We start from the raw sequence: 210,862 nt of genomic DNA, 5'->3' as shown, positions 1-210,862 counted from the left end.
AGGAGAAGAGGAATTGTTGAAAATAAATTGACCTATAACAGGAAACTGGGTATAGCATTAAGGAAAAAGGAATCATCAAGGTACAAATTGAGGTGGGAGATAGAAAGGACATTTTCCATTCTTAAGGAAATACTGGGAATGGAGTACATCTGGTATGTTAGGCACAGGAATTATGACATAGCCATAGGAGAAATTATAGTTGCATACAACTGTATTGTAATGGCCAATAAAATAACCGGAAATTCAGGGAGGAAAATAATGTACATAGTGAGTTGACGTATGTTTGGACACCCTATAATTTATTTTTAATTATAAAGACTTTGGTGCATAAAAATATAAAAATATGATTTTATAATAATGTTAACCATGCAGAATATTATAGTAAACGGCAATGATATAAATAATATAAACGCCATAATAAAGCAGATTAAAAATTTGCGGAGGGCAATGCCCGATGCATTTATAGAGGTTGTATTTACAAGAAATGCGGTAAAATCGCTATTAAAAGATTATCCAGAACTTAACAGGATAAAGGAACTCTTAGATATGAATATAAAAATAAATGCATGCAGAAATTCATTGAAAGAACAGAATATTGATGAGGACCTGATAGCGACAGATATTGGAATCGGCATAGTTGATGCTGGTGTCCAGGAAATTGTTGAAAAACAGCTTATGGGATATGCATATTTGCAGCTATAAGTATTTTTCAACATAATATTTAAGTGAAACCGCATTATTATGCATCTCATTTCTTGAGGAATACAAAAATGTTACAACATCATGATCCCTAATTATATCTTTTAGGGTTTCTGTTGCATTATTTTTTGAGAGCTCCTCGTAATATTTTTTATTAAATTCATCCCATTTTGAATCCTCATGGTTAAACCATTTCCTTAAATCGTTTGATGGCGCTATGTCACTTAGCCATAAATCTATGTGTGCCTCTGATTTTTTAATACCGCGCGGCCATAGACGTTCCACAAGTATTCTAAATCCATCATCCTGCGAATATGGCAAGTAAATTCTTTTTAATTTTATCATTTTATGATCTCCATTCATACTATGTAGGTTACAGTTTCTGTTAACCATGTTAACATACACCTTTGGAAGTTATCATCTCTTTGATGCTTAAACTTCCTGGATACACCCAATACCCTCTATCCCGTTGGCAAATGTTTCAGGGATCGCCTTTTTATAATATTATATGATACTTAATGAGGTTATCACATATTTTATTCTTAAATTTTGTGGGTGAGCTACCTAATGCTAGGGCGATTCTGGCATCAAAGGTTGCAGAGGCACCATTGGAATCACAGATGGGATGGGTACATGGATCAAGGCAGACAAGAACATATATACATTTATCAATGAGGGACCATGACAATGCAATATTAAAGGCCTATGGAATAAAACAAATGAGAATAAAATCATTGAGCCGATGCCAAAGAAGTGCCCAAGGTGCAATGCAGTAAATCCTGAGGATGCTAAATACTGCCATCCGAGGCACTACAAGGAATTGCAAAAAGGATAATTGAGGCTGCACCGGAATCATTTTAAATCTAAAGTAATAGAGAATGTTTTAGAGGAGATATTAAAGGATCCTGAATTGTTAAAGAAGTTCGGGGATGAGATGAAAAAAAGGTTAGTTCTTAGGATCTCCTGGTATTTTATATAATAAAAGGCCATAAGATAATTCAATGAATAACCCAAAATTATCGTTGGTATTATAAAGGTAAAAATTGAGCAATACAATTCCATAGATGATGGTATCATGGTTATTGAAAATGCAATAAATATAAAAATTAGATAATTTTTATATGCATAAAGCCTGAGATGGTATTTATTTTCATTGTTAAGAAAAATTCCGAAAACAAGAAGGTATATTGTGAATATTTCATTATTAACCGGGGTTTATATTTACACAAAATATGGTACAGAACCGAACTTTTATATTTATGCAGGTGCCGGGATTTGAACCCGGGTCGAAAGCTTGGAAGGCTTCCGTGCTACCAGGCTACACCACACCTGCGCAGTTTCATAATTACAATTAAGATTATTTATTTTTCTATTATTATCAGGTTATAAAGAATTTAAAGGTCTCACTGGTACTCTTGTATGAAGATTTTTCTGTAATATGAACATAATATGTGCTTTCAGGGCTTACAGAAGTTAAATTAAAGTATACCTCATTATGGGATTCAGTATATTTAACAGGCCTGGTTATTCCCGACGTGGTTTCATTTATATATATGGCGGTTATGGGATATTTGTAGTCTGTATGATACCTAAGGTGATCCGTTGTTTTACCATTAAATGGTATGTCATATTTTCCACTCACCTCTGTTAAATTTGTCCAGTGATTGTTATTTTCAAACTGCAAGTTTACTATTTCTGGGCCTGAAATTAGGTGCACTGGTGGATTTAATGCGATTATCCAGAATATAAACCATGTTATTATTAATTCACCGTACATATATATTTTATGTGAGGTCTGTTTTGGCAAACCTATTTTCAAAAATTTGATAATTCTGTTTAAAAAATATAAAATTGCTATTAGCAAAAGGACGCCAAGATACCAGAAACCGTATATTTCAAAAAATGCAGATAATATACCAACAACCAAACCTATTAAAAAGACAAATATAATGGCCTTTGCCCTTTCCCTTTCATATTTCAGGTAACCTTTTTTATCGAACGGTGGTTCAACGAAAATTGGTTCATCTTTCTTTGGATTTGCCATGACTTCACCAGTATTATAAATTGCCTAATGAAATTAACTTATTTATTGGTTTCGGATTTTTGATTATACCAGATGCAATTAAAACTCCATAAGCCCCAAGATTCATTGAGTTTTTTACATCCTCATATGTTTTAACACCAGCACCGACAAGGAGTTTAATATTCCTATCATTGCATATTTCGGATGCGTTTTTTATTATGCCAGGTTTGGCATTTGAAACAGAAATATCACCACCTATTAATTCCGGTGGCTCATATGCTATGTACTCGGGATCGTATTTTGAATACTCTCTAACCTCATCAAGGCTCTCCACACAAAGAACAATTTTGAAATCAAGCTTTTTTGATTTTTCTATTATTTTAATTATGTCTGATTTTGCCATTCGTCTCTCTGAATGGTTTAATAATGAGCCGTTTACGCCTATATCGATTAATGATTCCATTGAAATAGAACCTGTATAAGCGCCATAACCATTGGCATCAACTGTCTGAGAGAATATATTAAGGCTGGTAAATTCAGTCTTCAATCTTAAATCTATTGGGGACAGACAATAATAGATATTTTTATTTTTAAGTGTGTTAAAATCCTTTAATAGTTCCTCGCATGATTTACCAACAGCATTTTCGTAATGCTTAAAATTTACAAATATTTCTGGTTCCATGTATTGGTATATAATTATTGTAAATATAATAATATGCCTTATAATTATTGTTTAATAATGTACAACTTTGAAAATATTAGCATAAATTATGACAGGATTACAACCATTGAAACCCTGGGCATGGATATGTACTGGAGAAATGCTATGGTAAAAAAAATAAGGCTTCCAAAAAATTCATTCATACTCGACGCTGGGGCTGGTACGGGAAAATTAAGCAATGTTCTTACATCAAAATTTAGGGATGGCAGAATTTATTCCATTGATATAAGTCAAAAAATGCTAGACCAGATTAAAAATAAAAGGTTAATAAAATTACGGGCTGATGCTACTGAAACAGATTTTCCCGATAACTATTTTGATCTGGCCGCATCAGCATTTTTAATAAGGCCCCTTAATGATAAAATAAATAATTATTTTTATGAAACACACAGAATTTTAAAGAAACAGGGCTTTTTTATTATAATGGAAATATATGAGCCCGACAACCCATATTTCAGGTTTTTATTTGATTTTTATCTTCATAAAATACTAAGAAAGATTGGAGACGCATTAACAAAAACTGATGCATTCTCATATTTTTCAGAATCTATAAGAGAATTTTATTCACCAAATCAGGTGTCAGAATTACTCAAAAAACATGGATTTAGGATTATCAACATAAGGAGTTTTTTATCCGGGTCCATTGTAATACATACCAGCATCAAAATTTAAATATTTATACATAAATAATATTCAATAATGATTATATATTATGTATAAATATACCATTCATGATATCAGCAATTAATAGTGAGATAATACCAGAAAACTGGTACAATGTAATTCCGGACCTGCCAGAACCACTTCCGCCACCAAAGGATTCAAAGGCGGAATTTTCATCCATAAACCTGCTTAATAAAATACTGCCAAAGGAGGTTTTAAGGCAGGAATTTACATTTAAAAGATATGAAAAAATACCGGATGAGGTAATAGAACAGTACGAGCAAATAGGAAGGCCCACACCGTTAATAAGGGCAAAAAACCTGGAAAAGTATCTGGATTATGGCGGGAAGATATTTTACAAATTTGAGGGCGCCACGGCCACAGGTTCACATAAGATAAATACAGCCATTGCACAGGCATACTATGCAAAAAACGAGGGCGTTAATGGTGTAACAACAGAAACAGGTGCCGGGCAGTGGGGATCGGCAACAGCCCTGGCTGCATCATTATATAAGCTTCCAGCGCAGATATTTATGGTTAAGGTCAGCTTTATACAGAAGCCGCTTAGAAAAATAGTCATGAACCTTTATAACGGCAACGTTGTTCCAAGCCCCTCAAACCTGACCGAATACGGTAGAAAAATATTAAGTGAGAACCCTGACCATCCGGGAACCCTTGGAATAGGTATAAGTGAGGCTGTGGAATATGCCCTTGATCATGATTACAGATACATGGTCGCAAGTGTAATGAATAGTGCACTTACACACCAGAGCGTAATTGGGCTTGAAACCAAAAAACAGCTTGAACTTATTGGAGAGCATGCAGATGTTTTAATAGGATGCGTTGGTGGTGGCAGTAATTTTGGAGGTTTTACATTTCCATTTATACCCGACCATCCAGATACTGAGATAATTGCCACAACAGCAGATGAGGTCCCCAAATTTTCCAAGGGAGATTATAAATATGATCTGATGGACTCTGCCGGGGTTCTGCCTGAGGTTAGGATGTATTCACTTGGTGCAGATTTTGTTCCACCCACAATATATGCGGGTGGTTTAAGATACCATGGTGCATCACCCTCATTATCCCTTTTAATAAATAAGGGCAGAATTAAAAGTGATGAGGTAAATCAGGAAGAGGTAAAAAATGCCATAAGAACATTTGCGAATACGCAGGGAATAATAGCAGCACCGGAATCTGGTCACGCAATAGCAACAATGTTGAATTATGTAAAAGCTCATAAAAATGAGAAGAAAACAATAGTTGTGAATGTGAGCGGACACGGACTTTTGGATTTATCCATTTTCCAGTGAGGTAAAATGAAAAATCTAATACCATATTTCACACTTGGATATCCGGATAACAATACATTAAAAGATTTTTTAATGGCCATGCCAGTGAATAAAATAAACTATATTGAGTTTGGATTCCCATCAGACGACCCCAGATATGATGGGCCAACAATAAGGATAACACACAGGGTTGGAAATCAGAATTTCAATGATGGGTTTTATAAACCAATATTCCAGTATTTTAAAAGCAACGGTATTAAGATGTATTCACTATCATATTATTCTGATATAGGGCCAAAATTTGAGGATTTTATATCCTATTTAATATCAAGAGGTTTTTCCGGAATCATAATTCCAGACCTTATCATAGATTATTATTCAGAGGCCGAGGAGAAAATATCGTATTTAAATAATAAAAATTTTGAATACATACCCTTTTTTTCACCATCAACGCCCGATCATATAATTAAGAAAATAGCAGAAATGACAAGTTCATGGATTTATTATGGACTTCAGCCATCCACAGGTATAGATATACCATATGAAATAGATTATACAACAGAAAGGATAAATCAGCTTTTGCCCGGCAGAGAGATTACGTATGGCTTTGGAATAAAAACTGAGGAGGATATAAAACAGTTGATGAAAAACGGTGGATCTGGAGTTGCCATAGGAAGTTACATAGAAAAAATGCTGGAAAAGAATGATAAGAAGGGATTTTTAGATTATATAAATAAAATAAGGGGTGTACTGGATGATGAATGATGATTTTAATTTTGAAAATTATAAAAATCTAACATTTGATGAGGCAAGAGAACTGTTAATAAGGGCCCTAAACATGCCCGATGAATTCAAGGCGCAGTTTCTAACATTTATGCACAATAAGGGCGAAACTCCTGAGGAAATTTCAGGATTTGCAGATGCTCTAAGGTCTATGGCCAGAATAAATATCAAATACAGTAATTTAACAGATATAGTTGGTACAGGAGGCGATAAAAAAAATACCGTTAATGTAAGTACTGCTGCCAGTATTGTACTTGCATCGATCGGCATAAAAATAGCCAAGCATGGTAATTTTGGCGCCACAGGAAGCCACGGAAGTGCCGATCTTATGAAATATTTAGGTTATAAATTTAAAATGGATGAGAGTGAAATAATCAATAATCTTAATGCAAAAAATTATGTTTACATACTTGCACCGGAGTACAATGAGAACTTTGCAAAATTTGCCGCGGTGAGGAAAAGTCTTGGATTCAGGACTGTATTTAATATACTAGGACCCCTAACAAATCCCCTTAACCCACATAATCTGGTTTTAGGTGCATATGATGAGAAAATAGCAGATATGTATGCGAATGTAATTCTTCATGACCATAAGAAGGGGGTGGTTGTTTTTGGAATGGATGGAATGGATGAGATATCCCCATTTGATGATTCAATACTTTACATCATTGATGGGTATATAAAGTCATATAAAATAAGGCCCAGGAATTTTTTTGATATGGAAATAGCCTATGATGATATTATTTCAGTGGATCCGGAAAAAAGCTTTAGAATGGCAGTGGATGGCATGCTTGGTAAAAACAAAAAGGTGTCTGAATTTATAGCCATAAATGCTGCTCCTGCACTTATAGTAAATAATTATGCCGGTACCATGGATGAGGCATATTCAATTGTGCTTGATCATATCAGCTCTGGATCTGTAAAGAATAAAATAAAGGAGGTGTTTAATTGAAGGTAAAAATATGTGGAATTACAAATGTGCATGATGCTGAATACTCAATTAAAAAAGGGGCTGAATTTATAGGCGTCATTCTTGATTATTCTGTTAAAAGGCATGGTACAGAGGATCTAATAAAAGAGATTAAAAATATTAAGAAAACCGGCGTGGTTGGCGTTTATACATCAATGCCTGATGCAAATGAAATCAATGAGGATATTATACAGCTTCATTTTGATCACTCTCCGGGAGATGTTAAATATATAAAAAATGTTCTAAAAAAGAATGTAATTTCGGTAATAGACATTTCAAAAAATGATTATTTAGAAAGAATAGATGAATATAAAAAGGCAGGATCCGATTATATACTCTTAGAGGATAGATCAGGTATAGTAAATCGCATGGATGATCTAAGAAATATTGATCTTACAGGTATTGGACTTGCAGGGAAAATAAGCCCTGAAAATGTTTCTAATATTTTATCATTAAATCCGGAGTTTATAGATTTAAGCAGTTCGCTTGAAAGTGAAATAGGTAAAAAATCGGAAAAAAGGATAGATGAACTTTTCATAAAACTAGGTGAAAAAAATGCTCTTAAACAGTATTAAAAAATGTATTGATAAAAATTTTGCATACTTTGTTAGGTTTGATGCGGACAGAATAAATGGTACTGAATATTTATTTGTATCTAATAAGAATCCCATCATGATAAATGAAAATGCAATTGATAAGTTAAATTGCATTGATGAATATTTAAAAAATTCTTCCATGGTACCAATGTTTGTTACATATGATTTTGTTGATTCAATATATCCGGATATAGGGATTAAAAAATCATCATGGCCATCTGTGGCCATGCTTATCCCTGAAAAGGTTTATACAGGAAAAATTGTGAGAAATAACAGTACTAAAAAAATAAAAAATGAGAGCATAATGGATAATAATATGGAAAAAATTGTTTCTGAGATAATAAATAGAATAAAAAATGGTGAACTTCTGCAGATGGTAATATCAAAGAGATTTGATGTTGATGGTTTTAATGCGATCAGCCTGCTCAGGAATTTTCTGGAATATGATAAATCAATGTATGTTTATTACTACAAATTTGGTGATATGGAAATAATAGGTAGCTCACCGGAAAACCTGTTTACATTAAATGGAAATGAAATAATGATAGACCCAATTGCTGGAACAAGAAAAAGAGGTAATGACGAAATCGAGGATTTAAGACTTGAAAAAGAACTATTAAGTGATGAAAAGGAGCTTCTGGAGCACAGGATGCTTGTTGATCTGGCAAGGAATGATCTTGGAAAGATATGCATACCTGGTTCAGTAAGGGTGGTAAAATCCATGACCATAGAAAAATTTTCAACAGTACAGCACATAGTTAGCCAGGTTACCGGCAAATTAAAAACAGAAAAACTTGGTGATATACTTGGGGCAGTTTTTCCTGCAGGCACTGTAAGCGGAGCACCAAAGAAGCGTGCCATGCAGCTCATAAATTTATACGAGGAAAAGCCCAGAGGGCCTTATGCCGGTACACTTGGGATTGTCGGCAAGAATTATGCTGATATGGCACTCCTAATAAGGAGTTTATATAAAAATAAAGATGGTTCATATATACAGGCAGGTGCAGGTATTGTTAAGGATTCTATCCCAGAAAATGAAATTCATGAAATGTATTCCAAGGCATTAACTGTTATAGGTGGTTTATATGAAAAGGATATTAATAATTGATAATTACGATTCCTTTGTGTATAATATATACCAGTATGTTGCATCCATGGGGGTTGATGTAAAAATTTTGGAAAATGACATGATAAGCCCTGAAAAATCAGATTATGATGGCATAATAATATCCCCGGGCCCAGGCAATCCAAAAAATATAGAGGACCGTGGAAAACTGTACGAATTTATAGATAATAACAGGCATAAGAAATTCCTTGGAATATGCTTTGGGCATCAAACACTGGCGTATTATCTTGGTTCAGATATCAGGCTATCAAAAAGAATTATGCATGGGCAGATAGATGCCATTAAACACTCAGAAGGCATCATTTATAATGGTATACCAGAAACGTTTAATGCAATAAGGTATCATTCCCTAGTCGTTACTGAAAACAGCAACATTATAGTTGATGCGGTATCCATAACTGATGGCGAGATAATGGGTTTCCATTCACGCGATAACCACTTTTTTGGAGTCCAGTTCCATCCCGAGAGTTACTATACAAATGATGGATATAGGGTCTTAAAAAATTTTATTGATGCAGTATGATAGTGGATGATATTTACAGGGAGAATTACAGTAGAGAATTAATTATGGACAATAAACGCATTAGAAATACATTGAGCCTAAAGGATTCATTAAAAAGTTCTAAAATAAAACCAGGAATTATAGCTGAGTATAAAAGGAAATCACCATCAGGTTTCAACAATATTGTTAATAATGATATATTTAAATACTATAATAAGATTAAGGAAAGCGTTGCAGGATTCAGTATTTTAACGGAGCCCCATTATTTCAATGGGAATCAGTTAGATGCTGTATCCGTGCAATGCTATAGCAAACCAATATTAATTAAAGATTTCATATCTAGCACGGATATGATAAAATCATCCTACATGATCGGTGGAGATGTGTTCCTGCTGATAGCAGATTTCCTTGACTACAATAAAATAAGGGAATTTATAAGGTACGGGGCCTCATTAAATATGGAGGTGCTCCTTGAAATACATGATATGAAAAAAATTGGCAATATATACCCAGATGAAAATGTATTGCTTGGCTACAATAGAAGAAATCTTGAAACATTAAAAATAGAAGATGAATCAGAAAATGCATATGACTTCCTAAAAAAATTTGGTTTGCCACTGGTCCTTGAAAGCGGTATTTCCCTGGAAAATGTGGAGGCCCTGCCAATAAAGAAATATGACGGGCTTCTTATAGGAACAGCACTGCTTTCAGGTGAAGGTTTAATAAATAAAATAGCTAGTGGTAAAAATGATTGACATAAAAATAAATGACGAGTTGGAATTAACAGATGATAAATTCCTCATGATCGCCGGACCGTGTTCAGTGGAAAGTGAGGAGCAGATACTTGGCGTTGCCAGGGACCTCAAAAAAATCGGTGTGAATGTTCTCAGAGGGGGTACATTCAAGCCAAGAACGCAGCCGGAATCCTTCCAGGGACTTGGTGAGGAGGGATTGAAGCTTCTGGCAAGGGCAAGGGAGGAAACAGGCATGGCAATAATTACCGAGGTTATGGATGAGGAAAACCTGCCACTTGTTGAGGAATATGCAGATATAATACAGATAGGTTCCAGAAATTCACAGAATTTTTCTCTTCTTAAGGCAGTTAGTAAATATAATAAGCCAGTACTTCTTAAAAGAGGCTTCGGAAATACAATTGATGAGCTGATAGGGTCTTCAAAATACCTTGCACTTGGCGGTAATAAAAAAATAATGCTGGTTGAAAGAGGTATAAGGACATTCGAGACCTCCACAAGGTTTACACTTGATGTATCTGCAGTTCCGGTTCTGCATGAAAAAACAGAATACCCTGTTTTAATAGACCCAAGCCATCCGGCAGGCATAAACAGATACGTGGAACCACTGGCCATGGCGGGTACTGCGGCTGGTGCTGATGGGCTGATAATAGAGGTTCACCCAAATCCAAAGGAGGCTTTAAGTGATGCTGCACAGCAGCTAACAGTTCCAGAATTCATGGAACTTTATGATAAAATTAAAAGAATAACAGAAATTACGAGAAAAAATATAATATAAATTATCCTTTCATGACTGCAAGCGGCGTTAATTTCAGTACAGGCCTTGCGATGTTAGCCCCATTAACAACCTTTATAACCTCATCAATATCCTTATAGCTTTCTGGTGATTCCTCGGTTATAACCTTTTTTGTTGCTGCCCTTATATATATGCCCCTATCATTGAGTTCCCTTAGAACAGATTCCGGTGTGAATTTTTCATTGGATGCCTTTCTGCTTAAGACCCTTCCTGCACCATGGCATGAGCTTCCAAATGAATTTTTCATATTTTCCTGGGTACCAACAAGAACATAGGAGGCTGTGCCCATATCACCTGGAATTATAACAGGATATCCTGTACTTGAAAATTTTCCTTCTGCAACACCTGCCGGAAATGCCCTTGTGGCACCCTTCCTATGAACAAGCAGCTTCCTCTTGGTATTTTCTATAATATGATATTCCTGCTTTGCCATATTGTGTGCAAGGCTGTAGAGTATATCCATACCGAGTGATTCATAATCTCTTTTGAATGTTTCCTCAAAAACCTTTCTTATTTTATATGTAATTATCTGCCTGTTAACAAAGCTGAAATTGGCAGCTGCATTCATGGAGTTTATATAACGCTGCCCTATTTTTGATGATATGTACACTGATGTTAACTGTTTATCATTTTCATTTTTTATACCTTCCCCAGAATTCAAGATCTCAGTTATAAAATCAGTTGCCACCTGATGACCAAGTCCACGTGAACCTGTGTGTACCATAATGGTGACCTGATCGGGTTCCATGCCAAACATTTTGGATGTTTTATCATCCATAATTGAACTGACGCGCTGTATCTCAAGAAAATGATTTCCACCCCCGAGGGTACCAAGTTCATTAATACCGCGGGCCATTGCCTTTTCACTTACATAGGATGCATCACATTCAATTTTTCCGGATTCCTCAGTATTTAACATATCATTTTCTGTTGCATATCCATTTTCCAACGCCCAGTAAATGCCCTCAGAAAGTATATTGCTTAATGATTGCTGGTTCAATCTAAGGCTTGACTTATGATCTATCCCTGCAGGTATTGATTTATAAAGATTTTCAATAATATCAGCAATTTTATTTCTTACTTCCTGATATTTTAAATTTGTTTTAATTAGGGTTACCCCACAGTTTATATCATAACCGACGCCGCCGGGAGATACGATGCCGTTATCATAATCAAAGGCTGCAACCCCGCCTATCGGAAAGCCATAACCCATATGTATATCCGGCATGGCTATTGATGCCTTGACTATCCCGGGCAGCGATGCCACATTTCTAACCTGTTTTATTGGCTCATCATTTGTAAAATTTTTTAAAAGTGTATCATTTATATAAATTATACCAGGAACTTTCATACTTTGGTCCTCTGGCAGTTCGTAGGCGAATTCACTGATTTTTTTAAGATTAAACATACATGTGTATTTAATCATAAAAGATAATTCTTTAGAAAAAGTTAATAAAATAATAATGGGATACAGGTTAAATGTCAAAAACCTTTAATATAGATTCATTTAGCGATAGAAAGAAATTTGAGATAAAGCTGCAGATAGCACTGTTAAAAAACACATTAAAGATAAGAGAAAATTCAAATGACCCATCAAAATATGATGAATATATAAATGAAAGAATAGAAAAATTAAAGGAACTTCTGGGCACAACATCAAGATTTACAATAAAGGAAGACGATAAGATTCTGTATTCAATTGATAATGATAAAATTTAGATAATAATATATAAAGCCTTGTCATACATTAACCATGGAGGATTACTCTATTTTCAAGGAAATAAATGAAGACGCAGATACGCTTAACAGGCATGTTTTGATAATTAAAACATTGCTGCATGAGCAGCCTTTGGGGATAATTAAAATATCCCAGCAGACAGGCATACCAGAACATAAAATAAGATATTCATTAAGGATACTTGAACGTGATGGGATTATAGAGGCATCAAGGGAGGGGGCAATACTTACCTCAACGTTTCTCGACCGGCGTGATGAAATATTAAAATACGGCAGGGATGTTATAGATAAAATAGAATCTATATATAACGATATAAAAAATATTCTGGAGAGTAAATAATGATGTTATGGAAAAAATCCCAAAAGAATGATCTTGAGATTAGAAGGGCAACACCGGCAGATGCTCGTGGAATAATAAACTGCATGCAGAGCGTTATGGATGAAAAGGTATACCTTGTAAGCGAGTATTATCTTTTAACTGAAAGGGGGGAGCAGGAAAGGCTAAAAAATCCCGATGAGTTAACATTAATATGCCTCAATGGCTCAATGGTCATTGGTGTTTTAACATTGCAGAGGGGGCTTTATAAAAAAAACAGGCATACCGCCAATCTGGGCATAGCAATTAGATCTGGATACAGGCATATGAAGATAGGTACAAGGTTAATTCTTGAGGCACTGAAATGGGCAAAAAAGGAGGGCATAAAAAAGGTAAATCTGGAGGTATTTTCAACAAATGTAAATGCCATAAAGGCCTACAGAAAAATCGGATTTGAATACGAGGGCGTCAGAAAAAATCAGTTTATAATAGACAATAAATACGTTGATGATGTATTAATGACCTTTTTTACCGATACGCTGAATGAAAATTGATGGCATCCTGAAAAACATAAAAATTTAAATGTGGTTTTTGTATTGCGCATTTTATGTGGAAAAAAGCCTGTAAAACACTGTTAATAAAATATCTTTCAGTTTTTATAGGCGTTACTCTTGTGCTTTTTATTATTGAAAAATTAATTCCGTCTTCATATATCTATGCAGATTATAACTCATTGTCCAGCGCAAATAACATTCTTGGATTAAACAAGCCTCTTTTTATACAGTATTTCTATTTTATATATGATTTAATAACATTAAGGCTCGGAAATACATCCAATTTGATATATTCTGGGAGTACCCATACAGGTATAATGGAAATGCTGCCTGAAACACTTTTTTTAATAATTCTGGCATTTATTGTTATACTTGTAATTTCATATAAAATAGGCTTCTTCCTTGGATTCAGATCCATGAAAGATCAGAGACTTGATATAAATATTTTTCCTGTAACTGTTTTATATTTTATTTTACCAATAGTTTTTATAGGTATACTTTCTGGGGTATATAGAATATTACCATACAGATATATAATGCCTGAATACTATGCAGCAAAATATTCATGGGTTATCTATGCAAACAACGGTATAATAATAACAAGGCCAACAGATATTATACTTTTTGATGCGATTATACATGGATCATTAGGATTCCTTTACTATTATTTATTAAGGTTTGTAATGCCGTTTGTCTCAATTATTATACCGGTGGCATTGTATCTTACCATATTTATTAAGAGGCTTACAACAATTGAATACAAAAAAAAATATGTTAGGATCAGAATTTTAAAAAATGTTGATGATGATAATTTTATTTATCATATTAAGAGAAATATAAGGTATATTATGCTTCATGAGTACAAAACAATCTTCGGAATTTATTTAAGTGGAATTATAATAGTTACATACATTTTTTCATACATGAATCTTGGTGAATTTTTTATATATTCAATAATTGATTTTCCTTCGGGATTGATGGGCATGCTTGGTTCAGCTTTCATATTCTCTTCAATGGTTATTGTGTTTAATTTAATGATGGATATAATGATACTTGGGGGCACAAAAAATGCAGAGGAATATTAGAAACTGGAACCTTGAACTTATTGTATTTCTTGCAGTATTCTTACTTTATATTATTTTTTACATTCTTGATGAATTATATCCCTATTATCTTGGTGTTAAAAGTATATACAGCCTTATTGAATTTAGTTACAATAAAACTTTATTTCCAAGCCCGCCAAAATTTTCTGATGGATGGCACTATTATTTTGGTACCTCAATATTTGGAATAAATTTACTTCCGGCAATGCTGGCCACGCTAAAACTGGATTTAACTTTAACATTTTCCTCGGTTTTTCTTGCCCTTTTAATAGGATTTATAATTTCCTTCCCCGGTTATTATTTAAGAAATAGGATTTATAGTAAAATAATAGGACTCTTTAATTTATCCCTATTCAGCATGCCTTATATGGTGTTCATATTAATATTAATGTACATTATAAGGCCGTCAATTTATGGCATAATAATAGGTGCAGGAATTTCATGGTTTCCATTTTATATCAGGCGCCTGATTAATCTTAAAAGACCTGATGGAAATTTAATATATTTAATAAAATATGTCTTTAAAAAATTGATTCCATATATATTTTCAGATATTGGAACAATGTATGCAATTATTAATTTAATTTTATTTTTTGGTATTTATACAGGCAATTTTTTGCTGGTTAATCTTGGTACATTAATGTATATTAACGGCAACGGAATTACTTATTTATCCATTGGGATGTGGTGGGTTGAAATGTTTCCAGTTATTTTTCTGTCATTATTCGTTCTTTCTGCCCACGGGTTAGGCTATGGCATCAGGAGGTCCGGAATCTATGGAAAGGAATAATCCTGTTATTAAATTCAATAACTTCTCGGCTATTAATAATAAAAACCTTAGACTATACGGATTAAACCATGAAATAATGGATAATGAAAGCGTACTTCTAATCTTTAATGATGAGAGAAAGGATCTGTTTATGTCCATTTTTTATCTTAATGCCGATGAAAATATTAAAGTATCAGGAACAATGGAAATTCTCGGTGAGGATGTCTCAGGTTTAATTAATAGAATTAAACGATACAGCATGAACGATAAAAATTTAATGGCCGCAGCATACTCGCTTAAAAATGTGTTTATAATACCTGAACACGCATGCGAACTGTTTGATAAAACCTTAAAAATTAAGGATCAAATAATAGATTTTATACCATATTCTGCAAGGGTAAGGATATTAAATGCTGTTTTAAGAAGGGAAACATTTTCTAGGGAGGATATTAAACTTTTAATGGATGGTTATAAAAAGTATCCTGATACTGAAAATTATCTTAGATACTGGGCAACAGAATACGGCGTTATTAATAAATTAAATGAAATAAAGAATGTACTTGAAAGATCAGAGGAGCCAGAAAATGAACTCATGGAGATTATGCTGCTCCAGAAAAAGGGCATAGATCTTGCAAATATAGTTGAATTAAGGGATTTCTATAGATTTAAGGATGATTATGTCAATATTTATTATAAAAAAAATTCTAAATATAATTACAGCTATGCAAGGGACAAGATTAGAATAGATATGGAGAAAAAAAATTTTAGATTTTTTAATCTTTTGCTCAGGATAAACAGGCATGGAATAGAACATGATCTTAACAGTGAAATAAACGCTTACATACTCGAATATTTAAAATATATGAATATAAAATCTGATACTTCAGAACTTAATAAATACCCCCATGAGGTGGACCCAGAACTGCTTAAGCATATACTGCTTGCTATTTATGCATTCTCCGATGTAAAATTACTTATTATTGAGGAACCTGGAGATGTGGATGGAAATTTACTAAAAAATGTAAATATATTATCAAAGACATTTAAATTTGCCACCCTGGCAGTGGCATCAGGACCAAGGGCTGTGATTCAATTTCCATGGGCATTCAATGATGTCTGCGTCATATATGCAGGCATGCCTGTGGAGAAAAATTCAACAGTAAAATTTAATAATGAGCAGCTGCACCCATTTTCCATGGATATGATGTCGGGAAGAGAAATAAGCAGGGAGGAGAACAGGGTTGGATGTCCATATTTCTGGAACTGCAAATATGCAATGGATATATGCAAGGACAATAAACCGGCATTCACAGATTATTACAACGGCAGGGTGGCATGCTTCCTATACTCGAGTTTAAAAGAAACTAATATAATGTATTAAATGTTATTATGTTATAATTTTTATTTAAAGAGTACCTAAAACCATAAATACTGGATCTATGAATATGTGTTATTGTTACATTTTCATTTGTGAATATATAAAGGTAGAGCATGCTGAGATTTTCCTGGGCATCGGTTATGTTCTTACTTGAATAATTAAATGTTAGTTTATTTATTGAGGCACTTAAATTTAACATAAGTTTGGTCTGATTTTTGTGGCTTTTATTGTACAGTCCTATGCTGAAACCGTTCTGATACATGTATGTTCCATTTTCTGGATTTCCAAGATAGCTAATTTTCTCGGTTAAATTCATATTTAAGGGTAAAAGTGATAGGTAAATAGGCATTGGATTATTACCATAAAATTCGTATGATTTCATTTTATCTCCTGTAACTGGAATTATTATTACCTTTAATCCTTTTATGACACCCTGCAAATTGTTAATATATCTAACAACCTCCGGGTCATTTATTATAGAATTGACAAATAATGGTATTTTTAATGTGGCGTTATTATAGAGAAATACACCACTTGAATTTTTTATATTATATTTATCACCGGCATTTAACACAAACTGATCCCACAGATGCTTGGAAAGTGTCAGGTTATTTCCTGGATATGCATTATAAAAAGCCTCCCTGACAGTTATATTTGAGAATAAATTATATGGCATATTAAAATAACCGTAGTTTCCAAGCATTGTTAGATTTACATTTGAATTAAAACTGTATATTTCGGAATATGTTACATTGCCCGATATTGAAATATTATTTATTGCACTGAACGCATTTGAATATTCATATGGCACAGAGGCCATCTGCAGTGCATTTAATCTTAATCCCTGCAGCCTGCCTGCCAGGGAAAGGCCGTAATATATTTTTATTATATCAAAATGCGGGATTGCATTATATTTTGTTCCCATGAAAAACGGGTTTCTTATAAGCGTGACAGCGTTTTTATTTAATGATAAAATTTCATAAGGGCCATCAGAGATGATGTGGTTTACAAAGTAACTGTAGTTTCCATCTTCATAGTTTGACCTGAATTTTTCTATTCCAGCGTTTGTAATATTTAGAACAGCACCATGCTGGATCATATAAGAGGCCGATGTAATAAATGCACCAGGAGATGTGAGTATTCTGTAAACTGTTTCATTGCTCATTGGATGGGTAAAATTTATTGTAACAGTGTTTGATGTATTGCTATACGATATTGCGTTCTTTATATTATTATATGTTACATTTGTATAATAGTTCCCAGGGATTACGTACTGAGCAAGCAGCCATCCTGGTGATTGGGGTGTTACATTGTCAAGGATTATGTCAGTTACAAGTGAATAATAAACATCATAGGCATTTACAGTTTCACCATTCTGAAACTTAAATGAATTTGATATTTTAAATATAAAGGTTTTGTTATCATTTTTTATTTCTGGGTAATCTGCTATATTTGGATAATACTTGCCTGAGGTCTGATTATAATAAAATAGGAATTCCTCGGTGTTCATTAAAATCTGCATATCCCCAGACGTATATGCAGTTTCTGGATTAAGATTGTTATATGGTGATGATGAGGCAAATGCAATGTATGGCATGTTCTTATCTATATAAATATGTGGGATTTTGGATGTTATAATAACATCCAGAAAATATTTTGATGATATGATATCACTAACACTTCCCGATGATGAAACGTTTCCAGAATATGTAACAAGCTCCATTGTATAATTTCCTGGTGCAGTATGATTAAAATTAAAAATTAAATTTTTATATACATATGATTTTGAACTGTGATCAAAATATGTATTAATGTTAAAAGTTTTTATAATATTTCCATTTTTAAAAAGATAAAATGTTCCTGAAATAAGGCTGTAATTAGGATCATCAGGAGGTGTAAATGATCCCGATATATTCATATTAGTATTAGGATAAAAAATATTTGAGTCAGGATTTATGGGTGACCTTGAATAATTATACACTGACAATATGCCCTGTGCCGTATAATTTGAAAAATAGTTAGAAGATACATAAACCGGTATATAATAATCTGGAAATAAAATACCTGAGGTAAAGACTGCAAAATAATGTATATAATATATTCCTGGATTTGTATAAATATGGCTTATGGTGATGGCTGTACCGGATGTGCTTATATTTGAGTTTGTATTATCCCCCCAGAAAATTTTCACGTATTTTGGGGGCTGATTGAGTTTAATTGTAATATTATATGGTGTGCCGGTGCTTACATAGTTGCCTGCTGATGCAATGGAAGTTTCAGGTGCAATTGGATGCGGATGTAATGCCGAGAGTATTGAAAATGATGATATTAAAAGGATAATAATTACAATTATAGCATACCATTTCCTCTTGGATGATCTAACCCTCTGCGGAAAAACTTTTGGTTCCGGTATGTTATAATTCATTTTAGGCTTATTTTAATTAAAATATTTAACTTTTCTTAATAATTGGAATTGGTTGCATAATTAATTTGCCATAAATTTGATCCAAATATAAATCACATCCATTCAATCATATTTAAAATTAATTGACTTTTTTAAGATTAAAAAGATCAATTTTTATTCTAGACTTTAGAGAAAAATTACAATTTAAACCAATACCAAGATGATTAATAAAAAGGATATTAGTACTAGATAAAATTCATGAAACTGATTATTATGTTTAACTCTTGGATTTAAATTATTAATGTAGGGAAATTCGCTTTTAATTTTATCATCCTGTTTTAAAATCTCCAATGTTTGTACCTTTCCTGTTATATATGTTAATTTTGCTAATACAACACCTATAATATCATCAGGGTATATTGTTTGAGCATCAATAGACGCGTTATTATCACCCTTGGCAAAAATTTTATCCCCCATAATTTTAATTATTCTATGGGTTACAATTCCAGAATTATTCAGTGGTGAATATATGGCGGATGTTCTATATGTTATTATATCACCAATACTTAATTCTTCTATGCTGTTAACTCTCTTAATAATAAGAATATCTCCCCCCCTCTATGACAGGGGTCATACTTTTTCCCCTCGCTATTACATAAATGAGGTCACCATCTATTTTACCTATTTCATTATTAGAATTAAATATTGAAAATAGTGAATATAACATAAAATAATTGGAGAAGGTACCAAATAATATTAAATACCAAATTGATGAGTGTATTGTTTTTGCACCAACTAAACCAAATAAAAATAAAGAGATGAAAAAATAAAGGCTAAAATATTCTAGAGGGGACATGAAAGTTCCCCTGAATAACTTAAAAATAATGATGAAATCAACCACCAGAATATATAAATCAATAAAATAGAAGGCCTTAAGCCATACAAACGTGATGTTCCTAGTAATCAATAAAACTTCAATAGGCCATGCAAACAGAAAACTCATAAGGGACATAATAAGTCCAGAAATGATGTATTTTAAATATTTTTTAGGGAATATAAATTGCTTATTTTCTTTAATTGATTCCAATACAAACATGAATAAAATAAAAGAGGAGGCAGCGGCTATTATTGTTCCAGAAATTTCCAGAATAGCGTTTGGTAAAATATAATTAAAATATCCGCTTATAATAGCGCCTGCCAGTACTGGCATTGTAATTATAGCCATGAAATACGAACCGGCGAAGGTTGGAATATATAGAAATGGGCCACCCAATATTATTAATGAAAGAAATGCTAGATTATGTAAAATTATGAAAGACGAAGTATTTTTATAGACAGCTACAGGCTTCAAAAATTTATCTGCATAGGGCTTACTTCCAACCATGCTGAAAAATAAAGGTTTATATATCAATGCTAATGCAGAAATCACAATGGTAAAGGAAAAAATAAAAATAAATAATAGGAGAGAGTATATAAAATATGTACCTAACTCCTTTTGGTTTTTAGAAAAGAACTTACCCTTAAAATATAAAATTATTGGAAGGAGTGGAAATAACTCCAGTAATGCATATAAAGGCTTTAAATATCCTGTTTTATAATAATTCATTGACAAAAAGCTTAGATACAGTACCAATGCAATAAATATTTCTCTTTTAATTGTGGAAGAAAGTATGAATATAGATGTATGAAAAAAGGCCACAAAAATTATGGCAAAATATAAAACTAAAAAATAATATAAAAAATAGGAATAAATGTCATAATTTAAGCTTTTTATTTTCTTAGTCATGCTGATGCACCTGATATTGAAGCCGGTATCATCCATCCCCAAAATCCCAAAACATCGAGAACGGTATACCTGATAAAAATTATTGTTGTTCCGTCAATAAAGGCTTCATATCCTGCTGTGCCCAGCAGATATTTTATTGCAAATCCTGCAGGAAAAACCAGAGCACTGAGAGATAACTCAGCTGAAGAAAGTGATATGTGATTAGTAAAATAAAGAGCTAAAATGGCGCTATTTCCGTACAAATTTATACCACTTAATGTAATTGCCAACAAAGCAGTAAAAGATGAAAACAACACCGCAATGCCAATCCATCTATAGCTTCTATTTTTAGTCGTATAGTTATTCATAAATATTATAATAAATAATTGTATATATATCGATACTATTATTAATAAATAATTTATAAATAAATCTATTAGAAATAAATCCACGTATTTATATAAATGAATTTCTAGTAATCTTGTTCTGGTTTCTGTTAACCATGTTAACAAACACCTATAGATCTAATCTTTTTGATGCTAAAACTTTCTTCATATAAACCAATAACTATATGCTGGCAAATGCCTCAGAGACTGCTTTTTTTATAAAAATTATATGATTCATTTAAATCAACACGCATTAATATTCACTGGAATATTTAAATTTTACATTAAAATTATACATACATTAAAAAAATTAATAAGATAATATATTATTGGTATTCATGGTTTTTAAAGCAGTTGTAATGGCTGGCGGAAAGGGTACAAGGCTCAGACCAATAACATATTCCATTCCAAAACCAATAATACCTGTGGCCGGAAAGGCATGCATGTCATATCTTCTTGACTCTTTCTACAGGGCCGGAATAAATGATGTCATAGTCACAACAGGTTACAAATTTGAGGCCCTTATTAAAAGTATAATTGAAACAAAAAATTCGGATCAGAGCATATTGTTTTCCGTTGAAAAAGAGCCGGCTGGTACGGCAGGCAGCATAAAATTAATATCCAATTTCATAGATGATACCTTTGTTGTTGGCAGCGGGGATATATTATCTGATTTTGATATAAAGGATATTATCAATTTCCATAAAAAGAATAATGCCAAAATTACCATAGTTTTAACAGAGGTTTCTGACCCAAGCCAGTTTGGGATAGTGGAGCTTAAGAATAATAAAATAACTAAATTTTTGGAAAAGCCATCAGAATCGGAAACATTCTCACATATAGCCAATACAGGCATATATGTTATTGAGCCCGAAATATTATCTTACATTAAAACAGTGCCCTATGATTTCGCACGTGACCTTTTTCCAAGATTATTAAGAAAAAACATTGAAATATATGGTTATGTTGGGAAGGGCATATGGCTTGATACGGGAAGGCCCAACGACCTTATAAGGGCAAATCAGATAATGGTGAATAAATATGGAAAGGAATACAATGATGAACTTATAAAGGGAAAAAACATAATAGAAACATCATCCAAATTTGATTCATGCCAGATCTATAACAGTTATATAGGGAACTCAATAAAAATTGACAGGGATGTTAAAATAAAGAGCTCGGCCATATATGATTTTGTTAATATAGAAAAAAATGTTGAGATAGAGAATTCAATATTAATGCCCAATGTAACAGTTAGAGAGAATTCAAAAATAAAGAATTCTGTGATAATGAGGGATTGTGTTATTGGCCAGGATTCAGAAATTGTGGACAGCATAATATCACCAGAACTGGAATTAAAGGGTAAATCAAGAATATATAACGTATCACTGGCATCAAAGATTATAGAAGATGATATATAAAGAATATATAAAGAAGTATTATTATAACAACTATTATCATGGATATATAAATCATTTTTTTATCATTACCAAAAATAATTGGTATGGGCCCAACCATTATGAGGCCACCAAATGAATTTTTTTTATTCTTATCCTCATTTATTACATTTTTATCCTGATTTAAATTCTGATAGATATCATTATTATAGTAATCATCGTATTTATTTTCATATTCATTCCTTAAGACAAATATAGGGGATATAAAAAGCATTATAAAACCTATAAAAATTAATAAAAATGGTATTATTGAAACAGGATTGGTACTTATAATAAATGGAAAAAAGAGAAATAATCCAACCTTATCTATGCCCAGCACGGCGAAAATTAATGATAGTATAAATCCGGAAATTATTAATAAAAATCCTACCTTGTAGGTTTTCATAATTACAGGAAACCAGCCTTTTGCAAAATTAAAAGATCCTCTGTGGTAAGCTGCTCTCCAGCCTTAAACTTCTCATAAAGCTCTGAGGCCTTTTCCTGAAGTTCAGATTCCTTTTCCTTCTTTTTGCTAACCTTTGTTTTATTTTTTATGGCATATATGGCCTTTTCCAGATCCCTTAAATCGTTCTTTGCCTTTATAAATGCGGCATGCTCCTTTTCTGATTCCTGACTGTATTTTACAAATAGTTCATGGTTCTCATCTGCTGTATGGCGTACCTCATCAAGCTCCTGAAGCATGGTATTGATCTCATCACTTAATTTCGAGATCTTTTCTGACATTTCCTCTATCTGCTTTTTATACTGCTCTCCAAGTGCTCTTTCCTCATTAATTTTATCAGTTAGCTCCTTTATGTCCTTATTTTTTAATAGTTCCTCCTCCCTGTTTGCCTTGGCCTTCCTGATTTCATTGTTAAGTCTTCTTATTTCCACTATAATTTTATTTTCTTCCTCCTTTGTAAGCTCTGTTGTCTGCTGCCTTTTTTCAAGATACTGGAGTTCCTTTTCCTTGGCCTTAATATCCTTAATATCCAGTCCGGACGCTTCCCCGCTTTTAATTTCCCTGAGCTTCTTTTTAAGTTCTGATAGATTTTTATAATGCTCCTCCTTTTCTTCCCTTAAGGTTTTGATCTTCTCAATAAGGTCGTTTTTTTCAGCGATCTTAGCCTTGGCCTGCTCCCTCATTTCATGGGTTTTCTGATTAAGTTCGTCCCGGATCTTGGCATATTTTTGCGCCTGTGCATTAGCCTCATCTCGCTTTTTAATGTGTGATTCAACCTCTTCCCGGATTGATTCTCTCTTTGTTTCAAAATCTTCTAAAAGATCGGTCATGATAACACTTCGACAGTCTTTTTACTGCAAGATTATTTTAAACATCTTACAGTTCCAAGATTTGTATTTAAAAAGACTATATAAGTATTCCTATAATTAACTTCATTAATACACATTTAAATGCAAAATCTGTTATCACGAATATCCTTATTTATCCCAATATTTAAATTTATATTAATCTTATAATAAAAATATGAATTAATATAAAACCTCTAAATTATTAAAACTATCCCGGCAAGATACAAAATATAGATTATTATGCACGCAAAAACTAAGGATATTAAACTTGATAAATAATAAATTTTCAGTGCCCTTTTAATATCGTTGATATTGGGTTCCCTGCCAGATTCATTTATAATATACTCACCAACCTTTTCAAGCCTCACGTTTAATATTCCAGCCATTGAATTTATACTAAATCCGGCATTAACACTATCTGTTGAATTAATACCGGTTCTGAATTTTGATTTATAGCCAAGAATCATTGAGCTAATGAAAAAGATAATACACGAAAGCCTTGCAGGTATGTAGTTAATAATTGTGTCTGCTAGTGCAGTAAAATATCCAAATTTAATATTTTTTTTATCCTTATATGCCACCATTGAATCCATAGTATTTATGGCCCTGCATGCCAGTGCACCGGCCAGCCCGGTAAATGAGTAAAAAAAAATTGGGGTGAGGTAACCATCAACAAAGCCCTCGGCTATTGTTTCTATAGCGGCCGATGATATAAGACCCGGTGTCATATTCTCGGTACTGCGCCTGACAACAAGTGATGTACTTCTCCTGGCCATGTCAATATTGTTTAATTCCAGTGCATGAATAATTTTTAATATATGGTCATGCATGGATTTTACCGAAAATGTGGACTTCAAAATATAGATGGAAATTAAAAGATAAATTAAGATTGCATAGGGATTATTGAGGCGAAATATTAGAAATAGGATTGCTGAGGGAATTACATATAAAATAATGATAAATAAAAGAAATAAAAGCCCTGCAATTCTTTTCTGGCTTATTTTTCTAAAATAAATGGATGTAAAATCAATGATTTTTCCCAGAATCACAACCGGATGTATTTTTAATGGTGGTTCGCCAAGAAAAATATCATATATATAAGAAAATATCAGAATAATAATTGGAAACAATATAATTAGTGTCATAATATCAGTTCTTTAAGATATTTTTCATTTATGCCTGAAATTATGGACCTTGATATTGTATCTATGTTATTATTTAGTATGGAGTTATAATTCTGGAATTTTAATCCAAATAGATACTCCAGGAATTCAGTGTTTTCAAAGATCCCATGTATGTTTGTTCCAATTACGTTCTTATTGATTGAGCCCTCATAGCCCCCGCACAATTCATTTAAAGGGGCATCATTTTGATCATAAACTGATCCAAAATGTATTTCATATCCATTAAAAAATGATGTATTACCAAATAGTTTGGAATTTAGCCTGTATGTTACACCACGTGCAGTTTTCTTTTCATTGTAGTATGTTACAGCATCCAGTAAATTGAGACCGGTATATTCTGTTTGTTCTGATTCTATTCTATGTGGGTCCATTATTTTATTTCCAAGCATCTGGTATCCACCACATATGCCTATTATTATTGATTTTCCTGACATCTCCATTATTTTTTCATATATGCCATGATTTTTAATATATTCAAGGTCAGAGTATACAAGTTTCGATCCTGGCAGGACTATTATTTTTGCATCCAGAATATCATCAACATTATTTTTGTCAACATAATTATAACCTATACCAAATAAATATAATGGATCAAAATCGCTATAATTTTCCATGTGTGGATATTTTATTATGGCCACATTTCTGCTGTAAAGTTTTGAATTATTATAATTCATGGAATCCTCTCCTGGAAGATTTATGTTTGTATATTTAACTATGCCAATAATTTTTTTCCCGGTAAGTTCCTCTATTTTATTTATGCCTGTTTCAAGTATTGATGTATCACCCCGCATCTTATTTATTATTATATATTTTAATAGATCAGGTCTCTCCATTAATTTTACTGTACCATAAATGGAGGCAAAAACGCCACCGCGGTCTATGTCGGCAACAAGTATTGCAGGCGTGTTATAGATACCTGAAACAAAGGTATTGGCAAAATCACTGCCAAACATGTTAATCTCCGCGGGTGATCCGGCACCCTCGGCTATAATAATATCATAATGTTCAAGCAGATAGTCAAGGGATTTTTTAATAACATCCGGGGCATGCATTTTAAGATAATTAAAATATTCATTTAGTGGCATGGAACCTTTCGATTTTCCAAGTTCTATTAACTGTGATTTTCCTGAACCCTCTGGCTTAAGTATATACGGATTCATATGGACGTCTGGTTCAGTCCTTGCGGCCAGCGCCTGCAACCACTGAGCACGGGATATTTCCCCATCATTTCTTATGGATATTGAATTTAATGACATGTTTACAGCTTTAAATGGTGCGACTCTAAAGCCCAGGTCAGAGTAGTATCTGCATAGAGCCATGGCCACAGTGGTCTTACCTGAATCCGATGTTGTGCCAAGAACCTGTATTATTTTACCTATATAAATCACCCATGTATTCCTTTATCTTTGATATTAGCCTAACATTTTTATTCCTCCGTTTAACAGAAATTCTAATATAATTTGTTCCAAATTCCTTATAATCATCAAGAATCCTTATTAATATGCCGTTTGATTTTAAAAATTTATCAAGATCAAGTATATTTATATGTTCTGGGGCCTTAAATGTTATATAATTTGCAACCGGTTTTCCAACAGGAGTGAAACCAAGCCCCATCATCCTTTTAATAATATAATTTCTCTCAAGCGTAACCATCTCTGGAAGTCCTGCCAGATTATTATAATTAATTTTAGATATATATTTAAGTGATGCAGAGGACATACGCCATGGATCAAAATCATGTTCCATCATGATGATATTTTCAGGGGCTGATGCCACATAGGCGATTCTAAGACCGGGAATTGAAAAAGCCTTTGTTAATGACCTGCACACAAATAGATTGCCATATTTATTAATCAATGAAATTTCATTTAACGGCCTTTTTTCTGAAAAATATATAAATGATTCATCAAGAAAAACACGGGCGTTTTTTAACAAACTTATATTTAATATTGCATTCATAACATTGGCTTCCATTAATTCTCCGGTTGGGCTTGATGGATACACAATAAATATTGAGTTAAAATTATAATTTTTTAAAATGTATGGATTTTTTTGAATCACATATAAAGGAATCTCAACTTTTTTGGAGTTTGATCTTGCATATAAATATTCATTGAATGTGGGGGTTATAATAATTATATTGCCTGATGAAAGCAGCATAATTCTATGGATAAAATATGTCAATCCTGGGACAATTAATATATTATCTTTTTTAAATTCCCCTCCTGATATGTAATTTTTATAATATTCATAATCTGTGTCAGGATAATTTTCAATGCATTCCCTACCCATGGTAATCTCGGGTAATTTAATAAAATCATTCATGCTAGAGGAAAAATCAATGATTGATTTTATGTTAAAACCGTTTTCCCTTGCAGTTTCATGGACCCTGCCACCGTGCATCATTGTTAATATTTATTAAATTATTTAATTTTATTATAAATGAAATGCCTTATAATATTAATGTATAAAATTTAACTTTATAATAACTGCATCTAAATTTTTGGGTCCTAAAAATTCATTTTAGTTTTATTACAATTTTTTTCAGGAAAAGTTTATGGTAAGGAATGCATAAAAAATGCATGATTATTCAGGGAAACAGCATAATAAATAAAATTGATAGAAATGATGATATAATATATGTTTTGCTTGCCGGTAGCACAGAGATATCAAAAATTCCGGGAATATCTGCCGCAGGTGAAAACTCTGAGCTCACGTTTTTGACACCGGTTCTTGATTCAGAGATTATATATTCTGGAAAATGCATTTCCTATGATGTTATACCAATGACCGAAAACGGTATACCCACACCGTCAATAATAACAAGGGCGGCAAATTTGGTTTCGGGTGTTGATATTTTGATAGTTGATGCTGGATTTTATGAATCACCAAAGATTCCATATTTACATACAAAACTTGGGCCTGCAAATGACCCAAGAAAACAGGAGGCACTTACCAAATATGATGTGGCAGTTGAAACAGGCAGGTATATTGGCAGGATGCTGGATAAAAAATATAAGTATATTGTTCTTGCTGAAAGCGTTCCCGGCGGGACAACAACAGCATACATGGTTCTTAGATCGCTTGGTTATGATTATATGACCAGCAGTTCAATGAAATCCGGGCCTGATCAGTTAAAGAGGAAGGTTGCAGATGAGGCCTTTCAGCGATATAAACCTGTTAATAATGCAATGGATTCAATGATACAGTATGGTGATTACATGATGGCACTTGCCACAGGCATATCAGGGGCTGTAAGAAATTCAACAATAATGTATGCCGGAGGCACACAGATGGCGTGCGTTTATCTCCTTGATAAAATAATAAACAAATCTCATGAGAAAAGATATATATTTACAACAGGTTATATAATTAATGACCGTGGCGATTTATTAAGTGATATTGCAGGCGGTAACATAATATATGCAAAAACCAATTTTTCCGGAATACAGGGTCTTGATTATTATGAACAGGGATATGTTAAGGAAGGTACCGGTTTTGGTGCTGCCTTTGGAATTGCATATGTTATAAATAAAAATGAAAATTTAATATATGATGAGATCAAAAAGGTGTATAATTCATTTTTATGAGATCCTGTTTTTAAAAAATTCGCTAAAAAATGAATCGGTGGACATTGAGATAAATCTGGATATTATACCACCGCGTGGGGTTAAATCCTTAATGCCAATACCAGATTTGATTCTGTTTTTCATATCGTTTATACATGCCTCCGTATCACCTATCTCATCTATTAAGGATAATTCCTTTGCCCTTGATGATGAAAATACAAGACCGGTGGCAACATCATCTATATTTTTGATGTTTCTTCTTGATTTAACCTCATCCCTGAACCTTTTAAAAACGTCCTGCATTATTTCATAGTATATGTTTTGTTCCTCATCTGTCATGGGCCTGAATGGCGAGTTCATATCCTTATATTTTCCTATTTTTGTTATCCTTGGCCTAATACCGGCAGCACTTAGGAACTCGGATACATCTGCTGATATGCTTATAACACCTATGGATCCAACTATTGATGTGGGCATGGCAAAAATTTTTTCAGATGCGCACGCAAGCCAGTAGGCACCAGAGGCGCCAGTCCCAAGAATTGATGAATAAACAGGTTTTTTTTCTGCTATTTTTCTTAGCTTATTATAAATTATTTCTGTTGAATTTGCATCCCCGCCACCGGAATTAATTATGAGAATCAAACCCCTAACCTTGTTTTTATTATACACATAATCCAGTACCGGCATTATTCTGGAAACCATATTCTGATTTATTGTTCCGTTTATATTTAATGTTGCAATGTACATAATCAATTAATGAACATAACATATTAAATTTATTGTTAAAATGTTTTATATATTTTTAATTCTCATAATTTTGTGGCCTCATCATTAAATTTTTTTATGGCCCCAATGGGATCTGGAGAATCATATATTGATCTGCCTATAATAATATAATCTGCGCCCGCCATAATTGCAGATATGATATTACCCCCCTGGGCCCCAACACCAGGTGCTATGATCTTAATATCCCCAGAAATATCCCTTATTTTTTTAAGCCTGTCCGGACGGTTTGCCGGAGCCACAAGCCCAAAAACTCCAGCCTTTAATGAATCATCCACGAGCTTATCATATACATTATCTATATATGATTCCTGGGACATTGAAACAACCGAAAAAACCTTCATCTGGCCTGCAGATTTTACAACCGCCCTTAATGATTTTATGCCTGTAAATGCATGTGATATAATACCCCATGCACCATACTGTGCAACCTTTTCTGTAATCAGTTTGTCGGTGTTTTCCACATCAGCCAGCTTAAAATCACATATTATCTTTGAATATTTTGAAAGCTCAGATATTATTTTTATGCCGTTTTCAAGTATGATTGGCCAGTTAACTTTTATGGCGAAAACCTGATCTGCCAGATTTTTAGCCAGCTCTATTCCAGTATCTCGGTCATACACATCCAGTGCAAAAATAATTTTGCTGTCTTCCATTGTTGGTAAGTCCATTAAGACATATTAAGGTTAATTGTATAAAAAGATTAAATTGTATAAAAAGATTAAAAATACATACTATAATAAACCTATATGGGAATCAGGGAAACGCTTCTGGAATCTGGAGCTGTTAAGTTTGGCTATTTTGTCCTCACATCAGGTAAAAAATCTGATTATTATGTTGACATTAAGGAGGCATCAACAAGGCCAGAAATACTTAATGCCATGGCAGATGCAATATCGTTAAAAATATCTGCAAAAAAGATTGCAGGCATGGAGCTTGGTGCTGTTCCAATACTTGTGGCCACCGCACTGAAAACTAAAATAGATTATGTAATAATAAGGAAGACTGAAAGAACTCATGGCACAAATAAGAGATGGATAGGAGAAATTAACAATGGGGAAAAAATAGATGTTATAGATGATGTTGCAACAACAGGCGGTTCTATTTTAAAATCTGTGGAGATATTAAGAAGCCATGGTGCTGTGGTGGAAAATGCCATATGTGTTGTTGACCGTGAGGAGGGCGCAAAAGAATTTTTAAAAGAAAACGGTATAAATCTAATACCTGTTATAACTGTATCTCAACTAAGATAGTGTATCATCTATTCTTCCTATTTCTATTGATGTTGTTGCATTTCCAACAAGTATTCCACTGGAATTGGTTATAATGGATGCACCTATATAATAGCTTCCAAAATTGGCTGTTCCGGTGTTTACATTAACCCCAAAAAGATCTTTAAGTTTTTGTATTTCATCCTCACTGGATTCTGGGGATACAAGCATGCCCTTATCATTTAATACGGCAACAGCCCCAACAGTTTTAACCCCTGCAATTGTCGATTTTATAACCTCAACACCAAGTGTATCCTCAATCGCTTTTTCTGAGGATTCTGTAAATGATGGGTGTATTACCGCGGTTTTATCATTTGTAATTATGTTATTTCCAACGGCATTTAACCTGTCCTTTAAAAATAGTATATTTCTACCGTCAAGGTCAATACCCTGAAAATCTTCAGGCCCTGAAAGGCCTGACACAACTATGCCGTTTGAATTAAACGCAATCATTGTCCCAATAAGGCTAAAATTATTTATTATTATCCTCTTTGTTTCAACCTTAAGGGTATCCTGTATAACCTTTTCAATATCGTCATTCAGGTTTTTTGGGATAAATGCCATATCCTTAAATGATTTAACGTAAACGCCAATAAAATCACTGCCAAAAATTGATAATTTTTTAATCATAACTTTATATTTTATGGTAGGATGATTTCAGCGGTTCCATCCTCTAATTTTATTACCTTAAGGCTTATTTTTGTGGGTATGTGCTTTCTACCCCTGCTCCATAAGGCCTCATTAACCTTATTATCCACCCATATCATGCCCATATCAGATTTTGTGTATTTTGCAACCTGCTCCTTTATAATTTTAATTGCAGTGTCTGCCCTGCGGCTTCTGGATGAAAACCTTGCGGCCCTCAGGGATACATTTATTATCTGCTCATTTGTTAAATTCTGTTCCTCAACCATTATAAACACCTCAAAGCTTTAAATTGGACCTTCTCCAGTTTTTCCTTTTTGGGTTCTGTGTTACATGCCTGTCTGTTCTCAGCATGACCCAGCCAGGTACCCTTCTATTTGATTTTATTCTATTCATCAATCTTAACTTTTTACCTAGTGGCTTATTTCTGCTCATTTTCATCTCCTCTCTATTTTTGTTTCATGCTGTGTGCCGGTCAATCTTAACAGGATGTTTTTTAACTCGGCATCGCTTATTACCCTGTTGATCCTGCCCATACTGGCAAGTTGAATTAACTGATTTTCGACATTATCAACAAGCTCGGGCTTAACAAGCCTCAATGTATTGAGCCTCTCCCTTGCCTCAGAAGAGAGTATCTGCCTCAATATTTGCTGCTTCCTTGCCTCCTCTTCCTGTGCCTGCCTCCGGCTCTCGCTTTCCATTGCCCTTTCCTGGGATTCTCTTTCGAGTTCGGCCAGTTTTCTTTGCCTTATTCGCTCCAGTTCATCATCGTCAGCAGACATTTACAACACCGGAATATAATATTATTATAACCTTGATAAATTTTATCATAAATATTTTTCTAGAACCTTGTTATTCTCAACAGCCTTTTTCATGGCGTCCCTTGATGCCTTATCAAGCAGTGCCTGGCCTGCCGGTGTGAGTACCCTGCCAGCCTTATCTTTTTTTAAATAGCCCATTGTCTCAAGGGCATGAAACATGTACCTTATAATGAACCTGCTGCTCTGTACAGGATGGTATCTTTTTGTACCCCTGTCCTGCCTGCTGCCATATTCCTGGCTCATCCTTGAAATTCCTATGTTCCCTTTTATATAAATTTTTCTTAGTATTGAGGCCAGTCTGGTATAATACCAGTCTGGCTGTGTCCATGATTTTTCCTTGCCCTTTCCATCCTTTAAGAACATAGTCCATTCTGGAATTTCAACATTCCTGGATTTAAATTCATTAACTATTTCCGAAATTAATGCCTCAGCTGGAACTTCCTTTACATTAACCATTTTATCACGATGTAGGTTTATTTATAAACTATTAATAATATTTTCGTATTTTAAATGTGCTGGTATTTAAAACTAATATTAATAATATAACAATATTAACAGGTAAATCCCAGTAAACATAATAATTAAGGGCGTGGGATACAAAATATGATAAGGCCATGCTTGAAACTACAGAAATTAATGCTATAATTATTGAAATAATAAAAAGCATGGCCATTGGGTATCTTCCAAATGAGTAATAATTAATGCTGGTAACCCCCTCTGGTAATTTTTTAATTAACCTTCTGATATTTATGGATAATATAACAAAAAACATAATAATAGCATTGGACCAGTCAAATATATATTCCAATATATGCCCGGGGGAGAAAATATCCATAACAAGCATATATATGGATATTAAAACAAAAAATATAATCATGCCAAATATTGTCTTATATTCTGATATTTGCCCTCTGCCAACAGGCAGCGAGTTTAAAATTTCTATGCCCTTTCCCTCAATAACAAGAAGGAATATTGAGTAAAATGCGGAGACTATAACTGTTAGATATATGATGGAAATAAAAATGCCCAGTGATATGCCACCGGTTTCCGGTTCAATGATTGCAAAGAAGAATGGGAGCACAAAAAGTATTGGCACAAATATGTATGTTAGATTTTGAATTTTTCTAAATGTTGTTTTAATATCCTTCTTTAAAAATGCAACATATAATTTATCCTTCTTTATGCCTGTTGATATTTTCTCAGAATTTTTCTGTTCCTCTGATGACATTAGCATATAGAAAAGTCTTCTTCTAATTTTATAATAGACAAAAATAAGAACGAATAAAAATATAAAAGATAATATAATTTCAAGAAACCTGATAATAAATCCGGATGAATAATTTAAATACACTATGTATTCAATGTTTATTGGAAATAAGAAATATTTTAAAACGGTGGGCAAACTGTTAAAAATAGTTGTCATTTCTGAAAAATAATTTGGATTTTCTAAAATTACATAGAATAATCCAAGAAGCAAAAATGTAAATGTGATTCTAATGAAATTCCTTATTGATGAATGTCTTGATGTCCTGGCACCCCTGTAAATAAATATAACTGTTGATATAATAAAACCAAGTATTAGTGACATAAACGAATAAAGTACACCAAGAACAATCGTCTGAATATCCCCTGTAAGTATGTAAAAATAAATTATTGATGGAACTATAACAAACATATATGACGATGAGTTATAAACAAACCATGAAATAAATGGAACGTTTTGATTTACAGTAACAGGAAGCGATTTTAATGGGGCCATGAGGTCATAGGCATATATTGTATTTATGAAATTTACAGAATTATAAATACCAAGCAAAAAAAGATAGGAAAACAATATGATTCCAAATGAGGCTATTGAATCTGGGCTCCTTTCACCAAAATACAATGAGTTAATTAAAAGTGAGAATAAAATAAATGTAAATGCATTCATTATATATGTGGATAGAATATTTCTAAAAAAATATCCCTGCTTATTTGCAGAATTTACCGCATTCTGAAATTTTGTTGTGTCCTTAACAGCCAGGTATCGCTGCTCCACTATAAGAAGCCTGCTTAGAAATAATTCAGTGTGCTTCATTATAAATCCTTCAATGAATTTAATAATGTATCAAGATCATTATCACCTGTCAATCTTAAAAATATTTCCTCAAGGTCCGTATTGTTTGATCCGGCCTCCTCCTTCAATTTTTCAAGAGATCCTGTACCTGCTATATTTCCGTTATAAAGTATTGATATTGTATCGCATACATTTTCTGCAATCTCCATAATATGCGTTGAGAATATTACCGTTCTTCCCTTGCTCGCAAAATCTCTTAAAAGCTCCTTTATTATTCTGGAAGACCTTGGGTCTAAACCATTCATACCCTCATCCATAACAAGAAGTTGCGGATCATGGATTAATGCAGAGATAATTGCAACCTTTTGTTTTGTACCAAATGATAATGACCCAATAAATTCATTCATATACTTTTCAATTTCAAGTGCTGATGAAAACGCATTTATGCGCTCCTTAAGAGTGGCGCTGTCTATATTAAAAACTGATCCTATAAAATTAAAAAATTCTATGGGTGTTAACGATTCATATAAAGCAGGGGTTTCCGGTATATATCCAAGAAACTTTTTAATACTGTCTGCACCGGTTACAGCATTTATTCCATTGACTGTAACAGACCCTGAGGTTGGAGGCAGGATCCCAGAGATTATTTTTAATAAAGTTGTCTTTCCCGATCCATTAGGGCCCAGTATGCCATAAATCTGACCGCCATCAATATCCAGTGTAATATTATTTATGGCCGTCGTATTTCCGTATTTTTTAACCAAATCCTTAATTTCTATAAAGCTCAATATGTTAAGTAAGCAAAAATATTATATATAATTTTACTGTTAAACCCTCTGGAGGCGTGAACGTTTAATTTATGAATCACTGTGATTAAGATTCCATGTGATGTATTTAACAATTAATAATGCGGGCAATTAAATACAAACCTTCGACCATTATAAGTTGTCCAGGAAATACAGAAAATTAGGCCATGAGGAGTTATGTTAAACCACTGTGGATGAATCAGGTATGCATAATAATGGTGGTCTGGCACCTCAATGGTTGAATAATTATTTTGACTTTTATTTTTCTAAATATTATTATACAGAATTATAATGAGGCTGCAATGTTTATTAACATAGAGGGCATCGATGGGTCTGGAAAAACAACGCTTGTAAATAATCTAAAAAATACATTTCCAGATTTTTATTACACGAGAGAACCAACAGATGGCTTTGACTATGCCGGTCTTGTACCCCTGGAAAATGAATATAACTCGATACTTGATTTTTTTCTGTTTACATATGATAGAATAAGGCATCAAAAGGAAATAAAGGAAAATATAAAAAATATAGTTATATCAGATAGATACATAGCGTCATCAATAGCCTATGAGGGGCCGCTAATAGAGAGATTTTTTTCAGGCATTGATGAAACAATTCAGTATCTTATGGATGTTTCAAGGCCTGTAAAATGCATGCCAGATGTGATTATTTATTTGGATGTAAAAATAGATACAGCATTGAAAAGAATAATAAATAATAGAAAAGTTTTAAAATACAGGGATGAGAAATTATCAGTTCTTGAGAAAAAAAATGTTCTGGGCTTTGTATCCACATATTATTTATATTTCCTCAAAAATATTAAAAAATTTACTGGCACGGATATAAGGGTCGAGTATATAGATGCAAACAGGCCTGAAAATATGGTTTTAAACGACACTATTAAAATAATAGAGAAATTATTATGATTTTATAATGTTGTTACTATTATCTCATCGTTTAAGATCATGATTGTATGCTCTGACTGTGCAATCATTGCCTTATTGTGTTCCTTTAACACGGGGAATCCGGAGATGTATCTGCTTAACATCATTTTTTTGATGTATTCCTTATAATCTGTTTTAATTTTTGCCAGCCATCTCTCAGCAAATGGAACTGTATTAAAATTTTTATATATTATCTCATTTTTGTCCCTGACCTTTGTATCATCGATTATATAAATATTTCCAAGCTGACCGTTATGTATTAATCCAAGCCCGGTGCTTGCAAATGGTTCTATGGCAATAACCTTCTCTGTTTTAATTGTTTCATCATTGCCATCATTATAGTTTGGTATAAATATTTCCGAGTGCAAATCATATCTGTTTATTCCATGACCACCAAGGTTTTTTACCGGCTTAAATCCGTATGATGTTATAACATTTTCTATTTCCTCACCTATTTTATAAATATTAACCATTGGCCTTAAGATTTTAATTGCAGCATTTAAGGCCTCCCTGGTTGAATCAATTAAATCTGAATAATTGCCGGTGTTGCCAACCTCAATGCTGGCTGCATTGTCTGATATATAACCGTCAATCATGGCTCCAAGATCAACCTTTACAAGATCGCCTGTTTTAAATTTCTTTTTATCGCCCTCGAATGGTGTGTAATGTGCGGCCTCATTATTTATTGACAAATTAACAGGAAAAGATGGTTCAGCACCATTATCCCTGATAAACTGCTCGGTTTTCTCTGCAACGTCATAAAAGAGTGCACCGGGTTCTATTAAGGTCTGCGCATATTCAAGTGCTTTCCTTCCGATTTTACCAGCCAGAAGCCACTTATTTTTAATCTCTGAATCCATAGTATCCTGTTTTTTATTTCAACATATATTATTAAGTTATCCAATTGATTGCATCTGTTTGGCATTCCTATAATGGGCATCACAAGTTTTAATCTTGTTACATTAGCCAACAGTTCAAGAGTATTATTAATATGACATTTAGGATAGAATTTGGAAAAGATTAAAAACTATTTAAATATTTTAAATTAAAATGAATCAGATGTACGCAAGGCAGGAGGCTTTAAAATTCATTGGCAGCACCGGACAGGGGCAACTGCTTCAGAAGACTGTGCTTGTAATTGGTCTCGGTGGAACAGGTAGTGCAGCAGCCAATCTATTTGCCCGGCTGGGTATAAAAAAGCTTATTATCATAGACAGGGATATCATAGAGATAAGCAATATCCATAGGCAGTTGCTTTATGATTATGATGATATTGGAAAGTACAAGGCAGAAACAGCATTTAAAAAAATTAAAAAAATCAATCCGTATCTTGATATTGAGTATTATAATGAGACTTTTGATGCTTCAAAGGCATATCTGGTTGAGAAATCTGATCTTGTCTTTGATGGCACAGACAACATGACCACCAGATTTATTATAAATGATGCATGCATTAAATTTAACAAACCATGGATATTTACATCTGCAATTGAGATGTACGGGGAGATAAAGGCCATAATACCGGGAAGAACATCATGCTATGCATGCTATAATAATGATCCTGTTGAAATGCCATCATGTGCTGTTTCCGGAGTTTTAAGCCCGGTACCATCCGCAATTGCATCCATGGCCGTTACAATGGCAGTTAGGATAATGCTTGGAGGTTCTATTTCAGGGGACCTTTATTTTATTGATGCATTTAATACAGATATCACAAAAATAAATATTAAAAAAAATAAGGAGTGCAGGGCATGCAATTACAGGGATTTTAAATATCTTGGTGCATATTATTCTAACCTTGGAAAATCAATTTTATCATAATATTAATATTTTAATCAATTCACTGACAACCACTATTATAAACACCACACCAAGGAATCTGTAGATATACTTCTGGTCTATTTTATGGGCATAAATTGAAAAATAATAGCCTGAAATTAGGGCGATAACACCAATGATTATGGATGCCACATAATTTATATGCCCTATCCTGACATACCCAAGAGAACCCGACAGAGCGGATAAAAACATTGCAAGTGTGGCTGTTCCAACCATATCCTGGGCCCTCATGGAAAAAAGCAGTATTATTATAAGTATAAACATTATGCCACCGCTGGTGCCTATTACACCTGTAAGTATACCTATTGGTATGCTCAGTATAAATCCAAAAAGGAAGGAAAAGAACTTATTTAAATTCCATTTTTTTATTCCTTTTTTATTCATATTATATGATTTTCTAATGGAATAATACGCCATATATGCAGCCATGGCAGTAAATATAATTTCCAGTGGGATGACCGGCAGTATATGGGCAATATTCGATCCTATCTGCGCGCCGATTACGGCACCGATTCCCAAAATTATTCCGGCTGCCACATTAATGGTTTTCTTCTTAAAATATACATAAATAACAATCGTTGTGGTTATGACATCAACAAGAAGACTGGTGCCTATTGAGGTTTTAAAATTTATGCCCATAAATGATAGGGCCGGAACAACAACTATAACACCGCTGCTGCCGGTTATACCTGTTAGTGCCCCAACTGCAATACCAATGATGATTAAAATTATGTAAAAAATTAGATCCATTATTTGACATTAAAAAATCATTAAAAATCTATTTGATTTACTGATAGGATTAAATACCAATATATTTATACATTTTAAAAAATATGGTACTGTGGAAAATAATATTTATTATGTAATTGATACCTCAGCAATTTTATCAGGAAAGATTAACATTGCAGCCGGAAATCTCATATTTCCTGAAAGTGTGATTAATGAAATTCAGCATGGAAATATTAAATATTTGATTGATTCCATGGAAAACATAAGGGTTTATAGACCAGAAGAGGGGTATCTTAACATTGTTAAGGAGGCATCCAAAAAAACAGGGGATTATAATGTATTAAGCAGCACTGATATGGATATAATTGCACTGGCATTGCAGTTTAATGCCATAATAATCACTGATGATTATGCAATACAGAACGTTGCATCAAGGCTTAAAATAAAATATTCTGGTGCATCCATAAATGAAATAAAAAGGGAAATAAGATGGTTATACCGGTGTACCGGATGCCATAAAATTTATAATGAGGACATTAAAGAATGCCCTGTATGCGGGCATAAACTTAAAAGATTTACAAAAAAATTATAGATTTAATATTTTTTCTATCCTGTCCAGGATTTCCCTTATGTTTTCCTTATATTTTGTAAATTCTGAATAAATTATGTTTAAAAGCGGGTCCCATTCTATTAAATTTTCAGGCGGTAACAGTTTAACATTATAATTTGTTAAAAAACCCTTAACAATTTTATTTTCAGGTTCATAATTTACCTGTATGCCTGTAAATTTATCCTGCAGTATATCAAGTACCTCATAAACCACAGGCTGTATAATAAAAAGATGCTCAAAATATTTTCGTGATATCTCAACATGTGCAAATATTTTACCCTTATTTTTATGCTCAAATAACCTTAAATGAAGTTCCCATGGAAATTTTATTATCCTTGAAAGGCTGAATTTTTCACCCTTATAAAAGCTTGGAGTGGCATCAGAGAAACCGGCCTCAATTAAATGCAATGCAATATTTTTTGTCTGTTCAACAGGATACAGAATTGAAAAAATACTCTCATTGCCTATGTCATTTTTATTAACCTCATATAACTTTCCACCGGATGTTTTAACACCCCTGGGATATTTTACCTGTAATGGAGATAAATCCATTTATGTGTATAGCTTTATTATTGATTAGTTTACCGTTTTTAATAACAGGTAATTTATAATATCCTATGTCCTAATACAATATTTTCCGTTTTAATGGTTAAATATAAGATAATTAGAATATGTTTAAAATGAATAAAATTATTAAATTGTCTGACATTTATAGGCATGAATGAAAAAACTGTTTCCGAATCAGAGTCTGAGATGAGCAGGCTTGTTTTACCTGAGGATACTAATTCATTTGGAAATCTTTATGGTGGAAGGCTTGTGGAATGGATGGATAACATAGCAAGCATCACGGCATTTAAGCATGCAAGGTCAAAGGTTGTTACAGGCAGCATTGACAGCCTTTTCTTTTTATCACCTGTAAAACTTGGATATATAGTAAACATACATTCCAGAATTACCTATGTAACAAGATCCACCATGGAGGTGGAAATAACGGTGAAATCTGAGAACGTTGAAACTGCTGAGAATAAAATTACAACCAGGGCCTATTTTACCTATGTTGCCATAGATGACAGCGGGCATTCCATAGAGATTCCCGGGCTTAAAATTCAGGGTCCTGATGAGGAAAGGAGGTACCACGAGGGTGAATTAAGAAATAAGATGAGAATAGAACTATTGGAGGAGGCAAGAAAAAATTTGAACAAGTGATATCATGAATGGAAGCATATATGAAAGAGAGCTTTTAAACATACTTTCAGGAAATATTAAAACCATAGAAAAGATTGGTAAAAATCTTGATCCTGTTTCAAGGGATATTCTGTATTCATTAATATCAAAACCTTTCTATGTTTCCAGAACAGCAGGTTCATTTGGTGCAGATCTTATCTCCTTAAGGGATGATTACTCCATGGTTATTGAGGTAAAATCCTCCGAGAGGGAACAGCTTACGTTTAGTGAATCATCCGGAGTGAAACAGGAACAGGCCATAAAATTAAATAACAGGTGCATAAATTCTGGACTTTTCATTACATATGCATACAGATTAAAGGGGGTAAAGGGAGACCCATGGAGATTTTTCTCAATAGAATCCGATAAAAATTACACGGGCAGAATGCGCGGGCTGTATGAACTGCTTCCAAAGCAGGAAATAACAAAAAATGGTAATTTTATATTAAAATGGCATAAAGGTCTGCCCTTAATAAAACTTATTGATTATTTAAATTCATAAATTTTCTTTTATCGAATTATCAAGTATTTCCATGGTATCATTTATCTGTTCCTCTCTAATAATCAATGGTGGTATGAACCTTATTGCACTCTCTCCGGCACCGAGAAGTATAAGACCCTTTTTAAAAGAGGATTCTATAACATTATCTCTTAATTTTTTATTGTATTTTTTGCTTTTTGCATCCATAACAAAGTCAATGGCCTGCATTAATCCAAGGCCGCGGACATCCCCTATGCTTGGATATTTTTCCTGCAATTCCCTTAACCTCTTATTTAAATAGAAACCCATTTTATTTGAATTCTCAACCATTTTCTTTGATTTTATTTCATCTATTGTTGCTATGCTTGCAGCACAGGCCAGCATATTGCCACCAAATGTATTTGAATGCAATCCTGACTTTTCAAAATCATATTTTGATTTTACAATTGATGCCCCCATTGGTATTCCGGATGCTATGGATTTTGCAAGCGACATAATATCAGGGTCAATACCAAAATATTCAGATGCAAAGAAGTAACCTGTTCTTCCAAAGCCTGTTTGTACCTCATCCATTATATAAAGCATGCCATACTCATGTGCGAGTTCCATCATTCTTTTATGGAAATATTTTGGTGGCACTATGTAACCGCCCTCACCCTGAATTGGTTCTGCCAAAATACCCGCAACACTTTCTGCAGGTACATATCTGTCAAGAACATAATCCTTGAGGTAATCCACCACAGCACCTGTTAGATTTTCAGGGTCTTCATAACCATCTATTCCAAATGGATTTCTATATGGATCTGCAAATGGTATGTGGTGCACACCAGGCATTTCAGGATAAAAATATTCATGGTGTGTGGCCTTTGAGGCAGTAAATGCCAGGGACCCCATGGTTCTTCCATGGAAACCACCAATGAATCCTATAAATTGAGGCCGTTTGGTAAAACTTTTAGCAAATTTTATTGAGGCCTCATTGCTCTCGGTTCCAGAATTTGTAAAAAATACCTTTTTATCCCTTGAACCTGGCATAACATTTATTAGGGCCTCCGCAGCATCAACCTGAATTTTATAATAAAAATCAGTACCTGCAAAGTGCCACATTTTATGCATCTGATCCTCAACCGCGGAAATAAGGTGGCTGTTTGAGTACCCAATGTTTGATGTGCTTATTCCACTTGAAAAATCTAAAAATACGTTGCCATCAACATCCTCAATATAACAATCACTGGCCCTGCAGGCCACAACTGGTAATGATTTCGTGGATGTTGCCAGAAATTTAGAGTCCATATTTATGATCTCCCTAGCCTTTGGACCTGGCAGTTCTGTATTAATAACAATTTTTTTTAACATTTTATTCTCTTCCATGATTTATATAATTTACCTATCTTTAAAAACTTTTTTAATGGAATATTATAAATCCTCTAATTTCCTGCAATTTTTACTTGTTGAAAATTTTATTTATTTTTTATAAGGTTATCCTAATTTTGTAAAATTATATATAAAATTCCATAATATTAATCGGATGGCATCTGAGGACTGGAAATACCAAAAACGCTTTTTAAGAGATGAACTTACAGATATGGTATTCTATACATACCTTCATAATAAAATAGCAGACCCGGAAATGAAAAAAAATTTAGAGCACCTTGCTGAAACAGAAAAGGAGCATGCAAATTTCTGGGGGAATGAATTAAAAAAGAAACCAGGCATAGATATAAACAAAATAACATATAGAAAATTAAAATATTTTGGGCTTAAAATTGTAAGGTTTATAATAGGAAGGAATTTAATAATAAATCTGCTTGAGCATGGTGAATACGCCTCTGTTAGGAAATATAAGGAATATATAGATTCCTATAAGGGCAATGAGGATTACAAAAAAAAGGTAAGGGACCTAATCACACAGGAAATGGAGCATGAGGATATATTTGCCGGGAAAATATCAATTGAGGAGAAAACCATTCAAAAGAGCAGGGATTTTTTATATGGCATGAGTGATGGCCTGGTTGAGATACTTGCCACACTTGCAGGTCTTACAGCAATTATATCAAATAATATTTACATAGCATTAAGCGGTTTTGTTGTTGGAATTAGTGGAACATTCAGCATGACCTTGGGTTCTTATCTGGCACAGAAGTCTGAATCTGAATATAAAATATCCATGCTTAATAGAAAGCATATTTTTTCAAAGAGCAGGAAAATAGATGATTTAATTGAAAATTATTCCAAGGAGGCATCAAACTCTGCACTAAACACTGCAATATCATATATAGTGGGTGCGGCCATTCCAATACTCCCATTTGTTTTTCTTAGTAAATATGCTGCAATTCTTGTATCCATTATTGCGGTGGGATTAACACAGGGATTTGCAAACGCCGTTGTTGCTTTGTCTTTAAACACACCCATATTAAAAACCGCTGTCAGGGCATCATTGCTTGCACTTGGTGCGGCAGGCATAACATTTATTGCAGGAGAAATTTTTCACATAATATTTCATATTTCACTTTTATAATGAATAATTAATAAATGATACATAAATTATTTTCTGTTAACCATGTTAACACACAACTTTGGAACTTATCATCTCTTTGATGATTAACCTTCCTGTATAAACCCCAATAAATCTATTCTGACAAATGTCTCAGTGGCTGCAATTTTAATTATATTATATAATGCATTAAATCTGCATGTATAAGAATTCCCTTATATGTTCTGAATACTCCAATTTTTATTCCTTTCATAAATATTTTTCATGCTTCTCAATGCTTTCATATTGAAAAAGTTTAATATATATTTATAAATAGTGTCCAAGTAATGAAGGCACCAAGAATTGCATATTTTGTTGGTCTCTCCGCGATGTTTGCTGATATGGGGTATCAGGGGGCAATGGCCCTTCTGCCAGTATATCTAGTCTTTGTGCTGAAATTAAATTTTATATATTTCGGTATTGCTGAGGCATTAATTTTTGGATTTGGATCATTATTTTCCTATTTAGGTGGTAAATTAAGCGACAGATATGGGAGCAAGAATGTGGCAGTTGCAGGGAACAGCCTGATACCATTTTTATCATTCACAGGGTTTACATATATACCATTAATATCTGTTGGACTTTTTTCCACAGGATGGTGGATGAGAAATTTAAGGTCCCCGGCAAGGAGGGCGTTTCTGGCAGAGAATACAGAAGAAAATGAGAGGACATCATCATTTGGGATACTTCACAGCCTTGATGTTGGCGGTGGTATAATTTCAATTTTGATTCTTGTTATATTAATACTTTTAAATTTTACATACAAATATTTATTCTTATTCTCCATTTTTCCAATAATAATTTCCACATTAATACTGGCATCGATTAAATCAAATAAACACCTGCCTCTAAAAAAAAGCAATAAAAAAACAGTTCTGGAAAATAACAAATATATTTTTTATGGTATAATAATAGCCACCTCACTTTTTGGATTTGGATCCTACAGCATGGGATTTCCAATAATAACCGTTGCACAGAATGCGGATTACAGCCAGAGCCTTAAAATTATCTCCGGTATTGTATCATATGGAATATTTCTGGGTTTTTCCTCACTGACAGGATACATACTCAGCAGGGTAAATATTAAAAGTCAAATTTCCTCACTTGCCATATTTGGTTACATACTTTCAGGTGCCGGTACACTTGGAATTGTAATAACTCTAATTTATGGCCTCGGCCTGCCAGGATTTTATATTTCAATTATAATTGCATCTGTGGCGTTTGGCATAGTTGAGACATATGAACCATCAATAATATCAAAATCTGTGGATGCATCAAAGCTTGGTGCCGGCATGGGAATTCTATCCTCTTCAAGATCAGTTGGATATTTTATTGCAAATCTTATTATGGGTTTCCTGTATGAAATAAGCCCTGAATTCTCATATGCTTATGCTGGTATTGTTTCAATTGCGGCTGGTATAATCATACTTGCCTTCTTAAACATCCAAAGAAAATTAGAACCGGTGAAAATTTAAATTTGATATATACAAAGTTTAATATTTAAATACAGATATGGTTATTTATGGTGAATAAGGGTTTTAATTCAAAATGTGTGCATTCCGGTGATATGACCATAGATGGTGTGGGTAATGTTGTTACTCCAGTTTTTGAAAACTCCACATTTGAATTCAATGATAATGGTGTTTCAGGAGATTACATATATTCACGATGGGGGAATCCAACAGTTGAATCATTTGAGAGGAAATACGCGGATTTGGAAAATACTGAACACGCACTGGCATTTTCCTCTGGAATGTCTGCAATAACATCAAGTGTAATGGCCATGATAAAATCAGGTGATTCACTACTTACAATAAATGAGCTTTATGGCCAGACCTTTGAGTTCTTTTCAAATGTGTTGCCAAAATACAATATAAACGTTGATTTTACAACCGTGGAAGACCTGAATAGTGGAAATTTAAAAAATAAAAATTATAAATTACTATATATTGAATCAATAACAAATCCTCTACTTGAGGTTCCTGATCTAATAAATTTATCAAAAATATGTCATGAAATGGGAATAAGAATTGCCACGGATGCCACATTTGCCACACCTTATAATCAAAACCCGGTTTCAATGGGGGCAGATCTTGTTTTGCATAGTGGAACAAAATACATATCAGGCCATTCTGACCTTCTTATTGGCCTTGCAGGATTTAACAGATATTATGATGAATTTGCCTTCTCCAGAAAAACATTTGGTGGCACACCCGACGCATTTCAGGCCTATCTTGCTTATCGTGGGCTTAAAACGCTTGGCATAAGAATGGAAAGGCATAATAAAAATGCCATGGAGCTTGCGCAGGTTCTTAATGACTCTCAAAAAATTGAAAAGGTGTATTATCCTGGATTAAGGGATAATGAATACCATAAAATAGCCGAGAAAAATTTAAAGGGATTCGGTGGTATGATATCATTTAAGGTTAAGGGCGGAATAGAAAATTCACATAAATTAATTAAAAATTTAAAAATACCAAAATACGCGGTTAGTCTTGGTGGTGTTGAAAGCCTTATATCGATACCTGTTGAGGGCACGCATAAGGCAATGTCTCCTGAGGAAAGGGCAGCATCAGGCATAACGGATAACCTTGTAAGGCTTTCTGTTGGTATAGAGGATTCTGAGGATTTAATAGATGATTTTAAAAATGCCCTTGAAAAAATATAATTTATTTGCACAGTTTAATAAATTATTTAATCCTAATAAATTTTAAAATTAGTTGTATTTTTTTATTGCCACACCAAAAGTTGGGGTTTTTATCATTTCCTTAAAATTATTATGCTGTCTTATAAATTTTTTCCATGCATCATTCCAGTCAATATCGTCTGATGCCAGAATTCCATTAATATTCAGGTGTTCCATTGCCCACAGATATTCCCTTAACATATATTCCTCGGAGTGCATTGAATCATGAACAAAAAAATCTATTTTTAAGGATATTGCTGTAAGGGCAATATCGGAGCTTTCTATAACCTTTTGCCATCTGTTTTTCAGGTTATCAGGGACCAGCCAGCCTGCCATAAATTTTTTATTAGCCATTGTTACCTCATCCTTGATATCAATACTTATAAGTGTTCCACTGCCATTTTTTTCAAGGGCTTTGAGAATATAATATGTTGAGAAACCTGCCGATATCCCTGTTTCCACGCATATTTCTGGCCTGTACGTTCTAATCAGCATGTATAATAAAGCATCCTTTCCCTGTATACTTCTGAAATAACCGGTATTTGTTCCAAGATTTTCAACAAGTTTTTTGGATATTTCACTGCCAGTGCTGGCCAGGTCCATTATATCTTCATCTGAAAACAAATGTAATTTTCCTGCCCAGTAATAATATGTTATTAAAGACCATGCCATACCAGGTGTTGTGTTTTCTATTTTAACATTATTTTTAAAAGTTATATCCATGTAATACAAAGGGTTAGTGCGATATTTTAATAAAAATAGAAGAACGCTAAACGGCCTCTTCACACAAACCATTACATAATAGATTTTTGATAAATTTTTTAAAATCACATAATTATATAATTTATGTGAATAAAAATATTTGCTTTTTTAAAAAAATATTTTATCAAAAAAAGATGGTTAAAGCAGATGGTAGGCCCCGGTAATTTTATCCAGAATTTCATCCTCATCTGGGCCTATGCCAATACATGTCACTGTACCTGGCATTATCTGGGTATAGCCTGCGTCTGTGATAATCTGTGTTATAATCCCGGCATCCCTGCAGATTTCATTTAGTTTATATATTTCCTGCAGGCCATCCACCTTGATAACCACCTTCTTTTGCCCCTCAGAAAGCCATTCGCTAAATATTTTTTTATTTTTTTTCATGGAGATTAATGCACATGAAACCGCAGCATGGGCAACCTGTGCAGCTATTTTACCCTTGCCCATTTCAAGGTCCTTTCTAACAGCTATAACCATCTTTACCATGGTACATCCTTCATTTTAAATTTATAAGCCAGTATGTTAACTCCCCTGTGTATTGGCGGTGTAATAATTAAAAGCACTATAATTGCTATAAAATTACCATAAAATTTTAGAAAAAATGGTCTCGCAAAAATGTATATCATAAGAAATGAGACCAGCACAAATGGCCACTGATCAAGTATTGATCCCCTGGCACCACTCTTCAACCCTATCCTTCTTTTTATGAATGACCCTGTTAAATCACCAAGCAGGGAACCAAAACTCATTGGTATGAGAACCAGAACTGTGGAAACAAGATTGGCCCCATAGGTTCCGTATGGAACATGAATTAGTAATGTTATATAATATATTATAATACCAGAGACAACACCTATTAGCGACCCACCAATGAAACCAGACCATGTTTTCCCATCACCAAGTATGCGCTTCCCATGAAATGTTTTGCCCATGTCTATTTTAATATGCCCACCGGTAATTACGGCCCCGGGATTTGCAATGTATGCCGGCAGAAAAAGAATTATGGAGTATAATACAAACAGTACAATATTACCCATATGTTTCAACCGCCTTTAGTATATCGGCCTTTGTTATAATACCTTTTAGTTCGGTGCCATCCACAATAAGAACAGCATTTGAATACTTTAAAAGCGGGTAAATCATTGATATGGGACTGTCCTTATCAAGCTGTGGGAGTACTGCACCCATGACCTTTCTAACTGTAAGGTGCTTTAAAGATTCAATGGATGTTCCCTTTATTAGCATATCGTTTATATCCGACTCAGTAATTGTACCTATAATTCTTCTATCAGAGGTAACAACCGGTAGCTGAGAGAATCCTTTCTCCCTCATTTTGTTTAATGCGGTGATAATTGAATCGTTCATTTCACATGTAACAACATTTTTTGTCATGATGATTTCTGCCTTAAGGTCTATCTCCCTTGCCTTATTACCGGAGGCATTCAGATATTCAAAAATTTTTCTAACCTTGTCATATGCCGGATTTATTTCTCCCTTTTCCAGACGTGCTATGTAAGACTGGCTTACCCCGCTTATTCTTGCCAGCTCCTTCTGGCTTATGCCAAGGGATTTTCTCATTTTCCTTAATTCCTCAATACTGGGAAGCATAATTTTGCAATATAAAATTACTATTAATAATTATTGCTTAACAATATATAATACCAAAAAATAATCATAAAATGAGATCACAGGAATTTTTAAAAAAACACGGCAAGATACTTGTTCCAGTAATATCAACAGTAATATCCATATTAATTTTTGTAATGGCGCTTTACGTACCTGAGGCCATAATTCTTGTATTTGCAATACCTGTGGTAATATTCATTTTGATGCATTATTCTGGAATTTACAGATTTAAACCACGATTTTTTGGTGGATTAATAGTCCTCATAATCATGCTTCTTGTGGTTGCCGGCATATATTCAACTGATTTTTATCATTCCAGTGGTGTAACAACAACCAGTGAAAACCAGACATATATGGAAACAATAATAAGTCCATTTACACAGACATCTGGATATTATAATATCACTGTAAAAACAAATTACACTGGTAATATAAATTCTTCGTACATTAATATTGTATCGAGTAATTATAACAAAATTTATAATTATTCGTCTGGAGAACATGAAACCATTGGAAGTTACAGGTTAACATACTATCATATTAAACTGCCACCCGGACTCTACACTGTTTATTTTAATATAAGCAAGAAACTGTACATGGAAAGCATTGGCCCTGTCAATGTAAGTGCATTTACATTATATGTATATTACATTTATGCCATGGCGGATAAATACATTATTTTTCTTGGAATATTATACATAGCAGGGATAAGCATTGCATATTTCATGCAAAAGGGGAATTTAAATAATAATCAATTAAAAAAATAGAGATTTATCTTAGTGAGTTTACACGATTTATCTCACCATTTAATAAGAAAAAATTAATAAAACCTTGCGTTTATTTTAAAATATGTATGACATTACCGCAAAAAATATTTCAAAAACTTTCAAAAATTTTACAGCCCTTGACAGTATAAATTTAAATATAAACGGGGGCGAACGGGTTTCAATTCTGGGCCCTAATGGTGCCGGAAAAAGTACACTGCTTAAAATTTTAACAGGCATATTGAAACCTGACTCCGGATGCGTTAAAATAAACGGTCTGGATCCATTAACATCAGAGGCAAAAAAATACATAGGATATTTACCTGAGGATGCATACCCGTACCCAAATTTAAGCGTAATTTCAAATCTTGAATACATAGGCTCGATACGCGGTGTCGAAAATCTGGAGGAAAGAATTAATTATTTATTAGATTATCTGGAGATATATGAATACAGAAAGAAGAGGGTTTTAACATTATCCAGGGGTAACAGGCAGAAATTATCAATTGCACTGGCAGTAATACATAATCCAAAAATACTTTTGCTGGATGAACCGTTAAATTATCTTGATATACCCACACAGAGAAAGGTGGGTGATCTTTTAAATGGATTAAATGCAACAATGGTAATTTCAACGCATATCATGGAAATTGCAAGGAGGCTGTCAGGAAAGGTAATAATAATTAATAATGGAAGAATAAAATGGGAGGGGACAATGCCAGAGCTTGAGAGTATGGCAGGAGAAAATGAAAGTATAGAAACAATAGTGGAAAGGCTGATGTTAAATGTTGGGTAAGGTCATAAAATTAATACTTTCAACAAGATTTACAGTATTTTTCATGCTTTTAATTATAATTATGATATATGTTTCCATTATAAGTTCAATTACAGGCATAAATTTTTATCTCCCTGAATACAGATATGTATATATTCTAATCTCTGCAATATTTATATTATTATTTAGCAGACCCAGCAGGATACCTCTTATGAAATCTGATATAGATTTTCTTTATGTTTCACCAATAAAAAAAACAGATTTCGCTTTGGCCATCTTTATATCATATTATATTGTTTCAGGTATGATGTTGCTTATTTTTTTGCTTCCTTTTTCAGTTTATACTGTTTCAGGAATTTATGGCAAGGCTATTGCAATGACTGATACCGTGATTTTTTCTTTTTTTGCCGTGGCATCTGAATTAATTTCAATTTCAATGCAAAAATATAAAATTTTAATTGCGTCCATTATTATATTATACATTGCCTCAACTGCAATTTTTGGTTACGGCCCATTAGGATTTATTTTTGGGCATATATATTCAGGGACATTGATTATAATCGCCTCCATGATAATTGCCATGTACTTTTCCATTAAAGGCCTGGAGAACTATTCAGACCTTTCAATATCGGGTAAAAGCCTGGAATCCGATAATATCGGATTTTATTCTAAAAAAGGATGCATGTCCATATTAAAAAAATCGTATTATATGGTATACATGAGGGGAGGGATTGTAAAAAATTACAATATGTTCATATTTATTCCTCCCGGTGTAATTATTGCCATGTTAATATTCTATTTTTTCATAAAAATTCCAGATAAGGGTTTTTTATCGGAATTTATTATGATACTTTTTATTCTCTATTTAACCATATTTTCAATTTCGATGATCCAGAATACCTTTATGTATGAGAGGGGATGGCTTTCATTTAACTCGGTCGATCCTGCAGTTTATATGAGGTATTTTTTGCTTGGTAAGGTTTTAAGGTATTACACAATAATGATTCCAAGTGCAGTTATATTTTTACTGGAATATATATTTATTGGAGGTATTTATTATTATGTAACCATAATAATATTATTCAATATTCCATCAATGATAATTATTGGGGTCCTTGTCCTTATGAGAACAAACCCAAGGCAGATAAAGGACCCTGAATTTATTCAGATCAGAAATAGCATAAAAAATTCAGTTTACATGGTTTTAATAATACCATTCATTATTATCAATTTATTTATATTACTGTCATTTTACGCAGTCATAATATCATCATCAATACTTTTTGCATCTGGCATTTACATATTATTAAATAAGAATTTATGGAGATCTGCTGCATTAAAATTATTTGAAAGAGGTTTTATTTAATGCCATAGACATTAAATCATCATCATTATATGGCCTGTTTGTGCTTTTAATTTCGTTTAATATGTAATTTATATCGTCGTCACCAACATTTATGCCCATGTTTGCAAGTTTTTCCTTTATTGCGTGCTTTCCAGAATATTTATCTATTGTAAATCTGCGCGTTCTGCCAAAAATTTCAGGACTTAAAAATTCATATGTTGATGAGTTTTTTATTATTCCCTGTACATGAACGCCTGATTTATGTGTAAATGCAAAATCCCCAGTTACAGGATAATTTGGTGGCATTGATATACCTGTGTAATCCTCCACCTGCCGTGATATTTCCATGAGCATTTTTAAATTAATCACATCAATGTTCATATGATATTTTAGCATGGCGGCAATCACCTGTGTGGGAGTTATGCCAACACGCTCCCCAAGACCATTAATTGTGCTGTGTATTATTGTTGCACCGTTAAGTGCTGCAGTATAGCTGTTTGATACTGCCATGCCCATATCATTGTGTGCATGGATATCGTATTCAACATTTTTTATATCAGAAACTGATTTAAAAAGGCGTTCTGTACTTTCAGGCGTAAGTATACCAAGTGTATCGGCAAGTGATATTCTATCCGCACCTGCATCCCTGGCGGTTACAATAACGTCACGGAGAAAATTAATATCGGCCCTGCTTGCGTCCTCAGCAGTGAACCTAACCTTTATGCCATATGATGATGCATATTTGACCGCATCATAAATTATGTCCAGTGCCTCAGATCTTGTTTTATTTGTTTTGTATTTAAGGTGAATATCACTTATACCATAGAATATTGCTATTCTATCAACGTTTAATGATGCTGCTGAATCAATATCCATATGGGCCGCCCTGCTGTGTGCTATTATTTCTGATTTTATTTCACCGGTATTTTTTAAACCCATTATTTTTTTAATGCCGCTATAAATATCCTCAGATACCAGTGGGTGCCCCACCTCTATCATGGCGACACCGGCCCTGGAAAGTGATTTTGCTATTTCAACCCGCTGATTCTCCTTAAAAAGAACCCCCGGTGTCTGCTCACCCTCACGAAGTGTTGTATCAAGTATACCTATCTGTGACATATATTATCATAACATGATATCATACAACTAAATAAAATTTTCGTATTTTTATTACTAAATTCGTATTAACATATTAGTAAAAACCATTTATAATAAAATATTATCGTTTTTATGATTCTGGCGGTTGATGGTGGTGGTACAAAAACCTTTTCGGCCATAATTGATGAGAATAATTTAAGGGTCGTGGGGATAGGGGTTGCAGGTCCAAGCAATGTAAGAAGTGTGTCAAAATCCACATCAAAGGGCAATATAATTAGGTCAATAAATCGTGCAAAAAGAATGGCCAGATGCAATGATATTAAAAAATCAATATATGGTATAGCGGGTTATGGTGATTCAGCATACCATACAGATGAGGTAAATTCAATTGTTAAATCAATTAATAAAGATGCGGTTATCACAAATGATGGTGAGGCCGCCGTAAATCTTGTCACACTGGGCAGCGACGGTATAGTTGCTGCTGTTGGTACCGGTTCTGTTGGCTCATATATTAACAATGGCCGCATGCATAGAATCGGTGGCTGGAGCTACCTAACAGATGATGCTGCATCGGGTTTCTGGATAGCAAGAAGGGCCCTTGAAATGTGCGAGAAAAGCTACGATGGATTAATAGAAAAAACGGTTTTGATTAAAAAATTTGAGGATTACTTTAAAATGCCTTTAAGGGAGGTGGTTGCAAATCTTGAAAAACATTTTGATAAAAGACTTATGGCATCACTTGCAATTATTGTAGATGAATCATCGTCCCAGAATGATGAAGTTTCAATGCACATATTAAAATCTGCATTTGGAGAGATAAAATTAATGCTGGATGGAATGAGAAAAAATTTTCACAGGGATGTTACCATGGGGGTTCTGGGTGGCGTAATGCAGTCCAAATTAATTAGAACATACCTTAAAGAGGAGTTTAATGATATTAAAATTTTTTATGGATACCATGCAGCAATAGGAAATGCAATAAAATTGCTTAATATCAGGGAGGAATCCATAAGGGATGAACTTATTAGGGATGTTGATAACATGTTAGTGCATTTATCTCAGGTGGAGAAGGATTTGCTGTTCATCAAATAATATCTTTTTTCATAAAAGATATATCTAAATATTAGTTAGATATTATCTAGTAATGAAGGCACATATATCAGACCTGTTTATACTTGAACAGATATACTCAACGGAGAAAAAACCGTATGACATAATCAAGGGTATAAGGAAAAAATTTGATGCTGATTATAAACCAAGCACGGGCATGATATACCCATCATTAAAAAGGCTCATGGGCAATAATCTAATAACCAAGAATGAGGGCAGGTATAAAATTACTGAGGCCGGCATAGAATACTTCAATAAAAATAAGGAAAATTATGAGAAAATGGTTGAAAATTTTACTGAAAATAAAATATTTTTTAGGAATTTAAGAAAAAGCGTGCTAAATTTAATAGATGTAATAAAGGAATCTGATAAGGATTATATTAAAAATAATCAGGATAAAATAATAAGGGCAATAGATGAGATTTCATCCAGAATTTCAAAAATGGAGATAGAGTGATAAAGATGGATAACAGTATAGAAATAGAAAATTTAACAAAGATATATGGTGGAAATATTAAGGCGGTTGATAACGTTACCCTAAAAATAGGCAGGGGACAGGTATATGGACTTCTTGGCCAGAACGGTGCTGGAAAGACAACACTTATAAAAATGTTAACAGGCATTTTAAAACCAACTTCAGGAACTGCTAAAATAGCAGGATTTGATCTCAATAAGGATGCACTGAAAATAAGGCAGATAACAGGTGTAGTCCCACAGGACTTTACAACAGATGCAGATTTAAGTGGCTATGAAAATCTAAAGCTTGTGGCGGATCTTTATGGAGTACCAAAAAAGGAGGCGGAGGAAAGAATTGAAACACTGCTCAATATGGTTGACCTTTATGACGTTAAAAACAGGAGGGTAAGTGCCTACTCAGGTGGAATGAGAAAAAGGCTTGAACTGATTTGCGGCCTGATAAACACGCCGGAAGTCCTTTTTCTTGATGAACCAACACTGGGCCTTGATGTAACCACAAGATCAAATTTATGGAAATACATAAAATCCATTCGTGATGAGTTTAAAATTACAATAATATTAACATCACATTATCTTGATGAGGTTGACGCGCTTTCTGACAGACTTTCAATAATGGATCATGGCAAAATAATAGTTTCAGGAACATCAGATGAATTAAAGAAAAGTCTTAAGGGTGATATTATAACATTAAGGGTCAAAAATGACAGTGAGGAGAAAATAGTGGAAAATTTTAAGGATGCAATTGAGGTAAAAAAGATGGAGATGGGTGATATAAGGATGAAGGTAAACAACTCTGATGTGGTTCTGCCTGAACTGATGAAATACCTTGCAAGCAATAATATATCACCTGAATCCATTAGTATAAGGAAGCCCTCGCTTGATGAGGTGTTTATAGAATATACCGGTAAGCATATAGATTCAGAACAGAAGGATTATGCAAAAATGATGGGTTTTAAACAGAGGTGATATCATGGGTGGTTTGATTCCATTAACAATAAGGGATTTAAAAAGATGGTACAGAAATCCTGTATCTGCCATAGTGGGTGTAATCCAGCCGATATTCTGGATAGTTTTATTTGGAAGTGCCTTTGACATTGCAAAATTCGGTGTTAGGTCTGCCTTTTTCTTTGAGGGCGCACCGGATTATATAACATACCTTATGGGAGGAATATTAACGATTATTGGACTTTTCACAGGCATGTTTTCAGGTGTTAACATAATCTGGGACAGAAGGCTTGGAATTCTTCAAAGGTTTTTAATAGCCCCTATTAACAGGTCATCAATAGTTTTCTCAAGAATATTATCCTCTGTTGTGAGGATACTGGTTCAGGTTGTAATCTTATTTGTTGTCGGATTGCTAATTCCAGATGGCCTAAAGATTGCAAAGGGATTTGACATCATGGATGCTGTTATTCTTGTATCAGCAGTGCTCATGATATCATTTATATTTTCCTCACTATTCAGCATAATAGCTGTGAGAATGACAAAGATGGAATCAGTTTTTGGTATAGTTAACCTTATAAACCTGCCACTAATGTTTGCAAGCTATGCCATGTTCCCACCAGATCTGATGGCAAACTGGTTAAGCAATGTTGCCAAATATAACCCAATATCATGGTCTGCCCAGTCTGTAAGGCTTGTAATAATAAATGGTTCATTAAGTGCATCTCAGGCACATTCTGTGCTAATGTATATGACTGGGCTTCTTGTACTCAGTGTATTTATGCTTTTGCTTACATATATTTTATCAGAAAGAGAGATAAGGGAGTAAAAAATTTTTAAATTTTTATAAATACATCAGATTTAGAAATATATTATAAAAATTAAATAATTTAAAATATAATATTTATTGGCGCATTTTATTATGAGATTACAGTGCCATTACACCTTTCATAATTTAAAATATTTATATATTCATCCATATCCATACCGTTTATTACAAAAATTTTTATTCCAGCCCTTTTTGCTATTGTCAGCGATGTTATATCCATAAAAACATTTGTTCCCGCACCAATTGAATTATTTACCGAAATTTTAATGGCATCATCATATGATATTTTATCAAATTTTTTTGCGTTTTTAAACTTTCTTGGATCCTCAGAATAAACACCGTCTACAGATGTTGCGTTTATTAAAATTTTTGCGCCAATCCTTTCCGCAAATAGTGTTGATACTGTATCGGTGGTATGTCCCGGTTCAGTCCCACCCATAATTACATAACGGTAATTATGGATCATTTCGGCAGCATCGTTTATTGTTGTTGGTATTTTAGAGTTTACATCATCAAAAAATGTGGTTAGGGCAAGTGCATTGATCCTTGTTGCGTTAATCCCTATTTCATCAAGTATATTGTCATTAACATTATATGCCTTTAAATCTGAAATATAGGTCCTTGCCAGTCTGCCACCACCAACCACTATGCCATATTTATCATATGTATTTATCTTCTGGAGTGTCGAGGATACGGACTTCATTAACTCCAGATTTAATTTTTCCATTGAAATAATTGAACCGCCAAGTGAAATTACAACGCTTCTCATTTTTTCATTAAGGTTAAATATTATTATAAAATTTTCTGTTATGGAAAGCGAGGATTATAAGAGGTATGAATTTAAAAAAGCCATGGAGGAATTGTCAAGGCTTCATGGCAGGGGAACAGAATTAATTTCACTTTACATTCCACCAGATAAGCAGATATCAGACGTTGTCCAGTATTTAAGAGAGGAATACTCAACATCGGCCAATATAAAATCAAAGACTACAAGGAAGAATGTGCTTGCGGCAATAGAATCAATTATGTCCAGGTTAAAATATTATAAGCAGCCACCAGAAACAGGACTTGTATTTTTCGTCGGCCATGTTGCCACAAGGGGAGATCAAACAGAGATGTATACAAAAATCATAGAGCCACCTGAACCAATACAGACATTTTTGTACAAGTGCGACTCAAGCTTCCATCTTGAGCAGCTGACAGATCAGCTAAGGGAGAAGGAACTTTATGGGCTTCTTGTAATAGACCGAAAGGAGGCAACCATAGGCTTTTTAAAGGGAACAAAAATTGAGGTTGTTGACTATGAATATTCACTTGTGCCAAGCAAACACCGACAGGGTGGTCAGTCAAGCCGAAGGTTTGAAAGGCTTATAGAAATAGCTGCAAATGAATTTTATAAAAAAATAGGGGATATTGCCAATGCAACGTTTATGCCTGTTATTAAGGATATAATCACAATATTTGTTGGTGGACCTGGTGCAACAAAGGAATATTTTGTGGAGAAATCATACCTGAGGAATGAGATAAAGGAGAAAATAAAATATATGTTTGATATAGGTTACACGGATGAATCCGGGCTCAGGGAGCTCGTGGAAAAGGCATCGGAATCAATAAAAGATATGAGAATTACAAGAGAAAAGGATATAATAAACAGGTTCTTGAGGGAGATAAAAAAACCTGATGGCGGTCTCGGTGTTTACGGGGAAAATGCCGTTGTAAACGCATTGAAAATGAAGAACCTTGAATTATTAATAATTTCGGATTCAATAAGAAAAATAAAATATTTTTACAAATGTCCTGTTTGTGGCGCTGAAAAAACATTTACTGAGGAGCCTGAGGAGCAGCCACTGTGTGACAATGATGGGACTCCAATGAATTACGAGCGTGAGGACGATTTTATAGAGGATTTGTACAAACTTGCAGATGCTGCGGGAACCACCGTTGAATTTGTATCAGAGGATAGCGATGAGGGGAGGCTTTTAAAAACAGCATTTGGCGGGGTTGCAGGAATCTTAAGGTATGTCCCGGAAAAACAGTTGAATGTTTAAATAAATAAAAATTTATATTTATAATTTATTAATGAATGTGTATCCATTTTATTTCTTTTTTAAAAGGCTGAAAAAATACAGCAAAAACCATATTTTTAAGGCAGGGATGTTACTTGTTATCGTGATTATATACTCTGTATTCTCTGAATATTATCTGGAAAATAACATAGCCTCAAGTGGAATACATAATCTATTTACAAGTCTATGGTGGACCATGCAGACAATAACAACAGTTGGTTACGGTGATACACCAGTTTATGGGGAGTATGGCAGAATAAATGGGATGGCCATAATGTTAATTGGTATTGGCTCCCTTGGCTACTTTACAGCGGCAGTTACAACGATATTAATAGATTCTAGGCTTGCCGCAAGATTGGGTGATAAAATGGCGGTTGAAAAAAAGCATATAATTATTTGCAATTATAATGATACGGCAAAAAAGGTCCTTGATGAGATATCAGCAGCGGGTTATGATATTGTAATACTTAATCAGGATGATATACCGCAGAAAAATGATTATACGTTTATTAAGGGTAATTTTTTGAATGAGAATGACCTTATTAAGGCAGGGATTAAAAAAGCATCAATAATATTAATATTTTCAAAAAACGAGGATCGTGATTCCATGGCAATAGATGCTGAAACCATACTTTCGGCCATGATAGCCAGAAGGCTGAATAATGCATTAAGGATAATAGCTGAAATATTAAATCCATCCAGCAGAATGCATGCAGAACCTTATATTGATGACATAATCATAAAAGGCGATGTTTCCTCAATGCTTATTTATTCATCCATAAATATCCCGGGCATGCCGGAGTTATTCAATGAAATGTTAAAATCAGGCAGAATGGTGGAGGATGATATAAATGACGTCCAGAGGAACATGACATTTAAAGAATTTCTTGAGATAATGCAAAAGAATGGAAAAACTGTTATTGGTTTCAGGAAAAATGATGTGATAATGCTTGCAAATGCAAGCGATAATAAGGTTGATATGGATTCTTATATTTATATAAATAATTAAAAAAATTATTGATATAAATCTATATCATGCGTTGGCTTCTTTCTGGATGTTATATCCTTTCCCATTGAGGCGGCAAGATTATCATAGAATTTTATGACGCTTTCATCCACAGATGGCCTTATTGTACTCATTGCCTTTATGAAATCCTCCTGCGTTACCTCAGTTGCATTGGGATTGTTACGGTATGCCATCATTCCAGCCTCCCTGCAAAGGTTTTCTATATCTGAACCAACGTAACCTGCTGTTTTTTTGGCTATCTCCTTAAGATCAACATCCTTTGCAAGTGGCATCTTTTTGGTGTGTACCTGCAGTATTTTGTACCTTCCCTCCTCATCGGGCGGCGGTATGTAGATAATTTTATCAAACCTGCCGGCCCTTAGCAGTGCAGGGTCTATTATATCAGGCCTGTTTGTGGCGGCTATGACCACGACGCCGTTGAGCACCTCTATGCCATCCATCGATGTTAATAGCTGGTTCACTATTCTTTCGGTTACGCCTGAATCCATTGATGCACCCCTTCTTGGTGCTATGGAGTCTATTTCATCCATAAATATTATTGAGGGTGAAACCTGCTTGGCCTTTCTGAATATCTCCCTTACAGCCTTCTCGCTTTCACCAACCCACTTGCTCAGCACCTCTGGGCCCTTGACTGATATGAAGTTTGCGTTGCTTTCATTGGCAACTGCCTTTGCAAGTAATGTTTTTCCTGTTCCTGGCGGGCCATATAATAGGAATCCTTTGGGTGCCCTGATTCCAAGCCTTTTGAATACATCTGGATTTAACAGTGGAAGCTCAACAGCCTCCCTTAATTCAGATTTTACATTTTCCAGCCCACCAATATCGTCCCATTTAATATTTGGCACCTCAACGGTTACCTCCCTGAGACTGCTGGGTTCTATGGACTTTAATGCCTCGAGGAAATCCTCCTTCGTTACAACCATCTTTTCAAGAACCTCTGTGGGTATTGGCTTATCAAGGTCTATCTCTGGAAGATAACGCCTCAGGGCATTCATTGCCGATTCCCTTGTAAGCGCAGCCAGATCGGCCCCAACAAAACCATATGTAAGGTCTGCTATTTCCTCCATGAATTTGCTGCGTTCCTCATCAGACATTCCGAGTGGCATTCCACGTGTGTGTATTGTTAATATTTCCTCCCTTCCCTTTTTATCAGGAACACCTATTGTGATCTCACGATCAAATCTTCCCGGCCTTCTTAGTGCAGGATCAACAGCATCAATCCTGTTTGTTGCACCTATAACTATTACATGACCACGTTCCTTTAAGCCATCCATAAGTGTCAGTAACTGTGCAACAACCCTTCTTTCAACCTCACCCTGCACATCCTCCCTCTTGGGGGCTATTGAATCTATTTCATCTATGAATATTATTGATGGCTCAGATTCCTCTGCCTTCTGGAAAATCTCCCTGAGCTTCTGCTCACTCTGGCCGTAATATTTCGACATAATCTCTGGGCCGTTGATGGAGTAAAAATTTGCACCGCTTTCATTGGCAACCGCCTTTGCTATAAGCGTTTTTCCTGTTCCTGGAGGGCCGTTAAGCAGCACGCCCTTTGGTGGTGTTATTCCAAGCCTCTCAAAAAGTTCTGGATGCTTTAAGGGTAATTCTATTATCTCCCTTATCTTTCCGAGCTGTGCGGATAATCCACCAATATCCTCATAGCTTACCTTTGTTACCTCCTCGAGAACCTCGGATGCAGGTTCCTCCCTTATTTCAACCTGTGTCATGTCACCGATTTCCACCGGTATCTTGCTGGGTATTGTTTTTATGACCTTAAATAAAAGTCCGGTATGGCCTGCCAGCGTGAGTCCCGGGACGCTGATGCTATCTCCCTCTATTACAGGCCTCCTTATAAGCGCCTTTTGCACAAAGTCATCGATTCCCTCACCAAAACGTAGCCTCTGATCTTTTCTAATGATTGGTGCAAGAACCACCTTCTTTGCCTCCTCCACCTCAACCTTTTTAATTGTAACCTTATCACCTATGGATGCACCACAGTTGTTCCTCATAACACTGTCTATTCTTACTATGCCCTTATTTTCATCCTCAGGCCTGGCCCTAAAAACACGGCCCACAGTAGCCCTGACCTTTTCTATAGAAACCACATCACCGATTTCGACATTGAGGTCAAGCCGGGAAATTTCGTCAAGCCTGACCCTTGCCATGCCCGGATCAGTGGCATTAGCCTCAGCAACCCTGAGAACTATACCATTATTAGATTTCATAATCCTATATTTACTAAATAGTATTTTAAAATATTGAATAAATAAAAATTTATTTAAACGTTTGCAATTCAACTAAATAGCGCTTATTAACAAATTAAAATTTGTTGTGATTTAAATTATTTAACAGGCTGTCTATGAATTCGGTGGAATCCATAACTAAACCGTAATCTGAATGCTTAAATATTGATGCGTCCCGGTTATTATTCACAGCTATTATGGTTCCAGCATACCTTATTCCAACTATATGATTATCTGCACCGGAAATGCCAATGGCAATGTATAATGCAGGCGATATTGATACACCGGTTAACCCAATCTGGAACTGCCTGGGTATTATATGCATGTCCACCACCTTTCTGGTTCCACCTATTGCTGCATTGATTTTAGAGGCGATCTGTTTTATATCATCTATTTTATCGCGTGCCACCCCACGGCCCACACCAATAATAATTTTTTTATTAAATGCAGGAAAACCATTTTCAACAGGCTCGAAATCCAGATACTTTATATCATCAGAATGGGCAATACCTGAAATAATAACCCTGGCGTTATAATTTACATACCTTACCTTAAACATCCCGGGCCTTACTGTGGCAAAGTCTGGAATTTTTTTTGATTCAATTCTGGCTATAATACCACCACCAAATGCTGGTTTAAACTGTATCATTTTTGAATCCTCAAGTTTTATATCCACGCAATCTGCAGTTAAACCTAGTCCCAGGGATGCAGCTATAAATGATGATATATCCCTTCCATTTAGGTTTGATGGTGCCAGTATATGCCTGACATTGCTTGTTTTTATATAATTAATAACAAAATTTGCAAAATCTATGTTCAATGGTTTCCCAAGATATATATATTCATGGCAGGCAAGTCCATCTATTTTTTCTGGATCAATATTGCCGATGAAAACTATCCTGTATGATCCATTGGATAATTCAGCAATTTTTGATGCAATCTGCATTGATGTTGCCGGATCATCAACTGCCAGTCCAAGGAATATGTTATCAGATTCGTTATCATCAACGCTCTCTGTTTTTTCTGTAATCATATTTTCATTTAATTTTTGATTTAAAATGCCAGTAAATTCTTCAAATGATATAAATCTGCAGTTTCTGGAGTCATTTAGCATGGAGGTGCCTGAAACAACGGTTAATGAGTCCGAACCAGAAATACCTGTTATTTTATTAGAGTCAAAAATATCAATATGATAATTTAAATCTATATCTGGAACGGGCCTCGCACGGTTTATTTTTTCACTTACAGAAATTAAGGCTGGAAGTTTAAATTCTATAGTTCTTATGCCGTTATCCTCATCACGTTTCGCAATACAGGTATCCCCATCTATTTTAATTTCCGATACCGATGATATGAATTTATATCCGGACATGTATGCTGTTTCTGGTGGAACCTGTGATGTCTCACCATCCAGGGAATATCTCCCCATCAGTACAATATCAGGTTTTATTATATTTATAACTGCTGAGAGTATTTTGGATGTTACATATGTGTCTGATCCGCCAAATTTTCTATCGCTTATAAGTATACCACGGTCTATGCCCATTCTTATTGCTTCCTTTATTACGTCCATTGCACTTTCAGGGCCCATGGATGCAACTATTGTTTCATAGCCGTATTTCTCCTTGATTCTTACTGTTTCCTCCACCGCCTTTTTATCAAACGAATTCATCAGGAGTTTAACCCCCTGTCTTACAATCCTGCCTGTGCTGCTATCAAATTTAATTTCATTTACGTCAGGTACCTGCTTTATAAATACCAGTGCCCTCATTAAAAGTCCACCATTATAATACCATCCTCTATTTTTGTTTGGTAAAACCCAAGGTCTTTTATCTTTTCATCGCTCCCTTCGGGTCCAGCGGTTACCCTTCCAGACTTTATGTCAAATGAGGCGAAATGGTTTGGACATACTATGGAACAGTTCTCTATAAATCCCTCATCCAGTGAGGTATTTTCATGTGTGCAGTATAAATCAAGGGCATATACATGATTATCCTTCTTTATAATAAGCAGGGGCTTGCCATCGATGGTTATGCCCTTAATGGATCCATCCTTAAGATCAGTATCTTTTATGACATTATGCCACATAAATGTAAATCCATAATTTTTATTTAACATCTTTGGATTTTAAACAGGATAATATTTAATACCTTATATCTTATATTAAAAATATGTATGCAAAAAAAATTGAGGGTGCACCACATTCTTCCCTTGGTGAATCTCCCATGTTCTTTAATGATACACTGTACTGGATAGATATAAACAGCGGCACACTTCATTCAATGTATAAAAATACCTTTTCGTCTGTTAAGCTGGACGAGATAATTACCTTTATAGCCCCACATAATGATGGGATAATATACTCCACAAGAAATTCAATAAATTTTTACAACACTGAAAAAGCATATAAAAATGCGCTTTTTAAGATGGATTTTCAAAAAAATGTAAGATTTAACGATGGAAAATGTGACCATTCGGGAAGATTATTCGCAGGGACAATGGATATTAATGAGAAGAATCCTATAGGAAAACTTTACAAATTTGAAAAAGAACCAGAAAATATACTGGAAAATGTTACAATATCCAATGGAATGGCATGGAGCATGGATGGCAGCACCATGTATTATATAGATTCTCCGACCAGAAAGATAAGGGTTTTTAATTATGATAATATCAATGGAGAAATTATATCAGAGGGGCAATCCATAGATGTTAGTGCCTCACCAGGTGTTCCAGACGGCATGACAATAGACTCCGAGGATAATATATATGTTGCATTTTTCGGCGGTTCCCATGTATTAAAATTAAATAAATCCGGAAAAATTTTACTTGAAATAGAACTTGACGCGGAAAATGTTTCATGCTGCACATTTGGTGGTGATGATTTTCGAACGCTTTTTATAACTACTGCATTTAATGGCAGAAATGGCGGCGGTATATATATGTTTAATAATGATGTTCCCGGAATTAAACCGGATATATTTAAATTTTAATTTTGCTTTGTTTTTATTGATCTAACTGTTTTCATGCAAAATTTTAATATTTCACTTCTTGGTGGCTCCTCAAAATTTCCACTGCACATGGCCTCTATAACTATTATATATGTTGTAAATGTTGTTTCATAAATTCTTATTTCTGGTTCATTTAATATAAACTTAAAATTCTTAATGCCATCTTGCAGAATTGGGATAATTATGTCAGGGTCTATATCCTTTGATATTTCAAATTTCGTTCTAACAAGCCTTGAATTATTCTTCCCCTGAATAAAAACTGCCGCCTGTATCATAATGCTGTTGGGTATTTTTAATGGGACATTGTCATCTGTGAGTATGGATGTGTACATTAAAGAAATGTCTGTTATCACGCCTGTATATCCGGGTATTAAAAAATCGTTTGAATAAAACTTTGGAGGATATGCAGGTGCATCAAGACCATACTGCCATGTAGACACTGTAACACGATCACCAACCCTGAATGGATGGGATGCAACTACAGCTATGCCACCAAATATGTTTGATAATACGTCCTGTGAGGCGAGACCAAGGACAAGGCCGGCGAAACCACCTGCTGCAAGTGCAGCACCGATATCTATTTTAACAAATGTGAAGAATATTATAATTATAATCAGATACCCGACAATTTTTACTGTGAAACTTAAGGTTCCGGCTGTTGATTTTCCTATTGCCCTGGTGGCCCTGTTCATTATTAATGATGCTATGAGATTTACAATTATAATTCCACCGGCAACTATTGTTATTGCATATAAAAAAATGTCATACGACTCGAAGAAAGGGATGTGATATATTGTATCAAGTATAAATAAAACAGGGATTATTATTGCCAGTGATATGATTACAACTATTATTGATGCTATAAGGCCCCTTCTGTTCATTGTGTTTTTATTAACTGATCTTTAATAAAACTTTTTCAAATTTTAATATATAATTAATAGTAATTATATATAATATATAGATTATATGCATAAAATATATATCTTAACCAGCATTTTATATTTTGAGAAAAAATGTCTGATATATTTGAAGACTTTGATAAGAAAAAGTTTGGATGGTTTCATGTAAAATCCATTCTAACAACAGGTATTGGGGTTTTTACCGATGGATACGACCTTTCATCGGTTGGTATAGTTCTGGCCATAGTGCTTTCATCATACGGAATTACAAAAAGCACACCTGGATACGTTCTTTATACCAGCCTCATAGCCGGATCAGCGCTTATTGGAGCAGCGGTTGGTGCATTAATTTTTGGTGAGCTTGCAAGACGTGGTAGAAAAAAGTTCTATGGAGTTGATGTGCTTATACTTGGTATATTTGCATTCCTGCAGATCTTTGCCATTAATGTATATGCACTAATAATAATAAGGTTAATACTTGGCATAGGCGTTGGTGCTGATTATGTCATGTCTCCAATGATCATGGGAGAGCATGCAAATGCCAAAGATAGGGGAAAGACAATAGGATTCGGCTTTGGCATGATGTGGGGATTTGGTGCACTTCTTGCAGCCTTTGCATATATGATTTCTGGGCCAATCCTTGGGGTTTCTGATGCTATTCTCTGGAGAATTGTACTGGCACTTGGTGCGGTGCCTGCACTTGCTGTGGTATACCTTAGAAGAAAAATGCCTGAAACACCAAGATTTATAGCCAGAATAGCAGGAGACAAGAAGAGCTTTGAGGATGAGGTAAAATATGTTGCGAACAGGCAAATAAAAATAGAGGGAAACATAAAGGATGAGCATGGCTTCAGGTATTACTTCCATAAATACAGAAGGGAATATGTTGCCGCCATGCTTCTATGGTTCTTCTATGACCAGATAGCATATGCCGGAATTCTGTTCGGACCCACATTAATAGCTTCTAAGCTTGGATTATCACCAGATGCATGGACATACCTAATGGAGGTCTTTACACTGGTCGGTGGCATTGTAATGCTATCATTAATAGACAGAAAGGGCAGAAAGCTCCTTCAGATACTTGGATTTATTGGAATGGGCGCCTTCCTTCTGTTATTTGACGGCTTAAAATCAGTTGGGATAGTTGCAGCATTTCCAATAGCAGGAATGCTTGCATATGGCCTCGGCATGCATTTCTCAAATCAGGCAGGGCCCGGATCAATCACCGCCTCCGGAATGTACGGTGTTGAGCTGGCGCCCACAAAAATAAGATCACAAATACAGTCATATACAGTTGCATCCGGAAGAACAGGTGCATCTTTGGCATCATTTGTATTCCCTGCTGTATTTGCCGCATTTGGAGAATCGGTTGCATTCTATTATCTCTCAGCCCTTGCAATAATTGCTGCAGTGGTCACATTTGTATTCATACCTGAAACAAAGGGGTCCCTTGAGGAATCATCAAATGAAATAAAGGAAATGAAAAGCATAAAAATAGCAGAGGATCAGCCAGTCAGATGAAATGGGACAAAAAGGAATGGATATTAAAATCTATTCCAAATTCCAGAATATTTTTTTTAATATATTTTATTGCCTTTAATGTATTATAATTAATTATTCTGTTTTCCTGAACATTCTTAACAAATCTGTATAATATATTATAATAATAAAACTCTTTTTTTATATTCCTTTCATATTCATCTTTTAATGATTCCAGGTCATTATATTTTTTAAAAGCCTGAAATAGTATCTCTGCTGATTTCAATGAGGGTATAATCCCCTCTCCAGTTAACGGTGATACTGTTCCAATGGCCTCTCCAATGCCTATAATATTATCATTTGAAATGGCAGAAAATAATGGTTTCATCCTTATATTCCTGCCGGTAATCCTGATTCTTTTGTATTTATTAATCATGGATAAATCCTGCATGTTTTTTGACCCAACACCCACATGATATCTTCCATTTCCCAGTGGAAAGCTCCAAAAATATCCGCGGCCCTGGGGGAGAAAATAAAAATAAAAGTCCTTAAAATCTGAATTTTCTGTTAGGTATTCAATTGTATAATACTTATCATCCCCGGTTGTTTGTTTGATGTAGTACCTTGAAATACCAGTTGCGTCTATAATTATATTATCTCTATTTTCTGTTTTAATTATGGATTTTTCATAATTTATGCTTTTGATAATATCATTTTCAAATTTATTTTTATCAAAGGTTACAAGTCCTTTTGAAGCAAGATGCCTGCCAGCAAAATTATTGCCGGAAAATGTTATATCCTTTGCATAGGACATTACATATTTATCAAAATCAATATTAATATTATCAGCATATTTTTTTATAATGTTAATATTTGTGGCAAAGCCACATGGTATGTAATGGTCAGGCTTCTTTAATTCGAATGCTGAAACATCAAATCCTGAATTTTTAAGTCTTGTGTATATATAGAGACCTGAAATACCAAGTCCGGCAATTTTTATCATAGGATTTGAATAAATTATATTATAAAAACATTTGTTTTATGGCCGGCCATGGCTCTCTCCTGTTTTAATTGCAGTTGCTATTAAATGTGCCATCCTTACAGGTTCCGGTATGTTACCCATTTTAAGTGTTTTTTTAATTACCAGCACTGCGCTATCGTAATCAATTCCTGCATGGTTTATATAAAGATTTCTTCCGTTAACTGTTACCAGCACCGGTAAATTTTTATTTATTATATTAAAGCGGTAATCATGATCAATAAAATGCTTTTCCAGGGCGGATTTTATTGAATCAATGTCAGGTTTTTTTCTTATTATTGATATAACAGGTATGCCTGTATTATTATTTATTTTTTCAATATCCATTACATTAAAACCACCAAATGTAATTCCGTTTGTCATTATTATATTAATCTCCCTTAAAAATCGCCCATTAACCATTGATAAAATTTTTTCATTTACATCTGTACCGTCAACCGCAATTGTTCTTAATAAGATTCCTTCTATATAGCCATCCGGCTTTATAAGCACGCCGGTTAGTATTGTTTCCTTATCTACATTCCTTTTAAATGGGCCATCGTCTATGCCAAGGATCCTTATTCCCTTCTTCATATATTATATTTTTATTTTTCCTTGAAGCGCCCTTGCTATTGTGTCTGAAACAGTAATATTACTATATTTTGTTTCTATTGTATCTGTAACCGTAAGTTCATTTACATACTTTTCAATCTTAATATTGCTCTCCATTGCAAAAACCCCGTGTATTGCACAGGCATATATTTTCGCAGCCCTCCTATCACGCATCATCTGTGTTGCCTTTATAATGGTTCCACCTGTTGATATCATATCATCAAGAAGAAGTATATTTTTATCTGAATAATCTAAATCGGGCGGTTCCATTTTAACCGTTGTTGCATCTATTCTTTTCTTATCTATGTAATATGCCGGAACTTTCAATTTGGATGCTATAATTTTGGCACGGTCGTATCCACCATCATCAGGAGATATAACATAATCTATCTTTTTTGATTTAAAATATTCATATATTGGGTCTATTATTTTTAAATTAATGAATGGCACTGAGGCATAATTTATTGTTTGATTATCGTGCAATTCCACTGAAATTATCATGTCTGCATACTGGCTGACCGCCTGTGCAAATACCTTAGATGAAATGGGTTCACCATTATTGTACCTCATATGCTGCCTTGCATATCCAAAATAAGGTATGACTGCAGTCAGGCTCTTTGGACCTTCCTCACGTATTGCATTCAGTAACAGAAGGTATTCTATTATATCAGAATCGCTTCTTGTATTTCCGATTAAAATAACATCCTCATCCTTTAGATCTTCCTCAATTCTTAAATACATTTCATTATCCGGGAATCTTTTCCTGATAACGCCAGAAACACTGCATGATAAAATATTTGCAAGCCTTCTGGATACATTGTAGGCTGTTGAAGAGGGGACAATATACATTTTATTATCGTATCTTAATACCTAACTTTTAAAAAAGGTTTTTGTTATGGTGTGTTTCACTTTTAATTAAATCCATACAAATCCCGTAAATTATTAGATGTACATAAATAACATAATATTAAGCGTGAAAATTTCGCATCATAAAGACATTTAATATTTATTATTTTTATTTTTCAATTATGTTATTTAAAATTAGCTAAAATCAATAAGAACCCTACCAAAAATTTTTTTGTTTAACATATCCTCATATGCCTGATTTATCCCGTCAATCCGTATTTTTTTTCCTATAATTGGTTTTAGGCCCCTTGCATTTAATTCAAGTGCTGTTTTAAGGTCCTCTCTTGTTGATGATATGCTACCCTTAATACTGTTACCCTTAAGAATTATCAGTCCAAGAGGAAGGCTAACAGGATCGGGCTTAAGATTTCCTATAACAACCATGCGGCCACCTGTTTTAAGGCTTCTGAGGGTTTTATTAAACGTTGCAATCCCCACATCCTCAAGTGCTATATCAACACCATCACCTGTAATTTTCTTTATGTCCTTATTATAATCATCATCTGCATGTACAACATATTCTGCACCCAGTTTATAAAGTTCCTCATCCTTCCATTTTGAACTTGTCTCTGCTATTGGTATTCCACCAAGGGCCCTCACGATCTGTATTGCGTTTGATCCAACACCGCCACCAGCACCTGTTATTAGGACATAATTGCCCTTCTCTATTTTGCCAACCTTTTTAATTGCATGAACGATCATGCCTGTCACACATGCTGCTATTGGTATTGCCTCATCTGGAACATCTTCTTCTATTTTAACAAGAGAATTTTTATTGACATTTACATATTTTGAATACCCACCATTTAATGTCTCACCAAAACTCTTTTTATTAGGGCACAGATTTTCATTTCCGGAAAGACAGTAACTGCATTTTCCACACGGTACGTAAATAAGCGATGCAACCCTGTCACCTTTTTTGAATTCTGTAACATTTTTTCCTGTTGCAACGACAGTGCCGCCAATTTCATGGCCGGGAATTATGGGCAATGATACCCTTGGAAAAAAACCCTGCTGTGTTAAAATATCCCTGAAACAGACACCGGTGTAATGCTGCATTACCGTAACCTCATCTTCGCCAGGGTCTGGAATTTCATAATCCCTTAGAATTATATTGGAGTTGATTTTATCCAAAAATCCGGAAATAGAATCCATTTTTAAAATATAATAAAATTATATTTAAATATTGGTATGATGATAAAATTTAGTTATTTTCTGATTTCTCTGACCTGCTTTCATTTACACCTTTATTATATGATCCCGAAAGCGCCGTCATTGCATTCTCTTCCAGTGTTTTTCTTTTTGTTTCAATTGAAACAGCATAAAAGATAATGCCAGCGATTATGGACATTACTGTGTCATAAAGTAATGAATAATAAAGTCCCATTATTGCATATAATGTAAGCATCGGGAGTGCTAGGCCAAATTCAAAAAGTTTTTCCCAACCAACAGAAAGACCTCTTGAACGTGTTGTTGAAATCTCCGCGGCAGGCAGATACTGAAGTGTCCCAACAAATCCCACGTTAATAAAGAAGAATATTCCAAACATGGCAATAAGCAGCGGTATGGATAGTACATGGAATGTGTCTGCAATGAGCAGTATACCCATTGGCACTGCCCCAAGAATGAATCCGTATGTACCCATTTTTCTCCTTCCAAGCCTGTCAACGATTAATGATGTTATGGCAACTCCCACAGTACCTATTAAATCGATTATAAAGGTGCCCAAAACGGCCATGGTTGATGATGCACCAAGATTCTTTAACTCGGCTGATGAATAAACAGATGCCAGATTGACTGTTAATGCATACGCCGCACCTATCCAAAAAATGTATATTATTGCCCTTAAATTTTTTCTGTTAAAGAATTCTTTTATGTTTCCCTTAATCCCCTTTGGCCTCTTCACATTTATTTTATCAGGGTCTATCATTATGCCCTCCTTTTTTAATTTTTCTGTTATTTTTGGTATTAAATCTGTTCTTCCATTTTCCTTTGCCCACCTTAATGATGCGGGCATATCAAACCTAAGGCCAAATAATATTAACGCGGGCACTGCGGCTATTAGAAAATCATATCTCCATGCAAGCAGGGATCCAACGTCTATTGTTAATACAAGACCTATTAAAACAGTTGCAAGCGTACCAAACATAAAAAATAATTTTTCTGTTGATAAGAGTTTACCACGCCTTTTTGCAGGAGCATATTCAGATAATAAGGGAACGGCAGCAGCATAATCAACGCCGATGAATATTCCCAGACCAAGTCTTGTTATAAAAAAGAACAGGTAATCTGTTGAAACTGCACTTAATATTGCGAACAGGGCCATTCCAAGTGTGTCGTATAAGAATAATGATTTTCTGCCTATTCTATCACTAACTATTCCCTCAAGGATGGCCCCACCTGCAACGCCAACCCAGTATGCACCGGTTGCAAATGCAACAAGGTACGGAGGAAGATGAAATAATATACCAACAGCTATAAGTGCCACTGATGACCCAAACTCATTAAACGCGTCCGTAAATGGGCCAAGTGCTGCGGTAACTGCAAGTCTCCTCTGAAATTTTCCGACTCTTGCATTATCTATCACAGAGTAAACATCAGTATCATCGCCATACATACATTTTATTATTACATCATATTATTTAATAATTATCCGGTAATTATATAAATACTTAAATATCACCTAATATTTTTTATATAATATATTGACTTTATAATAGTAATTTTAATAAAAATTTTTTATTTTTATATTAATATTTGATATCACTATTAATAGATTATTACTATTATGGATATCCGGTAATTTAAATAAAAAAGTATATTATTCCATACATTATTATGAAGCATGACAAATGTAATATTAAGTACAACAATGGGTGATATAGAAATAGAACTATTTGATAATGATATGCCCATAACAGCAGGCAATTTTAAAAAACTTGTTGAGAAGGGATTTTATAACAACACCATTTTTCACAGGGTAATAGCAGATTTTATGATTCAGGGTGGCGACCCCACAGGAACTGGAATGGGTGGTCCAGGCTATACAATAAAGGATGAATTCACAAAAAATAATAGAAACGATAGGGGAACAATTGCAATGGCAAATGCGGGGCCAAACACAGGGGGAAGCCAGTTTTTTATAAACACAGTAAATAACAATTATCTGGATAAAATGCATCCAGTATTTGGAAGGGTTGTAAAGGGTATGGATGTTGTTGATAAGATAAGCAGGGTTAAAACAGACAGAAATGACAGACCACTGCAGGACGTTATCATTAAAAAGGCGTATATTAAATAACTCATTTTCTCATTTTTTAATAGTTATAAAAATATTTTTTTGCTGGATTTATATTAAAATGTATGGGTTTTTTAAGGATAATAAAAACAGATAGGAGCAGTATAAACTCACTGCTAAGCAGATATAAAATTGGAAAAATACTTATTTCCGATGGGATTATTCTTGATAAAACCGTTTTAAATTATAATGTAAAAATACAGAGAGTACTAACACCGTACCAGCTTGAGAATATACTTATAAACAGCCATGAGGGATCTTTTTTAATTGTAATATCAACCATAACCCTGGAATCATGGGATACAATGGAGCTTTCAGTGGTTTCTGATCTTATTAGAAGAATGGTTGCTTATGGTAATGACATTGTTATCAACCTTGCTGGCCCTGAAACACTAAACTGTGAGATGATCCAATAATGGGAAGGAATACAATGTCATCAAGAGAATATATAAAATACCTTGAGAATGATATATTGTTAATGTCCGGCCATATGAGGCGTGAGGATATAATAGTATTGAAGAAAATACTATCATTCGCAGAAAAGCATTCAAATGAGATAGAGAACAGAGACCAATTTTTTTTCTCCATTTTGATTGAGATTTATAAAGAGGCGGTTGAAAATGGAGATAATAGTAAACGCCACTGGTTCTGATTACATAAATCTCTGGTATCTTTCAGGAAATAAAATTACAAAAAGACAGATAAAAAATCATTCATGGATTTTTGTTTCAGGCAATTATTATGATATGTCCATGCTTGAGAGGAGCCTTGACTTTTCAAACCTTGTTTATGAGCATACAAAAATGCGGGACATATATGGATATTTAGATGGAATCAAAATATTCATGAGGCCATCACAGATTAATTATATTGCGAAAAAAATAGAGAATTCCTTTGGGTATAAAATTAAAATATACAATGCTGATATAAATCCTGTTTTAAGGTTTATGGCGTTAAACAGGCTATCGTTTTTTAAAATAAGATCCTTATACGATTATGATCCGGATATCAAAACTGCTGAAATTTATGCCTTTATCAAAAATAATGATGTATCCTATATTACAATAAATGGGAAAAAATACGAAAAAAACATATACGAGGAGTTATACAATGCCATAGATGATGGTTTAATAATAATCTATAACAACTATTATGGGGAATTCTCAATATTATTAAATAACATGTTTAAGCATGGCTACGCTATTGAATATAAGACCCACAGGGCCAGAAGTTTTGAATCGTATGGCAGGCACTCATACATGCCAAAAACAATCTCAATAAATAATAAGATATGCATAGATTCAAATTCGTTTATATTTCAGGAATCTGGGATAACAGGAATAGTAGAACTTTCCAGACTGTCCCTGCTTCCGCCTGAAACAGTATCGGTGGTAACTCCTGGAACTGTTGTTTCATCTATAGAGGAAAAGGAGGCGTTGCAAAGGAAAATCCTTATACCGTTCAGGAAGACTGATTATGAAAAACCAAAAACACCGGGTGAATTTTTTGAGGCTGATTCTGGTGGTATTGTTTTTACACCTGACCCTGGAATTTATAAAAATGTTTATGAAATTGACTTTTCCTCCATGTATCCTAGTATAATGGTAAATTATAATTTATCTCCGGAAAATCTTTCTTCAGCTGGCATGGGGCATCTGGCAATGTTTCTAAGAAGATTGCTTGAAACAAGGTTGTTTTATAAAGGCATAAGGGAAAGGTCAGATATATATATGAAAAGGGATATGGCCTTAAAATCTCTACTTTTAAATTCGTTTGGATACACTGGATATAAAAATGCAAAATTTGGAAGGATAGATGTTCATGAAAAAATAACATCAATTGGGCGCAGTATAATTATGAATTCCATTAGAATTGCTGAAAAAAATGGATTTAATTTTATACACGGTGTTGTGGATTCTATGTGGATTTATGGAGATGGGGACATACAAAAGACCATCAATGAAATCTATGAGAGGACAAGAATACCAATAGTTATAGATTCACATTATAAATGGATAGCATTTTTGCCAAAGAATAATGGCATTGGATCGGCAAACAGCTATATTGGTTATAAATATGATGGCACATTTAAGGTAAGGGGCATAGAGATGAGAAGGAAAAATATACCAGAGTTTATAAAAAAATTTCAGGAAAATGCATTAAATGAAATTAAATGCGATTTTGAACAAATAAGTTTTAGAAGGGAAAAAATCGATAAAATTAAAAGGTATTATTTAAATAAAATTAGCAGTTTTAAAGTTGATGACTTTAAAATAAAATTTACCATAAGCAGGCATATTAATGAATACAAAGTAAGAAATGGAACATATTACCTTATGAAATATCTTGATGGCCATATTAATATTTACCCGGGCATGTCGGTTGATGGAATAATTATTGATAAAAGGCACGGTATAATAAGACCGGATGCAGAAAACATTGACAGGGATTATTATAAAAGGATGCTTATAAGATCATTTAAACCGATTGATTTTATACTTTTAAATTCTGGAAAGTAGATCCTCAATTTTTTTTGAAAGCATTGATACAGGTGCATCAGTCACTGTAATATTCTTAACAACGCCTGATTTATTGCCATGGCTTACCAGCCTTGATGAAATAATATCAAGTTCTTCCAGTTTTTTAATTATACTGTAAATTATTGATTTGCCTATCTTAATATTGTATATTTCACTGTTAACCGCAGTTTCCTTTTTAATTCTTTCTATGTTTGTAAACTGCGATTTCTCAAGAAGGTTGCATATTGATAATAAAACAATTAAATCCTTTTTTCCAAGCATGGAAAGCCTGCTCTCTGTAATATATGGATTTATTATTGATACCGCAAAACGAACGTCGTCCGCACTTATTATTGTTGAGGATCTGTATTCTGCCATATATGCTGCCTTCTGAAGAAGCTCAATTGCATATCTTGCACTTCCAAATTTCGATGAAATTTCAGAGATAAAATCAAGTATTTCAATGCTGCATGACCCGGGAACTAGGGATTTAACTGATCTATCCCTTATAATGTCTAATATCTCAGGTTTTGTATATTTATTGAATGGGAGCTCAATAACCGTACCATAGCGCCTCTCAAGGTATAATACTGGGTTTTCCATGGATATAATAATTATGCTAAGATTTATATTATAAATTTCCTTTGATCTTAAAAGGTTGTATATGCCATCACGATCATTTCTAATGAGGCCGGATGCCTCGTCTATTGCGAGTATAATACCATTACTGGCATAGCTGGATGATTTCATAAGGTAAAATATATCATTATATGACATACCCTTATATGCTGTTGGCCTACCAAGCCTCAACAGAACGTGCTCAAGCAGCTGCCTGACATTCTGGTAGGATGCAGCATTTTCATAGATTAATGACGGAGTGGATTTCATTATAAATTTTATTGTTGATGTTTTTCCAGTTCCTGATGGGCCATAAATCACCATGTTTGTGGATATTTTACTTTTTGATGGCTGTATTAATGCTGATGTTATTGCTTTTATATGATCATCCCTGAAGAACATTCGGTCAGGCACATATGATAAATCAAGTGGATCAGGGTTTATAACTATCATTGGCCATAAAATCATAATGAATTAATAAATATTCTTAATTATTATAATAAAATCACAAAAGGTCTTTTATTCTAGATATAACATAGTTTCTGTCAAGATTGGCAAGAAAATAACCAAGCCTTGGACCGCGCTCGCGATCTATAAAGACACGGTAAAACAGTGAAAAGCCATCCTTGGGCGGTATTTTATTTCTTCCTATAATATCGTATATTACATTGTGTATATTTTCAGATGTCCATTCAATTCCAGAAACACTGTTTAGAAACTCAGAAAGTATTGTTTTTTCCTTTTCTGAAAGGTCAATATGTTTAGTGGATAGTGAAAATTTTATATTATCAGGTGCGTATTTATCCAGCCAGTATTTTGCTGTTTCTATTTCATCGCGCAGGGCCTGATCGATATATTCTTTATTATAACCGCTGCGCCTGAGTGCCTCAAGAAGGCTTGTATCGTCCTTATATATCTGTATTAGGTTAACTATATGCCTGAAGTTAATTTTCTCAGGTGCGTTTAAAATCTTAATTCTAGACATTTCATATATCCTTTTGTAATTCTCATTGTTTGGTTTTTCAAGACCAAAATAGGCATTCTCTATTTTTTCATAATCGTCTATGAGATTTAAGAGGCCAAGGCCGGGATCAAAATCTATGTGCCTTGAGGGGTCATTTTTGGCTATTAAAAATCTTAGTATCTCAGGAGGAGCGAATTTTACGACCTCAGAGGCTGGTATTGATATTCCGGTGGATGAGTGCATGACCCCAACGCCCTTTAATAGTATGCGTTCATACATAAGTGGTACAGGTGGATTAATATGAAATACCTGCCTGGCGATCTCCTTTCCTGTATCGTATGATCCGCCTGCTGCAGCATGATCCTTGCCAAAAGGCTCTATTGTTACACCAAGTGAGTACCATTTTGCAGGCCATTCAACGCGCCATGGCATTTTGCCATCGTCTGTCCGTATATCTGATGTGCCCTCATTTCCACAGTACTCGCATTTATAATGGACATATGGATATTCGTAGGAAATAACGTGTGATGAGTTTATTTTTCCACATTTTGAACATCTGGGCTCATATGGATACCATGATTCATCAAGGTCATAACCTGCTATTTCATGCATTATTTTTCTTATAGTTTCCCTGTTTTTTATGGCAGTATCTATGGCATCTGCAAGCTTTCCTGTCTTATAAAGGCCTGTAGTGCTTATGACCTCAACATTAACATTAATTTTCTGCAGTGTTTCAAGGAAGGGTTTAAGGAAATAATCTGAATACTTTCCATTTCCATCAGGTGATGGTATATAGCTTAATGGAACCCCAACATACTTTGCATAGGATGAATCAAGAAATGGATAAACCTTTCTCAGGGGATCAAGGTCATCGCATAAATATATAAACCTTGATTTCAGGCCCCTGTCCAGTGATGCTTTATATAAAATATCCCCGGTTATTATTTCCCTCATGTTTCCAACGTGTATTGGGCCCGAGGGGGAAATACCTGTTGATACCAGCTGATCTCCGGTTAAATTGCTAACAACTGAGTCTGCCCAGTACAATTTTATCCCACCATTGTAGTTCTTATTACTGACCTTATTCTTGTTCCTGAGATTTCATCAATATTTAGCTTTGAGACAAGAACCACGCATAAAAGCACCTGGCCACCCTGATTTTTTATATCGTTTATTGTATTTTTCATTGTTTCCCCGGTGCTTATAACATCATCTATTACAACAATTTTTTTGCCCTTAACACCGGCGAAATTGCTGCTGAATAAACCCTCCTTGCCGGATGGATGCGGCCTGTAAACCATTAATTCCTTTCCAAGAATGTCTGAAACAAATGTTGCAAATGGGATGCCATTAATTGTGATACCAAGCACTGAGTCTAAATCATCTATGTTAATCTCCTCACTTATTATATCGGCCATTATTTCGGCTATATGGCCTATTCTGCTTCCGTAAACACCTATGCTGCGCCATCCAATTTTAACATCCTGTATCTTGGTCTCTCCAATGTTTTTACTGAGCAACCATGATATTGTATTAACCGATAAATGCAATTCTGTTGAGATTTCCTTATCGGACATGCCCTTATTCTTTAATTCTATGGCCCTTTTATATAATTCCTCTAAACTTTTCATATTTTTACCTCCTTTAGGGCGGATCTTATTTTCTCTGCTATTATCTCCAGATCCGCCATGTCCACTACCTCCCTCTCCCAGTTTATACGCTTTCTGTAATACCTTGGTATTATGTGTGTATGGTAATGCATTACAACCTGATTGGCAACCCTGCCATTATTCTGACCTATGTTTATACCATCACATTTCAATGCATTTTTTATTGCTATTGCTATTTTCTTTACAGTTAATTGTATTTTTATATATATCTCTTTATCTATATCAAAAATATTCTCATAATGTTCCCTTGGAATTACCAAAACATGCCCCTCCTCAATTGGTGCATTGTCCATAAATGCAAGAACATATTCATCCTCATAAACAAAGGCAGCCTTACCGTTTCTAATGATTTCCCTGCAAAAGACACATGTTTCATCATACATTTATGGGGTATATATAGTGTAAGTAAAAATATTTTCTTTTTATTCCTAAAATGGGTTTTATTATAGTATATAATAAAGCATTTATTTATATTAATTATTTAGAAAGATGAACAGGGTATTCGTTATAGGTAGTATAAATGTTGACATTTTGATGCTGTCTGATCACCTTCCTGAGCCAGGAGAGACAATTAAGGCTGGCAGTTTTTATGTTTATCCGGGTGGGAAGGGTGCAAATCAGGCAATTTCATCTGCACGCATGGGTGCCAATACAACACTCATTGGAAAAATAGGCAATGACTATTTTGGCAGCCTTATTAAGGATTTTATAGGTAAGGAAAATCTTAATTCAATTATAATGTATGGCCAGAAAACCGGAATGGCATTTATAAATGTTGATAAAAATGGAAAAAATATGATATCTGTATTTTCCGGTGCAAACAATGATTTAAGGGAGGAAGATTTAAAGGATATTAAAATAGATAATTCAATAATAATGCTTCAGCAGGAGATACCAATGGATACAATTGAGTATGTAATTAAAACATATGGTCGTAATAATTTAATAATAACAGATCCAAGCCCTATTAATGAGATAAACGATTTTGTTCTTTCAGGGAGTGATTATATAACACCAAATGAGGTTGAGGCATCAAAGCTATCAGGTATGCATATAAATTCCAGGGAGGATGCATTTAAGGCCTCTGAAATATTATACAAGAAATATCAAACAAACATAATAATAAAGCTCGGGTCATATGGTTCATTGTTAAATAATGGAAATGAAATAAGATATTTTAAGCCGAGCACCGTTAATGCAAGGGATACAACAGGTGCTGGAGACTGCTTCAACGGTGCATTTGCTGCAATGTTAACAAAAACATCTGATGTAAATAAAAGTATTGAAATAGCAAATATGGCGGCAGCACTATCTGTGACAGAGTACGGTGCATTTCCATCATTTCCATATTTAAATGACGTTAAAACAAAATTTAATTTAAATATAAATTAAGTGTATTAATTAAAATTTTAAAAAATAAAGACCAATAATAAATGGCGGGTATACCGGATAATCAATTAGCATAGATTGTGTTTTCGACCTATTAGTGGCCGTGGACTTAATATCTCGCAAAAGCTTGATACTTATATCCCGGCTCTATCAACCTCTTCTTTTAAGAGTGGTCTCAAACAACGTCTATTTTCAGGGGCGACTTCAAGCTTAGATGCTTTCAGCTTTTATTCGCGTATGGCGTGGCTACTCGGCAACTGCCCTGTCGGACAACCGATAAACTAGAGGCCACGAACCCCCGTTCCTCTCGTACTAAAGGCTCCTTCCCTTCAGACGTTGTGCACTCCCACAGAGAAGCAACCCTACTGTCTCGCGACGTAGTGAACCCATCTCAGGATCCCTTTTAATGGGCGAACAGCCCCACCCTTGGTGTCTTATGCAGCACCAGGATAGGAACAGACGACATCGAAGTAGCAAACCCTCGGGTCGATGTGTACTCTTGCCGAGGACAACTCAGTTATCCCTGGGGTAACTTCTCTCTTATCACCTGCCCTCATAAAGAGGGGACAAGGTGGTTCGCTAAGCCCTGCTTTCGCATCTGCGTTCCCTATTGGCTGGAACACAGTCAAACTAGCTTTTGCCTTTATACTCTACGGAGGATTTCTGACCCTCCTGAGCTAATCTTTGGAGGCCTCTGTTGTCTTGTTAGAGGCGTGGCGCCCCACCCAAACTGCCTACCAATAGTTGTCCCTTTTTTAAGGTTAGTGACGCAACTTTCAAAGGGAAGTGTTTCATCGTCGTCTCCATTCCGGCCACAACCGGAACTTCTAAGACTCCTTCCTACCCTACGCATTGAGAGTCGCGTCACAGCTACAGGCTGCAGTAAAGCTCCACGGGGACTTCGCTTTCATGTGGGAGAGACTGGATTGTGCACCAGTACATTAATTTCACGGGGCTGAATGTGGGGACAGTGGGACTCTCGTTGAACCTTCATGCGAGCCGCCAATTAAGCGGCTAGGTATTACGCTACCTTGAGAGGGTCATAGTTACCCCCGCCGTTTATTGGCCCTTCTTCTCCTTGAACGGAGCTTTCAGGTACCAACACTGGGCAGGTTTCGACCACTATACACATCCTTACGAACTAGCAGTGGTCTGTGTTTTTGGTAAACAGTCGGGGTCCCCTTGCCACTGCGACCTATCCTCTTTCTGGATAGGCATCCCTTCTACCTAAGATACGGGACTATTTGGCCGAGTTCCCTCACATCCATTATTCCCAAACGCCTTAGACTTCTCATCTAGGGGCACCTGTGTCGGTTCTTGGTACGAACTCAGGCTTGACCCATATAAGTTTTTCATGGACTCCGGGACTTGCAGAAATTCCCATAAGGGAACCGACATTTTTTCACGGACTTCTCGTCATTACAACTCTCCATCCGCTTATTAATGCCAATGTGTAGACAGGCACACTTCTGCTATCCCAAAGCTAACATATATGGCAAAACACCTGAGGCACTGGAATATTAACCAGTTTCCCTTTCGATCACTTCCTGTTAGGGGTGACCTTAGGATCGGCTAACCCTCGGCTGACGAACATTGCCAAGGAACCTTTGCCCTTTCGGCGGAGTGGATTTTCACCACTCTATTCTGCTACTTTTACCAGGATCCACGATACTGTACGGTCCATACCTCCTCTCGAAGATACTTCTATCCATACAGCACGCCCCCCTACCACATCACCTTTCGGTGGTCTAATGTATCGGTAATTGACTTTAGCCTCGTCCATCTTGGAGGCATATAACCTCGGTGAGTGAGCTGTTACGCACTCTTTAAAGGATAGCTGCTTCTAAGCTAACCTCCCCACTGTCTTGGGTCATAAACCTCTTTAAATCGCACTTAGTCAATTTTAGAGACCTTAACATTAGTCTCGGTTGTTTCCGTCACGTGCATAAAGCTTATCCCTATGCACTAGCACCCAGCATCTACGATTCTTGCAAGTTCGGAGTTTGACAAGGTGGCGCAACCTTTCGGTTGCTAACCACCCAATCGGTCGCTCTACCTCACAAGATATCTCCGCTGAGGTCTACCTGCGGGTAGTATTGGGGGGAACCCGCTATTGCCACTCTAGATTAGCCTTTAACCCCTATACCCAAGTCATCCAAACGATTTGCACATCAGAACTGGTTCGGTCCTCCACCTAGCTTTCGCTAAGCTTCAACCTGCTCAGGTATAGATCGAGCGGCTTCGGGTCTGCCACAGCTGACTAAACGCATTTGTTACGCTACTCCTCCCTTACGGTGCGAGTAATCGCTTTCGCTACGGTTTCTTCTTTTAGAATTAACCTTGCCAGCCATCGCAACTCCCTGGCCCGTTCTTCAACACGGACTATAGAACACTGGTCACTCTTTCGAGATCATTCCTTTTATGCCCTATAAAGTTTTCACTGCTTGGTTTCAGGCTCTTTTCACAGCCCTTCCGGGTTGCTTTTCAGTTTTCCCTCACGGTACTTCTTTGCTATCGGACTTGAGTTATATTTAGGGTTGGATGTTTATGCCACCCGCATTCCCACGCGAATAACGACGCATGGTACTCAGGATACCTTTCCTCATAGCTTCTCTAATTACTTTCACGGGGCTATCACCCTCTATGGCAAAGCTTTCCAGCTTTTTAAAATTCTTAGAGTAGGCATTGGGAAAGGTCCATACTCCACATCTCTTTCTCTTTTCAGAGAAGATTCGGTTTGCCCTTTACCGCTTTCGATCGCCTTTACTCACGGTATCTCGATTGATTTCTTTTCCTCCCGGTACTAAGATGTTTCAATTCCCGGGGTTCCCTCTCCTTTCGGAGTGAAAATACAGGAAGTCCCATTCGGAGATCCTTGGATCTATGGCTCCATGCGCCTCCCCAAGGCTTATCGCAGCTTGGCACGTCCTTCATCGGTACTCAAACCAAACCATCCCCCAAGCAGTTTTGATACACAATCTATCTTGCTTGTATTATCCGGTATCATTGGTTATAAAATAACCTCGCCCTTCCCTATTAATATTACATTAATAGGTGCATGTTTTATTGGTATACATTGTATTACTTTCAACGATATAAATATTTTGATAAAAAAGTAGGTGAAATTTATGGGGCCTGGGCGCTGTTATTTAACCATATAAAAAACAATAGGGCTAAAAACGACTTTTTTCTGACTTTACCTTAAAAAATTGGCATAAATTAATAAATAAAATATAAATATATAATTATTTATATAATTTATTCATTATTTCATTTGGCCTTATAAAGCCATATTCATATATATATCCAGTAATTAAAGTGCCGTATGTATAATCAAAAAACCTATTGATAAACCCCTTTATTTTTGTATGATTTTTAATCCGATGAAAATCAACTTCGTTAAAATTATTGCTTATTTTTTCTGAGGTGGTTAAAGAATATACAGGTTTATTAAAATAATTCATTGTAAGTGCAAGCGGAAAGGTTCCATTTTTATGTACAAGATCCCCATTAACAGTCACAAGGTCTGAACCCAGTAATAGAATGTCTGCTGATTTGCCAATCTCGTAATATGAATAATCTGTGGTTATGATGGTTTTAATTCCATGGCTGCTTAAATTGTCATAAAGTGATAAACCCTCAAAAGCTGGACCGCTTTCCATAATATATACCTGTTTAATTTTATCCATGTTATTAATAATGGCATCTCTAACCATGGAGCTGTAGCTAATTGTTGCAACTGAAACTTTTCTGTTAAAAATTTGGGCTGAAAACCTTACAGAGGAATCTGTATCCTTTTTAATTAAATCATACAATTTACCTGCATACTCTATTTTTGAAATTTTTCCATTATAGCCTGATAAATAATTGCATGTGTACTCTATTATACCCATACCATAATAGTTTTCCCGGAATTTATTCAGATATAAATCATAATCATTGCCTTTATATTCAATAAACCATTTTATTATGTTGTCTGCGATAACTGTGGCAGATGAAATTTCATCATCAAGAATTTCTTCAGGGTTCATAAAAATAAATATTTTAAAAAAATATAAAAATTAATGCTCCCTGTATAGGATTGGCTCAAGCTCCGTAACTGCCTTTTCCTCAAGGGATTTTAAATTTTTTATCACATCTGATATCGGCTGTTCCTCGGTTACTATATACTTTACCTTTCCAAATGACATCTGATATGACCCAGGGCATAGAGAATTTTCTGTCACAATAAAGGCATCAGGATTTAATGACAGTATTCCGGCCATTGCTATTTCCCTGCCACCATGGGTTCTGCCATAACCAGGATTTTCATATTCCTCAATCTTTTTTGTTTCGTCATCTATTAAAAATATGGAACTGCCATATTCCAGTGGGCTCAACATATTATCCTCATCTACAACACACGCTACCTTCATAATAAACCATAATATATAACAAAATTTAAGCTAATTGTATTTAATAACGCTAAAAAAATTAATAATAACCGTGAAATTCAATAGAATATTTTGGTATTGATATTCCTGAACCGTTCTCAACATGACCTATTTCCTGAACTTCAACACGGTTCTTCATTATGCTCATAAAGTCGCGTTTACTTTCCTCATCTATTATTACGACATAGCCTATGCCCATATTAAATATTTCATACATTTGCCCGTAGGTAAGATTTCCAATTTCCATTAATTTTATAAAAACGTTTTGTGGTTCTATGGGGTTATCTATAACATATTTCATGTCCTTCATTCTGGTTATATTTTTTATTCCCCCACCAGTTATATTTGCCATGCCCTTTATGTTAACTATGTTCAATGCATCTAAAATTTCCCTGACGTATATCCTTGTCGGTTCAAGTAATACATCTGCCACTGTTTTATTCTCTCCTGGAAAATTTTCATCGTATTTGAGTCCAGAGCTTTTGATAATATTTCTCACAGTGGTGAACCCGTTTGAATGAAGGCCACTGCTCTTTAATCCCATTATTATATCGCCGTCTGAGATTCTTTCCCCCGTAACCATCTGACTTTTTTGAAGTATTCCTATGGATGTGCCAGAAATATCTATATGATTAATAAGATCTGGCACTATTGCTGTTTCTCCGCCAACAATGTTAATATTTGCAATCTGAGCCCCAACATTAAAACCTACACCGAGCTGTTTTGCAACCTCATTATCTATATCCTTTAAGGAGATATAATCTAGCATGGCTATTGGTTCAGCTCCGGTTGTAATTGCATCGTTAACGTTCATTGCCACACAGTCAATGCCAAGTGTATTAAACTTACCACTTTCCTCAGCTATAATAGTTTTGGTACCAACACCGTCATTATTAAATGATAGGTAAAAATTGCCGAGATCAATAATAGATGTGAAACCACCTAGAGGGTTTACGGTTTTAAAATCTTCCCTTTTAAACTTTATTTGCCTTAAAAAGTTTGTAACAAACTCGCCCTGGGCTTTTCTATCTAAAATTTTACCCTGCATGATTGGATATTACATTATTAAATAAAGATTTTTATATTTTTACTATATTTAAATTTTTAATCTGCATGTAATTGTATATTAATTTGTTAAAAGGAAAAATATTTTAAGTAATATATGTATTATCGAATTAGGTGATAATGAGTGGTTAAGTTAGAAACCCTGGATTATAAGCCAAAGCCTATAGATCAAAACTATATAAACGATGAACAGAATTACCCTGTAACAGGAGAGCACAAAGGACATAAGGTTAGGGCTGAGGGCATACAGAGGATGGATGCTGATGGAAAGCCATACCCAACAAAGTTTGGTATCCATGGCAGCATTGTGGGTGTTGATTGGGAGGCATGTATAGCAGATGGCGCTTGCATGGATGTTTGTCCTGTATCCCTGTTTGAATGGGAATTAAATCCGGGCCAGTCAGGTACAGGAAACGATAAGCCCATCTCAAAGGATGATAAGGAGTTATGGGATAAATACAGAACAGATAAATGTGACCCAGTAAGGGAAAGCGAGTGCATATTTTGCATGGCATGTGAAAGCGTTTGCCCGACACTTGCAATTAAGGTAAATCCAGAATAAATTTTTATTATTTTTATTTAATAATAAAATGAAGTATAATTTCGATATTTATGTGAGTAGAAAATTGATTTAATATTAATTATCCTTGGGGTGGCACATTTTTAACGTCAGGTCTAAAATTCTATTGCATATATTTTGTTATTTTATTGAGATATTAAAGCCTCGTAAGCCTTTATTCCGTCTGACCTTTTTACTATTACTATGGTTTCATTTGAGCATGAAATTAACTGTAATATATTGATCTCTGCTGAAAATAATTTTTCGTTTATTTTCATGACAAAACCAGGAGTTTTAATTATCTCTGGTGAGGAGAATATATGTATTGAACTTACATCTTTTTCTATTATGGCATTTTTTGGTATTTCTGATAATTTATTTTTAGTTTCATCTATTATGTAAACTATTGAATCTGTTAGATATGTTGCAGATAAATAATTTAAATTTTCAAGCTTTCTGGTTGTGGTAATTACCATAATTTTATCCTGGAGCGTTATTTTGCTTTCTGATAATAATTTATTAATATGAGAGGTAAAATCGTCGCCTGTGTTTTCCATGGACATTTTATTTAGGGCAGATCTTATTGATATTATATTATAACCATTCATTTCATTGTATATCTTTCTTGCAAGCTTGCTGACATTAACAATGCCCATTCTCATTGATATTAATATTTCAGGATTCCTTTTAAGATAATTTCTAACAGCACTCTCAACGTTCCCCCTTCTTAATCTTTTTTCAACCATAATATATAATTTAATTCAATAATATAATTTTTTACATGATTTTATATTTTATAATACCAAATATGGTTATTTGATAATTTTTTACAAAAAATATAAAATATAAAAACAATATTTTTATTCCTATGGAGAAAGTATTATTATTATATTCAGGAGGATTAGATACATCTGTCATGGCAAAATGGATACAGGAAAATTTAAAAAAGGAGGTTGTGACATTAACATTGAACATAGGAAACAGTAACCTTGATGAGATAAAGGAAAAGGCAATTTCACTTGGTGTTTCAGATGCTATAGTCGAGGATGTTAAAAATGAATTTGCTGAAAAATACATTAAAAAGGAGATATATGCAGATGGCTTTTATGGCGATTACCCGCTTTCAACTGCAATTGCAAGGCCGCTAATGGCTGAGAAGGCCGTTAAATATGCAGAGGAATATGGCTGCAGTACAATAGCACACGGGTCAACCGGTAAGGGTAATGACCAGGTAAGGTTTGAGGTGACAATTAAAGCTTTAAATAATAATATTGATGTAATTGCACCGGTTAGGGACTGGAATATGAACAGGCCCGATGAAATAGCATATGCAAAATCACATGGCATAAATATTACATACGGTGGCAAGTATTCTGTTGATGAGAATCTCTGGGGTAGGTCAATAGAGGGCTCAAACCTTGAAAAACTTACCAATCCTGTTGAGGACGATGTTTATGAGTGGGTAACACCGCCGAAAAATGCGCCAGACATTGAAACAGAGCTATCTCTTGAGTTTAAAAATGGAATTCCGAGTGCAATAAACGGTGTACATTATAGTTTAAAGGAGATTACTGAGAGGTTAAACAAAATTGCCGGTGAGAATGGAATAGGTTTTATAAATCATATAGAGAACAGGGTAACAGGAATTAAAAGCCATGAGATATATGAGTGCCCCGCTGCTGTGTTAATATTAAAAGCGCATAAAATTTTTGAATCGCTAATATTAAATAAAAACGAGGCAGACATTAAAAATTATATGGATTTTCAGTGGTCAAACAATGTTTATAACGGTCTCTGGTATGATCCGGTTATGGAGCATATTAATGCATTTGAGCAGAGCATTAACAAATACATAGAGGGAGAAATCAAGCTTGGCCTGTATAAGGGCAATATATCATTAAAAACCATCGATAGTGAATATTCTCTATACGACTATGATACAGTCAGCTATGACAACAGCATATTTAAACAGGACTCTGCTAAGGGGTTCATAGATATTTATAAAAATAATACCGTGCTTGGGTCTGCTGCAAGGAAAAAAACCCTAAAAGTGATTGAATGAAGATATGGTCAGGAAGCGCTGCATCAGAGGGTGATAACAGCGCCTATGATTTTATGGTTAAAAAGGACATAAATGTAGATGCCTATCTGGTAAGGTATGAGGCACTGCATCTATTAATGTATAATTTTTATTTATACAATCATGGAATAATAAAAAAAGAGGATGCAAAGAAAATATTCATTGCACTCATAAAGGCCTATGAGGATGGCATAAAACTAAATGAATCCCTGGAGGATGTTCATGGCAATATGGAATATTATATAATTGAAAATGCTGGAGAGGCTGGCAGGAATCTTAGAATGTTTATGTCAAGAAATGAGCAGGTGCACACAGATTTTAATTTTTTTGCAATGGAAACTTTATTATCATTCCAGAAAAGCATTCTTGAAACTGTAAAGGTAATAAATAATATAAGGCAGGATGGGGTTTTACCGGGATACACACATTTTAGGCAGGCCATGCCCATAAGGTATTCAACATATCTTAATTATATATCAGAAATATTTACATCAGCATTTTACAGGCTTAATGATGTTTTTAATGATCTTCTGGAATTACCACTGGGATATGGTTCTGGATTTGGTTCTGTATCCGGTGTTGATTTTGGTGAGGTTGCATCATACATTGGCATGAAAAAAAATATTAGGAACCCGCTGTTTGAATCAACCAGGTATATTGATACATACATAAATATAATATCTGTATTAAATCAGTTTCTTATAGACATATCAAGAATTTTTCAGGATTTGATAATATTTTCAGGTGACGAGATGGGCATAATAAGGCTTCCACCGGGATATGTCACGGGCAGCTCATTAATGCCGAATAAGGTTAATCCAGACTTTCTTGAAATTTTTCAGGGCTATGTCTCCAGATCCATTTCTCTAGCATCATTGATTTATTCTACCACCATAAATAAAACGCCAGGATATCACAGGGATTTTCAAATAATTAAGGATGAATTCATCCCGTTTTTAATAGATTTAAAAATTATTTTAAATGGCATGCCCGCACTTTTTAATGGTATTGAATTTGATTCAGAAAAAGCAATTAATATGATTAAAAATACAACATATGCAACATATAATTCAAGACTGGAGTTCAATAAAACACAAAACTGGAAGGAGGCCTATAAAGATACTGGAAATAAGATAAGAAATGGCATTCAGCTACAGGATTATATACCAGAGGCAGAAACGGATCATTTGGATACCAAAAAAATGGATGATGTATTAAGGGAAAATGAAAAATTTATTTACAGTAATATAAATGATTTTATTAAAAAAATTAAAAAAATAGTTGAAAGTTAGTTTTAATTTCCAAATACATCAATTTTTCTGGAGTTTTTTATTCTGTAAAGGTAGTCCAGAACTGATGGCCTGAAGTATGTGTCAATATATTCTAGTATTTCATTATCCGTTTCTCCAGACTGGTTAAATATTTCAGCCATTAAGTATGGCATAAATCCCTTAACATCCCCGATGGTAAATCCATGGGATTTCCATGTCATGCTTATTTCTTTGGCTATGCCCTTAAGATTCTGCATGGTATATGTTTCAACATCCTTTTCCTCTATACCATAGCCGGCGTCCTTTTTGGCAGATGCTTTCTTTTCCATAATTACATCATCAACCATAGAGAACACCTCCAAAAAGTTAATTACAAAGTTTTATTTAAATATTTCTATAAGACTTTATAGAAGTTTATATTTATATTATATTTTTGCCACCCTTCATTGGTATTCGTTAAAAAGATATTTAATTAAGATAATGATTTAGTTTATATGCTTGACATAGTATCCATGGAAAATAAATGGAGGGATTACTGGAAAAAAAATAATGTTTTTAAATTTACAAAGGGCGATAAAAATTTTTCAATAGATACACCACCACCAACGGTCTCGGGTAAAATGCACCTTGGACATGCTTATTCCTATCCACACCAGGATTTCATAGCCAGATATAAAAGAATGAAGGGTTACAATGTATTTTATCCATGGGGATTTGATGACAATGGTTTACCAACAGAAAGATACGTGGAGAAAACAAGGAATGTTACAATAGAAAATACACCATTAGGTGATTATATAGAAATATGCAAGGAGGAGAGCAAAAAGGCAGAGCTTGAACTTGCAGATGCATGGTACTCAATAGGCCTCAGTGCATCATTTAACGATTATATAGACACATCATCTGATTTTTCAATGAAAATGTCCCAGAAGTTATTTCTGGATCTTGCCAGATCTGGAAGGGCTTACAGGGCTGAGGCGCCGTATATAAGATGTCCAACATGTAAAACTGCCATTTCACAGATAGAGATGAAGGATGCAATTATAGATACGGACCTTGTTTACGTTAATTTTGATGGGATAGAAATTGCAACAACAAGGCCGGAAATGCTTGGTGCCTGTGTGGCTGTGTTTGTTAATCCCGGTGATGAAAGGTATAAGAATATAATTGGAAAAAAAATAAAGGTGCCGCTCTATGGCAATGAGGTTCCGGTAATGTCAGATGAATCAATAGACATGAATTTCGGTACTGGTGCAGAAATGCTTTGTACCTTTGGTGATCAGAATGATCTTGAACTCTGGAGGAAGTATAATCTGGATTCACGCATAATATTAAAGAACGATAAACTTAATGATTCAAGGTATTTAGATAATATTGGGATTAAAGAAGCAAGAAAGAGAATTATTGAAGAGCTGAAAAAAAATAATTATATAATAAAAATAGAAAAAATTAAACATTCAGTAAATACGCATGAAAGATGTGGAACCCCAATAGAAATAGGTATAAGCAAACAATGGTACATAAAAGACCTGGATATAAAAAAGGAGTTATTAGAATTTGGAGATAAAATAGAATGGATACCGGAATACATGAAAACCAGGTATGATAACTGGGTAAATGGACTTAGATGGGACTGGTGCATCTCAAGGCAGAGGTATTTTGGCATACCATTTCCTGTATGGTACTGCAATAAATGCGGAACAATAATTTATGCAGATGAAAAGGATCTGCCTGTGGACCCCAGGCTTGTAAATAAAAATATTAAATGCCCCGCCTGCGGTTCTGATGATGTTCAGCCTGAAAGGGATGTTATGGATACCTGGGCCACATCTTCAATAAGCCCAACGTTATATTTAACGCATATAAATTCCATGGATATGTATCCAATGGATGTCAGGTTTCAGGGGCATGACATTATTACATCATGGGCATTTACAACCATATTAAGATCCTACCTGCATTACAATAAAATACCGTGGAAAAAAATTGCAATAAGCGGCAATGTTTATGACCCTTTTGGACAGAAAATGAGTAAAAGCAAGGGAAATATAGTGGAGCCAAAGGATATAATAGAGAAATATGGTGCTGATGCGCTCAGATTCTGGGGTTCAACCACAATGCCTGGTGAAAATATAAAATTAAGGGAGCAGGATCTTGTAAGGGGCAAAAAAACTGTTATCAAGCTTTATAATTCATTAAATCTTCTAAAAATAATATCAGGTGGAAAAATACAGGGAGATATTAATATAATAAAATCTCCGGTAAATAAGTGGATAATGTCCAAATATGAAAAAACTGTCAGGGAAGTAACAGGATACATGGATGCATATGAGGTTATGAAGGCAAGAAGCGCACTCGATAAATTCTTCTGGAGCAACTACTGTGACAATTACCTTGAAATTATCAAAAATGATAATGAGGAATACAGAAATGAGAATATTGCAGTTTCTTACCTTATAATGGAAAATGTTTTAAAAATGTACTCACCAATTATGCCATTTATAACAGAGGAATTATATCACGAAATACATCCTGATTCGATAAGCATAGCCCTTGAAAAATATCCGGAATATGATGATAAATACCTATTTAATGAGGAAAATGATATAGATTACATAATTTCTGTTATAAATAGTATCAGGGCACTAAAAAGCAGCCTAAAAATATCAATGGCAGCACCGATAGATTCATTAAATATTACTGGAGATTCAGAAAAAATAGGCAGATATGGTTACATAATAAAAAATTTAATGCATATAAATAACATAAAAATAACCAGCGGTGAAAATATAAATATAAATGTAATTCAATAAAGATCTAAATATTTTTTAATTTCCCAGTCTGTAACGTGTGATCTGAAATCCTCCCATTCCTTCTCCTTTGCCTTCAGAAACTCATCATACATGAAATCCCCAAGGATCTTTTTCATAAGTGTGCTTTCCCTGAATGCATCCAGTGCCTGACCAAGAGACCCTGGCATCGACTTTATACCGTTTTTAATTCTTTCCTCACGGCTCATTTCAAAGATATTCTTTTCAACGGGTTCTGGTGGTTCTATCTTATTCTCTATTCCCTCAAGGCCCATGCCAAGGATTACTGCAAATTGCAGGTACTGATTTCCTGCAGAATCCGGGAATCTTAATTCCATTCTCTTGCCCTTGGGGCTTGCATGCGGTACCCTTATAAGTGCGCTCCTATTTTTATTTGCCCATGCAATATATACAGGCGCCTCAAATCCAGGTATTAACCTTTTATATGAGTTTACTGTTGATGCCAGTACCGGTGCTGCACCTGGTACATACTGGAGAATTCCACCAAGGTAGTGCATTGCATACTCACTGAGACCATATTTATTTCTTTCATCGTAAAACAGGTTTTCATCACCTGAAAATATGCTCTGATGTACATGCATTCCATTGCCGTTTATTCCCTTGATGGGCTTTGGCATGAAAGTGGCATGGTATCCATAGGCATTGGCTGTTTCTTTGACTATGCTTTTTATTATAATTATCCTGTCGGCCATTTCAACTGCTGTGGAATATTTAACATCAATCTCGTGCTGACCGTATGCCACCTCATGGTGTGATGCCTCTGGATAATAATTTACAGCCTCAAGTTTTTGAAGTATTTCCTGTTTTACAGTAAAGGATTTATCAAGGGGTTCGCGGTCAAAATATCCACCAAGGTCGCTTGGATATACTGTTGGATTTCCATCCTCGTCCTGTTCAAAAATAAAATATTCAAGCTCAGGACCAACATAATATGTTTTATTTTCCTTTGCCAGTCTTTCAACCTGCCTTTCAAGTATATACCTTGGGTCCCCCTCAAATCTTGTTCCATCTGGATTAAAAATCTTGCAAACAAATCTTACAGTTTTACCTGCATAATTTTCATTGCTTAAAAGTATATAAGATGAGAGTTCAGGTACTGCCTTCATATCTGAATTCTGAATTTCTTTAAATCCAAGAATTGAACTGCCATCAAACATTATGCCATTATATATTACGTCCTCAAACCTATTTTTTGGGACAGTTAGTGATTTAACATTGCCCATAAGATCAGTAAACTGCAGCTGCAAAAATTCAATACCTTCCTTTTTAAGCCTTTCTAAAACGGCCTCTTCATCCTGCATATAGCCATATACACTTATGTGATATATATTTTTATGATTATTTATTAGCATTTTGGCAAAATAAATAATGATTCCTAAAAAAATAAAATTATATATATAATTAATAAAATAAATATAACGATGCAATACAAAAACATAAAAATTAATTAAAGTAATTATTATTTAATATTTATGAACCCAAGAGAGCTTAAAAGGATGATGTCCCAAATGGGAATAAAATCCACGGAAATGAATGACGTAAAGGAGGTTGTTTTTAGAGGAACAGATAAGGATTATGTAATTGAGAATGCAAGGGTTACAATGATAGAGGCCCAGGGCCAGAGAACATTTCAGGTTCTTGGCACGATGAAGGAGGTTGAAAAAACAAAAACTGAAAGTCAGGGATTTAACGAGGATGATATAAAACTTGTTATGGAACAGGCCAAGGTTTCAAGGGAAAAGGCAATTGAGGCTTTAAAAAAGGCTGATGGAGAACCTGCACAGGCCATTATTGATCTTCAGAACTAGATATGCTGGATTTAAAAAAATTGCTTGATCAGTACAGTCCCTCAGACGAGGAAAATAAAAAACTTAAATTGGTAGCCAGTAATATAATTAAAAGTTTAAATGATGAGTGCAGTAAATTAAAAATTGATGCAGAGGCTGTGGAGGTTGGATCTGTATCCAAGGATACAAATTTAAAGTGCAGTGATATAGACATTTTCATACTTTTTAACAAGAAATATGATAAGGAATTCATGGAGAATACCGGCCTTAAACTGGGCCATAAAATTCTTCAGGATGGAATTGAAAAATATGCTGAACACCCATATGTATCAGGGCATATTGATAATATAAAGGTGGATATTGTTCCTGCATATAAGATGAACCCAGGAGAAAGAATAGAATCCACTGTTGATAGAACACCACTGCACACAAAGTTTGTAAATGAAAATTCAAATGAAAACATAAGGAATGACATAAGAAAATTAAAAATTTTTATGAAGCAGGTTAATGTATATGGTTCAGAAATTTCAAAATCGGGTTTCTCAGGATATTTATGTGAAATAATGGTTATTAATCTTGGATCGTTTATAAATGTTTTAAAAAAATTTGCAGAAAATAAGGGCAGATTTTTAATTCCTGATGATAAATCGCTTGAAAAAAAATTCCCTGAACCGGTTATAATAATAGACCCTGTTGATACAACAAGGAACGCCGCTGCAGCTGTAAGCCTGGAAAATCTGGCACGTATGGAGATTGCTTCAAAACTTTATCTTGAAACTCCAGAGAATTTACCATTAGGCAGTTTAAATAACAATAACATAAAGGATCGCGGCACATATATGAAAATTTTTACCATGGAAAGACCTGATGTTATTGATGATATAATATATCCACAGGCAGTTAGATTTAAGAATAAACTTTTTGGAATATTTGACAAATATGGATACAGGCCTGTATCATCAGAGATCCTTGTTAATAATAAAATAGAGATATTAATTGAATATGAGAGGGAAAAACCTCCTGATATGCTTATACATTCAGGTCCTCCTGCTGATTCTAATGAGGTTATAAAGTTTATTAAAATATGGATGAATAATGACCGCCTTCTAAGGGGCCCATATATTAATGGAAACAGGCTATATGTCGATATAAAAAATGAGAATACCGATTTTTCAAAAATTTTTGAAACAGAGTTGAAAAAAATTGATATAGGCCGGCATTTAAATCCATTAAAAAATAAAATACATGTAATTGACGTGGATAAAAATACACAGTATGATGTTCTTAAAAAGTTTTATAAAAAAAATATTTTCTTTGATTAACTTATCCACCAGAAAAAACCTCAAGCAAAACAACGTTATCGTCTGGCTTTATAATTTCATCGTCAGTTACCGGATCCCCATTTACAAGAACAACATACTCATCCGGATTTATTTTAAACATACTATAAAGTTCCCTTACAACGCATGGTGATGAAATACTTTCCTCAATTTTATTTCTTCCGATAACCCTTATCATAAACAGCTCCGGGCAGATTTGAACTGCCGTCATCGGATCCAAAGTCCGGTATGCTTGGCCGCTACACCACGGAGCTATAAAACATAATATTTTTAAAATATATAAGAAATTTGAATTGTAGAATAAATATATAAACAAATTTAAAAAAAATTAAAGTTATTTTTTGGCGCAGTTAAACTCGTTAGAGCAGGTTTTACCCAAACTTTTGAGAATTGAGAACACAATTCCAAGACCCTTCTGGGTATCCTCGTCCTTCATGGCATGCAGTGTTCCCATCATGCCACCAACGGGTGTTACAGTTTCATTCTTAATTGCGTTTTCTATTGCCTTTATCATATTTACATAGTGTGGTGTTACGCTGAGGTCAAGTGTTCCAAGGGAGTTTAATATTAATTTATTGTTCATTATTAAATTCATTGTGAAGTCGTTTGATATTAATCCCATAACTGCACCCATTGATTCATCGTCATTCAGTATGCCCATAATCGGGTCTAATAATCCCTTGCCCTGCATTACAGTGATGATTTCAAGCAGGTTTGAAAGTGCCTTAATGTTTTTCTGTTCTGAAATGATCTTTAACATTGCCATTATTGAATCAGATTTTGTTGTCAATGATAGAACATCATCGCTGGTTATAAGGCCAAAGATTGTTTTCATTGTATCTTCATCGCTGAGTATTCCGGATATAACATCCAGGAAACCCATGTTGTCCAGTTTTTTAACCAGCTCTATCAGCCTTGTCAGGCTGGATATATATTCTGGTTTCATCAATTTTTCCAGCTGCTCATCCTCAGTCATCATGTCTTATCACCAGCTTGCGAGATATTTATCCAATGCCATATCTCCATTTGTCCACATAAAGTATTTGGTAAATAATTCCTTCTTTATATGGTTTGTGGGTGAGGGCTGTGCTATCTTTTCATCCCCGCCATAGAATGTTGTATCATTTACTGCTATGGCAAAGCCCTCCAGCGGGTTATCTGCTATACATACCACCTCAGGTGCATATTCCTCCTGCTTTGTTGGCACACCAAGCCTGTTTGCAAGATCTTCCATTGCAATCCTGGATGTCTGCACTGCAAGGAATCCCAGCTTGGGAACTGTGACCTGGTTTGCATCACCACATGCATATACATTGGGGTATGTTACTGACCTCATGTGCTCATCGGTTGGTATGAACCCGCCGTCATCAAATAAATCAGGTGTTGAGTTTGCAACGGCGTCGTTCTTTTCATATGGTGGCAGTATTATTGCAAGATCGGCTTTTATTGTCTTTCCGCTCTCATCCACTATTTCATCCTTCTTAATTTCCTTTAACTTGAAGTTCCATACCATATCAAATCCAGCCTGGGCAAATAGGCTTTTTACGACGCTCCTTGATTCCTTTGCTATATCTGTAAGTATCTCCTCTCCCGGTGAGAATATTGTTATGTGTGTTTTGTCTAAAAGTCCCTTCTTTTTAAGGAATGCCGGAACCATTAAGGAGAGCTCAAATATTAGGCCCTCACATGCTGAGTCTGCCACTGATGCCCAGTTCTTTGGATACTTACCCCTTGGTGTTAATGTGCCCTGATAAAATACTCCGGATCCAATTGCTATGTTTCCTCCCTTCCAGTTTTCAAGCTTCTCATGTAATGCTGTTGCATACTGTGGCTCACATACGCTGTTTCCATATTCTTCCCAGCCCTTGATGTGTTCTATTCCAAGCTTTGCTCCAAAGGCAACAACAAGGTAATCATAGGATGCTTCCTTCTTTTCCTTGCTTGGAAGTTCATATTCTACCTTATTCTTTTTAGCATCAATTTTTGTAACCGTACCAAGTATGAATTTAATTCCCTTTGCCGGTAATGCTGTTGCCAGATCAACCTCAAGCTCTTCAGCTGTTGATACACCTATGGCCACATGTGGCATCCCGGGCCTGAAGGCCGCATATGGTGTGTTATTTATCAATGTAACATCTATTTTATCTCCTAAAAGCCTCTTTGCGGTATAAGCAGCTGTTAACCCTGCAAATCTTCCACCCAAAACTAGTAATTTAGTCATGTTAACTCACTTATTATAATATAATATCATAATATATTAACCTTTTTGTCACAAATATGAATTAAATAACGTAATTATGTAATAATTTTTAAACTCCTGTGAAGGATGGTGTGAATAAAAAGCAATTTTTCATATATGTGATTAAATGGGACGTTTTGTTTCATTAAATGTCGTTTTTGATACATGTTGTTTTGTATATGATAGAAATTGGGTTAAATCCTTAATATTTTTTAAACAGATATGTAAATAAAAATTTAATTATTTATTTCATATTTTTCATTTAATATATATTTTATGATGTCATGTGTTCCGGCATTTCCTCCAGATTCCACTGGAATTATTTTATTTTGAAGCATTTGGTTAATGATGTTCTTAATTCTTTGTGCATCCTTTTTATATCCAAGATAATCCAGAAGCATTGACCCTGATAATACTCCGGCAATGGGATTTGCTATTCCCTTCCCGGCAATATCAGGTGCGCTACCATGAACAGGTTCAAACATTGCATTTTTATCGCCAATATTTCCACTGGCAGCATATCCCAAACTTCCTGCAAGTGCAGATGTCATGTCTGAGAGAATGTCGCCATAAAGATTTGGTGCAATAATGTGCTTATATTTTTCAGGATGTAAGATAATATTGTACGCAAGTGAATCGGCATATTCGAATTTTATATTTTTATTAAATTTTGATGATTCATTTTTTGCAATTTCCCTCCAGAAAAGATACATTGATATTGCGTTTGCCTTATCTGTTATCACAATGTTATCATCTTCAATTAATTCATATGCCTTCCTGAAGAATCTTGTTATATTTTTTTCTGTAAGTATTCCAAGATTATAATTAAGTTTATCATTAGATGTTCCAGATATTTTAATATCATAATTATTTAGTGCATCAGAGTGCCTAAATTCCATATCATTATCAAGGGTGCCGTTTATTAATGAGTAAAAATCCTCCTTATTTTCGCGGTATATTGTTATGTTTAGATTATTATATTTAGACACATTTGGCATTGACATAACAGGCCTAATGTTCATATAAAGGTCCAGATCTTTTCTAAGTCTCAATATAACCTCCTGCTCCATTATACCAGGCTTAATTCTAAAATCGCCAATGGCCCCAAAAAGAATTGCCCTGTATGATTTTAATTCTGAGATTTCATTATCTGTTACTGTAATACCCTTATTTAAGTATCTCTCAGATGATATATCATAATATATAAAATTGATTTCATCGTTTATATTATTTATAACCCGGCAAACCTCAGGTATAATTTCCTTACCTATACCATCTCCTGGAATAACCGCAACGTCTACCATTTATATTCCCTCACATAATTTATTAACCCACCAGCATTTATTATATTTTTTAGAAAATCTGGATATTTTTTAAATGTATATTTTTTATTATTAATTAATATAACGCTATCATTGAAATCTATCGATATTTTATCACCGGAATTTGCATTGATTTTTGCCTCTATTAATGGCATTCCAAGGTTTATTGCATTTCTAAAAAATATCCTGGCAAAGCTCTCAGCTATTACACATGATATGCCAAGGCCCTTTATGGTTAAAACCGCATGTTCCCTGCTTGAACCTGACCCAAAATTTTTGCCTGCGATAATTACATCCCCTGGCTTTATTTTTCCGGCAAGTTCGGGGTCTGTGTATTCCATAAAGTGCTTGGCAAGTTCTTTCTCATCAGATGTAACCAGATACCTGGCCGGTATAATCTGATCAGTATCTATATCGTCTCCAAGAACCCATACATTTCCTGTTATCCTGTCATTCATTTAAATCTCCTCCGGCGATGCTATTCTGCCTAATATTGCCGAGGCAGCCACAACACTGGGGTTAGCTAAATAAACCTTTGAGGTTTTATCGCCCATTCTGCCTATAAAATTGCGGTTTGTGCTTGAAATGCAAACCTCCCCGGGTCCAAGAACACCCATATAACCACCAAGGCATGCACCGCATGTTGTGCCTGAAAAATAACCTCCGGCATTTACTATTATATCTATTAATCCCTCCCTTAGGGCCTGATTATAGACCTCCTGGCTTGCTGGAACCACCATTAGTCTAACCCTTTTGTTAATTTTTCTACCCTTTAAAATTTCTGCAGCCTTTCTAATATCCTCTATTCTGCCATTTGTGCACGACCCTATGTATGCCTGGTCTATTTCAACCCTAACCTCCGATAATGGTTTAACATTTGCCGGAGAGTTTGGTACTGCAACTGAGGGCTCGATATCATCTGCGTCGATATTAATTATGGATTCATAATGTGCGTCGGCGTCAGATTTAACTATTTCATAATCACCGCGAACCCGTTTATTAAGGTATTCTATTGTTTTATCATCTGTATCGAAGAATGAACATTTTGCCCCCGCCTCGGTTGTCATATTTGCTATTGTCATGCGTTCATTAACAGGTAATGAAGAAATTGCAGTACCGGAAAATTCCATGCATTTGTATGTTGCACCATCATGACCTGTAATTGATAAAACCTTTAATGCAACATCCTTACCCTCAACTCCCTTTTTTAGTTTTCCATTAATGTTTATTTTTATTGTTTCAGGAACCTTAAACCACATTTTTCCTGTGGCAAAAATTACACCTGCCTCAGTGCTGCCTATTCCAACAGATATTGAGGATAATGCACCGTATGTATTTGTATGTGAATCTGCACCGGCAATAAGCCTTCCGGGTGCTGCAAAGCCCTTTTCCATCATAACCTGATGGCATACCCCGCCATTGCCTATGTCAAAAAAATTCTCAATTCCATTATTTAGCGCAAAATCCTTTACCTTTCTGTACTGTATTGCAGATTTAATATCCTTGGGTGGTACAAAATGATCCGGGATAATCACTATTTTATCCCTGACGGGTGCATTTCCTATGGAATTAAAAGCATCCACTGCAATGGGCCCGGTAATATCATTAACCATAACATAATCAACATCTGCAACAACATAGTCCCCGGCATAAGAATCCGTGTGGGATTTTTTGCTGAAAACCTTTTCAACCGCAGTTTTACCCATAATTAATCACCCCTAATTTTTATAATATTTCTGGCAAGATTTATAACCCTGTCCTCATCAAATGCCTCCTTGCCATTGTATGATTTTATTTCTTCAAGTATGTATTTAACCTCATCCTCAGAACATTTTATTCCATTTTTGTTTAAAATCCATTCTATGGATGATCTGCCAGAATGCTTTCCAATAACTATTGTCCTCTGCCTGCCTACAAATTCTGGATTTATGGCCTCATAGGTTGCAGGAGAATTTATTATTCCATTCACGTGTATTCCTGCCTCATGCGAGAATGCATTTTCACCGACTATTGCCTTATTTTTTTGTATTTCCATGCCACTAAATCTTGATACTGCCTGGGATATATTATAAATCTTAGAAAAATCTATGTTTGTTTTTGCATTCATGAAGGCGGCTAATCCTGTTACTACTTCCTCAAGGGAGGCATTTCCTGCCCTCTCACCAATGCCATTTACTGTCACCTGCACCTGACTTGCACCACCCTCCACACCGAATATGGTGTTTGCCGTTGCAAGTCCAAAATCGTTATGGCAGTGGACGCTTACAGGTATATCTATATTTTGCTTGATCCTTGAAACAATATTTCTCATGGAAATTGGATTCATTATGCCCACAGTATCTGGTATGTTTACCTTATTGGCACCACTTACTTCTGCTGTTTTAAATGCTCTTATAAGAAAGTCCATATCAGTTCTGGTTGCATCCTCTGCAGAAAATTCAACATATAAACCGGCATCCTTTGCTATATTAATTGAATGTTCAATTTTTTTTAATGCTTCCTCCCTGGAAATCTTTAGTTTGTTTTTTAAATGAATATCTGACGTCGCTATAAATATATGTATATAATTAACACCTGAATTTATTGCAGAATATATGTCTCCATCGTTGCATCTTGCAAGGGCGCATATTTTTGCCCTGGTTGCTGTGGAGTTTACCGATTTTATTATGCTAAACTCCTCTGATGAAACAGCAGGGAATCCAGCCTCAATAATGTCAACACCCATATCTTCAAGCATGTATGCAATTTTATGTTTTTCTTCTGGAGAGAATTTAATGCCAGGGCTCTGCTCTCCATCCCTTAATGTGGTATCAAAAACGGTGATTTTCCTGCCAGTGCTGGAAAAACCTTCCCTGCTGTACATACCAATATTAAAAATCGCGTTAGAATCCATACTATCTATGTCATAGCCCATAAAAACACCACCTTAAAAATTAACTAATGTTTTAAGGTTAGTGTCCGCTCTGCAAACCCAAAAAGAACAACATGGTTGCAGCATTAGACACTTTACCAAACATTAGATGTGTATTATAATTATAATATATAAACATTTACATTGCAAAAAATATTGGCTATAAATGAAAACAAAAACCTTTTAATAAAAATAAGTCATACCTTTCTTACACTTTTAGGCCGTGATAGCTCAGTTGGGAGAGCGCCAGACTGAAGATCTGGAGGTCGCTGGTTCAATCCCGGCTCACGGCATTGTATTAACGGTTTAATGAGTTAAACAATTTTTCTTTATATACTCAAGAAATTTATATTCCATAAAGTTCCTTTTTTCATAGAATTTCTTTGCAGGCCCGTAGTTACAGTTATTCTATGGTTTATTTTTGGATTATGCATGTGTGCGAATACAACGCCTGGAAGAACATCCTCTGTAATTTTTGCCACCATGTCAATTTCACCAGTTTTTGATTTAAGCTTTACAATGTTTTCATATTCTATTCCAGGATTCTTTGCATCCACAGGGTTTATCCATAATTTTGGATTGCATTCCTGCATGCAGGATTGATATGGTGCTTTGCATAAATTATATTATTGTCATAATAATTCTTTAATGATTTTCTTAAAACAATAGGGGATGGTAATTCATTATTATTGGATTTTGCCATTGAATATGCACTTATTATAGCCCTATTTATTAAATCCCTCATATCATTTAGATATTTTAGAATGGTGTCACTTGGTTTGTATTCGAACACTATGGTTCTTTTATCACCGATAGATTTCCATAAATGAGTCATTCCTTTACAGCCTCCAATATATCCTTTATCCTTCATTTTCTGTGATCTTAATCCATATAATTTGGATGAGAATAATGTTATTATTGTTATCAAATCATTTTTTAATTCCTCATTGGCTGATAATATCTCTTCTCCATCTGTTTCTATTATTTTTGTATTATGCATCCTGCATATATTCTCTATTAAATCAAAGCCAAACCTTGCCAGTCTGTCCTTATGTGTAATATATATTGTTTATCCTATTGTCCTCTATCATATTTAATAATTCAATGAATCCCTTTCTGTTGAATTTTAATCCGGATTTAATATCACTGAATATTTGTGCATTTGGGTATAATGATTTTAATCTGTTTATTTGATTATATAAATCATTCTTATTATTGGATGATACACGTGCATATATTGCATCTATTCTATTATTTTTTATTCCCAAGTCTGTCTTCTTGTAATTATTATATATTTCAGGAACCTTTGCAGGATTAATCAGATGTATCTTATAGTTTAGTTTTAATAATTCCCTGGAAAGATACTTACCGGATGTTGATGATTCTATTACAATATCATGATCCTTATAAACTGATAAAAACTCATTAACTATCTCCATATTATTTTCCATATTTTTCTGGGAAATAATAGTACCATTATCCTCCATTACCGTAGCATATACGGAACGTTTATGTACATCCAAGCCTATAACCATTTAATCACCTCTAATGATTCTGTGAGATTCAGAATCGAAGACTCGACAAACTCCTATTCACCTTATAATTATAAGGTATGAAATCGAGTCGAAGGGCGGCTATTCTTACTAACGGCCTCAAGGGTCAAGTTGCATAACAACCGCCTCCGATTCTCACTATATTTAGATAAAAATAATTTAATACATTTTAATGAACTTTAAATAATAGGGAGTATTACTTAATAATAGGGGGTATTACTAATGCTATTTAACATAAAACCAAAAGATAATATTAAAGACCTTTTCGGTAGAGAAAAGGAAATATTATTACTAAAAAGATGTGTTACAGAACCGTTAACAGTAATATACGGAATTAGAAGAACAGGAAAAACTAGCCTGTTAAAAAGTGTATTAAATTCTCTTGAAATACCATACATAATAATAGATATAAGGGAATTATTCAACGAATCCGGAACTATCAGAGAAAATGAAATATCTTTAAAAATATTGCATGAATTAAAAAAGGATATAGGGATTTCTCAAAAACTGAGATTTTTGATTTCTGATATTTTATCCAAAATAAATGGTATTGAAATAAATCATTTAAAAATAGATATAGACGCATCCAAAAAATATCAATTAAATAATATTCTTGAGGTAATTAATGAAATCTCAGAAAAGAATAATGATGTATTCATCCTGGCTATAGATGAGGCACAGTATCTAAAATACAGTGGAAAAAGATATAACAATATACTGGCATGGGCATATGATAATTTGAAAAATATACATATAATAATAACAGGAAGTGAAATTGGAATTTTAGAGGAGTTTATTGATATAGATAATACTGAAAGTCCGCTATTTGGAAGAATGATAAATGAAATTAAAATTGGGCATTTCGATAATGAAACGTCCTACAATTTCTTAAAATCCGGCTTTGAAGAGGCTAAAATAAAGGTAAATGACAATGATATAAATTCTGCCATAGATATTCTGGACGGAATCGCGGGATGGCTGACATACTACGGATATAACCGGGCTATTCGAAAATTAAATAATTACGATTCAATAAATAATGTCATAGAATATAGCAAAAGGTTAATAGATAGCGAGATAAATAAATTAATCAATAATTCTAAGGACAGGTATATGGCTATAATGGAGTCAATAGCAGCAGGATTAAACAACTGGTCTGCAATAAAAGCATATGTTACAACAAAAACTGGTTACATATCCTCAACGATTTTAAACAATCACATAACAAAGCTTCTAAAATATGGATTTATAAAAAAATCTGAAAATAAATATTATATTGAAGACCCGTTAATTAAATTAAAATTTATTAACAAAAATAGATAAAGGAAATATTACAGAGGTTTTTAAAAAAATATTATTATAAGAGGTTGATAATAAATATATCGTGAAATGGAAAAATTTTTGTTTAAGAATCACCATCCAACATCAATTGATATACTCTTCATCTGTAAGCATTATATTATATAAGACATGATTTTACATAATTTTTATGTCATATATGACATAAAATATAAAGATTAAATAATGATAAAACCCGTGACCATAAATTGCAGTAAATAAAATTATCATAATTACATGAAATTTATATAAAAATAGGATGATCATTAACATTATATCTAAAGCATTGAGCACAGTCTCAATGGAAATAAAAAATAATATAAACACAATATGATCCGTAAAAGCACTGATAAAAATATTTCAGATAATATTGTGTATAATATTAAAAATTATAAATCAATAGATGGGTATTATATATGATAAATATAAATCAGAATTTATGTATAGGTATGCTCACATCTGGAAACTGGATGACGCTATTATTCCTCTAGTCCGGGATTTTCAGGGAAAAGCAATTTTATGGCCTTAGCTTTATGTCCGCAATCTTTATCTAATCGATAAACCATTATTTTGTTCATTCATTTTCAGGTATTTTTATACAGTCTTATATACATAGGGCCGGAGACCCCTATCTAGGGATATACATCCATAATGATTTATTGTCTGGAATGGTATTAAACCTTTAGGCTCATTTCGGCCTACGGCGCTTTATGGGCTTTATACAGGATTAATGTAATTATTAATGCTGTTAAATTTAAGAGAATTATTATAAATATAACATGATTAAGATTTAACAGCAATTTTGAGCCTATACCAAGACCAATTGCATTTGTTACTATTCCCTGTAATGACCTTATTCCTGATCCTGTTATTCTGTCATTTTTATTTAAGGAATTCATTGTATATGCGGTATTTGATGTTGTTGCAATTCCTGTGGAAGTTCCAAGAAATATTTCAGGAATTATAAAATTAAAAAATAATAATAATGAGAATAAGCTCATTGATAAAAATCCAATAGATGCTATTTTTAATCCGTATTTATCATGCAATTTTCCGGAAACAAAGGATGTAAAAGTGAAAAATATAGGATATATTAAAACAAGCAAACCTATGATTAATGGTGTGTAATTTAATGAATACAATAAAAATACAAAATATGCTGCAAGCATATTTCTTGTTATTGAATGCAAAAATCCTGAAAATGATGATAATGCAAATTTCTTATTTAATCTAATTTTAAATGAAAATATTAAACCTATCACTGCAATAATTATAAATGGAATATAATATATTGATAATATTAACCCAGAAAATAATAATGTAATATAAAATGATGATTTTCCTATTTCGGATTTTCCCCTTATTTCATCTATATTTATTATTAATATAATGGATAACAATGATAAAAATGCTGTAAATAGGAATAGATATTTATAATTTATAGATGCCATCAGGCCGCCTAATGGAAGTCCAATAACATATCCAAGACTTATTATTGTATGGTTTAATCCTATTGATTTCCCCCTGTTTACATCAGGGCTCATTAAGGATGCATATGATAATGATGTTAGTATTACCATTGACCCCCCAAGTCCCTGAAAAGCCCTTAATAATAGCATTACAATAAAATTATTTGAAAGAAAAATTAATATTGATGCCATTAGCATTATAAATGAACCTATTATCATTATTTTTTTAATTCCATATTTATCTGCTATTAATGAAAAGGGAACAACAAATAATGTTTCTATTATTACAAATATTATTATTAATAATGTTGATTCTGAATATGATACACCAAATTCTTTTGATATTTCAGGTATTGCAAGCAAAATCATTGTTGCCTCCAATGCAGCAGTGAATCCAGGTAATGATGTAAAAGCAATATTTTTATTCATTTTAATCTTAAAATGGCGTTTAAATATAAATTTTTTTTAAGAATTTATGTTTCTCTATTTTGCAATATATCGCAATATAAAATTTCACATTGATTATATAGATTCATTGATACATTTATATTTATCTTTTTATTTCAAAAACTTTTTATGCAACTTTTATATATTAAAAATGAAATGGTTAATCGTGAAAAAATTTTCAATATGACAGGTATATACATTATCGTTGGAATAATACTAATTTTAATCGGTGGAGTTTTTTATTTGTTTTGGGGAATAAGATATGATGGCTGGGGAGATGTTGGCCTAATTTCCTTTGTTTCACCTGTAATAGCATTTGGACTTTTAACAATCTGGCTTGGGGAAATAAAAGGTAAACAGACCCAGATAGTTAAAAAATAATTTTTTTAAATTATCTAAAGTTTAAATCCATCCTTAATATTACATTATTATGAGGTATTGTTTGATTAATGCATATTTTTTATACAATAGTCAGCAAAAAAGATGTTTAAGGGGGAGGGGGGTGCATTTCCGATGGAACTAAAAAAGGGTATACCCCTAAGAACAGCACTTTATAATGAACACTTAAAATTAAATGCAAGAATGACAAATTTTCATGGATGGGAAATGCCTCTTGAATATACAAAAATAGTCGAGGAGCACATGGCTGTAAGAAGAAACGTTGGGATATTTGATGTATCACATATGGGCGATGTTATTATAGAGGGAAATGATGCTAACAAATTTGTTGATTATATATTTCCAACAAAAATTTCAGATTTAAATATTGGTGAATGCACATACACCGCTTTTTTGGATACAGATGGGAAAATGATAGATGATACAATAATATATAAATTATGGGATGATAAATACTTTTTAATACCAAATGCAGCAAATATAGAGAGAATTATAAACTGGTTAAATAAAAATTCCACAGGTTATAGCATTAAAATAATCAACCATTCTGATGAAATATCACATATAGCAGTTCAGGGTCCAAAAACGCCGGAAGTTTTAGGGGAAATGAAAATAGAAATGCCAGAAAACTTTCATTTTTTATTAAATAATATACAATTTTTAAATCCGTTATTAAATGAAAATTTTATGATGGTTTCAGGTACAGGTTATACAGGAGAGAGGGGCGTTGAACTGATAATACCGAATGAAATTGCACCTTCATTATGGGAAAAGCTGCTTGATATAATAAAAAATTATGATGGCAGACCGTGTGGGCTGGGTGCAAGGGATACATTAAGGATGGAAAAGGGAATGCTTTTATCAGGCCAGGATTTTAATGAGGATAAAACTCCTTACGAGGCGTCAGTATCATTTATTGTAAATTTAAACCATGAATTTATAGGAAGGGAAAAATTAATTGAAAACAAAAATAATTTTAAAATTATATTCAGAGGATTTATACTTGAAAATAAGAATATACCAAGACCAGGATTTAAAATATATCATAATGATGATGAAATAGGTTACATTACAAGCGGGTCAGTATCACCAATACTTAACACTGGAATTGGCCTGGGCTATATTAATAAAGATTTTATGAAAAGCAATGAACCAGTTTACATAAAAATTAGGGATAAATATGTAAAAGCACAGATATCAAAACCAAAACTTTTTTAATTTTTTATTTTTTGATTTTTACGAAAGGTAATGATGTTAATATAATTATTAATAAATTTTTCGTATATTATATATAATAATATATAGTTATATATAATTTAATGACTTTATATTTATTTTTATATCTAATGGTATCATATACCTTTTTTTAGTTCCATCGGAAATGCACCCCCCTCCCCCTTCATATAACATTATAATAAATAGAGAATGCATGGAAGACGAAAGATTTAATAATTTTATTAAAATCCAGTGTATTATAATTATAACTGGGCCGATAGATCAGCGGTAGATCGCCTGCTTTGCAAGCAGGAGGGCTCGGGTTCAAATCCCGATCGGTCCATTCTTAAGTTTTTACTTAAAAATATAAAATAAATATCCGTTTAATTCAAAAACTTCTGCGCATGAAAGATTAACTATAAATGAAAAACAAAATTTAACCATATTTTTAAAAAAATCCTCATTAGATAACTTACCAACCCGATTATATAATGTAAATTAGTCAAATGAACGGTATTTATCAATGATGCTGGTCCATTATGTAGGTTCTTCCAGAAGATCTGGAAATAAATCCCAGCCAGATCATATAAACTATATAAGCTATGAGTGAAATTGCGAAACCGTAGATGAACACATCAGAACTTATGTTTTTAGAGGCCACATAATAAAGCACAATTGTTACAATAACCAACGCAACCAAACCCGCAAATGCCTCTGAGAGGAATGAGGAAAGAGGCATGTCAATAATCAGCGGCAAACCTTCCTCCTCACCCTTTTTTAAGAGAAAACTCTGTTTAGTCTTGCAATTTGGACAGATGAACACCCAATTTGATCCAACCCTTACCGCACTTACTGAACCCCATTTGGAATGCCTAAAATTGAATCTGTAATGGCAATTGGGACATTCAGTGTGTGATGTAACCCATGACTTATAATCCCTAATTTTTTTAGCCATAATCTTCTCCCAATATCAATGGTTTTATAATCTAGAGACATTAATAAATATTCTGTTTATTGATAGTTCATAAAAGGTATAATCTGGACGGTTCATGCAATTATTGTTCATTGAATTCCATGAGAAACTATGAGCCAGGGCAAGCCAATTACCTCAAAGATCAAATCTATAATAGGAATACAAAATAAATGTAATTATCCACGATGAATTACATACATCCAAAGGCTCATTTATTGATAATTAAACTATGGAAAAGCATGAAGTGTATTTAGGCAGTAGAATCAAAAGGGCAATCTTTAGATCATTAAACGGTATATTAATACATACAGAGTTACATGTATCATATAATAAAAAAGCAATACCTGAATCATTTCGCAGACTCGAGGGTACTGGCTTGTAACCAGGAAGTTTAAGCATCAAAGATATGATAACCTCTAAAGGTGTTTGTTAACATGGTTAACAAAAACCATAACCTAATTTTTCAAACATTATGAGGTGCCTATCAAGATATTAAATGAATTTAATCTTCTGGAGGTTAATTTTTTTATGCTTGAAGGCAAAATGGTTGGTGTGCAATTGTAACCCTTGCTGGTAAATCAAGATATTGAATATATAATATTTTTTTAAATTCAACAAATAACACACTAAAAAAGATCTTAAGCAATATATTAAGTATTGTATAATAAATTTAGAATAAAAATACTCATAGAAAATAGTTACAAAAAATAACAAATATCTTTAAAAAAATGTCCAAATCATTAATAGTATAACTTATAAAAATAAAAAATTTTTACAATGTTAATCATTTTTAGGCAATAAATTATAATTCTAGGCAATTAAAACTTTTATTTCTTTTTATTCCATTTAAATTATTTTTAAAGTATTTGTAATAAACATAACAAATGAATAATTTAATAGTTAAGTATTTATTTCTTTTAGATATACAATTTTATATGATGAAATATGAGGAAGAATACTGGATAGATTATATTAAAAACAATGAGTTAAATAAAAAAGAAGCCTCTGAACTTTTAAATCTTGATATATATTCCCTGATGAAAATTGGAGATTCATTGAGATCATTTGATACAGGTGATACTGTATCATATGCAGTATCGTATAATATAAACTATACAAATTATTGTACTGCATCATGCCCAATATGCGCATTTTATACACCATATAAGATTAAAAAATATGAAATTAATAAACCAAATAAAAAGGGATATGAGCTCTCTCTTGACGATATTAAAAAAGATATAGAAAAGGCAAAGGCTCTTAACGTTACAGAAATACATATAGTTGGAGGATTTAATCCAGATTTATCAATAGAATATTACGAATCGCTTTTTAAGGAGGTTAAAAAATACCTTCCTGATGTTACCCTAAAGGCATTTACCATTCCGGAAATTGATTTTATATCAAGAACCCATGGTGTATCAATTAAGGACCTTATTCAAAGGTTAAAGGAGGCTGGAATGGATGCGCATACAGGCGGTGGGGCGGAAATTTTTAACGAAAATGTCAGAAAATTAATAACCACACCTGAAAAGATATCCGGTGAGAAATGGCTGGAGGATGCAAAATTAATACACAGCCTTGGAATTTACGGAAATTCCACAATGACATACGGGCATCTTGAAAATTTTGATGATATTATAGATCATATGATAAGGTTAAGAGATAATCAGATTGACACACCCGGATTTCTATCATTTATACCATTGAAATTTAGCATTGAAAACACACCATTATACAAAATGGGGAAGGTTAGGTATCCATCTTCTGGCGATAAGGATATTAAGGTTTATGCACTTGCACGTGCAATTCTTGGCAAGTCGATACGGAATATAAGCGTTTACTGGGTGGCCCTTGGAAAGGAAATGGCACAAATTGCACTTTTGTCTGGTGGAAGTGATCTGGTGGGCACCGCATTTAGTGAAAAGGTCTTCGGTGCCACAAACAGGAAAACATCAACATCCATTGAAGAATTAAACCATCTTATTAATGAAATAGGCAGGATTCCGGCTCTTAGGGATACATTTTATAACTTAAAGGAGTACTACTGAAATGTATGGAATAATAAATTTAATTCACTCAGACCCTTTATTTTATGCACTTAATAATAAGATTGAAATTAAAAGGGATACTGCGTTTAATATTTTAGGGATGATAGAAAAAGACGAACTTGATGCCGGCATGGTATCACTGGTTCAATTTTTAAATTCTGATCTAAAATTAATCGAGACCGCAAACATACACACATTATCAAATACAATGTCAACACTTTTAATATCCAGAAATAAACACATAGAAAATAATATTGAAATAGCTGTTACATCCTTAACGGCAACAACATCGTTTTATCTAAGCCTAATTTTAAATAAAATGGGAATAAAATATGAACTTATTAAATCAAAATATACTGATGCCCAAAATCTTTTGAATAATAATGATTATGCACTGGTAATTGGTGATGACGCACTCCTTGCATATAAATCAAATTATAATATAATTTTTGATATAGGTTATGAGTTTTCAAGGCTTTTCAATTTAATGCCGGTATATGCAGTAACAGCCTCAAAAAGGGACTTTGACCATAAAATCATTGATAATGCAATTGCTGAATCAAAAAATTATGTGGAAAAATCAATAATAAAAAACCAGACAAAGGTTAAAAAAGAGATTCTAAAATTCTATTATAACACAATAAAATATGATTATAACTTTGAGGTTAATGAAACGGTAAATTTTTTAAAAAACATTATTTTAAAAAATGAATATATAAATCAATAAATTTTTACTGTTCTGTAAAGATTATCACGTTCCACTGGAACCATACCAAGCTGTTTAATTGAATTTATTATCATCTCACTTCTTAAATTTCCTACATTTTTTCCTGTAGCAGGTATCACCTTTTCATCGTATATGGTTCCTCCCCAGTCATTGGCACCAAATAATATTGCCATCTGCGCCATGTTTATCCCATTTGTTAACCAGGAACTTTGAATAACAGGCAGATAATTGTTAAATACTATCCTTGATATTGCTATATTCCTGAGAACATCAGCACCACCTGACCTGTATTTTATTTGGTTTCCAAGCTCTGTGTTTCCCGGCTCAAAATTCCATGGTGTAAATGATAAAAAGCCATGATATTTCTTTTGTAAATTAAGTATTGATAATAAATGATTTGCCTTATCCTCAGACGTTTCAATATGCCCAAACATCATGGTGGCAGAGGTTTTTATCCCCAGTTTATGCGCAACCTCCATAATTTCAAGCCATTCCTTTCCACTATTTTTGGGCCTTCCCATCCTGATCCTGACATTATCATCAAGTATTTCCGCTCCTGCCCCGGGTATTGTTTCAAGTCCACTATCTCTCAATTTTATTAACAGATCCCCCACACTTATATGGGATTTAATTGATATAAAATGAAGTTCCGCTGTTGAAAGTCCATGTATGCCGATTTCCGGGAATTCCCTTTTTATTCTTGAAAATAATGATGTATAATAATCAAGATTTAAATGCGGGTTAACACCGCCCTGAATAAGCAGCTGCCTTATTCCATATGGCCTGTATTTTCCTATTTCATTAATTACCTCATCCTCTGATAAAGTGTATTTATCATTATCCGAATCTGTTCTGTAAAATGCACAGAATTTACATCTTACATTGCATATATTTGTATAATTTAATATTAAATTTGAAACAAAAGAAACCCTGTTTCCAGAAATTTTATCGGTTATTTTCCTTGCCATTTTTCCAAGATCCCTTAGATCAGCCTCATCATACATGTATATTATATTATTAATATCAGGGTCCTCACCGTTATCAACCTTTTTTTCTATAGATTCAAGCTTATTAAATGAAAGCATGAGATTAACATTATTATTTTTTATAAATAGTTTATTGCTATTAAATATTTATTAATAAATCAATAAATAGTTTTTTTAAGAATGATACAATAACAATACATGGAAATGATAATTGCGCATACTCCAGATCCCGATGATGCTTTTATGTTTTATGCAATGTTTGAGCATAAAATAAAGACATCATTTGAATACAGGCAGGTTGTTAAGGACATAGAGACATTAAACAAGGAGGCTATTAACAATCTTTATGATGTTACAGCAATATCCGCAAATGGATATATAAGGGTATCAGATAAATATGATCTTACCGCCTCTGGTGCAAGCTTTGGAATAAACTATGGTCCAATAGTGGTTGCAAAGAAGCAAATAGATCTAAAGAATGCAGTAATAGGCCAGCCCGGAACATATACTTCTTCATTTATGCTGTACAGAATGTTCAACGATTCCAGGGAATATAAGGAAATAAGATTTGACCAGATTACCAATGAAATATTAAAAGGTACAATAGATGCAGGGATACTTATACATGATGAACAGCTTAAATTCCAGGACAAGGGTTTAATTAAAATTCTTGATCTTTATGATCAGTGGAAGGCATATGCCGGTGATCTTCCTGTGCCCCTGGGATTTAATGCTATTAGAAAATCACTATCTTTGGAGGATAAACTAAAATACAGGGAGGACTTCGAAAACTCAATAAAATATGCATTTGATCATGAGGATGATGCTGTTAAATACGCCATGAAATATTCCAGATATAATGACTTTGAGCTGGAAAGAAAATTTATTAAAATGTATGTGAACGAACTATCCATAGACTTTGGTGAGAGAGGAAAGAAGGCACTTGAAATGTACTATAAAAAGGCAGCAGAAAGAAAGCTCATAAGTCCATTCACACCTGTAATAGTTTAAAATTTTTAAAATTCAATTATAATAAACAATTTAATAATGTTTAATAAATTATTATCAATTTAGCTTGTATGATAATATTAAAGCTTGGTGGCAGTATAATTACAGACAAAAAAACATACAGAAAATTTGAGGAGGATAGGACAAGAAAAATTATTGCTGAAATATCCAAAATTAAAGATAAATTTATTATTATACATGGAGGCGGATCTTTTGGCCACATAATGGCCAAGGAATATAACATACCGGGCAGGCTTAATAAAAGGTCATTATATTACATGAGCCTTATACATTATGATATGTCAGATCTCAATATGAGGGTTTCAAAAATTCTTTCAGAGTACGGCATGGGAAATATACCGGTGCCACCATCAACATATATTTATGGCAAAAAAAAGAATTATGACATCTTTAGGTATTATGTAAAAAATAATATTATGCCTGTGAGTTATGGAGATGTTTACATAAAAAATAGAAATTACATTGGCATATATTCTGGAGATGATATAATTTATGATCTATCAAGAATATTCATGCCGGAAAAGGTTATATTTTTTAGTGATGTTGATGGTATATTTGATAAAAATCCAAAAATACATAAGGATGCAAAACTGCTAAAAACAGTGAATAAAGATTTTAATTTTGAAAATGATTCAATAGATGTTACTGGTGGAATTATTAATAAGTACAATTCAATGGTTAAAATTTCAAAACTTGGCATAAAAGTTTATTTAATAAATGGATTATATCCAGAGAGAATAAAAGATATAGGAAAAGATAATTTTTATGGAACGGTGGTATAATTGATTGAAAATAGAAAGGAGGAACACATAAACATAGCAGAAAACGAAAATGTAACTTCCGAGCATAATTACTGGGATGATATAAGAATAATACACAGGGCATTGCCGGAAATAAATTATGATGAAATAGATACCAGGGTAAGGTTTTTAAACTCGGATTTTGCATATCCATTTATAATATCTTCCATGACAGGCGGTACTGAAAAGGCAAAAAAAATAAACGGGAACCTTGCAAGGGCCGCAGAGGAATTTAATATTGGCATGGGCGTAGGTAGCATGCGGGCTGTTATAGAGAATAGAAATCTGGAGGATACATTTTCTGTAATAAATGATTATAAAATACCCGCAAAGTTTGCAAATATTGGTGCACCACAGTTAATAGACCAATCATCAAGGGCGCTTACATCAAGGGATATAGACTATATTTTTAACTTAATAAACGCAAGCTATTTGATTGTTCATTTTAATTTTCTACAGGAAATGGTTCAGCCCGAGGGAGATAGAAACGCAAGAGGCGTTATCAATAGAATTAAGGAGCTTGCAGGGTCTTATCCTGTTATTGCCAAGGAGACCGGAAATGGATTTTCCCATGAGGATGCACTGGCCCTGAAGGATGCAGGTGTTAAGGCCATTGATGTTGGAGGTCTTGGTGGGACCTCATTCGCGGCAATAGAATATTACCGCGCATTAAAAATAAAGGACGAGGAAAAAATGCACTCTGGAAAGACATTCTGGAACTGGGGCATACCATCGCCAGCATCAATTAAATACTGTAATGTGGGTTTACCAATTATCGGTAGTGGTGGCCTCAGAAACGGACAGGATATAGCAAAATCAATAATTATGGGCGCCACAATGGCTGGCATGGCCAGAAATTTCCTGAAGGACGCAGATACATCATATGATGAATTGAAAAATCATATAAATAATATAATCAGGGACATAAAAATAACAATGTTTCTTACATCATCGCCCAATATTGAATCATTAAAAAAGGCAAAGTTTATATTATTAGAACCTTTATTATCATGGTTTGAGGTGTAAATATGAATGAAACATTAACAGATAAGCAATGCCCAAACTGTAACAGTTATCTGTATTACATAGAATATGATACCGAAATTCCTTATGAGGGTAAAATTACAATAAAAACATATACATGCAAAACATGCTATTATAAAAACGTATCAATACAGAGGCATGAAAGGGAAAAACCCAAGGTCATGCTATTAAGGATAACCGGCAAGAATGATCTTAAAACAATAATATACAGGTCCCCTGATGCATATATAAAAATACCAGAAATAGATGCAGAAATATCCCCGGGAATAGCATCCAATGGTTATATTACAACAGCCGAGGGAATAATAACAAGTATTAAGGAAAAATTATCATTAATGGGCAATAATAAGGAAACTAAAGTTCTTGAGGAACGCATAAATAATATACTAAAAAGTAACAGTGAGGAAATCACAATAATTATAGACGATGACAGCGGTAAAAGCAAAATAAACAGCAGCAAGGCAAAAGTTATCGAAAAGCCTATATAAATTCGCAAAAATAAATAATTTTATATAAAGCATTTTAATATTCACTTGGATATTTATGGTTACAACTGTAGATGCTTTGTTAGCAATAGCTGCGTCAATAGCAATAGCAGGGGGTCTTATCGGTACTGGTATGGCTCAGCAGGGTATTGGTGCGGCCGGTATGGGTATAATAGCAGAAAAGCCAGAAAAGTTTGGTCAGGTTCTGTTCTTCTTTGTTATTCCGGAAACCCTCTGGATTATAGGTTTTGTGCTCGGTATAATACTGCTTCTGCATGTAATATGATGCTCTATGTCCCTTGAAAGCATATTAAATGAAATAGACAGGTCCCGGGAGGATGAAATTCAAAAAATCAATCAGTACTATGAAGAGCAAATTAAGAACGTAAGGGAAGCATGCAATAAAAAAATAAAGGAACTGCAGGAATATTATGCGCTAAAACAAAAAGATGATTCAAAATTAATCATAAAGCAGTATGAGGACCAGATTAAAATTCAGATCAAGCAGATAATAGATAATAAGAAAAAGGAAATAATTAATTCAGCACTTGATAAGGCCAAATCATATATAACCTCACTAAATAAATCCTCAAGATATCCGGAATTGCTAGAAATTATGGTTGATACATCAATTAAGAAGCTCGGTAAGGACATTATTGTTGAATGCTCAGAATCTGATATGGAAAAAATTAAGGCCATGAATAAGGTAAATCCAAAAAATGTAGAGGCAAATTCAGGAATAAAATCGGGAATCATAGCATATTCTCCAGACCGCCTAAAAATGCTGGATTTAACCTTAAATACAATATTTAAAGAAATTTCTGATGACATACTTGCTTACTTCTATGAAAATGTAAAATAGGTGTGATAAATGAACACTGCATATTCTGGAAGTTTTGGAAGGCTAAAGGTTCATTATAATGATTTCCTAGGCAATGAATTTATAAAATCACTTCTTGACCTTGAAATAAAAGATATTAAATTGCGGCTTTATGAAACATCCTATAAGGATGATATTGATAAATCATCAGTAATAAATTCATCAGAGCTTGATATTCTAATAGCTGCCATAAACAGGCATATAATAAATAATTCCAGAATTGCAATATTTGCAGTGCCTCCTGAAATTAAGAATTATATAAAAACATATATATCAAAATGGGACATTGAATCTATCAAGGCGATTTTAATATCAAAGATAATAAAGCATGAAATTAAATATAACGATAGTTTTATCATAAGTTTCAGGGATATTCCACTTGGTATTTTTGCCGGTAACTTAAGTTATGAGGATTTTAGGTCAATGCTCTCCAGGCCTGATGTGGAATCCCTTGTAAATTACCTAGTTTCATATGGGTATAATTATCTGCTGCAGTATATAGACGAGTTCAAAAAAACCGGAGATATTTATCCGCTGCTTTCCTCCCTTGATTCTCATTATTATAATGAACTGGCAGATCAGGCAAAATTTTTTAACGGTGATGAGGGAATATTAATAAATTATACAAAGGAGTATATAGATATAAAAAATATTTTAACTGTTATTAAAGGCATAGAGTTAAAGGTATCATATGACAGCATTGAAAGGTACTTAATAGACAATGGAAACTTAACAAAAAATATATTATCAGATCTTTTCAGGTCAAATAACACTGTTGATGTACTTAAAGTCTTTAAGGACTATGACCTTGAGGATGCCATAGAATATTACCAAAAATATGGAAGCCTGTCAATGTTTGAAATATCAATGAGAAAGGCACTTCTTGAAAAATATCTTCCATTAATGATGAGAACCACTGGAGCCCCATTTATACTTGGATATATACTGACAGCAGAAAGGGAGAGAGATAATTTAAGGACAATACTGATCGGGAAATCATACAACCTTGACAGGAAGCTAATAGAAAGGATGCTGATGTAAATGGATAATATCTGTGTAATTGGAGAAAGAGAGGTTGCGATGGGCTTTAAGCTCATAGGAATTAATGATACATTCATAGTTGATATTAATGAGGCAGCCCTTAAACTGAGGGAGATATTTTCGTCAGGAAAGTATAATGTTATTCTTGCCTCACAGTCAATTCAAAAGTATTTAAAGGAGGATGAATTAAATCTGTATAATACCTCAATAAATCCTCTTGTGGTATTTATCCCTGTTCCAGGCGTAACAGAAGAGGAATCGGTATATGAACTTGCCAAAAGAATACTGGGAATAGATATAGGTGATTAAATGGAGAATAAAGGTATAATTTATAGTGTTTCTGGTCCGGTTGTTGTTGCAACAGATGTTAATGGAAAGATGTTTGATGTTGTCCGGGTTGGCAACCTCGGACTTGTGGGTGAAATAATCAAAATTGTGGATAATAAATCAACAATACAGGTATATGAGGATACAAGCGGGTTAAAACCCGGTGAGCCTGTATATTCCACTGGAAAGCCCCTTTCAGTTGAGCTCGGTCCAGGGCTCCTTAAATCAATTTATGATGGTATTCAAAGGCCACTGGATGTAATTAAATCGGAAACAGGGGATTTTATTGTGAGGGGAGCCTCAGCACCACCACTTGATGAAAATAAGGAATGGGATTTCAAACCTATTTTAAAGGAGGGTGATGAGGTTAACCAGGGTTATATTATAGGAGAGGTTCAGGAAACAGAACTGATAGTTCATAAGATAATGGTGCCTGAGGGTGTTAAGGGCATAATAAAGGAAATTAAGGAGGGCAAGTTTAAGGTTTCTGATACAGTATGCATAATAGAAAATGAAAAAAACGACTATGAAATTAAGCTTAAACAGATATGGCCCGTAAGGAAGGCCAGAAGGGTATTTTTAAAATTCGCACCTGAAATACCATTAATTACAGGTCAGAGAGTAATAGATTCATTCTTTCCTGTTGCAAAGGGTGGAACCGTTGCCGTCCCGGGGCCTTTTGGGTCTGGAAAAACTGTAATTCAGCATCAGCTATCAAAATGGTCTGACGCAGATATAACTGTTTACGTTGGCTGTGGTGAGCGTGGCAATGAAATGACAGAAATTTTAACAACGTTCCCGGAACTTCAGGACCCAAAGAGTGGAAAGCCACTTATGGAAAAAACAATATTAATTGCAAATACATCAAATATGCCGGTAGCAGCAAGAGAGGCAAGCATATACACCGGTGTTACCATTGCGGAATATTACCGTGATATGGGATATGATGTCGCATTAATGGCAGATTCAACAAGCCGCTGGGCTGAGGCTTTAAGGGAAATATCTGGAAGGCTGGAGGAGATGCCTGGTGAGGAGGGCTATCCGGCATATCTTGGCAGAAGGATATCTGAATTTTATGAGAGATCTGGAAATGCCCAGATAATACCTGAAGATGACAGGGTTGGATCTGTTACATTAATAGGTGCGGTATCACCTCCAGGCGGTGATCTTTCTGATCCTGTGGTCCAGAACACATTAAGGGTAACAAGGGTATTCTGGGCACTGGATGCATCACTTGCATCAAGGAGGCACTTCCCATCAATCAACTGGCTCAACAGTTACTCATTGTATCTCGATTCATTATCAGGATGGTTTAAGAACAATGTTGATCCGAAATGGATGGAAGTTCATTCATTAATGATGAGCACACTTCAGAAGGAGGCTGAGCTTCAGGAGATAGTACAGCTTGTTGGTTATGATTCTCTTCCAGAAAAGCAGAAAAATATACTCGATATTGCCCGGGTAATAAGAGAGGATTTCCTGCAGCAGAATGCCTTTGATGACATTGATACCTACTGTTCAATTAAAAAACAGTACGAAATGTTAATGATTATTAAAACATTAAATGACTATCAGGAAAAGGCAATAGATTCAGGCAGAAAGGTATCCCAGACCTCAGCACTGCCAGTCAGGGCAAAAATATCAAGAATGAAGGAAGTAAAGGAGGAGGATTTCGAGAAATTTTATAATGATATAATTAAGGAAATAGCCGATGAATACGGCACAATCATAGAGGGTGTTCAAAATGTCTGAAATTATTTATAAATCAATTAGCCAGATTAATGGGCCGCTTCTATTTGTAAACGATGTGAAAAATGCATCATACAACGAAATAGTGGATGTTATTCTGGACAGTGGTGAGAGGGTTAAGGGCCAGGTTCTTGAAACAAGAAACGGTGTGGCTGTAGTTCAGGTTTATGGTTCCACAACAAGCATGAGCCCCCAGGGCACCGGTGTAAAATTAACTGGAAGCACATTTAAGCTTCCAGTATCAGATGATATGCTTGGCAGGATATTTAACGGCTTTGGAGAACCCATAGATAACGGGCCAAAAATATATTCCAAGGAAAAGGTGGATATAACAGGTGCTGCAATAAATCCATATTCAAGGGAGGAACCAAGTGAGTTTATACAGACCGGTATATCAACAATAGACGGCATGAACACCCTTGTCATGGGACAGAAGCTGCCAATATTTTCAGGTGCAGGGCTATCACATAACAGGCTGGCAACGCAGATAGCCAGGCAGGCAACCACACTTAACGGCAGTGAAAAATTTGGTGTGGTCTTTGGCGCAATCGGCATAACCAGTGAGGAGGCCAATTATTTCATGAGGCAGTTCCAGAATTCTGGGGCATTATCAGACTCGGTTATATTCCTGAATCTTGCCTCTGACCCATCAATGGACAGGATTATTCTGCCAAGGGTTGCATTAACAACAGCAGAATATCTTGCATATGAGAAGGATATGAACGTCCTTGTTATTTTAACAGATATGACAAATTACTGTGAGGCACTGAGGGAAATTTCATCCTCCAGGGATGAAATACCGGGAAGAAGGGGATATCCAGGGTATATGTATACAGATTTAAGCACGATATATGAAAGGGCTGGAAAAATAAAAGGCAGGAAGGGCTCAATAACACAGATACCAATATTAACAATGCCCGGGGATGATATAACAAATCCTGTTCCAGATCTCACCGGTTATATAACAGAGGGGCAGATAACACTATCAAGAGACCTTAACAGAAAAAATATTTACCCCGAGGTCGATGTGCTCTTATCACTATCAAGATTGATGAATCAGGGTATAGGTGCGGACCATACAAGGGAGGATCACCGTGGTTTGGCAGACCAGCTATATGCATCGTATGCCAAGGGTAAGGACGCCAGATCACTGAGTGAAATAGTCGGTGAGGAGGCACTGAGTGAAACCGATAAATTATACCTTAAATTTGGCGATGATTTCGAAAACAGATATGTTAATCAGGGTGATGCAAACAGGTCAATAGAGGAAACATTAAACCTGGGCTGGGACATTCTTTCAGTGCTGCCTGTTGAGGAAATGAAAAAGGTTAAATCAGCCCATATATCAAAATATGGCAAATGGGATAGTAATGGCAAATAATGTTAGATTAACAAGAATAGAATTAATGAATACCAAAAAAAGGATCAAGGTTGCATCCAGAGGACTTGATCTTTTGAAAATGAAAAGGGCAGCACTTGTCATGGAATTTATGAAGATTAACAGTGAAATAAAGGGATTAAGGGAAAATGTAAGAAATGATATTGAACTTGGGATAAATGAAATTAAAATGTCAGAGATTATAGACGGTACCCTTGAAATTGAAAGGGTATCATACATGTCATCAAATCCTGAGGTGTTAATAAATACAAAAAACATTATGGGTGTAAAAATACCAGATTTAAATGTAAATATAAGCAAAAATACACTTAGCAATGAATATCTCGTTTCATCTGTACCGGTGTCTGTTTATGATGCAATATTAACATTTAAAAAAATTTTCAGTGAATTGCTTGTAATTGCACAAAAAGAAAGTTCAATGAGAAAATTATTGTATGAAATAGATAAAACCAACAGAAGGTCAAATGCCATAGAAAATATAATGATACCCAGATTAAACTTAAATTTAAAGATAATAAAGGAACATCTGGATGAAAGGGAAAGAGATTCATTCTCAACATTAAAATTTGTTAAAAGTCACGTGGTTGAAAATGAAGAATAATTTAGAAAAATTTAGAACCATAAAAAAGACTTTATTCGTTATTAATATAATGGCAACAGTGGTATTTATAATTATAATGGCGGTGGTGTTATTTAAATGACAGAAATAGATCAGCTAAAGGTTATTAAGGATAAGGAGGAAGAAAATAAAAAAATAATTGAGAAGTTAAAATCGGAAAAGGAGGCAGAACTAAACGAGATCAAAAATACATGCAACGATAGGGCTAAGAATATGGAAAATGAAATAATCAATAATTATAATAAGGCAATGCAGGAAATAAAGGATGAAGAAAAGAAAAAACTTGCAGACGCAATGGATCGTGTTAAGGCAAAATCCGAGGTAATGAAATTAGATCTCTCAAATAAAGAAATAGAGGATTATGTATTTAAGAAACTTGTAGATTATATAAAAGAGTGAGCTTTATGCTAAGGCCAGAAAAAATGGTAAAAATCCGCGTGGTTGGTACACTAGAAAAAAAGGATGTTATTATAGATGACCTTCACGACCTTGGCGTGATGCAAATTGAAAATGTTGATCCATCAGTAATAAAAATATTTGACAGGCAGGTAAATGAGGAGGATTATAAAACAATATCAGATTATCTTGCTGAATTCAGGGGATATATATCCATACTTCCAAAAAAACCTATTAAAAATAAGGTTTATTTTAATTCATACAATGATTTAATATCAGAAATATCAAAAATAAACATTAAGGATGAATTAAATGACCTAAAATCAAAAGAGGATGCATATCTTGGAGATATAAGGGAAAATGAGAATTTTATAAGAATATTCACCATAATTAAGGATTTTAATATAGATGTATCAGCATTGAATAATTCATACGTTGAAAGCTTTTTAATAGAGGTAAATGATAAAATTGAAAAATTATCGGCAGACTACATGAATAAAATACGAACCGGTAATTATTATCTTGTTACCATAAATAGAAAATATGAGGATAAATTTTTACCATCATTATCGGGTTTATCATCTCAAATATTACACATACCCGAATTTAATGGCACACCAAGCAAGATAATTAATGATTGCAATAAAAAAATTGAGGAGGATAGGAAAAATCTTGAGATTATAAGCAACGAATTAAACAAAATTTCAGATACATATTATGAGAAAATAGTCCAGATAGAGGAACAGCTTGAGGTTGAATACAAGGAGGCAGAGATTTCAGGTCAGATAGCAGCCACAGGAAATGTATTTGCACTTGAGGGCTGGATAGCACAGAAGGATTTTGATAAAACCATGTATATAATAGAAAAAGATACAGATAATCAGGTAATTATACAGAAGATAAAAACAAAGGAGGACCCACCAACACAGCTTTCAAATCCAAAGCATTTAAAAATATTTGAGTTTTTCATCAGGTTTTATTCATTACCAAAGGAATATGAAATAGACCCAACATTGATATTTGCCATAATATTTCCAATATTCTTTGGTGTTATGGTTGGTGATGCAGGTTACGGCCTTGTTATATTATTATTCTCACTTTTTATAATTCACAGACTTAACCATCCACCGGCAGTTAGCCATATACCAAAAAAATTAACGAATTTTGTTTTTATGATAATGGGTAAAAACGCATTAATGAATCTGGCCAAGGCACTTATTCCAGGGTCCATAATTGCAATCGCTGTTGGACTTTACTTTAACGCCTTCTTTGGCTTCACAATTTACCCACCATTTCATGTGGCACAGAGGCCGATTCCGGTTATTTATATAGGAAAATTGCTTTTAATTTCAGGATATATTGGTCTTGGACTGGTTACATTTGGTTTTATACTTGGCATTATTAATAATATTTATATAAATCATAAAAAAGAATCAGTTGCAAAGTTTGGCTGGATACTTCTTGCCTGGGCTCTTGCCATACTTGGTCTTAATTTAATACACAGGATATCACTGTCGCCTACAAATTTCTCATCATTATTGGGTTACATAATGTTTGCAGTGGGCTTTGTCCTGATTATTGCCTTTGAGGGGACTCAGAGCCTCATGGAAATTCCATCCATAATAAGTCATATACTATCATATACAAGGATTGTGGGTATACTCCTGGCATCTGTTGTATTGGCCCTTGTCATAAACACTGTATTTGTGTCAACACTTTCGGGACCAATTTACTTTGTGGTTCTTGGTTTAATAATACTTATATTTGGACAGTTATTCAATTTAATCATAGCTGTTTTTGAACCAGGCATACAGGGGGCAAGGCTTTTATACGTTGAATTTTTCTCAAAGTTTTACTTCGGAAACGGAAGACAGTTCCATCCATTTAAAACAGACAGAAAATATACATTAAGAAAATTTGACAGGACAAAATAAAGAAATATTAATATTATATGAAAATATTTTAATAATATGGAAAAAATAACAAATATAGATATTCTGGAGCTGGGGTCTCCCGAAGAAAAATCATCCCCATGGAGCTCAACCATACTCATTTTAAGGCTAACATCGTCAAACGGAAATGTCGGCTATGGAGAGGCACCAACAACATTAATGACACATCCGGTGCTTGAAAGCATGAAGGAGGTTTCAAGGATTTTTCAGGATAAGGATTATTACAATATAGAGGCAAACAACAGGGAATATTACAAAAATGCTTTTTATATATCCAAATCTATAGAGGAAACAGCAGCATTAAGTGCATTTGAAATAGCCTCATGGGATCTTATTGGAAAGGATCTTGGAACACCAGTTTATAAGATGCTTGGTGGCGTTTTTAATGATAAAATTAAGGCCTATGCAAACGGATGGTATTCTGACTGTGTGGAACCAGAAGATTTTGTCTCAAAGGCCAAAAAACTGGTAAATAAAGGATATAAAGCATTTAAATTTGATCCATTTGGAAATAATTATGATAAACTATCCACAGAGGGATTAAAACATTCAGTTAGCATAGTTTCAAAGATGCGTGAGGAACTTGGTGATGATATAGATTTATTAATAGAATGCCATGGCAGGTTTTCAACAAAATACGCCATAATGGCAGGGGAGGCGCTGGATCCATACAATCCACTTTTCATTGAGGAACCGGTGCATCCGGAACTTGAATTCGGGCTTTATGATTTTAAAAAATATGTAAACACGCCGGTGGCCCTTGGTGAGAGGCTTTTAAACAAGGAGGATTTTGCCAGATTTATTTCATCTGGCATGGTGGACATCATACAGCCAGATATAACAAATTCAAAGGGAATACTTGAGGGCAAAAAAATAGCTGCTGTTGCTGATGCCTTTGGCGTTCCTGTGGCATTTCATAATGCCTTTGGACCTGTGCAGACAGCGGCCACGCTTAATGTTGATTACACAATTCCAAATTTCCTTATACAGGAAAGTTTTGAGGAATCATGGCCCGAGTGGAAAAAATCCTTATTTACGGGATACACCATAGAAAATGGTTTTTTCAGGCTATCTGGGAAACCAGGTCTTGGAATAGAGGTTAATGAAAAAATATTAAATGAGAGCAGAACCGAAGCCATGGAACCACTAAACCCTAATGAACCACCATGGGTTGTTTCAGGCACATTTAAGCAATAATTAATTATTTAAAAATTTTATAAATATTATTTATATACTGGCGTTTTTTATAAAACCTTATTACTTTTTTAGCTGTCTGCTTAAATCCACAAGATTTTGCAATAGTTCACGCATAAATTTGATTGCAGTTTCATCATTTAATTTTCCGTTTTCATCAAATTTCTGCTGTGCAAATGGTACCATAACCTCAGGTTTGTTTACCGGTATCATGTTAAGAAAAACGCAGCTCTGTCTTAGATGGTACTGTGCTCTTGCACCACCTATCATACCTATTGAGGCACTCATTATTGCCACAGGTTTTCCATCAAAAGAATTATCACCGTATGGTCTTGATGCAAGATCAATTGCATTTTTCAAAAAGCCCGGAACAGAGTAATTATATTCAGGTGTTACTATTAGAATGCCATCTGCATTTTTGATTTTATTTTTAAAATTTTTAACATTTTCAGGGTAATTATTCTCCATGTCCTGATTAAAGAATGGGAGATTTGATATATCTGCTATTTCAAGTTCAGATCCATCTGGCATTAGCTCCGTGCAAGCTTTTAACAAATATGTATTATAGGATTGCCTTCTAAGGCTACCACCAAATCCAAGTATGTGTGTATTTTCCATGCAGTTAAGATATAAGTATAAATTATAAACATTTGCTATATAGAAGTAAAGTGAATTTATATTATTCAACTTGAATCTTCTGACATGATTAATAAAATATTCTATCATATCCTGTTTGGAATAATTTTATAGTAACATAATTCTTGATGAACCTTTTGTGAGTGGTTTCAAATATCTTCTGGCTACAGTACCTGTTATGGGTTCAAAATTCATAATTAATAAATACAAATATAAAATGTGTAATCAAATGTTCATTATAAGATATTCTGAAATAGGGTTAAAGGGTGAAAAATCCAGAAGACAGATGGAAAATATATTAATACAGAATATAAAATCCGAACTGGAACGTTATAATATATTTCCAGAATTTAAAAAAAGTGACGGAAGAATATATATATTTACTGATTCTAAATTATTATACGACATACTTCCAAGAATTTTTGGAATAAAATCATTCTCACATGCCGAGGAATTTAAATTTAGAACCATTGAGGAAATTGTAAGCATTACAGTTTCAAAATTTTCTGGCATGATTTCAGGGAAAAAATTTGCAGTGTCTGCTAAAAGAAGTGGATCACACAGTTTTACATCAATGGATATAGAAAAAATTCTTGGGGATGCGCTGTATAAATACTCTGCAGGTGTCGATCTTGAACATCCAGATATAAGGATATACATAGAAATAAGGGATAATAGATTTTATTTATTTACCGAAAAGATAGAAGGTCCAGGGGGTCTTCCATTAAAATCTGAGGGTAAATTATTATCGCTTTTTTCTGGAGGTATAGATTCACCGGTGGCCACATATATGGTTATGAAACGTGGTTCTGCCACAGACTTATTATTTTGCAGCCTTGCGCATCCAGTGGATACCGTTCAGATGCTCATGGCGGCCAAAAATCTTTTGGATAAATATTCAATAGGTTATAATGCAAAAATATTCATAATTGATGGGTCAAAACTGGTTACTGCCATATCCGAGCATCCAGATCAAATGTATACAAATATAATTTTTAAAAAACTATTGTATGAATACGCTGAATATTTATGCGAGAAATACGGATATAATGGTATGGTTACTGGGGAATCAATAGGGCAGGTTTCATCTCAAACCCCACAGAATCTTATGCTTATATCCGAGGGGATAAAATATCCAGTTTACAGGCCTTTAATAGGTTTTGATAAGGAGGAAACCATTAATTATTCAAAATCAAAATCCTTATTTATGAATCAATCATCAGCAGAATTCTGTTCTCTTTTTTCAAAAAATCCGGGAATAATAGTTAACCATAAGGATTTTTACAATGAAATTAAAAAATTCAATGTCAAAGATTATATGCAGGAGCTTGTTGAAATTGATAAAAATACAATAGATGATTATATAAAATCAATAAAAAATAAAAGATTCAGGGGCGAACTTGATAATGTTGAATTCATTGATCTTAGATCAGGATCTGATTATGAAAACTGGCATGAACCCGGAGCCATAAATTTAAACCTCGGTGAGCTTAGAAATTTTATTGAACATGCAGACAGGTTTAAAAATTATGTATTTTACTGTAAGAAGGGACTGAACAGTGCATATGCTGCTTCCATTATGTCAAAACATGGTTTTAATGCATACTATGTCTCAGAAAGGGATTTGAAATCCATGCAAAAAAATTAATCAAGTTTATATTTAATATATTTCTTGTTTCCAATGGCAGTGAACATATCCATATCCCTCCCATTTTGCATTGTGAAATTATATATTTCCCTTAAAAGCCTGTTTTTTGTAACATCCTTATACTCCCTTAATTTAATGTTCTGCACCTTTATGTAATCCTGATCCCGTGGAAAGGCAATAAGCACAGTTTTGAAATCTGGATATGCAAGCTGGAAGACTCTTGCCTGCAGCCTGACATATTCAGGTAGGGGTTTTAGTGAAAAGCTTTTCATTTCATATATGGTTTTATTTTCGTAATCCACAAAATCTGGCTGTGCATATATTCCGGCCTCATCATTTATTATAATTATTCTAGTTCTATCCCTTAACAGTGAATTTTCATATATTACGCTTTTTTTAAATGCGTTTATAAATTTCCATCCCATGGCATAATAATACCTTAAATCAGAATTTTCCAGAGATATGCAGTTTTTATGCAGTTCATCCTTTAAAAGTGCAGTATAACTTCTCAGGGCCTTTATTGTTATATCCCTGTTTATTATATGCCTGTTTTTGAAATACACCATCTTTGAAACGGTATCATCAAGGCATTTGCCAATAACCATGGGTAATTTATCCCCTGTATGCTTTATAAAATTTTTAACATATTCGTGTGTTGCTATAACCCTCAATTTTTATCACTGCCTATTTAAGAATTTTACCTGTAGCCATCTTCCATAAATACAGATCAAAAATTCCCGGTTCCATTCCAAAATCATATGCAATGGAATTAAAAATTTCCTCATATTTTTTGTAATCCTTTCCTGATTTTATCTTTATATCATTGAAAAATCCGAAATTATGCAGTAATTTCATTATGTGCTTGTCAAGTATTGCAAAATCAAAAATACCAACATTTCTCAGAAAATGTGAAGCCTCCTTATATCCAACACCCTTGATATTTTCAACAAGATATTCCCGCACGTAATATCTGTCCCTGTTCCTTAATAATTTTTTTAAATCCGGTATAATGAATCTGGCGTTTACTATATACTCTGATCTTTTATTGTAAAATCTATATTTTATCTTCCTGAGTTCTGATCTTAAAGTCTCCAAATCATAGTCTATAAACCCCTCATTTATATACCTCTGTGTTCTTATGCCCATCTCGGCTGATGTATTTGCAGTCAGTATGCAGAAGCTTAATTCAATAAAAAGCGATCTGTTTCTGGATTTTCCCATATTTTTAAAATCTGCAACACGTTCCTCAATACTGTTAAAATAATTATCCCTTATTTCATTTACCTTATCGACAAATAAATTGCTATACATAAAAAAAATTAAAATTTTTATTCTTTCTTAAAAGCTTCGTAAACTCTTTTTGCCCTTTCAAGTCTTTTTTCAACAACCTTCCAGTTTACGTTCTTCATGAAGGCATCAAGATATGGGGCCCTCTTTGCGCCGTAATCCACGTAATATGCATGCTCATAAACATCCAGTGGAAGTATCATAAGTGCGTTCCATATTGCTGCAGCGCTGTGTATATCTGCACCAACAACCCTTAATTTGCCGTAGTTTAAATCAAATATTAAATGTGCCCAGCCCCTGAAAGCTGTTCCTGTGGCCTTGAAAAGTGCAACAAAGTTCTCATAGCTACCAAAATCCTTCTCTATCTGTTCTTTTACAGAAGCTGGCATCTCAACATGATCCTTTGTTAGTGATTCAAAGTAATATTCGTGTAGCATTGAACCATCATAGTTAAAGGTTTCCTCAAGCTTCATCTCCCTAAGGTCACTGTAGTTCTGGTTTGCCTTTGAAAGGTCCACAGAAGGTAATTTTGACCATATTTCATTCAACTTTGCAACATATCCTTTATAATGGGCGTCAAAATGGTAGTCTATCTGTGTGTCTGAAATGCCGTCCAATCCTCTTGGTCTTAATTTTTCCTTAACTTCCCATGTTTCTGTTGCCATAATTATCCTTTTAGTATTATTTTATCATTTAAAAATTTATTGATAAAATTACAGCTTAAAATATAATATATACAATTTTTATGTATATAAATATTTAAAATAATGAATATAGTTATATAAATCTTATAATTTTGTATAATTATTTTAAAACATATTAATATTTTTTAATTTATATAATTATGAGCATCAAAAAATTTTGTAAACTTTATTAATAAATGTATATTATACGGTCATGTTTCCAGTGATATTAATTGGCGGCATACCGGGTGTTGGAAAAACTAGCATGGCAGGTTATGTGGCCAGAGAATTTAATATAAATATTATTCTTTCTGGGGATTATTTAAGGGAATTTTTAAGGCCCTATGCTGGTGAAATACTATCAAAAAGTGTATATGAATCATGGCAGTTTTTTGGAGAGAAAACTGAGGATAATATCATTAAAGGATATTATGAACAGTCAAAAATAATGTATAGCGGTATAAATGCTGTCCTTGCCCGTGCGATTAGGAATGGTGAGCCGTTAATACTTGAGACACTTTATTATATACCAGAACTTATTGATAAAAATATAATTGATGATATAATAAAAATATATATTTATGTCTCTGATCATAATGTTCATGAGGAAATGCTGAACAGCAGGGAAAAATTTACACATATTAATTCCCCCGGATACCGCCTTGTGCAGCAGCTTCCTGTATATGAGGTTATGGAGAAATATACACTTAATTTATTAAAAAAATACGATGTTTTTACCGTTGACTCAACAAATTATCAGCTTGCAAGGAAAAAGATAATAAAATATATAGAAGATAAAATCAATCAGTAGCTGAGGCTGCATTTAATAAATCTTTGATGATAATGTCAGGGTTCTCTATTCCAACTGATAATCTCATAAATTTTTTGTTTACATTTAATATTTTTAACTCACTTTCATTGAGCGACCTGTGTGACATTGTGAATGGATTTGATATGATTGTGTTTATTCCCCCAAGGGTATTTGCGGGCACAACATTTTTTAAATTTTTAAAAAATTTTTCCACATCACCCTGTATTTCAAAATCAACTACCCCTGAGAATCCGTTCATATATTTTAATGCTATTTCATGATCCGGATGATTATCAAGACCGGGATATATAACGTTTTTAACATTGCCTGAATCCTGAAGTTCATGCGCAATTATATTCGCATTTTTATTTATCCTCTCCATGCGAAGTTCAAGTGTTTTAATTCCCTGGTTTACAAGAAATGCAGTGTTCGGATCCATTGATGTTCCAAGGGTTCTTCTCATGTTGTCTATTTTTTCTATAAGATCCTCCCTGCCCGCAGCAAAACCTGCTATTGCATCATTATGACCGGATATAAATTTTGATGCACTGTGTATAACTATATCCGCACCAAGGTCCAGCGGGTGTATGTTTACCGGTGTGGAAAATGTTGCATCAACAATAAGCAATGAACCCGTTTCCCTGCATTTTTCTGATATGGCCTTAATATCATTAACCCTTAATATAGGGTTTGAAAGGCTCTCAATAAATACCAGCTTTGTATCGTTTTTTATGGACTTAATTATATTATCTGTTCCCGGATCTGCGACATCAATTTTAACCCCCCATGATCTTAAATATTCTGTGAAAAAGTGGTAACTCCTTGCAAAGGTATCAAGGTGTATCAACGCCCTATCTCCAGGATGTATTAATGATAACACCGTGGTTGTGATAGCACCCATGCCCGATGAAAACGCGTTATATGCCTCAGCATGTTCCATTGCCTTAATTTTTAGTCCCACATTTTCAACTGTCGGATTATATTCCCTTGAATACCGGTATTTTTCACCACCCGGGACAACATAGGAACTTGTCTGGTAAATGGGAAATGTAAGGGGTTTTGCAAAAATACCATCACTAATATCGTTCATTAATATCCCTCCACAATTTCAGTTTCCACAATCTTATAATTTAAACCATATTTACCTAATATTTCATCAGTGCCACTGATAATGCCATTTTTATTTGTTCTTTCATCAGTAAAAATAAGTATTGTTGGACCCGCACCACTAATACATGCAGAAACCGCATTCTCATCTATGGCCATTGATTTTATCTCACCATAAAATGGGAATAAACCATTTCTGGATTTTTCAACTATCTCATCATTCATGCCGTCTCTTATTGCCTGCCGTTCACCATTTAAAAACCCGAGAAGCATCAATGAAAGTCTTGAGGTTTGGCGTACCATATCTTTAATATCTATATTTTTGGGCACCATTGATCTAGCCAGTTTTGTTTTTTCCTCTATTTTAATATCTGGTATAACAAGCATTAGATGCGGTTTATACTTAATATCTATTTTTCTGACCCTGACTGGTTCAGTTGATGTTATTAGCGTCATTCCACCATATATGCCAGAAGAAACATTATCCGGGTGGGCAGACCCGCAGGCCGCAATTTCACCATACATTGAATAATATACCATTTCATCATTTGTTAAATTTAAATCAAACATTTTATTAAAAGCCTTTACAGCAGCTGATGAGGAGGCACCGCTGCTGCCCAGGCCAAGTCCAACGGGAACGCCCTTATTTATTGTTATATCTATGCCTAATTTAATTTTTCTATCCTTCATAATCTGTATAAGACTAAGACCCGCCGTATTTTTCATGGGGTCTTCAGGTGTATTATCCGAAAAGATTCTTATTTTTCCGGTATTATTTTCCTCTATTTCTACCTCGTCCTTAAAGGCACGATGGCTTAGGGATAAAATATCATAACCTGGACCGAGATTGGCGGATGATGAATAACTTAACTCCTTAATCTTCATACTTTGCTATGTTTTCATTTAATAAATTTATTATTCAACTTTATATTACTATCAGTAATATCATGTGCAGAAATATTAAACAATGCATTATTTTATATCTTTTCTGGATATGTTCCAGCGTGATAATTTGGAAAGGAGGTTAATTTATTTAGATCTGGATTCAGCGATTAAAAACACGGATGTAAATATTAATAATCTAACTGGGGCAATAGAAAGGATACTTTTACAGATATTTCAGAACATACCGGATGACGAATTAATCTTTACAATACAGTATTCACAGGGCATTAATTATGTAACCGGTAAAAATCATTCATTAAATAATTATGAATATTCATCAATGCTGCAGGGCTATCTTGGGAACATTATTCAAAATACATATGAAAAAATAAAATACGAGCTTGGTCTATCAAGGGAAATGGTCTCTATAAATACCAGGATTATTTATGACAGATCCTCAATGTCAATTTTGGATATACCGGAAAGAAATGCCATAGGATCCCTTGCCTCCGATGGCTACATACCTGTTGCCATGGCTGGAACTGCAGTTTCAATGTTTCCACATTTACAGTATTTTGAATATGCAGGTATAAATCCAGATATTGATGCAGCATCATCCTTTCTCTCCACGCTTTTGGATGCAGATGAATATTTGATTTTATATGATTTTAATAATTTAATCAACAGAAATCTTGGTTCAAAAATTAATAACATAAATAATTATCTGGTTAACAGGGGGGACAAAAACACACTTAATAAACTAATATCAATTAAAGGTTTTTTAGACCGTGGCGGTAAAAAGGCAAGCATACATATGCCAGATAATTTTAATGATTGCCTACAGTTTTTTTAGGTCCCATTTAATTTTTTTATATCCTCCACAGAAGGAAAAACAAAGCAGTTTCTGCATCTGGGTTCGTAGCTCTCCATCCCACCAATTTTGATGGCCTCACCAAATACCTCCCTGCCATTCATAACCCTTTGTGTAAATGTTGCATCCTCACCGCATTTAGCACATACAGCTGTGAGGGAATAAACCTGATCGGCCCTTGCTATAATCTCCTGTGAAGTTTTAAACGGGATTCCAAGGTGGTTCTTATTTAATGCTGCTATATAAACAATTTTTTTCATGGAGGCGATGGAATCGACAACCTCTGGAAGTATGGAATCGTGATCCCAGAACTGTGCCTCATCAATGCCTATTACGTCAACACCCTCAGACAACGTTTTAATTTTTTTAACGCCATCATTATCAACGCTTACAACTATTGCAGGAAGCCTTATGCCCTTATGTGTTGTTACATATGTTGTATCATATCTCTTGTCTATTTCAGGTTTAAAAAGTAGAGTATTTCTCCCTGCAAGCATTTCACGCTCCAATAATTCTATGAGCCTCGAAGTTTTGCCAGAAAACATGGGCCCTGTGATGACAGTTAATTTTCCCATGATGATATTTTTCATATACGTGTATATTTTAATTTAATAAATTACTTATGTTTGGTTGCATAATTTTATGGATAATGCTGGAATAATTATAAGAAATTATCGCATACATATGTAAAAATAATGAATTTACATTTAAGTTTTTATTATCTCCATAATTTTTGGTTATCGATTTGATAATTATATAAATGAATATTAATTCCGTGGGAAAATAATGAGATTTAAAACTTATTAGAAAATATTATGTGTTTAAATAGCATTAAGAATTAAAATATCGGGTGAATAAATGGAGGCAGAGATAACAAATTTCAAGGAGTACTATGATAACAAAATAGTTACAGCTATGATAGGCATTGAGGCCGATATAAACATGGTTGAGGATATCGGTGAAAAAATTGCCGAAAATAAGAACGTTGAGGAGATCATGGTTGTTACAGGAGATTATGACCTGCTCATCAAGGTAAGATTCCCCGATTACCAGACCCTGGAAAAATTTATAGTTAGGGAGTTAAATAATATTCAGGGGATAAAAAAATCAAAAACAATGATGGTGTTATCCATCATTAAGGACGTGTATATGAGGTGATATAATGGATGAAAAATTGTATAACGAAATTTTGGAACTAATGGATGAACTGGCAGAGGACACTTCTATACCCAGAAATGTCAGAAAAACTTCATCTGATTCAAAGGAAAAATTACAAAATGGTAAGGAAAGCCTTGATTTAAAGTGTGCAACAATAATATCAAAACTTGATGATATCTCTAATGATCCAAATGTACCGTCTCATGGAAGGGCAGCAATATATACATTAATAAGCAAGTTAGAATCACTTTCAAAATCATAATTAATAAACCATTTAATTTTATATAAATTATGAATAGATTTTTTTGTAAATAATATAAGCGATGCAGACATTTGAAAATATTATATATTAATTTTATTTTAAATAGTTAAATATATATATTATTATAATATTAATAACCGATTATTATGGCACTTTCAGAAGAGGTTAATAAGCTAGCCAAATATCTTATGGTATCTGACATACCAAGAAGCGTCGCATACACACTGGTATATATAAAGGATAAGGGCGAGATAACATCAGTGGAAATAGAACGGGAAACCGGTTTAAGGCAGCCTGAGGTTTCCATAGCCATGCAGTGGCTCAGGAGAAAGGGCTGGATAGTAAAAAGGAATATGAAAAAGGAGGGCAAGGGAAGACCAATACATGGTTACAAACTTTCCAAGGATTTCAATGAAATACTGGAAGAGATAATCAACGACCGTGAAAAGAAAATAGAGGAAATAAACAATACAATAAACCAGTTAAAAACCTTTCAGAAATAAATAAAATTTTAAATTTAAATATTTTTATATTGAATTTGGAAAACGTTATGTGTGTATTTGCCATCTGTTTTTATGGGGAGTGTAACATCAGGAATTAAAAACGGCCTTATATCAGGTTTTATCTATTTTATTATAAGTTCAATAGTTAATTTTGCAATTATAATAGTATTTATAGATGAAATCGTGGATGCCTTTGGAATTAAACCTGCATACTATTCAATATTCCTTACTGAATTGATAGATGGTCAAATAAGATCATTATTTATTATAGGGATAGTTTTTGGTATAATTTTTTCCATACTGCTACTTAAGTATTATAAACATGTGCCCGGTAAGGATATGATTTCAAAAACAAATTTTCTGGTCTTAATTCTGTGGTTTTTTGTATTTCTGATAGTGCCTGCATATGAACTGGGAACGGGTATAATAATAGCATTATACTATTATATTGCCTATGCTGTAGCAAATTTTTTCACAGCGCTTTTATTTGGCAGGCTTCTCTTTATTTTTAATAAAAAATTTATAGCGGATAAAAGTAATCATCAATAATTTTTACCATCCTATAAGTACTGTACCATTCATGTTTAATAAATTCCTTGCCGTTAAATATACCTGCTGCCATTGGAGAATTTATGTACATTATATGGTCATCATCAATTTTATAATTAATGTTGTTTAAAATCATTCCCATGGAACCTGGCCTTATGTCAGTAAAGGGATTTAAATGCGTGGTTAGCAATAAATTACTTGAATAACCTGATATTAACCCCTTTTTAAATTCCTTTAATATTTTTTCATACAGTTTTTCATCGTAATTTGGGGAAATAAAATATCTAATATCATCTAAATAGGATGCCATGCCCATGTTATTTATGGGATCTATACCATCTAATATTAAGAAATCCACATCAATTTTTTTTAATAATTTTAAATCTCCATATAGGGAGGTGCCAGAAAATGATAATGGAATCATAATTCCATATAAAAATCCAAGCGGTGTGTTAACCGGCATTGTAGAGTAAAAATATGGCCTCCTGTCTATCTTTGGCATCCAGTAGTTGATTATTATTGTTTCAGAGGTTATGTCATTATCATCGAATGCGAATATATTCTCACCATCCGTAAAAATAACCTTTACATTAGGATTATTGGCGTATTCATTAATGGAATTATCAGAATATATAAAATCCCCAAGGCTTAGTATATTTTTAACATATTTTATTCTATTTCTTGATTTTAAAGAATTTATAAGGGATTTTCCGGTTGTTAGAAAATAACCTGCATCTGAAACTATATATGTTAAATCATCATGAATTTTTATTTTTTTTATATATTTACTGCAAATAATAACTGTTTTTATGTTCATTTTGTTAACAGTGGAGTAAAACAATTCCTCGTTGTTTAAATTATCCTCATTAAATATCATAACCGAATTACCAGCCTTCATGGCAGCAAGTACAGATATCAGGAATTCTGGTGGATTTTCTATTGCAACTGCCACTATATTTTGATATGCGCCGTGAGCTTTTAACTCATAGGCCATTGAATTTATGTATTTGCTAAATTTGAAGTATGTTATGAATTTTCCCCTAAATATCATAAAGGGCTGGCTTTTATTTACACCTGCATTTCTTTCAAAAAGCTCGCATATAGATATTTCTGGTACCTTTAAGGGCCCCTTCAGGAAATTTAACATTAAAAATATATGTATAATCCACTTTTAAATCTTATTATTTATAACATAGGGTATTTTATTAATCATGTCATCTATTGAATAATAATAGCCCAGATCATCATAGCATATTCTTGCAGCCTCCTTATTTATATAAGTGCCAATCATGCATGCCCTTATCAGATTAATATGCTTTGCAGCCATACCGGCTATTAGTCCTGCCAGCATATCGCCGGTTCCACCCATTGTCATCCTTGCATTTCCACCAGATGTATAAAATATGTTATCCCCATCTGTAATTATATCCACCTTGCCCTTTAATACAGTAATGATACCATATTTCTTTGACATTTTAACTGCATTCTCCTCTGTTGCATCAACCCCATAAAACATTTTGAATTCTCCAGCATGTGGTGTAACTGCACATTTTTTACCCTCAAGATGCCCTGGGCTTAAAAGTTTTAATGCATCTGCATCTGCTATTATTATTCCATTATATTTTTTAATAATATTTATAAGGATATCCCTGTATCCCGGGTTTAAACCAAGGCCAGGACCAATTAGTATGGCATCGTTCTGATTAATGTCATCATTATCAAGATCATTAAATGTTCTTACAATTAAACCTGCCGAATAGGAAGAAATTATATTGTAATTATTCTGTGATGTATAAACCCTGACCAGATCCACCCCGGTGTTATATGCTGCCCTGGCCGCTATAATGGCTGAACCTGAATATGTGAATCCTGATATTAATGCTACCCGGCCATTCATACCCTTATGTGAATCCTGTAATGGTTTTGGAATGTATAATAAATCACCACGGCCAGAGTACTTAATTATGTTTTCAGGAATGCCTATATCTGATACAATTATTTCTCCACACGTTTCACTGGTCATGCCATCCTTAATACCTGTAAATGTAACTGTGTAATCTGGCTTTACAGATCCGGGATATGGGAAACCTGACGGCACATCAACCGATACAATTATCTTACCACTTGAATTAATTTTGGATATTACAGAACTGTATGGCTCCCTTGGTGAGCCATTAATGCCTATACCAAAAATTGCATCTATTATTATTTCAGATTCCTGTATATTTTTATCCAGATCCTCTATGGTAAAATATTTTTGATTATTCTCATTAAATGCCCTCCTTGCCTCATATGTTTTAAGATCAAATGGTTCTTTAATAAACTGAATTTTAACGTCCATACAGTTTAAAAAACTGGATGCCATAATACCATCACCCGCATTGTTTCCTGTTCCACATACAATTAAGACCTTTGAATGCTGTTTAAATTTTGATGAAACGAATTTTGCCACCGCCCTTCCTGCATTTATCATTAAATTGTATGTATCGCCGTAGGTTTTTGAGTAATTTAAATCATCCCTTTTTGCCTCAATATAATCCATATAAAATAATTATTTTTGAGTACTTAATATTAACCGCGGATTTAAACAATATGTTTTAATAATAGATTTTGATATTATAATTATGTCAAGAATAGTACTGCATGAAAGAAACAGGCCATATGTTGTTAAGGTTGGCGACAAGGAGGTGCATATATGCGGATGCGGCTTATCAGACAACAAACCATACTGCGATGGTCACCACATGAAAACAGTGGATGAGGGACAGGGAATATTCTTATACGACAAAAACGGCAATCGTGTTGAGGTAAACTCATTTTATGATAATCCCTAAATTAATTTAATTTTTAATCATTATTTAATCAATGTTAATAGTTTTATATTTAATTATTCTTAATAAACTTAACAAGATACCTGCCATAAAAATTATTATAAAACCGCTCAGCTTGCCCGTCATTAATCATAAATCATTTAATGGTAATTTTCATCATTGCGGAAATGGGGCTGTCCGAATTTGAATCGGAGTCTCAGGCTCCCAAAGCCCGTAGGATACCAAGCTACCCCACAGCCCCTAAGAACATAATTTAAAAAAGGTATATAATAATTTATATTACTAAAAATTTAGTTTTTTGTTGTGTTTGCTGTTTTATCTCTCTGTGTCTCCCTTGGTGGTATGATTTTTGCCATTCTGTGATTTGATACATATCCGTAGTATATCATCATTAATACCAGCCATGTACCGCCCACCACGGATATAATTAAAGCAAGGTACTGCATTGCAGAGTCTGTTAATACATCAGGAATGAATGCCGGATTATTGGAGTATCCAAATACATATGGATAAACCCTGAGTTCCAGGAAGGCAACAGATATTATGCTTAAAAGAATTACAAAAGGTTTATAGGAGGCCAGATATGTTGTTGACTTAAACATATAAAGAATTGGTATTATTAATGCAAGAATTATGGGTATTATTATGAAATCTGAGTTTACCATGTAATCCTTTAGTGACAGGAAATAATAGGACGGCATAAATATTGCAAGACCAACTATGACAAGTATTAATGGTAAAACCCTTTCAAAGGGTTTGTTTATATCGGAAAGTCTGTAAAATACCCTGCTTATTCCATTGGCAAGTATTAGTCCACCGATTATAAATCCAATTACATCTGCATGTGAATATAATTTCACAAAATTGGTATAGCTGTTTGAGTAACCAATGCTTGAATATTTTCCGTATCCATAAAGGTACATTCCATATCCACTTGTGATTGCTGCAAGAATCGAAAATGCCATGAGTCCCATTATGAAGGTCGCAACGCCGTATATTATGTATAGCTTTCTCTCATCGAAGTATTTATTGCCATGCCACATGAACTCGGCATATATAATAAAAGCATTTCTCGCAACGAGGAAGAAGATAAATATTGCGAATAACGGGAATAATGAATACGCCATGGCCGGCATTAAAACAGGTATAACATTTTCCATGTCAACAAGCCAAAGCACAAAGAATGTACCAACAACCTCCCAAACCGGGACAATGTATGAAAGCACATTTAATCTTACCTTGTCATTCTTTAAACCGGTTATTACAGGAACAACAGCCATCAATTCTGTTCCAAACATTGTTACCATGGAAGCAACCGCAACAATAAGAAATAAAACATCAAAATGTATAGAAAATAAGTAATCCATTTTAATCACCTCATTCCAGCCTTGGTGCCGGTAGACCCTTTGTTCTTCCTTTCCTCTTCCTTTATTATGTCCCCCTCTCCGAGCTTTAGATCCTCCTCAACATTTGAGAGTTTCATTACCTTTGCGGCGTAGTAAAAGGTTATCGGGAATATTATTATGTAAAACGCTATTATTGCAATACCCAGAGGAAATACTATGGGTGATGTTGATGCAGCCTGTGCAATGGTCATTACACCATAATACATATGGCCGTTAACAAGTATTCCACCCGGTGTTGGTGATTTAATAATAAATGGAACCCTGCCAACCTCTGCTGTGTACCATCCATCCTCCATTGTAAACACTCCCATTACAGCAACCACAAGGCCTCCAATTAATGTGTGCTTCTGGCTTAATGGATCCTTCTTCCTGAAATACTGAACAACGACATATAACCAGAAGAAGCCCATTAATACTCCAAAGCCAACCATAAGGTCAAGTGTATCATGGACGAATGATGGTGGCCATACAGCATAATCGGTTACACCATGATAGGTTGTTAGGTTTATAAGTCCCGGAATGTATCCGTGACCAAAGGTAAATGGATAAGCAAGAAGTGACTGGGCAAGCGGGAGATTAACATAATATGCAGGATGGTGGTTTATAAGTATACCAAATATATGTTCAGGCGCTCCATACGTTGTGGGAACCAGATCCTGTTCAAGTGCTGCATATTTAATTGGCTCTATGACAAGCAGTGTTGAAAGCTCATTAGATCCGGTTATACCAAGATATATTATATCAAGTATCATAAATACTGCTGTTATATTTATTCCCCTTCTGTATATCATTTTCTCAGACGCATTTGTGGTTTTCATGTATTTATAAACAAGATATCCAAAGATCATTGCAATTCCTGCATAGTATACTGCACCTGACATGTGAAGCTCCTCTGCTGCCGTTGATACTGTTAAGAATGGCTGAAATGGGTTAACTCCAGTAATTACCTTGCCACCTGATGCAAGATACTCAGATATGTTAAACCCATTGGGTGTATTCATCCACGCATTTATTTCTGTGACCGTAAACGCTGAAAGATAGGTTCCTATTGTAACTGCCAGCGATAACCCCCAGTGTTCCCATCTGTTTTTAAAGTCCTTCCAGAAATAAACGTACATTGGCAGTGCAATTGCCTCAAGAAGGAACGAGAATACCTCGACATAAAATGGCCCCATAGAAACCTCGCCAACAAGCCTCATGAAGGTTGGCCAGAACAGGAACAGTTCCATGGCCATAACCGTACCGGACGCAGTACCTACTGCAAAGAATATCACCAGTGCCTTTGATAATTTATATGCAAGTGTATCGTAATACTTGTCCTTTTTTCTTAGCGCAAGGAATTCGGCTATGGTAACTGTTATGGCAAGGCCCATACTCAATGATACAAGCAGTATATGGGCTGAAATTGTATACGCAAACATAGCAGCATCCCAATTCGGATAAGAAATTATCATATTAATCGGTATTATATAACAAAATCATATTTAAACTTATTTTTTACCTAAATCGTCATAATATATATATAATATATCAATTTATGATTATAAATTCATAAATTAAGAAATTTATTTGTATATATTTATGTACTGATAAGGTCTAAATTTTCCAAAGCAATACTGTATTTCCGTGAATTTTGACTTGAATTCAGCGACCTCAGATTTCATTTTTTCAATATTTTTATTTTTCATGATTATATCATTGATTAGTTCAGCAAGATGTTTTACATCATCCTCCTTGAATCCTATTCTGGTTATTTCCTGGGTGCCTATTCTTATTCCGCTTGGATTCTGTGATTTTTTATTATCATCATAGGGTAATAGGTTCTTATTAAGTATTATGCCTGCCTTTTCAAGGGTTTCAGCAACATACTTTCCACCACCCTGTGCAGATACATCCACAGCGAGCGTGTGGGATTTTGTAAATCCATTTTTTTCACCAAGAACCTTAAAACCATATTTATTTAGTTCCTCTCCAAGAAGCTGGGCATTTTTAATTATCTGTTTTGCATAGTCCTCACCAAATTGTAAATGTTCCGCAAGGGTTATGCCAAGGGCAGCCATTGCATTGATGTGATGATTGCTTAATGTTCCAGGAAAGACGCCACGCTGTACCTTCTTCCATTTATCCTCACTGGTTTCACCAATAATTATGCCATGCTGCGGTCCAGGCAGTGTTTTATGCGTGCTTCCTGTTATAATCTCGGCCCCCTCCCTTAATGGATCCTGAAACTGCTTTCCTGCTATTAATCCAAGGACATGTGCACCATCATAAACCACGGTTGCGCCAATTTCATTAAAAACATCATTTAATTCCTTTAACGGGGTAGGAAAGAGGAATACAGACTGACCAAACCAGCATACCTTTGGCTTATTCTGCTTCAAAAGTTTTATTGTGCCATCCACATCTATATTCATTTCATCTATATCAAAGGGATAATTTACTGTTTTAAGTCCCCTAAAACCAACAGCACCAAATGAGGCAGAGCTTATGTGTCCCCCTCCAGAAAGTGATGGCGTGGCGATTAGATCTCCAGGTTTTGTAAATGCATATAGCACAGCCATGTTGGAATTTGTTCCAGATAATGGCCTGGGGTCAACATATTTGGATTTAAATAATTCCCTGCCGAGATCCATTACCCTATCCTCAAGCTGGTCAACATAATAATTTCCCTGATAGTACCTCTTATGTGGCAATCCCTCTGCATATCTAAAGCCGAAATCAGTTAAAAGCATCTCCATGGCCATTGGGCTCATTATATTTTCAGAAGCAATAAGAGGAATACTCTCCTCAAAAAATTTGTTATGTTTCTGGGCAAGCTGTCTAATATACAAGGCATCCTCTAAAAATTCATCCTCTCTGTTTACCATTAAAATAGACAACATTAAAAAGTATATCTAATTTTAGTTTTATATAAAAAATAAATTTATTTTATTTTTTTCTTCTCTCAATATATATCACAGAGCCGATTATTGCAATTATAACTATCACACCTATTATTATGTAGTACATTGTATAACTGGTAAATGGCACATTTGAGACCTCAATCACATGGTTTGAAAAATGTGGTACATAAAGCATAATGAACATTCCCGAACTTGTATTAACATATGAATAATAGGGCGTTGTTGTGCTTGTTTCATTTAGCAGGGTTGATACATTTACCTCCTTTGCAACGCTGCCATCAAATTTAACATAGGCATGCCCGTTGTCCTTTAACACACTGTTACTAATAAATATGGCCACAATTGTTGAATGGTTTACTGTTGAGTTAACATCAAAAACAGCGTTGCTTGTCGTATTTTTGTCAAATTTAAAGTTTATTGACGAGTTATAGTTCACTGTGTTGTTTTCCAGTGTGCCATTAACCCTTTCCAGGGCTATTTCAGACGCTATTTTACCCTTTAAAATTGCACTGGTTAATGTTGTATTTACCGGTACCTTCTGCATTCCGGGTGGAACAACAATATTAATAAAAGCCGTGCCATTTACTGGCATTATGGTTATATTCTGACCACTGATTACGAAATTTCCATTATGCACAAATATGAATGCTACTGTTCCGTTGTTATCTATTATTATCATATTTTTTCCTGCATTTATTACATGATTAAAGTTGGCCATAACATTAACAGACATTGAAGCGTTTCCAAATACCGTGCTATTGGCCTGTGCATTTAAAGAGGCATTTGCCGATGCACTAACCTGCATATTGTTTGTTGTATTGTAAATTTTGGCACTGGATGGGGCATTTATATGGAAATATGTACCATTAATCATTATATTGCTCTCTAGCGCAGGATTGTTGTGCATTACTATAAAAGTAGAATAATTGTAATAAATCATAAGACTGCCAAGAGTGTGTATGTTGTCATCTGATGTAAATAAAGGAGTATAAATATGACTTACAGAACCTGATGAATTTGCATACATGTTGCTAATTATCATGGTTCCTGTTGGATTGTATGTTATATTTGAGAAATATCCATTTTTATAATTCAATTTTAAATACTGTCCATATACTGTATTGTTGATCGTACTATAATTTAGGCTTGCACCATAATTCCCCCGGCTATGGAAATGGTTGTTAATTTCACCAGAAAATCCCATTCCCATGGAAGGATACATGCTGTTAACATTTCCCTGAACGGCAGGCAGGGCGGACATAACACCTAAAAGCATAAACGCTACAAGTATTGTGGCTATTATTATCTTAATCTTCATAAGTTTAAATAACTAAATTACTTATTAAAAGTTTATTATATGCTTATTTCACTAAATTATTAATTAAAATATATTTATAATTATACAATATTTCTCAAAACTTACAAAATAACTTATAATTTGAGGTAATTACCATTGAAATGATCTTAATAATTGCATCTGAACAGGACGGGGCAAGCACTGCCATGGCTAAAAAATTGCTTGAGATTTTTCCTTTTGAAAGAACTGGTGAATCAGAATATAAGTATGGTGATTATACATTAATGTTTATTAAAGAACTCCATATTTACTCTAATTTAACGATACATGACAATGTTAGTACTGTCATATTTCTATCTAAACATTCATCCAGCGCTGGGGTTAAATCATTAACAGTTCACCCAATTGGAAATTTTAGAGAGGCAGCGCTTGGTGGAAAAAGCAATATTATAGTAATGTCTGATCCCGAATACATGAGTGCCAGCCTGAGGTATATTAAAAATAACTATAATGATAATCATTTTGAGGTAACCTTTGAGGCAACACATCATGGGCCATATCTTGAAAAGCCATCATTCTTTATTGAAATAGGAACAACAGAATCAGAATGGTCACAGGAAAACATACAGGAAATAATGGTAAGTTCCATAATAAATCCGAAAATTAAAAAATATAAGAATTTCGTTGGTGTTGGTGGTGGTCACTACGCACCAAAGATAAGTGAATACTTTTTTAAAAATGACATAAACATAGGGCATATAATACCAAAATATGTTCATGATACTGTTAGTTTAGAAGAAATTGAAAATGCAGTGATTAAAACACCATTATGCTCTGGTTTTCTAATGGATTCACACGGTACAAAGGCAAGGGTAAAATCAATGATTGAGGATGTTGCAGACAGATATTCCCTTGAAATAATAAGGGATTAATTTTTAAAAATAATTGGTATTTGAATTATTAAAAACTATTATTTTTAACCTTATATTATAAATGCAGGGGCTGAAATTATATTTAAATGGTAAAAATTTATATATTATAAATTATTAAATTGTTTAACAAGTGAAAAAAATGGAAATAGATATGGAGGAAAAGCCTCCAGGTAGGCCATTAATAAAAGACTCTGATCTTGGTAATTTTTTAAAAAGGGAGAATATTTATTTTAAATATGAGGGTTATAATCCCACAGGTACACAGAAGGATCGTATTTCCGAAAACCATGTAAAAAATGCAATTGCACACGGATATGATACAATATCTGTTGCAACATGTGGTAATTATGGCGCATCCATAGCATATTATGCAAGAAAATACGGCCTTCACTCCGTTATAGGAATACCCTCAGATTATATTAGCGCAAGAAGGGATGAAATATCATACTATGGTGGAGAAATAATTGAAAAGCCTGTGAAATATGAGGAAATGGTGGATTATATCAGGGAGCTATCGGCCTCAAATGGATGGTATGATGCAAGCCCCGGTTCAGCCAACTCAAAGCTTGATTATTATTCATATTCCGCAATCTCTGAGGAGATATATAATGAGCTTGGAAGAATGCCGGAATACGTTTCAGTGCCTGTTGGCAATGGAACAACAATGTACGGTGTCTACCTTGGTTTTAAGAGAATATCAATGAAAACAGGAGAAAAAATTCCATCATTTATAGCCAATAGCACAATCAATGGCAACCCAATCATATATTCATTTTTAAGGGGTTATAAAAAAATAAGGGAATTAAATCCAGATAATATTCAGGAAACAAAGATAAATGAACCCCTTGTTGCCTACAGGTCATATGATGGTCAGAAGGCCCTTAATGTTTTATATGAAACACATGGCAGGGCCCTTTATTCAACAGATGAGGAGATGTTATATATATCAAAAGAGCTTGAAAGACTTGATCGTTTATCCGTGCTTCCCGCCTCATGCTCTGCCGTATCAGGGGCTCTAAGGGTTGTTAGGGACGAAACATGTGTTATACTTCTTACGGGGAGGAATTAAAAATGGAAAAGGCATCGGTATTATCGGAGGGTTATTTTGCCACCACTTACGGTAAAACAGCAAATGGTCTTGTAAGGTTTACAAAGAGGTACCAGATCACATCAGTAATAGATTCAAGGTATTACGGCATGGATGCTGGTTACGTTTTAATGGGTAAGCCAAACAACATCAAGGTAATATCATCAATTGCCGAGGCAAGAGCACTCGGGTCTGAAACATTAATAGTTGGTGTTGCAACAGATGGAGGATACCTTCCACTGGAATACAGACCATATATAAGGGAGGCAATTGAATCTGGCATGAATATTGTAAGCGGTCTGCATCAGTATATAAGTGATGACCCAGAATTCTCGGAGCTTGCACTAAAGCATGGAGTCTATATAACAGATGTAAGAAAGATATTTAACAAATATGAATACTCATTTACAGGGAAAATAGATGAGGTTAAATCAAAAAAAATAGCAGTCCTTGGCACAGATAGCGCCATTGGTAAAAGAACAACAGCAGTATATTTAAATAATGCAATGATTAAGCATGGAAAAAAATCTGAGCTTATTGGCACAGGTCAGACATCATGGATGCAGGGATTTCCCTATACTGTTGTTATGGATTCAATAATAAATGATTTTGTTGCCGGTTCACTTGAGTATATAGCATACAAGGCATGGACTGAGGAAAAACCAGAATACATGTTTCTGGAGGGTCAGGGATCTATACTTCATCCTGCATATCCCGGTGGCTTCGAAATTATAGGCGCTTTAAGGCCAGATGCAATTATACTGCAGCACGCCCCCAAAAGAAAATTTTATGACGGTTTTCCTGAATATACAATACCACCGCTGGAAAAATATATAAAGGTGCTGGAACTTGTTTCAGACAGGCGGGTTATTGCCATAGCACTGAACACCGAGGAAATGACAAAATCTGAAATAGCTGATGAAAAGCAGAGGCTTGATAGAAAATTTGGAATACCTGTTTTTGATCCATTAGAGGAGTTCGAAAGAATTGCAGACGTAATAGCTGATATGTAATGTTTATTGATAATATTATCTCTTTTAATAGCATCGAGGTTAGTGTTTTATCCATTGAAAAACGCAGAATTATTGGTGATATAAAATATGATGATAATCACTTTAAGCTAATTTTTACATTTAAGGAGGATATTACAGCTGATAAAAATATTGCCGGTCTTATAGTTACAATGCCTGTAATTAATTTTACATATTTTTCAAGGAGGCTTGTATTAAATTATCCATTGTCAAAAACAGACCTAAATTTGATTAAAAATTTTGTAGAAATAAACGCAAGGGAGGTTTTCATTAATAAAATAATTAACAGAAGATATGATTTCATTAAGGAAGAATATATACCAAAGGATAATGATATTACAGAGGAAAATGCATGCGGCATAACTGAAGTTACTGCCAGTCAAATAATAGACGATAAATCTTATGATGAGATGGACCAAAATAATGTTTTAATAATGTCCTCTGGTGGCAAGGAGAGCCTTCTTGGTTACGGTATTTTTAATGAAATAAATGCTAATGGCAAAAATTACGCATTCTTTTTTGAGGAATCAGGCGCCCACTGGTTAACAGCAAAAACAGCATTTGATTATTATGAAAAAAATTTTAAAAATGTAATAAAAACATGGTCGAACGTTGATAGATTTTACCATGAAATGTTAAGGCATATTAAAATACTAAGGCAGGATATGATCAACATAAAGGCTGATGATTATCCAATACAGGTCTTTATTTTCCCAATTTATATATTTTTGACATTACCATTGATTTTAAAATATAAAATTGGTAACATCATCATGGGTGATGAATTTGATGACCCCAGAGAAATGGGGAAATTCCATGGTATTGAATACTATTATGGCATATTCGATCAGACCTCATATTTTAATGAAATGATGTCAGAATACCTGAGAAATAAGGGAATAAATACAAGAGTTTATTCAATAGTTTACCCAATTACCGGATCTCTTGAAGAAAAAATTCTGATAGGCCGGTATCATGATTTATACTTAAATCAGAGGTCATGTCACTCATGCCATGAAAAAAATGGTTTAATATATCCATGTGGGAAATGCTCAAAATGTCTTGGCATTTTACTTTTTATCGAGGCTAATGGCGGGAATCCGAAGGAAATATTATATTCAGACGATGACATTAGATTGCTTGAGAGGAGGGTTTTAAGGGCAAAAATGAGGCTTGACCCTGATGAACTTAAATATACTGAAACAAAACTTGGTTTTATTAATGGAAATCCAAATGATTACGGCCATGTCAACGGGATTCACATACTTCCATATGAAAAAACCATGTTTTCTCTGGTTCCTGAAAACTTTAGGGATAATATAATAAATATAATTAATAAATACTCTGATGGAACATATACTCTTAAAAACGGCACATGGGTAAAAACTTAAAAAAATAATTTTTCGGCATCCCTGCATTCCTCATTATTCTTGCATTTTTTATATTCCTCCAGCGGTTCCATATTAATTATTATGAAATTCTGTGCCCATGAGTACTTTGACAGAACCTCAAATGCGGCATCAGGATATCCCATGATATAAAGAGAGGCTGCAAGAGCCTCCAGTGATGATAATTTTCCCGGCTTTCCATAATTAACTGGATTTACAGGTAAGAGAAGTGGAAGCCTTCTTGCGTTTTTTACCCTTAAATTTTTTATTGTATCTATTAAATTCCATGAACCATCTATAAGGCAAATGCCATAATTTGTGTAAATAAAAGAGTCAGAATTTAAAAGATATGTATCAGAATACGGGGTTAAAACCAGCTTTTTTCCTATCATATTAGCCCGTATTTTAATGGCAAGACCATAATGCTCCAGTTTTTTCATTGTGGATTTTTTTGGGTCATCCTGTTTTAAATATACATAATATATTCTATTCTGCAAGATCATCACTTTTAAAGCCCAAATCTTCTAAATACCATATTTTTAACAGTATCCATAATGAATAAAAATGCAAATCCCAGTATTATATCATATACTATAAAAACAGCAGGAATTGCTGTTACAAGTATACCATAGTATGATATTAATGATATGAACAGAAAATCAGCAATTGATGCTGTTAAAAGGTATTTTGATGGCATAGAATTCCAGAACCTTTTCCTCTCCCTTATGGCAAATACAGTAAACTGGCCGGAAAAAACAAGCATATCAAATATAAATGTATGCATCTCACTGTGTGTTAAATGAAAATAGGTACCTATATAAAGTGCTATAAAACCTTCAAGTATTACTGCAAATGCCAGACTAATGGAACTGTAAACAAGTGATTTTACGTTCCATTTTTCTGGGTGCATTGAGTATCTCACATTATCTGTGGCAAGTGACATTGTAACAAAATCATTGGCAAAAAGAAGGAGTATAACATCGAATGGGGTTGTTACAAAATATTTAATCACAAAAAACGATAATGTTAAAAATATTACAACCTGCATTGTTTTTATGATCTTATTAAGAGTATATGTTAGCATTCTCTGATATATTTTTCTTCCTATTTTCACTGATTTTACTATATCCTCTATCCCCTCATGCGTAAGAACTATGCTGGCTGACGCCTTCGCAACATCTGTGGCAGTGCTTACCGCAATTCCAACATCAGCCTGTTTTAATGCCGGGGCATCATTTACACCATCACCGGTCATGCCGGTTATTTCACCAGCCTTTTGTGTAAGCTTTACTATGTTATATTTATCCTCAGGAAATACCTCGGCAACAATTCCACATTTTAGTATGTCATTTTCAGATTTTATGGTGCTATTCTTGCAGAGGTCACCTTTTATTCCCACCTCCTTTGCTATTTCCACCGCAATTGGTCCATTATCACCAGTAACCATTCTTGGTGTGATGCCCATTGAATACAGTTCAGATATAAGCTGCTTTGAATCCTCTCTGGGGGCGTCATAGATGGCCAGCAATCCAGAGAGCCTGTATTTACCTGACGTGCCAGATGCAACACCGAGCATTCTAAATCCCCTTTCAGCCTCCTTATCAACTTTTTCCTCTATGGTGGAATAATCAACACCAGCAAGTTTGCATATTTCCTGTGGCGCCCCCTTTGCAACATTTATGCCATTTGTTAAATGACTAGATGTCATTTTTGTGGAAGGGTCAAAGGGTGTGAAGCCATCCCTAAGTGAAAAATCAACCTTTATGTTTTTATCATTTGCATACTTTAGCACTGCTGAATCTATTGGATCATCACTGCTTTCCTCTGATGCCATGGCAGCATAATATAATATACTATTCTCATCATCGTTTACAGGTATTACCTCTGCAACAGAAAGTATATTCTTTGTTATTGTCCCAGTTTTATCCATATATAATGTTGTCATAGATGCGGCATCCTCTATTGCATTCAACCTTGTTACAAGTGCTCCGGTCTCGGATGCCTCAAGGGCACCTATTGCCATGGCTATGGTGAATGTTGCTGGCAGTGCCACAGGCACGGAGGCTATTAGAATTACAAGTATAAATGGTAGAACATCTGAGAGGCTTATATTTATAAGTATTGAGTATGCTGCAAGAATAATAACAAGGGAAACATCAACTATTATTAGATATCTCACTATTCTCATTATTAAATTTTCCATGTGGGATGCGGCCTTGGCTGTTCTGACCAGCTGTGCAGTTTTTCCGAAAAATGTATTTTCACCTGTTGCGACAATTATCGCATCGCATTCTCCACGTCTTACTATTGAACTGGAATAGATAAGATCCGGGTTCTTTCTTTCAACTGCAAGCGATTCGCCTGTTAATGCCGACTGGTCTACCTCTATATTCCCATTTATTATTTTCGCATCGGCTGGAACAACATCACCAAGCTTTATATGAACAACATCACCAGGCACCAGGAGTGATGAGTTTATCACCTTCCATGACCTGTCCCTTAAAACCACGGCCTTAACAGAAAGCTTCTTTTTTAATAATTCCAGTGCATTATTTGCCCTGGATTCCTGCGTGTAACCAACTATTGAATTAAAAATTAATAGAAATAATATAATGTACATGTCATCATATTTCTTTAAAATAAATGTTATAACTACTGTTATTTCAAGCATCCAGGCTACCGGGTTCCAGAACTTTTTAAGAAATTTAATTATATTACTCTCCTTTTTTTCACTAACCTCGTTATAACCATATAGGGAGATCCTTTTTGTGGCCTCATTCTCAGTTATACCATCCTTTGATGAGTTTAACGAAGAATAAACGTTATCCAAAGGCATATCCTCAAATTTTGATTTCAATAAAAACAAATTATTACACACTATATAAGTTTTAATTTTTACCTGAAATTAAATAAATTATGTAGCTTTTATCATTAATAACAATAAAGTATATCTGAAAATATAATAAAACTGTATATCCTTAATATTCGCTGATAAATAAGCATACTTAAAATCTTTGAATAACATTAATTGTTTTTATAAAACATCAAATCACTAAAAAATAAAGTAGTTAATATTTAAAATATCATTATTTACAGAAATAATAACATTTTTAATATTTAACCATTTCATAAATTAACTTAATTAATAAATTATTAATGAATTAAGTGGGATAAATTTTTAAATAATAAAACATTGCATTTATTATGGAGAATAGTAATTATAATACAAAGGTTGAGAAATTTGGCAAAAATTCAGCAAAGGCCACAACATCACAGTTTTTTGGTTTTTTGCTGGATGCATTTGACCTAACAATGATTTTATCAACAGCACCCGTTCTCGCCGTTGTCCTGCTACCGCCAACCACAGCACTTCTTGGGGCATTCACAATTATACTGTCATATTCTCTCACAATTATATTTAGGCCCTTTGGATCGGCCATTTTTGGTCATTTTGGTGATAAAATAGGAAGGAAAAAGGATCTTATTATAACCATACTGGGCCTAGGATTATTCAGCACACTTACATCTGCACTGCCAACCTATGCCAGTGTGGGTATACTATCATTTGTCCTTTTTGTCATAATAAGGATCTTCGTTGGCACATTTGCAGGTGGTGAATACGCTGCCGGCCATCCATTTGTAATGGAATGGACACCTTATAAATTCAGGGGCATAATTAGCGGTCTTGTTCAGGGTGGATTTTCCTTTGGCGCCCTTCTGGCAGCAGCAATAGTGGCTATTTTCACAGGATATTTTGGTATTGCAGCCATAAAGGCATATGCATGGAGATACCTGTTCCTGACAACCTTAATTCCGGTGGTCATTGCCCTTGTTGTGAGATTAACAATGAGTGATACTCCTGCATTTAATAAGCTCAAAAAGGAAAATAAAATTAAAAAACAGCCATTTACAGATCTGTTTAGAAAGGAGCACAGAAAAGATTTCTTCCAGGTAATGATATACATGACTGGAATGTTCTTCTTTGCATATTCATTATTCGCATTTGTTCCCACAATACTTGAACATGCACCAAGTGTTTTCACATACGGGGAGGCAGATACAATATATACATATTCACTTGGCACAGCCTTTGCAGGTGCATTATTCTTTGGATATGTGTCACAGAAGATTGGAAGAAGAAAGTTAACTTTAATATGGGCAGTTCTTACATTAATTGTGACTGTGCCAATGTTTTATGGCGCATTCTATGGGGCCAAAACAGGAAATGTCCCACTTACTGTAATATCTGTACTAGTCATTGGTTTTATAACACAGGCGCCATGGGGGATAATCCCTGTATACCTATCTGAGAGATTTCAAACAAATATGAGATCATCTGGCGTAGGTTTTGGATATTCATCCGGAATTTTTATAGGTGGATGGTTCTCAATATATGTTCCATTAATGCACGATTACCTTTTTAAATCCATAGACACACCAACAAACATATGGTTTTCAACTGCCATGCTATTAATGATAGGCGCGGTTATTGTTGGCGTGGGCATGTATTTAAGTCCTGAAACACTGGGTACAGAAATTACCGATGACCATAATATAAAAAATATTGAGGAAACAAAGGAAAATAAAAGTGTATCAGAAAATTAATTTTTAATTTTTATAAAACAAGGTACATGTAACCTTCCTGTTTTCTTTTTATTATTTCCTTCAAACTTGCGGGAACATATACCACGCCATCCGCAAGTTCATCCTTTTGGATATTTCTTGCTTGCATTGAGGTTCCGCATGCAACAACCTGCACCTTTTTATTTTCAAGCATTGGTTTTATTCTGTTTTTTTCCACCACTGCAGCTATTCCACCATTGAGATAAACAACCTCAACAAGCTCTGTTTCTGGCATTTCTGAAAGATGCTCGGCTGCTGTTATGGACATTGCTATTTTATCCTCTGAATCAACAGACAGTATTATTTTCATAATCCAAAATATGATAATTCTATTTAAAATTTCTTAATATATGAATATATTTCATAAATATGCATTAATTTCATATAAACATCATAAATATGATTTATTTTTTCAATAAATAATCATTTTAAAAATGTTAGCATAAATACAAATTTTTTTGAAAAATTATTATATTAAAATAAACGATATAACTTATTTTATAATGTAATTCGTTGTAAAAGTTTAATAATGATATAATGGTACGGTATAGCAAAAAATTTATTAAACGTTTTTCACTACTAGATAATGCATTATATTGTAATTACTGGTGGTGTAATTTCTGGATTAGGAAAGGGAACAATAACTTCCAGTCTTGCATACCTATTAAAAAATAGTGGTTACAGGGTAACTAATATTAAAATAGATCCATACTTAAATTATGATGCTGGTACCATGAACCCATACCAGCATGGAGAGGTTTTTGTCCTTGATGATGGTGGCGAGGTTGATCTTGACCTCGGAAACTATGAACGGTTTTTGGACACAAATTTAACATCTGACAACAATATTACAACTGGGAAGGTGTATAAGGAGGTTATTGAAAAGGAACGCATGGGCGATTACCTTGGAAGCACTGTTCAGATCATACCCCATATAACAAACGAAATTAAAAACAAAATAAGAAAGGCGGCCAAGGGTTATGACATTGCGTTAATAGAGGTTGGTGGTACCGTCGGAGACATTGAATCCATGCCATTCCTGGAGGCCTTAAGGCAGATGAAGTCAGAAAAAAATGATGATATGATATTTGGTCACGTTACACTGATTCCCGAAACTGGAGGGGAACAGAAAACAAAGCCAACGCAGCACAGCGTTAAGGAGCTTCGTGCCATAGGAATCCAGCCAGATATTTTATTCTGCCGTTCAGAGCACCCATTAAATAGCGAGGCAAGGAAAAAAATATCATTATTCACGGACGTTAAGGAATCAGGAATTATAAGCATATACAATGTTAAAAATGTCTATTTTGTTCCGGAACTTATGGAAAAACAGCATATACTGGATCTTATAAGGGAAATTTACAATGCCGATGACCATGAATTCAATTACACGTTAATGAATTTTGTCAATAACATAAAAAATCCTAAAGATGAGGTAACAGTTGGAATAATAGGCAAGTACATAGATATGCAGGATGCATATATAAGCCATAAGGAGGCATTTTCACACGTAACAGGCAATACCGGAATTGCGGTAAATATTAAATGGATAGACTCAGATAAATTACTTAAAAACATTGATGATTTAAGGAACCTTGATGGAATACTTATACCCGGTGGATTTGGATACCGTGGTGTTGAGGGTAAAATAATAGCAGAAAGGTATGCCAGGGAAAACAGAATACCATACCTTGGCATATGCCTTGGATTTCAGGTTTCAGTAATTGAAATATCAAGGGATGTTCTCGGCCTTAAGGATGCAAACAGCACAGAATTTGATGCAGAAACTAAATACCCTGTTATTGATATACTGCCTGAGCAAAAGGGTGTTAAAAACTTAGGCGGTACAATGAGGCTTGGGGCCAAAAATGTAATTATTAAGGAAGGTACACTTGCAAGCAAAATATACGATGGCCAGAAAATAATATCAGAGCGCCACAGGCATAGATTCGAGGTTAATCCTGTTTATATTAAAGACATTGAAAACGCAGGGGTAATTTTTTCAGGGACTGATGATGAAGGAATAAGGATGGAAATTATGGAATTAAAGGATCGTGATAATTATATTGCCACACAGTACCATGCTGAATTTAAATCACGCCCATTAAATCCATCAAGAGTACATTTATATTTTATAAAAAAATCACTTGAATATAAAAAGTTAAAGGAGGATAAACTGTATGAAAGAAATATTAAATAATTTAATACAGAAATCGAATCAGAAGATAGCGAGCGATCCGGCATATTCCAAAAAGCTTCAATCTGTAAAAAAAACAATATGCATTACATTTGATAATAAGGACTCTTACACATTTAAAATCGAAAATAACCACATAAGTGAGCCTGTAGAAGAAAAATCTGATGCTGATATATATGTTGAGGTCAGCTCTGATTTATTTAAGAAGATATTATCCAAGGAAGAAAGTGCCATGGATGCTTACCTCAAGGGTCAGCTAAAAATAAAGGCATCATTAATGGATAAGCTGCTAATAAGTGATTTATTAAAATCCTGAAATGTTAGACAAAAAATTAGATGAGTATAATAATTTAATTCGGAAAAGGGTTGACGAATGTTATGCCATAGCCACAGAGGCCAAATCCCTTGGCAGGGATATATCAACTGAGGTTGAAATACCACTTGCCAATGATATGGCCGAAAGGGTGGAAGAATTAATACACATGAAGGGTATCGCCTCAGAAATCAGGGAACTTTCAAAAACCATGTCTAGGGAGGAGGTATCACTTAAGATCTCCAAAAAAGTTGCAGAAATGCTCAGGGAAAATAAGGATGAGGCCCTTGAAAAGGCTGTTAGGGTGGGGCTTGCCATATTGACCGAGGGCATACTGGTGGCACCTCTGGAGGGAATTAAAGAGGTAAAAATAGTTAAGAATGATGATGGCACTGATTACGCTGATATTGTATATTCTGGTCCAATTAGAAGCGCAGGTGGTACTGCACAGGCATTAAGTGTTCTAATTACAGATATAGTTAGAAGAGAGCTTAATGTGGGGGCATTTAAGGCAACAGATGAGGAGGTTGAGAGGTATATAGAGGAAATCCAGGCCTATAACAGAAGAAAACATTTACAGTATTTGCCCTCTGATGATGAGATAAGACTAGTTGTAAAGAATTCCCCGGTTATGATCGATGGAGAGGGCAGTGAGGAAGAGGAAATTTCCGGGCACCGTGATATGAAAAGAATTAAAACCAATAATATCCGTGGTGGTATGTGCCTTGTGCTATGTGAGGGGCTTATACAGAAATCCAAGAAGGTTTTAAAATATACAAATATAATGAACCTGAAGGAATGGGATATACTGGATAAAATTGGCAACCATAAAAAGGAGGAAAAGGGGGATAAGGGAGAAAAATACCTCAGGGATATTATAGCAGGAAGGCCGGTTTTTGGATATCCAAACAGACCTGGTGGTTTCAGGTTACGATACGGCAGATCAAGGCTCTCCGGGCTGGCCGCCGCATCCATAAATCCTATTACCATGTATATACTGGATGATTTTATTGCCATAGGATCACAGATAAAGGTTGAGCTTCCTGGAAAGGCCGCGGCGATCACACCCTGTGATACAATAGATGGCCCAACAGTGCTTTTAAAAAACGGCGATCATGTTAAAATAAAAAACATGGAGGAGGCACGCAGTTTAAGGGAAAATATAGACGTTATTACAGATCTTGGTGAGATTTTAATCGCCTATGGGGATTTCCTGGAGAACAACAGAAATTTATCAAGGTCACCGTTTACAGTTGAATGGTGGTCATATTATCTGCCGGATAAATTGAAGGGTTACGAAAAAACAGTGCCGGATCAGTTTACGGCAGTGGATCTTTCCAGAAAATATAAAATTCCGCTCCATCCAAAATATGACTATTACTGGCATGATATAACAATCGATGAACTTAAAAAATTAATAGATTCTATAAAGGTGGCTGATTTTTCAGGAGGTTTAATTTTAACCCATGATATTCGGGATATATTAATAAAGCTTGGCATAGAATTTAAAAATACAGATAATGGCCTATTTTTATCAGAATTTTATCCCCTCATAATTTCCACAGGTTTTGAACTTGTTAACGATAAAATTGTTCAGTTAAGAAATATTGATAATGAAACAAATGTAATGGATGCGGTAAATAAGCTTTCAGGTATAGAGATTAAGCCAAGGGCACCTGTGAGGGTTGGTGCAAGGCTGGGAAGGCCAGAAAAGGCAGGGGACAGAAAAATGAAGCCAAAGGTCCATGCCTTATTTCCAATTCTCAATTATGGTGATAGCAGGAGATCTATTCTGGTTGCGGCCAAAAACAGGGTAGAGTTCTCAATGGAATTAAATGCAAGGCAGTGCAGGAACTGTGGAAATGAAACACCATTAACATTATGCGAAAAATGCGGTTCTATTACATATGACGAAAATACAGAGAAAAAATTAAGTGTTAATGTCGGAACAGTTCTTGAAAAGGCTGAAAGCCATGTTGGTTTTTACGATTTAAAGGAGCTTAAGGGCGTTAAAAAATTAATGTCCAAATCAAATACGGTGGAACCTCTTGAAAAGGGTATTTTAAGGTCAAAATATGATATAAGCCTGAATAAGGATGGTACATGCAGATATGATATGTCCGATATACCCATAACACATTTCAAAAAAAGCGAGCTGAAGTTATCCTCTGAGACATTAAAAAATCTTGGATACCCGGATCAGGAAATAAACGAAATATATCCACAGGATATTATAATACCAGAGGATGCGGCAAAATACCTGCTCCATGTATCAAATTTTATTGATGATCTTCTTGTTAAATATTATAACATGCAGCCATATTACATGTGCAGTAAAATAGAGGATCTAATAGGGCATCTTGTTATTGGGCTTGCACCACATACCTCAGGTGGCATTGTTGGCAGGATTATTGGCTTCTCAAAGGTTAGCGGCTGCTATGCACATCCATTCTTCCATGCCGCGAAGAGAAGAAACTGTGATGGCGATGAGGATAGTATAATGCTTTTGCTGGACGGTCTTCTTAACTTCTCAAAAAAATTTTTGCCATCAACCACCGGTGGCCTGATGGATGCACCTCTTGTGCTAACAGTCATACTTGATCCTGAGGAGGTTGACAAGGAGGCCCTTAATGTGGATACTCTTTATAAATACCCTCTTGAATTTTATCTGGAAACAGAAAAAAATTCACCGGCATCATCTATAGAAAAGATGATGAAAACAATGAAGGTAAAAATGGCTGAGGAAAATTCATATACCGGTGCAGGTTTTTCATTTGATACATCCGATTTAAGTGATGGCACACTTACATCAGCATATAAAACAATAGGATCAATGGAGGAAAAGATAGAAAAGCAGCTTGGGCTTGCAAAAAAATTGATTTCTGTGGACGAGAATGATGTTGCTGCCAGGGTCATATCATCACACTTTCTACCTGACATGTTTGGAAATTTAAGGAGCTTTTTTACACAGGAATTCAGATGCACAAAATGCAATTCAAAATTTAGAAGAATACCATTATCAGGCAAATGCCTTAAATGTGGATCAGATAATTTGATATTAACAATACACCACGGCAGTATAGTTAAATACCTAAAAGAAACGGAAAAAATAATGTCAGAGTTTAAACTTCCTGAGTATTTACAGGCCCAGATTAGAAGGCTTATAGATTCTATAAATGATACATTTGATATACATGGGGATGAAATTGTTGATGACGCACCAACACTGGAATCATTTAAATAAATTCATAAAATAATGATGCATGATTGGATCATTATTTGTAACAGGACCTGCAGGAACAGGTAAATCAACATTTTGCGGTGCATTTAAGGAATGGCTTACCAGAAGCGATTATGACTCCATTATAGTAAACCTTGATCCGGGTGCTGAGTACCTTCCATATGAACCTGAAATAGATATAAGGGAGTTTATCTCACTGAATGATATAATGAGTGAGTACTCTCTTGGTCCCAATGGTGCCCAGGTCGTTGCATCTGATCTGCTTATAGATAATGCAGAAAAGATAAGGTCAAAACTTGATTTGTACGAGGACTATTATGTAATTTTTGACACTCCGGGCCAGATAGAGCTTTTCAGCTTCAGGCCCAGCAGTCCAATGCTTGTTGAAAGGCTTGCAGGCAAAAAAGGCATGCTGGCCTTTATTGCAGATTCTGTTGTTGCACAGACGCCTTCAGGTTTTATATCTGAAAAAATGTTATTTGGATCGGTATATTCAAGATTCTACATTCCCATGCTATTCGTGCTTAATAAAATAGATTTAATTGGCGATGAAGTTGTTGATAAAATAAAATCATGGGAGGATGACCCTGATCTCCTATACGGGGGCTTTTTGGATGAAAAGGGTGAGATGGTAAAGGACTACTTTCTTAATATTATAAATGCATTTAAGGAATCTGATATAATAACAAAAATTTCTCCGGTTTCATCAAAGGATATGTTTGGATTTGATGACATATATTCTGATATGTCCAATTATTTCCAGGGCGGTGAGGACACAGATACGGAATACAGGGATGAATAATCAAAACATTTTTTCCATGTCCCTTGTATCTATAACATTTACCATCTGGCTTATCATTTCCAGTGATTGAAAGTATAACCTTTCAGAATACGTTGATGTGGCATCAGAAATAACATACGTATTAAATTCCCTTATGTATGATTCATATGAACTTAAGAATATATCAGTTTCAGTGAAAAAACCACATAATAGAACGGTATTTCTTTTGTGCTGCCTTATTAAATCCTCAACATTGGTATTATAAAAAATATCCTCCTTTTTTACATGCACCACATTCTCTGGAATTAAGGCACGTTCAAAATCAGATAAAAATTTTTTATCCATTGGTGATTCAGGCATTTTTGAGTTCTCCTTTCTTTCATTCATTTTTTTTATAAACATGTTTATCTCTTCATTTCCTGTGATGTACTTAAATGGTCTTTCCGTGAATAAAACTGGGACATCGTATTTATTTACAAAGTTTTTTAGATAGTCTACTGCCATTATAAATTCCATCTTACTGAAAACATTCCTAAAAAAATCCCTGCTGTAATTTTCCATTATTATTATGCTATCTTCTGGAGAAATCATGTAACTTTATTTATAATTAATATTTCTTATTTTGTGAGCCATCGCATTACAGTTTAATGAGGTTTCAATATACATTCACCATTTTCATCATTTAGAATGAATTCATCATATTCATATTGCATTTTATTCAATTTATTACTGTTCATATCGGATTAAATATTAATAATATATTCAATTTTCCTTAATATTTATTCCCATTAAGTTATACATGCTCTCAGCCCAGAGACCTTATTTATAGTATATTTATCTATAAATGAAAACTATAAATAAATTTTAAGAATAAGGCAGATAAGGCGGAGATTGCCGAGATAGGAAAAGGCGATGGATTTAGGGTCCATTTCCGCAGGGATTCGGGGGTTCAAATCCCCCTCTCCGCATCCTTTTTAAAATTTTGGAAATCCCAGTGCAGCATCTATTATAATTCCAAGGGCAAGCACAACAGAGGCATAGATATTATAATGAAACGCTCTTCCATAATCCTGCTTCCTTGCAAGAATAAATGCAATAAGCATTATCAATCCGTGTAGTGCTGTACTTATGTAGGATATTAAATATAATTTATAAAATATGTCAGCACCAACGGCAAGGGAAACAGACAATACCTGATTCAATCCTGCAAATGCCAGTGATTTGCCTCCAAGCAGAACTGCAAAACTATGCAGATTATGGGTTTTATCATAGTCTATATCTGGAATATGGTTATATAAATCGAATCCAATGGCCCAGAAAATTGTCGCAAAAACAAAGAACCATGGAATTCTGTATATTATATACAACGGCCCATGTATGCCGGATGCAGCTATGGCACCGGCCATAACCGATAATCCCTGTATGGATGCTATCTGATAATTGGCCAGGGCCGTGTGCCTTTTCATGTATGGGTATGTCATAATTATAAGTGCGCCAAGTGGGGATAATGTAAATGCTATAATGTTTATAAAAAACGCAGAAACAAAATATCCTATTAAACCTATTATTATAAACAAATATGCATCCTGAACTGTAATGGCACCTGTTACAAGGGGTCTTGTCATTGTTCTGGGATTCCTGGCATCTATAAACCTGTCTGCAAGATTATCATTTGTCATTCCTGCTATCCTAATGAAAAAAAGTGCGGTGAATATTAATAGCAAAACCCTGATTGATGGAATACCGCGGACGGCCAGAAAGGCCCCAAGATATGCCATGGGGAGGCTAAAAAAAGTCTGCTCCATTCTTAAAAACCTAAGCGTAATATAAACCTTATTTTGTGTTTTATGAGCTCCTCCCGGGTCCCACATTTATAAGGTATATCTATATTCTTTATAAATTTTAATCATATTTTTTTTAATAAAAAATTTCATAATTTTATATTTAATTTTTTGTCATTTTTCATTTTATTTTATGGATATAATTTATTAAATGATTTAATATTATATTTAAAGATGGAAAAATATCTTATAACTAATAAAAAATAATTTTTTATCATGCCATAATTGATCAATAATTATCCTGCTATAATTTTAGCATGCTGGCCATAACATCTGCCCTGTTGGTTATTATACCGTTTAAACCCGCATTTTTGATTTTCACGGCATCAACATAATTATCAACCGTCCATGGAATTACAATAAATCCAAGACTTCTTAATTTAATGAGGCAGTCAATTTTATCATTTTTATATTCTGGTATATAAACAGAAATTTCAAGTTCCCTCAGATCAACACTGTTAAGTTTTCCCATATATTTTTCGGATAAATCACAGTAATCCAGACCCAGCATAATTGAATCATCAAGGGCATGCATTTCCCTGAGTGAGAATGGGTTAAATGATATGACACAAACGTGATCTTTCATTCCTGTATTTTTTATTATTTCCAAAGTTTTTGTAACAATATTGTTATAAACCATACTGCCAGAATCATCTATTGTTTTTAGTTCAATAAAAAAATATTTTTCATGATATGTTTTTAATATATAGTCAAGCCGCGGTATTTTAAAACCCTTTATATTTAACCTGTCTATTTCAGAGGAATTTAGGTTTTCTATATTAATATCATTCCCCGTTAATCTTTTTAAATTAAAGTCGTGAACTATGTAAACCCCACCATCTGCAGATAAATGAACATCAAGTTCCACAGCATCTGTATAATTAAATGCATTTTTGAATGAAATCTCTGTATTTTCTGGATATTTCTCAGGGAGGCCACGATGACCTATTATTACAAAGTTTTTTGTTAAATAATCATACATTTCCATGCAACACCATATATAAATTACTTATATAGTTATTTGAGGATAAATAAAACATCAATATTCCTAGATTAATTTTATTTCCACCATAAGGTCTAAATTTGAGGTATTTACGTTAAATTTTAACAGGTTAATTTAGATTTTAGATATCAATAAATACGAAAAAATCATAACAGCATTAAATGGAAAAAATAGGCATTATAGGTGGTGGGATCACAGGTATTTTCAGTGCCCTTAATCTATCCATGAATGGTTATAAAGTAACGGTCTTTGAAAGAAACTCACTTCTTGCCGGGACATCCGGCAGATTCCATGGTATGCTGCATAGTGGTGCCAGGTATTCTGTAAATGACCCAAACTCAGCAAGGGAATGTATGGAGGAAAATAAGTTATTAAGCAAAACTGCCAGCAGATTCATAAAGGATACCGGCGGTTATTACATATCCCTTGGAGAAGTTGAATCAAATTATGGTGACATGCTTATAAAAAGCAATGAAAAAAATGGTATAGATTCAGAGGAATTACCACCTGAGGAATTTTTAAAAATGGAGGCATATGTAAACCCAAAGATTGAAAGGGTTATAAGGGTTCCTGACAAAATTATAAGCGCTCATAATTTTTCTGCAGCTGTTGCACTGGAGGCCATAATGGCCGGTACAAAATTTAATACAGGCTGTAATGTAGTTGGCGGGTCTGTGTCGAAAAATAATGTAATTTCATTAAAATATTCATATAATGGAAATATACAAACTGAAAAATTTGATTTTATTATAAACACCTCGGGGCCATGGTCTGGTAATGTTGCCCAGAATCTGGGCATAAAGAACTTTGAAGTTATGCCAACACTTGGATACATGGCAGTCTATGACAGACCCTTTGTTGGGTCCATAATTAACAGGATGCGCCCCCCATCAGATGGTGATATTATACTCCCTTACGGTTCTGGCACGGTGGCCGGAACCCTGGCAATTATCTCTGATGATCCGGATTCCAATGATGTGGATGATGAGGACCTTGATATTATGCTGTCTGAGGTATCCAAGATGGTGCCATCACTTGAAAAAAAGCGCTATAAGAAACTTTACTATTCAATGAGGCCTCTTGTTAAGGATGATAACTCCAGGGGTACAAGAGATTTTTCAATAATTGATAATTTCGATAACATGATAAGCATAATAGGTGGGAAATTCACCACCACAAGGCTTATGGCGTCCGAATTAAGCAACAGGATATCAGAAATTTTTGGCTCACATAATTATGATACATCCAAAATAAATTTTAATGATACTTTTGAAAGATACATGGAGTCAAATATGGGTGGCCTTGATAAAGAATTTATAAATTATATAAATTCCTACAGGGATGGTATGGATTTCGAATATGCTGATTACATACTATCAGCATATCTGTTGAATGAAGGCATTAAAAGAGGAAACAAAAATGAAATTTAATGGTAGTTTTATGGTTAATAAGGGCAATGATGAGGTTTCATTGTTTTTTAAAGATTTAAAAAATGTTATACCATGTCTGCCGGGTGTGTATGATCTTGAATATGGCGATAAAATAAAATGTAAACTCAAGCTTGACATATCGGATGCAGGAATATCTGCAATGAATACAATATCCGGAAGAATGACATTTACATATAATTATTCCGGGAATAATATAAAAATTGATGGTGATGGCAGGATAGCTGGTTCAAAGATACAGTTTCGCATCAATATAGGCCTAACACCTGCGGAACAGGAAACAAAAATAGACTGGGAAAGCGATTTCAATTTTGGCATGATTGTTAAAATTATGGGTTCTGATAGATTAAATTCTGTATCATTAAGCAACATAAACAGCACAATAAAGTGTTTTAAGGATAAAATTAATGCCCTATAATTTAAATTTATATATATTTTAAAAATCCCATATTGCCGCGTCTAATTCTGTAGTAATTATATAAAAAACCCTTCATTATGGCAGGCTTCCTTAAAAATCTAAATTTTTCAATGCTGCCACCCCATGGAATGCTGCTGACAACCCTCATCCCGGGACCCTGTGGCGATCCTAAAACAGTTATATAAACAGGGTCAAAGCTATTTTTTGCACCATTTATGTAATCTCCAACAAATATGCCCATTCTCATGGCAAGCTCACCAATTTTTGGCCCAAAATTAATGGCATCCCCTATGGCAAAAACATCATCTGCAATTCGCAGTTTATTATCCGTGTTTAAAAAGTCATTAAATAGGGCCGGTTTGCATTCTGGAAGAATATAATCCGGGCTCTCCGTTATTGTTATATTATAATGATTAAGCAGGCTAATAACGCCATCACGAATTTTTTTACCAAGAAAAGAGAGGGCATTGCCTGAAAATTTAAAATTTTTATTATATTTTTTCATGGCCAGTATAAAGTTGATAACTATATATTCGTCAAATTCATTCTGGGATCCTATGGCCATGTTATTTTCCAGCTTCATTTTTTCAAGAAACGTGATCTGATTATTGCGGTCACATCCCGTGGCTATTATAATTTTATCTGCATTATATACATTTTTATCTGTTATTATCTCCCTTTTTTCTATATTAACATCTTTTACCTGCTCATTTATTATATCATCTTTTAATTTTATTCTTACAGGATTGTTAAATAGATAATAATTTAAATAATAATCTCTGGTAATTATTTTTACATTAAATTTCCTCCTAAGCCTGTAATAGGCATTCAATCCCGAGTAACCACTCCCAAGGATCATTATGTTATCCATATGTACATGCATTAATAATAACCTTAAATTTTATTCCATTTATAACTGGTATTAAAACTTAATTAATCACATTAACATTAAGGATTTATGTTCGAGGAGGAAAAAAGGGCTGCGGCAATGGAGGCAATAAAGCATGTTAAAAGTGGCATGAAGCTTGGGCTTGGCACAGGGTCAACAACAAGATATTTTCTTGATGCCCTTGGAGAACTGGTAAAAAGTGGTAAAATAACCGATATTATTGGTGTTCCAACATCTAAGAAAACAGAGGAAATTGCCAATAGTTACGGGATTAAGACAGTAAATAACATTAATAATATTGATATAGATTTTGACGGTGCAGATGAATTTGATCCTGATGGAAATCTTATAAAAGGTGGTGGAGGGGCGCTTGTAAGGGAAAAAATTGTTGCGTACAATAGTAAGAATGTATTTATAATGGTTGACAGCTCAAAATTTTCTGAAAAACTGCATAAATTTCCATTACCTGTTGAGGTTATACCATTCATGGAAGATCAAACTTTAAGCCACATAGAGGAACTTGGGGCAAAATGCACATTCAGGGATAATAAAAAATTCATCAGCGATAATGGGAACTACATAATAGACTGCAGATTTGATTATACTGATACAGGACTTGAGCAAAAAATTAAAATGATTCCCGGTGTTGTTGAGGTTGGCATATTTCATAATATAACAACAAAAATATTTAAGGGGAATGGAAATACATGTGAAATTATTGATATTAAAAAATTATAAATCCATTTCATTGGAGGATGAAAGTATCATGTCCATGGCCAGCTCTGCAATGTCTGTGGAATAAAAGCCTATTCTTGTTATTTCCTCGGATGTAAATGAAATTGTTTCAATATCAGAATCCAGTGAAATATTTAATAACTCGTTTTTATAACCATTTATTGTTTTTTTCATGCATATAATATCATTTAATCCGGCATATTTTTTTGAATAATAAAGTGATATGGCCTTTTTATAGAGTTCCAGACAGAAGTTAAGAAACTCAATTACCTTATTTATTGCGGTTTTTGATGAATTATTCTTTTTTGTCCATATATTGCATAGATTGACTGCGTGGTCTGCTATTCTTTCAAGTATTCTTGATAATAGCAGATAATATATGCTGTTACCATCCTCACAGCTTCTTGCCTTCACCTCCCGGTATATATACCACTGAAATCTATCAATCTCATCATCCCTTGATACCACACTTTTTAACAGGCCATAATCATTTGAACTTATTCCTGAAATTACATCGGATATCATTGACTCAACATTAAGAGACATCCTTTTTATTGAATTATAGATTGGATATGAATTTGAATTAAGTACGTTCTGCAATACAACCTTTTTTGAGTCCTCCTCAAATATTTCTATTCCTATTACCAGCTTGGAAAATTTTTTTATGGTATCCCTTATCTCATCAGATATATAGTTTGAACTTCTGATTGTAAGTGTGTCGAATCCAGAAATATAAATTGATATAAGGGCCCTTTGAAGGCTTTTTGTATCTATCTGCCCTATATTAAGAACCTTATCTATTTCCGTTTTAACATCGGAGCTATTATATAAAACAAGTCTGTCCTTTGATTCCTCAATTTTTACCTCGCTTCCCCTTGTTAGATGATTGTTTTTAACCCATTTAGAAGGTAATGAAACTATATATGTTGAACCTCCAGTTAGCTGGATCTTTCTTACTGAACTCATGTATATATATTTAAAAAAACTATATATATGTATGTTTTTTTCAATATATTATTTATATAAAGGTTTTTATATGGAAATAAATAGGCGAACCATTTTATTAATATTATGGATAAAAAATATAAAAACGGTATTAAAATAATAATGAGGATTATACCCGGGATTGGTATATTTCCTTATAATTTTGATTTAAATTATTCTGGAAACGATGTAAAGTGCCAGTAACGTACTGAAAAGTACTGGTACAGCCAAAATAAGGCCAGCCTTCATATAATACCTGTATGATATTTTAATTGCATTTTTTCTTTCCAGTGTGTAAAGCCATAACAGCGTGGCCAGAGAACCTATGGGGGTAAATTTGGGTCCTATGTCATTTCCTATTACGTTTGCATACATCAGGAGTCCTGGATTTTTAAGGCCGGATATGGCTATATCGCCAATCATTACCGATGGCAGGTTATTCATTATGGCAGCGTTAAATGCAAAGAAAAATCCTGATAGTATAAAATTAAAGGGTGGTAAAACATTATTTATATGCTGTAGTACGTAAACATAAATTAAATTTAAACCCTCATTGCTAACTCCAAAAACAATGATATACATGCCAAGGGAAAATAAAACAATCTGCCATGGGGCAATTTTTATGACCCTGTTGGCATCTATTCTTTTATCCAGCCGTGCCATTAAATAAAAAAAGGCTGCAAACGGCATTGATATAAATGACACCGGTATTTTTATAAATCCAGAAATAAAATACAGTGTTATTAAGATTAATATGGCAGGAAATGAAATTTTAAAAATTCTTTTATCTTTTATTAGATCCTCTGGTTTAATATCAGTATTTGCAGCATAGTTTTTTTTGAGTTCAGATCTGTAAAATATGTAAAGAACGGCAACACTGGCTATTATTGATATTAAATCAGGAATTATCATAATCTCTGTATACCTTAAAAATGTAATATTAAAATAGCCTGCAGTTACAAGATTCACAAGATTGCTTACAGTAAACGGTATGCTTGCAGTATCTGCAATAAACCCTGTTGCCATAATAAATGGTAAAATTTTGTCATTACTGAATTTGGACCTGTAAAGTATTGAATAAACTATGGGTGTTAATATCAGTGCAGTGCCATCATTGGCAAATATTGCTGATATTACAGAACCAAGAACTATAATTAATAAAAAAAGTTTTTTTATACTGTTGCCTGCAAAATTTACAATTTTATATGCTATATATTCAAAAAAACCAGCCTCATCAAGTATAAGTGATATTATTATAATCGAAATAAATGTAAACGTCGCATTCCAGACGATGTCCCATACCCTAATTATGTCTTCTATACTTGATATGCCCAAAATAAATGTAACTGCCGCACCTGCAAGGGCCGAATAACCTATGCCTATGTTTTTTGGTTTTTTAATTACAAGATAAAGTGTTACAATAAAAATTATCAGTGAGACATAGAACATTATTTTCATGCTTATTCATCGCATTCCGCACATTTACATATTCTCTCTATTTTTTTACCGGGCTCACTGCCAGCTCTCAATAAATTCCTTAAAGAATCGTCAGATATTTTATAAATTATATTTTTTCCTGATCTGTAACTTATTACAAGGCCATTTTCACGTAAATCCTTTAATTTATGTGATATAAGGGGCTGATCCATTCCCATTTTATTTATTATGCCGGAAACTGATAGGCTTTCACTGGATAAAAGTTTGAGTATTTTCAACCTTGTTTCATCGGATAGCATTTTATATATATTGGCCTCCCCAATCTTATTCAATAACATTCTCTGGGAATTATTTTTTCATATAAAATTATTTTCATATGTTAATACTTACATATTAAATAAAGTCTTTAATAAAATCAACTGCCTTTTTATATGTTTCCTTTCTGCACTCTTTTGAACTAAATGATTTTCCATCCAGAACAGAAAAAAATCTGCATCCACCAAAGCATAATGGCAGGTAACTGCAGTTTTTGCACTCATCATTCTTCCATGCAAGTGATGCATTTTTGGCAAGCAGTGCCCTATTTATTATCTCAACACTGCCATCTGATTTTAGCAAACCCTTGGCGAATTTTGTATTGCCTGTAAATGCCCAGCATGGATATATATAACCTGCCGGATCAACTATTATGTCCTCATCAACATGCGCAACACATACACCAAGCCTGAATATATCCTGTGGAACCCTGAAACCATGCAATTTTATTTTGTGCCATATCCTCTGAACTGCATCAAATTCATCCTGTCTGGATATGTTTTCATCCCAGGCCTCATTCCTAAAAAGATTTTCATGAACAAGATGGGGGTCTATTCTAATATTTTCTATCCCCATATTTTTTAATTCATATAGCAGTTCATCAAAGTCATCAATGTTTGAATAGTCTATATTTATTCTCAACACCACATTTAAAAGATCCTGCACATATAGAAGATTTTTTAAAATTATATCAAATGAACCGCGCCTGTTTACAAAATATCTTCTTGAATCATGGACCTCTCTTGGCCCGTCCAGTGTTATCTGTGCATACCTTAATCCATAGCCATAAAGATCATCTGCCATATTTTTGGTAAGCATTGAACCATTCGTAACGATGCTGAATTCATAATTTAAATTGCCCAGCATAGATGAAACCTTTTTTATTGTATTTGCCTCAAGCAATGGTTCGCCGCCAAAGAATGTAACCCTGACCTTTCTGCCATTGCTATTTTTGTTTATATAATTTACAAATCCATTTATTATGTTATCATTAACCCTGGATTTATTTCTGAAATCTTTTTGAAAACAGTAGCTGCAATCAAAGTTGCAGTTGTATGTTAAAACCATTGTCGGTTCAAGTATATTCTTTTTAAGGGTTAATTTATCAAATTCAGCATTTATATCATCTGTTATAAAACCTTCATAAAAAACTTCCTTAATATCCTCTGGGATTATTCCAGATGTAATTTTTTCCTTTTCCTCGCTGCTAACCTTTATCGCATAGCCTGTTAGTGTATTAAACAGTATAAATTCAGAACCATCCCGAATAAAAACATTATATTTTGAAAAAAATTGCTGGGGCATTTAATTTCCCCAGCTTGGTGAGTATCCGCATCTGCATGCCTTCCTCTCCACCTTTAAAACTTTTCTTTCTATTGTTTCCATTCTATCACCATATGACTAAATAAGTTATAATATATAAGAAATAATAATCAAATAAATATATTTAGAAAAAAATTAAGGAATAAATATTAAATATTGATAAATAAGATTATGAGACTTGTAGTAGGAACAAATTTTGACGATAATTTAATAGAAGGTGCATCCAAATATCCTGTAACACACATGTTTGGAAGTTTTAAAAAAACAATAACAGGCCATGGCAGGGCAGCATTTCTGCTTCCAGATATCTCGGATGAGGGATTTAAAAATCATATAGAACTCATGCATGATCATAAAATTAAATTTTTATATGTAATGAATAGTGCAACCCTAAATACCGGTGAGTATTCAGGAGAATACAATAAAAAGTTGAATATTGAAATTGACAGGCTTGTTAATATGAATGTTGATGGATTTATAGTTGCACTTCCATTTCTTATTAAAAAAATAAAAAGGGATTATCCAGATATGAATGTTTCAGTATCATCATTTGCACGTGTATCATCAATGAGGGAAATTGAAGAATACGCGGGTCTGGGTGTAAATACAATAATACTTCATGAGGATACCACACGCGATTTTAAATTTTTGGAGGCAGCACATGAATTTGCAATGAAAAATAATATAGATCTTGAACTTATTACAGATAATTCATGCCTTTTTGGCTGTCCGTACAGGAGAACCCATGATATTGTATCTTCTGAATCAACAGTTACAGGGCAGAATAGCTTCTGGTTTGAGTATCCAATTATGTTTTGTTCCACAGATGTGCTTAACGATCCAAGGAATATAATAAAGATGCGCTGGATAAGGCCTGAGGATACATACGAATATGAAAAAATAGGCATTGATAGATTTAAAATTGCCTCAAGGACAAAAAGGACAGATTGGATATTGAGATCAATAAAAGCATATTCTGAAAGAAATTATGATGGAAATCTTTTGAACCTTTTAAGTTTTCCCCAGGGAAATGCAATGCCAAGGGTGATGGAAAAAATAAATGGTCCGGATAATTACAGGATATTAAGAGATGTAAGGATAGATAACAAAAAATTTCCAAAATCATGGATTAACTTCTTTAAATATAATGACTGTAATTCAATGGACTGTAATGTATGCAAATACTGTGATAAAATTGCAGATGCAACAATGGAAATAGCAGGGAAAAGCATAAAAAATTATGGCATTAAAAGATTTGATGTACCGATAGAGTTAATACCAAGGTTTGGTCACAATGAAACTGACTGAAAATTTACACATACTTGAAATACTGGAGCCTAATTTTTTTGGCACTGTACTTAACCACAATGTGGTTTTCATTGAAAATGCCTATAAAAACGGTCTGGTCATGGTTGATACAAGTCTTCCGGGAAATATGGATTTAATTTCCAGTTTTTTGAAAAAAATACACTACAGTATAAACGATATTGCATATATTATTGTAAGCCATTACCACCCTGACCATAGCGGAAATGTAAATGCAATAAAAAATATATCAGGAGCCAAGGTGATAGCACATGAAAACGAGGAGGAAGCACTCAACAATTATATGATTTTTAAATTAAAATACAGGGATGTTAAATCAGTATTAAATACAAATAAAAAAGAATTCTATGATACTGTAAGGCGCATAAATAATATAAAGCTTGATCCCATTAAAATTGATATTAAAATTGGCAGGGAGCAGAATCTCGGGAAATTAAAAATTATAAATTCTCATGGGCATACGAGAGGGCATATATCAGTTCTTTACAATGATATATTAATTGCAGGTGATGCAATTAATAATACCATGCATCCAATGCCTCCCTTTAGATTTTTTTGTTATAATTATGACGAGGCGGTGACATCTTACCACAAACTTATAAGGTTAAAAAGCAGAATTATAGTGCCATTCCATGGAGAGATATTTAAAAGGGAGGATGTAAATAATATATATTAAAAATTTTACATATGAATATTCTTACATAATTAATATATATTAAATATGCATTATAATGCATGAAGGTAATTATTGTATCTGATATCCATGGAAACTATGAGGCACTGAAGGCACTTGATAAACTTGAGAACTATGATAAAATGATCTTTCTTGGGGATGCAGTGGATTATGGCCCGCAGCCTGCAGAGGTTATTGATTTTCTAAGGTCTGAATCTGATATTAATATTATGGGAAATCACGATTATGCCGTTGCATATAATACATCATGCAACTGTTCTGCAGATATGCTTCAACTGAGTGAATTAACCCGCAGGGAAATATCACTGAAGCTTCTTTCTGAAAATGACATTAATTTTATAAAAACATTTAAAAATAATTATGATTTTCAAATAGATAACCTTAATTTATATTTAACCCATGGTTCACCATACAATAATTTAAACGGTTATGTATTTGCATCTGAGGCTGAAAAAATATTTAGGGATAAGGAATTTTTTAACAAATATGATTATATTGTGCTTGGCCACACACATTTTATGATGTTTTACAGGAACAAGATCATAAATCCCGGCAGTCTTGGACAGCCACGTGACGGTATATTAAAACCAATGTATGCGGTTCTGGATACCAGTGATAATTCTATAAATTTTAGGCGTATTAGCAGTTATAATTCTGCAAAAATAATAAACCTTCTTGATGGGTATCTTAATAATTTTACAGAAGAATTGAACAGGTTAAAAAAGTTTTATCAATAAATACTTTACTTATAATTATATTTATAAATATGCAATATATTTACCTCAATGGATTACAGGGGAAAGGCCGTTCTCATACACAGTGCAAGGGCAGTATATGCAGTTAACTGGATGGATATAGCACCCGCACTAATTTATATAAAATCATATATGAACCTAACCTCCGTGCAGCTTGGACTGGTGGTAACCTCTTTTTATATTGGTATTTCTATATTTCAGCTTCTGGGTGGTTACCTTTCCTCATTTATTGGTGATAAACAAACATCATTAATTGGACTTCTCTTTGTTGGCATATTTGCGATAACCTCAGGTTTATCAACAAACTTTTTAGAAATATCGATTTCAAGATTTCTGGCAGGGATGTCTGCCGCATTATTCTTCTCACCGGCATTGAGCCTGCTGGCATCCATAGTTCCATCCGAGAAATATTCATTTCATATTGGTGTGTATAATGGCGCATTTAATATAGGCGCAGGCACAGGTGTTATTGGCTGGGCCATTCTTGATATTTATATTGGATACAGATATGCATTCTTAATAGCAGGTATAATAACGGTAATGCTCTTTTTGGTGCTCTATATATTATTTAAAAATATACCAAACATTAAAACTGAGAGGTCCAATATTAAAAAAAGTCTGTTGCAGGTTTTTTCATCAAAAATGATTATATTCATAGCATTTATAGGCATTGGAAGCATGATTTCAGAAACAATAATGGGCCAGTTTTTTGTTTATTATCTGGAATCACTGAGTTTTTCACATATAACGGCAAGCACGCTGGCATCAATATATCTATTAATAGGATTTTTCGGGGGTGTTCTTGGTGGTTATCATTTTTCAAGAACAGATCATAAAATTCGCGTTTTTCTTCTCCTTAACATACTTATTGCAGCACTTCTTGCAATTACGGCCTTTATCTTTAATTATATTGAAATCCTTATTGTTGTTATTGCCATGGGCATGTCAACAGTATACGGCATTTCTGTTACATACACCTTTGTAAGGTATATGGCCAGAAGGGACCTTATATCATTATCATTATCATTCGTAAATTTTGTGCAGCTTCTTGTTGCGGCAGTCATACCTGTAATTTTCACAATAGTCTATACAGCATACAATTATAAATTAGCATGGATTGCTATGGCAATTTTATCCGTTTTATTTATTCCATTAATACTCACAATTAATAAAAAACTTGAAGAGATAATTAAAATAAAAACCAGCGTTTAAATTATAATGGTTCTCCTAGCAATCCCTTATTTTTCAATATATTTATTATGCCTCCAGCATCAATTATTTCCATTAAGAATTCTGGCAGCGGCCTGAATTTAACAATTTTACCGTTGGATATATTCTCTATGTAATTGCCATTAAAGTTGATTCTCAGGGTATCACCCTCATCGGCCATGCCTGTAATTCCGGGAACCTCGAGGGAAATTAATCCTGAGTTTACGGAATTCCTCATAAAAAGTCCGTTAATAGATTCTGCCAGAACGCAGGCAATGCCAAGATTTTTTAAATTATCAGCAGCAGGTCTGCTTGAACCTGTTCCAAAATTTTTGCCTGCCGCTATGATATCCCCCTTATTTACCATCCTAGCCCATCCAGGCCTGTTTGCATGCATGGCGTAAAAAGGCTTATCATTTTCCGGGAGTGTGTAACATATCTGTGGATACATTAAATCCGTATTAATATTGTCCTCGAACTTCCATACCCTTCCTGTTATATTATTCATTTTCATCACCAGTTATATAACCGTTAACTGCGGAAAGTGCCACGGTCCTGGCCGATCCAAGATATATCCTGGATTTTGGTGACCCCATCCTTCCCTTAAAATTTCTGGTTGTTGAGCTTATAACAACGTCCCCATCAGAGGAAACGCCCATATGGCCTCCAAGGCATGCCCCACAGGTTGGATTTGTTACCATGCCACCGGCCTTTATTATATTGTCTATATAACCAAGTCTTATGGCCTCTTCATAAACTTTCATGGAAGCGGGTGTTACTATTAATCTGACATTTTTATTTATTTTTTTATTTTTTAAAACCTCAGATACATCCCTAAGATCAGATAACCTGCCATTTGCGCAGGAACCAACCACCGCAAGATTTATTTCCACCTTACCAAGCTCTGTTACAGGCCTAACATTGTTTATTATCTTATCAGGTAAGGCAACCATGGGTTCAACATTATCAAGATCTATTTCATATGTTTTATAATATTCAGCATCATTATCTGGATATACCGGGTTATAATTTTTAATGCCAATCCCTTCCAAATACTCTTTAAGAATATCGTCAAAAGGAAACACCGCAAATTCAGCACTTAATTCCGCACACATTGTTGATATCGATGACCTTTCATCCATATTTAACGTTTTAATTCCAGTACCGGAAAATTCAATGTTCATATTTGGAATATCGCCTATTATCTCTGCCATTTTAAAGAAAACATCCTTTGCAGAAGCTCCCTTTTTTAATCCGTTTATAAATCTAACATTTACAGTTTCACCTGCTATAAACCACGTTTTGCCTGTTGCAATAATACCCATCATTTCCGGTGTCCCCAGACCCCTTCCAATGGCATTAAAAGCTCCAGTTGCAACTGTGTGCGAATCTGTATTTGCTATTATTGAACCTGGTAGAATCCATCCAGATTCTCCAGAAAAAACATGTGAAATGCCTCCCCTGCCAACATCGTAAAAATCCTTTAAGCCCCAAATTTTTGCAAGTTTTCTTAATTTATTCACCCTGTTTGCTATCTCTATATTTGGGGGTGGAACAAAATGGTCAAATATTATTGCTATTTTATCCGGGTCGAATGGTTTAATAGGTGGGTTATTTACAAATTCAGGGTGCAGGGCTGCCATATCCACAATAATTGCCCTATCAACACTTACAGTAACTATATCACCGGGAGAGACTGATTTTAAATTATCCACAGAATGACTTTTCAGGATTTTTTCTATTATGTTCATTGACCATACATAATTTTGTATTATAAAATTATTACTATTTTAGTACAATTAGTACGAATTTAGCATAATAAACTTTATACTGTAATGTATTGATATATAAATTTATTTATTATTTTTTAAGTTGTGTTGTCCCATTATTATTTCCTTTATATACTTTATAAACTTATAAGTTTTCATTTTACAACCATTTTGGATTTATATGCCATTACAGGTGTAACAATATTATCACCATCTGACAATGAATCATGCATCTCTCATAATTATAATGGTATACAAGCCCTTACAATGTACTAAAATATGGCCTTAATGATTTAATTGTATAATTTAATCTCTCTAATTTACCATTGGTTTCAGGATGATTTACCCTTGCCAGTATATGCTTTATATTATTATCATCCAAATATTGTTGAAACTTATTCTTATCTTCTATTATTCCATTCCTTCCATTTGAGAAGAATTAAGTACCATGGTCCGTTATTACCTTATTAGGCTTATTATATTTTTACCGAATATATAAAAAATATTTATTGGAGAACATATACAGAAATGAGAAAGAAAAAGTTATTAATATTAATTATAATTTATTTCTAATGTATACAGATCTAATCAGTAGCACTATTAATTACATTAAAAAACTGGATAAACAAAATAAAATAAAATTTATTGTTAATTATGGCTCCTATGCAAATGGCACATTCCACAACGGTTCTGATATTGATTTATGCATTTATTATGATGGAAATCAGGATGAGAGAAACAAATTTAGGTTAAATGTACTCTCAGAGATAAATGACATTTTTGATGTGCACATATTTCAGGATCTGCCACTTTATATAAGATTTAGTGTTTTGAAGGGAAAAATTCTCTATTATAAAGATAAGGATATATATGATATTTTTAGGAAAACAATAGAGGAATTTGAGGATTATAAACGCGGATATTACGATTATATAAACCTGGAGAAGATACAATGAGAAGGGATGTAATAAGGAATAAAATAGCCGAAATTGAGGAAAGTTTGGAATTAATAAGAGATAATTTACCAGATTCATTTGATGAATTCCAGAAACTTGGCATTATAAAAGATGGTATATACAAAAGGATAGAATATTCCATTGAAAATTTAATGGACATTTTTTATATAATTAATTCAGATCCTGGATCTTGGAATACCAGATGATGATTCCTCAATGATAGATAATCTATACAATAATGAAATTATAAGCTTTAGAATTAGGAATTTAATGAAAAATATGAAAGGTTTCAGGAACATTATTGTCCACAGATATGGGAAAATAGATGATGGGCTTGCATATACATTCATAAAAGATAATATTAATGATTTTGATGTTATAATAAAATGCCTGGATAATATAATGAATAAATATTAATTAAGGGAATCTTCTGGAATGGCATAAGGCCATAAATAAATACATTAATGATTTTTCATTTTATATTTTGAATTTAATAATATTACAAATGGTTATGATATTGGATAGTGATCATTAAACATAACTACATGGATGGTTGTGTACCATATTTGTGTAAATATAAATTTCCTGTTAAAAGAGACAATAATAAGTCCATAAGCATTGATGAATTGATAATCTCAATGTATTCAAATGGTATATTCTCATGGAAGATATCGAATATATTAAATAATAAATATTGAACATCATCAATATCTCTTTAGATATGTTTAAGTTTAAACCATCCATAACGACATATGTCATTATTTATAAATAATGGACCTGCGGTAACACCATCAACGGCATATGGAGAAAAGGAAGATACGTTATATGAAAAGCAATAACTTTATTAGGGAACTCATTTCAGGGCATCATTGTATGTTTTATTCACAATAATTTAATATAGTGCTTTATCTCTACCATTATATGCTACTAAAGTTTATGATACAAAATTAATATTAATTAGAACAAATTACTATATAAATAATAATATAAATGCTTACATATAAATATACATAAGCAATTCGTAAAAACATGATTGGATTATATAAAAAAAACATCAACATTGTAACATTTAATTTCAATAAAATATTACCAGTTTTTTCATATTCAGTGGCAACATTCTTTTTAATGGACTTTGCATTTTTTATAGATAATATTGTTGATCTCTTGCATTTTACATATCTTGAGGCATTTATTTTACTTGGCATACCCTTTATTGGAAGAATGTTTACACCATTTATCTATGCACCACTAGCCCGCATGGGTGTGCCGAGGCTGGCCCTTTTCTCAATAAGTGTGATGTCCATAATATCCTTTTTAATTTCATATGAAAAAACCTTTCCGGAGATGTTCATAAGCAGGTTTTTAATAGGAATATTTTATGGAACTGCGACATCTGCAGCAATAGAGGTTTCATCCATTACAAAAAACAGAATAATCATAGGATTAACCATGGGTGGATGGGCCATAGGATGGCTTATCGCTGCCGTATTCTTTATGTTTTTGAAATCATGGTCTCTGGTTTCCCTAATAGGAATTGTCTTTGTACCCGCCATAATATTTTCTAAAAAACATAATGTTATATCCCCACTTGTTAAGAAGTTTCAGTTTGATTTTTCATTTAAAATCTTTATTTTATTCATTCTTGGCTTCACTCCAGCATATATACTTGAAGTTGTTCCATCATTTCTTGGTTCGGCATCCCTATATGAGTCAATAATTGCATATTCTTTTGCAGTTCCTGCATATATAATACTTCCATATTTAATTAACAGGATATCAATATATAAGATATTTTATGCCTCAGTTGTTATAGTATCATTAAGTGGAATTATCTTCTTCCTTACAGACGATATTGTACTTGCTGTAATATTTACTGTCTTTGGCCTTGGTATGATATCACTGCTTCCCATAATAAGCCGGAACCTGAATGTTGAGCCTAAAAAAATAGGTCCAAGCATGAATTTTGCGGCCGTAAGTGGCTTTCTGCTTCCTGTCATACTTCCAATCGGAATTGAATACATTAATATTATAGCAACAGTAATCTTATTTGGTATTGCAACAATAATTTTTACAAAATTTGAAACGGGTTCTAAATTCTGGAAAAACATAATATTATCAAAAAATATTATAAAACATTAAATTTATTACTTTATGTTATTTAGATCATCAAGATTATCTATATCGTATATGTCCTTCTGTGGTCTTTTTGGTTTTTTTATTACACCTACTATTAATATTATAAAACCGGCTAAACCTGTTATAAGGCCTATTATAACCATAACCCCATACCCCTCTATGGCAGATACCGGTGCATATTCATACTTTAAAGAAGGCTTTGTGGAATTGAACATAACATAGGTGTATGTGCCTGCAGGCATATTACCAAAAACCTTGTCCGATCCAACCGCCTCATAATACTTTGATCCATATTCATATTTCACTAGATTGGTTGAATTGACCTGGCTCAGATTTTTTGAATTAATAAGACCTGCATTTGATGGGCCCCCCTCAATTAATATTTCATAGCCACTTTTTAATGTCATATTTTCTGTAATATATTCTCCTTTTTTATAAAGACTAACTTCAGTGTGTGTATATTTTTGAACATTTAAGCCTGATTCATATGATCCAACAATGAATAGGGCCGCACCTATAACAAGAATAATTAGCCCTATAGACACTATCTTTTTATTCATAAATTCAATATGATAAAGATTTTATTTAAATTTTCCCACATCTAATTAGCAAAGCCATAATGCAATCAATTCTGATAACTATTAATCTAATCTCACCATCTTACGTTTTAATCCTATAAATTTTATTTCAAAGGCTATGGTTAAAATTATTTACCTGTATGGATTAACTAATTATGAAAAATGATATAGATAATTACATAAAAAGCATTCTGGAAACGGCACCATCCGAAGAAATGTATATAGAGGCGGTGCGTGATGTATTTAAGGATTTAATCAAGGAATATATTAGAAAAAAAATAAATGAAGATGAAGATTTAAAAAGGCAGATCGAGGATGTTCTGGAAGAATTCATGGAGGCCAGAATTAAACAATACGATTCAATGGCAAAAATGGCAAAAATAACAGCAAAAATAGGCATTTTAAGTGCTCCCAAAAATATTAAGGACGAGGCCATCAACGATTTCCTTAATACGTTTAAAAATGAAATAGATGAGATAATCAAAAGGACATTGTAAAATAATTATGGTATTTATTATATCTATGAAAATAGAGAACTAATCTTCCGATTTAAAGTCCTTTACTATTGTTGTATTTGAATTAAGGTCAAAAAGTGTCATTATTGCAGGATTTGGTGAAAAATTCATCATCTTCTGATATTCTGTTTGGGACTGCCATGTGGACGCATTTATATATCTTACACCACGGTAATTGCCCTGTGAATATGAATGGATATGACCCGTTATAAAAATATCGGGTACCTCATCTATTACATGGTAGTCCCTTTCAGATGGAATTATTGGTGTTTTTCCACCATAACGCGGTGCCAGATGCCTTCTTTTTAGGAGTTCTTCCAGAGCAGATCCCACGCTTGCATAGCTTGCCCCTGGCACAAGTTCTATCATATCATTTAAAGACATTCCATGGTATACAAGCACGTTTTTTCCCTCGAGCCTTAAATTATATGGATTTGGAAGCATAACAGTATTACTCTTAAAAAAACTGCTTATTTTCTTTGAAAAAATCGGCTGTGGCTCGGCAAGCCTCACAACATCGTGATTTCCAGGCATGATAAACACATTTACATCCTCAGGCACTTCGTCTATATATTCTGCCAGTTTTTCATACTGTTCAAGAGGATTAAGAACGTCAAGATCATTTTCCTGGCCAGGATAAACACCTATGCCATCAACAACATCACCGCTAAGTATAAGGTACTTTAACGATTCCGCCTCATCCATGGATTTTTTTATCCATGCGATCATTTTTTTAAAATCATTTTCCCTGAATGTTTTGCTCCCAACATGTATATCAGAAATGGATGCCACATACACAGGGGGTTTTTTCTGTTCATCAATCATTTTGTACGGTATGTCAGGCCTTATAATTTCATCTGCAAATAATACAGTTTCCCTTCCGGAATTTGAAACAGATCCAATTACCCCTATTACCTCATCCTCTATTATTAACTCATTATTTAATCCCTTATTTTTCAGCAGGAATACGTTTATATTATCATCAAGATCCTCAAGCAATAGTTTCTTATGGCCATTTTTGGTGGTGCTTACCTCGCTTACCATTCCAACAATCTTTACCTTGCCATATGTCTTTTTTGCAGTGCTGATTTTGTATGTACCACGCATTTCACTTGATTGTATTATCATTTTTCTAATTCTCTCATAGCGATCAACAAACATTTTTCTAAAATCCTCAACCGAACTGTGTGATTTAATATCTGGAATATAAACTTCGAAATCCATTTTTTCCCTTTTTGGTGTGCTTATTAGTTTAAGGACATCATTTTCAGTAAGATACCCGCTCTGAATAACCTCATCACTGATCATGCTTGGTATAAGATCGCCCATGCTTCTTTCAAGTATAATGTCCATTGCCTCCTTTGTTACCAGAATTCCGTGCTTTTGAAAATATTCAAGTATCCTGGCCTTGTCATTAAATAATTCCATTAATGGATTAATACATACTTACTTAAATGTTAATCGGTTATAATTCATAAATTCAATTTATTATATATTATCAGGTTTTTTAAATATAAATTTGACTGTTAATCAATAATCTTATATACTGTTTAAATCTTACTTCACAATGTTTAGCCAAAAATTCTCAGAAATTAAAGAAGGATATACATTTGATGATGTATTATTAAAGCCCATTAAATCGCCAATAGAACCAAGGGAGGCGGACGTTTCAACAAAACTATCACGGCATATACGTTTGGGTGTCCCAATTGTAAGCTCACCAATGGATACTGTTACAGAGGATCAGATGGCAATAGCCATGGCAAGGTATGGTGCTGTTGGTGTTATACACAGAAATATGTCAACAAACGAGCAAATTGAGATGGTTAAAAAGGTGAAAAAGGAGGAAACACTAATTATAAGAAACGTTATATCTGTTGATCCTGAAACGCCAGTAAACGTTGCAAGGACCATAATGATTACCAAAAATATTGCCGGCCTACCTGTGGTTTCTGGTGGGAAGCTTGTTGGTATTTTAACAAAAAGGGATCTTGAATTTTCGGATTCCTCAGGTAAAATAAGGGACATAATGACAAAAAATGTGATAACTGCAGATGAAAACGTATCAATAGAGGATGCAAAGTACATACTTTATAAAAACAGGATAGAAAAACTTCCGCTTGTTGATAAGGCTGGTAAATTAAAGGGACTTATCACGGCAAAGGATATTAAAACGAGGGAAAAATATCCCAATGCATCAAGGGATACAAACGGGCAGCTGATGGTTGGTGCGGCCATAGGCGCCTATGATATAGATCGCGCAATTAATCTGGAAAAGGCAGGGGCTGATTTTGTTGTTATTGACACTGCACATGCACATAACTGCAATGTAATATCATCATTAAAAAAAATTAGAAAGGAATTATCAATAGATATAATTGCTGGAAATATAGCCACTGCAGAGGCTGCTGAGGACCTTATATCTGCAGGCGTTGATGGTCTAAGGGTTGGCATTGGCCCCGGTTCAATATGCACAACCAGAATAGTGGCAGGTGTTGGTGTCCCACAGCTAACAGCCATTTCCAGTGTTGCTGATGTTGCTGTAAAGCATGACATTCCTGTTATAGCCGATGGCGGAATAAGGTACTCTGGTGACATGGTTAAGGCCCTTGCTGCAGGTGCATCCACTGTTATGCTTGGATCACTTTTGGCAGGCACAGAGGAAAGCCCCGGAGTTGAAATGATAATAAACGGAAGAAAATACAAATCATACAGGGGCATGGGATCAATAGGTGCAATTAAGGCCGGGAAATCGGATAGGTATGGTAAGCTTGGAAATAATGAATTTATAGCGGAGGGTGTTGAGGGATCAGTCCCGTACAGGGGGCATGTGTCAGAAAATCTCTTCCAGTTCGTTGGGGGCATAAAAACTGGCATGGGTTATATTGGTGCACATAACCTTGATGAATTAAGGAAAAATTCTGTGTTTATCAGGATAACAAATAATGGTCTAAAGGAAAGCCATCCCCACGATATAAGAATAGTTTCGGAGCCACCGAACTATCAGAATTTCAATTACTAGGCCTGAAATAAAGCGAATTGGCCATGGAAATTGGCCATTATTTACTCAAAATATTTATAAAATAATTTTCTTATTTATAATCATGGATGAATCAGATATAATAAAGGCACTGTCCAGTAGGGAAATGACAAAGGAGGAAATAATAGAATTCTTTCTTGGCACACCAGATATGGTGGGTGGCACCAATGCAGATTATATCCGTATAGGATCACAGATTCTGCTGGAAAATAAAATAGAATTTATGATCAATAAACTTGTTACGTCAGGTAAAATAGGTACAAAAAAGAAATCAAACGGCATTATAGAGAACATTTATTATTTTGTAAAATAATCTTATTATGTTAATATATGAAATAAATATTCTGATTCATGAATGAAACATATATAGGAATACATGGTTATTCAACGCACACTCCTAAAATCAACGGTATAATAAAATTCAATCCTGAAAGTTTTATTGTAAATGAAATACCTGCTGATATTCCGAAAGATATAAATGGGAAATATACAATTTTAAAGGTAAAATTAAGGAACTGGGATACAAATAAATTTGTTATATTTCTCTCAAAATTACTGCATATAAGTAAAAAAAGGATAACTTACGGTGGAACAAAGGATAAAACTGCTATAACAACCCAGTATTTCTGTATTAATATTGAGAATAAAAACACTATTGATTATTTTAATTTAAATATTAAGGATGCCGAGGTGATGGAAGTATTTAGGTCAAATCATATGATAAGGCTTGGAGACCTGATCGGAAATGAGTTTATTGTAGAAATCAAATCAGATTACGATAATAATGAAAATATAAACAGTACAGTGAAGGAAATCTTTGAAAATGGTGGATTTCCAAATTTCTTTGGGTATCAAAGGTTTGGTTCATTTAGAATGAACACACACAGAATAGGCAGGCTGATCCTGCAGGGCAGGTATGAGGATGCTGTAAAGCTTTACCTTTATGATCCTGAGTTTGATAAGGAATATTATAGAATAGACTTTTTTCAGAGTCAAAATGTTGATGAGGCATTAAAAAATTTTCCAAAATATCTTTCATTTGAAAGATCCATTCTTGGTTATATTAAAGAGCATAAAACATATGCAGGTGCATTTAATGTGCTGCCAAAAAATCTTGCAATGCTCTTTATACATTCATATCAATCATTTTTATACAACAGGATTTTATCAGAGAGAATGAAAATCATAGAAAAGTTAAATGAGATTATTGACGGGGATTATTTTATGCCTGTTGATAAATATTTTAATCCTGATAAAAATAATATAATGAGGGCCGATAAATACAATCAGGAAAAGTTAAATCTTCTTTCAAAGGAAAATAAAATAAGGGCTGCAATTCCTGTAATAGGTTATAACACAAAATTATCATCCGGTATTGAGGGCGAAATAGAAAAAAAGATAATGTGCTCAGAGAATATCTCATTTAATGATTTTAAAATAAAGGATTATCCTGAGTTAAGCTCATCAGGAGATCTCAGAATAGCATCGGCACTCCCTGTAAATTTCTCAATAATAGGAAAAAATAAACTGCAATTTTCCCTTGGCAGGGGGATATATGCAACCTCACTGTTAAGGGAAATATTAAAAAATGAGGATTTTTAGATAAGGCCAACCTTCTGCAATTCCTTTTTGACCTTTATAACAGCCTGTTCTATCTCACTCTCCTCCTTGGCCCCGGTGCATACAACCTTTCCGGATCCGAAAAGGAGCAGAACAACCTTTGGTTCCTCAACACGGTATACAAGCCCCGGAAACTGTTCAGGCTCATATTCGACATTTTCAAGGCCAAGAGACATTGCTATATCTGTAAGGTTTAGATCAGATTCAAGATCATAAACAGCAACAATATTCTGAACTATAATATCAGGGTTATCATAAACCTCTATACTGGCCTTTTTTAATTTTTCAATTATTATGTCTATTGTTTTTTTAACATTTTCCAAATTTTTTGCACCGGTGCAGTTTACCTTTCCGCTTCTAAAAATAAGCACCGCTGTCTTTGGTTCCTTAAGCCTATAAATCAAACCAGGAAACTGTTCCGGCTCGTATTCCGATCCCTCCAAGGCAAGGGCAATTTTGCTAAGGTCAAGGTGTTCAGCAAGTGATGTTGATGCAACTATATTTTCAATTGTAATTTTCTCCATTTCACTCATATTTATCCATTCTTTATATTTAAAGGATATATAAAGGTTTTAATTTTTTAATGTAAAATTTTATAAAATATGAATAAATATTTTTTATTATAAACCTGAATAACCATGAAACATCAACATTTTAGTACATGTTTAACTGTTCCTTGGCATAATCACTCATCATGTCCGGAGTCCACTGCGGCTCCCATACAAGCTCTATATCGGCAGCCTCAACCCCCTCAAGGCTTTCGACCTCCTTTTGTGCCTCAGATAGTATCCACGGTGTTACCGGGCAGGTGGGGGCCGTCATAGTCATTTTAATATAAACGCGATCCCCGTTTATCTGTACATCATATACAAGTCCAAGGTTAACCACATCCATGCCAATTTCCGGATCTGATACCTGCTTTAATACCTCCAAAATTTCCTCCTTTGTTACCATATTTAAAAATATTATAATTAAATATTTAAACATATTTATGTGTTTAAATTATTGTAAATCTTCTTCAATCACAATGACGAATTTCTTTAAAACAAAATCAAGAGCTGCTATTATAACCATGCCAGTTATCAAGAAAAATATTGCAAAATAACTGATAGTTTGCAGAATAAAAACAATGCCTATGCCCATTGCCGGCGGATGTTCAGAATGGAAAATAACAAGCAGTATGGCAACTAAGGTCTCCACAAGGGCAATCACATAATATATTGAAATAAAAAATGCCATATAAAATCCTAAAACTCCAACTATTCCAGCTATAATATAACTTTTCAAAAATTTATCTATTTTTGCCGATTTATTATCGGGCATCATAAAGAGTAAAAAGGAAGTTGATGCAAATGAAGAAAACACTATAAATTTTGCAAACGGTACAAAATATATATGCGTTACTGACAGAATAAAGATTGTTATTGATACAGTTATTCCAATAAATATTGCCGGAATTATGTGATTTTTAATTAAAATTTCATATTTTTTAAAATTAAACATTATTAATTTAATAAATTTATATTTAAAATAGTTTATTAATTATTCCATGGCCTTAATCTGCTCCAGAGTTTCTTTTACGGCGACCTCAACAGACTGATCGCTTGTATACCTGCTTTTCCAGCCCAGTTTTTTTAACTTTGTTATGTCCAGGTATGTCTTCTTCACATCGCCCTTCCAGCCCCTGCCATTAATTCCTCCGGTAAAAATATATTTAACATTTTTTAGTCCCATACCGCTTACAACATAATCAGCAATTTTTCTTACAGATGTTGTTTCATCATTTCCAAGGTTTATTATATCCGTTCTACTTAAATTTTCATGCACATAAATCATTGAGTCAACACAGTCAGTAACATGCATGTATGATTTTTCCTGTGTTCCATCACCAAGTATTTCTAGTTCTTTATTATTTTTTAATAGTTTATGTATAAAATCATATATTACGCCGTGTGTAGAATTCCTGCCAACAATATTTGCAAATCTGAATATCGTCCCCCTTATTCCATAATAATGTGAATATGCACTTATAAACCCCTCATTGGCCATTTTTGATGCTCCATATGATGATATCGGCAAATACGGTCCATAGTTTTCAGGTGTTGGCATGATATTTGCCTCACCATAAACCGTTGATGACGATGCAAATAATATTTCCTTTACATCCTTTTTCCTCATGTATTCAAGTATATTCTGTGTAACTATAACATTATTGTTAAAATCCTTTATTGGATCCTCTGATCCATATCTAACATCCGAATTTGCGGAGAAGTGAATAATAATGTCAATGTCATTAAGGGATTCAAGATCATATTTTAACAGATCGCCATTTATAAATTTAAAATTTTTATTGCCATAAAATCTTTTGATAAACCTTTCACCAACATGGTTATTAAGATTATCAATAACAGTGATATTGTTATCATTTATTAGTTTCTCAACCATGTTTGATCCTATAAATCCAGCGCCACCTGTTATTAGAATATTTTTGTTTTCCATGAACCTATATAAATAAGTAAATGATAATTCTTTTTATATCTTAAACAAATTACTAGCCATGACATATTACTTCAAATGCAGGGATTTGGGATGGGATTGTTCATTTGAGCATCATGCTGAAAAAAGGGAGGATCTTTATCCAAGGATAAGAATACATTTTCACTATGCACATGCAACAAATGAAATTAGCGATGAAATGATGAAAAAAATTGACAGTGTCATTACCGAGGGAGAGAGAAGAGACGATCTTCCAATTTAAGTGTTTAATATGAAGATAGAAAGGATTAAAGGTTTCAGGGATCATTATCCTGAGGATATGGAAATACGCTATTCAGTTTTTACCAGAATAACAAACGTTGCTGAGAATTTTGGATACCAGAGAATAGATTTTCCAAGCCTTGAATATCTTGAAATGTACAAACAGAAATCTGGGAGCGAACTTGTTAGCCAGACCTTTTCATTCACAGATAAGGGTGGAAGGGAGGTTACAATGATACCGGAGGCAACACCATCAACTGTAAGACTTCTAACAGCAAGAAAGGATATACCAAGGCCGGTAAGATGGTATTCATTGCCAAAGGTATGGAGATATGAAGAACCCCAGGAAGGCAGATTCAGGGAGCACTATCAATTTAATGCAGACATGTTTGGTCTGGATTCTGCAGAGGCTGATTCTGAGATCATAGGTCTTGCCGCACAGATACTTGATGAACTCGGGCTTTCAGGTAAGTATCAAATAAATATAAATGACAGACAGGTGATGGAATATATACTTAATGATATGAACATACAAAATATCCATGAGGCATTTTCAGTAATAGATAAATACAGAAAAATAACAAGAGAACAGTTTATTTCCATGATGGCTGAGATTAACGTGGATAAAAAAAATACCGAAAAGATACTTGATCTTCTTTCTGAAAGGCTTGATATTAAAGACTTCGAGAAAAAATTAAAAAGTATATTAAATAATTTTGATGGATTAAAAAACCGTATTGAAAGGCTTAAAACAACATTTTCATATATAAGTTTTTATACAAAAAGTGATATAAAATATGATTTTTCAGTTGTCAGGGGATTATCATATTATACAGGCATAGTATTTGAGGCCTTTGACTCGGTTGGTGAACTCCGTGCAATACTTGGTGGAGGCCGCTATGATGGGCTTTCAACACTATTCTCTGATGAAAATATACCCGCCATTGGTTTTGCCATAGGCGATGCAGTTCTTGAAATATTATTGAAAAAATACAATCTCTGGGAGAAATATATGCGCAAGCAGTCATATTATATATGCAATCTGGGATCCCAATTTATTGAATATTCAATTAATTTGGCATCAAAAATAAGGAAAAGTAATAGAATTGCACTGGTGGACATTACAGGTAGAAAATTATCATCGCAGATAAAGAGCGCAGCCGAATTTGATTTTGCATTAATAATTGGAGAAAACGAGGTAAAATCAGGAACAGTAACATTAAAGGATATGAAGACCGGTGAGCAGAAAACAATCGAAGAGGAAGAATTTTATAAATTATTATAATAATTTATCAATCATTTAGGAAAAATTTATATTCATTTTTACTTTTAACTTCTAATGCCTGAAGGTTTTAACTTTAAAGGGATTCGGGCTCTGCTAGGTAAGTTTGCAGAACCAATTATGATAAAACCAAAAAAAGCAAATGGTTTTATTATGACCTTTAAAATGATATTAGGTGCAGGTCTCTTTGGAGGTGTTGTAACATGGTGACTTCTTTTAACTGGAACTGGGATGCATTTGTAATGGTTATCCTTGCCCTGCTGGCTCTGGCCCTTATTGTTTTTGGGGCACTTACTGCATATTTTGGCAGCAGCAAAAGCAGGATAGTAGGATCTGTATTGCTTATTGTTGGACTTGTAATTGGTATATTTACAATATTCGGGTCATCAAGTGTGGCCCATGTTTCATTTGTATACCAGGTGCTTGAGCCGACAGTATTTTATCTAATAGCGTCCATTATTGGCGTTTTAATTGGATTGTTAATATTCCTTGGCGCCATAATGAAGACCTAAAAATTATTATTTATTGAAAACTTTAATAAAATGTTTGTCATGAGGCTACATGGTTAAACCAGAACAGTTCATAGAGGATGCCAAATTACATATTAAATCACAGCTGAAGGGTAAGGGAATACTGGCATGCTCAGGTGGTCAGGACAGCACACTGCTTTCTGTAATAGCTGGAATGGTTTCACGGGATATACTTGTTATTTTTGTTGACACCGGTTTATTAAGGCTTCATGAGGTGGAAAATGCAGAAAAAATTTTTAAAAAATATAATATCAATTATAAAATTATTGATGCACGGCAGAGGTTCATTCAAAATTTAAAGGGCATTACAGATCCTGAACAGAAGCGGAAGATAGTGGGAAAAACCTTTATAGATGTTTTTGAGGAGGCTGCAAAAGATTTTGGCGCAGAATATCTGCTTCAGGGTACAATAGCACCTGACTGGATAGAAAGTGGCGGGCAGTCCAGAGATACAATTAAAAGCCATCACAACGTTGGTGGACTGCCAGAAAATATGAAATTAAAGCTTATAGAACCACTAAGAGATCTTTATAAGGATGAGGTTAGGGAGGTATCAAAATATCTTGGCATCCCTGAAATTATGCCCTTTCCTGGCCCAGGCCTGTCAATTAGAATAATAGGCGAGGTTACAGAGGAAAAACTTGATCTGATAAGAAAAGCAACAGACATTGTTGAGAGAAATGTTATGGAGAACATGCATGAAAGGCCATGGCAGTACTTTGCCGTTTTACTTCCAGTAAATACAACCGGCGTTCATGGTGATCAGCGTTCATATGGTAAAACTGTTGCAATAAGATTTATTGATACCCTTGATGGAATGACAGGCACCTTTAGCAGGCCGGACTGGAACCTTCTTGAAAAGATATCAACAGAAATAACAGACGAAATCCCTGAGATTAACAGGGTTGTTTATGACATAACAAATAAACCTCCGGCAACAATAGAATGGGAATAATTATATAATAATTTATAATCATAGATAAAATAGGTAGATTTACATGATGGAAGAACAATTACTGATACCAGAAGAAGAATACCAGAAATCTGGTGTCCATATTGGTACACAGATCAAATCAAAGGATATGGATAAATATATATTTAAAATTAGGAACGATGGTTTATACATATTAAATATTAAAAAGACAAATCATGCAATAATAGAAGCAGGAAAAATGCTGGCAAGATACAAACCAGAGGATATCCTTGTTGTGGCCCAGAGACAGTATGCATTCAGACCGGTTGCTAAATTTTCTGAAATAGTTGGGTCAAACTCCATAATAGGCAGGTTTATACCCGGAACATTAACCAATCCGATGCTCAAATCATATTCAAGCGCCAAGGTAATAGTGATAACAGACCCGCTTGCCGATACACAGGCAATGAAGGAGGCAATTAAAATAGGAATACCCATAATAGCACTCTGCGATGCCAACAATAAAACCGACTTTGTTGATTTAATAATTCCAACAAACAATAAGGGAAGGATGTCTCTTGCCCTGATATACTGGCTTCTTGCAAGGGAGGTTTTAAAGGACCGCGGCGACATAAAAACATATGACGACATGCAGGCAAAAATAGATGATTTTGAAGTCCAGATTTAAATATCTTTTATCCTTTTCATTTCTATATATTTTATTTCATTGTTTATAAAGCCGGCAAAAACCATTGATTTTCTAACACTTACTGATAACCTAACAGCCCTGCTAATTTTATACCATTCTTCTTTATCTATTAAACCAATTAAATATTCGGCATGCATATCCATGGATTCAGAATAAATCCTAAAGTGTTCTCCATATTTAAATCCACTTTTTACAATAAAATTTCTTTTAATTAAATCAGCATATAGTTTTTCCTCAGGTGTCATAATTTTATTTTCAACAAATCTTCTTTCAAAGTTATTTAATATGTTTAAAGAATAAAATTTTTCCCCGAACCATTCAGGGGTGTTTAATGAATAATATATGCTGCCTGCATTTTTAATGCATATTTTTTCAGGCATATTCTCAGCCATCCCCATGGGGTCTATATGTTCTGTCATATGATATGTGATGCTATGGTCCTCATCAAGAGTAATAAATATTCCCGGAGTTTCATTGTATAATTCCTCAAATGATACAATATCTGTTTCCCTTTTTAAAATTACAAAATTTGTATAATCCGATTTTTTTGTCTTTTTATAATAAAATTTATTTCCATTTCTTTTTATGTAAAATCCCTTATTCTTTAATATTTCATATACAATGTATATGTATATATCATCTGTAAAGATATTATTTAGAAAAAAATCCAGGTCATTACCATTTAATGATTCAATTTTACCCTTTAAAAACAGGTATAAGGCCTCACATGGATCTAGAAAAAAATCTCCATTTAAGAATTTGCCTATATGATACTTGTTTATAATCTGGGATATACTTATATTTCTTAATTTAAACTCAAATTTCCCACAAAAAATTCCCATTTTTGCATATCACTTATTTTTATTATAAATTTTGTTAAATGTTTTTTCTATAAGTTCAGACAGGATTGGGGAAAAATCCTCCTTTGTATTGTATAAATAATATGATACACCATAGCTTCTGTAGAATTTATCAAGTTCCGGAATCCAGAATTGGGATATATACCTTAAATCAGACTTCATTGCAACCAGGAATATCTCAGAATCTGAAAACAGCTTTACAAAATCTCCAGCCATTTTTAGACTATTTGCATCTGTTATATCCACAGTTAACAAAATAAAAGTGGATTTTGATATAAATTTATCAGATTTTAATTCAAGTGGCGTTTCATAAAAAAGGAGGTCTATATCATATTCATCATCATTTATCCTGCCCTGCACCTTTTTTCTTATAAAACCTTTGGGTGCCACAGGTTTATCAGAGTTATAAACAGCTGCAGATATTAGTGAACTTTTACCCGAATTTTTTGCTCCTGTAACCGTGACCTTCCAAATTGCCTTTTGAACCATTGGCTTTTAATTAATAACCATTATAAAATATTTTTTTATTTTCTTATTCCCATAATAAAAATTTATATATCGTCTTAATATAATTAGCCATGAGTTTTGAATTTTCTGATAACTTAAGGAAGATGAAATCCTCTGAAATTAGGTCTCTATTGAAGTATGTGACCATGCCCGGTATGATATCGTTTGGTGGGGGTCTTCCAAATCCGGAAACTTTCCCCTCCGCAGAACTTAAGGAAATTATGGATGATGTTATAGAGAATTATGCATCCCAGGCTCTGCAGTACGGACAGACAGACGGATTACAGCTGTTAAAAAATGAGATAAGGAAATTTCTAGATAGGGACGAAAATATAAAAACAGATACAGATAACATAATGGTCACCACCGGTTCACAGCAATCACTTTATGCCCTGTCAAAAATATTTGCAAATCCTGGAGATTATGTTATTACAGAGGCACCAACATACGTTGGGATGATATCATCACTAAATGCCAATCTTGTTAACTCAGTATCTGTAAAAATGGACTCAAATGGTATGATTATTGAAGAACTTGAAAAACAACTTGAATATCTAAAATCCATTGGAAAGAAACCAAAGTTCATATACACAATACCCACATTTCAAAACCCTGCAGGATATACAATGACTCTTGATAGGAGAAAACAGCTTTTGGAGATAGCATACGAAAATAATATACCGGTCATAGAGGATAATCCATATGGTGATTTAAGATATTCTGGAACAAAAATTCCCACATTAAAAAGCCTTGATGACCATGATATTGTTACATATCTTGGCACATTCTCAAAGGTGATGTCACCCGGATTAAGAACCGGTTATACAGTATCACAGCCTGAGGTCCTATCAAGATACAATATACTTAAGCAGGCCCTTGATCTGGCAAGTGATTCGTTATCCCAGTACATAGCATATGAGTATCTTAACAGGGGAATAATATATAAGCAGATACCAAAAACCATAGAACTCTATAAAAAGAAGAGGGATATAATGCTGGAATCACTTGATGAACATGTAAAGGACGCTGTCTGGTCAAAGCCTGATGGTGGAATGTTCCTATGGTTAAAACTTAACCATAATATAGATACATCAAAAATGCTTGAAAGGGCACTAAAAAATAAGGTTGCATATATTACAGGTTCTGCATTTTATCAAAACAATCCAGAAATTAACACCATGAGGCTTAATTTTACATATTCCTCTGATTCTGATATAGTGGAGGGTGTCAGGAGGCTTGCAAAAACTATAGAGGAGGAGGTTAAAAACTGATCTTTAAATTTTAAAATATTGGATGGAGTTAAATGTCACATAGAGATATTTTAATAATGTTTTTTTAATTTCCTTATATGTATACTTTGGTGGGTGGCACCTTTAACCATTTTCATAAGGGCCATGAATTAATGCTCAGAACAGCAATAGATACCGGATGCAGGGTGATTATAGGCCTTACCAGTGATGATTATGTCATTGGAAACAAGGAATTTATAATAAAATATCGAACAAGGCTAAAAAGGCTAAAAAAATTTATGGATAAATATACAGATAATTACGAAATTCATGAACTAAATGATAAATTTGGCGAGACATTAAAAATAAAAGAGGCAAATCTCATTGTTTCTCCGGAAACATATTCAACCGCGATTTATATTAATAATAAACGCAATGAAATGAATATGAGGCCATTAAACATAATTAAGGTGCCCTTTGTTCTGGCAGAGGATTTTTTTCCAATTAGCTCCACAAGAATTGAATATGGTGAAATAACAAGAACAGGCAAGAGGAAAAATCCAATTAAAATCTCAATATCCACAAATAATAGTTTAAAAACAATGGCGCTTAGGGATTTTTTAAATAAATTCATGAAAAATTTTGATGTTATTGAGAATCATGAGTATGAAACCGATACAGATCAGCCATACGGTGACGATACGCCAAGGCTCGCAAGGCTCCGTGCCATGAAGGGTTTAAGGGATAATGATTATTCCATTGGCATAGAATCTGGATTGTTTTATAATAAAATAAACAATGTTTATTATGATTTCCATTACTGTGCTGTAATAGACCGTTATAGCAGAATAACCACAGGCGTAAGCAGTGGATTTGAACTGCCTGAAGATATTGTTGATGTGGTAAGGTCAGGCCTGTCCGTATCCGATGCAATAAAGGAGATATATAATATACCTGATATCGGTAAAAGGGAGGGTATTATAGGTTTAATATCAAATTACAATATAAAAAGGTATGACCTTATAATGGAATCCATTAGAAATGCCTTTATAGTGAGATTCAGGCCGGACCTTTATAATATATTTGATTTTAGATGGATGAAATAAAAATACCAATTTACCAGAGATTAAAAAATCTCATTATATGTTTAAATATAAAAATTATAAAAACAAAAAGAATTTCATTTATTTTTATAAATAAACCTTTCAAAAACTTTTATAAATCGCTATGGAAAATAATATATTGTTAATATTCATATTTATCTATAATGAGAAATAATGGTAGCTCAATAATGCCGCTTCACTATGGCCACCCGCCTGAATACCTTTATAAAAGAATGGTTGAGCTTGGTGGCATAATATCAGATATTATGATAGAAAATTATAGCACAGATTTTTTCCTTGAAAAACTTGCCGATCCATTCTGGTTTCACTCACTTTCACTTGCCATAGGCTTTGACTGGAATTCGAGTGGTACAACCACTGCAACGCTGAGTGCACTTAAGGAATATCTAAATAAAAAGGATGAGGTTAAAATCCTGGGAGGGAAGGGCAGGCATCTAAACTCTATTAGAGAGGAATTTGATAAACTTGAACAGGATGGGAATATTAAATCAGGCATTTTATCTAAGATCCGTGAGGATTCAAGGATTATTGGAAAAATAGACAATAAGGTTCTTCAGGATGGATTTGATCTTTACATGCAGTTTATTATTCTGGATTATAATGGCAATTATGCTGTTATTAACCAGGGCATGAATCAAAAAATTGGTCTGGCCAGGCGCTATCACTGGATTAAAAATAATATCGATTTTTACAGCGATAAAAGGAATGGAATTGCCGGTTTTGAAAATTCAAACATACTTGATCTTTCAACGTCAAAAAGTGAGCAGAATAGGAAGGATATTATTTCATTGATTAAGGAGAATCCAGTTAACTATATGAGACAGAGAACACTTGATAATTACATGGAATCACGCCCCGTTCTTGATTTAAATTTTAAGATAAACTGGGAAAAAATGAAGATGCTTTATGAATACAATCCTGATAACTTTGGAGAACTAATAAACATAAAAGGGGTGGATAAATCCACCATTAGGGCTCTGTCATATCTTGCTGAACTTGTATATGGCGATAAACCCTCATTTACAGATCCTGTTAAGTTCTCATTCTGTCTGGGCGGTAAGGATGGAGTCCCAAAGCCTGTTAACATACATGATTATGATATTGCCATTGATTTTTATAAACAGATATTAAATGGAAATACATACTATAAAAACGTATCAAGAAATCTTGCAAAAATGAGCTTTGCTAGGTCAGGAAAAATATAATTCATGCACATAAATTTTTTAAAAATATAAATACGCTGCATTTTTTATTAATAAAAAGTTAAATTTCATTTTATTATATAGTTGCAATGAATGAACAAAAAATTATGGTTAACTGTGCATTACCCTATGCCAACGGGCCACTGCATCTCGGACATCTGGCAGGTGCATATCTTGGTGCGGATATATTTGTACGTTTCAGCAGGTTATCGGGTACAGAGGTAATGTTCATATCTGGCAGTGATGAATACGGCACTCCCATTACAATAACAGCCGAAAAAAATAATAAAAGACCACAGGAAATAGCAGATAAATATCATTCAGAACATATGGAAACATTCAGAAATGTTGATATTATCTTCGATAAATTTACAAGAACAACAGACGCTGAACATGTTAAGGACGTTGATGAATTTTTTATGAACCTTCTGGAGAAGGGATTTCTTGAAAAAAGATATATGGTATCACCATACTGCAGAAAATCAAATAGGTTTATGCCGGACAGGTATATAGAGGGAACATGCCCATACTGTGGTTATAAGGAGGCCAGGGGCGACCAGTGTGATAACTGTGGACGTACACTTGACCCAATAGAACTTATTGATCCTGTGTGCAAAATTGGTGGGGAAAGGCCAGAATTCAGGGAAACAGAGCATTATTTTTTAATGCTAAATAAACTTCAGGACTCACTTCTTGAATACCTTGGTACCAAGGATTTTTGGAAACCAAATGTGTTAAAATATACAAAGAATTTTGTAAGTGATGGTCTCAAGCCACGGGCAATTACAAGGGATCTTGACTGGGGTGTCCCAATACCAATAAATGGTTATGAACATAAAAAAATATATGTCTGGTTTGAGGCTTTAATAGGCTATATCACAGGTGCAAGGGAATATTCCACGGAAATTGGCAACCCTGAATACTGGAAATCATTCTGGCTTGATAAGAATATAAAATCATATTATTTTATTGGCAAGGATAACATACCATTTCATACAATTATCTGGCCTGCAATGCTAATAGCCCATGGAGATTATAATCTACCTTATAATGTTCCGGCAAATGAGTATCTCAGATTCCAGGGTGAACAGTTTTCTAAAAGCAGGGGCATAGGTTTTACTGTAAATGAAATTTTAAAGATAGCGGATAAAAACTCATTAAGATATTATATGGCATCAATACTCCCTGAAACAGGGGATTCTGATTTTTCCATGAGGGAATTTCAGGACAAGGTTAATTCGGAACTGGTGGACAAGTTTGGCAATTATATTTACAGGCTTATAAGTTTTATTGATAAAAATAAGTTAAGCATACATAAACCTGAAAAGTTATCCGGGGAAAATAAAAAAATCCTTGATATGTTTAAGGAAAAATTTGATCAGTATAGTCAGGAGGTATCTGAAATACATATAAAGAGGGGTCTTCAAATATGGCTTGAACTGGTTATATCCGCAAATCAGTATTTTAATAACGCGCAGCCATGGAAGATAATAAAAGAGAATAAGGAAGCATGCAATGATATACTTTATACTTCATTAAAAATTGCACAGTACCTCATATTAATGATTTATCCATATGTCCCAACGGGTGCCTCTGAGGTTTGGTCAATGATAAATAATACAGTGAAAATAGAGGGCAGTACATTTGAAAAATTACTTTCAATAGATGAATTTGCAATAAAAAAACAGAATCCACCATTTACAAAACTTGATTTTGGCGAGGTTATTAACAATTAATTTATAAAAATAATATATATTTATCATAATATTCGAAACATTTATGTAATATTATTTAATACAGTTTATGCTTTAAATGATTTTTATGATGTTGACAAAATTTGAAAAGGCGAGAATAATTGGTGCCAGGGCATTGCAAATTGCAATGGGTGCACCTGTGATTATAGATATTTCCCCTGACATCATTGATCCCATTGAAATTGCAATGTGTGAATTTAATAACAATGTTATACCAATTACCATAAAAAGAAAAGAATAAAAAATATTATTATTTATATATATTTTTGTCAAAATTAAAACTAAAAAATATTAAATCTGTGCATATTATATGCTATTATGTTTACAAGACGTGGCGATTCCGGGGAAACCGATACCGGCCTGAGAATAAGGGTTGGTAAGGATTCCCCCATGGTGGACCTCGAGGGAACCCTTGATGAATTAAACACATTTGTTGGTTTTGCCCTCATAAATTCAAAATGGGAAGACATAAAAAATGATCTAAAAAAAATTCAGAACGACATCTTTGTTATTGGTGAGGATATAACTGCAGAAAGCACCCACAGAACAATTAAGGATGAGGATGTAAGGTGGCTTGAGGAATCTGTGAAAAAATACCGTGAAGAAATTGGTAAAATACACCTTTTTATTGTTCCAGATGGTGATATTTCCGCAGTTTCACTTCATATGGCAAGGGCCGTTGCCAGAAGAACAGAAAGGCTTGCAGTATATGTATCCAAGAAAATGCAGGTAAATAAATATATTTTAATTTATTTAAACAGACTTTCATCACTTCTTTTTATGCATGCACTTGCATCGAACAAAAGGCTTGGCATTGAGGAGAGAATTTGGGATATTAAAAGAACCTCATAGAAATATTATATATAAATTATTTCTTAAATGTAGACCTTATGGCTTTTATAATAATTTGATGTCGTCTATATTTATTTTCTGGAATTCCCCAAAGTAGTCAGCCAGTGACGAAACTATTGCCTCTATGGCCTTATCTCTTGGTATATCAACATAGGACATAACGCTGTTATCAAGTCCACAGGGGTTTATTAGATTAAAGCCATTGACAGCCTCCTGTCCTATATTTAGGGCAATACCGTGATATGAAATATTATCTTTTACTGCGAGTCCAATTGAGGCAACCTTCTTTTTTCCCTTTTCAGTTTCTATCCATATACCGGGCTCCTCATCCAGCATGGCCGAATACCCAAAGGAACCCAGCATCTTAATGTATGCATTTTCAATATTTTCAAGGAATTTCCTGATTTCCCTCCTGCCATCAATATTTACATCGAAGATAAAATAATTTACTATCTGGCCGGGGCCATGATATGTAACATCGCCACCCCTGTCAGTTTTATATACATTAACATTTTCATAGTTTTTTGGGTCTGCCTTTCTTCCTATGGTGTATATGCTGTTATGCTCAACAAAAAGTGCGGTATTTGGTATTTTATCATTTTTTCTTAATTCCACAAGGTGGTACTGTAATCGAAGGCATTTCTCATAATCCATGCGTTTTAAATCAATATAATAATTAATCATTTTCGCATGCATCCTTAATGCCCTCAGATACCGTGGGATGGGGATGTACGGTCATAAACATATCATCCAGTGTTAAACCAGATTCAACGGCCAGCCCAATTTCAGCTATAATCTCTGAGGATCTTGGCGCTGCGATACCCGCACCACTTATTGTCCCATCATCATTGTAATATACCCTAAAGAAGCCATCCTGCTGGTTCATTGTCAGTGTTCTGGGATTTGCCATGGCAGGTATCTGCTTATATTTATCTGTTGTTTTACCTGTAAATGCTATTTCCGGGTCTGTATAAACCACCATTGGCATGGATTTATAATCCACCACTGTATCATTGCCAAGAATATTTTCAGATGCAACATAGGCATCATAAAATGCCTTATGTGCAAGCATGGGCATTCCTGAAACATCGCCTATGGCATAAACATTATCCACACTTGTTCTTTTATGCTGGTCCGTTTTTATAAACCGCCCATCCATTTCAAGATTGAGGTTTTCTAGGCCATATCCCTGTGTATTTGGCATTCTGCCAACGGCCATTAAAACGGTTTCCGCAATTATATCGCCGGAATTTTCTATTTTTACAGTATAATTCTTGTTCTTTTTCACACCAAGAACCCTGCTACTGGTTAAAATTTTTATTCCAAGATCTCTGAGCCTTTTATCAACTGCCCTAGAAAGATATTCATCAACCTCAGGAAGTATCCTATCCTTCATTTCAACAATATATACATCAGAACCAAGTTTCCTGAATGCCGTACCCATCTCAATGCCTATATAACCGCCACCAATAACAACAAGTGTTTCTGGTATATGGTCTATTGCGAGAATTTCACGGTTATAATAAACATCATCTATACCTTTTATTTTTACAGGTACAGAACCGGTATCAAGAATTAAATAATCTGCAGTATAATTTTTACCATCTACATTAACCGTATTTTTATTGACTATTTTTCCCTCCCCGTAAAGCACAGTGGCGCCGCTGGCCTTGCATGCACCCTCAGCACCGCCTGTAATTTTCTTTATCATTGAATCTTTCCATGCCTGCCAGTCCTTCATGTTGAGTTTATAATCAAGGGTCATGCCAGGCATATTTTTTAGGTAAAATATATTTTCAGAGAGTTCTATTAATGCCTTTGATGGTATGCACCCATAGTTTAGGCATTCACCACCGAATTTCTCTTTCTCAATAATAAGAACCTTTTTCTTTTTTTTGGCCAGATGCAGGGCAGCAAGATAACCACCTGCACCTGCACCAAGAATTATTACATCATAATCCATTTTTAATCACCAATAAATGCCATGGGGTGCTCAAGTATTTCCTTTACCCTCTGAAGATATCTGGCCGCCTCAGCACCGTCGATTAACCTGTGATCACATGCCAGGGTTAGATACAGACCTGTTTTCATTTCATTGTTGATTATTGCTGTTGTTCTGGAGTTTACTGCAAGTATGGCAACCTCCGGATAATTTATTACAGGTGTTGACATAATACCGCCTATTGCACCTATATTGGTTATTGAAAATGTGGAACCACGCACCTCATCCAGTGTAAGTGTATTATTTCTGGCCTTTTCAGCAAGGTCCTTAATTTCCTTTGAGATTGTAAACAAATCCTTTTTATCGGCATCCTTTATCACCACAACAGTTAAACCATACGGTGAGTCCACAGCAACACCTATATTGTATGCCTTTTTAATGGTATAATTTTTGTCATTCTCATTGTATATGGCATTTAATTTTGGAAAATCCTTAAATGCAATGGTGCATGCCTTAACAAAGAATGACGTAAAACTCAGATACTCCTTTTTTGCATAATATTCTATGGTTTTTTGTATTTCCTGGGTTTCCACAAAATCAGTTACAGTGAAATGTGGCATTATCTGTTTTGATTTTGTCATTTTATCAAAAATTACCTTTCTGATGCCACTTACATTGAAAATTTCATCACCTGCAGCAGGATTTTCCGGTTTTTTTACCTCTGTTTTCTGCGCAGTGGTATTTTTAAGGTATGCGTCAATATCGTCCTTTGTTATTCTGCCATCAGGACCGGTTGGTTTTACCTTTAATATATCAACATTTTTTGACCTGGCATAGGCCCTTACAGATGGTGTGGCCTTCACAGACGGTATGTTCTCATTATTAACAGAGTATACCTGTTCAGTTTTTGGCTGTTCCTCCACTGGTTTATTCTCCGTGGTTACCTCATTTGATTCATCCGGTGAATCTATCTGGACTATCGGATCACCGATATTTACTGTTTTGCCCTCTGGAACCAGAATTTTTGAAATCTTTCCTGATACCGGGGCAGGTATTCTCACAGTAATCTTATCAGTCATAACCTCAACAATGTCCTGATCCTTTTTTATGGTATCTCCTTCCTTAACATCCCATTTTACTATTTCTCCTTCCTGTATCCCCTCGCCGATTGGTGGTAATTTTAATGTATACATAACATCACCTGTATTGCAAAACTTTATTTATTGCTTTCATTATTTTTTGCTCATTTGGCACATAATAATCCTCAAGCGCGAATGGCACAGGTATATCAAGGCTTGAAACTCTTAATATTGGTGCTGCAAGATAATCAATTGCCCTTTCCGCTATGGTTGCAGAAATTTCAGCACTTACGCCAAATAACCTTGGGGATTCTGTAACTATAACCGCCCTTGAGGTTTTTTTCACACTATTTAAAATGGCATCAACATCAAAGGGGTTTATTGTTCTTAAATCAATAACATCCGCATTTACATTGTTCTTGTTTACAGTATCCATGACAAGCGGAACTGTTGGTCCATATGTTATAATTGTAAGGTCATCACCCTCCTTTAAAATATTAGCCTTTCTTAGGTCAACTGTATAGTAATCGTCCGGGACATCCCCCTTTGTTGCATAATAAAGCCTTTTAGGCTCCAAAAATATAACCGGATCATTAAGCTCTATCGATGATAATAATAAACCCTTGGCGTCATATGGATTTGATGGTGTTACAACAGTTAAACCCTGCGTGTGGGCAAAGTATGCCTCTCCAGCCTGTGAATGGTAGGGCCCGCCGTGAACACCCCCAGCGTAGGGTGTTCTAAGAACCATTGGAAGTGTGTAATCTCCATTGGTTCTGTACCTTAGCTTTGCCATCTGGTTTATTATCTGATCCATTGCTGTGTATATAAAATCCTGAAACTGTATTTCAGGTATTGCCTTTAGGCCGGCCATGGACATTCCAATTCCAAACCCAACTATTCCTAGTTCTGCAAGTGGTGTATCCAGAACCCTTTCCTTTCCATATTTTGCCAGAAGCCCATCAGTTACCCTGAAGACACCGCCATCTACGCCAACATCCTCTCCCATTAAAATTATTGAATCATCCCTTTCCATTGCATTGTCAAGCGCACTGTTAAGTGCCTTTACCATTGTCATTGTGGTCATTCTATATCACCCCTTTCCTCAGTTATATACCATGGGTCTGTTTCATATAAATTATCCAGTATTGTTTTTTTATCAGGTTTTGGTGCTTTTTCATATTTGTCTACAAGTTTGCTTGTCAAATCATCAATTTCATTGTTTATATCCTGAATTTTCTTCTCCGTGAGAATACCCATGTCCTTCAATATTTTCTGGTTTACAATAAGAGGATCCTTATCACTCCCCTCTGGAACCTCGTCCTTTCTGTATTTATTGGGATCATCAGCAGTGGAGTGCGGCCCCATTCTGTATGTCATTGCCTCTATCAGCACTGGCCCATTGGAAGCATTTTCAAGCGCCTTTCTTGTTTGCTTATAAACCTCCAAAAAGCTTGTGCCGTCAATTCTTATGCCCTCAAAACCATAGGCCTCCGCCTTTTTATATATTGGGCCTCTTGTCTCCTCGTATGCATCTGACTGCCCCTCCTCATTTGGATATGTTGGCACAGATATTGCAAATCCATTATTTTCACACAAAAATACCATAGGAAGGTCATAAACACCTGCAAAGTTCATTGCAACATGGAAATCTGGTGTTGATGTTGCCCCATCTCCAAAGGTTGTCAATACCGCTCCATCAGACTTTCTATATTTCTTTGCATATGCAATTCCGGCAGCCGACATGAGGTGTCCTGCCACGGGTGTTATTACAGCCCCTATATTGTATTTTTTAAATGAGACATGATCCGGCATATCCCTGCCAAGCTCATTATCTGATGCATTGGAAAAAACCTGGGACATTATCATATCCATGGGAATTCCAAGCTGGACCAGTGCACCAAAATCCCTGTAGTATGGATAAAAATAATCAATATTCCTCAATGCAAGGCCAATACCAATATGTATGGCCTCATGCCCCATCAGTGGTATGTAAAACGGCAAAAACCCCTGCCTGCTTGCATTTAGCATCTTTTTATCCAGCATTCTTTCCATTACAAGATTCCTGTAAGCCTCCAACACCTTTTCATTACTAATATCTGCCTCTTCAATCATAATTTCCACCTCCATTCAGCATTCCCTTTACGTACGCCTCCGCTGCCCTGTAGGATGTTCTTACCAACGGGCCTGAGGCAACGTAATCAAAACCCATTTTATATCCACTTTCCTCGAAATATTTAAATCTCTCAATTGGGGAATATTCCACTACCTCGAGCTGTTTTTTTGTTGGCCTTAGATACTGCCCCACAGTTAAAATGTTAACGCCCGCATTCCTAAGATCCTTCATGGCCTCAATGACCTCCTCATCAGTCTCTCCAAGTCCAATCATTATTGATGACTTTGTAATCATCTTTTTATTAACGGATTTAACATATTTAAGAACGTTTAGGCTCTGATCGTACCCGGCCCTTGGGTCCCTTACGTGTGGCGTAAGCCTGCGTACTGTCTCTATATTATGTGCAATGACGTCAGGGGCGGCATTTATTATTTTATCAATAAACTCATGGATTCCGCTAAAATCTGGTATTAAAACCTCTATTTTAACATTAGCTGTTTTAAGTTTAGATATTACATTGGCAAAAGCCTGTGACCCCTTATCTGGAAGGTCATCACGGTCAACAGAGGTAATGACAACAAAATCCAGCCTCATTAATTTTACAGCCTCATAAACCTTCTGTGGTTCATCTGGATCAATTGGTAGCATTTTTCCATGGGTAACCGCACAGAATCTGCACCCACGCGAGCAGTTAGACCCAAGAATCATAAAAGTTGCTGTACCACTCTCCCAGCATTCCCCCATATTTGGACAGTGTGCCTCCTCACATACTGTATACAGTGTACGTGATTTTAATGTATTTTTTATAAATGAATATCTATCGCCAGAAGGCAGTTTCACACTGTACGGTACCTTAATCATTATATGATTAATCGCAGAAATATATTTAAACTATACGTAAAAAACAAAGAAAATTATTCGTCGATGGACGTTAATTTTCTGAATACATTTATTGCATCCCTGTTCTGGGCAGGGTCATGAACCCTAAGTATATCAACCCCATTCTCACTCAAATAAATTGATGTTCCTATTGTTCCACCCAGTCTATCATTAACATCAGATCCGGTTAATGTGCCTATGAATCTTTTTCTTGATGTGCCAAACAGTGTGTCAAAGCCAAGAAAGAAAGACCATGGAGACCTTAATATGGTAATATTTCCATTGGTATCCTTGGAAAAACCTATGCCAGGGTCCACTATTATATTCTCTGGTTTTATGCCAAATTTTAACATTTTATTTATCCTGGAATAAAAAAAATTATTTATCTCAAATATAATGTCATCGTATTCAGTAAAGTTCTGCATTGTCTGTGGTGTGCCTATCATGTGCATTACAATAGCCCTAACATTATAATCGCATGCAATTTTTATCATTCTTTCATCAGAGAAACCTGATATATCATTTATATAATCTATATCCATGCTAATAACAGCCTTTATTGTATCATAATTTCTTGAATCAATTGATACAGGTATGTTTGATACAGATTTTATGTAATCAATAACAGGTCTTATTCTTTCAGTCTCAATATCTGGTGGCACAGGAAGACTGCCCGGCCTTGTACTTTCACCCCCTATATCAATTATATCAGGTTTTTCATCAAGCATTGAATCTATTCTGCTCTTATCCAGAATCCTTGAACCGGCATAAAAAGAATCCGGGGTTGCATTTAAAATCCCCATAATCACTGTTTTTTTATTATCAATCTTATTTACCATATTTTCAGAAATTTTATCCTCATAGCCAGAAAATATCTTATTTTCTTCCAGAAAGTCCTTTATAAAAGACCTGTCCATTTTTGCATATAATTTATTAAATCTTTTTCCATTGATAACAGTATTTCCAGCGGAATCCTCTGTAAAAATTTCAACACTTCTTTTATTATTCCTTGACGGAAATAAAATATTCATAATGCATTATGCTAAAAAACCTTAAAAATTTTAAGTTTGATTCATGTATCTGTTTTCTCCAGATGATTCACGCAATGTTTTACCCTTTGTTTCTGGCAAAAGAAAAACTGTCATGGCACAGCCCAAAATTGCAAGGACTGAGAGTATCCACATTAAGAAGCTTAAATTTGTAAACGCAAGTATTAATGTATCTGCAAATGTTCCTATGAAGGCGCCTGTTTTACCACCTGCTGCAGAAATGCCAGTACCGAAACCCCTTGTTGATATTGGAAAAACCTCTGGTGGGTAGACAAACGTTGTTACATTTGGCCCAAACATAATAAAAAAGTAGCTAATGCCATAAATCATTAAAAAATAATAAACATAGGCTGCGCTTATTATCCCTGGAAACAATGCTATGATACCAAATGAAATTGCCATCATTAAAAATCCTGTAATCTGTATTTTTTTTCTGCCAATTTTATCGAGTGTAAAAACAGCCACCCAGTATCCAGGAAAGGCTGCTATCCCGAATATTAACGCTGAATATTTATTTGTTAGTATAATTGCATTAATTCCGTTTAAACCGCTTGGAACAAGGAATGATAAAATGCTATTTGACATAATTGAGTTTCCATAAAATGCCCAGTCCATTAAAAACCATGTCCCTGCAGTGCCTATTAATGTTATAAGAAATTTTTTATCCTTAAATAAATCATACCATTTTGCATTTACCTTTTCTGCTCTTTTAGATTGGGCATCTATTCCCGTGTAGCTCCTTAAATTTTTTTCTGCAGTTTTAATATCGCCACGAACGTCTGCAGTATACCTTGGGGGCTCAGGCATGGTTCTTCTGAAATATATGACAAGCATGGCAGGTATACCCCCGATGGCCAGCAGTAGCCTCCATGTTAATGATGGGCTTAAACCACTTGTTAAAAACAATATTGAAATTAATGGTCCTGCAAGAAGCCCAAAGCTTTGCATTGAAAATATTGTGCCAACAAATTTGCCCCTGTTTAATGTATTTGAGTATTCTGTCATTATTGTTGAACTGGTTGCATAGTCTCCACCTATGCCCACACCAAGGAGAAATCTCCATAATATAAATACCAGAATGTTGTTGGTTGGTGTTAAAAATGCACTTCCAAGCGCACCAGCTATTAGCATTACCAGCTCAAGCCCATATATCTCCTTTCTACCTAAATAGTCTAGTAGCCTTCCAAATGTAACTGACCCTATAATGGCGGATAATAAAGCGGTGGATGTTATTAATCCCTTATAAAAAATTGATATATTATTCCATCCAGCAAGTGGTAGTATAAGTATAACAACACCAATTATGAAAAGGTCATATGCATCTGTAAAGAATCCAAGACCTGACACAAATAAAACCTTATAATGAAACTTTGAGGATTTTGCATTATCCAAGGCCTCGTCCACAGTAGTCATCTTTGCCACTATTTTCTCTATTTTCCTATTTATTATAAATATAACCTATATATTCTATATAAGATATATAGACAAAATTACATGAATTATAATAAAATTTAAATATAATTTAAGCCATATTTTAATTAATTGAATAACCTTATTATTTAAAATGTAATATGGTATGTTATCAAGGTGATTGAAATGGCGATAAGCGATGTGGAAATAGAAAAGGTAAGGTCCAGAAACTATGTGAAGATAGATGAGCTTGCAAGGGCAATAAGCAACGGTTTAAGCTTGCAGCAGAGAAAGATGGGGTCAGAGGAGGCGCAGTCATCAGCGGAACATATTATTAACTTCTTTGGGTACGGCACCCGGGTTATTGATAATATGCTTGAGCCGGAGGATCGTGATGTCTTCTATACTATGGAGGATCTTGGAATTCTTGAAACAGAAAGAGAAGAAACAACACTTTTTGATGGAAGGGAATGGCGCATTCATTACTGGATTTTGAATGTTAATCGCGTTATAGAACTCTCAGAAATGAATATACAGACAAATAGTGATGATTCAACATTCGATATCTACAATGAAATTCCCGATGAATACTGGAAGGCAAATTAAAATATTAATAATTATTAGGTTAAAAATATGCACATAGCCATTCTAGATAAGGATAAATGCCATCCGAAAAGATGCAATCACGAATGCCAGTATTACTGCCCACCTGTGAGGAATGGAACAAAAACTATAGAATTTCCCGATGCAAATGCACAGCCTGTTATTACAGAATCGCTTTGTATTGGCTGTGGCATATGCGTTAGGAGATGCCCATTTAATGCTATTAAGATAGTCAGCATACCAGATGAACTAAATAAAAATATAGTTCATCAGTACGGTCTGGATTCCTTCAGGCTCTATTCACTGCCATCCCTATCGGCTGGCCGGGTAACAGCACTTCTTGGCCAGAATGCACTTGGCAAGACCACAACCATGAATATTTTATCAGGAATATTGATACCAAACTTTGGTAATTACAATGTTAAGGATAACCGTGATGAGGTTATATCAAGATTCTCCAAAAGTGTGATGGGGCAGTATTTTAAGGATCTGTACAATGGAAATAAAAAGGCAGTGCTGAAAAATCAGTATGTGGATTTAATTCCTAGGGTTGTTTCAGGTACAGTAATAGATATATTAAAAAATAATGATAACGGAAATCTTGATTTTGTTGTATCGGAATTATCAATGGAATCATCACTGCACAGGGATATCAGGGATTTATCAGGTGGTGAACTCCAGAAACTTGCCATAGCAATGGCATTGATGAAGGATGCAGACATATACCTGTTTGACGAACCCTCATCCTATCTGGATATTAATGAAAGAATAAGGATATCTGAAATTATTAGAAAACTGGCTGAAACCAAAATAGTAATGGTTGTGGAACATGATCTTGCACTTCTGGATAAAATTGCAGATCAGATTAATCTGGTATATGGAAGTCCCGGTGCATACGGTGTAATTACAAAAGAAAAATCAACAAATAAGGCAATAAACGCGTTTTTATCAGGTTATTTAAGGGAGGAAAATGTAAGAATAAGACCAACATCAATAGATTTTAATGTAAAATCAAGTAAAAGAACAACAGTTACAACCAAAATAACTTCCTGGACCAACCTTGAAAAAAAATTTGAAAACTTTGAGCTTCATGTTGGGTCAGGATACATAAATAAGGAGGAGATTATCGGTGTACTGGGCCAGAATGCACTTGGCAAGACCACATTTATAAAAATGCTTTCAGGAACAATAAAGCCAGATTCCGGTCAGGTTGAGAACCAGTTAAGGGTGGCATACAAACCACAGTACATATCACCGGATTTTGACGGTACTGTTTATGAACTCTTTTCAACAACCATGAAGGAAAAAATGGAAGACCAGTTCATAAAAAATGAGATAATTGGCCCGCTGGATGTTGAGGAACTATATGATAAAAATGTTAATGATCTCTCTGGAGGTGAATTGCAGAGAACATCGGTTGCACTTACATTATCAACAGATGCTGATATATATCTTATAGACGAACCATCTGCCCATCTGGACTCAGCCTACAGGATGAATGTGGCAAAAATAATAAGGAGGGTTATGGAAAATAATAAAAAAAGTGCAATAGTTGTTGATCATGATATATATTTAATAGACCTAATTTCAGATGCCCTGATTGTTTTCACAGGGCAGCAGGGAATTAAAGGTTGCAGTAAGGGTCCCATGGATATGAGGACAGGCATGAATGAGTTTTTAAAAGGCCTCGGAATAACATTTAGAAGGGATGAGCTTACAAAGCGTCCAAGAATCAATAAACTGAACAGTGCACTTGATAGAGAACAGAAATTAAAGGGGGAATATTATTATTCCCAATAAAATATTATTAAAAATTATTATTCCTGTTTTGAATTTAACAGTATTCTGACATCCACAGCGTAGGCGCCATTCTGATTTACTATCACCGGATTTATATCCATCTCGCTAACATCAAGATCAACTATTAACCTTGATATATTTGTTATTGCCCTGATTAAGGAAAGTCTATCATAGTTTCTTTTTCTGGCAGAAAGCATTTTTGTAACCTTGCTTTCATCCATCATATACATTGCCTCATTTTCTGATACAGGTGCAAGACCGTAGCTTAAATCCTTTAAAACCTCCATGTATATGCCGCCAACACCTGACACCACAGTGTAACCAAAAACAGGGTCCTTAATGCCCCCTATGAATATCTCTGCCCCGGATATCTGTTCCTGAAGCAATACTCTTTTATAGTTAAGCTGTTTAAAAGCCTCATGAAGATTTTCCTTCTGTACATTCATTATAACACCGTTAACATCGGTTTTATGCACCGGCTCATCAGGTGATATCTTCATTACAAGTGGATACCCAACATAATCTGCGGCTGCGTCAAGATCTGACTCATTTTCAACAGTTTTCCATTTTGGTGTTTTAATCCCATAAATTTCCATAAGTTTCATTGCCTCAAAATCTCTAAGATAGTTTTTGCCTGCAACAAGCTTTTTTGCCTCCTCTGGTGGTTCGCTTATCCTAATTTTTTTATCCGGTGTCCACCTTGAGGTCATGTACTTGATTGCCTTTATGGCATCCTCAGGGAATTTAAAGGACGGAATAGATGCAGAATCCAGAAGCTTTGATGCAGAATCCTCATCCATGCCCATTACAACTCCTATTACACCAGTACCCTTGTATTTAATTACAGCCCTGGCAACATCCGTACATGTTACCATTGGGAGTGACTGAACTATTACCACCTTTGTGCAATCCAGATCCTTAACAGTTTCCAGTGCATCACTGTATCTTTTATAATCGGCATCCCCTGAAAGGTCAATGGGATTCCTTGGCACACTCTGCTTGGGCAGTATTTTTAATAATGATTTCTTTATCCTATCAGGCAGCTGAATTTCATTCATTTCCTGGATATCTATGGCATCTGTTGTTAAAACACCATGGCCACCAGAATTTGTTATTATTAATATATCGCTGGATACATTTTCACTTGAGTTTACAAGTCTGGCTATATTCAGCATATCCTCAAGGCTGTCAACAAATATACCACCACAGGTTCTTACCGCCGC

General features: G+C 34.2%; 222 protein-coding genes, 6 tRNA genes, 1 rRNA gene and 2 pseudogenes (1 of these 231 only partly in view). 119 read left to right on the top strand and 112 right to left on the bottom strand.

Going from position 1 to position 210,862, the window contains the following annotated elements; translation table 11 throughout:
• A pseudogene (locus TZ01_RS09765) lies at positions 1-276 on the top strand (transposase); the annotation flags it as partial.
• Between the two features lie 90 nt (positions 277-366).
• Positions 367-702 carry a DsrE family protein gene (locus TZ01_RS07445; RefSeq protein ID WP_162200858.1) on the top strand — a complete coding sequence of 112 codons (336 nt, stop codon included), beginning with the start codon at positions 367-369 and terminating at the stop codon, positions 700-702.
• Here the strand turns inward: TZ01_RS07445 and TZ01_RS07440 are convergent.
• Complete coding sequence (locus TZ01_RS07440) at positions 697-1,044, bottom strand: DUF488 domain-containing protein (RefSeq protein WP_048102202.1); 348 nt, start codon at positions 1,042-1,044, stop codon at positions 697-699. The two genes, TZ01_RS07445 and TZ01_RS07440, sit on opposite strands and share 6 nt — an antisense overlap.
• Positions 1,045-1,250: 206 nt before the next feature.
• Here TZ01_RS07440 and TZ01_RS07435 point away from each other — a divergent pair, with 206 nt between their 5' ends.
• Positions 1,251-1,475 carry a hypothetical protein gene (locus tag TZ01_RS07435; protein WP_156150337.1) on the top strand — a complete coding sequence of 75 codons (225 nt, stop codon included), beginning with the start codon at positions 1,251-1,253 and terminating at the stop codon, positions 1,473-1,475.
• A gap of 484 nt (positions 1,476-1,959) precedes the next feature.
• On the opposite strand, the gene TZ01_RS07430 is transcribed toward TZ01_RS07435, so the two are convergent.
• The 3 genes from TZ01_RS07430 to TZ01_RS07420 form a co-directional block, all read right to left on the bottom strand.
• Positions 1,960-2,032: transfer RNA gene (locus TZ01_RS07430), tRNA-Gly, on the bottom strand.
• Positions 2,033-2,077: 45 nt separating this feature from the next.
• The gene (locus tag TZ01_RS07425; RefSeq protein ID WP_048102153.1) at positions 2,078-2,743 is read right to left on the bottom strand and encodes a hypothetical protein; all 666 of its coding nucleotides are present in this window, start codon (positions 2,741-2,743) and stop codon (positions 2,078-2,080) included.
• 13 nt (positions 2,744-2,756) lie between these two features.
• A complete protein-coding gene (locus TZ01_RS07420; RefSeq protein ID WP_048102152.1) occupies positions 2,757-3,404 on the bottom strand; it encodes a triose-phosphate isomerase in 648 nt (215 codons plus the stop codon).
• 57 nt (positions 3,405-3,461) lie between these two features.
• Between TZ01_RS07420 and TZ01_RS07415 the strand changes: the two genes are divergently transcribed.
• From TZ01_RS07415 to aroF, 9 genes are read left to right on the top strand one after another with little or no spacing between them, the layout of a single operon-like run.
• Positions 3,462-4,115, top strand: coding sequence for a class I SAM-dependent methyltransferase (locus TZ01_RS07415; RefSeq protein ID WP_048102151.1), 654 nt, complete (start codon positions 3,462-3,464; stop codon positions 4,113-4,115).
• A 59-nt stretch (positions 4,116-4,174) separates the two neighbouring features.
• On the top strand, positions 4,175-5,419 hold the full coding sequence (locus TZ01_RS07410; protein ID WP_048102150.1) for a TrpB-like pyridoxal phosphate-dependent enzyme: 1,245 nt from the start codon (positions 4,175-4,177) through the stop codon (positions 5,417-5,419).
• Positions 5,420-5,425: 6 nt separating this feature from the next.
• Complete coding sequence (locus TZ01_RS07405) at positions 5,426-6,163, top strand: tryptophan synthase subunit alpha (RefSeq protein ID WP_048102149.1); 738 nt, start codon at positions 5,426-5,428, stop codon at positions 6,161-6,163.
• Positions 6,153-7,133 carry an anthranilate phosphoribosyltransferase gene (gene trpD / locus TZ01_RS07400; protein ID WP_048102148.1) on the top strand — a complete coding sequence of 327 codons (981 nt, stop codon included), beginning with the start codon at positions 6,153-6,155 and terminating at the stop codon, positions 7,131-7,133. The genes TZ01_RS07405 and trpD overlap by 11 nt, the downstream gene beginning before the upstream one ends.
• On the top strand, positions 7,130-7,726 hold the full coding sequence (locus TZ01_RS07395) for a phosphoribosylanthranilate isomerase (RefSeq protein WP_048102147.1): 597 nt from the start codon (positions 7,130-7,132) through the stop codon (positions 7,724-7,726). Before trpD ends, TZ01_RS07395 begins: the two co-directional genes overlap by 4 nt.
• Complete coding sequence (locus tag TZ01_RS07390) at positions 7,707-8,855, top strand: anthranilate synthase component I (protein WP_048102201.1); 1,149 nt, start codon at positions 7,707-7,709, stop codon at positions 8,853-8,855. Before TZ01_RS07395 ends, TZ01_RS07390 begins: the two co-directional genes overlap by 20 nt.
• Positions 8,833-9,396 (top strand): aminodeoxychorismate/anthranilate synthase component II, encoded by a 564-nt coding sequence (locus TZ01_RS07385; protein WP_048102146.1) that lies wholly within the window; start codon positions 8,833-8,835, stop codon positions 9,394-9,396. The genes TZ01_RS07390 and TZ01_RS07385 overlap by 23 nt, the downstream gene beginning before the upstream one ends.
• Positions 9,393-10,130 carry an indole-3-glycerol-phosphate synthase gene (locus TZ01_RS07380; protein WP_048102145.1) on the top strand — a complete coding sequence of 246 codons (738 nt, stop codon included), beginning with the start codon at positions 9,393-9,395 and terminating at the stop codon, positions 10,128-10,130. Before TZ01_RS07385 ends, TZ01_RS07380 begins: the two co-directional genes overlap by 4 nt.
• Positions 10,123-10,905, top strand: a complete 783-nt coding sequence (aroF, locus tag TZ01_RS07375) for a 3-deoxy-7-phosphoheptulonate synthase (RefSeq protein WP_052656839.1) — start codon at positions 10,123-10,125, stop codon at positions 10,903-10,905. Before TZ01_RS07380 ends, aroF begins: the two co-directional genes overlap by 8 nt.
• 1 nt (position 10,906) lies before the next feature.
• On the opposite strand, the gene TZ01_RS07370 is transcribed toward aroF, so the two are convergent.
• Entirely contained in the window at positions 10,907-12,331 is a 1,425-nt protein-coding gene (locus TZ01_RS07370) for an RtcB family protein (protein WP_048102144.1), read from the bottom strand.
• Positions 12,332-12,402: 71 nt separating this feature from the next.
• On the opposite strand from TZ01_RS07370, the gene TZ01_RS07365 reads away from it, so the two are divergent.
• The 6 genes from TZ01_RS07365 to TZ01_RS07340 are packed head-to-tail and all read left to right on the top strand — an operon-like array spanning position 12,403 to position 16,783.
• Positions 12,403-12,642 carry a hypothetical protein gene (locus TZ01_RS07365; protein ID WP_048102143.1) on the top strand — a complete coding sequence of 80 codons (240 nt, stop codon included), beginning with the start codon at positions 12,403-12,405 and terminating at the stop codon, positions 12,640-12,642.
• A 34-nt stretch (positions 12,643-12,676) separates the two neighbouring features.
• A complete protein-coding gene (locus tag TZ01_RS07360) occupies positions 12,677-13,000 on the top strand; it encodes a transcriptional regulator (protein WP_048102142.1) in 324 nt (107 codons plus the stop codon).
• Positions 13,000-13,530 carry a GNAT family N-acetyltransferase gene (locus TZ01_RS07355; protein ID WP_231563442.1) on the top strand — a complete coding sequence of 177 codons (531 nt, stop codon included), beginning with the start codon at positions 13,000-13,002 and terminating at the stop codon, positions 13,528-13,530. The genes TZ01_RS07360 and TZ01_RS07355 overlap by 1 nt, the downstream gene beginning before the upstream one ends.
• A gap of 53 nt (positions 13,531-13,583) precedes the next feature.
• Positions 13,584-14,615, top strand: a complete 1,032-nt coding sequence (locus TZ01_RS07350; protein WP_048102140.1) for a hypothetical protein — start codon at positions 13,584-13,586, stop codon at positions 14,613-14,615.
• Positions 14,599-15,423 (top strand): hypothetical protein, encoded by an 825-nt coding sequence (locus TZ01_RS07345; RefSeq protein WP_048102139.1) that lies wholly within the window; start codon positions 14,599-14,601, stop codon positions 15,421-15,423. The genes TZ01_RS07350 and TZ01_RS07345 overlap by 17 nt, the downstream gene beginning before the upstream one ends.
• A complete protein-coding gene (locus TZ01_RS07340; protein ID WP_048102138.1) occupies positions 15,386-16,783 on the top strand; it encodes a hypothetical protein in 1,398 nt (465 codons plus the stop codon). The genes TZ01_RS07345 and TZ01_RS07340 overlap by 38 nt, the downstream gene beginning before the upstream one ends.
• Here TZ01_RS07340 and TZ01_RS07335 read toward each other — a convergent pair.
• The 4 genes from TZ01_RS07335 to TZ01_RS07320 form a co-directional block, all read right to left on the bottom strand.
• Positions 16,767-19,205 carry an ABC transporter substrate-binding protein gene (locus tag TZ01_RS07335; RefSeq protein ID WP_048102137.1) on the bottom strand — a complete coding sequence of 813 codons (2,439 nt, stop codon included), beginning with the start codon at positions 19,203-19,205 and terminating at the stop codon, positions 16,767-16,769. The two genes, TZ01_RS07340 and TZ01_RS07335, sit on opposite strands and share 17 nt — an antisense overlap.
• A 183-nt stretch (positions 19,206-19,388) precedes the next feature.
• Positions 19,389-19,661 carry a hypothetical protein gene (locus tag TZ01_RS07330; RefSeq protein WP_048102136.1) on the bottom strand — a complete coding sequence of 91 codons (273 nt, stop codon included), beginning with the start codon at positions 19,659-19,661 and terminating at the stop codon, positions 19,389-19,391.
• A gap of 115 nt (positions 19,662-19,776) precedes the next feature.
• The gene (locus tag TZ01_RS07325; protein ID WP_048102135.1) at positions 19,777-20,970 is read right to left on the bottom strand and encodes a hypothetical protein; all 1,194 of its coding nucleotides are present in this window, start codon (positions 20,968-20,970) and stop codon (positions 19,777-19,779) included.
• Positions 20,967-21,212, bottom strand: coding sequence for a hypothetical protein (locus TZ01_RS07320; protein WP_156150336.1), 246 nt, complete (start codon positions 21,210-21,212; stop codon positions 20,967-20,969). Before TZ01_RS07320 ends, TZ01_RS07325 begins: the two co-directional genes overlap by 4 nt.
• A 461-nt stretch (positions 21,213-21,673) precedes the next feature.
• Here TZ01_RS07320 and TZ01_RS07315 point away from each other — a divergent pair, with 461 nt between their 5' ends.
• Complete coding sequence (locus tag TZ01_RS07315) at positions 21,674-22,756, top strand: sugar phosphate nucleotidyltransferase (RefSeq protein ID WP_048102133.1); 1,083 nt, start codon at positions 21,674-21,676, stop codon at positions 22,754-22,756.
• Here the strand turns inward: TZ01_RS07315 and TZ01_RS07310 are convergent.
• The 5 genes from TZ01_RS07310 to TZ01_RS07290 all read right to left on the bottom strand — a co-directional run bounded on the left by TZ01_RS07310 (position 22,737) and on the right by TZ01_RS07290 (position 27,669).
• Positions 22,737-23,177 (bottom strand): DUF131 domain-containing protein, encoded by a 441-nt coding sequence (locus tag TZ01_RS07310; RefSeq protein ID WP_048102132.1) that lies wholly within the window; start codon positions 23,175-23,177, stop codon positions 22,737-22,739. The two genes, TZ01_RS07315 and TZ01_RS07310, sit on opposite strands and share 20 nt — an antisense overlap.
• Positions 23,178-23,179: 2 nt before the next feature.
• Positions 23,180-24,064 carry a coiled-coil protein gene (locus TZ01_RS07305; RefSeq protein ID WP_048102131.1) on the bottom strand — a complete coding sequence of 295 codons (885 nt, stop codon included), beginning with the start codon at positions 24,062-24,064 and terminating at the stop codon, positions 23,180-23,182.
• A 212-nt stretch (positions 24,065-24,276) separates the two neighbouring features.
• Positions 24,277-25,227, bottom strand: a complete 951-nt coding sequence (locus TZ01_RS07300; RefSeq protein WP_048102130.1) for a cobalamin biosynthesis protein — start codon at positions 25,225-25,227, stop codon at positions 24,277-24,279.
• The gene (locus TZ01_RS07295) at positions 25,224-26,654 is read right to left on the bottom strand and encodes a cobyric acid synthase (protein WP_231563441.1); all 1,431 of its coding nucleotides are present in this window, start codon (positions 26,652-26,654) and stop codon (positions 25,224-25,226) included. The genes TZ01_RS07300 and TZ01_RS07295 overlap by 4 nt, the downstream gene beginning before the upstream one ends.
• Positions 26,638-27,669, bottom strand: coding sequence for an aminotransferase class I/II-fold pyridoxal phosphate-dependent enzyme (locus TZ01_RS07290; protein WP_055040837.1), 1,032 nt, complete (start codon positions 27,667-27,669; stop codon positions 26,638-26,640). Before TZ01_RS07290 ends, TZ01_RS07295 begins: the two co-directional genes overlap by 17 nt.
• Positions 27,670-27,848: 179 nt before the next feature.
• On the opposite strand from TZ01_RS07290, the gene TZ01_RS07285 reads away from it, so the two are divergent.
• On the top strand, positions 27,849-28,856 hold the full coding sequence (locus TZ01_RS07285) for a nicotinate-nucleotide--dimethylbenzimidazole phosphoribosyltransferase (RefSeq protein WP_048102128.1): 1,008 nt from the start codon (positions 27,849-27,851) through the stop codon (positions 28,854-28,856).
• On the opposite strand, the gene sppA is transcribed toward TZ01_RS07285, so the two are convergent.
• Both sppA and pyrF read right to left on the bottom strand, forming a co-directional pair.
• On the bottom strand, positions 28,851-29,582 hold the full coding sequence (sppA, locus tag TZ01_RS07280) for a signal peptide peptidase SppA (protein WP_048102127.1): 732 nt from the start codon (positions 29,580-29,582) through the stop codon (positions 28,851-28,853). The genes TZ01_RS07285 and sppA overlap by 6 nt on opposite strands.
• Before the next feature lie 62 nt (positions 29,583-29,644).
• Entirely contained in the window at positions 29,645-30,289 is a 645-nt protein-coding gene (gene pyrF, locus TZ01_RS07275) for an orotidine-5'-phosphate decarboxylase (protein ID WP_052656838.1), read from the bottom strand.
• A gap of 78 nt (positions 30,290-30,367) precedes the next feature.
• On the opposite strand from pyrF, the gene pyrE reads away from it, so the two are divergent.
• Positions 30,368-30,871 carry an orotate phosphoribosyltransferase gene (gene pyrE / locus TZ01_RS07270; protein WP_052656837.1) on the top strand — a complete coding sequence of 168 codons (504 nt, stop codon included), beginning with the start codon at positions 30,368-30,370 and terminating at the stop codon, positions 30,869-30,871.
• On the opposite strand, the gene TZ01_RS07265 is transcribed toward pyrE, so the two are convergent.
• The 7 genes from TZ01_RS07265 to TZ01_RS07235 are packed head-to-tail and all read right to left on the bottom strand — an operon-like array spanning position 30,863 to position 35,199.
• A complete protein-coding gene (locus tag TZ01_RS07265; protein WP_048102126.1) occupies positions 30,863-31,519 on the bottom strand; it encodes a translation initiation factor IF-6 in 657 nt (218 codons plus the stop codon). The genes pyrE and TZ01_RS07265 overlap by 9 nt on opposite strands.
• An 11-nt stretch (positions 31,520-31,530) precedes the next feature.
• Positions 31,531-31,803 carry a 50S ribosomal protein L31e gene (locus TZ01_RS07260; protein WP_048102125.1) on the bottom strand — a complete coding sequence of 91 codons (273 nt, stop codon included), beginning with the start codon at positions 31,801-31,803 and terminating at the stop codon, positions 31,531-31,533.
• 10 nt (positions 31,804-31,813) lie between these two features.
• Positions 31,814-31,969: a 50S ribosomal protein L39e gene (locus TZ01_RS07255; RefSeq protein ID WP_048102195.1), complete on the bottom strand. Its 156-nt coding sequence runs from the start codon at positions 31,967-31,969 to the stop codon at positions 31,814-31,816.
• Between the two features lie 2 nt (positions 31,970-31,971).
• The gene (locus TZ01_RS07250; protein WP_048102124.1) at positions 31,972-32,316 is read right to left on the bottom strand and encodes a DNA-binding protein; all 345 of its coding nucleotides are present in this window, start codon (positions 32,314-32,316) and stop codon (positions 31,972-31,974) included.
• Between the two features lie 45 nt (positions 32,317-32,361).
• A complete protein-coding gene (locus tag TZ01_RS07245) occupies positions 32,362-32,811 on the bottom strand; it encodes a 30S ribosomal protein S19e (protein ID WP_048102123.1) in 450 nt (149 codons plus the stop codon).
• A 31-nt stretch (positions 32,812-32,842) separates the two neighbouring features.
• On the bottom strand, positions 32,843-34,432 hold the full coding sequence (locus TZ01_RS07240) for a hypothetical protein (RefSeq protein ID WP_048102122.1): 1,590 nt from the start codon (positions 34,430-34,432) through the stop codon (positions 32,843-32,845).
• Positions 34,432-35,199, bottom strand: a complete 768-nt coding sequence (locus TZ01_RS07235; protein WP_048102121.1) for an ABC transporter ATP-binding protein — start codon at positions 35,197-35,199, stop codon at positions 34,432-34,434. The genes TZ01_RS07240 and TZ01_RS07235 overlap by 1 nt, the downstream gene beginning before the upstream one ends.
• Before the next feature lie 320 nt (positions 35,200-35,519).
• Between TZ01_RS07235 and tmk the strand changes: the two genes are divergently transcribed.
• Positions 35,520-36,143, top strand: coding sequence for a dTMP kinase (gene tmk, locus TZ01_RS07230; RefSeq protein ID WP_052656835.1), 624 nt, complete (start codon positions 35,520-35,522; stop codon positions 36,141-36,143).
• 2 nt (positions 36,144-36,145) lie between these two features.
• Here the strand turns inward: tmk and map are convergent, their stop codons facing one another.
• The gene (gene map / locus TZ01_RS07225; RefSeq protein WP_048102120.1) at positions 36,146-37,021 is read right to left on the bottom strand and encodes a type II methionyl aminopeptidase; all 876 of its coding nucleotides are present in this window, start codon (positions 37,019-37,021) and stop codon (positions 36,146-36,148) included.
• 190 nt (positions 37,022-37,211) lie between these two features.
• Between map and TZ01_RS07220 the strand changes: the two genes are divergently transcribed.
• The gene (locus TZ01_RS07220; RefSeq protein WP_048102119.1) at positions 37,212-37,982 is read left to right on the top strand and encodes a HesA/MoeB/ThiF family protein; all 771 of its coding nucleotides are present in this window, start codon (positions 37,212-37,214) and stop codon (positions 37,980-37,982) included.
• On the opposite strand, the gene TZ01_RS07215 is transcribed toward TZ01_RS07220, so the two are convergent.
• The gene (locus tag TZ01_RS07215; protein WP_048102118.1) at positions 37,977-38,750 is read right to left on the bottom strand and encodes a sulfite exporter TauE/SafE family protein; all 774 of its coding nucleotides are present in this window, start codon (positions 38,748-38,750) and stop codon (positions 37,977-37,979) included. The two genes, TZ01_RS07220 and TZ01_RS07215, sit on opposite strands and share 6 nt — an antisense overlap.
• Positions 38,751-38,841: 91 nt before the next feature.
• Here TZ01_RS07215 and TZ01_RS07210 point away from each other — a divergent pair, with 91 nt between their 5' ends.
• Positions 38,842-39,321 carry an NOB1 family endonuclease gene (locus TZ01_RS07210; protein ID WP_231563440.1) on the top strand — a complete coding sequence of 160 codons (480 nt, stop codon included), beginning with the start codon at positions 38,842-38,844 and terminating at the stop codon, positions 39,319-39,321.
• Here the strand turns inward: TZ01_RS07210 and TZ01_RS07205 are convergent.
• Positions 39,316-39,891, bottom strand: coding sequence for a hypothetical protein (locus TZ01_RS07205; RefSeq protein ID WP_048102116.1), 576 nt, complete (start codon positions 39,889-39,891; stop codon positions 39,316-39,318). The two genes, TZ01_RS07210 and TZ01_RS07205, sit on opposite strands and share 6 nt — an antisense overlap.
• Positions 39,892-40,056: 165 nt before the next feature.
• On the opposite strand from TZ01_RS07205, the gene TZ01_RS07200 reads away from it, so the two are divergent.
• Entirely contained in the window at positions 40,057-40,545 is a 489-nt protein-coding gene (locus TZ01_RS07200; protein ID WP_048102115.1) for an acyl-CoA thioesterase, read from the top strand.
• A 4-nt stretch (positions 40,546-40,549) separates the two neighbouring features.
• Positions 40,550-41,065, top strand: a complete 516-nt coding sequence (locus TZ01_RS07195) for a hypothetical protein (protein ID WP_048102114.1) — start codon at positions 40,550-40,552, stop codon at positions 41,063-41,065.
• Here TZ01_RS07195 and TZ01_RS07190 read toward each other — a convergent pair.
• Entirely contained in the window at positions 41,060-42,412 is a 1,353-nt protein-coding gene (locus tag TZ01_RS07190; RefSeq protein WP_048102113.1) for an acetyl ornithine aminotransferase family protein, read from the bottom strand. The two genes, TZ01_RS07195 and TZ01_RS07190, sit on opposite strands and share 6 nt — an antisense overlap.
• Positions 42,413-42,569: 157 nt before the next feature.
• On the opposite strand from TZ01_RS07190, the gene TZ01_RS07185 reads away from it, so the two are divergent.
• The 3 genes from TZ01_RS07185 to TZ01_RS07175 all read left to right on the top strand — a co-directional run bounded on the left by TZ01_RS07185 (position 42,570) and on the right by TZ01_RS07175 (position 46,242).
• Positions 42,570-43,559: a VIT1/CCC1 family protein gene (locus TZ01_RS07185; RefSeq protein ID WP_048102112.1), complete on the top strand. Its 990-nt coding sequence runs from the start codon at positions 42,570-42,572 to the stop codon at positions 43,557-43,559.
• A gap of 302 nt (positions 43,560-43,861) precedes the next feature.
• On the top strand, positions 43,862-45,049 hold the full coding sequence (locus tag TZ01_RS07180; protein WP_048102111.1) for an MFS transporter: 1,188 nt from the start codon (positions 43,862-43,864) through the stop codon (positions 45,047-45,049).
• Positions 45,050-45,096: 47 nt separating this feature from the next.
• Positions 45,097-46,242 (top strand): PLP-dependent transferase, encoded by a 1,146-nt coding sequence (locus tag TZ01_RS07175; RefSeq protein ID WP_048102110.1) that lies wholly within the window; start codon positions 45,097-45,099, stop codon positions 46,240-46,242.
• A gap of 48 nt (positions 46,243-46,290) precedes the next feature.
• Here the strand turns inward: TZ01_RS07175 and TZ01_RS07170 are convergent, their stop codons facing one another.
• The 4 genes from TZ01_RS07170 to TZ01_RS07155 form a co-directional block, all read right to left on the bottom strand.
• Positions 46,291-46,983, bottom strand: a complete 693-nt coding sequence (locus TZ01_RS07170) for a class I SAM-dependent methyltransferase (protein ID WP_048102109.1) — start codon at positions 46,981-46,983, stop codon at positions 46,291-46,293.
• A 177-nt stretch (positions 46,984-47,160) separates the two neighbouring features.
• On the bottom strand, positions 47,161-47,511 hold the full coding sequence (gene pth2, locus TZ01_RS07165; RefSeq protein WP_048102108.1) for a peptidyl-tRNA hydrolase Pth2: 351 nt from the start codon (positions 47,509-47,511) through the stop codon (positions 47,161-47,163).
• Positions 47,505-48,062 carry a CDP-2,3-bis-(O-geranylgeranyl)-sn-glycerol synthase gene (locus tag TZ01_RS07160; RefSeq protein ID WP_048102107.1) on the bottom strand — a complete coding sequence of 186 codons (558 nt, stop codon included), beginning with the start codon at positions 48,060-48,062 and terminating at the stop codon, positions 47,505-47,507. Before TZ01_RS07160 ends, pth2 begins: the two co-directional genes overlap by 7 nt.
• Complete coding sequence (locus tag TZ01_RS07155) at positions 48,055-48,633, bottom strand: CBS domain-containing protein (RefSeq protein WP_048102106.1); 579 nt, start codon at positions 48,631-48,633, stop codon at positions 48,055-48,057. Before TZ01_RS07155 ends, TZ01_RS07160 begins: the two co-directional genes overlap by 8 nt.
• Before the next feature lie 71 nt (positions 48,634-48,704).
• Between TZ01_RS07155 and TZ01_RS07150 the strand changes: the two genes are divergently transcribed.
• The 3 genes from TZ01_RS07150 to TZ01_RS07140 all read left to right on the top strand — a co-directional run bounded on the left by TZ01_RS07150 (position 48,705) and on the right by TZ01_RS07140 (position 51,556).
• Positions 48,705-49,418: a hypothetical protein gene (locus tag TZ01_RS07150; RefSeq protein ID WP_048102105.1), complete on the top strand. Its 714-nt coding sequence runs from the start codon at positions 48,705-48,707 to the stop codon at positions 49,416-49,418.
• An 82-nt stretch (positions 49,419-49,500) separates the two neighbouring features.
• Positions 49,501-50,211, top strand: a complete 711-nt coding sequence (locus tag TZ01_RS07145) for an ABC transporter ATP-binding protein (RefSeq protein ID WP_048102104.1) — start codon at positions 49,501-49,503, stop codon at positions 50,209-50,211.
• A complete protein-coding gene (locus TZ01_RS07140; protein WP_048102103.1) occupies positions 50,201-51,556 on the top strand; it encodes a hypothetical protein in 1,356 nt (451 codons plus the stop codon). Before TZ01_RS07145 ends, TZ01_RS07140 begins: the two co-directional genes overlap by 11 nt.
• Here TZ01_RS07140 and lysS (TZ01_RS07135) read toward each other — a convergent pair.
• On the bottom strand, positions 51,533-52,654 hold the full coding sequence (gene lysS / locus TZ01_RS07135; protein WP_048102102.1) for a homocitrate synthase: 1,122 nt from the start codon (positions 52,652-52,654) through the stop codon (positions 51,533-51,535). The two genes, TZ01_RS07140 and lysS (TZ01_RS07135), sit on opposite strands and share 24 nt — an antisense overlap.
• A gap of 111 nt (positions 52,655-52,765) precedes the next feature.
• Between lysS (TZ01_RS07135) and TZ01_RS07130 the strand changes: the two genes are divergently transcribed.
• From TZ01_RS07130 to TZ01_RS07115, 4 genes are read left to right on the top strand one after another with little or no spacing between them, the layout of a single operon-like run.
• Complete coding sequence (locus tag TZ01_RS07130; protein ID WP_048102101.1) at positions 52,766-53,725, top strand: BadF/BadG/BcrA/BcrD ATPase family protein; 960 nt, start codon at positions 52,766-52,768, stop codon at positions 53,723-53,725.
• A 52-nt stretch (positions 53,726-53,777) separates the two neighbouring features.
• On the top strand, positions 53,778-54,200 hold the full coding sequence (locus tag TZ01_RS09230; protein ID WP_052656833.1) for a PadR family transcriptional regulator: 423 nt from the start codon (positions 53,778-53,780) through the stop codon (positions 54,198-54,200).
• Between the two features lie 5 nt (positions 54,201-54,205).
• Positions 54,206-55,186 (top strand): ATP-binding cassette domain-containing protein, encoded by a 981-nt coding sequence (locus TZ01_RS07120; RefSeq protein WP_048102192.1) that lies wholly within the window; start codon positions 54,206-54,208, stop codon positions 55,184-55,186.
• 4 nt (positions 55,187-55,190) lie between these two features.
• A complete protein-coding gene (locus TZ01_RS07115; protein ID WP_048102100.1) occupies positions 55,191-55,991 on the top strand; it encodes an ABC transporter permease in 801 nt (266 codons plus the stop codon).
• Positions 55,992-56,082: 91 nt separating this feature from the next.
• Here the strand turns inward: TZ01_RS07115 and pyrH are convergent, their stop codons facing one another.
• On the bottom strand, positions 56,083-56,760 hold the full coding sequence (gene pyrH, locus TZ01_RS07110) for a UMP kinase (protein ID WP_048102099.1): 678 nt from the start codon (positions 56,758-56,760) through the stop codon (positions 56,083-56,085).
• Between the two features lie 40 nt (positions 56,761-56,800).
• Between pyrH and prf1 the strand changes: the two genes are divergently transcribed.
• A complete protein-coding gene (gene prf1, locus TZ01_RS07105; protein WP_048102098.1) occupies positions 56,801-58,039 on the top strand; it encodes a peptide chain release factor aRF-1 in 1,239 nt (412 codons plus the stop codon).
• Between the two features lie 31 nt (positions 58,040-58,070).
• Complete coding sequence (locus TZ01_RS07100; protein ID WP_048102097.1) at positions 58,071-59,066, top strand: TrkA family potassium uptake protein; 996 nt, start codon at positions 58,071-58,073, stop codon at positions 59,064-59,066.
• A 5-nt stretch (positions 59,067-59,071) separates the two neighbouring features.
• Here the strand turns inward: TZ01_RS07100 and vat are convergent, their stop codons facing one another.
• The 3 genes from vat to TZ01_RS09225 form a co-directional block, all read right to left on the bottom strand.
• Complete coding sequence (gene vat, locus TZ01_RS07095) at positions 59,072-61,309, bottom strand: VCP-like ATPase (RefSeq protein ID WP_048102096.1); 2,238 nt, start codon at positions 61,307-61,309, stop codon at positions 59,072-59,074.
• Between the two features lie 94 nt (positions 61,310-61,403).
• Positions 61,404-63,098, bottom strand: a complete 1,695-nt coding sequence (locus TZ01_RS07090) for an FAD-binding protein (protein WP_048102095.1) — start codon at positions 63,096-63,098, stop codon at positions 61,404-61,406.
• Positions 63,098-63,445, bottom strand: coding sequence for a Rieske 2Fe-2S domain-containing protein (locus TZ01_RS09225; RefSeq protein ID WP_052656831.1), 348 nt, complete (start codon positions 63,443-63,445; stop codon positions 63,098-63,100). Before TZ01_RS09225 ends, TZ01_RS07090 begins: the two co-directional genes overlap by 1 nt.
• Before the next feature lie 53 nt (positions 63,446-63,498).
• On the opposite strand from TZ01_RS09225, the gene TZ01_RS07080 reads away from it, so the two are divergent.
• On the top strand, positions 63,499-64,320 hold the full coding sequence (locus TZ01_RS07080) for an SMP-30/gluconolactonase/LRE family protein (RefSeq protein ID WP_048102094.1): 822 nt from the start codon (positions 63,499-63,501) through the stop codon (positions 64,318-64,320).
• Here TZ01_RS07080 and TZ01_RS07075 read toward each other — a convergent pair.
• Complete coding sequence (locus TZ01_RS07075) at positions 64,317-65,219, bottom strand: mechanosensitive ion channel family protein (RefSeq protein WP_048102093.1); 903 nt, start codon at positions 65,217-65,219, stop codon at positions 64,317-64,319. The two genes, TZ01_RS07080 and TZ01_RS07075, sit on opposite strands and share 4 nt — an antisense overlap.
• Positions 65,220-65,351: 132 nt before the next feature.
• Between TZ01_RS07075 and TZ01_RS07070 the strand changes: the two genes are divergently transcribed.
• Positions 65,352-66,758 (top strand): MFS transporter, encoded by a 1,407-nt coding sequence (locus TZ01_RS07070; RefSeq protein WP_048102092.1) that lies wholly within the window; start codon positions 65,352-65,354, stop codon positions 66,756-66,758.
• Here TZ01_RS07070 and TZ01_RS07065 read toward each other — a convergent pair.
• The 5 genes from TZ01_RS07065 to TZ01_RS07045 all read right to left on the bottom strand — a co-directional run bounded on the left by TZ01_RS07065 (position 66,751) and on the right by TZ01_RS07045 (position 71,869).
• Positions 66,751-67,719, bottom strand: a complete 969-nt coding sequence (locus TZ01_RS07065; RefSeq protein ID WP_048102091.1) for an NAD(P)/FAD-dependent oxidoreductase — start codon at positions 67,717-67,719, stop codon at positions 66,751-66,753. The genes TZ01_RS07070 and TZ01_RS07065 overlap by 8 nt on opposite strands.
• A 36-nt stretch (positions 67,720-67,755) precedes the next feature.
• A complete protein-coding gene (locus TZ01_RS07060) occupies positions 67,756-68,328 on the bottom strand; it encodes a DUF99 family protein (protein ID WP_048102090.1) in 573 nt (190 codons plus the stop codon).
• 3 nt (positions 68,329-68,331) lie between these two features.
• On the bottom strand, positions 68,332-69,195 hold the full coding sequence (locus TZ01_RS07055; RefSeq protein WP_048102089.1) for a ribose-phosphate diphosphokinase: 864 nt from the start codon (positions 69,193-69,195) through the stop codon (positions 68,332-68,334).
• 192 nt (positions 69,196-69,387) lie between these two features.
• Complete coding sequence (locus TZ01_RS07050) at positions 69,388-70,407, bottom strand: alcohol dehydrogenase catalytic domain-containing protein (RefSeq protein WP_048102088.1); 1,020 nt, start codon at positions 70,405-70,407, stop codon at positions 69,388-69,390.
• Between the two features lie 49 nt (positions 70,408-70,456).
• Positions 70,457-71,869, bottom strand: a complete 1,413-nt coding sequence (locus TZ01_RS07045) for an MFS transporter (protein WP_048102087.1) — start codon at positions 71,867-71,869, stop codon at positions 70,457-70,459.
• A 228-nt stretch (positions 71,870-72,097) separates the two neighbouring features.
• Here TZ01_RS07045 and TZ01_RS07040 point away from each other — a divergent pair, with 228 nt between their 5' ends.
• From TZ01_RS07040 to TZ01_RS07025, 4 genes are all read left to right on the top strand, one after another.
• Positions 72,098-72,553: a peptidylprolyl isomerase gene (locus TZ01_RS07040; RefSeq protein ID WP_048102086.1), complete on the top strand. Its 456-nt coding sequence runs from the start codon at positions 72,098-72,100 to the stop codon at positions 72,551-72,553.
• A gap of 62 nt (positions 72,554-72,615) precedes the next feature.
• A complete protein-coding gene (locus TZ01_RS07035) occupies positions 72,616-72,966 on the top strand; it encodes a hypothetical protein (RefSeq protein ID WP_048102085.1) in 351 nt (116 codons plus the stop codon).
• On the top strand, positions 72,966-73,202 hold the full coding sequence (locus TZ01_RS07030) for a hypothetical protein (protein WP_048102084.1): 237 nt from the start codon (positions 72,966-72,968) through the stop codon (positions 73,200-73,202). The genes TZ01_RS07035 and TZ01_RS07030 overlap by 1 nt, the downstream gene beginning before the upstream one ends.
• Entirely contained in the window at positions 73,171-75,069 is a 1,899-nt protein-coding gene (locus tag TZ01_RS07025) for a type B DNA-directed DNA polymerase (RefSeq protein WP_052656830.1), read from the top strand. The genes TZ01_RS07030 and TZ01_RS07025 overlap by 32 nt, the downstream gene beginning before the upstream one ends.
• Here TZ01_RS07025 and TZ01_RS07020 read toward each other — a convergent pair.
• From TZ01_RS07020 to TZ01_RS07005, 4 genes are read right to left on the bottom strand one after another with little or no spacing between them, the layout of a single operon-like run.
• Positions 75,052-76,140 (bottom strand): Cdc6/Cdc18 family protein, encoded by a 1,089-nt coding sequence (locus tag TZ01_RS07020; RefSeq protein ID WP_048102189.1) that lies wholly within the window; start codon positions 76,138-76,140, stop codon positions 75,052-75,054. The two genes, TZ01_RS07025 and TZ01_RS07020, sit on opposite strands and share 18 nt — an antisense overlap.
• A 52-nt stretch (positions 76,141-76,192) precedes the next feature.
• Positions 76,193-77,698, bottom strand: a complete 1,506-nt coding sequence (lysS, locus tag TZ01_RS07015) for a lysine--tRNA ligase (protein WP_052656827.1) — start codon at positions 77,696-77,698, stop codon at positions 76,193-76,195.
• A gap of 2 nt (positions 77,699-77,700) precedes the next feature.
• The gene (locus TZ01_RS07010; RefSeq protein WP_048102082.1) at positions 77,701-78,282 is read right to left on the bottom strand and encodes an orotate phosphoribosyltransferase-like protein; all 582 of its coding nucleotides are present in this window, start codon (positions 78,280-78,282) and stop codon (positions 77,701-77,703) included.
• On the bottom strand, positions 78,279-78,704 hold the full coding sequence (locus TZ01_RS07005; RefSeq protein ID WP_048102081.1) for an HIT family protein: 426 nt from the start codon (positions 78,702-78,704) through the stop codon (positions 78,279-78,281). The genes TZ01_RS07010 and TZ01_RS07005 overlap by 4 nt, the downstream gene beginning before the upstream one ends.
• Before the next feature lie 106 nt (positions 78,705-78,810).
• Here TZ01_RS07005 and TZ01_RS07000 point away from each other — a divergent pair, with 106 nt between their 5' ends.
• Entirely contained in the window at positions 78,811-79,713 is a 903-nt protein-coding gene (locus TZ01_RS07000; RefSeq protein ID WP_048102080.1) for a ribokinase, read from the top strand.
• A 71-nt stretch (positions 79,714-79,784) separates the two neighbouring features.
• On the opposite strand, the gene TZ01_RS09450 is transcribed toward TZ01_RS07000, so the two are convergent.
• The 4 genes from TZ01_RS09450 to purM form a co-directional block, all read right to left on the bottom strand.
• Positions 79,785-82,692 (bottom strand): 23S ribosomal RNA (locus TZ01_RS09450).
• Positions 82,693-82,955: 263 nt separating this feature from the next.
• The gene (locus TZ01_RS06995) at positions 82,956-83,741 is read right to left on the bottom strand and encodes a hypothetical protein (protein WP_048102079.1); all 786 of its coding nucleotides are present in this window, start codon (positions 83,739-83,741) and stop codon (positions 82,956-82,958) included.
• A gap of 30 nt (positions 83,742-83,771) precedes the next feature.
• Positions 83,772-84,125 (bottom strand): hypothetical protein, encoded by a 354-nt coding sequence (locus TZ01_RS06990; RefSeq protein ID WP_048102078.1) that lies wholly within the window; start codon positions 84,123-84,125, stop codon positions 83,772-83,774.
• 58 nt (positions 84,126-84,183) lie between these two features.
• Positions 84,184-85,191, bottom strand: coding sequence for a phosphoribosylformylglycinamidine cyclo-ligase (gene purM / locus TZ01_RS06985; RefSeq protein WP_048102077.1), 1,008 nt, complete (start codon positions 85,189-85,191; stop codon positions 84,184-84,186).
• A 141-nt stretch (positions 85,192-85,332) separates the two neighbouring features.
• Between purM and zfx the strand changes: the two genes are divergently transcribed.
• Positions 85,333-85,770: a zinc-containing ferredoxin gene (gene zfx, locus TZ01_RS06980; protein ID WP_052656825.1), complete on the top strand. Its 438-nt coding sequence runs from the start codon at positions 85,333-85,335 to the stop codon at positions 85,768-85,770.
• A 143-nt stretch (positions 85,771-85,913) separates the two neighbouring features.
• Here the strand turns inward: zfx and TZ01_RS06975 are convergent, their stop codons facing one another.
• Positions 85,914-86,513 carry an ACT domain-containing protein gene (locus tag TZ01_RS06975; RefSeq protein ID WP_048102076.1) on the bottom strand — a complete coding sequence of 200 codons (600 nt, stop codon included), beginning with the start codon at positions 86,511-86,513 and terminating at the stop codon, positions 85,914-85,916.
• A gap of 122 nt (positions 86,514-86,635) precedes the next feature.
• Between TZ01_RS06975 and TZ01_RS06970 the strand changes: the two genes are divergently transcribed.
• Together TZ01_RS06970 and TZ01_RS06965 are read left to right on the top strand one after the other, a co-directional pair.
• Positions 86,636-87,829, top strand: a complete 1,194-nt coding sequence (locus TZ01_RS06970; protein ID WP_048102075.1) for an argininosuccinate synthase — start codon at positions 86,636-86,638, stop codon at positions 87,827-87,829.
• The gene (locus TZ01_RS06965) at positions 87,826-89,139 is read left to right on the top strand and encodes a lyase family protein (protein ID WP_048102074.1); all 1,314 of its coding nucleotides are present in this window, start codon (positions 87,826-87,828) and stop codon (positions 89,137-89,139) included. Before TZ01_RS06970 ends, TZ01_RS06965 begins: the two co-directional genes overlap by 4 nt.
• Positions 89,140-89,141: 2 nt before the next feature.
• Here TZ01_RS06965 and TZ01_RS06960 read toward each other — a convergent pair whose 3' ends face one another.
• A complete protein-coding gene (locus tag TZ01_RS06960; RefSeq protein WP_048102073.1) occupies positions 89,142-89,465 on the bottom strand; it encodes a hypothetical protein in 324 nt (107 codons plus the stop codon).
• A gap of 147 nt (positions 89,466-89,612) precedes the next feature.
• On the opposite strand from TZ01_RS06960, the gene TZ01_RS06955 reads away from it, so the two are divergent.
• Positions 89,613-91,931 (top strand): valine--tRNA ligase, encoded by a 2,319-nt coding sequence (locus tag TZ01_RS06955; protein WP_048102072.1) that lies wholly within the window; start codon positions 89,613-89,615, stop codon positions 91,929-91,931.
• Here TZ01_RS06955 and glnA read toward each other — a convergent pair.
• Positions 91,925-93,250: a type I glutamate--ammonia ligase gene (gene glnA, locus TZ01_RS06950; protein WP_048102187.1), complete on the bottom strand. Its 1,326-nt coding sequence runs from the start codon at positions 93,248-93,250 to the stop codon at positions 91,925-91,927. The two genes, TZ01_RS06955 and glnA, sit on opposite strands and share 7 nt — an antisense overlap.
• A 171-nt stretch (positions 93,251-93,421) precedes the next feature.
• Here glnA and TZ01_RS06945 point away from each other — a divergent pair, with 171 nt between their 5' ends.
• On the top strand, positions 93,422-93,757 hold the full coding sequence (locus tag TZ01_RS06945) for a nascent polypeptide-associated complex protein (RefSeq protein ID WP_048102071.1): 336 nt from the start codon (positions 93,422-93,424) through the stop codon (positions 93,755-93,757).
• 2 nt (positions 93,758-93,759) lie between these two features.
• Complete coding sequence (gene cca / locus TZ01_RS06940; RefSeq protein ID WP_048102070.1) at positions 93,760-95,058, top strand: CCA tRNA nucleotidyltransferase; 1,299 nt, start codon at positions 93,760-93,762, stop codon at positions 95,056-95,058.
• Position 95,059: 1 nt separating this feature from the next.
• On the opposite strand, the gene TZ01_RS09445 is transcribed toward cca, so the two are convergent.
• The 8 genes from TZ01_RS09445 to TZ01_RS06900 all read right to left on the bottom strand — a co-directional run bounded on the left by TZ01_RS09445 (position 95,060) and on the right by TZ01_RS06900 (position 101,551).
• Positions 95,060-95,254 (bottom strand): MoaD/ThiS family protein, encoded by a 195-nt coding sequence (locus TZ01_RS09445; RefSeq protein ID WP_055032412.1) that lies wholly within the window; start codon positions 95,252-95,254, stop codon positions 95,060-95,062.
• Positions 95,255-95,257: 3 nt separating this feature from the next.
• A tRNA-Gln gene (locus TZ01_RS06930) sits at positions 95,258-95,330 on the bottom strand.
• Between the two features lie 80 nt (positions 95,331-95,410).
• Positions 95,411-96,055, bottom strand: a complete 645-nt coding sequence (locus tag TZ01_RS06925) for a DUF1641 domain-containing protein (protein ID WP_048102068.1) — start codon at positions 96,053-96,055, stop codon at positions 95,411-95,413.
• Between the two features lie 6 nt (positions 96,056-96,061).
• Positions 96,062-97,297, bottom strand: coding sequence for an NAD(P)/FAD-dependent oxidoreductase (locus TZ01_RS06920; protein WP_048102067.1), 1,236 nt, complete (start codon positions 97,295-97,297; stop codon positions 96,062-96,064).
• Positions 97,298-97,551: 254 nt separating this feature from the next.
• Positions 97,552-98,619 carry an isocitrate/isopropylmalate family dehydrogenase gene (locus tag TZ01_RS06915; protein ID WP_048102066.1) on the bottom strand — a complete coding sequence of 356 codons (1,068 nt, stop codon included), beginning with the start codon at positions 98,617-98,619 and terminating at the stop codon, positions 97,552-97,554.
• Positions 98,613-99,095: a 3-isopropylmalate dehydratase small subunit gene (locus TZ01_RS06910; RefSeq protein ID WP_048102065.1), complete on the bottom strand. Its 483-nt coding sequence runs from the start codon at positions 99,093-99,095 to the stop codon at positions 98,613-98,615. The genes TZ01_RS06915 and TZ01_RS06910 overlap by 7 nt, the downstream gene beginning before the upstream one ends.
• A complete protein-coding gene (locus TZ01_RS06905) occupies positions 99,096-100,343 on the bottom strand; it encodes a 3-isopropylmalate dehydratase large subunit (protein ID WP_048102064.1) in 1,248 nt (415 codons plus the stop codon). It abuts the gene before it with no gap.
• A 2-nt stretch (positions 100,344-100,345) separates the two neighbouring features.
• On the bottom strand, positions 100,346-101,551 hold the full coding sequence (locus TZ01_RS06900) for a homocitrate synthase family protein (RefSeq protein ID WP_231563438.1): 1,206 nt from the start codon (positions 101,549-101,551) through the stop codon (positions 100,346-100,348).
• A 217-nt stretch (positions 101,552-101,768) separates the two neighbouring features.
• Here TZ01_RS06900 and TZ01_RS06895 point away from each other — a divergent pair.
• Positions 101,769-101,841: transfer RNA gene (locus TZ01_RS06895), tRNA-Phe, on the top strand.
• 36 nt (positions 101,842-101,877) lie between these two features.
• Here TZ01_RS06895 and TZ01_RS06890 read toward each other — a convergent pair.
• From TZ01_RS06890 to TZ01_RS09215, 3 genes are read right to left on the bottom strand one after another with little or no spacing between them, the layout of a single operon-like run.
• Positions 101,878-102,141 carry a molybdopterin dinucleotide binding domain-containing protein gene (locus TZ01_RS06890; RefSeq protein ID WP_048102062.1) on the bottom strand — a complete coding sequence of 88 codons (264 nt, stop codon included), beginning with the start codon at positions 102,139-102,141 and terminating at the stop codon, positions 101,878-101,880.
• Complete coding sequence (locus tag TZ01_RS09220) at positions 102,111-102,548, bottom strand: hypothetical protein (RefSeq protein ID WP_052656823.1); 438 nt, start codon at positions 102,546-102,548, stop codon at positions 102,111-102,113. The genes TZ01_RS06890 and TZ01_RS09220 overlap by 31 nt, the downstream gene beginning before the upstream one ends.
• 49 nt (positions 102,549-102,597) lie before the next feature.
• The gene (locus tag TZ01_RS09215; protein WP_082180469.1) at positions 102,598-103,083 is read right to left on the bottom strand and encodes a transposase; all 486 of its coding nucleotides are present in this window, start codon (positions 103,081-103,083) and stop codon (positions 102,598-102,600) included.
• 240 nt (positions 103,084-103,323) lie between these two features.
• Here TZ01_RS09215 and TZ01_RS06880 point away from each other — a divergent pair, with 240 nt between their 5' ends.
• Positions 103,324-104,424, top strand: a complete 1,101-nt coding sequence (locus TZ01_RS06880) for an ATP-binding protein (RefSeq protein WP_048102061.1) — start codon at positions 103,324-103,326, stop codon at positions 104,422-104,424.
• Between the two features lie 713 nt (positions 104,425-105,137).
• On the opposite strand, the gene TZ01_RS06875 is transcribed toward TZ01_RS06880, so the two are convergent.
• Positions 105,138-106,337, bottom strand: coding sequence for an MFS transporter (locus tag TZ01_RS06875; protein ID WP_048102060.1), 1,200 nt, complete (start codon positions 106,335-106,337; stop codon positions 105,138-105,140).
• Positions 106,338-106,511: 174 nt separating this feature from the next.
• Between TZ01_RS06875 and TZ01_RS06870 the strand changes: the two genes are divergently transcribed.
• The 3 genes from TZ01_RS06870 (at position 106,512) to TZ01_RS06860 (ending at position 108,312) form a co-directional block, all read left to right on the top strand.
• Positions 106,512-106,736 (top strand): hypothetical protein, encoded by a 225-nt coding sequence (locus TZ01_RS06870; RefSeq protein ID WP_048102186.1) that lies wholly within the window; start codon positions 106,512-106,514, stop codon positions 106,734-106,736.
• A gap of 132 nt (positions 106,737-106,868) precedes the next feature.
• Positions 106,869-107,972, top strand: a complete 1,104-nt coding sequence (gcvT, locus tag TZ01_RS06865; RefSeq protein WP_048102185.1) for a glycine cleavage system aminomethyltransferase GcvT — start codon at positions 106,869-106,871, stop codon at positions 107,970-107,972.
• A gap of 268 nt (positions 107,973-108,240) precedes the next feature.
• A tRNA-Ala gene (locus tag TZ01_RS06860) sits at positions 108,241-108,312 on the top strand.
• Positions 108,313-108,489: 177 nt separating this feature from the next.
• On the opposite strand, the gene TZ01_RS06855 is transcribed toward TZ01_RS06860, so the two are convergent.
• The gene (locus TZ01_RS06855) at positions 108,490-108,924 is read right to left on the bottom strand and encodes a hypothetical protein (protein WP_048102059.1); all 435 of its coding nucleotides are present in this window, start codon (positions 108,922-108,924) and stop codon (positions 108,490-108,492) included.
• A gap of 953 nt (positions 108,925-109,877) precedes the next feature.
• Between TZ01_RS06855 and TZ01_RS06850 the strand changes: the two genes are divergently transcribed.
• Positions 109,878-110,993 carry a radical SAM protein gene (locus TZ01_RS06850; protein ID WP_048102184.1) on the top strand — a complete coding sequence of 372 codons (1,116 nt, stop codon included), beginning with the start codon at positions 109,878-109,880 and terminating at the stop codon, positions 110,991-110,993.
• A 1-nt stretch (position 110,994) separates the two neighbouring features.
• Complete coding sequence (locus TZ01_RS06845; protein ID WP_048102058.1) at positions 110,995-111,720, top strand: MqnA/MqnD/SBP family protein; 726 nt, start codon at positions 110,995-110,997, stop codon at positions 111,718-111,720.
• On the opposite strand, the gene mqnC is transcribed toward TZ01_RS06845, so the two are convergent.
• The gene (mqnC, locus tag TZ01_RS06840; RefSeq protein ID WP_048102057.1) at positions 111,714-112,805 is read right to left on the bottom strand and encodes a cyclic dehypoxanthinyl futalosine synthase; all 1,092 of its coding nucleotides are present in this window, start codon (positions 112,803-112,805) and stop codon (positions 111,714-111,716) included. The two genes, TZ01_RS06845 and mqnC, sit on opposite strands and share 7 nt — an antisense overlap.
• Positions 112,806-112,904: 99 nt before the next feature.
• Between mqnC and TZ01_RS06835 the strand changes: the two genes are divergently transcribed.
• The 14 genes from TZ01_RS06835 to TZ01_RS06770 all read left to right on the top strand — a co-directional run bounded on the left by TZ01_RS06835 (position 112,905) and on the right by TZ01_RS06770 (position 125,624).
• The gene (locus TZ01_RS06835) at positions 112,905-113,717 is read left to right on the top strand and encodes an MqnA/MqnD/SBP family protein (RefSeq protein ID WP_048102056.1); all 813 of its coding nucleotides are present in this window, start codon (positions 112,905-112,907) and stop codon (positions 113,715-113,717) included.
• Positions 113,718-113,785: 68 nt separating this feature from the next.
• Positions 113,786-114,517 (top strand): isopentenyl phosphate kinase, encoded by a 732-nt coding sequence (locus TZ01_RS06830; RefSeq protein WP_048102055.1) that lies wholly within the window; start codon positions 113,786-113,788, stop codon positions 114,515-114,517.
• The gene (fni, locus tag TZ01_RS06825) at positions 114,518-115,561 is read left to right on the top strand and encodes a type 2 isopentenyl-diphosphate Delta-isomerase (RefSeq protein WP_048102054.1); all 1,044 of its coding nucleotides are present in this window, start codon (positions 114,518-114,520) and stop codon (positions 115,559-115,561) included.
• A gap of 2 nt (positions 115,562-115,563) precedes the next feature.
• A complete protein-coding gene (locus tag TZ01_RS06820; RefSeq protein ID WP_048102053.1) occupies positions 115,564-116,067 on the top strand; it encodes a ZPR1 zinc finger domain-containing protein in 504 nt (167 codons plus the stop codon).
• Positions 116,068-116,122: 55 nt separating this feature from the next.
• A complete protein-coding gene (locus tag TZ01_RS06815; protein ID WP_048102052.1) occupies positions 116,123-116,350 on the top strand; it encodes an ATPase in 228 nt (75 codons plus the stop codon).
• Between the two features lie 6 nt (positions 116,351-116,356).
• Positions 116,357-116,926, top strand: a complete 570-nt coding sequence (locus TZ01_RS06810; RefSeq protein ID WP_048102051.1) for a hypothetical protein — start codon at positions 116,357-116,359, stop codon at positions 116,924-116,926.
• 9 nt (positions 116,927-116,935) lie between these two features.
• Entirely contained in the window at positions 116,936-117,985 is a 1,050-nt protein-coding gene (locus TZ01_RS06805) for a V-type ATPase subunit (RefSeq protein WP_048102050.1), read from the top strand.
• Positions 117,986-118,294 carry a V-type ATP synthase subunit F gene (locus tag TZ01_RS06800; protein ID WP_048102049.1) on the top strand — a complete coding sequence of 103 codons (309 nt, stop codon included), beginning with the start codon at positions 117,986-117,988 and terminating at the stop codon, positions 118,292-118,294.
• Positions 118,295-120,064: a V-type ATP synthase subunit A gene (locus TZ01_RS06795; RefSeq protein ID WP_048102048.1), complete on the top strand. Its 1,770-nt coding sequence runs from the start codon at positions 118,295-118,297 to the stop codon at positions 120,062-120,064. It begins immediately after the preceding gene.
• Entirely contained in the window at positions 120,057-121,442 is a 1,386-nt protein-coding gene (locus TZ01_RS06790) for a V-type ATP synthase subunit B (protein WP_048102047.1), read from the top strand. The genes TZ01_RS06795 and TZ01_RS06790 overlap by 8 nt, the downstream gene beginning before the upstream one ends.
• A complete protein-coding gene (locus TZ01_RS06785; protein WP_082180468.1) occupies positions 121,432-122,061 on the top strand; it encodes a V-type ATP synthase subunit D in 630 nt (209 codons plus the stop codon). The genes TZ01_RS06790 and TZ01_RS06785 overlap by 11 nt, the downstream gene beginning before the upstream one ends.
• 96 nt (positions 122,062-122,157) lie before the next feature.
• Positions 122,158-122,478, top strand: coding sequence for a hypothetical protein (locus tag TZ01_RS06780; protein WP_048102045.1), 321 nt, complete (start codon positions 122,158-122,160; stop codon positions 122,476-122,478).
• A 5-nt stretch (positions 122,479-122,483) separates the two neighbouring features.
• A complete protein-coding gene (locus TZ01_RS06775; protein WP_048102044.1) occupies positions 122,484-124,409 on the top strand; it encodes a V-type ATP synthase subunit I in 1,926 nt (641 codons plus the stop codon).
• A 36-nt stretch (positions 124,410-124,445) separates the two neighbouring features.
• Positions 124,446-125,624 (top strand): mandelate racemase/muconate lactonizing enzyme family protein, encoded by a 1,179-nt coding sequence (locus TZ01_RS06770; protein WP_048102043.1) that lies wholly within the window; start codon positions 124,446-124,448, stop codon positions 125,622-125,624.
• A gap of 60 nt (positions 125,625-125,684) precedes the next feature.
• Here TZ01_RS06770 and TZ01_RS06765 read toward each other — a convergent pair whose 3' ends face one another.
• Entirely contained in the window at positions 125,685-126,239 is a 555-nt protein-coding gene (locus tag TZ01_RS06765; RefSeq protein WP_048102183.1) for an NADPH-dependent FMN reductase, read from the bottom strand.
• 247 nt (positions 126,240-126,486) lie between these two features.
• Between TZ01_RS06765 and TZ01_RS06760 the strand changes: the two genes are divergently transcribed.
• Complete coding sequence (locus TZ01_RS06760) at positions 126,487-127,905, top strand: THUMP domain-containing protein (protein ID WP_052656819.1); 1,419 nt, start codon at positions 126,487-126,489, stop codon at positions 127,903-127,905.
• Here the strand turns inward: TZ01_RS06760 and TZ01_RS06755 are convergent.
• Genes TZ01_RS06755 through TZ01_RS06745 form a run of 3 tightly spaced genes read right to left on the bottom strand, consistent with a single transcriptional unit; the run spans position 127,902 to position 129,857 of the window.
• Positions 127,902-128,576: a hypothetical protein gene (locus tag TZ01_RS06755; protein WP_048102042.1), complete on the bottom strand. Its 675-nt coding sequence runs from the start codon at positions 128,574-128,576 to the stop codon at positions 127,902-127,904. The genes TZ01_RS06760 and TZ01_RS06755 overlap by 4 nt on opposite strands.
• Positions 128,577-128,589: 13 nt before the next feature.
• Positions 128,590-129,216: an N-glycosylase/DNA lyase gene (locus TZ01_RS06750; RefSeq protein ID WP_048102041.1), complete on the bottom strand. Its 627-nt coding sequence runs from the start codon at positions 129,214-129,216 to the stop codon at positions 128,590-128,592.
• Positions 129,217-129,233: 17 nt separating this feature from the next.
• Complete coding sequence (locus TZ01_RS06745; protein ID WP_048102040.1) at positions 129,234-129,857, bottom strand: superoxide dismutase; 624 nt, start codon at positions 129,855-129,857, stop codon at positions 129,234-129,236.
• 232 nt (positions 129,858-130,089) lie between these two features.
• On the opposite strand from TZ01_RS06745, the gene TZ01_RS06740 reads away from it, so the two are divergent.
• Complete coding sequence (locus TZ01_RS06740) at positions 130,090-130,686, top strand: mevalonate-3-phosphate 5-kinase (protein ID WP_048102039.1); 597 nt, start codon at positions 130,090-130,092, stop codon at positions 130,684-130,686.
• Here the strand turns inward: TZ01_RS06740 and TZ01_RS06735 are convergent.
• Both TZ01_RS06735 and TZ01_RS06730 read right to left on the bottom strand, forming a co-directional pair.
• Entirely contained in the window at positions 130,676-131,776 is a 1,101-nt protein-coding gene (locus TZ01_RS06735) for an aminotransferase class V-fold PLP-dependent enzyme (RefSeq protein WP_048102038.1), read from the bottom strand. The genes TZ01_RS06740 and TZ01_RS06735 overlap by 11 nt on opposite strands.
• Positions 131,776-132,678, bottom strand: coding sequence for a homoserine kinase (locus TZ01_RS06730; protein ID WP_048102037.1), 903 nt, complete (start codon positions 132,676-132,678; stop codon positions 131,776-131,778). The genes TZ01_RS06735 and TZ01_RS06730 overlap by 1 nt, the downstream gene beginning before the upstream one ends.
• A gap of 127 nt (positions 132,679-132,805) precedes the next feature.
• Between TZ01_RS06730 and TZ01_RS06725 the strand changes: the two genes are divergently transcribed.
• Positions 132,806-133,531 carry a hypothetical protein gene (locus TZ01_RS06725; RefSeq protein WP_156150335.1) on the top strand — a complete coding sequence of 242 codons (726 nt, stop codon included), beginning with the start codon at positions 132,806-132,808 and terminating at the stop codon, positions 133,529-133,531.
• Here TZ01_RS06725 and TZ01_RS06720 read toward each other — a convergent pair.
• Complete coding sequence (locus TZ01_RS06720; RefSeq protein WP_048102035.1) at positions 133,528-134,124, bottom strand: thymidine kinase; 597 nt, start codon at positions 134,122-134,124, stop codon at positions 133,528-133,530. The two genes, TZ01_RS06725 and TZ01_RS06720, sit on opposite strands and share 4 nt — an antisense overlap.
• 283 nt (positions 134,125-134,407) lie before the next feature.
• On the opposite strand from TZ01_RS06720, the gene TZ01_RS06715 reads away from it, so the two are divergent.
• From TZ01_RS06715 to TZ01_RS06700, 4 genes are all read left to right on the top strand, one after another.
• The gene (locus TZ01_RS06715) at positions 134,408-134,707 is read left to right on the top strand and encodes an Lrp/AsnC ligand binding domain-containing protein (RefSeq protein WP_048102034.1); all 300 of its coding nucleotides are present in this window, start codon (positions 134,408-134,410) and stop codon (positions 134,705-134,707) included.
• 4 nt (positions 134,708-134,711) lie between these two features.
• Complete coding sequence (locus TZ01_RS06710) at positions 134,712-134,969, top strand: UPF0147 family protein (protein ID WP_082180466.1); 258 nt, start codon at positions 134,712-134,714, stop codon at positions 134,967-134,969.
• Between the two features lie 146 nt (positions 134,970-135,115).
• Positions 135,116-135,472, top strand: coding sequence for a MarR family transcriptional regulator (locus TZ01_RS06705; protein ID WP_175266884.1), 357 nt, complete (start codon positions 135,116-135,118; stop codon positions 135,470-135,472).
• 51 nt (positions 135,473-135,523) lie between these two features.
• Complete coding sequence (locus TZ01_RS06700) at positions 135,524-136,021, top strand: hypothetical protein (protein ID WP_048102031.1); 498 nt, start codon at positions 135,524-135,526, stop codon at positions 136,019-136,021.
• Here TZ01_RS06700 and TZ01_RS06695 read toward each other — a convergent pair.
• Together TZ01_RS06695 and TZ01_RS06690 are read right to left on the bottom strand one after the other, a co-directional pair.
• Positions 135,993-137,168, bottom strand: coding sequence for an AMP-binding protein (locus TZ01_RS06695; protein ID WP_048102030.1), 1,176 nt, complete (start codon positions 137,166-137,168; stop codon positions 135,993-135,995). The two genes, TZ01_RS06700 and TZ01_RS06695, sit on opposite strands and share 29 nt — an antisense overlap.
• A 24-nt stretch (positions 137,169-137,192) precedes the next feature.
• A complete protein-coding gene (locus TZ01_RS06690) occupies positions 137,193-138,563 on the bottom strand; it encodes a bifunctional ADP-dependent NAD(P)H-hydrate dehydratase/NAD(P)H-hydrate epimerase (RefSeq protein WP_048102029.1) in 1,371 nt (456 codons plus the stop codon).
• Between the two features lie 82 nt (positions 138,564-138,645).
• Here TZ01_RS06690 and TZ01_RS06685 point away from each other — a divergent pair, with 82 nt between their 5' ends.
• On the top strand, positions 138,646-138,855 hold the full coding sequence (locus tag TZ01_RS06685; protein ID WP_048102028.1) for a CDGSH iron-sulfur domain-containing protein: 210 nt from the start codon (positions 138,646-138,648) through the stop codon (positions 138,853-138,855).
• Between the two features lie 165 nt (positions 138,856-139,020).
• Here the strand turns inward: TZ01_RS06685 and TZ01_RS06680 are convergent.
• The 5 genes from TZ01_RS06680 to TZ01_RS06660 form a co-directional block, all read right to left on the bottom strand.
• Positions 139,021-139,093 (bottom strand) — tRNA-Pro (locus TZ01_RS06680).
• 49 nt (positions 139,094-139,142) lie between these two features.
• Complete coding sequence (locus TZ01_RS06675) at positions 139,143-140,219, bottom strand: hypothetical protein (protein WP_048102027.1); 1,077 nt, start codon at positions 140,217-140,219, stop codon at positions 139,143-139,145.
• A gap of 5 nt (positions 140,220-140,224) precedes the next feature.
• Positions 140,225-141,679, bottom strand: a complete 1,455-nt coding sequence (locus TZ01_RS06670) for a cytochrome ubiquinol oxidase subunit I (protein WP_231563437.1) — start codon at positions 141,677-141,679, stop codon at positions 140,225-140,227.
• Positions 141,680-141,823: 144 nt separating this feature from the next.
• Complete coding sequence (gene glyA, locus TZ01_RS06665; RefSeq protein ID WP_048102025.1) at positions 141,824-143,125, bottom strand: serine hydroxymethyltransferase; 1,302 nt, start codon at positions 143,123-143,125, stop codon at positions 141,824-141,826.
• Between the two features lie 61 nt (positions 143,126-143,186).
• Positions 143,187-144,479, bottom strand: coding sequence for a hypothetical protein (locus TZ01_RS06660; protein WP_048102024.1), 1,293 nt, complete (start codon positions 144,477-144,479; stop codon positions 143,187-143,189).
• A gap of 140 nt (positions 144,480-144,619) precedes the next feature.
• Here TZ01_RS06660 and TZ01_RS06655 point away from each other — a divergent pair, with 140 nt between their 5' ends.
• The 4 genes from TZ01_RS06655 to TZ01_RS06640 all read left to right on the top strand — a co-directional run bounded on the left by TZ01_RS06655 (position 144,620) and on the right by TZ01_RS06640 (position 148,899).
• Positions 144,620-145,390, top strand: a complete 771-nt coding sequence (locus tag TZ01_RS06655) for a D-aminoacyl-tRNA deacylase (protein ID WP_048102023.1) — start codon at positions 144,620-144,622, stop codon at positions 145,388-145,390.
• Positions 145,391-145,529: 139 nt separating this feature from the next.
• Positions 145,530-146,459 carry a pyridoxal-phosphate dependent enzyme gene (locus TZ01_RS06650; RefSeq protein ID WP_048102181.1) on the top strand — a complete coding sequence of 310 codons (930 nt, stop codon included), beginning with the start codon at positions 145,530-145,532 and terminating at the stop codon, positions 146,457-146,459.
• 2 nt (positions 146,460-146,461) lie between these two features.
• Positions 146,462-147,490 carry a DUF1611 domain-containing protein gene (locus TZ01_RS06645; protein WP_048102022.1) on the top strand — a complete coding sequence of 343 codons (1,029 nt, stop codon included), beginning with the start codon at positions 146,462-146,464 and terminating at the stop codon, positions 147,488-147,490.
• Positions 147,490-148,899 carry a hypothetical protein gene (locus TZ01_RS06640; protein ID WP_052656817.1) on the top strand — a complete coding sequence of 470 codons (1,410 nt, stop codon included), beginning with the start codon at positions 147,490-147,492 and terminating at the stop codon, positions 148,897-148,899. The genes TZ01_RS06645 and TZ01_RS06640 overlap by 1 nt, the downstream gene beginning before the upstream one ends.
• Here TZ01_RS06640 and TZ01_RS06635 read toward each other — a convergent pair.
• Together TZ01_RS06635 and TZ01_RS06630 are read right to left on the bottom strand one after the other, a co-directional pair.
• Positions 148,896-149,399 carry a DUF367 family protein gene (locus TZ01_RS06635; protein ID WP_052656816.1) on the bottom strand — a complete coding sequence of 168 codons (504 nt, stop codon included), beginning with the start codon at positions 149,397-149,399 and terminating at the stop codon, positions 148,896-148,898. The genes TZ01_RS06640 and TZ01_RS06635 overlap by 4 nt on opposite strands.
• Before the next feature lie 5 nt (positions 149,400-149,404).
• On the bottom strand, positions 149,405-151,753 hold the full coding sequence (locus tag TZ01_RS06630; protein WP_048102021.1) for a plasma-membrane proton-efflux P-type ATPase: 2,349 nt from the start codon (positions 151,751-151,753) through the stop codon (positions 149,405-149,407).
• Positions 151,754-152,100: 347 nt separating this feature from the next.
• On the opposite strand from TZ01_RS06630, the gene TZ01_RS06625 reads away from it, so the two are divergent.
• On the top strand, positions 152,101-153,501 hold the full coding sequence (locus tag TZ01_RS06625; protein WP_048102020.1) for an MFS transporter: 1,401 nt from the start codon (positions 152,101-152,103) through the stop codon (positions 153,499-153,501).
• A gap of 10 nt (positions 153,502-153,511) precedes the next feature.
• On the opposite strand, the gene TZ01_RS06620 is transcribed toward TZ01_RS06625, so the two are convergent.
• Positions 153,512-153,829, bottom strand: coding sequence for a DsrE family protein (locus TZ01_RS06620; RefSeq protein ID WP_048102019.1), 318 nt, complete (start codon positions 153,827-153,829; stop codon positions 153,512-153,514).
• Positions 153,830-154,105: 276 nt separating this feature from the next.
• Here TZ01_RS06620 and pyrG point away from each other — a divergent pair, with 276 nt between their 5' ends.
• The 4 genes from pyrG to TZ01_RS06600 are packed head-to-tail and all read left to right on the top strand — an operon-like array spanning position 154,106 to position 160,072.
• Positions 154,106-155,719, top strand: a complete 1,614-nt coding sequence (gene pyrG / locus TZ01_RS06615) for a glutamine hydrolyzing CTP synthase (RefSeq protein ID WP_048102018.1) — start codon at positions 154,106-154,108, stop codon at positions 155,717-155,719.
• The gene (locus tag TZ01_RS06610; RefSeq protein WP_048102017.1) at positions 155,700-156,032 is read left to right on the top strand and encodes an SCP2 sterol-binding domain-containing protein; all 333 of its coding nucleotides are present in this window, start codon (positions 155,700-155,702) and stop codon (positions 156,030-156,032) included. Before pyrG ends, TZ01_RS06610 begins: the two co-directional genes overlap by 20 nt.
• Position 156,033: 1 nt before the next feature.
• The gene (locus tag TZ01_RS06605) at positions 156,034-159,273 is read left to right on the top strand and encodes a DNA polymerase II large subunit (RefSeq protein ID WP_048102016.1); all 3,240 of its coding nucleotides are present in this window, start codon (positions 156,034-156,036) and stop codon (positions 159,271-159,273) included.
• Between the two features lie 19 nt (positions 159,274-159,292).
• Positions 159,293-160,072, top strand: coding sequence for an ATP/GTP-binding protein (locus tag TZ01_RS06600; RefSeq protein ID WP_048102015.1), 780 nt, complete (start codon positions 159,293-159,295; stop codon positions 160,070-160,072).
• Here TZ01_RS06600 and TZ01_RS06595 read toward each other — a convergent pair whose 3' ends face one another.
• The gene (locus tag TZ01_RS06595) at positions 160,073-160,642 is read right to left on the bottom strand and encodes an isochorismatase family protein (RefSeq protein ID WP_048102014.1); all 570 of its coding nucleotides are present in this window, start codon (positions 160,640-160,642) and stop codon (positions 160,073-160,075) included.
• 293 nt (positions 160,643-160,935) lie between these two features.
• Between TZ01_RS06595 and TZ01_RS06590 the strand changes: the two genes are divergently transcribed.
• Positions 160,936-161,019: transfer RNA gene (locus TZ01_RS06590), tRNA-Leu, on the top strand.
• Positions 161,020-161,025: 6 nt separating this feature from the next.
• Here the strand turns inward: TZ01_RS06590 and TZ01_RS06585 are convergent.
• Entirely contained in the window at positions 161,026-161,922 is an 897-nt protein-coding gene (locus tag TZ01_RS06585; RefSeq protein ID WP_048102013.1) for a 4-hydroxybenzoate octaprenyltransferase, read from the bottom strand.
• A gap of 214 nt (positions 161,923-162,136) precedes the next feature.
• The gene (locus TZ01_RS06580; protein ID WP_048102012.1) at positions 162,137-162,880 is read right to left on the bottom strand and encodes a glycerophosphodiester phosphodiesterase; all 744 of its coding nucleotides are present in this window, start codon (positions 162,878-162,880) and stop codon (positions 162,137-162,139) included.
• Between the two features lie 176 nt (positions 162,881-163,056).
• Between TZ01_RS06580 and TZ01_RS06575 the strand changes: the two genes are divergently transcribed.
• Entirely contained in the window at positions 163,057-164,325 is a 1,269-nt protein-coding gene (locus tag TZ01_RS06575) for an FAD-dependent oxidoreductase (RefSeq protein WP_048102011.1), read from the top strand.
• On the top strand, positions 164,315-164,761 hold the full coding sequence (locus TZ01_RS06570; protein WP_162200860.1) for an SRPBCC domain-containing protein: 447 nt from the start codon (positions 164,315-164,317) through the stop codon (positions 164,759-164,761). The genes TZ01_RS06575 and TZ01_RS06570 overlap by 11 nt, the downstream gene beginning before the upstream one ends.
• Before the next feature lie 7 nt (positions 164,762-164,768).
• On the opposite strand, the gene TZ01_RS06565 is transcribed toward TZ01_RS06570, so the two are convergent.
• Complete coding sequence (locus tag TZ01_RS06565) at positions 164,769-165,632, bottom strand: FAD/NAD(P)-binding oxidoreductase (RefSeq protein WP_055032459.1); 864 nt, start codon at positions 165,630-165,632, stop codon at positions 164,769-164,771.
• 87 nt (positions 165,633-165,719) lie between these two features.
• Here TZ01_RS06565 and rpiA point away from each other — a divergent pair, with 87 nt between their 5' ends.
• The gene (gene rpiA, locus TZ01_RS06560; RefSeq protein ID WP_048102008.1) at positions 165,720-166,388 is read left to right on the top strand and encodes a ribose-5-phosphate isomerase RpiA; all 669 of its coding nucleotides are present in this window, start codon (positions 165,720-165,722) and stop codon (positions 166,386-166,388) included.
• On the opposite strand, the gene TZ01_RS06555 is transcribed toward rpiA, so the two are convergent.
• The 4 genes from TZ01_RS06555 to TZ01_RS06540 all read right to left on the bottom strand — a co-directional run bounded on the left by TZ01_RS06555 (position 166,383) and on the right by TZ01_RS06540 (position 170,426).
• Complete coding sequence (locus TZ01_RS06555) at positions 166,383-167,351, bottom strand: phosphate uptake regulator PhoU (protein ID WP_048102007.1); 969 nt, start codon at positions 167,349-167,351, stop codon at positions 166,383-166,385. The genes rpiA and TZ01_RS06555 overlap by 6 nt on opposite strands.
• Before the next feature lie 186 nt (positions 167,352-167,537).
• Entirely contained in the window at positions 167,538-168,827 is a 1,290-nt protein-coding gene (arsB, locus tag TZ01_RS06550; RefSeq protein ID WP_048102006.1) for an arsenical efflux pump membrane protein ArsB, read from the bottom strand.
• A 2-nt stretch (positions 168,828-168,829) separates the two neighbouring features.
• Positions 168,830-169,144, bottom strand: coding sequence for a metalloregulator ArsR/SmtB family transcription factor (locus tag TZ01_RS06545; protein ID WP_048102005.1), 315 nt, complete (start codon positions 169,142-169,144; stop codon positions 168,830-168,832).
• 55 nt (positions 169,145-169,199) lie between these two features.
• A complete protein-coding gene (locus tag TZ01_RS06540; protein WP_048102004.1) occupies positions 169,200-170,426 on the bottom strand; it encodes a radical SAM/SPASM domain-containing protein in 1,227 nt (408 codons plus the stop codon).
• 189 nt (positions 170,427-170,615) lie between these two features.
• Here TZ01_RS06540 and TZ01_RS06535 point away from each other — a divergent pair, with 189 nt between their 5' ends.
• The 4 genes from TZ01_RS06535 to TZ01_RS06520 are packed head-to-tail and all read left to right on the top strand — an operon-like array spanning position 170,616 to position 174,431.
• The gene (locus tag TZ01_RS06535; RefSeq protein ID WP_048102003.1) at positions 170,616-171,752 is read left to right on the top strand and encodes a peptidase U32 family protein; all 1,137 of its coding nucleotides are present in this window, start codon (positions 170,616-170,618) and stop codon (positions 171,750-171,752) included.
• Positions 171,739-172,446: an MBL fold metallo-hydrolase gene (locus tag TZ01_RS06530; protein ID WP_048102002.1), complete on the top strand. Its 708-nt coding sequence runs from the start codon at positions 171,739-171,741 to the stop codon at positions 172,444-172,446. Before TZ01_RS06535 ends, TZ01_RS06530 begins: the two co-directional genes overlap by 14 nt.
• A 59-nt stretch (positions 172,447-172,505) precedes the next feature.
• The gene (locus TZ01_RS06525; protein WP_048102001.1) at positions 172,506-173,201 is read left to right on the top strand and encodes a metallophosphoesterase; all 696 of its coding nucleotides are present in this window, start codon (positions 172,506-172,508) and stop codon (positions 173,199-173,201) included.
• A 48-nt stretch (positions 173,202-173,249) separates the two neighbouring features.
• Positions 173,250-174,431: an MFS transporter gene (locus TZ01_RS06520; protein ID WP_048102000.1), complete on the top strand. Its 1,182-nt coding sequence runs from the start codon at positions 173,250-173,252 to the stop codon at positions 174,429-174,431.
• Between the two features lies 1 nt (position 174,432).
• On the opposite strand, the gene TZ01_RS06515 is transcribed toward TZ01_RS06520, so the two are convergent.
• From TZ01_RS06515 to TZ01_RS09440, 3 genes and pseudogenes are all read right to left on the bottom strand, one after another.
• Positions 174,433-174,936, bottom strand: a complete 504-nt coding sequence (locus TZ01_RS06515) for a 3-isopropylmalate dehydratase (RefSeq protein WP_048102178.1) — start codon at positions 174,934-174,936, stop codon at positions 174,433-174,435.
• Entirely contained in the window at positions 174,929-176,179 is a 1,251-nt protein-coding gene (locus TZ01_RS06510) for an aconitase/3-isopropylmalate dehydratase large subunit family protein (protein WP_048101999.1), read from the bottom strand. Before TZ01_RS06510 ends, TZ01_RS06515 begins: the two co-directional genes overlap by 8 nt.
• A gap of 173 nt (positions 176,180-176,352) precedes the next feature.
• Positions 176,353-176,663: pseudogene (locus TZ01_RS09440) on the bottom strand (IS481 family transposase); the annotation flags it as partial.
• A gap of 106 nt (positions 176,664-176,769) precedes the next feature.
• Here TZ01_RS09440 and TZ01_RS06505 point away from each other — a divergent pair.
• From TZ01_RS06505 to TZ01_RS06495, 4 genes are all read left to right on the top strand, one after another.
• Complete coding sequence (locus tag TZ01_RS06505) at positions 176,770-177,153, top strand: nucleotidyltransferase domain-containing protein (RefSeq protein ID WP_048101998.1); 384 nt, start codon at positions 176,770-176,772, stop codon at positions 177,151-177,153.
• Positions 177,150-177,359, top strand: a complete 210-nt coding sequence (locus TZ01_RS09760; protein ID WP_052656814.1) for a hypothetical protein — start codon at positions 177,150-177,152, stop codon at positions 177,357-177,359. Before TZ01_RS06505 ends, TZ01_RS09760 begins: the two co-directional genes overlap by 4 nt.
• Positions 177,360-177,369: 10 nt before the next feature.
• On the top strand, positions 177,370-177,570 hold the full coding sequence (locus TZ01_RS09755; protein ID WP_054964383.1) for a HepT-like ribonuclease domain-containing protein: 201 nt from the start codon (positions 177,370-177,372) through the stop codon (positions 177,568-177,570).
• A 612-nt stretch (positions 177,571-178,182) separates the two neighbouring features.
• Positions 178,183-179,292 carry an MFS transporter gene (locus TZ01_RS06495; RefSeq protein ID WP_048101997.1) on the top strand — a complete coding sequence of 370 codons (1,110 nt, stop codon included), beginning with the start codon at positions 178,183-178,185 and terminating at the stop codon, positions 179,290-179,292.
• A 5-nt stretch (positions 179,293-179,297) separates the two neighbouring features.
• On the opposite strand, the gene TZ01_RS06490 is transcribed toward TZ01_RS06495, so the two are convergent.
• Positions 179,298-179,849: a hypothetical protein gene (locus TZ01_RS06490; protein ID WP_048101996.1), complete on the bottom strand. Its 552-nt coding sequence runs from the start codon at positions 179,847-179,849 to the stop codon at positions 179,298-179,300.
• 173 nt (positions 179,850-180,022) lie between these two features.
• On the opposite strand from TZ01_RS06490, the gene TZ01_RS06485 reads away from it, so the two are divergent.
• Positions 180,023-180,364, top strand: coding sequence for a hypothetical protein (locus tag TZ01_RS06485; protein WP_048101995.1), 342 nt, complete (start codon positions 180,023-180,025; stop codon positions 180,362-180,364).
• Positions 180,365-180,403: 39 nt separating this feature from the next.
• On the opposite strand, the gene TZ01_RS06480 is transcribed toward TZ01_RS06485, so the two are convergent.
• Positions 180,404-181,810, bottom strand: coding sequence for a DNA-directed DNA polymerase II small subunit (locus tag TZ01_RS06480; RefSeq protein WP_048101994.1), 1,407 nt, complete (start codon positions 181,808-181,810; stop codon positions 180,404-180,406).
• Positions 181,811-181,949: 139 nt separating this feature from the next.
• On the opposite strand from TZ01_RS06480, the gene guaB reads away from it, so the two are divergent.
• The 3 genes from guaB to truD all read left to right on the top strand — a co-directional run bounded on the left by guaB (position 181,950) and on the right by truD (position 185,024).
• On the top strand, positions 181,950-183,404 hold the full coding sequence (guaB, locus tag TZ01_RS06475; RefSeq protein ID WP_048101993.1) for an IMP dehydrogenase: 1,455 nt from the start codon (positions 181,950-181,952) through the stop codon (positions 183,402-183,404).
• A gap of 82 nt (positions 183,405-183,486) precedes the next feature.
• Complete coding sequence (locus TZ01_RS06470) at positions 183,487-183,735, top strand: hypothetical protein (protein ID WP_048101992.1); 249 nt, start codon at positions 183,487-183,489, stop codon at positions 183,733-183,735.
• A 38-nt stretch (positions 183,736-183,773) separates the two neighbouring features.
• Positions 183,774-185,024 carry a tRNA pseudouridine(13) synthase TruD gene (truD, locus tag TZ01_RS06465; protein ID WP_048101991.1) on the top strand — a complete coding sequence of 417 codons (1,251 nt, stop codon included), beginning with the start codon at positions 183,774-183,776 and terminating at the stop codon, positions 185,022-185,024.
• On the opposite strand, the gene TZ01_RS06460 is transcribed toward truD, so the two are convergent.
• The 4 genes from TZ01_RS06460 to TZ01_RS06445 all read right to left on the bottom strand — a co-directional run bounded on the left by TZ01_RS06460 (position 185,021) and on the right by TZ01_RS06445 (position 187,541).
• On the bottom strand, positions 185,021-185,575 hold the full coding sequence (locus TZ01_RS06460) for a TATA-box-binding protein (protein WP_048101990.1): 555 nt from the start codon (positions 185,573-185,575) through the stop codon (positions 185,021-185,023). The two genes, truD and TZ01_RS06460, sit on opposite strands and share 4 nt — an antisense overlap.
• Positions 185,576-185,696: 121 nt before the next feature.
• The gene (locus TZ01_RS06455; RefSeq protein ID WP_048102177.1) at positions 185,697-185,996 is read right to left on the bottom strand and encodes a metal-sulfur cluster assembly factor; all 300 of its coding nucleotides are present in this window, start codon (positions 185,994-185,996) and stop codon (positions 185,697-185,699) included.
• A gap of 48 nt (positions 185,997-186,044) precedes the next feature.
• Positions 186,045-186,545 carry an HPP family protein gene (locus TZ01_RS06450; RefSeq protein ID WP_048101989.1) on the bottom strand — a complete coding sequence of 167 codons (501 nt, stop codon included), beginning with the start codon at positions 186,543-186,545 and terminating at the stop codon, positions 186,045-186,047.
• Positions 186,546-186,584: 39 nt separating this feature from the next.
• On the bottom strand, positions 186,585-187,541 hold the full coding sequence (locus TZ01_RS06445) for an NAD-dependent epimerase/dehydratase family protein (protein WP_048101988.1): 957 nt from the start codon (positions 187,539-187,541) through the stop codon (positions 186,585-186,587).
• A 58-nt stretch (positions 187,542-187,599) separates the two neighbouring features.
• On the opposite strand from TZ01_RS06445, the gene TZ01_RS06440 reads away from it, so the two are divergent.
• The 6 genes from TZ01_RS06440 to rpsB are packed head-to-tail and all read left to right on the top strand — an operon-like array spanning position 187,600 to position 191,212.
• Positions 187,600-187,800 (top strand): DUF1059 domain-containing protein, encoded by a 201-nt coding sequence (locus TZ01_RS06440; RefSeq protein WP_048101987.1) that lies wholly within the window; start codon positions 187,600-187,602, stop codon positions 187,798-187,800.
• A gap of 9 nt (positions 187,801-187,809) precedes the next feature.
• Positions 187,810-189,084 carry a histidine--tRNA ligase gene (gene hisS / locus TZ01_RS06435; RefSeq protein ID WP_048101986.1) on the top strand — a complete coding sequence of 425 codons (1,275 nt, stop codon included), beginning with the start codon at positions 187,810-187,812 and terminating at the stop codon, positions 189,082-189,084.
• 54 nt (positions 189,085-189,138) lie between these two features.
• Positions 189,139-189,291 (top strand): hypothetical protein, encoded by a 153-nt coding sequence (locus TZ01_RS09610; protein ID WP_156150333.1) that lies wholly within the window; start codon positions 189,139-189,141, stop codon positions 189,289-189,291.
• Entirely contained in the window at positions 189,285-189,593 is a 309-nt protein-coding gene (locus TZ01_RS06430) for a hypothetical protein (RefSeq protein ID WP_048101985.1), read from the top strand. The genes TZ01_RS09610 and TZ01_RS06430 overlap by 7 nt, the downstream gene beginning before the upstream one ends.
• A gap of 49 nt (positions 189,594-189,642) precedes the next feature.
• Positions 189,643-190,566, top strand: a complete 924-nt coding sequence (gene guaA, locus TZ01_RS06425) for a glutamine-hydrolyzing GMP synthase (RefSeq protein ID WP_048101984.1) — start codon at positions 189,643-189,645, stop codon at positions 190,564-190,566.
• Between the two features lie 46 nt (positions 190,567-190,612).
• Entirely contained in the window at positions 190,613-191,212 is a 600-nt protein-coding gene (rpsB, locus tag TZ01_RS06420) for a 30S ribosomal protein S2 (RefSeq protein ID WP_369796406.1), read from the top strand.
• On the opposite strand, the gene TZ01_RS06415 is transcribed toward rpsB, so the two are convergent.
• Together TZ01_RS06415 and TZ01_RS06410 are read right to left on the bottom strand one after the other, a co-directional pair.
• A complete protein-coding gene (locus tag TZ01_RS06415) occupies positions 191,209-192,075 on the bottom strand; it encodes a hypothetical protein (RefSeq protein WP_048101982.1) in 867 nt (288 codons plus the stop codon). The two genes, rpsB and TZ01_RS06415, sit on opposite strands and share 4 nt — an antisense overlap.
• Positions 192,076-192,084: 9 nt before the next feature.
• On the bottom strand, positions 192,085-192,582 hold the full coding sequence (locus tag TZ01_RS06410) for a GTPase domain-containing protein (RefSeq protein WP_048101981.1): 498 nt from the start codon (positions 192,580-192,582) through the stop codon (positions 192,085-192,087).
• An 89-nt stretch (positions 192,583-192,671) separates the two neighbouring features.
• Here TZ01_RS06410 and TZ01_RS06405 point away from each other — a divergent pair, with 89 nt between their 5' ends.
• The 6 genes from TZ01_RS06405 (at position 192,672) to TZ01_RS06380 (ending at position 198,761) form a co-directional block, all read left to right on the top strand.
• Positions 192,672-193,871: a PLP-dependent aminotransferase family protein gene (locus TZ01_RS06405; protein ID WP_048101980.1), complete on the top strand. Its 1,200-nt coding sequence runs from the start codon at positions 192,672-192,674 to the stop codon at positions 193,869-193,871.
• Between the two features lie 77 nt (positions 193,872-193,948).
• Positions 193,949-194,935, top strand: coding sequence for a pantetheine-phosphate adenylyltransferase (locus TZ01_RS06400; RefSeq protein WP_048101979.1), 987 nt, complete (start codon positions 193,949-193,951; stop codon positions 194,933-194,935).
• A 161-nt stretch (positions 194,936-195,096) separates the two neighbouring features.
• Entirely contained in the window at positions 195,097-196,158 is a 1,062-nt protein-coding gene (locus TZ01_RS06395; RefSeq protein ID WP_048101978.1) for a DUF763 domain-containing protein, read from the top strand.
• Between the two features lie 86 nt (positions 196,159-196,244).
• Positions 196,245-197,891 carry a methionine--tRNA ligase gene (gene metG / locus TZ01_RS06390; protein WP_048101977.1) on the top strand — a complete coding sequence of 549 codons (1,647 nt, stop codon included), beginning with the start codon at positions 196,245-196,247 and terminating at the stop codon, positions 197,889-197,891.
• 85 nt (positions 197,892-197,976) lie between these two features.
• Positions 197,977-198,150 carry a DNA-directed RNA polymerase subunit K gene (locus TZ01_RS06385; RefSeq protein WP_048101976.1) on the top strand — a complete coding sequence of 58 codons (174 nt, stop codon included), beginning with the start codon at positions 197,977-197,979 and terminating at the stop codon, positions 198,148-198,150.
• Positions 198,151-198,227: 77 nt separating this feature from the next.
• On the top strand, positions 198,228-198,761 hold the full coding sequence (locus tag TZ01_RS06380; RefSeq protein WP_048101975.1) for a cob(I)yrinic acid a,c-diamide adenosyltransferase: 534 nt from the start codon (positions 198,228-198,230) through the stop codon (positions 198,759-198,761).
• Positions 198,762-198,806: 45 nt separating this feature from the next.
• Here TZ01_RS06380 and lipB read toward each other — a convergent pair whose 3' ends face one another.
• Genes lipB through TZ01_RS06340 form a run of 8 tightly spaced genes read right to left on the bottom strand, consistent with a single transcriptional unit; the run spans position 198,807 to position 207,239 of the window.
• A complete protein-coding gene (lipB, locus tag TZ01_RS06375; RefSeq protein ID WP_231563435.1) occupies positions 198,807-199,445 on the bottom strand; it encodes a lipoyl(octanoyl) transferase LipB in 639 nt (212 codons plus the stop codon).
• Positions 199,438-200,724 carry a dihydrolipoyl dehydrogenase gene (gene lpdA / locus TZ01_RS06370; RefSeq protein WP_048101973.1) on the bottom strand — a complete coding sequence of 429 codons (1,287 nt, stop codon included), beginning with the start codon at positions 200,722-200,724 and terminating at the stop codon, positions 199,438-199,440. The genes lipB and lpdA overlap by 8 nt, the downstream gene beginning before the upstream one ends.
• A gap of 2 nt (positions 200,725-200,726) precedes the next feature.
• Positions 200,727-201,896: a dihydrolipoamide acetyltransferase family protein gene (locus tag TZ01_RS06365; protein WP_048101972.1), complete on the bottom strand. Its 1,170-nt coding sequence runs from the start codon at positions 201,894-201,896 to the stop codon at positions 200,727-200,729.
• A 4-nt stretch (positions 201,897-201,900) separates the two neighbouring features.
• Positions 201,901-202,869, bottom strand: coding sequence for an alpha-ketoacid dehydrogenase subunit beta (locus tag TZ01_RS06360; protein WP_052656812.1), 969 nt, complete (start codon positions 202,867-202,869; stop codon positions 201,901-201,903).
• On the bottom strand, positions 202,866-203,897 hold the full coding sequence (locus TZ01_RS06355; RefSeq protein WP_048102175.1) for a thiamine pyrophosphate-dependent dehydrogenase E1 component subunit alpha: 1,032 nt from the start codon (positions 203,895-203,897) through the stop codon (positions 202,866-202,868). The genes TZ01_RS06360 and TZ01_RS06355 overlap by 4 nt, the downstream gene beginning before the upstream one ends.
• A complete protein-coding gene (gene lipA / locus TZ01_RS06350; protein WP_052656810.1) occupies positions 203,890-204,759 on the bottom strand; it encodes a lipoyl synthase in 870 nt (289 codons plus the stop codon). The genes TZ01_RS06355 and lipA overlap by 8 nt, the downstream gene beginning before the upstream one ends.
• 53 nt (positions 204,760-204,812) lie before the next feature.
• Positions 204,813-205,808, bottom strand: a complete 996-nt coding sequence (gene folP / locus TZ01_RS06345) for a dihydropteroate synthase (protein WP_048101971.1) — start codon at positions 205,806-205,808, stop codon at positions 204,813-204,815.
• A 30-nt stretch (positions 205,809-205,838) separates the two neighbouring features.
• A complete protein-coding gene (locus TZ01_RS06340) occupies positions 205,839-207,239 on the bottom strand; it encodes an MFS transporter (protein ID WP_048101970.1) in 1,401 nt (466 codons plus the stop codon).
• A gap of 183 nt (positions 207,240-207,422) precedes the next feature.
• Here TZ01_RS06340 and TZ01_RS06335 point away from each other — a divergent pair, with 183 nt between their 5' ends.
• Complete coding sequence (locus TZ01_RS06335; RefSeq protein ID WP_156150332.1) at positions 207,423-207,842, top strand: DUF6015 family protein; 420 nt, start codon at positions 207,423-207,425, stop codon at positions 207,840-207,842.
• Between the two features lie 27 nt (positions 207,843-207,869).
• Complete coding sequence (locus TZ01_RS06330; RefSeq protein WP_048101969.1) at positions 207,870-209,639, top strand: ribosome biogenesis/translation initiation ATPase RLI; 1,770 nt, start codon at positions 207,870-207,872, stop codon at positions 209,637-209,639.
• Positions 209,640-209,656: 17 nt separating this feature from the next.
• Here TZ01_RS06330 and TZ01_RS06325 read toward each other — a convergent pair whose 3' ends face one another.
• Positions 209,657-210,862 carry the 3' portion of an acetate--CoA ligase family protein gene (locus TZ01_RS06325; protein WP_048101968.1) on the bottom strand. 783 nt of this gene lie beyond the right edge of the window, so only the last 1,206 of its 1,989 coding nucleotides appear in the window; the start codon falls outside the window, past its right edge; its stop codon occupies positions 209,657-209,659.

This window comes from Acidiplasma sp. MBA-1 (genome assembly GCF_000949015.1).
GTDB classification, from domain to species: Archaea; Thermoplasmatota; Thermoplasmata; order Thermoplasmatales; family Thermoplasmataceae; genus Acidiplasma; species Acidiplasma aeolicum.
Note: the sequence above shows the minus strand (reverse complement) of the source record. Positions and strands in the feature narration are given on the sequence as shown.

Bases quoted from the DNA above. Each gene is read 5' to 3' on its own strand.
- TZ01_RS07445 (WP_162200858.1), top strand. From the start codon at position 367: ATGCAGAATATTATAGTAAACGGCAATGATATAAATAATATAAACGCC.
- TZ01_RS07440 (WP_048102202.1), bottom strand. From the start codon at position 1,044: ATGATAAAATTAAAAAGAATTTACTTGCCATATTCGCAGGATGATGGA.
- TZ01_RS07425 (WP_048102153.1), bottom strand. From the start codon at position 2,743: ATGGCAAATCCAAAGAAAGATGAACCAATTTTCGTTGAACCACCGTTC.
- TZ01_RS07420 (WP_048102152.1), bottom strand. From the start codon at position 3,404: ATGGAACCAGAAATATTTGTAAATTTTAAGCATTACGAAAATGCTGTT.
- TZ01_RS07415 (WP_048102151.1), top strand. From the start codon at position 3,462: ATGTACAACTTTGAAAATATTAGCATAAATTATGACAGGATTACAACC.
- TZ01_RS07410 (WP_048102150.1), top strand. From the start codon at position 4,175: ATGATATCAGCAATTAATAGTGAGATAATACCAGAAAACTGGTACAAT.
- TZ01_RS07405 (WP_048102149.1), top strand. From the start codon at position 5,426: ATGAAAAATCTAATACCATATTTCACACTTGGATATCCGGATAACAAT.
- trpD (WP_048102148.1), top strand. From the start codon at position 6,153: ATGATGAATGATGATTTTAATTTTGAAAATTATAAAAATCTAACATTT.
- TZ01_RS07390 (WP_048102201.1), top strand. From the start codon at position 7,707: ATGCTCTTAAACAGTATTAAAAAATGTATTGATAAAAATTTTGCATAC.
- TZ01_RS07385 (WP_048102146.1), top strand. From the start codon at position 8,833: ATGAAAAGGATATTAATAATTGATAATTACGATTCCTTTGTGTATAAT.
- TZ01_RS07380 (WP_048102145.1), top strand. From the start codon at position 9,393: ATGATAGTGGATGATATTTACAGGGAGAATTACAGTAGAGAATTAATT.
- aroF (WP_052656839.1), top strand. From the start codon at position 10,123: ATGATTGACATAAAAATAAATGACGAGTTGGAATTAACAGATGATAAA.
- TZ01_RS07370 (WP_048102144.1), bottom strand. From the start codon at position 12,331: ATGTTTAATCTTAAAAAAATCAGTGAATTCGCCTACGAACTGCCAGAG.
- TZ01_RS07365 (WP_048102143.1), top strand. From the start codon at position 12,403: ATGTCAAAAACCTTTAATATAGATTCATTTAGCGATAGAAAGAAATTT.
- TZ01_RS07360 (WP_048102142.1), top strand. From the start codon at position 12,677: ATGGAGGATTACTCTATTTTCAAGGAAATAAATGAAGACGCAGATACG.
- TZ01_RS07355 (WP_231563442.1), top strand. From the start codon at position 13,000: ATGATGTTATGGAAAAAATCCCAAAAGAATGATCTTGAGATTAGAAGG.
- TZ01_RS07350 (WP_048102140.1), top strand. From the start codon at position 13,584: ATGTGGAAAAAAGCCTGTAAAACACTGTTAATAAAATATCTTTCAGTT.
- TZ01_RS07345 (WP_048102139.1), top strand. From the start codon at position 14,599: ATGCAGAGGAATATTAGAAACTGGAACCTTGAACTTATTGTATTTCTT.
- TZ01_RS07340 (WP_048102138.1), top strand. From the start codon at position 15,386: ATGGCATCAGGAGGTCCGGAATCTATGGAAAGGAATAATCCTGTTATT.
- TZ01_RS07335 (WP_048102137.1), bottom strand. From the start codon at position 19,205: ATGAATTATAACATACCGGAACCAAAAGTTTTTCCGCAGAGGGTTAGA.
- TZ01_RS07330 (WP_048102136.1), bottom strand. From the start codon at position 19,661: ATGGGGGATAAAATTTTTGCCAAGGGTGATAATAACGCGTCTATTGAT.
- TZ01_RS07325 (WP_048102135.1), bottom strand. From the start codon at position 20,970: ATGACTAAGAAAATAAAAAGCTTAAATTATGACATTTATTCCTATTTT.
- TZ01_RS07315 (WP_048102133.1), top strand. From the start codon at position 21,674: ATGGTTTTTAAAGCAGTTGTAATGGCTGGCGGAAAGGGTACAAGGCTC.
- TZ01_RS07310 (WP_048102132.1), bottom strand. From the start codon at position 23,177: ATGAAAACCTACAAGGTAGGATTTTTATTAATAATTTCCGGATTTATA.
- TZ01_RS07305 (WP_048102131.1), bottom strand. From the start codon at position 24,064: ATGACCGATCTTTTAGAAGATTTTGAAACAAAGAGAGAATCAATCCGG.
- TZ01_RS07300 (WP_048102130.1), bottom strand. From the start codon at position 25,227: ATGACACTAATTATATTGTTTCCAATTATTATTCTGATATTTTCTTAT.
- TZ01_RS07290 (WP_055040837.1), bottom strand. From the start codon at position 27,669: ATGCACGGTGGCAGGGTCCATGAAACTGCAAGGGAAAACGGTTTTAAC.
- TZ01_RS07285 (WP_048102128.1), top strand. From the start codon at position 27,849: ATGATTATTCAGGGAAACAGCATAATAAATAAAATTGATAGAAATGAT.
- sppA (WP_048102127.1), bottom strand. From the start codon at position 29,582: ATGTACATTGCAACATTAAATATAAACGGAACAATAAATCAGAATATG.
- pyrF (WP_052656838.1), bottom strand. From the start codon at position 30,289: ATGGACTTACCAACAATGGAAGACAGCAAAATTATTTTTGCACTGGAT.
- pyrE (WP_052656837.1), top strand. From the start codon at position 30,368: ATGGGAATCAGGGAAACGCTTCTGGAATCTGGAGCTGTTAAGTTTGGC.
- TZ01_RS07265 (WP_048102126.1), bottom strand. From the start codon at position 31,519: ATGATTAAAAAATTATCAATTTTTGGCAGTGATTTTATTGGCGTTTAC.
- TZ01_RS07260 (WP_048102125.1), bottom strand. From the start codon at position 31,803: ATGGTTGAGGAACAGAATTTAACAAATGAGCAGATAATAAATGTATCC.
- TZ01_RS07255 (WP_048102195.1), bottom strand. From the start codon at position 31,969: ATGAGCAGAAATAAGCCACTAGGTAAAAAGTTAAGATTGATGAATAGA.
- TZ01_RS07250 (WP_048102124.1), bottom strand. From the start codon at position 32,316: ATGTCTGCTGACGATGATGAACTGGAGCGAATAAGGCAAAGAAAACTG.
- TZ01_RS07245 (WP_048102123.1), bottom strand. From the start codon at position 32,811: ATGGTTAATGTAAAGGAAGTTCCAGCTGAGGCATTAATTTCGGAAATA.
- TZ01_RS07240 (WP_048102122.1), bottom strand. From the start codon at position 34,432: ATGAAGCACACTGAATTATTTCTAAGCAGGCTTCTTATAGTGGAGCAG.
- tmk (WP_052656835.1), top strand. From the start codon at position 35,520: ATGTTTATTAACATAGAGGGCATCGATGGGTCTGGAAAAACAACGCTT.
- map (WP_048102120.1), bottom strand. From the start codon at position 37,021: ATGGATTCAGAGATTAAAAATAAGTGGCTTCTGGCTGGTAAAATCGGA.
- TZ01_RS07220 (WP_048102119.1), top strand. From the start codon at position 37,212: ATGAATCAGATGTACGCAAGGCAGGAGGCTTTAAAATTCATTGGCAGC.
- TZ01_RS07215 (WP_048102118.1), bottom strand. From the start codon at position 38,750: ATGGATCTAATTTTTTACATAATTTTAATCATCATTGGTATTGCAGTT.
- TZ01_RS07205 (WP_048102116.1), bottom strand. From the start codon at position 39,891: ATGGATTTATCTCCATTACAGGTAAAATATCCCAGGGGTGTTAAAACA.
- TZ01_RS07200 (WP_048102115.1), top strand. From the start codon at position 40,057: ATGAATGAAAAAACTGTTTCCGAATCAGAGTCTGAGATGAGCAGGCTT.
- TZ01_RS07195 (WP_048102114.1), top strand. From the start codon at position 40,550: ATGAATGGAAGCATATATGAAAGAGAGCTTTTAAACATACTTTCAGGA.
- TZ01_RS07190 (WP_048102113.1), bottom strand. From the start codon at position 42,412: ATGGAAGAGAATAAAATGTTAAAAAAAATTGTTATTAATACAGAACTG.
- TZ01_RS07185 (WP_048102112.1), top strand. From the start codon at position 42,570: ATGGCATCTGAGGACTGGAAATACCAAAAACGCTTTTTAAGAGATGAA.
- TZ01_RS07180 (WP_048102111.1), top strand. From the start codon at position 43,862: ATGAAGGCACCAAGAATTGCATATTTTGTTGGTCTCTCCGCGATGTTT.
- TZ01_RS07175 (WP_048102110.1), top strand. From the start codon at position 45,097: ATGGTGAATAAGGGTTTTAATTCAAAATGTGTGCATTCCGGTGATATG.
- TZ01_RS07170 (WP_048102109.1), bottom strand. From the start codon at position 46,983: ATGGATATAACTTTTAAAAATAATGTTAAAATAGAAAACACAACACCT.
- pth2 (WP_048102108.1), bottom strand. From the start codon at position 47,511: ATGGTAAAGATGGTTATAGCTGTTAGAAAGGACCTTGAAATGGGCAAG.
- TZ01_RS07160 (WP_048102107.1), bottom strand. From the start codon at position 48,062: ATGGGTAATATTGTACTGTTTGTATTATACTCCATAATTCTTTTTCTG.
- TZ01_RS07155 (WP_048102106.1), bottom strand. From the start codon at position 48,633: ATGCTTCCCAGTATTGAGGAATTAAGGAAAATGAGAAAATCCCTTGGC.
- TZ01_RS07150 (WP_048102105.1), top strand. From the start codon at position 48,705: ATGAGATCACAGGAATTTTTAAAAAAACACGGCAAGATACTTGTTCCA.
- TZ01_RS07145 (WP_048102104.1), top strand. From the start codon at position 49,501: ATGTATGACATTACCGCAAAAAATATTTCAAAAACTTTCAAAAATTTT.
- TZ01_RS07140 (WP_048102103.1), top strand. From the start codon at position 50,201: ATGTTGGGTAAGGTCATAAAATTAATACTTTCAACAAGATTTACAGTA.
- lysS (WP_048102102.1), bottom strand. From the start codon at position 52,654: ATGTCACAGATAGGTATACTTGATACAACACTTCGTGAGGGTGAGCAG.
- TZ01_RS07130 (WP_048102101.1), top strand. From the start codon at position 52,766: ATGATTCTGGCGGTTGATGGTGGTGGTACAAAAACCTTTTCGGCCATA.
- TZ01_RS09230 (WP_052656833.1), top strand. From the start codon at position 53,778: ATGAAGGCACATATATCAGACCTGTTTATACTTGAACAGATATACTCA.
- TZ01_RS07120 (WP_048102192.1), top strand. From the start codon at position 54,206: ATGGATAACAGTATAGAAATAGAAAATTTAACAAAGATATATGGTGGA.
- TZ01_RS07115 (WP_048102100.1), top strand. From the start codon at position 55,191: ATGGGTGGTTTGATTCCATTAACAATAAGGGATTTAAAAAGATGGTAC.
- pyrH (WP_048102099.1), bottom strand. From the start codon at position 56,760: ATGAGAAGCGTTGTAATTTCACTTGGCGGTTCAATTATTTCAATGGAA.
- prf1 (WP_048102098.1), top strand. From the start codon at position 56,801: ATGGAAAGCGAGGATTATAAGAGGTATGAATTTAAAAAAGCCATGGAG.
- TZ01_RS07100 (WP_048102097.1), top strand. From the start codon at position 58,071: ATGAATGTGTATCCATTTTATTTCTTTTTTAAAAGGCTGAAAAAATAC.
- vat (WP_048102096.1), bottom strand. From the start codon at position 61,309: ATGAAATCTAATAATGGTATAGTTCTCAGGGTTGCTGAGGCTAATGCC.
- TZ01_RS07090 (WP_048102095.1), bottom strand. From the start codon at position 63,098: ATGAGGGCACTGGTATTTATAAAGCAGGTACCTGACGTAAATGAAATT.
- TZ01_RS09225 (WP_052656831.1), bottom strand. From the start codon at position 63,445: ATGTTAAATAAAAATTATGGATTTACATTTATGTGGCATAATGTCATA.
- TZ01_RS07080 (WP_048102094.1), top strand. From the start codon at position 63,499: ATGTATGCAAAAAAAATTGAGGGTGCACCACATTCTTCCCTTGGTGAA.
- TZ01_RS07075 (WP_048102093.1), bottom strand. From the start codon at position 65,219: ATGAACAGAAGGGGCCTTATAGCATCAATAATAGTTGTAATCATATCA.
- TZ01_RS07070 (WP_048102092.1), top strand. From the start codon at position 65,352: ATGTCTGATATATTTGAAGACTTTGATAAGAAAAAGTTTGGATGGTTT.
- TZ01_RS07065 (WP_048102091.1), bottom strand. From the start codon at position 67,719: ATGATAAAAATTGCCGGACTTGGTATTTCAGGTCTCTATATATACACA.
- TZ01_RS07060 (WP_048102090.1), bottom strand. From the start codon at position 68,328: ATGAAGAAGGGAATAAGGATCCTTGGCATAGACGATGGCCCATTTAAA.
- TZ01_RS07055 (WP_048102089.1), bottom strand. From the start codon at position 69,195: ATGTATATTGTCCCCTCTTCAACAGCCTACAATGTATCCAGAAGGCTT.
- TZ01_RS07050 (WP_048102088.1), bottom strand. From the start codon at position 70,407: ATGGATTCTATTTCCGGATTTTTGGATAAAATCAACTCCAATATAATT.
- TZ01_RS07045 (WP_048102087.1), bottom strand. From the start codon at position 71,869: ATGTATGGCGATGATACTGATGTTTACTCTGTGATAGATAATGCAAGA.
- TZ01_RS07040 (WP_048102086.1), top strand. From the start codon at position 72,098: ATGACAAATGTAATATTAAGTACAACAATGGGTGATATAGAAATAGAA.
- TZ01_RS07035 (WP_048102085.1), top strand. From the start codon at position 72,616: ATGGGTTTTTTAAGGATAATAAAAACAGATAGGAGCAGTATAAACTCA.
- TZ01_RS07030 (WP_048102084.1), top strand. From the start codon at position 72,966: ATGGGAAGGAATACAATGTCATCAAGAGAATATATAAAATACCTTGAG.
- TZ01_RS07025 (WP_052656830.1), top strand. From the start codon at position 73,171: ATGGAGATAATAGTAAACGCCACTGGTTCTGATTACATAAATCTCTGG.
- TZ01_RS07020 (WP_048102189.1), bottom strand. From the start codon at position 76,140: ATGATAGTTATAAACCCTGATCCACTTGATTTATCATATGTGCCTGAC.
- TZ01_RS07010 (WP_048102082.1), bottom strand. From the start codon at position 78,282: ATGAAAAGTTTAGAGGAATTATATAAAAGGGCCATAGAATTAAAGAAT.
- TZ01_RS07005 (WP_048102081.1), bottom strand. From the start codon at position 78,704: ATGTATGATGAAACATGTGTCTTTTGCAGGGAAATCATTAGAAACGGT.
- TZ01_RS07000 (WP_048102080.1), top strand. From the start codon at position 78,811: ATGAACAGGGTATTCGTTATAGGTAGTATAAATGTTGACATTTTGATG.
- TZ01_RS06995 (WP_048102079.1), bottom strand. From the start codon at position 83,741: ATGAACCCTGAAGAAATTCTTGATGATGAAATTTCATCTGCCACAGTT.
- TZ01_RS06990 (WP_048102078.1), bottom strand. From the start codon at position 84,125: ATGAAGGTAGCGTGTGTTGTAGATGAGGATAATATGTTGAGCCCACTG.
- purM (WP_048102077.1), bottom strand. From the start codon at position 85,191: ATGCAGGGTAAAATTTTAGATAGAAAAGCCCAGGGCGAGTTTGTTACA.
- TZ01_RS06975 (WP_048102076.1), bottom strand. From the start codon at position 86,513: ATGGTTGAAAAAAGATTAAGAAGGGGGAACGTTGAGAGTGCTGTTAGA.
- TZ01_RS06970 (WP_048102075.1), top strand. From the start codon at position 86,636: ATGGAGAAAGTATTATTATTATATTCAGGAGGATTAGATACATCTGTC.
- TZ01_RS06965 (WP_048102074.1), top strand. From the start codon at position 87,826: ATGAAGATATGGTCAGGAAGCGCTGCATCAGAGGGTGATAACAGCGCC.
- TZ01_RS06960 (WP_048102073.1), bottom strand. From the start codon at position 89,465: ATGGTTGATGATGTAATTATGGAAAAGAAAGCATCTGCCAAAAAGGAC.
- TZ01_RS06955 (WP_048102072.1), top strand. From the start codon at position 89,613: ATGCTTGACATAGTATCCATGGAAAATAAATGGAGGGATTACTGGAAA.
- glnA (WP_048102187.1), bottom strand. From the start codon at position 93,250: ATGCAGGATGAAGAGGCCGTTTTAGAAAGGCTTAAAAAGGAAGGTATT.
- TZ01_RS06945 (WP_048102071.1), top strand. From the start codon at position 93,422: ATGAACCCAAGAGAGCTTAAAAGGATGATGTCCCAAATGGGAATAAAA.
- cca (WP_048102070.1), top strand. From the start codon at position 93,760: ATGCTGGATTTAAAAAAATTGCTTGATCAGTACAGTCCCTCAGACGAG.
- TZ01_RS09445 (WP_055032412.1), bottom strand. From the start codon at position 95,254: ATGATAAGGGTTATCGGAAGAAATAAAATTGAGGAAAGTATTTCATCA.
- TZ01_RS06925 (WP_048102068.1), bottom strand. From the start codon at position 96,055: ATGATGACTGAGGATGAGCAGCTGGAAAAATTGATGAAACCAGAATAT.
- TZ01_RS06920 (WP_048102067.1), bottom strand. From the start codon at position 97,297: ATGACTAAATTACTAGTTTTGGGTGGAAGATTTGCAGGGTTAACAGCT.
- TZ01_RS06915 (WP_048102066.1), bottom strand. From the start codon at position 98,619: ATGGTAGACGTTGCGGTTATTCCAGGAGATGGTATAGGTAAGGAAATT.
- TZ01_RS06910 (WP_048102065.1), bottom strand. From the start codon at position 99,095: ATGAATGACAGGATAACAGGAAATGTATGGGTTCTTGGAGACGATATA.
- TZ01_RS06905 (WP_048102064.1), bottom strand. From the start codon at position 100,343: ATGGGTAAAACTGCGGTTGAAAAGGTTTTCAGCAAAAAATCCCACACG.
- TZ01_RS06900 (WP_231563438.1), bottom strand. From the start codon at position 101,551: ATGGGCTATGACATAGATAGTATGGATTCTAACGCGATTTTTAATATT.
- TZ01_RS06890 (WP_048102062.1), bottom strand. From the start codon at position 102,141: ATGCAGGAATGCAATCCAAAATTATGGATAAACCCTGTGGATGCAAAG.
- TZ01_RS09220 (WP_052656823.1), bottom strand. From the start codon at position 102,548: ATGCATAATACAAAAATAATAGAAACAGATGGAGAAGAGATATTATCA.
- TZ01_RS09215 (WP_082180469.1), bottom strand. From the start codon at position 103,083: ATGGTTATAGGCTTGGATGTACATAAACGTTCCGTATATGCTACGGTA.
- TZ01_RS06880 (WP_048102061.1), top strand. From the start codon at position 103,324: ATGCTATTTAACATAAAACCAAAAGATAATATTAAAGACCTTTTCGGT.
- TZ01_RS06875 (WP_048102060.1), bottom strand. From the start codon at position 106,337: ATGAATAAAAATATTGCTTTTACATCATTACCTGGATTCACTGCTGCA.
- TZ01_RS06870 (WP_048102186.1), top strand. From the start codon at position 106,512: ATGGTTAATCGTGAAAAAATTTTCAATATGACAGGTATATACATTATC.
- gcvT (WP_048102185.1), top strand. From the start codon at position 106,869: ATGGAACTAAAAAAGGGTATACCCCTAAGAACAGCACTTTATAATGAA.
- TZ01_RS06855 (WP_048102059.1), bottom strand. From the start codon at position 108,924: ATGGCTAAAAAAATTAGGGATTATAAGTCATGGGTTACATCACACACT.
- TZ01_RS06850 (WP_048102184.1), top strand. From the start codon at position 109,878: ATGATGAAATATGAGGAAGAATACTGGATAGATTATATTAAAAACAAT.
- TZ01_RS06845 (WP_048102058.1), top strand. From the start codon at position 110,995: ATGTATGGAATAATAAATTTAATTCACTCAGACCCTTTATTTTATGCA.
- mqnC (WP_048102057.1), bottom strand. From the start codon at position 112,805: ATGCTTTCATTTAATAAGCTTGAATCTATAGAAAAAAAGGTTGATAAC.
- TZ01_RS06835 (WP_048102056.1), top strand. From the start codon at position 112,905: ATGGAAATGATAATTGCGCATACTCCAGATCCCGATGATGCTTTTATG.
- TZ01_RS06830 (WP_048102055.1), top strand. From the start codon at position 113,786: ATGATAATATTAAAGCTTGGTGGCAGTATAATTACAGACAAAAAAACA.
- TZ01_RS06820 (WP_048102053.1), top strand. From the start codon at position 115,564: ATGAATGAAACATTAACAGATAAGCAATGCCCAAACTGTAACAGTTAT.
- TZ01_RS06815 (WP_048102052.1), top strand. From the start codon at position 116,123: ATGGTTACAACTGTAGATGCTTTGTTAGCAATAGCTGCGTCAATAGCA.
- TZ01_RS06810 (WP_048102051.1), top strand. From the start codon at position 116,357: ATGTCCCTTGAAAGCATATTAAATGAAATAGACAGGTCCCGGGAGGAT.
- TZ01_RS06805 (WP_048102050.1), top strand. From the start codon at position 116,936: ATGAACACTGCATATTCTGGAAGTTTTGGAAGGCTAAAGGTTCATTAT.
- TZ01_RS06800 (WP_048102049.1), top strand. From the start codon at position 117,986: ATGGATAATATCTGTGTAATTGGAGAAAGAGAGGTTGCGATGGGCTTT.
- TZ01_RS06795 (WP_048102048.1), top strand. From the start codon at position 118,295: ATGGAGAATAAAGGTATAATTTATAGTGTTTCTGGTCCGGTTGTTGTT.
- TZ01_RS06790 (WP_048102047.1), top strand. From the start codon at position 120,057: ATGTCTGAAATTATTTATAAATCAATTAGCCAGATTAATGGGCCGCTT.
- TZ01_RS06785 (WP_082180468.1), top strand. From the start codon at position 121,432: ATGGCAAATAATGTTAGATTAACAAGAATAGAATTAATGAATACCAAA.
- TZ01_RS06780 (WP_048102045.1), top strand. From the start codon at position 122,158: ATGACAGAAATAGATCAGCTAAAGGTTATTAAGGATAAGGAGGAAGAA.
- TZ01_RS06775 (WP_048102044.1), top strand. From the start codon at position 122,484: ATGCTAAGGCCAGAAAAAATGGTAAAAATCCGCGTGGTTGGTACACTA.
- TZ01_RS06770 (WP_048102043.1), top strand. From the start codon at position 124,446: ATGGAAAAAATAACAAATATAGATATTCTGGAGCTGGGGTCTCCCGAA.
- TZ01_RS06765 (WP_048102183.1), bottom strand. From the start codon at position 126,239: ATGGAAAATACACACATACTTGGATTTGGTGGTAGCCTTAGAAGGCAA.
- TZ01_RS06760 (WP_052656819.1), top strand. From the start codon at position 126,487: ATGTTCATTATAAGATATTCTGAAATAGGGTTAAAGGGTGAAAAATCC.
- TZ01_RS06750 (WP_048102041.1), bottom strand. From the start codon at position 129,216: ATGTATAGCAATTTATTTGTCGATAAGGTAAATGAAATAAGGGATAAT.
- TZ01_RS06745 (WP_048102040.1), bottom strand. From the start codon at position 129,857: ATGGCAACAGAAACATGGGAAGTTAAGGAAAAATTAAGACCAAGAGGA.
- TZ01_RS06740 (WP_048102039.1), top strand. From the start codon at position 130,090: ATGTTTCCAGTGATATTAATTGGCGGCATACCGGGTGTTGGAAAAACT.
- TZ01_RS06735 (WP_048102038.1), bottom strand. From the start codon at position 131,776: ATGAACGATATTAGTGATGGTATTTTTGCAAAACCCCTTACATTTCCC.
- TZ01_RS06730 (WP_048102037.1), bottom strand. From the start codon at position 132,678: ATGAAGATTAAGGAGTTAAGTTATTCATCATCCGCCAATCTCGGTCCA.
- TZ01_RS06720 (WP_048102035.1), bottom strand. From the start codon at position 134,124: ATGGGAAAATTAACTGTCATCACAGGGCCCATGTTTTCTGGCAAAACT.
- TZ01_RS06715 (WP_048102034.1), top strand. From the start codon at position 134,408: ATGGAGGCAGAGATAACAAATTTCAAGGAGTACTATGATAACAAAATA.
- TZ01_RS06710 (WP_082180466.1), top strand. From the start codon at position 134,712: ATGGATGAAAAATTGTATAACGAAATTTTGGAACTAATGGATGAACTG.
- TZ01_RS06705 (WP_175266884.1), top strand. From the start codon at position 135,116: ATGGCACTTTCAGAAGAGGTTAATAAGCTAGCCAAATATCTTATGGTA.
- TZ01_RS06695 (WP_048102030.1), bottom strand. From the start codon at position 137,168: ATGTTAAATTTCCTGAAGGGGCCCTTAAAGGTACCAGAAATATCTATA.
- TZ01_RS06690 (WP_048102029.1), bottom strand. From the start codon at position 138,563: ATGGATTATATTGAGGCAAAAAGGGATGATTTAAATTACTCAAAAACC.
- TZ01_RS06685 (WP_048102028.1), top strand. From the start codon at position 138,646: ATGTCAAGAATAGTACTGCATGAAAGAAACAGGCCATATGTTGTTAAG.
- TZ01_RS06675 (WP_048102027.1), bottom strand. From the start codon at position 140,219: ATGGATTACTTATTTTCTATACATTTTGATGTTTTATTTCTTATTGTT.
- TZ01_RS06670 (WP_231563437.1), bottom strand. From the start codon at position 141,679: ATGTTTGCGTATACAATTTCAGCCCATATACTGCTTGTATCATTGAGT.
- glyA (WP_048102025.1), bottom strand. From the start codon at position 143,125: ATGGTAAACAGAGAGGATGAATTTTTAGAGGATGCCTTGTATATTAGA.
- TZ01_RS06660 (WP_048102024.1), bottom strand. From the start codon at position 144,479: ATGAAGATTAAGATAATAATAGCCACAATACTTGTAGCGTTTATGCTT.
- TZ01_RS06655 (WP_048102023.1), top strand. From the start codon at position 144,620: ATGATCTTAATAATTGCATCTGAACAGGACGGGGCAAGCACTGCCATG.
- TZ01_RS06650 (WP_048102181.1), top strand. From the start codon at position 145,530: ATGGAAATAGATATGGAGGAAAAGCCTCCAGGTAGGCCATTAATAAAA.
- TZ01_RS06645 (WP_048102022.1), top strand. From the start codon at position 146,462: ATGGAAAAGGCATCGGTATTATCGGAGGGTTATTTTGCCACCACTTAC.
- TZ01_RS06640 (WP_052656817.1), top strand. From the start codon at position 147,490: ATGTTTATTGATAATATTATCTCTTTTAATAGCATCGAGGTTAGTGTT.
- TZ01_RS06635 (WP_052656816.1), bottom strand. From the start codon at position 149,399: ATGATCTTGCAGAATAGAATATATTATGTATATTTAAAACAGGATGAC.
- TZ01_RS06625 (WP_048102020.1), top strand. From the start codon at position 152,101: ATGGAGAATAGTAATTATAATACAAAGGTTGAGAAATTTGGCAAAAAT.
- TZ01_RS06620 (WP_048102019.1), bottom strand. From the start codon at position 153,829: ATGAAAATAATACTGTCTGTTGATTCAGAGGATAAAATAGCAATGTCC.
- pyrG (WP_048102018.1), top strand. From the start codon at position 154,106: ATGCATTATATTGTAATTACTGGTGGTGTAATTTCTGGATTAGGAAAG.
- TZ01_RS06610 (WP_048102017.1), top strand. From the start codon at position 155,700: ATGAAAGAAATATTAAATAATTTAATACAGAAATCGAATCAGAAGATA.
- TZ01_RS06605 (WP_048102016.1), top strand. From the start codon at position 156,034: ATGTTAGACAAAAAATTAGATGAGTATAATAATTTAATTCGGAAAAGG.
- TZ01_RS06600 (WP_048102015.1), top strand. From the start codon at position 159,293: ATGATTGGATCATTATTTGTAACAGGACCTGCAGGAACAGGTAAATCA.
- TZ01_RS06595 (WP_048102014.1), bottom strand. From the start codon at position 160,642: ATGATTTCTCCAGAAGATAGCATAATAATAATGGAAAATTACAGCAGG.
- TZ01_RS06585 (WP_048102013.1), bottom strand. From the start codon at position 161,922: ATGTGGGACCCGGGAGGAGCTCATAAAACACAAAATAAGGTTTATATT.
- TZ01_RS06580 (WP_048102012.1), bottom strand. From the start codon at position 162,880: ATGGAAATGTATGATTATTTAACAAAAAACTTTGTAATAATAGGTCAT.
- TZ01_RS06575 (WP_048102011.1), top strand. From the start codon at position 163,057: ATGGAAAAAATAGGCATTATAGGTGGTGGGATCACAGGTATTTTCAGT.
- TZ01_RS06570 (WP_162200860.1), top strand. From the start codon at position 164,315: ATGAAATTTAATGGTAGTTTTATGGTTAATAAGGGCAATGATGAGGTT.
- TZ01_RS06565 (WP_055032459.1), bottom strand. From the start codon at position 165,632: ATGGATAACATAATGATCCTTGGGAGTGGTTACTCGGGATTGAATGCC.
- rpiA (WP_048102008.1), top strand. From the start codon at position 165,720: ATGTTCGAGGAGGAAAAAAGGGCTGCGGCAATGGAGGCAATAAAGCAT.
- TZ01_RS06555 (WP_048102007.1), bottom strand. From the start codon at position 167,351: ATGAGTTCAGTAAGAAAGATCCAGCTAACTGGAGGTTCAACATATATA.
- arsB (WP_048102006.1), bottom strand. From the start codon at position 168,827: ATGAAAATAATGTTCTATGTCTCACTGATAATTTTTATTGTAACACTT.
- TZ01_RS06545 (WP_048102005.1), bottom strand. From the start codon at position 169,144: ATGTTATTGAATAAGATTGGGGAGGCCAATATATATAAAATGCTATCC.
- TZ01_RS06540 (WP_048102004.1), bottom strand. From the start codon at position 170,426: ATGCCCCAGCAATTTTTTTCAAAATATAATGTTTTTATTCGGGATGGT.
- TZ01_RS06535 (WP_048102003.1), top strand. From the start codon at position 170,616: ATGAGACTTGTAGTAGGAACAAATTTTGACGATAATTTAATAGAAGGT.
- TZ01_RS06530 (WP_048102002.1), top strand. From the start codon at position 171,739: ATGAAACTGACTGAAAATTTACACATACTTGAAATACTGGAGCCTAAT.
- TZ01_RS06525 (WP_048102001.1), top strand. From the start codon at position 172,506: ATGAAGGTAATTATTGTATCTGATATCCATGGAAACTATGAGGCACTG.
- TZ01_RS06520 (WP_048102000.1), top strand. From the start codon at position 173,250: ATGGATTACAGGGGAAAGGCCGTTCTCATACACAGTGCAAGGGCAGTA.
- TZ01_RS06515 (WP_048102178.1), bottom strand. From the start codon at position 174,936: ATGAATAATATAACAGGAAGGGTATGGAAGTTCGAGGACAATATTAAT.
- TZ01_RS06510 (WP_048101999.1), bottom strand. From the start codon at position 176,179: ATGAACATAATAGAAAAAATCCTGAAAAGTCATTCTGTGGATAATTTA.
- TZ01_RS06505 (WP_048101998.1), top strand. From the start codon at position 176,770: ATGTATACAGATCTAATCAGTAGCACTATTAATTACATTAAAAAACTG.
- TZ01_RS09760 (WP_052656814.1), top strand. From the start codon at position 177,150: ATGAGAAGGGATGTAATAAGGAATAAAATAGCCGAAATTGAGGAAAGT.
- TZ01_RS09755 (WP_054964383.1), top strand. From the start codon at position 177,370: ATGATAGATAATCTATACAATAATGAAATTATAAGCTTTAGAATTAGG.
- TZ01_RS06495 (WP_048101997.1), top strand. From the start codon at position 178,183: ATGATTGGATTATATAAAAAAAACATCAACATTGTAACATTTAATTTC.
- TZ01_RS06490 (WP_048101996.1), bottom strand. From the start codon at position 179,849: ATGAATAAAAAGATAGTGTCTATAGGGCTAATTATTCTTGTTATAGGT.
- TZ01_RS06485 (WP_048101995.1), top strand. From the start codon at position 180,023: ATGAAAAATGATATAGATAATTACATAAAAAGCATTCTGGAAACGGCA.
- TZ01_RS06480 (WP_048101994.1), bottom strand. From the start codon at position 181,810: ATGGAATTATTTAATGACAAGGCCAGGATACTTGAATATTTTCAAAAG.
- guaB (WP_048101993.1), top strand. From the start codon at position 181,950: ATGTTTAGCCAAAAATTCTCAGAAATTAAAGAAGGATATACATTTGAT.
- TZ01_RS06470 (WP_048101992.1), top strand. From the start codon at position 183,487: ATGGATGAATCAGATATAATAAAGGCACTGTCCAGTAGGGAAATGACA.
- truD (WP_048101991.1), top strand. From the start codon at position 183,774: ATGAATGAAACATATATAGGAATACATGGTTATTCAACGCACACTCCT.
- TZ01_RS06460 (WP_048101990.1), bottom strand. From the start codon at position 185,575: ATGAGTGAAATGGAGAAAATTACAATTGAAAATATAGTTGCATCAACA.
- TZ01_RS06455 (WP_048102177.1), bottom strand. From the start codon at position 185,996: ATGGTAACAAAGGAGGAAATTTTGGAGGTATTAAAGCAGGTATCAGAT.
- TZ01_RS06450 (WP_048101989.1), bottom strand. From the start codon at position 186,545: ATGTTTAATTTTAAAAAATATGAAATTTTAATTAAAAATCACATAATT.
- TZ01_RS06445 (WP_048101988.1), bottom strand. From the start codon at position 187,541: ATGGAAAACAAAAATATTCTAATAACAGGTGGCGCTGGATTTATAGGA.
- TZ01_RS06440 (WP_048101987.1), top strand. From the start codon at position 187,600: ATGACATATTACTTCAAATGCAGGGATTTGGGATGGGATTGTTCATTT.
- hisS (WP_048101986.1), top strand. From the start codon at position 187,810: ATGAAGATAGAAAGGATTAAAGGTTTCAGGGATCATTATCCTGAGGAT.
- TZ01_RS09610 (WP_156150333.1), top strand. From the start codon at position 189,139: ATGCCTGAAGGTTTTAACTTTAAAGGGATTCGGGCTCTGCTAGGTAAG.
- TZ01_RS06430 (WP_048101985.1), top strand. From the start codon at position 189,285: ATGGTGACTTCTTTTAACTGGAACTGGGATGCATTTGTAATGGTTATC.
- guaA (WP_048101984.1), top strand. From the start codon at position 189,643: ATGGTTAAACCAGAACAGTTCATAGAGGATGCCAAATTACATATTAAA.
- rpsB (WP_369796406.1), top strand. From the start codon at position 190,613: ATGGAAGAACAATTACTGATACCAGAAGAAGAATACCAGAAATCTGGT.
- TZ01_RS06415 (WP_048101982.1), bottom strand. From the start codon at position 192,075: ATGGGAATTTTTTGTGGGAAATTTGAGTTTAAATTAAGAAATATAAGT.
- TZ01_RS06410 (WP_048101981.1), bottom strand. From the start codon at position 192,582: ATGGTTCAAAAGGCAATTTGGAAGGTCACGGTTACAGGAGCAAAAAAT.
- TZ01_RS06405 (WP_048101980.1), top strand. From the start codon at position 192,672: ATGAGTTTTGAATTTTCTGATAACTTAAGGAAGATGAAATCCTCTGAA.
- TZ01_RS06400 (WP_048101979.1), top strand. From the start codon at position 193,949: ATGTATACTTTGGTGGGTGGCACCTTTAACCATTTTCATAAGGGCCAT.
- TZ01_RS06395 (WP_048101978.1), top strand. From the start codon at position 195,097: ATGAGAAATAATGGTAGCTCAATAATGCCGCTTCACTATGGCCACCCG.
- metG (WP_048101977.1), top strand. From the start codon at position 196,245: ATGAATGAACAAAAAATTATGGTTAACTGTGCATTACCCTATGCCAAC.
- TZ01_RS06385 (WP_048101976.1), top strand. From the start codon at position 197,977: ATGATGTTGACAAAATTTGAAAAGGCGAGAATAATTGGTGCCAGGGCA.
- TZ01_RS06380 (WP_048101975.1), top strand. From the start codon at position 198,228: ATGTTTACAAGACGTGGCGATTCCGGGGAAACCGATACCGGCCTGAGA.
- lipB (WP_231563435.1), bottom strand. From the start codon at position 199,445: ATGATTAATTATTATATTGATTTAAAACGCATGGATTATGAGAAATGC.
- lpdA (WP_048101973.1), bottom strand. From the start codon at position 200,724: ATGGATTATGATGTAATAATTCTTGGTGCAGGTGCAGGTGGTTATCTT.
- TZ01_RS06365 (WP_048101972.1), bottom strand. From the start codon at position 201,896: ATGTATACATTAAAATTACCACCAATCGGCGAGGGGATACAGGAAGGA.
- TZ01_RS06360 (WP_052656812.1), bottom strand. From the start codon at position 202,869: ATGACCACAATGACAATGGTAAAGGCACTTAACAGTGCGCTTGACAAT.
- TZ01_RS06355 (WP_048102175.1), bottom strand. From the start codon at position 203,897: ATGATTGAAGAGGCAGATATTAGTAATGAAAAGGTGTTGGAGGCTTAC.
- lipA (WP_052656810.1), bottom strand. From the start codon at position 204,759: ATGATTAAGGTACCGTACAGTGTGAAACTGCCTTCTGGCGATAGATAT.
- folP (WP_048101971.1), bottom strand. From the start codon at position 205,808: ATGAATATTTTATTTCCGTCAAGGAATAATAAAAGAAGTGTTGAAATT.
- TZ01_RS06340 (WP_048101970.1), bottom strand. From the start codon at position 207,239: ATGACTACTGTGGACGAGGCCTTGGATAATGCAAAATCCTCAAAGTTT.
- TZ01_RS06335 (WP_156150332.1), top strand. From the start codon at position 207,423: ATGGCGATAAGCGATGTGGAAATAGAAAAGGTAAGGTCCAGAAACTAT.
- TZ01_RS06330 (WP_048101969.1), top strand. From the start codon at position 207,870: ATGCACATAGCCATTCTAGATAAGGATAAATGCCATCCGAAAAGATGC.